This window comes from Paenibacillus sp. FSL H8-0280, from assembly GCF_045040665.1.
GTDB classification, from domain to species: Bacteria; Bacillota; Bacilli; order Paenibacillales; family Paenibacillaceae; genus Paenibacillus; species Paenibacillus xylanexedens_A.
In genome coordinates, this window is sequence record NZ_CP150296.1 from 6,574,545 (window position 1) to 6,805,230 (window position 230,686).

Genomic DNA, 230,686 nt, shown 5'->3' on the forward strand with positions numbered 1-230,686 from the left:
AACACCTCAAATCGCTGGTGTTGTATACCGGTCTTATCGGGGGCATGCTCATATCCATGTTCCCGTTCTATTGGCTGATTGTAATGTCCACCCGGACAACGTCCGATATCTACAAGTTCCCACCCCAGCTCTGGTTCGGCGGTGAACTGTGGAATAATATTACGCGGGTGTTGCAGCAGATTGACTTCTGGGGCGCCTTTCTGAATACGTTGTTTGTGTCAGGCCTTGTGACCATTCTGGTGCTGTTTTTTGACTCACTGGCGGGGTTTGCGTTTGCGAAGTTTGAATTTCCCGGCAAAAAGTGGCTCTTCATCCTGCTGCTCGCCACCATGATGGTACCTTCCCAGCTGTCGCTGGTGCCTTCCTTCGTACTCATGGCTACGTTCGGCTGGGTCGGTTCCTTCAAAGCCCTCATTATTCCGGGCATGGTGAACGCCTTCGGTATCTTCTGGATTCGCCAGTATGCGACAGAGTCGATTCCGAACGATCTGCTGGATGCAGGTCGGATCGACGGCTGTAATTTCTTCCGACTTTATTGGAACGTGGCGTTGCCGATTTTGCGACCTGCCTTTGCTTTCCTCGGCGCGTTCACCTTTATCGGCGTATGGAATGATTATCTGTGGCCTTTGATCGTCCTGACGGATGAACGCAAATACACGTTGCAAATTGCATTGTCTCAATTAAACGGACTATATAATACGGACTACGCAATGGTTATCGCGGGTACGTTGCTTGCCGTCATTCCACTCATTGTTATGTTCCTGTTCATCAGCCGTCAATTTATTTCGGATATTGCCGCAGGAGCGGTGAAGGATTAAGGATGGTGTAATCGAGATTGACTTAATCTGCTCCATTTTGATCCATCCCTCAAGTCTGATATTCTTATCTATAGATGAAATAACAGATGCCATATAAGTTGAATGAATGGCGCCAAGTGCACGAAGGGGACAGAAAGGGCCTGAAGAAATGGAGTTAAAAGCTTTCCAGAGGAAAGCTACTTCGAAAGCATATGCTTCGCATTTACGTGATCAGAAGGCTTTCTGTACCCGAAGTGTTAACGTGTAACAGCATTCATTTCACTTATATATTCAAGAAAGAGGGATGACAAAATGGCTTCTTCACCCTATATGATCGGCGTAGATATCGGCACGACCTCCACCAAGGCCGTCTTGTTCGAACAGAACGGAACCATTTTGGCTCAAGGCAGTGCCGATTATCCGCTGCACACCCCCACACCTGCGATTGCGGAGCAGGATGCGGAAGATATTTTTAAAGCAGTCATCGAATCCGTTAAACAGGCCACTTCCAAAGCGGGGGTTAAACCAGAGGACATCCTGTTTGTATCGTTCAGTTCGGCCATGCACAGTATTCTGCCTGTCGATCAACACGGCACACCGCTGATGCGAGCCATGACATGGGCAGATAATCGCAGTGCCGAGTGGACCGAAGCACTCAAATCGGAGATGAATGGTCACGAAATCTATCTGAGAACTGGTACGCCGATTCATCCGATGTCCCCTCTCACCAAGATCATGTGGCTCACTCGGGATCAACCGGAACTGTTCAGACAGACGCACAAATTCATATCCATGAAAGAATATGTTTTCTATAAATTATTTTCTGAATACGTCATTGATCACTCGATGGCCTCCGCCACCGGACTCATGAATCTGGAGAAACTCGACTGGGATGCAGAAGCGCTGCATGTGGCGGGCATCACGCCGGAACACTTGTCCCGATTGGTACCGACCACACATGTGCTGAAACATGGATTGCACTCGGAGTACGCCAAGGAGATGGGCATTGCGGTCACCACACCGTTTGTCATCGGGGCCAGTGATGGTGTGCTCTCGAATTTGGGCGTGAACGCCATTGATCCAGGCGTCGTCGCCGTGACCATTGGTACAAGTGGAGCGATTCGTACAGTCGTAGACAAACCGGTGACCGATCCAAAAGGACGCTTCTTCTGTTATGCGCTCACGGAAGATGCCTGGGTCATTGGCGGACCGGTGAACAATGGCGGTGTTATTTTCCGCTGGATTCGGGACGAGTTTGCAGCTTCCGAGGTGGAGACTGCGAAACGACTTGGCATCGATCCATATGAAGTGCTCACTCGTGTCGCAGAAAACGTACCTCCAGGTTCGGAAGGTCTCTTGTTCCATCCGTATATGACAGGTGAGCGGGCTCCGCTCTGGAATCCCAATGCACGGGGTTCGTTCTTCGGCCTGACGCTGCATCATAAGAAAGAACATATGATTCGCGCCGCGCTCGAAGGTGTGTTGTTTAACCTGTACACGGTCATGCTGGCGATTGAAGAAAAGATCGGTCGTCCGAAAAAAATCCAGGCGACAGGCGGCTTCGCCCGCTCTGAGTTGTGGCGCCAGATGATGGCCGATATTTTCGATCAGGATGTCATCATTCCCGAAAGTATTGAAAGCTCCTGTCTCGGTGCAGCCGTACTGGGCTTGTACGCCCTTGGCCGCATCGATTCCCTGAGTGCCGTCTCCGGCATGATCGGATCAACGCATCGGCACCAACCAGACCCGGACAGTGTCCGCGTTTATCGGGAGTTGCTCCCGATCTTCATCCGCATCTCCCGCAAATTCGAAGAAGAGTATGCAGATATCGCCGCTTTTCAGAATAAGACGATGCAAGAGTAGAGAAGGCGTGGGGTCGCATGCAGGATGACCGGAGGATGGGACGGTTTAGGTTCTGAGCATATGAGGGTTGGAGATTTGAGGGTTAAACATCTGGAATGTTACACGATGGAGGGTCAAAACGTTGAACATAGAATACGCTAACGAATCGTAGACGTCTTATTTGAAGCTTTTAGCATGTTTTCAAAATCTAACGAACCTGAGACACCTTATATCCGATTTTAGCCGCGGAAAACTGCCCCAAAGTTAGAATAACCGGAAAATAGCGTCTCAGCGATTCGTTAGAATCTGACTGATGCAGATTTTTGGCCAATAGCGCGTCTCTGGTTCGTTAGAAATGACCGACCATCGTCACCACCATGTAGTTGTCCCCCCTGCTAAGCTGCGTCTGGCTCAGAATAACCTGCGGCTCTAGCGAGTACATCTTATGCACGTTCATAAGGACCATCCCGCCATGTTTAAAACATGCGGGACGGTCCTTTTCATGTACAGTTTTTGTGTACCAATCTACCTGTAGAAACTGTGCTACCAGAGTGATGAAGCCCTCGTCCTCAGCGCCGTTCAAATCACCTAAATATGCGACCAAAAAAAGCCCCACAGCTTGAAAGACTGCAGAGCTTCGTTTCCTAACGTTTCATTATTACCTATTTATACTCAGCTATTACTGATTATACTTGCTAAACGCATTTTGGTCGGCCTGCACGTTCTCCAGGTACACAATCTGCCCCGCATCATTCACACGCGCGATATCGATGCCTGCTTTGGCATATACCGTTCCGTCCGCCGCTTGTCCGCACACCGCCCAGTTAGTTTGGTAACTGCCGTCAGGCTGTTGCACCCACGCGTCCCACATATGTTTTACATCCTTATTGTATTCGTAGAAAGCTTTCATGAAACCATCGAATCCTGTTCGACTGGTGCCGTTAAGTACAATCTCTGCGTCCGGTGTAAACAGTGACAATAAGTCCTGCATGGCGCGCTCGTCTGTACGTGAAGCATCAAATAAACGGAAATAGTTGTTCAACAGTGTAGTGTTACTCATAGTACTCATTTATATTCCTCCTAGAATAAAAAGCCGTTTTCCAATCTTTCAGTTCGAATATTTTCGAACTAACTGAAAAGAAATGTATCATACTTCTTATACTGCCTGCAAGATATAGTTCGAAATTTTTCAAACATTGAAAGAGAAAGCCGAATATGCTAACGTCATAGATATGAGAACTCCAACGATACCTATGGCTTCGGAATTGAAACTGACTACGGTCTGCAATGCATTGGGTGATCCGATCCGCATGAAAATTGCACACTGCCTGGCCAGCTCTGGCGAGAAAAATTGTTCCGCCTTCGAAGTAGACCATATTTCCAAATCCACGTTGTCCCATCACATCAAAATTTTACGTGAAGCTGGCGTGATCCAGCCGCGCATTGAAGGTAAACAGCACTTCTACTCCCTACGAAAGGATGAACTAAACACACGTTTTCCAGGCCTCGTTGAGATGATTCTGAATACAACCGAGGAATACGTACATTAAAGTAAGCAGGTTTGAGATTGAAGAACTACTTTCATGATAATCACAATTCCCATAAAGGAGGCTAACCATATGGACAAAAAGGCGGCAAAGATACTGCTGAGCACCTTCTGGGGAGGTGGCGGTTGGAAAACAACCTCTCTACCCTTCTCTGGAGATGAATTTGAATATGCCAAAAGCAAAGGTGTCATGTTCGACCCACTCACGATCACGCATGACGAGATTGTCCAGCGTCTATACGACATGCATCAGGATGACTCGTTCAAGGAACGAGTGATTTCGGCATTTCTACATAGTCTGTCCACCAAAAAAGTCTATCTGCGCAGCGCATTATCCAGTTGGGCTTTAACATCGAACATGCCTTTACACACCTATGCGGAACGCCCTGCCCTTCACCCTAACACCAGTGCCTGTGGAGATTGTAACTTCCTGCATTTGCAGTCAGACAAGGAATATACCAACGTCGATTTAAACGTCCTGAACTTTGAACGGATCAAGTGGGGCGGCGTGCGTCACGGCTGGCTTATCTATTGCCTGATGGATCTGGAATTACTGCTTCAGGACAACGATGCAAACTATGAAGTAACCCCTGAAGACCAAGCCATCCTGGTCAACCTTCTTGAAGCAGCTCAGACTGAGGACCCCAAAGACAGTGCTCGTTCCCTCGAGAAGAAGTGGAAGGATCTCTTCCCTTCCAGCAAACAGGAGCGAGATGCCCTGCTGGAAATCTGGGCGGCAGCCGGCATACTGGTTCCTGGAGATAAACCGAGAAAACGCAAAGGTGGTTCCAGCGATTTTGTCTTTGCAGCAACCTGGCAAGGTGATGATGGATATCATGCGGAAGCCGTAAAACATTATTTCGGCTCCTATCTTCCTCAAATGTGATAAAACCTGAACTTTTGCTCACCTTTGCGTACGTCTGGTTACAATAATGACATCGACAGATTTCCTGTTTAACTCGTATAATAAGGGGAAATTGGTAGATGGGAGTGAAACAAGCGAGTTTATGGTATACATACTGGCTTTTATAGTGTCTTTTGCTGTCGTGGTTCTGCTTATTCCGCCGCTTGGTCGACTGGCTCACCGACTCGATTTTGTGGACAAGCCTCGGGAAGATGTGGAGCGTAAGCTGCACAGGCAACCTATCCCGCTCACGGCGAGTTACGCGATATTCACTGGATTTTTCCTGACATACATTGCTCTGACTAAAGAAATCACATGGGAAACAGCGGCTCTGGTCGCTGGTGGTATGCTTCTGCTAACGATTGGTACCGTTGACGACTGGTACAAAACAAAAGGCAAAGATTTTCCTGCCCTACCCAAAATGCTCGTACAAGTCTCTGCGGCAGTGCTCGTATTTGCTTCTGGCATTGCGTTCACCGGATTCGTGAATCCCTTCAACGCGGAATATGTCATGCTTCCGATCTGGCTGCAATTCATTCTCACGATCCTGTGGATCTTCGGGGTGACCACCGTCATCAACTTCTCGGACGGCATGGACGGACTGGCTGGCGGATTATCGGCCATCTCGGCAATTACCCTGTTCATCGTGGCGCTTGCCAAAGGTCAAACTGATTCCGCACTCATGTCGATCATTCTGGTCGGTGTAACGATTGGTTATCTGAAGTACAACAAAGCTCCTGCCAAAGTGTTCATGGGTGATGCAGGCGCTACTTTCCTTGGCTTCATTTTGGCGGTTATCGCTCTGGATGGTGCATTCAAACAAGCAACCATGTTGTCCATCTTCATTCCAATTCTGGCGCTGGGTGTACCGATCTTTGACAACATCTTTGTCGTTATCAAACGTTTCATTCAAGGTAAAGCGATCTATCAGGCCGATGCGAGTCAAGCCCATTATCGGTTGCTGCGTGCCGGATTGAATCAAAATCAGGTGGTGGGTGTGCTGTATCTAGTCAGCACATGTCTGTGTCTATCCTCCATTATTCTGATGTTAGTGGAGTTATAAAACCAAAATAACGATGAAAATAATAGAAGCCACCTTCATTGCGTTGAGGGTGGCTTTCTTATGATGTTTTTTTGGATCAATTGCCTTTTTTTCGTACTACATTCTGTATAGGCCCACTATCCCTGATGCCTGCGTGACTCCTCCTTAAGAGGCACTTTCAGTTAAAGCGGAGTGATTCTAACTTACGATTTAACAGCCCCTGCCATAGCACCTCCAACAATGAAACGTTGCAAAGCAACATACAGGACAACCAGTGGCAAGGTAACAATCAGAATACCACAGGCGAGCAGCGGCCAGTTGTTCATGTACTGTCCATAAAATGTAAAGAGTCCTTTGGTTACCGGCTGATAATTCGGATCAGATAAATAAATGGTTGGCCCGATAATATCGTTCCATACACCAATCGCGGTAAGGATAATACCTGTTGCCAGGATTGGTTTCATTAACGGAACAAGGATGGTGAACAGATACCTTGTATACCCACACCCGTCCATGGCAGAGGCCTCATCCAGTTCACGCGATATTGATTTGATATAACCCACAAACATGAGAAACGCAATGCCCGTACCCGTCGTCTTCAATAAGATGTACCCGATTTGGGTGTTGTAGAGACCCAGATTATTGATCAGGGAAAACTGCGGAATGAGCGGGTTGGGAAGATACATGGAAATCAGAAAGAAAATATAAATGAGTGTGCTGAATTTAACATATCTGCGTGCGAGCGGGAATGCAGCAAATATAGATAAAATCAACGTCAGCAGGGTGGACATCCCTGTATAGAGCACACTGTTCCACATATACTGAGAGAAGTTCCCTTTGTTCCATGCTTCGGAAAAGTTCTCAAGCCGGATCCCTTCAGTAAGAGCTACAGGATTGAGCAGATACTCTGTCTGTGTCTTCATGGATACATTGAACAGATAGAATAGAGGGAAAACGTACAACGCAAGCATGAGCAGAACGATAACGTAGCTGACCATTCTGGACGTTTGACTCTGTTTCATTACGCTTCCACCTCTCTTCTGCGGAGATAAAATAAAGCAACCATCGATATGGTAAATACAAAGAGGAACTGAATCATCGCGACAGCAGAAGCCAAACCGTAATCAGCCGTTCCTGTGCCAAATGCCGTAGCATAAACATCAAACGCAAGCGTCGTTGTATTGAACTTGCCACCTGTAAGTACATAGATAATATCAAAGGTTTGCAATGCCCCTATGATAGACAAGAGCATATTAACCGTGAATGCAGGAGCAATCATGGGGAATGTAATGTTCGTAAATGCTTTCCACCCCGAAGCACCATCCATGTAACCCGCCTCATACAGATCGCTCGGAATGGACTGCAGACCTGCAAGAAAAATCGTCATGGAGTAACCCATGTACATCCAGATTTGAACAAAAATAATCAGTTCAAAGGCGATATTATAATCGCCAAAAAAGTTGGAACTGGTACCAAAGAAATTCAGAAAGGACTGGGCCGGGCCGCCCAGCGGATTTGCAACGAGTTGCCAAATGAGTCCAGACACAGTAACCCCCAGCACCACTGGCAAAAAGAATACCGCGCGATATAATTTATCGCCTCTAAGCTTTTTATTGATCAAAATCGCTATAAACAAACCCACTGCATTTTGTATGATCACAACAGCAAACGCAAAGTATAAGGATCGCCCAATAGCATCCATTCGGTCTCCAGCATTGGATGCACCAAAAAATGTTTTATAGTTTTCAAAGCCGATAAAGCTCCATTCCTGGCCCCGAACACCAGTAGCATCTGTAAACGAAAACAGTATCGTCACAAGTGATGGACCGAAGCCAAACACAACATAAAGTAACAACGGAATGCTCAAATACAGATAAGGAATAAGTCTTGCCTTACCTTTCCCAAACGGATACATCGTCCTCACACCTTTCATGGGGTAAAACTAAGACATAAGAAAACCGGAATAACAGCCTTGTCTGGCCTGAAGGCTCAGACCCGAGCGCTATTCCGGCGCATGCGGCCAACTTGTGCCATGAATATGAATGATTATGAATTACTTTGGAGCAGCAGCATCCCAGTCCGCTTGGGATTTACCTGCAAGCTCTTCCGGTGTTGCAATCGGTCCGGCTGGCTTGAGCATCTCTGCGTGAACGCTGGCCTCCGAAATGTACTGTCCTACATTCTGACGGTTAATGAACAACTGATCCCAAGAAAGTTTAAAGTCCTCCAGGTAAGGCTGAATGCCTTGGATAAACTCACTTGTCATCTCCACATCAGGCTGTGTAGGCAGGAAGCCGGCTGCATTCACAAATTCCGTGTAGTTCTCTTTCTCCGATAACATATCAAGCCATTTCATTGCGTAATCCTTGTTCGGTGAGTTATCCACCACCATCCAGGTCATATCGTATTTACCCGCCAGATTTTTGTTCTTGGCTGCATCATTGCTACCTGGAATTGGGAAATACCCAAACTTCAGATCAGGGTTGGCCGTTTGAATTGTTGTTGCATCCCAAGTGCCGTCAGCAATCATAGCCACCTTGCCTGTAGCGAACAAACTGGGCAATGTTCCGTAGTCAATACCCATGAAACCAGGCATTGCATTGTTCATCAGATCCTGAGATTTCTGCAAGACTTCAAGTTGAACCGGATCAGTCAGCTTGGTTTCACCAGTCCATAGACCTTTGATATAAGCAAGCTGATCTTCATGAATAGAGGCCTGAAGCCCTTGCACTGCAAGACCTATTGGCCATACATCTTTACCCGCCAGACCCAGCGCTTCGACACCATTGTCTTTGAACACTTTGATAACATGTTGCAATTCATCCCAGGTTGTAGGGATCTCCAGATTATATTTTGCGAAGAGTTCCTTATTGTAGAACAGTCCTGTGAATGCCACCTTGCCCATGTTTACACCGTACACCTTATCGTTATACGTCATTGCGTTCTGTACATCCGCTTCATTGTAGTTTTTGATAAAAGATTGATCAGACAGATCACTGATTAACCCGGCATCGATCCATTGCTTCCACATCGGATCAGCAGCACCACTGGACCACTCCTGTGGTGCGCCTACAAAACTTGATTTGAGTGGAATGATATCCACGTCCCCATTACTTCCGGCGTTCATCCGTGTTTGCATCAACTGATCGTAAGTCGCGTCTGCCGGAACCGTTGTATATTCCACCTTTACGTCCGGATATTTCGCTTCAAATTTCGTATTAAACTCTTTGATGTAGTTGTTAATATTCTCTTGCTGCCAGTGAATGATCTTCAAGGTAACTTTTTTGCTGCTGTCTGTAGCCTGAGTTCCTTCTGATTCCGAAGAGCTGCTACTACAAGCGGCGAGCACACATAATAAAGCGGTTACAAGTACAATGGATAAAGTCATTTTCTTCATTTTCGTTGTCCCCCAAATTTTTGAATTAAATCTACGAAATTAGTTTCGTTAATTCCACCCTTATTATGACTTCAGATCTTTATTTTGTAAATAGTCATTTTGTTTTTTTGATTTTCATGCTCCAACCCGCTTGATAAAAGCTTTATTTATTGCTGTATACGTTGAAATCAAGGTAACCTTTACGATAATTACGAAAGTTACGAAACACAGCATATAACATAATTTCATATAGAGCCCCAGATAACCCGGTATTCCTTTAACTGGACTCAAAATCTCTAAAACAATTAAGATTACGAGCTAAAATTCGTCCTTATTTTCGTTACAAACCTCCTTGATCACTTCAAACCTATGGATGCATATTATTTCAAGTGTGAAACCCTCTCTCTGCTGTTGACTCTCCGGTCTATGTAGCATAGAATACTTGCAAGAAAGCGAAAAAACCGATACAGCCCCAGTTTACGAAACTAGTTTAGGAATCCGAGGGATGTTTATGAATATCAAAACGATAGCGAGTTTAGCCGGCGTGTCTGTAGCCACGGTGTCCAAGATTATCAATAACTATCCAGATATTAGCGAGGAAACGCGCCAGCGTGTGCTTAAAATTATGGAAGAGACAGGCTATCGTCCATCTTCTTCAGCCAAAACACTGGCAACCAAAAAATCCAGCCTCGTTGGCGTTGTGTTTGCAGGGAAGCTGAACGTGGATTTCAGCCACCCTTTCTTCGTACAGGTTATCAATGCGTTTAAGAAACAAATTGGCTTGCTTGGATACGATCTACTCTTCTTCTCGAATGAGAAGTTTCTGGATCAAGGTGAGGACTACTTGGCGAGATCCAAGTATTTTCAAGTGGATGGCTGTATTATTATTGCGGGGGATGAGGTCGAGAGCAGCATATTCGACCTGGATGCCAGCCCGATTCCTTGTATCGGAATAGATATCGAGCTAACAGGACAAAGCTCCTGTTACATCATGTCCGATAACGATAAGATCTCAACCAAAGTTGTAGAACAATTTTATATGAACGGTTATCGAGATGTTGGTTTTATCGGGCTGGAGCGCGCCTCTCTTGTGATGCAACAGAGAGAGATGGCTTTCAAACGTTCACTAAATCAGTTTAGTCTTGATGAAAAGCCCGAGTGGGTTGTATACAGCAAAGATTATGCTGCAGCGGATGGATACGAAGCGGCCAAGAAAATGCTCGCCTGCAAGACTCTGCCACGTGCCGTGTTTGCAGCCACAGATCTACTTGCCTTTGGAGCTATTCGCGCCTTTAAGGAAGTGGGGTTACGCATTCCAGAAGATATAGCTGTGGCAGGTTGTGACGACATCGAAGCCTGCCGTTATACCGATCCACCGCTAACAACCGTCAAGCAGGATACGGACAAAATTGGGCGCCTTGCTGCCATGATTCTGTTCGATCTGATGAACAAACAAATGGATAATCGTTGCATTAAAGTAGAGCCGGAACTGGTTGTGCGTCAATCCTGTGGCACAGCCATGCTGCTGGCACAGGAAATCTGAGCATTAAGTCTTTTGGACTGGTTGCTGCAGATCAATTCACATCATAGACATAGCGAATTTTTCATACTATATAAATTGAACTAAACATTTACACGAGAACGTAGAGGACAGAAATAACCTGAAGAAGCGGAGCTAAAAGCTTTCTGAAAGAAAGCTACTTCGTAAGCTAAACTTCGCCTTTATCACCAGATTTTCTCCTTTGTAAAGCCGAATATAAAAAATCTGGGGATAACAGCGATCAGAAGGTTGTTCTGTCATCGGAGTGGCAAGTGTAAATATTCTTTAGTTCAATTTATATAGTCCACACCAGGAAGCGAAAAGGGGATGTCTCCTACGTCATGAATATGACAGGGGACATCCCTTGTTTGTGTTATTTTGTTTTAATGAACCTGAGACACGCTATTCGCTTCCATTTGCCGAGATCTGAGATCTAACGAATCACAGAGACGTTATTTCGTCGATTCGGTGGATTTTTTAGGTTTTGACCACGTTTTATGACGAAATAGCGTTACTGAGGTTCGTTAAATCTTGCTAGCGTTGACGATCCGCCTTTTAAGGTGCGGCAGGTTCGTTAGCGCTTGGAGCGAGGCGGAATTCCTTTTGAGACAGTCCCATTTGCGATACTGAGTGAACGGACAGTCCTGCTCTGAGATCATGGTTATATCGAGAAAGTTCCTGCTATCTGGAAGCGGCAGTAGGCAGCTTGCCCTCTACTGTCTGCAAGTCAGACCATCCGGGTCGATCAAGTTCAATGAGACGGTGGTATCGCTCTTCCCCAGCCAGCAATTGTTCGTGAGAACCCTGCATGGCAATCTTTCCATTTTCCATAAAAATAAGTTCGTCCATCTGTTCCGCACCAATCAGGTGATGGGTGACCCAGATCATCGTTTTACCTTGCAAGCTGTCCAGAATGGTGCGCATCAACTCGCGTTCCGTCACTGGATCAAGCCCAACGGTTGGTTCATCCAATATAATAACAGGTGTCTCCCGAAGCAGTACCCGGGCCAGAGCAATCCGTTGCCTTTCCCCACCGGAGAAACGCAGCCCCGTCTCCAGCATCGGCGTATCATACCCCTGCGGTAAAGATTCGATCAGACCGGATAACCCTACTTGGGCGGCCACCTGACGAATCTCCTCATCCGTTGCATGTGGACGACCAATCCGCAAATTATTGGCTACCGTGGTGTCGAACAGGTGTGGACTCTGATTCAGCACTGCGATGACATCAGTGACACTCTCACCCAGGGTCTGCACAGGCATATTATTGATTAGAACTTTCCCCGCAGACGGAAGCAATGCCCCCTGAATCAGTTTCAACAAGGTCGATTTCCCGCCGCCGCTTCGTCCAAGAATAGCTAATCGTTTGCCTTGTGGCAGATGAAGGGATACGTCCTGTACGGCGTAGGAATCATCCGCTGCATAACGGTAACTTACGCGATTAATCTCGATGTCTGCTCTGAGTTTGGGTGGAATGCGAAGACGAATTCGTCTGTCCGGGATATCATTCGCAGCTGGCAAGGACTCGGATGGCTGTCCAGCCATCACGTTGCCGTTTTTTACTACAGAGATCGATTCGCCCGTTCCATCCGCATCACCGGCTCCATTCTGCAACGGAAGATAATCTTTCCCTTCGAGCTGCTTCAAGCGATCCAGCGATTCTCGATACTGCGGAAGATGCTCTACAGCATCCCCTACAGGTAGAAGTGTTTCCGTGAGCGGAAATAACACCAGTACAAAAGCAGCAATCATCACGGCAGGTAATTGCCCGACAGAAGCGGCATTTCCGGCCCATAACGTAACCGATACCACCAGCAGGCCAATGACGCACTGGGCCATCAGATCACGCCAGCGTGTCCAGCGCCGCAATTTGCGACGAACCGCGTCGACATGTTCTTCCGCCTCTTCCTGCTGCTGAACAAATTCCGCGGCTCGCCCACTTGCAAGCCAATCCCCCAGTCCAAGCACACCGTCGGTCAGACGGGTATACAACGTGCTGTTTTCCTTTTTCAGCCGTACACGCCATTTCCACGTCACTTTCAGCGAGATCGCAGGTAACACGGCAACGAGAAATAACATATACAAGCCCATCCACAGCGCAAATCCCAGATCCACACTGGCAAAGGCAATCACAGCCCCACCGTACATCACAAGTGCGGTAACGGCGGGAAAAACGGTACGGAGATAGATATCCTGCAGCCGCTCCACATCATCGGCCAGTGCTCCGAGTACATCTCCGGTCTGCATGCGAGAACGCAGGAACAGGGCCTGTGGTTCCAGAATGCGATATAACTTCACCCGTTGATCGGCCAACACCCGCAGTACGGCATCATGTCCTGCCAATCGCTCGATATATCGAAACACGGCGCGGAATATCCCAAATGCACGTACCCCAACAATAGGTACATACACCATCAGAATATTTTCAGGACGCAGCGCAGACTTGGAGATCAGAAATCCGGAGGTGAACAGCAACAGTACCGCACACAAGGCAGCGCATGTGCCCAGCGCAATGACTGCGATGAATCTCCAGCGGTACTGTGCCACATACGGAGCAATCCAGCTATTTTTTTCTTTTCCGTTACGGACGTTCTCCATATGTTCATATCCGGACTTCATTTTATATCGCCTCCATCTGGGCCTGGATCATCTGATAATATACACCTTGTCGTGCCAGCAATTCCTGATGTGTTCCCGTCTCTGCCACTGTGCCGCCATCCATGACAATAATTCGATCCATATGCGGCATCCAGTGCAGACGATGGGTAGCCAAAAATACAAGTTTTCTTTCAAACAGCGGCAACATCGTCTGTTTCAGTTCATACTCCGTTTCCACATCCAGATGAGCTGTCGGTTCATCAAGCAACAGAATGTTGCGTTTACTAAGCAAAGCTCTTGCCAGCGCCACCCGTTGCTCCTGCCCACCACTGAGCTGTCTGCCGCCAGCCCCAATTGGCTCATGCAGCCCACCGGATAATGAGGTCAGAAGCTTGGTTAATCCAGCTGTGCTAATGGCCTTGGCCACTTCCGCATCCGAAGCCTCCGGCATGTAGAAACGAACGTTATCGGCCAGGCTTCCACTGAAAATATACGGATGCTGCGGGATAGCTGCCGTCTGTCTTCGCCAGGATTCAAGCATATCCTGTGTCACAGGCTGTCCGTTGGCTAATACTTGGCCTGAAGTAGGAAGCTGAAATCCAGCCAATACATCAATCAACGTGGATTTGCCTGCTCCGCTGGCGCCAATAATACCGATTTTGCCAAGACCCGTGATCTGAAATGTGACATCCTTTAGCGAATAAGGACCTTCATCATCATGCCGTACCTGTACATCCGTTAGAGCCAATCTGCTATTCTCATTCCAAGAGAACACTGAGGAAGAAACAAGCTCAGGAGTAGTAGAAACAGAAGCAGAAGCAGGAGCAAGATGCCCCGCAGCCGTTTTATCATTCAACACGACACGTATGGTCGAAGTAGCGGCTTTCCTTTTACCCAAAGATAATGGTGTAGATCCAGCTTCGTCCTCTGACGTAACCGGATCCGCAACAACATTTGCATAGGCTTCTTTCTGTTTCTGTTCAGCGGCCTTGCCCCGTTCAATCACCTGATTAATGGCCGTTCCGGCTTCCTTACCGTCCAATGTGGCATGATAATCAGCTCCGAGCATACGTACAGGCAGGAAATATTCAGGTGCCAGAATTAGTACCGTCAGCGCAGGGCCAAGCAGCATATGTCCCTCCGTCAGACGTAATCCCAGACCAACTGCCACGGAAGCAACGGACAGCATGGTGAAGAAATCGAGAGCAAACGAAGAAAGAAAAGCCATGCGCAGGGTAGACATCGTCGCCTTCCGATACCGCTGACTGACCCGCAGAATGGACCCTTCGTGTGTTTTGCTTTGTCCCAGTGTTTTCAGCGTTTCCAGCCCACGCAAGGTATCAACAAAATGGTTAGCGAGTGCTTTGTAGGATCTGAATTGTCCGTCTATCTTACGCTGCGCAGCGAGGCCAATCAGAATCATGAACACAATCAGGATTGGGAGTGTCAGCATCAGAATAACCCCAGACATCAGATCCAGCTTAAACACATACAGCAAAATGACGATAGGTGTGAATCCTATGCCCAGCATACGAGGAATGAATAGTTCAAGATACGTCTTGAATTGAGCTGTTCCCTCACGTGCCAGTGTAACCAGATGGCCTGTGCCCTCCGTCTTGGCATAACGCGGTCCAAGTCTGAACCACTGCTCCACCATCTGTCTGCGCAGATCAGTCCCTGTCCTCTCCGCATATCGTGAGGTCACGAGTTGTAACCAGAAGGATAAGGCGTAGCGGGCGGCAAAAGCAGCCAGGAACAGCAGCAGTACTGGGTACTGCTCCGTTACGGATGAACCTTCAAACAATGCCGTGATGGCCTGTGCTAGCCATTTAGCCTGCATAATGATCGTCATCGCCTGTAGCATCACCAGCGCTGATGCCAGCGCGAGTACAGGCCGGATGCCCGGCAGCTTCAGCAGCCCCCGTCCCATATCAGTACTCCAGGTGGTGCTGCTCGTTCAGACGTTTGCGGAAGATATAATAACTCCAGATCTGATAGCCAAGAACAAATGGCAGCAGTGTGCATGCTACAATGGTCATTACTTTCAATGAATACGCACCAGATGCCGCATTGTATACGGTCAGGTCAAATGCAGAACCAAACGAACTCACCATGACTCTTGGGAACAGACCGATAAATACAGAGGCAAAGGCAATTGCAATCACAGCACCTGTCATACCAAAAGCCCAGCCTTCATGCTTCTGACGAACGAAGTATGCCGCAAGTGCAAGCGCGACTGCGCCAAGTACAACCATGATCCACAGTGCCCAACCGCGAACGGCGAACACATCGGTCATGAAATACGTCATTATCGCATACACAGCGAGCAGTGCAGCCAGCGGCAGCATCAATTTTTGCGCTGTCTTCAAGGCACGCTCTCTGAGTTCCCCGACTGTCCGTAGTGAGGCAAACAGCAAGCCATGAACCAGACACAGCAGCGTTACGCTCAAGCCACCAATCACGGTGTACGGATTAACAATATCGAGGAATCCTGCACGCAACTGCATCTCCCCATCAATGGGCAGACCTTTCATCAATGTGGCAAAGACCACTCCGAACAGGAAAGGCAAGAGCGCGCTGGAGACAACAATGATGATGTCCCATGTTTTGCGCCAGCGCTGTTGTTTCATTTTACTGCGGAATTCGAAAGCAACTCCGCGGCCAATCAAGGCAAGTAACACCACCACAAGTGGCAGGTAAAAACCACTGAACAACGTCGCATACCAGTGCGGGAAGGCAGCAAACATCGCTCCCCCTGCCGTGATCAGCCATACTTCATTACCATCCCAGAACGGACCGATCGAGTTAATCAGGGTCCGGCGTTCACGATCTGTTTTGGCAATAATGCCTGTAGACATCCCCACACCAAAATCAAAACCTTCCAAAAAGAAGAAACCAACAAACAATACGGCAATCAGCAAAAACCACAACTCACTTAGTGACAACGGAATAACCTCCATCCACGCCGAACGGATCGGCCGATTCATCGTGATCTTCTGGCTTCTCGACCGCAAATGGCCCCGCCTTGATCTCACGTACGAACAGATATACCATCACGATACCAAGAACGGTATACGCAGCAGTGAACGCAATGGTAGAGAACAGGATCATTCCTGCGGATACATTCGGTGAGACTCCGGCTTCGGTGGTCATATAGCCAAATACCGTCCATGGCTGTCTTCCGACCTCGGTCATAATCCAACCTGATGTATTGGCGATAAACGGCAGGGAGATGGCAAATACCATCAGACGCATAAACCACTTTCCAGCGACCTCCAGCTTCTTGCGCATAGCCAGATACGTACCGTACAGAGCAAGCACAATCATCAAACCACCCGCTGCGATCATAATGCGGAAACTCCAGAACGTTGTCCGTACCGGCGGGATGTAGTCCCCCGGTCCATACGTCTGTTCATACTCAGCTTGAAGTTCCTTCATGCCTTTGACACTACCGGAGAACTTGCTGTAGGACAGGTAACTGAGCAATCCAGGGATTTTGATCTCCCCCGTACTCTCCTGTTTATCCGGGTCAATAAAAGCGACCACCGTCCATGGCGCCGGATCTTCTGTCGTTGTCCATGTGCCCTCACTGGCTGCCATCTTCATCGGCTGTGTCTCCACCAGATATTGCGCCTGGAAGTGACCCGAGAATGCGACGCCGAATGAAGAAACAAGAGCGATAATGATCGCGATATTAAACGATTTGCGGAAGATCTCCACATCCTGCTTTTTCATCAATTTGTAGGCACTGATCCCGGTTACGACGAAGGCCCCTGTCATCAATGCACCAAAAATCGTATGTGGGAATTCAACGAGAAGCTGACCATTCGTGATGAGTGCAAAGAAATCATTCATCTCGGCTCGGCCGTTGTTAATCTCAAACCCAACAGGATGTTGCATAAATGAATTGGCTGCCAGAATCCACAGCGCGGACAGGAATGTGCCGACAAACACCAGCCAGATGCAGGCCAGATGCACTTTTTTGGACAAACGATCCCATCCGAATATCCACAATCCAATAAATGTAGACTCCATAAAAAACGCCAGTAGCGCTTCAATAGCCAGTGGCGCACCGAACACGTCCCCGACAAATCGGGAGTACTCGGACCAGTTCATACCAAACTGGAACTCTTGCAAAATACCTGTGACTACCCCGACGGCAAAGTTAATCAGGAACAGCTTGCCCCAGAACTTGGCCATCGTTTTGTAGATCTCCTTACCCTTAACAACGTACAACGTCTCCATGATTGCAACCAACAGTACAAGACCGATGGATAGCGGGACAAAAAAGAAATGGAAAATCGTTGTAAGTGCATATTGGATACGCGATAACATAATCGGATCCATACCGTTACCCCTTCTTTCTGTTCACTTCGCAGTATGCGTATCTGGCATTGAAGCTGCACCTTCGCTGTCTGTCCGCCAAATACGTTGATGAACGTATTGTGCCAGATTACCTATTTTATACATGTGAGAATTATCACAATCTTCGTCTCTAGCGCAAAAAAAAGTGATCCTGGTCACACAAAAGATAAAATTCAGCCTATTATCACAGCTTGCCAACTTCATCTATTCATGGAAGATACTCATGTTTGGGACGGAATGCCCATATGTTAGTCTCAGGCATATCATGCGAAGTACCGTGAGGGCTTTACATATGAAGTGAAAGCATGAAACACATGCAGGGCGAATGACGCTCCATATTACAGTCAAGGTGAGGTGAACTATTCATGGAAAAACCTGCACCACTGCCAGGTGAAGACACCGAAGCCAGGCTGGATAAAGCCAGTACAACACAGCCCCCTGTCCGGTATGTTCTCTTCCCTCGCAAAGGGGGCTGGTCATCCTTTCCCTATCCCGATATTGCTGCACTGCTGTCGATCGAGGGAGAGGTCTACTATGTCAGCAGCCTGACGCAAATAGAAGATGTACCTCCGGTCATTACCGTCATCTCCCTCCCTGAAGCCGAGCAGCTATTGCTGGAACCTCGCACCATAGCCGTAGTCGCCCATCCCTACTGGCTAATGGCTACAGCTTCGCTGGAGCCTGAACTATGTATTGCCCTGCTCCCTGAGCCTGCTGGAAACGAAGCAGAATCTCCGCTATGGGAGAGCAGTATTTCCAAACTGGTCGGCATCGCCGATCTGGTAGGCACATCCTCCGAAACACGTTATATGAAGCTGTTATTCCAAGGCGTACGTGCTATCTGGCTGGGCGGAGAAGACCCTGCACCTGCGGGTACGATGCAAAAGGATGATCTCGAAGTCCCTCTCCGGGACTACGAACTGCTCTTCTTGCATGCGCTGCGGCAGATCCTGTCAGGCACTCCAGATAGCGTCACCCTGCTTCAATGCAGTGTACGTGCCGACTTCTACCGTCAGCTACGTGCCAAAGCAGGTGCACATGAGACGATATCCTTTTTGCTGGCAGCCTATGAGTACTTGCTTGAAGATCCGCGGGCCGTCCATTCGTTGCAAGAGGCCTTCACCCATGCGGTCATGAATGGTCGCAGTGATTGTGTGATCTCCCATTATCGATTCCTGTCTGCCATTCATGCCCGGGCTGGAGAGTTGGAGGACGCCCTGCGAGTGTACGGAATTAGCGCATCCGATGAACAGGAACGGCATCATTATGAACAGTTATGTCGCTGGCTGGAGGCAGGAGAAGATCAACTTGTACGAGCGGAACTACTGCGTATGAACGATGATTACGGAAACGCCCTGCGTATCCTGGACGAACTTGGCGGAGAAACGGCGAGACATTGGAAATTCCGCATTTACCAGGAGACTGGACGTGTGGAAGAAGCACTGGCTCTGGTGCATGCAGTCGATATTCAGGATGATGCCAGTCGCCGGGATTATCAGCAATTATCCGGCAGTGCGCTGGCACTGCGAGGGGAACGGCACGGGGCAGTCCGACATTATCTCGAAACGGCACTGGAGGATGAAGATGCGCTGGCCCGGATTGTCGAGCTGGAGCTGTTGGATCATGCTGTACAGCAATTGCTTGGGGAGGTGCCATGATGCTGGACCCAAAGAAGCGTAGACAACAGTTGAATGGGCCAATGGTGCACAGGGATATCCGAACCGAAACAGTCGATCGAACACATACAGACGCATTGGGAAATGGCGATCACACCCCGGATCATGCGCAACCAACACAGGACATCCGAAGCCAAGTGCATCACTGGGGTGATTCACAAGGTCAGGCAGAACAGAATGCTGCTATAACACAAGAGGAAACAAGTGTATTCAAAGAGCCCTTCTCCATTCGCCGGGTTCGCAAAAGCAAAGGCAACAAGCTGACCGCCATGCTTCAGGTTCGCAATGAACGTGGCCGATACCTTGAAGAAGTATTGCATGATCTGAGTGAGTTCGTGGATGAGATCGTGATTGTGGACGATGCCAGCACAGACGGAACACCGGATCTATGCAAAGCCTATCCAAAGGTGGTCCGTCTGGAGGTATTGGAGAAACCGCTGTTCGCCGAGGAATGGCGCCTTCGCAACACCTTATGGCAAGCGGCTGCGGGAACACGTCCCGACTGGTTACTCTCGGTTGATGCGGATGAGCTGTACAGCTCAGAGGCCAAGAAAGCCATACGCACTCTGATTAATCAGGAGTATGCGGACTGGTTTGCATTTCGTTTCTACGATATGTGGGGTGGCCGGACCCACTACCGGGAAGATGATCTCTGGTCTCTGCACAAACGGCACACCGCTTCACTTGTACGGTATATGCCTGGATATCCTTATTTTTATCCACAACAGAATCATCACGTTCCCCGTCTTCCCTTGTCCTGCACTGTATTGCCTGGGGTCAGTACGGAACTGAAGGTTCAGCATCTCGGCTGGGCCGGCAGTCTGGAGGACCGGGTTCGTAAATATTTGCGTTACAAGCGCATTGATCCTAGCGGTGAGTGGGGCAATCTTGCACATTACGAGTCTATTCTCGATCCGGAACCTCGGCTGATTCCCTGGAAGGAGGGACCGTGAGATGGGCGTGGTGAGTATTCTGACGCATAGTTTCACCGATGCGTATAACCGGGAATTCGGTCGTGTATTTGGTGGCGGACTGGAACGCTATATTCTGGATCTGTGCAGTGTCATCCGAGGACTCGGGCATATTCCCGAGGTTCATCAGCTCTCTTATTTTGAAGCATTCCAGACTCGGACGGAGCAGATTGACGTATTTGGTTATTCGTACGACATGGATAATGTACCGGAAGCCTTTGATCGGATGGCAGCCGCAGCGCGTGGCCCAGTGATCTATGCCAGCTGTCTGTGGCAACCCATCACCTATAAACCCGGCAGTCTTGGCATCTGTCACGGCATTAACTGGGATCGTCCCGGACTGCCACTGGAGACCAAACAACAAGTCGCGGAACATATTCAACTGGCTCTGGATGGACTCGTGCGCATTGTATCCGTGGATTCTCACTTCCAGACCTTTTGCCGGGCTGCCTGCACCTATACCGATCCAAGACAGGTTGTCCTGATTCCCAATGCGGTGGATACATCCTATTTCACACCTGCCCCACCAACGCGAACCTTTGAGCAAGAACAGGAAGACGAATGGCTCGTCGCATGGAAGAATGATCTGGCGAGTCATGAAGAAAATGTTGGTGCAGTTATATCAGGGGTGCAAGCTGTAGAAGGCCAGGGCGGAACGAGTTGTGCTGGAGCGAACAGTGGTAAGGCTAACAGAGATGGAGGTGGGGATACAGATAGCGATCAAGAACGAGAGGGGAAAGGAACGGTAGATCTCCATTTGCAGTTATCGAAACTGGAAGAAGTCGAGGCAGATGGCGAAACGTATAGGTTTGCTCATAACCACCGAAATTCAAAGGATTGGGCTACAGATATTCTAGCAGAAGCAGATGCTGAGTATCAGGTTAATGGTCCGATTCAGGGACAGGTTGAAAAGGAAGCTATTGATGCTCGTGTGACCTCACCCTCCCCAATTCGCATTATCTATCCACGCCGCATCAGCATGGAACGGGGTATTATTCCAATGATGCTGGCGGCGGATAAACTACTTGGAGCCTTCCCGGATCTGGAGGTTGAATTTGCCGGGGAACTGGTCGAAGGCAGTACGGTCGGGAGAGTCTTTCGTTACTGGCATCGTACTCATCCACATGCGGAGCGAATTAACCAGCGCACGTATGATTTCCGGGATATTCGGGAGGCCTACCATCAGGCAGATATCGCCGTAATTCCAACCGTCTTCTCGGAAGGCACCTCCTATGCCTGTCTGGAAGCAATGAGCTGTGGACTCCCGGTAATTGCCTCCAATGTTGGCGGATTGAATGATCTGATTCAGGATGGTTTTAATGGGCTGCTGGTACCTCCTGGTGAGCAGGAACTAACCGCTGCACTGGTGCGTCTTGTACAGGATCGGGCCGAGCGAGAACGACTGGGAATCTATGCGCGCGAGACTGCACTATCCTATGATCTTGCCAGGTGGCGGAGCCGGTGGAGCACGGTGTTGGAATCTTTTTTGGCAGAGACAGGATTAAAGGAGGGAATTCGGGGATGATGGATACGCCCAAGGCAACGGAATTCATGGAATCAAGATACATTCGGCAAAGTGACCCTAAAACGGACACATTGGTCTTCCCGCTGCATCCGGCATGGTGGAGCCGTCCCTACGAATATGAATGGGCCCGGCGGTTTGTACGTCCAGACGATGTTGTCCTTGATGCAGCCTGCGGCATCTCCCATCCATTCAAATTCTGGCTCGCCGAACACTGCCGCGAGGTTCACGCCTGCGACTGGGATGAACGCATTTTGTCTGAAGAGGCGATAAGACTGGATATTGTTTCTGATTTTGGCGAGCAAGCCGCCCAGGATCTGCCGGAATCAACTCTCGTCCGATTGCACCGTGCACAGGCCAATCTGGCACAGCTTCCGTACGAGTCGGGTAAGTTTGATCGGGTGTTCTGTATCTCTGTACTGGAGCATCTGGATACAGGCACGATGCTGCGGGCGTTTCGTGAATTCGCTCGGGTGCTGAAACCAAACGGACAGTTGATCGCTACCTTCGATGTGCCCGAGATGCGGCCTGATCTGCTGGAGACGATTATGGCTGTCACCGGATTAACCATTGAAGATAAGCTGAATGTGAAAGAGCCAGACGATGCCATCTGGTCTGACATGTACGGCACGCCGATCCGCTGTTTTCGAGCGGTGATATGCAAAGGTTGAGACGAATTGGGTTACGTTGAGCTAAGTGCAGAGTGGAAAATTGAGGGCTTAAGAGCTCGACCCATTAGCAACGGAAATATCCACGGTTCGGGCAATGCTCCGATTACCGGTAGCTCCGTTGCTTTTGCAATTTCAATTGGAGATCAATTGAGAAACAGTTCGGGATTACAGGGATTGGGGGTTGGGGACTAGAGACTAGCAATCAGAAATTAGTGATTAAAGATTAAAGATTAAAGATTAAAGATTAAAGATTAAAGATTAAAGGAAATTATAGGTGTATCAGTAACATGTTGCACTGGTTGGTGTACTCTTTGGCAGAGGCTGCGCCGGGTGCTGTTAGGCGCAGCAGGGTTTGCAGGCCCGGCGGGATTGTCGTCGCCGGGCGACCTGTGGCGGCAGGTTGCCGCGCAGTGAGTTGGGCCGATTCGGCCCATTCACGCGCCAGGTTCTGCCGCCCGGCGAGCAGCGCGAGCGTGCCCGCCAGAAGCGCGTGAGCGGTGCGCTCCGGGGCGGGCACTTCGTCCGCGTGGGGCTGCTGCGCGCCGTCAGGCGTGCCACATAGCGCAAGCAGCCCTTCGCGGACGCTCGCGGGTGCGCGCAGCAGCCCGCAGCGTGCCGCAGGCGGAAGCGCTGCGAGCAACGCCAGCGCGCCGCGGGGCGGCAGGGCTTGCAGCAGGCGCAGCCATGCGGCCCAGGCGCCTACGCCGGCGAGCGCTTGCGCAGCGGCGAGCACGCCGCCAGGCGCTGGCGCGGCCGGGCCAGCGGGCGCTGCGCCGCGGGGCTGGCTGCGGGCCAAGGCCCCGCGCTGCAGCAACGCCTCGGTGGCGTGGGCCGCTGCGGGCAGCGCGGCCTGCTGGCGAGCCGCCGCTCGGGCGTTGCGCCTGCCGGGCTGCTTGTGGCCCAGCGCCCACAGCGCGAGCGCCGCCTCTGGCCCGTGCTGCGCATGCGCAGCCCAGGGCTGCAAAGCCGCCCGAGCCGAGGCGTCCTCGCCCAGCTGGGCCAGCGCAAGACCGGCGGCCAGCCGCTGTGCCCGCAGCGGTGCAGCAAGCGCTGCCGCATGGCGCAGCAGCCACTCCGGGCGATTCGCGGCAAGCGCGGCCGGGATCAACGCTTGCCATGCCGCAGGCGGCAAGCTTACCCGAGCGGCGACGCTGGCGATGGCATGCGGCCGCCCTATGGCAGCGGCCAGCAACAACAGCCGCTGCCATGCAGCCATGCTGCCGGGTTGCATGCCCAGCGCCGCTATGTACGCGGCTTCTGCCTCTGCCCAGCGACCAGTCCGCTCATATGCCATGCCTTCCAGCGTCAGGCTACGATAGGTCCCAGCACCAGAGACTGATGTATACCTGCTGGCTGTAAAAGCAGCTGATTTAGCCTGTTTTAACCAACCCAAGGCCACGTCCTCTCTCCCTTGGTCCAGTTCAAGTACAGCACCAAGCTCCAACAAATCCGGAAAATCCTCATACACGGGCGCCCATGCTTCCACTACAGCAAGTGCCCGTTCCGGGATGCCAATCTCTCGCCAGGCGTAAGCCGTTTTCAGCACCAGATCCGAGTGATATCCACACTCCGGCATAAGTTGTGCTAATAATGGCTGTAACAAACGGAGTGCTTCATCATACTTCGCTTGCTGAAACCACTCGGCAGCCAGAGCATATAACAACTCCGGTTGGTCGCCCTCCTGATTCAACGCGGAGCGGATCAATTGCATATTTCGTGCACCTTTATTTTTGGCAGTAATCACCTGCTCCAGATATCCGTAATGAATGACTTCAAGTCCAGAATGAAGCACACCTTGCGGAGCCAGTGCCATGATGGAAGAAGCAATCTCTTCATGAATTCTGCCCTGAAAAGCAATTCGGGGATCATTTCGGAACAAACGACACACCGCATCCGTCACACGCTCTTCACCGGACACACCCAGCAGACTTGTGACCTGTATCCAGTATCCCCACACGTCATCCCTACTTGCCGCTAACAACCGCATGAGTTCTGTCTTCATCTGAGGGGTCTGTACCCATACCTCATCCGCATCAAGCACCAGAATCCACGGTTTCGTAGCAGCGGCCAGTGACAGATTACGGGCTTCACTGAAATCTCCGTTCCATTCCGTACGAATTACAACGGCACCATGGAGACGCGCAATTTCAGTTGTAGTATCTACCGATCCGGTATCCACGATGATGATCTCATCCACAACATCCCTAACTGCATTCAAGCACTGCTGGAGTGAACCGGCTTCATCCTTCACGATCATACACAAACTAATCCCTATGCCCATATTCGTCACCACCCCTCACCAACGGAGTTCAGCCCCACCATTAGCCCGCTGAATTAAGTTGAACTCCCGCTACCTGATCCCTCTCAGCTCTCAAACCCGTCCGCTCCCGGCAACTCCAGCCGAATATGCTGAACGACAGGCCAACAACGGTGCCGCTGTCCATCTGCATGCTGAGCGAACACCTCCAGATGATGGTCCGCAGCACTGACCAATCCTTTCACCAGCCAGCTTGTTCCCGTCAGGGTATCCGAAGCCCCAGGGAACGACTCCATGTCACCGGCCTTCCCGTTCTCCTTTTTGCCTTCCATCACTTTCTCCTTCTCTCCCACTCGAACGCTCTCTCCCGCCAATTGCTGTCGACACATCTGAATCAGGCTATGCAGCTCTTTCCATCTCCCTGACTGTACACATCCTTCCATCAACAGTCCGAGGGCCTGCCAGCCATCATATTCTGCTCCCGCAACCGTTACGTCCATGCTGGAGTTCATATCCTTCTTCTTTGTCGCTCTCAGACCAACCGTTCTCCCTATCTGCACAGCAGATTCCTCATTCGTTACTACTCCTAGCTGCGAACTAAGCTTCAACCACAAGGTTAATGGATCATCTCCGTTGACTTCCTTGCCTTCTATCCACTCCAAACGTTCGAGCCATCGAGCAGACGAGATCGCGAGCAGCCCTTTTTTCCGCTGCACAGGTTCCAGTTTCAGACGCGCCTTGTTCCATCTTCCCTGTTGGATTTGGAGCATCGCCTCCGCCACAGATAAACGCTCCCTCATCTCTGCGGAAGGTTGTGAGGATATAACCGATAACAATTGCAAAGCCGCATCATAACAACGAGATTGCTCCAGAATGCCCAATACTTTGTGTGTAGCCTCTTCCGAACTGAGTGCAAAGCGCTCCCTCACCAGCTCTGGAATCTGATGTTCCTGCCCGGAGACTCGCATAATTCGGAATATCCGATAGAGCGGCGGTAACAGACTGGATTTGGCACGCACCGCTTCCACATAAGCATCCACCGCACCCTCCAGATCTGCCCTTCCTTCCAGCAATCGCCCTAATGTATACCACGTCTGATAGGTGCCGATGCCTTCTTCCGTATGATATATGGGGGGAGGTGGCCCCATGCGAACAGCTTCACGGAGCGAACATTCTGCCCGATCTGCATCACCCAATGCGTCTGCACATACCCCGCGATGGTGCATCAGATCCGTGTATTCTGGAAAGAGTTCAAGCGCAGCATCAATGCGATCCAATGCCTCCTGCCAGCGATTCAGATGCTGGAGACAACGAACTTCATATTTGAACAGCAAATGCGCGTAACTGGTCACCGCAGGATCAATCCCCATCCGAGCCACACCAAACGTCTCCAAGGCCCGCTCCGCTTCCCCCACACGCAGATACTCGACACCCAGATTATAGTGATGGAACGGCTGATCCGGTTCTTCCTCCACTGCCTGTTGCAACAGGCGGACATTGCGGTTCACCTTATCTTTGCGCTCCACAATCGCCGTCTGATACCCATAATGATGGATAATCATGTCTGTCACATGAAAAGCAGCCTCTGAATTCCTACGGCAAATCGCCGCCGCAATCTGCTCATGAATCCGACCTTCGAACCGATGCTCCGGGGCATTACGGAAGAGACGCAAAACCGGATTCACGGTAACCCCCTGCTGACCCGTACCTGTATAGTTATGAATGTTTAAAAACAATCCGTCACATCCGCTGACCGCCGCCCAGCTCCTGATCTGCTCCCGCGCAGCTCTATCGAGTGCCTCGTCCGCATCAAGAAAAAGAATCCAGTCGCCGGAAGCGCGCTCCAGGCCAGCATTCCGTGCTGCGGCAAAATCTTCGCACCACTCAAATCGCACAACCAACGCGCCATATTGCTGCGCAATCTCCGCACTGCGATCCGACGAACCGGTGTCCACTACAATAATTTCGTCCACCGCTCCCTGGACACTGGCAAGACAATGAGGCAGCAACTCTTCCTCATCCTTCACGATCATGCATAGGGAAATTCGTTCCGCTCGCAAGCTGATTCCTCCTTTCCTTTGCATGAAAAAGCGTACGCCATGGGATGCCTTCGGTCGTTCGCAGCCTTTGTTCCAGTGCAGTATGTTGTGCAGAGAGTACACCTGAAGACGAAGAACGAACCATCTCCTGCTGGATGGCCTCCATTGCCAACCGCATGTAACATACAGCTGCTCCAGCTCGGGCCTGCCGCATATCAGGCTCCCGCTCCAGAGCCTGCTCGAAGAGAGACAGCGCTTGATCATTGTGGCCTTTGGCATACAGCGTTTCACCCAGCCAGAATAAACCTTCGGCATCCAGCTCACTCTCGGTCATGCACTGAATCAGGATGTTCGCGGCTACCATGGTATACCCGTGACGATACAGCAGACTTGCAAACTTTCGCCTTCGAGTTAAAGTCGTTCCCCAATGATCACACATCATCATGGCCCGCAACTCATGCAGTTGCTCAGCAAGTGTAAGCTGTCCTGTCTTTACGGCTTGCTGCACAACCTTTTCTGCTACCATCTCTGCCTGCGGACCCCATTGCATAAGCTTTTGTTCTTGTGAAGCAGGTTTCATGCTTCGCGGCTCTTTGGTTAACTGATTCAGCAGTCGATCCATGACCTTCCAAACGTTCTTTTCTTCTGGAAGCGTAGTTGCGAGGAACGCCTCGGATAATCGTAATCCGTTGGTCCAACAAGCCAGTGCCCAATCCATTCTGTGCTCAGCCGGCAGATTGACTTCATGCACACACCCCACGCTCCAGTGTTCTTCTGCCAGTTGCAGCGCTTCGGAAACCCTATTCGCACATAACATCCAATGTATTTGATCCGCTACATGGATACGAGCGGTACGCACATCAGTATCCAGCATTTTCAATGCCTGTTCATATGCCCCACAGCCTGCTAGAACATAAATCACCTTCACCAGATGGTCCTCATTTGTCACTGCATATGAATGGGGCATTTCAACACGAATCGAATCACCGTGACCCGATTCCTCGAATCCTCGGCATCTGGCGAGCAATGTTTCTGCTATGTTCTCATCGGTTTCACCGCATTGTTGCAGCACATCTGCCAACCCTGCCCATGCCGGAGCATATGTGAACATGCTGTCCAGAGCCAGCCCGTACAGATGGGCAGACTCATTCAGGAATCCCCGTTTCTGTGCAAGTCTTGCCATGGCGGTATAAGCTCTGTAACTGTCAGAACCCGCTTCCGTTACATATGACGCGTCTAACGTGCTACCGCCATCACTGTGTCCAACACGGTCTATTCCCTCCCGGCAGTCCGTTGCTCGGGCATACGATTGATATGCACGCTCCTCCAAACCTTGCTGCTCCAACGTCTCCCCATACAACAGATGCAGATCAGCATAAGATGGATAACGCTGTCTTTCCACAGCCAGAATTGCATGCGCCTCGTCGTAATGTTCCGATCCCACAAGGGTCTTTGCATAATCTCTAACCAGTGTAGGTCGATATGGTGCGAGCAACTCTGTCAAGCGCAATGATTCACGGAACGCTTCAATTGCCTTTTCGACCTGACCAAGCTGGCAATACGTTACTCCCAAATTGTACAGGTGAAAAGGCTGTGCAGGCTCATCTGCAAGTTCCCGCTCAATCAGCTTTAAATTACGTCTTGGTTTATGTTCCTTCGCAATCGTTGAGGCCAGATATCCATCATGAATCAGACATAGTGGAGCAAGCGGTTCAGTCTCGATCAATTGGCTTTGTTCATCGGCATAGGTCTCGCTCTTATTCATATCACCAGCCTCTTCCTGGGCAAGCTCGCTTGGGCCACTACGAACCAATTGCTCATGAATACGCCCCTTGTATCGATACCCCTGATGAGCACGGAACAGCCTCACTGGCTGAGAGATAACACTCTCTTCTACCCCTTCACCGTATCGATTCTCTATGGTAATACGTAATCTTGAAATGCTTTTATGGACTTTAGGTAAATAATTCAGCAGTTCTTCCAATCCCTGCGTAACGTACTCATCGGCATCCAAACACAGGACCCATTCCGTGCGCGCCAGAGGCAGACTGATATTTCGTGCATTGGCAAAGTCATCTTGCCAGCGGGCGTGAAATACCGTTGCGCCGTACGTTCTGGCGATCTCGGGTGTACTGTCGGATGAGCCAGTATCGGTGATAAAACATTCCGTGCTGATATGCTTCAAGCTGTCGAGACAGCGGGGCAGGTGATGTTCTTCATTTTGCACAATCATATGGATTCCAAGTAAACGGTTCTTCAAGTGCAACCACCTCCAATACAAAAAAGTACATGAAGTCCACCAAAGGAACTCCATGTACCTATATGACAAATAAATGGGTTATGTGCCTTGTCCATTGAAGAACACATCAATCGTGCTAGGTGCGCCGATTAGGCTGGAGCGGTAGGAAAGACGCGTGTATTTGAGAAAACGCTGCGGTACCAATACATCGACTGACCCGGACAAAATGCCCGTTACCGTCGTCACATCCGTGTACCAGTTTGTTCCGTTGGCGCTGATCTCAACAAGAGCATCTACCCGATTTACACCCGGCCCCCGGTTATATACAAAGAAAGAATACGTGCCAAATACACTGGTCGTAACCGCCGGGAGCGCTGTGAAGGTGTTTGCGGTCGGGGTGCTTATGAGTTGAGACTCCTGGAAACTCTTCTGTGAAATGGACGTCACACTGCTAAGTGTTCCCGCTGTAATTGTAGCACCCAGCACACTGGTAATCGTTCCGTTCAACAAATTTGTCAGGGTTCCTGCGGTGATCGTTGCCCCGAGTACACTCGTAATCGTACCGTTCAGCAGGTTCGTCAATGTACCAGCAGTTACGGTTGCGCCAAGTACGCTTGTAATGGTTCCGTTCAATAAGTTCGTCAGTGTTCCGGCTGTAATCGTTGCTCCCAGTACACTCGTAATCGTACCATTCAGCAAATTGGTCAACGTACCCGCTGTTACCGTTGCGCCGAGCACACTGGTGATCGTACCTGCGGTAATCGTTGCTCCGAGTATACCTGTGATGGTACCCGCCGTGATGGTCGCTCCAAGCACGCTAGTGATCGTTCCAGCGGTAATCGTCGCTCCCAATACACTGGTAATCGTACCATTCAGCAAGTTCGTCAATGTTCCTGCGGTCACCGTGGCTCCAAGCACGCTAGTGATCGTTCCAGCGGTAATCGTCGCTCCCAATACACTGGTAATCGTACCATTCAGCAAGTTCGTCAATGTTCCTGCGGTCACCGTGGCCCCGAGCACACTCGTGATCGTTCCGGCGGTAATCGTTGCTCCCAATACACTGGTGATCGTACCATTCAGTAAGTTCGTCAACGTTCCTGCGGTCACCGTGGCTCCGAGCACACTCGTGATTGTACCATTCAGCAAGTTAGTTAGTGTTCCTGCTGTTACGGTTGCGCCGAGCACACTTGTAATCGTTCCCGCTGTGATCGTTGCTCCCAATACACTCGTGATGGTACCATTCAGTAAATTCGTCAATGTACCCGCTGTTACTGTGGCTCCAAGCACACTGTTGATCGTACCTGCCGTGATCGTCGCTCCAAGTACACTCGTGATCGTTCCGTTCAGAATGTTGGTAATGGTTCCGGCGTTAATTGTAACCGTGGTCAGACCTGAGATGTTACTGATCGTTCCGTCCAAAATAATACCAACTACGTTCCCGCTCGTATCCGTTCTGACAGGCTGGGCTGTGCCTGTACTATCCTGGCCAAAAATCAACGTTCTCAGATTATCCGGATTCGTATTAAACGTTGTAAAGTTAGGCATGTGTCTCGTCCTCCTCCCTGGTCAAATCTGTGAGATCATACTCCCTTACGGCATACGCTGTGCCTGAAAGTAAACATCGAGCCGGGTCGGCTGATCCGGTTCAACGGATCGAATTGCAAGCCGGGTATAGTGCAAAAATCGCAATGGTACCAGCGCTTTGGTCTGGCCTCCCGCGACCACCTCCTGGCTGTCCACAGCATAATCCACGGCATTTGGGCTGATCTGGATCTGTACAAGAGCCGGATGTTTTCCCCGATTCACAACGCCATAGGTATACATGCTGAGTGATGAGGTGTCTTGTGCCGGGAGTGAATCCATGCTGCTACTGGTTTCGGCTCCGACATACGTATGCTCTGTAAAACAATGAATAGCACCAGGGAGTTTCGTGCGTGAGGAAGCACCCTGCTTGAACCGGGGACGAGTAATCCGGGAACAAGGGGGTTTCAGCAATTTAGCGCGGCAGGAATGACGGGAGCTGCGGCGACTGACATATTTAGTTGGTTGCTTCATTCTCTTCTTGCTTTGCTTTGCTGTTCGACTCATCTCGATTTCCCCTTAAAAAATGTGCTTACGCATCGTATGCCCGGATTGGATATACGGGCACGGCAACCGCCGTTATTTCCAGATATACGGCTCAGTCCCCAATCCATTTTGCTTCTTTCACATACACTGCAAGTACAATGAAATGCGAATCAAAAGGCACCCTTCGTAATCAAAAGCGGACTTTTTGAACAACCTCTATAAGTTAATCTGGTCTATGGGAGGTGGATGAGATGACCAACTATAATGTATTCAACCAATCCAATCGTCCCCTGTTTACTCAACTGACCAATACCTTCTCAGCCCCGGGCATTGAAGCGTCACCAGACAGCGGTGCAGCTGCTGCTGGCAGTTTTTTTGCCCTGACGACCAACAATGCCTCGATTCCTTCCAACCAGAACCTTCTTCTACAGATCTTGAATGCGGCTGGCAGCGGCCGAACAATACGCATATCCAGCCTCACAGGAGGCACAACAGCGGCGGCTACTCTTGTTATCTATTCTGGAGGAACCGTGGCTGTTGGTAGCACACCAGTGCCCGTCAATACGTTACTTGGAAATACCAACGCCAGTGTAGTTACCACAAGACAAAATACAGGTACCCTGGGGGGAACCTTCACGAGCATTGCAAGTATTCCGCTCACCGCAGGAATGTATTCGCTGGATCTGAATGGCTCCATTATTGTTCCACCGGGACAAACATTATCCATTAGTTTAGGAATTGGGAGTCAGACGGCAGCCATTAATCTGTTCTGGTGGGAGTTCTGAGTTTGATTCTGATAAAAGGAGGTGCACACTATGCCGAATAATAATGTATTTAATCCGTTAAGCCAGCCCGTCTATACGTCCAACACCAACACGTATATTTCTCCCGGCATTGTTGCACCTCCGGAGAATAATGCTGGCAGTACGGGCAATCTGTACAATGCAGGCTCCACCAACTCTACAACACTGGGGTTGCTGGGAGGAACGGTTATCGCCACCGTACAATTGGCCAATCCCGCAGGGAGCGGGAAAACCCTATACGTATCCCGGCTCTCTGGCGGAATTACGGTATCACTCAATCTATTATCTTCCTTCAGCGGTTCCATGAGTCTGAGCGCTAATGGAACACTGACATCGCCCACCACACTAACATCGGTAAACAGCAATCTTTCCAGCAGCAATACCAGCGTAGCCACGGTACGGTTCTCTGCTGCTGCACCTTCAGGAGCGACCCCATTGATGGCTATGCCCCTTCAAGCAGGGCCGTTTCTGTCCAATGAATTTGGCCGTTACGTGGTTCCTCCGGGTCAAGCCATTAACCTCTCTGTCAGCGGATCACTTTCGGTTGGTGGGCTGATGGCCTCTACTGCTTATTTTGCTTGGTGGGAAGTGTGATTCGTTCAACGATGTATAACAAAGGCAACGTGCAAACAGCCGCCTTCGGATGAGTACCGAAAGCGGCTGTTCTTTATATTGTAGATATATGATTAAAAATGGTCCGGACAAGGCTGTCAGACCGATTCCTGCGGAATGATCTCTTTTGCTTCAGACACGAGAGGTTGCTTTCCCTCCCACAAGATGCGCTGTAGTAGTATGCCGGCAAGACCAATTACCAGCGTAGCTAGACCGATATATTGAAAGGTGGGGCTCGGCCCCGCAACTCGAATAAGCGCTCCACCTGCAAGTGGAGCTACAACCAGTACAACACTGGATAACGAGTTTTGAATGCCAAAGACGCGCCCTACATAGGCAGGAGGGGTTTCCTTTTGCAACAAATAATTCAGTGTTACCATAAAGAGTCCATTGCCCAGCCCGATACAGAGGCCCCAGATAATGACCCAAATTTCAGGTGTTTGTGGGCCGATCCACCCTAGCGCAGCAATTCCGGCACCCACGAACAGATATCCTCCACCCAGTCCCCACCCATACCCAATTCTCGGCAAGCGATTTAACAACAAAATGATGACGACTGCCCCGGCTCCTGCCGATGAACCCAACCAGCCGAGCAGTGATTCGTTACCTGGCTTGATCTCCCGAAACAGGGTCGTAAACTGATAATCAATCATGAGAATGGCCATGAGTCCAAAACAGCCGAACAAAATCGTACTCAGCACGGTGCGACTGCTCTGTATAAAACGCCAGCCTTGCTTCCACTGGGAGAACAAAGATTCCGATCCATCCTTTTCACTTGCAGCACTTCCGTCTGATTCAACGGAATCCGACTTTTCCACCAAACGCCGCAAGGGCCATAATACCGCACCCGACAACAGGCGGGTACAGGCATTAATGACAATACAGATTTGTGGTGAGAAAAAGGCCAAAATGACTGCCCCCAGAAGTGGTCCCGCCACTTTCGAACACTGGCTCACAAAACCGTTTAGGGACGATGCCTGAAACAGATGCTCCTCTGCCACCACCTGACGGGTTAACGCCTGCTGAGCTGGAACATGGAACACTCCCATCATGGCCCGCAGGGCAAGAAGTGGCAGCAACCATGCCGGGCTTGGTGCGAATAAAATAGCAACGGTTAATCCCACGGTGATCACATCACACAAGATCATGATCTTCACTTTGTGCAGTCGATCAGCCAGAGCACCTGCAAAGGAGCCCAGCAGTATACCCGGGACAGCCATACATACAGGAATAAGTGCAATGATTAGTGGATCAGCACCCCAGCGGTAGGCCACCATCACCTGGATGGCGAGTGCATCGAACCAATCTCCAAACGTAGCCAGCGAGTATGCGATAAACATGCGGACAAACCGGAGGTTGGTCCATAAGCTTTTGGAAGATTCCGCAGATGAGGCGGGTGATTCGGTGGATTCATTGGATGTGGGTTCATTTGAAATGACGGTCATACATGTACTTCCTCCCTTGATTACAGCCGTTAGCGGTCTGTATGTTCCTTGGCTGTAATCATAAGGGCGTTATATCAGAGGAAGATCAGAGGAGGGGGAGGTAGGTGATAAAAAGTTACGTATTTCATCTACAATTTGTTGTCCATATGCGGGTACACCGTAACTTTTGCCGATCTCTGCATACACTTGACGATACTTACTGCGAATTCTACCTTCGATTCGATGATGACCCAGGAATAGGAGAATCTGATATGCAGCATTCAGATATAGCGGTGCGTTCAGCGACATTTTCAATACATCCAGACCGTCATCCATTCTTAACTCTGCCTCACGAATCCGTCCCTGGCGAAGTAACCATAATCCTTCCATCACCTGAAAACGTCCAATCTCCCGCAGATACGGGGCATCCTTCAATCCTGACCGCAGAACTGCCATCTGAGCCTCAACAGCTTCACCGCTGCCACCCCACAGTTCCACATACAACGCTGCAAGTGCTACAGGCAGTCTGAAATTCTTGAGTTCGTCAGTCTCTATTACACGATACGTTTCCTCCAGCTGTGCTTTGGCCCGTTGATATTGGCCCACCTCTACATAGACTTCAACGATGTTCAGAATGCGGAGTTCTCGAAGCTGATCGGCAGACAATGCCGATGAATTCAGTGCCTGTTCATACAACTGAATACTATCCGATGGCTCGATCAGGGGGTGCACGAAAATCAGTAGCCAATATAGTCGCTCCTCAAAGGGAATTGCCTTTGTTGTAATCAGCCATTCCAGATCTCCCTGTATAAAACGGATATACAACTGATAATAAGGGGCAACCTGAATGCCGAGTGCTTCCTGCTGTTGAACCAGGATCTGTATGGCATTTCCCTGCCCAAACAAGTGATATTTACGAAGTAATCCGTGAATGACTTCCTGCATTTCTGGGTCCTGAGCAGAAGGGCTAGCGGGTAGAGCGGACTTGTTCTCATGCACAGCAAGCCGATATCCATAGCCCCGTACTGTATCCAGACGGATCTCATCCCAACGTTTCAGTTTCTTGCGCAGGCGATAGATATGATCGTCCACGGTGCGTTCAACCGGATATTCAAGCGGCCATACCCGATCCAGCAGTTGGCTGCGGGTGAAGGCTTTTTCCTTGTTTTCATACAGAAAATGCAGCAGTGCAAATTCCTTGGCGAGCAGGCGAATGGACTCTGTACGCCGCGTGACCGTATATGTCCCTTCATCCAATTGCAAAGACATGCTTGGTTCCTCCTACTATGTATAATTCGCTAATCCGAAATCGTATAGATTCATTCCACTTTTTCAACGTGTTCAACATACCACAAAAACCCTTTGCGAGAACGCAAAAGGTTTTTATCGTCTATCTTATAGATGGCTTAGATTGTGGATCACGCTACGTATATCTGTTCTTCCAACAAGTGTTCCCTTGTCTTAACCCAGCACGACACGATCATCTGCCATTTTTTTGCCGCTAATACGTTCGAATTCACCAAGCAACTCAGGTACAGTTAACGTACGCTTGCGCTCTTCGCTGACATCCAGAATAATTCGGCCTTTGTCCATCATGATCAGACGGTTACCCAGACGAATGGCCTGCTCCATATTGTGCGTCACCATCAATGTAGTCAGTCTCATCTCTCGCACAAGTGTCTCCGTCAGTTCCGTGATCAGTTCGGCACGTGAAGGGTCAAGGGCTGCCGTATGCTCATCCAATAGCAAAATCTGCGGCTGGGTAAACGTAGCCATTAACAGGCTAAGTGCTTGCCGCTCCCCGCCAGACAAGAGACCCACTTTTGCATTCGGCCGCTTTTCCAGTCCAATTCCCAGCTTCTCCAGTTGCGTGTTGAAAATCTCCCGTCTGGCACGGGTAACTCCGAAGCCCAGCCCGCGTCCTTTGCCACGTTTGTATGCCATCGCCATATTTTCTTCAATGGACATATGTGGTGCTGTTCCTGCCATCGGGTCCTGAAACACCCGGCCAATCCAGCTGCTGCGTTTATGCTCCGGCAGGTTTTTAATGGAGCGGTCATTGATCAGCACATCACCCATGTCCGGCTTCATCACACCCGAGATGATGTTCATCAGCGTAGATTTACCGGCCCCGTTACTACCAATCACCGTCACAAAGTCTCCCGGATTCATCGTCAGATTCACACCGACCAGCGCGGTCTTCTCATCCGTCGTGCCTGGGTTGAACAGCTTGGTTACTTGCGTAATCTCCAGCATGATCACATACCTCCCTTCGCCTGATGACCCCCGGATCGCATCAACTCTTCCGTTCGTTTGCGAGCCAGACTACGCTGCTTCATGGAGCGCTGCATAGTAGGGAACACCAATGCAATAATGACAATTACCGCGGTGATCAACTTCAGATCAGATGTATCAAACCATTCGACCTGTAGGGCAAGTGCAACCACAATCCGGTAAATAATCGAACCAACGATCGCTGCAAGTGTAGCCCAGAAGACCGTTCTTGCACCAAGAATGGCCTCACCGATAATGACAGAAGCCAGTCCAATAACGATCATACCAATGCCCATCGTGATATCCGCAAAACCTGATTGCTGTGCAATGAATGCACCAGACAGGGCAACCAATCCATTGGATAAGCTGACACCTACAATAGTAGTCACATCCGTATTTGCACCAAAGCTTCGAATCATGCGTTTGTTATCACCTGTCGCGCGGAGTGCCAGTCCAACATCTGTTTTCATGAACAGATCGAGCATAATTTTAAACACCAGCACCACGATGATAATAAGTACCATGACATGCTCACCTGAGAATGGATTGTCCATACCCATAATGGATTTATTCGGTGCGCCAAGAATACGCATATTAATGGAGTAAAGCGCGATCATCATCAAAATCCCGGACAATAATCCGTTGATTTTGCCTTTGGTATGAAGCAGACCTGTACAAGTCCCAGCCACCATGCCGCCAGCCATTGCCGCCAAACAGGCAAGCCAAGGAGAGAAGTCATTGGAGATCATAACCGCCGCGATTGCGCCTCCTGTTGTAAAACTTCCGTCTACGGTAAGGTCAGGAAAATCGAGTATGCGGAACGTAATATAAACACCCAGTGCCATCAGTGCATATAAAAGCCCCAGCTCGATCGCCCCTTCAATTGAATTCCAGCTTATACTCACGCTACTTCCTCCCTGTCTATCGAAAAGAATGAGGCGAACCCGTTGCATGTTCGCCTCGCATCCATACTGCCGGATAACACTCCGGTCAGATTATTGAATCATCTCATAACTCATTAAATTTATGAATTGATTCTATTGAATAATGTTGTTTTCCTGGTCTTTTACTTCCGCTTTCATCTCATCCGTAACCGTGATACCTTGGGCTTCAGCCGCTTTCAGGTTCAGGATCAGATCCAGTTTGTCCGGAACGGTGACTTTCATATCACCCGGTTTTGTACCATTTTTCAGAATGTCCGCGGCCATCTCACCCACCTGATATCCATGGTCATAATATTTGAAGCCTACCGTTGCGAAAGCTCCTTTTTCAACGGTATCCCGATCACTGGAGAAGAACGGAATTTTATTACTGTTCGCCGTTTGGATGATCGTATCAACCGCACTCACGACGGAATTATCGAGTGTGATGTAGAAGGCATCTACTTTCCCAACCAGAGAATCCGTTGCCTGTTTTACTTCAGATGTATTCGTAACGGGTGCTTTCACCAGCTTGATATTATGTGTTGCCAGCGCTTTTTCTGCGTTATCTGCCATAACCACCGCATTTGGTTCACCTTCGTTAATGACCAAGCCCACCGTTTTCACATCCGGCAAATTTTTAGCGATAAAGTCAGCCAATTGTACGATGGCCTCTGGATTCGTGTCCGATGCACCTGTAACATTGCGGCCCGGCTTGTCCATATCGGTCACCAGTTTGGCACCCAGTGGGTCCGTTACCGCTGCGAACAGCAATGGCTTGTCCTTCACTTGTTGAGCTAGCGCCAGCGCAGATGGTGTTGCAATTCCGAGTACGAGATCGTTTTTGGAATCACCCGAGATTTTCTGTGCAATGGACAGGTTGTTCGTCGAATCACCTTGTGCGTTATTGTAATCGATTTTGAGGTTCTTGTTCTCTTCAATGCCCGCTTCCTTCAGGGCTGCGATGAATCCTTCACGTGTAGCATCCAGAGATGGATGTTCAACAATCTGCGAGATGGCAATCTGATATGATTTTTCCTCGCTGCCTCCACCTGTTGTAGTCCCTGATCCTTCGGATTCCGAGCCTGTACCGCTGTTATTTCCGCAACCTGCTGCAACGATCATTGAAGCAACCATCATCAGTGACATCCAAAATTTCTTTTTCATGTGTGAGAACCCCTCTCCATCCTATAAAATGTGGTTACCCTTATCGAATTCCATTGACACGATAGGGCGGGACAAAACAAACGCTTCAACGCATTGTTGCTTTGATCGACAAAAGCAGACAAATATAGACTTTTCTCATGCGACTGAAGTCCATGACCCGTGTTGGTGTTTTAATGTTCCCCTAATATTAAGGGGCGTCCCGATATCCGTCAATGGTTGAACCGCTTCCAATTTACTTTCATCGTATGGTTGTGATAGAAAACATTACATAAAACTTAAAAACCCCCCACATTGTTCTGTAGATGGTCGCCATGGGTACAGCAAAATAAGGTCCTACTCATGAAAATGGAGTATGAAGTCTTCTTCTAATCTCGTCCACAAGCATTGTTTTCTCCGCTTCCGATATGGCATCCGCGATCAATTTGCGTGCCGCAACAGGAGCAATCCAGGGTTCGATATCTGCATAGCCAATACCGGACAACTTCTCATACTCCTCCATAAAGACACCAATGCTGTACTCTCTCGTCGCATTCAGGACAACCGTCGCTTCATCGGCAGATGCGGGGGCAGTATCGCATATCGAATCATAATAATGTATTCGGCCAAGTCTGCTTCCGGATTCCCGGTAGAGGCATTGTTCCAGTCAATAATGACTGCATCATGATCTCGAAGGAGTATGTTACCCGGGTTGGGATCACCGTGACATAGTTGCTGCTTCATCGGTAATTGATCCAATTGGGCAATCACGGCAGCTTTCTCCGCTTGAGATAAGTATTGTGCTTCATCATGAGATTTTTCATATTTAAAATTTTCAAAAAAAAGAGGCATCCCTCCCAATGTACTTTGGGTATGGTCACCTTATATCGATCAATGGATAGCTCCAGAGTGCTTTATTCCTTTTCTTTTTGCAGTTCTTCTAATTCAGATGGTGTTAGCCCGGTAGCTTTAATAATAGTAGCCTGATCAAGACCTAAAGTGAGCATATTCATTGCGATTTTCCGCTTGCTCTCAGCTTCACCTTCTTTGATCCCTTCTTCGATTCCTTTTTGAATTCCTTCCTCCATGCCTTTCTTGAGACCCTCTTCTCGTGCGCCCTCAATCATGGAAGCTTCGTCCCATAGAAATTTCTGACGGTCGATATATCGTTGACGTGCTTGCTCATCCTGGCTCAGAAACTCCAATACACTCATGGCTTTTTTCAAAGCCGGTTCGGGTTCGTGCATCATTAACGCCTCCCAGCTTGATTTAGTCATTCCTTTCAGAAATAACAGCCAACGCACCAATCCATCCTTTATTTGAATATTTTCATCATTCAGCTTTGGTATTTCCATAAAATGAATCTCTATAACATCCGTCAACGGAATATCAGTATGGTCTTCTCTTAAATGAAATACGTTGTGGTACTGATCATTAGCGAGCATTTTGAAATTAACAATGTTGATCGCTACGCATTTTTTGAGTTGACTATATCTCTGTCCTTCAAGTAATTGTCCGGAATATTGTTTACCCCAATAGAACAAAGTCCTCTTCTCTAAATCATACTGATTAAACAACTGCATTTCAACATTGATTAGCTCACCTTGATCTGTTTTGGCCCGTATGTCCAGTATGGACTGTTTATCTCTCGGTGTATCCTTGTCCAGATAAGGGTTGATTAACACAATCTCGGTCAGTAAAGATTCACCTGCATTTTTGAAGGTATGATTCAGAAAAGCCAGAAGAACATCCTTATTCTCTTCACTTCCAAAGATTCGTTTGAACACATAATCGTTCTTGGGATCAAGCAACTCTGTCATTATTATTCACTCCTACGCGCAAAATGAACAGAATATATCTGCTGAAGTATCAGCAAATATAAGGATGCGAACATGCACTGGATGTTAGCTCCATTATAACACGCATCGCCATACGTAAATAGCGTTTATACGTAATTTATTTATCAAAAAAAGAGACTATTTCGACGAATCGAAACAATCTCTTTGTATAAACCAGTTAATTCCCCGACGCTTCGCGAATCTCATACTTGCACCTTTTGCCGCCATCGGCGTAACATTCGGTACGCTCTACCTCAGCTTGAAGTAGCGAGCGAAACAGTTCCAGTTCACAGCGGCAAGCCTGCTTGTAGACACTCGCGACTTGCACAATCGGGCAGTTCATTTCCGTAATGACGTAGGTTCCATCGTCTTCTCTGGACGCATCCGCCATATATCCGTTGGCATTCTGGATTCGCGCGAGTTCCTCCACCCTCCCGGCCAGATCCTGGCCCTCCATCTGTGGCAATCCGCTGCGAAGCAGCTTGTCCCGGCGACTCTCGAATAATGCATCCACCACACCGCTACCGGCTGAGTCAGACAATTCTTCAAGCAGTTCCAGTGTAAGGGACGAATATGATTTTGGAAAAAAGCTGTCCCCGCGCACCGTCAGTTGGTACACCGAGGACGGACGTCCGGCCGTAGCCCGGGCCTCCCGAACCTCGATCCATCCGTCCTGCTCCAGTGCCGTCAGATGACGGCGAATGGCCATGCCGGTCAGACCCAAATCAGCTGTCATTTCCCTCGCGGTCAATGTGCCTTGCTGCTTCAGCATGAACAAAATCCGTTCACGCGTCGTTCGTTCCTCTTCACGCTTCACGATCAGCACCTGCTCTCCTGCTTATGCGTGTACCGGTGCTGCCTCCCGGCAAGCATCCGAGCAAAAGCGGTTATGCGTCTCTTCGCAATCCTCACAGCTTACGTGCTGCAGGTTGCAGGTTGGACAATTAATATATCGGTCATGTGTCGTTCCACAGTGATAACAGCTGGCAATGACAATATCCTCGTCTGTCCGGTTAATCGGCACAGAGATTCGCTCATCAAACACGTAACACTTGCCATCAAACAGATGACCTTGTACTTCAGGGTCTTTACCGTACGTGACAATACCGCCGTCCAATTGAGCCACGTCCTGGAATCCTTCATTGATCATGAACCCCGTCAGCTTCTCGCAGCGAATGCCGCCAGTGCAATAGGTAATAATCGTTTTGTCCTTCATGTCACCCAGGTTCTCGCGGATCCACTCCGGAAACTCACGGAACGACTCCACATCTGGACGAATGGCCCCGCGGAAGTGACCAATTTCATATTCATAGTCATTGCGACCATCGATAACGATGACGTCATCACGTTGCAAATGCTCATGGAACTCTTTCGGCGAAAGGCGTTTGCCGCTAGTCACATTCGGGTCAAGTTCATCTTCCACACGGAAGGTTACCAGCTCTGCTTTGTGACGAACAAAGATTTTTTTGAACGCATGCTCTTCCACATCATCAATCTTAAATACCATATCGCTAAAGAGCGGGTTCGCATGCATGTCTTTCATATACTGTTCCGTCTGTTCTGGCGTTCCGGATACCGTGCCGTTAATGCCTTCGGATGCGATCAGAATACGACCTTTCACACCGAGGTCCTTGCAGTATTGCAGATGCTCTTGTGTAAACGTCTCGGGGTCTTCAATCTTCACGAACTTATAATATAAAAGCACGCGGTACGCGCTGTTACACATGTATATCACCTGTTCCTATTCCATGTTGTTATTAGCCGGATCATCCGGCAAGACGACTACGTTGCACCCTTACTTTTAAAAAGAAAATAAACAGCCGCCCGAAACATCGTCTCGAACTGCTGCCTGACATTCGACTTTTATTCCTGCATTCTAGTTTATCGGAAGCGGAACAGCTTAGTCAATATAAATGTATAGAAAGGGATGAAAGATATGGAACATATCTGTCCGCAACAATCACCTTATTCCGAGATCGTAATGACCGAGGTTACAAAGTGATACGATTCATTCTCCAATACCGCCTGCGATAACAGGATCTTATTGCCTTCCGGGCTCCAGGCGAGTGGGTCAGATGCGTTGTCCATATCCGCCGAGATCTGGAACTGTTCTGCCGACTCCGTGTTGGAGACGAACAGTCCTTTCTCATTGTCATTCTCGGAATTGATGGTGTATGCAATCTTGGAATCATCACCCGACCAGCTTGTGCCGAAGATCTGAGTGCCTCTGGCGAGTGTGGCTTTTTCATTTCCTTCCAGATCGGTGAGCACCAGCGCCCGTTTGGTATCCGCTGTTCTTTTCACAATCGCAAGCCTTGTTCCATCATTAGAAGGGATGACCCACTCCACACTTTTCAGCACCTGTTTCACGTCACCCGTCTTCACGTCGTATGCATTCAACTGGCCGTCCTCGCCCGTAATATAATAGAGCATATTGCCTGACACCTCGATACTCCGCACATTGAAATTACCTGTCTCCACCAGCACTTTCGCTGTGCCATCCACATTTGCCGAGATCAGATCACCCTTCATATTAGGGAAAACGACATGTTCATTATCCAGCCATGCGCCCTCTTGGATAAATCCATCCTCCTTACCCGCAGGGGTTGTCTCCCCATTATGCAGGTTCAGTAAGTAGCCTTTACCCGTATTTTCCTCCGGCTCCCGGTAAAACAGGTACTGACCATCCGGTGACACCAGCGGTGCGCCCAGACTGGCTTCACTTTCCTTGAGCGGCGTGTCTGTGCCTTTGGTTAGATCATACATATATAAGTTATGCGGGTATCTTTCCTGACCTTCAACGGTGACGGGTTTCAAGGACTTATTCTCCTTGTCGGATACAATCCAATCGTCACTTAGCCAGGCAATTCCGCGCATATTCGGCAATTTATCAATTTTCTCCAACTTGAAGCTCTGGTACACGGACGTGTTGGTATTATCTTTTACTGTAATGTCGGTGCCCGTTTTCCCACCTTGTGCGTTGCCCCCCGGCTCCGTTGTTCCCCCACATGCCGCTGTCGTTAACAGGGCAATGGCTCCGAACGTGCCCAAAGCTGCTTGTTTCCAATTCATCATGGTCCCCCCTGGTTTCTCTTGCTATAGACCAAGCATACACATCGCATACTTCCAAAGTTATTCAGACTTGTTTCGAACTTGTAAACTTGCATAAGCCAAAGGAAATACGAGTTGGAACGTCACGCCTTCCCCATCTTCTGAATCGCCCGGATTGCTTGGTAACAAGGTGATTGTCCCTCCCTGTTTTTCAACAAACTGCTTCACGAGAGATAGCCCCAGTCCGGTTCCGCCGGTTTTTCTGGCTCTGTCTTTGTTCACGGTGTAAAAGGGTTCAAAAATCTTCTCCCGCGCCTCTGCCGGAATCGGCGTACCCGAGTTGTAGATGCGAATGACCGCTTGACGCTCCTGCATCTGTAGTTCGCTCTTCACCCGGATCACACCATCCGGAACGTTATATTTAATCGCATTATCCAGCATGTTGATGAAAATATGCATTAGACTCTCCCGATCGCTACGGATCACCGCCGGCTCAAGATCCAGTTTCATGTTCAGCGCGAATTTCTCCGCTTTCCCCCGCATCCGGCCACAGGCATCCTCCAGCAGAGCACTGACCTCTACATTTTCGGCCTGATTCTCGAAGTCATACTTCTCCAGAGCAGATAAATGTAAGACTTTCTCGACCATCTCGTACAGCCGCTCCGTTTCTTTACCAATGTTACTCGTGGCATCATCAAGCAGTTGCGGATCATCCTTATACATGTCGAGCAGCTCCACATAAGCTTTGATCGATGTCAGCGGTGTCTTGAATTCATGGCTAATGTTACCGATATATTGTTTCTGCTGCTGTTCCAGCGCCTGAAGTTTCTCAATCGCCAGTTGCAACTTCTGCTGCTCCGCATGCATGGCTGTGATGTTTTGCTGAATGGATGTACTCATATAATAAATGCCCTGCCCCAGCTCTCCCAATTCATCCTTGCGCCTTACAGGAGACTCCGTAATGTAGTTCCCTTCGCGAATGGAATCTGCGGACCTCTTCAGCCGGGTAATCGCGACAGCAAACCGATTGTAGAACAGATAACCTAATATGAAGCTCAGCGCCACAACGGTAATTCCGGCCCATATGAACAATTGAAGGATGCGAGTATAGAATTCATGATAGCTTTGGACCGGATATTGCATCCACACAGCACCCATCTGTCCATCCGGACCGTCCAGTGGTGCGGCGTAGAGCAAGGTATCCCCTTGTTCATGATAGGCAATTTTATTTTGTAGTGCATAGTTGAGCGTATCCTGAACAATCGCACTCTCCCCAGAGCTGATCGATGAACCGACTTGTTGGCCTTTCATATCATAGAGCGCTATCGGCAATCCGGTAGAGTTGGCCAGTTCCTGTGCAAGCCTGCGGCCGTTTTGTTGTAAAAAGACTTCCTGTTCAAGATGAACGGACTCCGTGTAGTAGGACTGTCGCACATTCAGATTCACCAGTCGTGTCTGCTGTGATAAAATACCTTCAATCTGTGACTGCTGATTGCGTTCAATACCGCGCAGAACCAGTGAACTAAGCACAACCACGGTCAGGATAAGCAAGGCTGCCAGAAAAACACTGAACTTCAGCTTGATGCTGACTCTCATATGGCCCCGCCTGTTTCAGGTGCAGATGCTTTGTAACCAATCCCGTATACGGTCTGCAATTTTTGCTGTTCTGTATCCCCAATTTTCTTACGCAAACGCTGGATGTGGATATCCACGGTCCGTGTCCCACCTGCATATTCCATGCCCCAGACCCGGTCCAGCAGATCGTCTCGTGTGTACACACGCTCAGGATTAGACATGAGAATGGTCAGCAGGTCGAACTCTTTTGGTGTCAGATCCAGCTTGTCCTCATTCACGGTCACCGTGCGGTGAGCAACATGAATACGCAGTGTGCCATTTACGATGGCCTGATTCTTCGAATCGTCAGGTGGTGGACTGCTTTTCTCGACACGGCGCATGAGCGCTTTCACCCTTGCGAGCAGTTCACGGATCTCGAATGGTTTGGTCATGTAATCATCGGCGCCCATTTCCAGGCCAACGATTTTGTCTACGATATCATTTTTGACGGTCAGCAAAATAATGCCGATATCCTCGCGGTCCTCCAGCCTGCGGCATACCCCGTATCCATCAAGCCTTGGCATCATGACGTCCAGAATCATGACCTGTGGGTGAAACGATGCGACCTTAACCAAGGCCTCTTCGCCGTCACTCGCAGTATCTACTTCATATCCTTCGCGCCGCAGCGCGTAAGCAATGGCACTGACGATGCTTGATTCGTCATCCACCACGAGCACTTTTTTATTCATGGGATTCATCCTCTTTATCTATGTCATGAGTTGATTTATGCGTCTATGTTAGCAAGATCTTTGCGATTTAGCTATGAAGGACTTAGGGTTTAAAAAAAACGTGTATCCTCTCAGCTTGGACTCGGCTCTACCTTCTTTATACCCTATAGGTAGCAAAAGGACATTAAAAACCTTATGAAGTAAAACTCCGATAAATGCTGACCCATATAGTTCAACTTTAATTTTCCTGCTTGGTAGAGACTGCAACGCGACAAATTACTGTGGAACTATTATCTGATAAACAAAATATTTATTGTGGTTGTTTTTTTTCGAGTTCGCATCTCTTTATCTTATTACAAGGCCGCTCTTATCCGGAAAGAACGTTCTTGAAATTAAATATTAAGGGGAGATATTAATGGCAGAAGCAGTATGTACCACTTATGGAGCAAGTCATAGAATGTATTTACAGGGGGCAGCTTATGTTGCAGATAGTACTGGCAAGCTTTTAACTAAACAGTTTCCTGGACATAGCGGATTCTTCAAATGTAAGTGTGGTGATCGATTTGTTGCAGAAGGTGCACCAGAATCCGGCGCGGTAATTGGCAACTATGTTACACAAGGAGGTATCCTTGCAGCAGAATCCAAACAGGGCGTTGCTGCAGTTAAAGTTAATACTAGTATGATTAGAAACACTACTGCTCGCACTCTTTCAGGGTTCACATTTTATAATTCCAACCCAAATTAATAGTAATTAATTCAATAAAAAAGGTAACTCATCTAAATGATGGGTTACCTTTTTTATTTATAATTAATGTATTTAATTCCTAAATTAACAAGCATTTTTTACAAAAGAAGTGTATAATAAAACAAGAACATACGTTCCTAATTTGTTGTACAAACTTCATTTAAAAGGAGGAAAATTTATGGTTGACACAAAAGGTTTACAGAATAGTATGAAAGCTGAGCTCGAGAGAAAATTTGTTAGTTACATATCAACTCTCCTACACTTCAACTCAATAAACTTTGATAAAAAAATTCGAAAACATCAAGATAGGTTTGCCTTAATCATGGATGATGTTGAAGAAAGTGATTTAAATCATGCGAATGATGAGTTGTTTAAGCAAGAATTATATGGATTAGAAAACCAGATTAGTGACCCCAATTTACACAAACTTTTTTTGAAATTATCGCATCGCGAAAAGGAGATATTAAACCTCTCTTATGGTAGAGAGGAGAGAGATATAGAAATTGCTCAAAAGTTGGGCGTAAGCCAACAGAGTGTTTCAAAAACAAGAAAAAATGCATTAAATAAATTACGTAAGTTTCTTTACTCAGAGAAAAGCTAATTATTAACTCATACATCTTATCCAATCTTTGCACAATCACTAGACTCTAATCACATCATTAAAAAATTAATAGGAGGTAAATAATGAATACTTCATATGAGATGTACGATCTACTGACTGAGGCAAAATCAGGGAGTCAGACTGCAGTTCTGGAAATCATCCAAAAGTTCGAGCCAAAAATCAAAAAATCTCTTCGTCAGACAAACAATCAAAACAGGGAGGACTTAAGACAAGAACTAATTACTAAATTCCTTGAAGTTCTATACTCCTATGAGATTAAATAATTTATTGGACTTTAATCGTATCTCAGGTTCAATTTTATTTATATACAGTTCATAATCATTATGAACTGTATATAAATATGCTTACTCCTCAAATGACAGGTTCAGCGGCTCGTCCGACATCTCGTACTCTGTCTCCATATGTGTCAGCGGTGTGTTCAGATCAACCTCCTCAAAGCGGAAGCTGTCGACCCACACTTTTCCTTTACCGTTCAAAATAACCCCAAACGAAATGACCGCACTGCCCTCCGGTACATCAAGCACAATACTATACTGATTCCATGGCTGCGTACCCGTAATTGGCCGATCATGCATGTTATCAAATTGAAGTACATCATGAACGTTATTATCAACACGCATCCATAATCCGCAGAACGCATCCACATGCTCGGTCTTCACGAATCCCGATAACTTCATCCGCTTACCCACATACCTGTCCGCTCTGAACTGTTGCATCATCGTTGCGAACTCGTTAGACTCCATAGGCGTAACGGCCTTCAAATATCCTGATGCTTTTCCCTGATGCACTTCAGCTGGATCAATGCCCATCTCATAATTTTGCGGGTGACTTCCCGTTAACATCCAACCTGTAATTGCTGACGTCTGATTCATCTGTAATTCTCCTCCTCTGGTTCTTCCTTCGAATAATTTCAAGTCAAACAATTTGCGAAAACGTCCCGGCGGCATGCCATATAATTTGCGGAATGCACGGGTGAAGGCTTCCTGACTCTCAAAGCCACATGCTAGGGAAATGTCCAGAATGCCCGCATCTGTGGTTCGCAGTGCCGTAGACGCCAGACTCATCCGACGGTTTCGGATATAATCCACCACGGTCATGCCCACCTCATTACGGAAAATTCGATGGTAGTGATACGGCGACAACAACGCCTCGGATGCCACTTCTTCCAGCCCAATCTGCTCATGCAGATGGGTCTCAATATAGAACAAACTTTGCTGAATCATTGCACGGTAACGGCTCAACTGAAGTAAAGCCCCCTTCCATATCCTTACTATACGTGAATGGTGTAACCGCCGTTTTGATCATTTTTGCTATCTTCACTTCGGTTGGCCTCTGCCGGAGATGCAAAAAGAGCCAATCACGGATTGAATCCTTTCCGTAATTGACTCTTCTGGGAAACTGCTGCCCTATGGCTACTGTAGAGCCACTTCATTGATCTACAGCAGGTTCATTTATATCTTTGCACAACATTCTTCGTCAGACAGCCGGTACCGGCTGTGCACCAACCTCTTCGTCATCATGCTCTACCAATTCATGTTTCTCCCAAGCTCTACTCTTCCAGCGGAAGTACATAATGACCGCGCGGGTCCACTCATCCGCCGCAATGGCAAGCCACACACCAGCGAGCCCCAGATGAAGCTTGAATATGAGCAGATATCCGAGTGGCAGACTCATGCAGACCATGGAGATCAGCCCCATATATACCGGGAACTTTGCATCCCCTGCGGCACGCAGGGAACCAATGATCACAATATTGCAGGTACGCCCGGTTTCGAGCAAAAGGCTGAGCAGGATCACTTGAGCCCCCAGCTTGATAATTTCCGGATTATCCGTAAAGATGCTCATCAGCGGCACGCGGAAAAAAATGATGATTACATCAATGATAACCGTGGCCAGAAGGGCCCATTTTACACTGTCAAAAACACGTTTGTATGCATCGTCTTTGCGCCGCGCACCCACAAGCCGGCCTACAATGATCGATGTCCCCATACCAATCGCCATGCTGAACAAGTAGATATAGCTGGAGATGTTACCCGCATACTGCTTGGTTGCCATAGCTTCTGCTCCCAGATAGGTCACATACAGCGTGAACACGAGCTGGCAGGAATGATATACCATCGATTCCATCGCAGACGGAATGCCAATCCGCAGAATTTTGCCAATGAATTTCTTGGACAACTTAATGTAGTATTCGAAATCCACCCGTACCTCGCTCACACGATACAACAACCAGAAGAAGATCAGCAGGCAGATAAACCGGCTTCCCACCGTAGAGATTGCTGCCCCTTCCACTCCAAGCTTCGGAAGGCCGAAGTGTCCAAAGATCAATGCATAGTTACCAACAACGTGAATCACGTTCATGAATACAGCGACATACATCGTTTCTTTGGTGTAACCATGTGTACGAATCGTCGCTGCCAGCGCATTAATGAGTGCCTGGAGGAATATCCCGCCACCAACGATATTTATATACGAACGGGCAAAATCGTAAATTTCGCCTTGAATGTTCAGAAGTGTTAGCAATTGTCCTCCGAACAGAAGGAAGATTCCGCTCAGGACCAGACCTACGATAAGATTCAGTGTGATCGCATTACCTGTAACCTGTGCTGCTTCACTTAACTTTTTCGATCCAATATATTGTGCTACTACAATTGCAGCACCATGTCCAATGACTTCCAATACAAGGATAGCGATAGAAATAATCTGATTGGCTGCTCCAACGCCGGAGACCGCATTATCGGATACCGAGCTGAGCATGAGCGTATCCACGCTCCCCATCAACATAAATAAGAAGAGTTCCAGGAAAATAGGCCATGTCAGTCGAATCAGATTCAGATCCTTGGCATCAGAACGAAGGGACTCTTTGGTTGAGGATATTGCTGTCATTTTCTCACCTTTCCCATGTGGGCTTTAATTCTTAGGGTATGTTAGCACAGGTAGTTTGAAAATGCAGTAGTTTTGCGAAAATAGTTGAAAGTTTTTTGCAATTCCATAAATAGGTATTTTCAGCGTTTTCATCAAGCTCCGTGTCTGTACACCTGCCAGAGGTTTTAGAAGACAAAAAAGGCCCCTCCCGACTCGCTTTTTAAGCAAGTAATGGAAGGACCTTAGACCCTCAGCCTTTTATCCTTTAACAGAACCCGCAGCAATTCCCTCCACGATTCGATTACTCAGGATGAGAAATGCAATCAGGATCGGCAAAATACTAATCATTAGCGTCGCACCAATGGCTCCCCAATCTGTTGTATATTGACCGATAAAGTTCTGTACCCCAACAGTTAAGGTCTTGTACGAATCTGTACTGATGAACGTATTAACAAAGATGAACTCATTCCAGTTATAGATCATGTTGATGATGGCCGTTGTGGAAATGACCGAAGACGTCATCGGCAGCACAATCCGAAAGAAAATCCGATGCACGGAGCAGCCATCCATCACTGCGGCTTCTTCCACTTCACGGGGAAGCGCGTAGTAGAATCCCAGTAGTATCATAATGGTAATTGGCATATTAAAGGCAATGTAAGACAGGATGACTGACAAAGGATGATCTGTGAGATGAAGCTTTAGGAACAAGCTGAACAGCGGGATCAACGTGGAGTGTACAGGGATCATCAGACCCACCATAAATAGCCCCAGCACCAGCGAACGACCCTTCCAGCGCATACGTGTAATGGCAAAGGTCACCAGACTGGCAAACAGCACGGTGACCACCACCGAGACCACCGTAATCCATACACTGTTGAAGAAGTACAAGCTGATATTTCCCTCTGTCCATACCTTGACATAGTTTTCCCAACGCGGAGTAGCAGGAAGAGAAAAAGGCGCCATGTCGAATACTTCCTGATTATTTTTAAGCGAGAATAATAGCAGCCATACCAAAGGTAAAATTTGCAGCAAAGCTACCAGGGACAAGAGGAAATACAGCAGAACATATCCGAATCTCCTTAACCATGCCGAACCTCGGCTTGTCCCCGGGTAAGTTGGCAATCTAACGGCCGTATCCGTCTTCACCGGATGGACCTCCTTTCATTTCACTAGGGCGTGTCTGGAAACTCCGAAGGTGGCAGATTTTGCCGAATTTTCGTTCCAAGCAAGGAAATTTTCCGCAGGCGTGCCGGGGCACGTCAAGGGAAAGTGACGCAGCAGGGGGCGAAAAGGCGGTAAAAGATGCACTTCAGCGAGTTTTCAGACACGAACTAGCGTCAGGAATACTGGATCGTATCTTTGGATGCTGTCGCTTTACGAAGCAGCCAGGTAACAAGCAGACAGATCAAGAGCAGGAAGAACCCTACAGCACTGCCGTAACCAAAGTCGAAGCTACGGAACGCCTGACGATACATATAGGAGGCCATCACCTCGCTGGAGCCATTTGGTCCGCCATCGGTCATCACGTAGATGAGATCAAAATACTTGAGTGAGCCCACCACTGCCAGTACCACAGTCACCTTGATGACTTCTGTAATAAGGGGTAGCTTGATTCGAAAAGCGATCTGCCAAGGGCTTGCCCCATCAATCCGGGCTGCTTCCACCAGAGATTCCGGAATATTTTTGAGGGCCGCATAATAGATCAAAATATAGAAGCCTGCATACTGCCATAGAATCGGTACGAACAGTGCATACAGCACCAGTGATGGCTCCGCCAGCCAGGCTGGCGGATTGCTGAAGCCGATCGCTTCCAGAAAGGTGTTCAGCACACCATTGCTGGGATGATAGATCTTCAGCCATAGCTGGGCGATCGCGACCGAAGACAGCAGCATCGGGATCAAATATATCTTGCGGAACAGATTGGCCCCCTTGATCTTGCCTGACAGCACCAAAGCAATCATCAGATAACCGATCAGACTCAGTGCAGAGAACAAAGCAAGCAAAAAAGTATGGTTCGCACTCTGCCAGAATGTTCCGTCCTGAAGCAGTCTGGCGTAATTATCCAATCCAATAAAGGTCATTGCACCGATCCCGTCCCATTGCATCAACCCATAATACCCGGTGAGCACGATCGGGATGTACACCAAGACCAGCAGCAGAAGCAGTGCAGGAAGCACGTACAACGCAGCAACGAGACGGTTGGACATGACTTTGTCCATCACATTATCCTCCCTTCAAGCGTTCAAACGTGTGTACGTCAATTGCCCTTATCAATCGCAGCCTGATGATTCTTCACAAAGTCCTCCGGTGTTACCGCTTTGCCAAACAACGCCTGAATCATGTCCAGATGTGCCTGAGCGGCTGCCGGTTTCATCTGCACGTCGGCAAAAAGCGTCAGACTGCTGGCCTGATTCAATTCGTTCAGCAGGTCGATGTAGAGCTGTGGCAGCTGTACTGCAGCCGTATCCACTTTGGTTGCCGGGATGACGCCTGCTTCAGTCACCGAACTCTCACCCCATTTTTCCACAAAGTATTGCACGAACTTCGCCGCTTCTTCCTTCACTTTGGAGTTCTGGGCCACGAACAGCCCTACGCCTGGACCACCTACCCAGCTGTTAATATCGCTCTTGCCATCTTCCATCGTTGGGAATTTGAAAAATCCGATCTTGTCCTTGAATTCCTGCGGGATGTCCGGGTTGGTCGTGAAGTTTGGCAGTTCCCAGGTGCCCATCAGATACATAGCAGCCTTTTCATTCATGAATTCGGATTTGCCCTCATCGTTGGACAACCCGTTGAAGCCTTTGTTGAAGGCATTCATATCTACCAGCTTCTGTACTTCGGCAGCAGCTTGAGTCAGAGCAGGATCGTCAAACTTGCCGGAGCCATTGATCGCCTTTTCCAGTGCATCTCCACCTAACCGATTCGCCAGATACATATACCAGAGTGAGCCGGTCCAACGGTCTTTATTGCCCAGTGCGATCGGAACCTCACCGTTCTCTGTCAGTGTCTTCAGCACACTCAAGAATTCATCGTACGTTGCTGGCGGCTGCAAGTTATATTTCGCAAAAATGGCTTTGTTATAATAAATGGGGGAGATATTCAACTCGATTGGTAACGCATACGTTTTGCCGTCTATGGCATAAGCTTCTGTTGTTCCGGCTATGAATTTGTCGCCCAGCGAGCCGCTCAGCAGATCATCGACCGGTGCAAACAGATTCCCCTTCACATAAGGCTCCAGAAATCCAGCAGCCCAAGTTACACCAACATCGGGAAGTTCATTGGATGCAGACAGGATTTTCAATTTGTTCTTGTATTGTTCATTCTCCAACACTTCCTGCTTAATGGTCACATTGGGATGATCCGTCTGATACTGCTTGATGATATCGTTGACCAGTTTGTTTTGCTGTGCGGAACTGCCTGCTGGCCAGAGGTGCATGAATTTGAGGGTTACTTTCCCATCTGTGCCGTTGCTGCCCGTTTCACCCTCTTGATCCGAACTTGAACTGTTACATCCGGATAAAATTACGGCGAGAACCAGCGTCCATGACAGAAGAATGGCCATCGTCTTTTTGCTCATTATTCCAGACCCCCTTGGTTTTTTCGGTTAATGTAACCGCTTTAACCAAATTGTAGCATGGGCCTATTGCCTCTATAAGACCAGAACAATTTGGAAAAACTCCACTTTTTTGAGGTTATTTGTTATTTCGTTCAGATAGGGAATGCCGATATTTGCTTGGACTTAGCCCCTCAAGACTTTTAAATACCGTGATAAAATACTTATCCGTCTGATAACCCACCTGTTCCGCAATCTCCGCGATGGGCATCGTTGTCTGCACAAGCAACTCCTTCGCGCGCTGAATGCGTTTGCGGGTAAGATATTCACTAAAATTGATGCCGATCTGTTCCTTGAACAATACGCTGAAGTAACTGGAGTTGAGATGGAGTAACTCAGCGATTTCACGCATGGTCACATGTTCACCCAGATGAGCATCCACATAGGCCAAAGCTTCACTGATCTGGCTATTTAGCCTCTGTTCCCCGCGCTCCTTAACATCCAGCAGCTTGGGGTCAACCATTTCTTGCATCGTTTGAATACGTCGCTGTTGTTCGCTGAACTTTAGGGCTTTTTCGACGGTCTGTAACAATTGTTCCTTATCAATCGGTTTCAACATATACTCCACAACACCCAGCTTAATGGCCTGCTGGGCGTACTGAAAATCGGCATGCCCCGACATAATCAGGACAACAGGCTTGTTCGAAAAATGTTGAATGGCTTCAATCAGAGACAAGCCAGAGAATTCCGGCATGCGAACATCCGTTATTAACAGATCTGCTGGCTTTTTCTTGAGCCATTCCACAGCCTCGACGCCACTTTCTGCAGTCTGAATGTGATTTCGTCCTGCCGACCATCCTTCCAATGTCTTGCGAATACCCTCTCTTGTACGCGGCTCATCATCCACGATTAGAATTGTTTTGTCATGAATCATATGCACCCTCCGTTCCCATGGGAATCTCAAAGCAAATGACAGTTCCTTCCCCAACCTTACTTGTTATGGAAAGACTGCAACGTTCGCCAAGTTGGCTGCCAAAGTAAAGCTTCAGTCGCTGATGTACGTTGATTAGACCTACACCTGTCCCCTTGTTAGATACAGCGGGGCCACCATGTAAGGCATGAATGACAGATTGAAGCCTTAATTCATCCATACCGGGACCATCATCCCGAACCTCAATGCGAACCAGATTCTCCTCGGTCGAAGCATCCACATGAATGCTTATCTTTCCCGGTCCCAGTTTACTTTCAATCCCATGAAGAATCGCATTTTCCACCAAGGGCTGTATGAGCAATTTCGGAATTGCGACCTTACGCACCGTATCACTCAGCTGAATCTCCCATTGCATTCTGTCTCCCAACCGCATCTGCATAATTTGAAGATAACGCTCGGCGTGTTCCAGCTCGTCGGCAACTGTAACCCATTCATCCTGATGGGAACTGGAGATGATGTAGCGAAATAATCGGGACATCGCCACAACCATACGGGACATCTCCTCGTCTCCCTTTTCCTCAAGGGACCAATAGAATGCCTCCAGTGTGTTGAATAAAAAATGAGGATTAATCTGAGACTGCAACGCCTTCAGCTCAGCCCGGGACTGCATGACTTCCTTCTCATGAACCACACGGGTCAATTCGTTCTGCCTGTAGACCATCTGGTTATACACGTTGTTGAGTTCATTGATCTCCATCGTAGAGCTGACCATTAGATTAGGTCTCATTGCTCCCGGCTGTGCACTGCGCATGGCCCGCATCAGCCGTATGAGTGGACGTGTAATCATTGTGGACAGGAAGAAGGACATGATAAGGAACAGAACAACACCAATCATTCCCGAGACGAGCAGCGCTGTCCTCAGGATGGATACACCTTCAGTTGTCTCCCGCAGCGGGGTCAGGACAGCAAGTGTCCAGCCCGTTAACTCCGATTTTTGCCGGACGACGATATAGGATTCCTCCCCGTTCTGGACGACTGATCCGCTGTCCAATATGGCTTTGGGATCGAGATTAATCTCCAGATCGGAAGTCACCACTTCGCCTGCCCCATCCAGGAGCATGATAGAGTCCTGCGAACCATCTGTCCCATTCGAATCATTAAGTTGAAAAAAACTCCTCTGCATCCGCACCACCACATAACCTCCATGTTCGAAAGAATGATCCAGCAGGTTAATCCGCCGAATAGCCAGAAGCACACCCGGATCTTCAGGGTCAGAGCCTGCCCATACCAGTCTGCCTTTTCCTTCATCCGCCAGGTTGATCCAGTTGCGCTCCACTCTGAGATCGAGGGATCGGTCATCCATCGGAAATATGCGGTTATAACCCGTAGTGTATATCTCCATACTTTGCGCTCCGTTGATGAAAGACTGATAACTGCCTGCAATCTGCAAGAGAGCTTGGCGCTGATTAAAGGTAGCTGGGTTGCCTTGCTTCTCATCGCTAAGCAGACGCTGCACGTATGAATCATCCGCCACCTGGGCGGTCAGCGAATTCACTTGTGCAATGAGTGCATCCAATCTGCCACTGGCTTGGACAGCGGTTTGATGAATATGTTTTTCCGCATTGCTTTTCAGCAAAGCAGCTACCCGATCATAGGCCGATATGCCTGCGAGCAGCAGAACAACAAGCATCACCATAACAAAACCAATGAAGATCTGATTCCGAAGTGAGTTAAATTGTCCTTTTTTCCCGTGCAACTTCCCCATTCTCCTCTCTTTTTGGCATGTAAAAGAACCCACCACCTTACGCCCGTGCTCTTGAAGACTGGGTACAAACGATGCCGGATTTATCTACGTATTCAGTTTTTCTCGTTAAAGCGCTTGCAAAATTGAACCTTAATCTTCTTTTCACTATCTTTGTTTACCGATTAAACTAACGACTAAAAAATAGCATAGTTTTACAGCTTAATCAATCCTCCGAAGAGTTCCCAAACGTTAAATGACAAGGATCAAAAAAAGAGAGGGAACTTTTAAAGTCCACCTCTCTTTGTTCATATCCCTTCACACATATCCTTTTCTGTGACACATCTTCAGTTATTTCACGGACCCTTGGGTAACCCCGTTGATGATCCACTTCTGTGCAAACAGGTAGATGATAATCATCGGCAGCAACGCGAGCAAGTAGGATGCAAACGCAAGGTTAAACTCGGTATTAAACTGTCCTTGGAATACATACTGTACCAGCGGCAGCGTGTACTGTCCCGGATCACTGATAATAATGAGTGGCAACAAGAAGTCGTTGTACGTGGACAGGCAAGTCAGAATACCAACCGTAGCACTGATGGGCGCCATGAGCGGGAAAATGATTTTCCAGAACGTGCCCCAGGTTGTCGCCCCATCCACAAACGCCGCTTCCTCAAGCGCTACCGGAATGGACCGAATGTATCCAACATACACAAATACGTTGAATGCCAGACCATATACCGTGTGAAGCAGGATCAGACCTACCAGATTTGTCATCTCCAGCGATGCGGTCAGCTTAACAATCGGCAGCATGATGATTGGGAACGGAATGAACATCGCGCTGACGAAGTAATAGTACAGTCCTTTGAAAAACTTGCGTTTCTCCATATTCCGCGCAATGGCATAGGCCACCATCGAGTTACTGAGCAACGTCAAAAGCACAGTTGATGCAGTAACGATTGCACTGTTACGGAAGGATTGGAAGAAGTTCGTCATGTCGATGGCCCTCGCGAAATTCTCCCAGTGAAGCGTTGTCGGAATGGCAAAGACCGATTGGGCCATCTGTTCCGGATTTTTCAAAGCAATCGTAACGGTCATATACAATGGGAACAGGATAAACAAGGTACCCAGCACAACAAGCAGCATAACGAGCCAATTGATTCGTGTACGGCTTCTCATTACAGATCCATCTCCCTTCTTTGCAGGAACCGGATTTGCAGAATTGAAATCACCGCAATAACGATGAAGTAAATAACCGAGTTCGCAGATTGATATGCATATTCGCCGCCTTCAAACCCTCCGGTGTAGATCAGATGGGAGATGGACTGCGTCGCCCGTCCGGGACCACCGTTGGTCAAGGCTACGATTTGGTCGAAGACCATAAGTGAGTTTTTCATCGCAAGCACCATATTAATGGTGAAGAAAGGTGCAATCAGCGGGAAAGTAATGCTCCAGAATTCACGCCATTTGCCTGCGCCGTCGAGGTTGGAAGCCTCGTACAGTGTCGTTGGTATCGTTTGCAGACCAGCCAAATACAGAATCGTATTCAGGGCCACGGATTGCCATACTGCAACAATGACGATACCGATCCAAGCCAGACTCTCGCTGCCGAGAATGTTGGTGGATAGCGCATTGATGCCCAGATTTTGTCCCCAGATCGGGAATACGTTGGAGAACAGGTAGTTAAATATGTAACCTACGATCAGTACACTCAGAATATTGGGCAGGAAGTAGATGCCGCGGAAAAAGTTACGAAACTTGATCTTGGCATTCAGCCCAAGTGCAATGAGCAGGCTAAGGATATTGGTCAGGATCGTCACAACGATCGCAAATTTGAACGTAAACCAGTAGGCGTTGCCTACATTGTCATCCTGGAACAAGTTGAAATAGTTTTTGAAGCCAACAAAATCATACTCTTTCCCGAATCCGTTATAATTCGTAAATGAATAATAGATGCCCTGGAGGGCCGGCAGTGTCATAAATACAAAGAACAATACAACCGCCGGAACCGTCATCCAGTAATAGGGTGCGATACGCTTGTTCATACTCCATCCTCCTTCTGACAAGGCTTAACGCCGATTAGCAACCTTGTCCCATTCTTTGTCGAGTGTATCTAAATAGTTGTCGATGTTTTGGTTCTGCAAAAAGGACTGTACGATGGAATTCAGCTGCACCGCAGCCGGAATATAGTGATCGGGAAAGTCAATAACTTTGCCCTGCTCGATATAAGGCATCAATTCCTGTACCGCAGGATCATCCTGCTTCACGCCTTCTACCGCAGAGAACAGTGTCTGTTCGTCAATATATCTTCCGATATTTTCAGGCTCTAACAGGAACGCAATAAACGTCTCTGCCTGTTCGCGATTAGGAGTGTCCGCCGCAATGGTAAACAGGGAGTCGATCCCGTTCACCAGCTTGATCTCGCTTGCATCGTTGCCCGTAGGGAATGGGAAGAAACCAATGTCAACATTTGGGTTCGCTTTGCGAATCTCCGAGATAGCCCAGGTTCCCTGGATGTACATAAAGGCTTCACCGTTAGCAAAAGCACGGTTACCGTCCGAATAAGCTTTACCAAAGTTATCGCCGTGACCGTACTTCATGAGTTCCAGCTGCTTCTCAGCTACCTCGCGGTATTTCTCCTTGAACGTCACTTTGTTATCGCGTCGCTCTTGGTAGAAATCAATACCGACCAGATTGGAGGCTAGTGCATTGAACGGCAGGCTCGTCTGCCAGTCATCCTTGTATGTGAAATAAAATGGAAGCTCACCTGCATCCTTAATCTTTTGGGCGGTCGCAATGAGTTCATCCCACGTCTTGGGCACGTCCAATCCCATTTCCTTAAACAGCTTTTTGTTGTACATGATGCCGTTTGCATTAGTCGCGTAAGGAATACCTGTTACTTCGTCCATGCCTGTGAGATCATTCAGCATTTGTATGTAGTTCGGATCAATCGTCTGGAGTAATGAGCTGTCCGTCAGATCGGTGAAAATATTACTCTGGGCCAGAATGGAATAGGTGTCGGTTGCGCCCATGGCCATAATATCCGGTATATCATTTTTGACGACACGCGTTTTTAAGACAGTCTCCGCATCTGGCGGATTCACCTGTGTCACCTGAATATCGTCATGCTCCGCATTAAACGTTTTAATTAATTCATCAAAGGTTGTTTTGGCTTCAGGCTTGTTCTGGAAAAATTCAATCTGCACTTTGCCATTCGCGCTATCTCCACTGGTACAGGAAGATAAAAGTACAGCCATTATTCCACACAGCAACATTGTCCCGAGAGCCTTGGTAAGTGTTCTTCTCATGTTGTACCTCCCTCAGCTTTATACGTAAGAATTTACCCATTCAGATGGTGAAATAACCATTTGGTTAATCCTTCCAAAATAACTTCAATCTGAATGGATGATATAGGTCTTTATTATTTCTAAAACGGTTTCGGTAAAAATGAATCACGGCAGTTCTTCCCATGACCTGAATCGGGCATAACAAAAAGGACACTGGATGATATCCAATGTCCCTCATTTATTAAGCTTATGTTCCGCAACTGTAAAGCTTCTATCCGCATGTTACGAACGTTCTGCTTTCGGCAAAGCATTACGTAAACGCTTGGCGCGATAACTCTGATATGCACGAATCAACATGCCGATGATGATCATGACCACACCGATATTAATTGCGACATCAGCGAGATTCAAAATCCCGCGTCCGGACGGAAACACGAGGAAATCCGTTACCCGGGCATAGATAAATCGATCGATCGCATTTCCTAAAGCCCCGCCGACCATAAAACCCGCGCCAGCTTGCATCCAGAAACCGCGAATCTCACCCTTACTCCGGTAATACAGCATGCCCGCTATGAACAGAACGGCGATCACGCCGAACAGACGCGCATTCCCCTGAAACATGCTTCCAGCCATTCCACTGTTCTCGTAATGCTGTAATTGCATGCCCGAGTTACCCAGTCTCATGACGTCGCCAACTTCCATATACATCCTCACTGCAATCTTGGTTCCCTGATCCACCAAAGTCACCAGCAGTGCTACAAAATAAAACAGCATCGTGCTTCTCCTCCTGCCTACGTAGCGATAACTTATTTTAACTTTAAGAGTTTTGAGTATATTAGGTTCCCTTCACTTTAACACAGCCGATGTACGGTCTCCAAATGAGCCGTCTTCAACCACGCAAATAACGTCCACTAACATCGATCAGACTGCATCCAGAAGGGACTACACCAATCTATGTCGAATGTAGACATCAATCATATATGTAAAGGGGCTGCCTGTAATTTGAACCTGATCATGACAGAGAAATTAAAGGAAATGCAGCAGGAAGAAAAGGACTTGGTATTTGGCACATTTGATTCTGAAACAGCTCTCCAACTTGGCCTGCATCTGGTCGAAGAAGCGAAGCGTCGCTCCCAAGCCGTGACCATCGACATCACCCTGAAAGGACATCGTCTCTTTTTACATGCTATGGAAGGCACTCATCCCGACAACGAAGACTGGATTCGACGCAAGAACAACGTCGTGAATCATTTCTCCTCCAGTTCTTGGCATACGGCTCTACGCCTAAGAAACGAGGACCAAACGCTTGAGCAGGATTTCAACCTGCCTGCATCTGACTATGTTCTGGCTGGTGGCGCTTTCCCGCTTATTCTGAAAAATGAGGGACAAGTCGGCACCATTACAGTATCGGGTTTGCCTGATGAGGAAGACCATGATCTGGTCACGACAGGCATTCGCTCGTTTTTGTTGCAGCAGAGTTAGATTAAATGGAGCAAAAAAAGCCCATCTGATCAATATAGATCAAGTGGGCTTTACTAGCTAAAGCAGTGCTCAGGACGGATTTTTACTTTTCATAATATGGTACACATTGCTAAAGCTGCCGGAGAGAATGCCTGTAATCGGGAATATGGCCCAATTGATATCCCACCGCTGATATACAAAGCCTGTGAACAAGAAGATAGCTGTCGCCAGCGGCCATACAATCGCTTCCACGGCTCTCACAACCTTTACTTCTTGCTTCTTATCTACCGTCAACTGGTGCTTCTCCAGCAAGTTCGTGTAAGCCCCCTGAATATTACCGTAATATACAAACAAGAATGCTCCTACCCCAGCCATGACCATAAAGGCAGATACACCATAAGAGGCGTAGTTATCATTGATAGAGGAGGCTGCGAAAATAAACACAGGAGACAGAATGCACAGGCAGACACCCGTAATGATGGCTATTCGATAAGTCAGAGCGAAGCTCTCCCGACTATGCTGAATACTCATTTTAAGTGCATAAGGAAGCTGGAAGCCCTTCTCCATATGACTGAAGCGTTCCAGCTTCATGCCACTGTGAATGAACATGCCTACCGCAATGGCAATCAGTACGAACATGCCAATCAGACCAAGTATAGCGCCCGTTTCCATCGAACGGTTTGCAGCTGAAATGGCATAGTTCTCAAACAAGGTATCCAAGAAAATCAGAAACGCCACACCCAACGCGCACAATAAAACACCCAGCCCGATCCAAAATCCGGCATTTTTTTTGGCAGTGGTATATGCGTAGGCTTCTTCTTCCGTCAGCACAGGTACTGCCTCTTCCGCACTGACTGGCTGAATACCGAGTTCTGCAGTTAACTCCTCGATATTACCAAATTCCGAGATCACAATGCCGATGGCTTCATTCTCCGACTTGCCTTCCCGCTTCAACTCCAGGTACTTATCTTCCATCCCCGAAAGGAGCTCCTGCTTCAGATGCTCCACCTCGGGGGTCTTCGGCAGACCAGCAAACATGTTCTCCAGATACACCATAATTGTCTCCATGTTTCGTCACAACTCCCTGATAAATAGATTAACAACCTCCTGCGTAACCTTCCATTCCTCACACTTTTCTCTGTAATAGTCGAGGCCGGGCGGCGTAATCCGGTAATAGGTACGACGCTTTCCCAAACTATTCTCATCCAGGTAAAACGATTCAATATAACCGTTCTTCTCCAATCGGGTGAAGGCCGAGTATAACGTCGTCTCCTTCATGACGTACTTTTCCTCTGTCAGCTGCCTGATGTTCTTGGAAATCTCGTAGCCGTACGACTCCCCTTCGAGCAGCATGTAGAGGATCAGCGTATCATTGTAGCCACGTATAACGTCACTGCTGATCACAAAAGATACTCCTCCTCATTACTTCATCTGTCGTAGTAGTTGAAGTATAGCACAATTTACTACGACAGGTGAAGTAGTTATTCCAAAAATGGGCAATAAAAATCCGTACCTGGGATAGGCACGGATTTTTTTCTTTTTCCTTCAGTTAAATTCCTGCGATTATTGAATCGCTGAGAGAACGTCCAGCAGCATGGATTTGAATTTGGGCCGATCAATGGCTTCACAGACACGTACATTCGGCTCTTTGCCAAAACGTCCGTTGATATCAACCACACTGTATCCACGTGTCAACTCTCCTGCAGCTTCCACATCCACATAATATTGACCCGACTTGGTCATGATGGATTCATCTGCGGCTACAGCCATCAGCAACGTATCGGGATGAGTGGTGCCATTCAGCTTATGTACCGACTTGTTGAACTGCATAACCACTTTGTTGATTGCGGTGAAGAAATCAGCACCCGATGTACCGAGAGCCGCAATCTCTGCATGATCGTCATCGTCCATCACTGAATATTGCGTGCACATCTCCCAGCCAACCATCGTGATCGGAATGCCTGCATGCAGTACAATTTTCGCCGCTTCAGGATCCACGTAGAAGTTATACTCCGCTGCCGGTGTGATGTTGCCCAGTGCGTTATTCGTTCCGCCCATGATGTACAGATGAGCAATCTCCGGAATAATCGTTGGGTCCTTCTGGATCGCCATTGCAATATTAGTCAGTGGGGCAATCGCCAGAAGCTCAATTTCACCCGGATATGCATGCACCTTCTCAATGATAAAATCAACCGCGTGCCCGCTCTCGGGACGCTGATCTGCCTTCGGGAAATGCGCGCCGCCCATACCATCATCGCCATGCACATCTTCCACTGTGCGGTGCTGAGCTTTTCCGTAGGCCATTAGCGGACGCTCGCAACCTTTATACACAAGCACCTTGCCGCCATGTCCAGCAACCTGTACCGTGTACAGGGCATTTTCAACCTCCTGGTCGAATTGTACGTTACCGCCCGTAATGGTGATGCCTTCTACCTGAAAGTGATGCAATGCCGTCAGGATCGCAATCGTATCGTCTCCTGCTGTATCTGTATCGATGATGACTCTTCTCATGATGCCGCGCTCCTTCTTCCTTTTGATAGTAAACTCCATAAAACACTATGTCTTATTTTACATCAAAAACGTGCCGATGACGATGGAAACGCCGATGATAATCGAACGCAGCAGCTGGGCTACCGCCATATTTCCTCGTGCAATTTCGTCACATACCCGCATTTTCGGAATCAGGAAATCAAATATAATATAGACCAGGCACAACACAATAATTCCAAAAGCCGACCACAGCAGCATATCTAACCACGAATGCGTCGAGAAAGATACCATGCCCACAATAATACACAGTCCCAGCAATTTGCTGCCCATGTACATGCCTGCCGCCTCGTTACCTTTGGCGATTTCCTCACTATCGTTATACCGGGTCAATTTGCTAAAAGCGAAATATCCACATACCAATACCACCAGCAGAATGCCTACACCCACCGCAACATTCACGAGGTTTAATCCCAAGTTCTCCATTCCTTCTCCTCCTCATCATTCATCCGTTCACGAACTGTAGCCGCGCAATAATAGGCCATATCTCCAGTTACTTTCTCCCCGACCCGTGGTAACAACCCAGCCAAACGCCCACCGATAACAAACACCCCTGTAAGCAGATAACCGCTGTATGCTCCATTTTCCGTCTCGATCACAACCTGTTCCATCGGAACCAGCTGCTGATAGATTTTGGGCTGATTTTCGTAATACGCTGTAATCTCTTCATCCTCTTCTGTCGCTCCATTTGCAAGATTGGATTCCAGTTTCTCGTTAAGGGAATACTCTATATCCTGCTTTCCAAAGGCATTGTCCGTTCCTCCATCCAGCAAAAGAGTTCCTCTGCCTTCGCGCCCCCAATAGCTTTTGGCTACATATGGCATGGCATTCAGCTCGAAGGGCTCTGTCGAAAAATAGGTAGGCAGCAGATATCGGGAAATCACGTCCATTTCTGCTTCATCAAAGAGGGTAAAACCGCAATATTCCGGGGTTTGCTCGTTCCGCTCGTAGAGCGACCAGATTGCCGCCATGAAGCCTTTGCTCTGCATGAGTACATGCTGAACGGGATTCATAAGGCCAAGTCGTCCCTCACGCACAAGTTCAAGTAGCGCAGCCCCAATGTCTACCCCTGTCGTCTCATCCCGATCATCGATCAGATACTCCAGTGGATAAAGGCGATACAGTAGGTTAATCTCCCGACCCTGATGGTAAAGCGCCTCCCCTGGAACAATCTCCAGTTCCTCAAGTGGAGCATAGAAGACTTCGTATCCGGCTTCTTGACAACGTCTCATCAAGTATTCCGTATTCGTTCGATCTTCGACATGTTCGCCAAAAGAAGTGAATGTCACCGGACCCTGCAATCCCTGCTCTGCATAGAATTCCAGCCATATCCTGAAACACTCCCGAATACGTGTATCCATCTCGGCAGATGGTGCGGTCAACGCGGCATCCTCAGCAAGACCGACCAGGATATTTTCCAATGCAGCAGCCTCCGGTATACCCGTAGGAGTGTCCGTATTATTTTCAATACACTTGGGCCCAGCTTCTCCGATAATCCAGTCCTGACGGGTAATGCCTCCAGTTACCATCTCCATACGTGCTGCCGGAATAAGCCCCGGATGGATACCCAACTGATGCTCCAAAAAGAAATCCGGCATATATTGCTGGATAAATCGCATCACTTTACAGTAAATGCCGTCTACCGCCTCCGCTGCCGCACGCAGCTCCTGCATCTCCGAGGGAGAATAGACCGTCAATGCAGGCACACAATATTGCTTCCCATACATTCGATGGTATGGAATCTGTTGTCCCGCTTCACCCTGAAATACCTCTTCGTGACTAAACGGCAGTTGAACCACTTGCCTCATCCGGTTATCCTCCCGAACTGCGGAAGAAGCTACCGAAGCCGCTTGATTTGGACTTGGATTTGCTGTAGGAGCTGTTACTGTCCTTACTGCTTCGATACGACGACCCACCGTAGTAATAGTGCCCACTGCTGGAATCATATTCACATCCGGTATCATACTCCGGGTCACATTCATCATTGTTGCTGCCACAACCGGATAACACGGCAGGTACCGCCAGCATCAGGGAGAAAGCAACCAGCTTCGCTTTTGAACCGGGTTTCGATGCTTGCCCCCGCTCTTGGTCACTCATTACAGATCCACCTCTTTCATATAAAACAACACTTTCTTGCGATCCGCATCCAGCACGGAATACAGGAATTCATACGTCTTGCCATCGCGAACCATGTAATGGTCCAGCAGTTGCTCGGCAAGCTCCATCGTATAGGTGGAGGAAGCTGTGAGTTCCAACTCCTGAAATGAACGTCCATTCCACAACATATACTCTGCACTGTACATGGAAGACATTTTGCACATCGCCAGCGCAGCATCCGCAATGGCTGCACCGTACTCATCCGGCATCTGTTGCTCATACGCCGTTACATATACTGCATGTTCCCGCCCATCCTGGCATTCATTGGACAGATGCGCCCAGAGTTTGTTTTTCACCAGAGTGGCATCCACCAGTTTGCGCATGAACAGTTCATCTCGCGTGACTGAAGTCTGTTCCAGCACTCCCGTCTCCGCCTGTCGATCATCCGACCAACTCCGATACGTCAATGAATAATAGATACCGATAACCTCCCTTTTTGCGAGCTCTTAGGTGAGCCGTTTCAATTCATACAAACGTATTTAACGCATGGGGAGGTAAAAAGTTACACTATTCCCCATGACATGTAAAAATAAGAACAGGATGTCGCCCAATCTCGGATCATCAAAGCTTGAAAAAACAAGTAAATTCCGCGTTTGTTATGTTGTAATTCAGTTCAAAAAGGCCGGAGAAAATTCTCCGACCTCGTTTGTTCCATCTTATGCTCAGGCCATTCGGACTTATAACTCAGCCCACTGTGCCAATACATCATTATATTCAGCGGACAATTGCTCGCGATCATTCCAGATTTGTTCCAGTTCAAGCGGATTGTTCTGTACGGTTTCCAACTGTTGGTCCAGCACCTGAATTTGTGCCTCAAGACGAGCCAACGTCTGTTCCAGCTTCTCCGCAGACGGTTTGTTGCCATTGCCACCTCTATGATTAGATGCAACTGTTGCCGAAGGGGTCAACGCCTTGCTTGATCCTGTGTAAACTTCATAATCACGACTTCCATCGGGGGCCGCAACAGTGGAACCGTTCAATGTCGAGGTTGCTCCTGACTTCTTCCCTGATCTGGCATTTCCGCTCGACGCGGACGTTAAACCTGATTTCATTTCCGACTTGGCGTTCCCACGAGAAGAAACTCCCACGCCTGCTGTAGCCTGAGTTGTCGCCGCCGCACGAGCTTGCAAATCAAGCTTCTTCTCACGATACGCCTCATAGTCTCCCAGATAAGCGGTCATCTGACCATCCTCCAGTTCCCAGACACGGGAAGCGAGGCGATTGACGAAGTACCGATCATGCGAGATGGCAAGTACAGTTCCTTCAAAATCAACCAGCGACTCTTCCAGCGCTTCTCTCGATGCGATATCCAGATGGTTGGTCGGCTCATCGAGCAACAGTACATTAGGTTTACGTTGCACCAGCAGAGCTAGCCGCAGGCGCGTCCATTCCCCGCCAGATAATTGCCCGACAGAGCGGAATACATCCGCTCCATAGAACAGATATCGGGCCAGAATTCCGCGAGCCTCTCCTTCCTCTACGCCTGCTTCCAGACGGAAGTATTCGAGTACGTTCAGCTTCGGATTCGTAGGTTCCTCCTGTTGAGCCAGATAACCCACATCCACGCGCGCCCCCCACTCCAGCTTGCCCGCATTGGGCTGCTCGTCACCAAGCAACAGCTTGAACAAGGTGGTCTTGCCGGAACCATTGCGGCCAATGAGTGCAATTTTATCCCCATATTCCAGCAGACCCGAGATTCCGCGCAGGATTTCACGCTCTCCATAGCTCTTCTCGACCTGTTCCAATACCGCTACCCGTTTACCCGTTCGATCCGTAGGACGCACATCGAACTCGGCATTGCGGCGCTCCAGCACAGGACGCTTCACCTGTTCCATCCTCTCCAGCGCCTTGCGCATGGAAGCGGCCCGCCGGAAGAACTTTTCATTGCCACCCACACGACCCCATTCCTCCAGTTGGCGGATCGTTTCTTTCATTTTTTTGATAACCTTCTGCTGCTCCTTGAACTCCTCGAATTGCTGCAACAGCCGTTGTTCCTTCACTTTCATATATTCCGTATAACCGCCAGCAGACGTTTCCGCTTCTCCATCCTCCAACTCCAGTGTTCGATTCACGACCCGATCCAAAAAATAGCGATCATGCGAGATCAGGACAATGGTGCCGGGATATTCTCGTAAAAATCCTTCCAACCACTCAACCCGCTCCAGATCAAGATGGTTTGTCGGCTCATCCAGCAATAACAGGTCGGGTCTTACGATTAGCTGTGAAGCCAGCACTACCCGAGTCTGCTCCCCACCGGATAGGGAACCAAAGCGCCAACCATAGTGTGCCTTGGCGATATCCAAACCGTCCGCCACCTGATCGATCCGGGCATCCATTTCGTATCCACCCTCACGCTCGAACTGGTCTTGCAGTGCCGCGTAGCGTTTCAGCAGGCGCTCCAATTGATCAGGATCTGCTGCACATGCCGGATCGGACATCTGCTGCTCCATTTCCTTCATTTGCGTGCGACATATCATAAGCTCCTTGAATCCAAGACTCAGTACATCCAGAACGGTATGGTCATCCAATCCTTCTGGAACTTGTGCCACGTAACCGGTCCGTGTATCTTTTTTGATCATCAATTGCCCTTCATCCGGCTTGTTCAGTCTTGCCATCAGGCGCATAAGTGTGGTTTTGCCGCTTCCGTTGCGGCCGATTAGGGCGACCTTGTCACCTTCCATAATTTCAAAAGTAATGCCGTCCAGCACCAGATGTGCTCCGTGGTATTGAGTCAGTTGTTGCGCGCTAATCATCATCATAATAAGGTTCCTCCTATGGTATGGAAGATCCTGACCGCAACACAAAAAGAGCCGCAGGAGGTTAGCTCCGCGGCCCTTCAGAATTCAAGCAATATCGCTTATCGTCCGAATGAGGTCAAGGCAGGCATCTTCTCGCAAATGTTAACTTCCGTATATTCAAAATTGGACAGACTTCTCCCGTTGGTCAGAAAAGTATGAACAATGCCAGCCATAGCAATCGGCAGCTGGCTAATACGGTTGTTAAGCATCTCGTGATTCACCTGTCTTCACCTCCCTAGTCATAATTAATGTCAATATATCACAGACGAATGCATTCCTGCAACCATCCCATCGCCCAATTCATCCTTATTCCACAGTAGCTTTATTGCTCGATCTAATTCCTGCCCCGTCGCCGAAGCATTACATCCCTGATCGCCACCGTAATGAGTGTTAACATTCCCGCGGTACCCAGTGATGCGCCGAGCAGGGCATATCCGATGCCGTTCCACCCGCCAATATCGATGCTGATCATGATTACAACGGCACCGCCAAGCAAGGCAACACATGGCAATATATATTGTACCCACGTCATTCGGCGTCCTTGCAACCGGTAAATAAGCCATTCAATCAGCAGCTGCACCGCCCACATTCCCAATGTCCACAAGATCAGTACTTCCATAAGGTTCCCCTCCTGTTGCTGGATGGATCAAGCCCTTTGTTACAGACCTTACGTTACTTCAACCAATCTGAGAAAAAGTTCCGGTACCCTTCTTTCATCTTCGTGCGCGAAAAAGCACCAAACGCATACTCCCGGTTGTCTTCTGACACACTGCGCGGCGCAGCCGCAGCCATGTTCACCAGTTCAAACCAGTTATCCTCATTGCCTGCAAAGGCATGCGTGGATCGAATGTGACCGTAGCAGGCATGCTCCGGCTTCACAACCATTTTGCCCATCGCCATCGCTTCCGTCAACGGCATCGCAAATGTATCAAAGGCCGAACAGTTCCAATACACCTTGGATGAGTTCATCAACGTAAATATCTCATCCTGCGTAAGCGCAAACTTCAGCTTCACGTTGGCAGGAATGTCGTACTTCTTCATGGTTTCCTTATAGCGTACACCGCCAAACACCATATATACTTCCTTGTCCGGGTTCTGCCGAGCGTATTCCAGCACCAGATCCGGGCGACGATTCGCTTCATCCCTACCGATCCAGAGCACCCGATTATGCACAACCTGGCTCGGATCATAGTGCCGGTTCGCCAGCTCTTCGCTAAAGCCAATCGGAATAACGTTCACGTCATGTACACCGAAATTGCGACCCAGTTCTGTTTTCAAAAACTCGGTTTGCACAATTGCTTTATCCACCATCGTATAAAATGGCTTCATCATCTCATATCCCGTTAGCGCGGGATCGGGGAAACTGTGCGGGAACAATACACTCTTCGGTAAGAACATCTTCAAAAACGTAAACCCGGATACGGTGTAGATAACATGCTCTATATTTTGACTATGAATCTGATCCAGCACGATATCGTAGTTCACCAGGTCACCTTTCTCATGCTCATAACCCGGCAACCAGTCATATCCGCTGACATGACGCTCCGGCGAGATGAACACAATATCCACGCCCAGCTCCAGACCAATCTGCTTCAGCCGATCCGCAAATACGCGTGGCCCCTGTGCTTCCGTGAATTGAATTTTACGCATAACAAGTCCGACTTTACGCAAGCTTCTCACCCCTCATTTCTATTCCTCACCCAAGTGCTTCATGCACTGTTCCAGCGTCACTGCCGTCTCATGCCACTGGTTACGCAACTGTTCCTTCGGCCACACACATTCCTCACTTCTCAGGTCACCATCAATCAAACGCAGCATCCAGAGTGAGAATACAATAGCATAGGCGTCGTACCATTCTGCAAAAGAAACCCGTTCAATCTGCACGCCCAGGCTCCCCAGCTTGTCCAAGTAAACATCCATGACCCGCTCTCGTAATACAGGCGTAACTGTTCTGGGAAACAGCGGATGCGAGAGATCAACTAGGTGATATATATCCCACAGTGGCGTATTCAGATGGGCATGCTCCCAGTCCAAGATGACCAGTCTGCCGTCCACCTCAGCCATGTTACCTGGATGCAGGTCTCCGTGACACAAAACGGTTGGAAGTTCTTCCTCTGCCGTGAGGATCCACCTGGAGATCTTGTCCCAATCGGATTCGGACAGCTGCATATCCAGTCTGGATAACAGTTCATCATTAGATTGCCTATGCATTTGCAACTCATCCAACATTGTGCGAATGGACGGTTTCTGACCCACGCGAGGCAGTTCGCTCCAATTCGTAACAGGTAGCGCATGCCACGCCGCCATATGTACCGCTGCATCAAGCATCGTCGCTTCTTGTGAATCATGCACCAGTTGCCCCAGATCCTCGTAGATCATCCAGCTCTGTGCTGGAGCAATGGTAAGGTCTGACGTTGCAATGAGCTGAGGATAGATCGGTGGTAAGCCAGACATCACACGTTCGTACATCCATCGTTCCCGTCCATGCTGTGCAGGATTCGTCAGCGGTTTAAAAATATAACTTTCACCGGTAGGAACAGTAAATCGCTCCACATATCTTCCATTCATTCCTTTATACAACTGTTCGCGGCTTGTTATATATTGATCATTCAGCATTCCTTCGGGCGTCACCCAGCTGTATGCATCCAACTCTTCGTTCACGCTACCCACCATCCATTTCGTTCTCGCTACCGTTCCGATTATGATTTCTATTCATCATACGTTGCCACTCACAAGCCTGCAAGCTTTGTTCATAAGCGCTTATTCAGTGTCTCAATTCAGAGTTTCAAAATTGCTTATTGCATTTTGGTTAGTAATCACTTACTATACAATTATGAAGAACAAATCTCATGTGGATAGCAAAAAGAAAGATATCCTACAAGCGGCGATGCGCTTGTTCGCAACCAAAGGCGTTGACGGCATATCCGTCAAAGAGATCGGTGACGCCGCCGGAGTAACCGATGCGGCGATCTACAAACATTTTAAAAACAAAGATGCCGTTGCCCTGGAAGCCTTCACCCAATACTGTGTCGACTATACTGCACTGATTGACGGGTATGTTCGACAGGAAGGTCCCGTGTTGGAACGCTTCAAGCAACTGGTTACCGAGGTTCTCCATCTGCATGATGAAGATCCCTACGGGCTACTGCTGATTTCACAGAATCATGAAATATTCATTGAAGCCGGAAGCAGCGAGGATTACCGTCAACCATTGGATGCGTTAATGGATCTGATCGATCAGGGAATGATGCGGGGCGAACTGCCTCAGCAGGATTCACGGCTCACAGCCGTGCTGGTGATCGGTGCAATTACACGTATGGCGGTCTCCAGTATGCAAGGTGAACTGCCAGAGTTGTTGGTACCCTACACTGGGGAGACGGTTCACCGACTTGCATCGATGTTGGGGCAGGTACCTCAGGAGTAACAATGGAGATGGGATGAAGCTAGAAATGGAGTAGCGGAGCTTGGCAAAACGACGTGAGCAACTACATTGTTTCCGAAGGAAACAACCTTCGTAAGTTTCCACTTATTTCGGCTGAATCCCATCTTCGATGCGGATGATGCCGCTAGGCTGATTTGGAATCAAAAGCGGACTTGTTGAATAACTTCTAAAGAGAATCGTCAACATACCACAGGATATACAGATGGATTACCGGGTCATACGTGACCTTTTCTTTTTGCACATGAGGTTAGTGTTCATTAACTAAAATAGTCAGGACGTGTCATCTTCCATGAAAAAAATATTAATTATTCAAGGCAATCCCGTCTCCCCCAGTTACAACGGCGCACTAGCCGAGGCTTACCGTAAAGGTGCGGTGCAGGCTGGTGCTGACGTCCGCATGATTACCCTGAACGAGCTGACGTTCAACATGAATCTGGAAGGAGGATATCGTAATAAACTTCCACTTGAACCAGATTTGCTGGAGGCCCAAGAAGCAATAAAGTGGGCCGAGCATCTCGTATGGGTGTTCCCAATCTGGTGGGGAGGGCCACCTGCCCTGCTGAAAGGTTTCGTTGACCGAATCTTTATGCCAGGTTACGCCTTCAAGTATCAAAAAGGTAAACCTTTTCCAGATCAGTTGCTCAAAGGCCGCACCGCTCGCATGATCACTACCATGGATGGCCCAAGCTGGTATTTCAAATGGTTCCAGGGTGAGCCCGCACATAAAATGATGAAGATCTCCACATTTGCACTGACTGGCATCAAACCTGTGCGGATAACACCTGTAGATCAAGTTGGTAAAAAGTCAGATGAACAGAGAAAGAATTGGTTGGATAAGATCGAACAGCTTGGGCGGAAGATGGGGTAACTGGATAGCTTTTTGCAACGTTAATTTGGATAAATAACAAGAAGGCGATACTTACCAAAGTAAGAATCGCCTTCTTGTTACTGTACTCTTCATACTACCTAGTGCGGCACCTGTGCACTAAAATCATCCCGGCTGGAACGATCGGCATGGTAGAACACCACATCTCCGTCCCTTAAAGTGAACGAGTTGCCGTAGCTATCTTCGACTTGACGCTGAAATCCTTCCAGCAACCATTGGTTCATCAGCGGTGCATGGATATATTGCAGATGCGGAGCGCCTAGGTTCCCTTCCTGGATCGACTCTAAATTAAAGTTGACCACGATATAACCATTTTTCAGGAAGATCGGTGACTTTGCATCCAACCCACCATGGGTACGCCCATACTCGGCCAAATTGGTTCCTGCTTGAACCACGTAAGGCTCAGCAGGTAGACTATACTCTCCATACCACTGCTGAATGGCAGCATTTGCACGAAGTACATCCGCACTTGCGTTCGTCGGGATATTCGTTTTGGGTCCGATAAACGTACGTAATTGCTCCGGCATCAGCAGCAGACTGTATCCACCTACAGGGGTTTTCATCTTCGTAAATTTATCCCGATAATACTCCTGATACGCCCGTTCACTCATCATCCCTGGATGAATTTCGCCATAGCGATTATATTTGTAGGTCGCCGTATCTCGTAGCTGTTCCGAAGGTACTTGACGTAACCGATCATTGAGAATGACAAACCGCTTGACTTGATCCTCTCCTGAACCAATACGAATAAAACTTCGCTGGTTCGTCGAGTAATACAGATCTACCGGTATACGTGTTTTCCCATCTTTGCTGACAAAATCAAAGGTCGGAGTCAGGCGAATGCCGTCTCTGGGCCCGAACATATTGCCCTTGGTTTTGAAATCAAACTTAAAGTGATATCCCGTCTTCACAGCCACATTCTGATACCCTTGCAGCGGATGACTGCCTGGGCGAATCGGTACGGTGAACTGCGGTTTGTTCCCCCGCTTGTCACCGTCGATGCCCTGCGTTCCTGTCCAGTAGCTGATCCAGGTGGGTGCAATGCTACCCTTAAACCGCCGGAAAACAAGCTCCCAGTTGTAGTCTGCAATATCCGTGATTTCAAAATCGTATAACCTTCCAATGACCTCCACGGATACTTCGTCGCTGGCTAGATGGTAGGTTAGATCTGTGTTTGCATCTGGTTGGGCATTGCTCCTGGACATCGATTCAAAATCAGCAGGTGCATTCTCTGCAATATTACGGAACTCCACCTGGTAATCTCCCTCATCTACCCACACAGGCAGATAAAAGGTGGTATCGAGCACGTCCACCGGAATATCGATCCATGTACTCCGCGGGTAAAACTGTGTCCGGTCGGCACTGTACACGTCAAACGGAAACCGCACCTGTTTGATTCGATAATATTTGGCATAATCCCGATCCCCATATCCCGGATACGAGTTGACATCTAAATGCTGTCCGCTCGTGGGGATACGGACTGTGAACGGCCGCTCCAAAATAAGGGCAGACCGAGCCATATTCGGTATTGTTTTCTGATTATGAGGCTGATCGTCTGAAACAAGAGAATAGTTCACGACTGGAGTATGAACAGTGACTGTGTTAATCCCGTAGATTTCGTATTCCAGTTCTTCTTCTTCGGCATCAATACTTCCATCGGCTAATATGTAATTAATATGCCCTTTGCTCGTTGTATCCTTCTTGTTAGTCTTTTCGATCGGGATGTAGTTATATGGACTATACAATACGTCCTTCCCGATCTGAACCGGCGCTGGGATCTGTCCAGGCTGCGGACCCTCCTTGGCTGTGCGCTGCTTGTTCATGACCGTTTGGCCCTTGAACACCAGGGAGTCGTTCTCAACTTGTACATCCGGAACAGCAGCTTCGGCCACTGCTTGTAGATTTTCTTCATCCATGGATGGTCTGCTTGTTCCTCCGTCCTTCGTTCGAGATGGTCCAGGAACGATACCCGGATCTGGGGCAGGGTAAATATCACCGGTGGTGTCGGCCGTAAAGTCTGGTGGCGTGTAGCCTTCAGGCGTGATCACGATTTGTTCACCGCTAAACGCGTAGTTCTCCAGCGAAGCTTCCATGATGTTATATACTCCTAGTTCAGCAATTGTCCAGTACGAGTAAGGACGAATGACAGTGTACTCCGGTGTCCGCTTATCTGGTTCAGATCTAGGAATGTCATACACCGTAGTTGATCCTCCACCTGGCAAAGAAACTGTTCTACCGTCCTTCCAGGTTAAGGTCCAATTTTGCAAGACTGTGACCTTATATTCGCATGTGCCGGTCATCTGTACGAATTTGTTCTGGAACAAATAATCTCGACTGAAGACATTTCCATACAGACTTTCTGATGTCGGAATACCTTTCAGGACATCGAACATCTCACTTCCGCGCTGATCGGCTTTGATCATGGCTGTGACGACGGGATCCATATACTTGCCATCTATGGTGCGTCCGGGCTGCGGCGCGGTACATGTCGGCCCTCCAGGTGGTGGCGGTGTTCCGCCTTTGGGCTTATAGTAGAAATACACGTAATAGACCGGGTACCGGCCATTGTATTCAAACCGCCCGGGATCTCCGGAACTTCTTGATCCACCTGAAGGAGCTGCGATTGTACTCTTTTTATATCCCTCATAGGTGTACTTATCTCCAGGAGCAGTGTGGGTAAAGTTATACTCCTTGTCTTTTTCTAGCTTCACTTCCTTATCGGTGAACCCGTCCACACCATCAAGACTCTGTCCTGTTGTCGTCCAGTGTTTGATTACAGCTTGTCCTTCAGTTGGTTCGAGTTCAATGGTAAACAACGTTGGGAAGAAGTATTTATAACCTTCTACTTTGGCTGCAAAAGTTTTCCCGTTACGTTCCTCCTCTTCTCGTCTATCAACTGGTTTCACAGCATCAAGATATCCATTTTGGACAATAACGTCCATATTTACAGAGCTGGTTCCTACGCCATTCACAGTACTCTTTTTTAAAGTGTATTCTTTCGTTGATGTTGCGAGCATGTAGTACCGTTTATTATTAGCCGCTAATTCCCCGGTTCTGGATGTATTAAATGTTTCATCTGCATATTTCCAATTAAAATCATAAGCTTTTGCACTCAAACTTTTGACTTTTCGGTTTGAAGCAAAGCTGAATTCATAAGGACCACCGTCTACTTCAGTCCACATTTTTGGACTTTTCCCTCTCGTCCAAACTCCAGAAGAATCGCTCCATACTTCAAAGTAGACCATCCCAACAAAATAATAGATATTAGGATTTTCGGGGTCTTGAAAAAGTCTTGAACTTCCGATCGCTTCAGCTTTCCCCGGACTAAATGTAAAAATTGTGAGAACTGACGACAAAATAAGTACTAAGCTCAGTATAGAGTAGATCTTTTTTTTCATTGATCTTTCCCTACTTAAATGGATTTAAGAGGGCGACACCATAGTCCTGTAAGTCACCATCTTGAATCATAATGTAGTCAGCTTGCTTTAAATTAAATTTAGTCCAGTCGAAATTCTGAACGTAATCCCCATTTTGGAATTTATCCAATCTACTCAGCACCGGATAATATCCAGTTCCTGTTTTGTCGCCATTATTTACAAACATGCTATCTACATGATTCCTACCTCTAGCAAAATCGCCTTTTACAAGTAAATCGATAGGTGTTCCACGCTGAGAACTCCGAATAGAAATAAAATTGTCCCCATCCTTTTTAACTAAATCAATACTATAGATTACCTGTCCATTTTGTAACTTAATCGGCAAATCACTTTCATTGATTACCTTAATGCCCGAATAGTTTTGACTCTTGATAGTCTTGAAGACATAGTCAGATTTCGCATAAGTTTTAAAATCACTCAACTGCTTCTGCTTGAACTGCTTGTCATCTGTACTCCGGAAATCCTTGTTCCCGATCCAGACCCAACGGCCAATCTTGTCCCACTCTACCTTCTGGCCCAGACCTTCACTCACCAGACGCAGGGGAACGAAAGTCCGGTTTTGCTTCAGAATGATTTGCGTGCCATAGTCCTTCTTCTGCCCATCAACGAGGGCTGAAGTCTGCCCGATCGTCATGTCCACTTTATGATCTTTGCTGACGATCCCAACCTTGGAAACTTTGCCAGCCTTCGAGTATGTCACCTTTGCGCCTAGGGCTTCTGATACAAATCGGATTGGAACCATAACGCTACCTTGGCCATCCTGGAATGGCTTCGCATCTGGAAACTTCATTTTTACGGTATTCAGCAGTACCTCTACTTGCTTCGGATTACTTGCAGCTGCAACTGTCTCGTTTCCCGAACCTATCATGCTTACAGTCAATATACTCGCTAATACAGTTAATAAAAGTTTCTTCATTATCTAAATCCCTCTGCTTTCCATATGTATTCTTCTCACTTTTACTTCCCAGCATCTTTCTTTGCATAGATCTAACAAATCTTAAATATCATACAAACTTGGAGAAATACGACTACCCTTTGCATTATTCCAACGGGGGATTACGCTTTATTATGAAATCGTGCGACCCCATTGCATTTCTTGGTTCAAGTGTATTTATATTAATAGAGAGAGATACTTGTATTTGTTGATCTTCTTTTAGGTAACCATACAGAACAATATCCTCTGTAACAGGAGTATTTAATTCATACTTTGTGAAGATTATATTTGCACCATAATATTTCATAAAATAGGCTTGACCGATAGGTACTGCTCTTTCATATAACGCCTGTTTTTTTGCCTCTGATATCTTACTATATATAAAAATCATACTAATAATCACCAAAAATAAGATAAGAAGCTTTATGTATTTCGACAAAGAACAACCTCAATTCAATTCAAAGTATTTATAACAAAAAGCGTATGAGTATGAACCGTTCCTCAAAGATCAGGAGGATCATATCCAACAGGGATTGAAACGAGACTTACCTCATATGTCCGATAGTCTACAAATACAGTAAACGTTTTTTCCTGTTGATCATGGATTCTCCCATACAGGATAACCGTTGAACTAACATATGCTGCATTAACTTGATAATCTTTTTCGGCGATCTCATTCCTGTAAGCTTTCTCGTTGAATATCCGTTAAGGTACCTGTAAATCCGGTCGAGAGCATGCCGTCAACGAAGTGTTTGATGTGGTGAAGGATAGATTTTGAGAAATAAGGTGGAGGTTTCCACCCGCCTAACCAATTATTCCATGGATTTTCTTGTGATACATTAAACGCAGACATATCTTGTTCTCCTCTGCGGGGGTGGTTTGTGGTACTTCTATTTTACGCAGAGAGTCAGGTGTGTCTTTATTCACATTTCATGGAACTGATTTTGAGCAAGTACAGAATATTATTATTTTTCACGTGGTATGTATTGTGCAACCACTCACCAATGAGACAAAAGACGAAAAAATTATCAATACTATCTTGAGTTTTAGGGCTCATCTGATATCAAATAAGTTTATATTCTTCAATAAGTAAAATTTGTTCTTCTATTCACCAATCTTTTTAAGATCTAAAGGAATACCAGTTCCTGTAACTTCAAAATCACGGTAATCCAAACTTATTTTAATCTTATCTTCTTCTTTACCTACAATATATCCGTATAGCACCACTCCCGTTGTAATAGAAGAAGCCATAACCTGTGAGTCGACAAACTCAACTTCCACACCATAATTATCTATAAAGTACTTCTCGCCTATAACCGTAGCTTTTTCAACGATTTGTTTATCAGTCAAGTAATTCTTAACAACTAAAAAACAAATAAACACAACTACTATAAGTAAAATAATCAACAGGACTTTAGAGTTAATTTTAATGAGAATCACCCTTTGATACTATCAGGAATAATATGTATTACTTTAATAATAACTAGATTGGGAGATAAATGAAGTAAGGTTCTTGATGAGCTTTTACAAGCCATGTCTAAAGACATGTATGTCGGAATTAGGGCTCCTTGTCCAAAAAGTTAGTCCCATTCAAACATCCAGTCTGGTCCAGTTACATAATTAACTTCATAAGTATTATAATTAATCGCAATAGAAAATGTCTCGTTTACATCGTGCTCCACATATCCGTACAATACCACCTTCGAATCTATATAACCTGGAAAAACCTGAGAATCTGTAAATTTAACGGTAACATTATACTTACTTTTAAAATATTCAATTGCTATGGGATTAGCCTTGTTGACAATATTATTATTTTTCACCTGGTATGTAATTGCACATCCACTCACTAATAAGACTAAAGACGCAAAAATTATCAATACAATCTTCAGTTTAAGACTCAATTAATATTACCCCTCTTTACAGAACATATACTGCAACTTATACATTATTTCAACAGCGGATACGCTTGATAAAATGAAAGGGTTCGGCCCCCATGCATTTCTTAGTTCAAGAGTGTCTATATTAATGGGAAGAGATACTGGATGACCAAGACCTACCCCGACTTAGAGTTTGTGCTTATATATTCATAATTAATCTTCTTGCCATCTGAAGGCACATAAAACCTTTTTTTTCAAATAAGGGCTCCTTGTCCAAAAAGTTATTCCGATTCAAACATCCACTTTGGCCCACCCACATGTTCAACTTCATAAGTATTATAGTTAATCGCAATAGAAATTCTTTGATTAACATCGTTCTTCACATATCCATACAACACCACCTTCGAATTTATATAACCCGGAAAAACCTGAGAATCTGTAAATTCAACTGTAAGGTTATACTCACTTTTGAAATATTCTATTCCTATTGGAGTGGATTTTTTGATAATATTATTATTTTTCACTTGATATGTAATTGCACATCCACTCACTAATAAGACTAAAGACGCAAAAATTATCAATACTATCTTCAGTTTAGGACTCATTCCCTATGTCACCTCCTTGAAAAATACATTACTTTTAGGTAATATCTTCTATAATATAATAAATAAAAGGAGAAAAATAGATATTGTATATTTCAGATAAGATATACCATAAAATCTCTGATGTTGCTTATGAAAGAGAAAGCACAGAAGAGAACTCTAAGATTGACGACTGGTCTCGTGCTAGCTTGCCTAATTCTACTCTCAACGATACAAACAGTTCAGGGTTTGATGCAGTAGTGTACTATAACGAAAAAGAGAATCAAGTAGTTATTGGATATAGAGGAACTGAACCTGACATGTCATGGGGTAAAGTCCCAGACATTGCAACTGATGGCATTGATGTTGTCGGGGGACGGTACAAAACCCTTAGAAAGACTGTCGAAAACAACCCTGACATTCTTTCAGAATCATCACCAAAATATCATGCAACAAAAAGCAATTATGAGAACAATCAGTTCTATCAAGCTGAGAAACTATATCGTGAAGTAAAAGAGGCTTATCCTACTGCGGAAATTTCTACAACCGGTCACTCACTGGGTGGAGCACTTGCGCAATATACAGCTATTCATAACAACTTGTCATCCACTACATACAACCCGGCCAGCATTCGAACCGTTGTTTCTGATGAAATTTTAAAGAAAATAGATGCAGGAGAATATGATAAGAAAAACACCGCTTATGTCAACCCAGGAGATGGTGTTGGAGCAGGTTTTTCCAATACATCGACGCGGCATGCAGCCAATACAATCATGATTAATAAGACGTACGAGGAAGCGAATAGACCCAAAATAGTTATACCTTTAATAACCAAATCAACCGATACCTCTTCCGGTTTCTCTACACCATTTTGGAAGAATCTAACTTTTGTTTCAACTACGCTTCCATCTGGTACGCAAAACATGGGAGTCAAACTTTTCAATTCTTTCGGTGGGGAAAAGGCCCACGGTCTGGAGAACTTCGAGTTTGACAAGAATGGCTTTATTACAAATACACTTTATACACGAGATGGTGAAGTGATTGGTGGAAATCCAAGGTACACGGAATACATAAATACCCTGCTTGCCAATGAAAAAATGAAGGATACCGTAAATAAATTAATTGAAAAGTATGGTGCCCACCTAGGACCTCTTGGACAAATGGCCGCTGCCGGTGCTGGGGTTACCATCCAACTCTCACTAGAGAATCTTCAAAGAGCCGGACAAAAAATGCAGCAGCATGTAAATGAATTTCAATCTAGCCTCCCCACAGCAACCAATGCCATTCTCAGACTTATTGAGTCCAGTGATAGCCGCTCTCTTGAACCTATTGTGGATCGGTTAACAAGTGATTTGCACAAATTTAGCCGCTGGTATGAAGAAGAAGCACATATCATTGCAGAGTATATTAATCAAAAAGCGGAAGATTTCAGACAAGCCGACGAGGGTTGAAAAAGGAGCGCCGAAGCATATGTCACGGAGCATTGTTGTAGAATTAGTTGATTTGATGAATGCCGAGAAGGAAATCAATGATTTAATGGATATGCTTGAAGCTAACAAACGTCATGTAAGATCCATTGATGAGAGTATTGGAGATTGGAAAGGTAAATCTGCGGAAGAATTGCGAAGAAAGATGGATCGTTTCCAGAACATTTTAGGAGAATGGATTGCAGATTTCAAGCAGCAACAGATTGAGCTTGTGAAGTATACATATCGTATGGAGCGTGCAGATCGGGGAAATTAGGATAACGTTCAACTGATGAATAAGATCTGAAAAAGGAGGCTTCTTATCATGAATATGGTAAGGAGCCTCCTTCACTATAAATTTCATTTAAACGAAATACGACCCGAGGGATGCTCAGGCAAAATAGCTGTAACCAACTGCTGCACAGCCGGATGATCCGACTGCATTACGGAATCCCCCGCATCACCGCTATATACCAGCTTTCCCTGATCCATCACGGCAATGCGGTCACAGATCGTCATGGCTGCCCGAATGTCATGCGTGATAAAGAGATACGATAACCCGTAGGATGCTCTTAACTCTCCCAGTAAGGATAGGATTTGCGTCTGGTGCACCATATCCAGGCTGCTGATCGACTCGTCCAGTACGATTAACTTTGGCTTGAGCGCGATGGCTCGTGCGATGTTGACCCTCTGTAATTGGCCACCGCTGAACTGGTGCGGAAGCTTGTTTGCATCCTCTGGTGTAAGTCCGACCTGCTCAAGCAGTTGTCCAACCACACGAAGTTGTTCTTTTGCCGACAAACGCTCGTAATTATCCAGCGGCTCACCAATGATCTGCGTAGCAGTCATGAGCGGATTCACAGCCGAATAACAGTCCTGGAACACGACTTGCAGATCACGTCGTAATTCCTTAAGCACGGGTTTGCTAGCTCGATAGATATCCTGTCCTTGAAATAAAACCTGACCCTGGCTGGGCTTCTCCAGACCAAGAATGATTTTACCCAAGGTACTTTTACCAGCCCCACTCGTACCTAACAATCCCAGACAAACACCCTTTTCGATCGTAAGTGAGATGTCTGCCAGCACAGGAGGACGCGCTCCCGAACGATCCAGCCAATTGCGTTTGCCATAGCTATGGCTTACTTCACGTACCTGAAGCATCAGGTGATCCTCCTCTCTTGTACTTGGCAGAAGCAATCTCCGAAGAAGCCGAAATTACACATCACCATGTCTATTCCAACCCTACGCCTACCCACTCAAAATACAATTCATACCCGCTTTACACATAAACTTCCTGAACGATTCGACTAGTCTGTCATTCGCTATCGTCCCAAAGACATACTGGGTCTGGCATTTAACAACATCCGGGTATACTCATGCTGCGGGTGATCGAACAGTTGATACACATCCGCCTGCTCCACAATTCGCCCCTTCTGCATGACCGCGACTTCATCCGCCATTTGCGAGATCACGCCCAGATCGTGGGAGATGAGCAAGATGGATGTGCCATACTCCGTACGTAGCCGATCCAATTCCTGAAGCACCTTCAATTGATTTACGACATCCAGTGCCGTCGTTGGTTCATCAGCAATAACCAAAGCCGGTCGCAGGCACATCGATATGGCGATCATCACCCGCTGCAACATGCCTCCACTCAGTTGGAATGGATATCGCTTCATCAGTTTGGCTGGCTCGGGCAGGTTCATGTCTGCCAAGGCAGCAATAGCCCGCTCTCGGGCCGCTGCTTTGGATATTCCCGTGTGCGTACGCAAGGTTTCAATGAATTGAGATCCAATCGTATATACGGGTGTAAAAGCATTCATCGGATTCTGCATAATAAATCCGATGTCCTTGCCTCGGATGCGCCGCATCTCCTCACCTGACAACGAGCCAAGCTCCCGTCCATTCAGACGGATGCTGCCCGATACCTCCATCCTGCGCGGATCAAGCAGGTGGAGCAACGCATTACACGTAACAGTCTTGCCGCTGCCACTCTCGCCGACCAGACCGAAGACACGACCTTTTTGTAATTCGAAATCAATGGGCTCAAGTAACGGGACTGAACCCCCCGCTGTTCTTAGATTCACTTGCAGACCACGAACTTCGAGTACCTTCGCTGCATCATCCATCGTTACGTTCACCCCTCATATGCCTTCGATTCCGAACCACTACCTTTTTGCAATGCCATAACGCTCGGATAATGCTTCACCCAAGATGTTGAACGTAATGACTACGAGCAGAATCAATACACCGGGGTAGATCATCAACTCCGGATGACTGCGAATATAACCCGTTCCTTCATGAATCATGGCGCCCCACTCTGCATTCGGGGGTTGAATACCGAGTCCCAAGAAGGACAGAGCGGATATATCCATAATCGCCCATCCCATCTCCAACGTGCCCATCACAACGATCGGACGCTGCACGTTAGGGATGATATGTTTGCGAATAATCGTCCATGAAGAGGAACCGCTAATTCGCGCCGCTGCGATGAAGTTCCGTTCTTTCAGACTAACGACCATATTCCGGCAGATACGTGCATAATACACCCACTGCACCATCATGAGTGCTAGAAGCACCTGCATCAAACCTGGACCAAAGATCCCTACAATACCCAGCACCAGCACGAGATTCGGAAACGCCATAATGCCTTCACACAAGCGCATCAGCAGACTGTCCACCCAGCCACCAAGGTAACCGGAGATTGAACCTACAATGACACCTATGAGCAAAGAAGACAGAAAGATCAAAGTAGCAAATCCAAGCGACACCCTCGCGCCATACATCAGCCTGGTGAGATTGTCGCGTCCCAGATGATCCGTTCCGAGCCAATGCTCCAGCGATGGACTCGCCAGCTTCTGCAACAAATTCACCTTCACCGGGTCATGAGGAGCAATCCATGGAGCTAATAAAGCAATCACGAAGAAAAGCAATATAATCACCGAGCAAATCTGGATGGCTCTCTGTCCTTTAAATACCGCACGCCATTTGTTTATCAATGTTCTGCCCGTCCTTTCGCTGAAATCCGTGGGTCCATAACGAGCTGCATCAGATCAACGAGCAGATTGCATACGATGAACAGGCAGGCCGCCAGGAAGACATAACATTGAATAACGGGAATATCCCGGTTAAATATCGCATCGACAAAGTATCGTCCGAACCCCGGCCAGGAAAATACCTGCTCCACAATAATGGTGCCTGTGAGCAGCTTGCCCATACTCATCCCCATCCCCGTAATAAGGGGCGATATGGCGATCTTCAGGACATGTTTCAGCATAATGACTCGTTCGCGAATCCCGCGTGTTCTCGCGTACTGTACATATGTCTCCTGTAATTGCTCCAGTACACTGGAACGCAACAATCGGGTGTAGACCGCAATAAGAATCAAGGAAAGTGTAATCGTAGGCAGAACCAGATTCTCCCATGATCCACGCCCCTCCACAGGTAGCCAGTCCAATTTCACTGAGAAAAAGAAGATCAGCAAGTAACCTAACCAGAATTGCGGGATCGAAGCGCCAAAATAGGAAATCGCACGGCTGACCATGTCAATCCAGCTATTCTTGTACACCGCCGCCAGTATTCCCAAAGGAATACTTACCAAAGCCGATAACAATATACTCCAGAAGGCTAATTCAGCCGTAGCCGGAAGCCTTAATTTCACTTCATCCCATACGGGTTTATTGGTGAGATACGAAGTGCCGAAGTCGAGCTTGGCAATCTTCTGAATCGTATGCGCATATTGGGTTAACAAAGGCTGATCCAGGCCGAACTCATGCCGCTTTTGTGCAAGCAACTCCGGTGTCGGATAGATATGAGCAGCTGTCAGATAAGCCTCGGCCGGATCAACCGGTGAGATATGAATAAGCGCAAAGGTAACAAGTGTAGCGATAAAAACGATAGGAATGATCGTGATCATCCGTTTCCCGATATAACTGATCACCAAACGTTCCTCCCTTTCATCAAGCTACATGACCTTGCCAAGGCCTTACCACTTCCGAAATTAAAGTAATTACGACTTATTGATTGCCCAATTCAATGCCCACAAACGGATTCTCGTCACGGTTCGCCGGGAAAATAAAGTTGGAGATTTTCTTCTGATATACAGCCGTTTTCTTAATATAAGAGATCGGTACGATCGCCGATTGCTCCTGAAGTGTTTTCAGGATAGAGCCATATAACTCCTGGCGTTTCGTCTCGTCTGTAGATGACAGGGCTGCATGAACCTGATCGTCCAGTTCCTTTTTCATCGGCAACGCACTCAGGGTCTCGGAAATCCCGAATCCAGGGCTCGCCACAACGTTAATGAAGGAATGTGGATCATACGGTGCGCCATAGTTGTACCAGAAATACAGGTCGAAATCATTGGCTTTCAGACGTTTGATCTGAACCGTCAGTTCCAGCCCAGTGAGGTTAACTTTAACCCCAAGCTCGCTCCATTCCGCCTGAATGGTCTCAGCCATCGCTTTCTGAATCGGGTCCGTTTTGTCAAAAATCATCTCGAAATCAAGCTGCTGACCGTCTTTTTCACGAACCGTACCACCTGCAGGCAGCTTCCAGCCCGCTTCATCCAGTAATGCTTTGGATTTCTCCACGTCATACGTGATCGGTTCCAGGTCTACATTGGTGTATGGATAGTTTTTGGACAATACGGTATCGGCTGGTTCTTCCAATCCGGAAGTCACGCCTTCCACCATCGCCTTTTTGTTAAACCCTTGCTGGAGCGCCATCCGCACTCTGACATCGGACAGCTTTGGATTGGAAGAGTTCAGCAGCAGACTGCGTGTGCCCACCGGATCAGACAATTGGGTCACATATTTATCATTGTCACGCAGCTCCTGGAACGCATCCAGACTGATCATACCTTCACCATAGATCAGATCGAGATCGCCTTTTTCAAAAGCAAGGACACGAGTTTCACCGTCAGGAATGATTTTGACCGTAATCTGATCCACCTTTGGTGCTGTTCCCCAATAATTCGGGTTGCGTTTGAAAACAGCATATTCGTCCTGCTTGTATTCAGCCAGCATCCACGGGCCAGTTCCAACCGGCTCTTTGATTCCTTGGGATGTATCTCCGTCATCCGGGAATCCGGCTTCACCCAGGAAGCGGAAAGGACGAACCACCGACAAGTCCTGAAGAACAGGATAATACGGCTCTGTGAGTGTCAATCGGAAAGTCTGATCGTCCACAACCTCCGTCTTGTCGAGCACACCTACAATGCCCAGCCAGCTATGTGTATCTTTATTTTTCATTACAGCATCAAAATTCTTTTTCACAATCTCAGCATTAAATGGCGTACCATCTGAGAATTTCACACCTTGGCGAAGCTTGAATGTATATACTTTGCCGTCATCGGAGATGGTCCATGATTCTGCCAGAGCAGGTTCCAGTTTTCCGTCCTTCTGGTAACTGATCAGCGGCTCATAGAGCATGGATTGGGCAAATAATTGCGAAGGATTGTACGTATGCGGATTCATTGTACCGATATCACGTGGCCATGACATCGTAATCGACTTCGTAGATGTTTGATCCGAAGCCGCAGATGAGGATTCATCTCCACTTCCTGTATTGCTGCAACCCACGATAACGAATAACAACAAGAGCATAGTTGCCAGCGTGAGGGCCGAAGATTTGCGATGTTGTACAGACATGGATGTTGAACCCCTTTTCTCTATTTTATGATAATGATTATCATATTCATCCATTAAGAATATGCAGGAGCCCTCCTTTTGTCAACAAAATTCGACATAGTATGCATCACTACTAAATATGCCAAAAAAGCCCTTCCTGTAGGAGGAAGAGCCTCTCGATCTGAATATGAATCACAACTACAAAAATAAGTTCCATAATAATCTGCTATTCCTTGCTCACAGCAAGGTAATCACGAAAGTACATATGCAGATATATCCTGAAATCCATCTTCATATACGCCTTCTTGTTTCTCGTTTAAACGTCTACAGTGACACCCTCATAGAAGCGACGAATCACCTGCTCAGCAGGTTTACCGTAAACACCATATCCGTCATCGTTCAGGGCATCCTTCTCCACGTGTAGATGTGCGCTCCAATCCCACAGACCAAATCCGCGTACCCAGTCACGCCGACTGACATGCCGGAACATCGCTTCATAGAAACGCTCCTGTTCCTCAGCACTCACATCACCTGCTAGTCCCCAATCATTCGGTACCTGGGCTGATCCGTTGCGGCTGGGACAACCGGCTTCCGCGAAGAAAAAGGGTTTGCCATAAGGAGCAATCGCCTGTTCAATGCGATCCAGCTGCGCCTCCCAATCTCCGATGGGATAGTAACCACTGGAAGAGATCACGTCCACAGCATCCCACCATTTCACATGACCTTCCTGATATTTGTCCGTGTTGTATGACACCAGCCCCGTGTACTCTTCACGCACACCGGCGATCACCTCGCGCCACTCTTCATCCCGACGCTCGGATTGCACCATCTCACAGCCTACGATGAACATCTCACACTGTTCCTGCTCTGCAATCGCTGCATAATGCTTCTGAAATGCCGTGTAGCTATGGAACCAATCCTTCCACTTCGGCTCACACGGCACATCGATATCAAAAAAGTTAATGTGTGCACGCCATGTGCCATCGGTACAGTTGACGGTTGGTTTTAAAATGATACGCAGCCCGAGTGTACGGGCATAACGAATCATGTCCACCAGTTCATCATCCTCCACCAGATGAGCACCCCGATACTTCACTTCTAGCGCCTGCGGATGATCCTGATGTGCCGCCAGTGCAAAAATGACATGAGAACTGCCTGTACGTTCTGCCATCAGGCGCAAGGATTCTTTGGCTTCCGGCTTGCGGAAGTCTCCCCTGCCACTCATCCAGCCAAATGTAAATCCCTTGATATACTCCATATACATTGCTCCCCAATGTTTCTGTTCACTTAATGAAAAAAGAATGACCTACTATATATACTTTCACTACGATTGCAGTACCATCTTCCGATCGCCGTTATCCCCAGATTTCTATCAATCCCTTTTATACAAGGGAGAAATCCGGAGATAAATGCGACCACTTCGCTTCTTCAGATTGGTTCTGCACTCTCCGTTATTGTGTAAATTTCAGCTTTTCAAAAATTGGTTTCACTTCGATTACAGCTTGCCTTCCTCGTGGTCTCCGGCGATGACTTCGTCCGTCTCGATCACATAGTTCACGATCTCTTCAATGGTCGTGTAAGCCACGCCCACATACGTGTCGGCAGCGCCGTAATAGATGGCGATACGTCCGGTATCAGCATCATGCAGTGTTGCACACGGGAAGATGACGTTATCAACGAAGCCTTGCTCCTCGTACCATTTTTCTGGTGTCAGCACAAAGTTGGAGGAACGATACTTCACTTTGGACGGTTCATCCAGATCCAGAATGACTGCCCCCATGCTATATACCAAACCGTTACAGGTTCCGGTTACGCCGTGGTAGAACATCAGCCAGCCTTCGGACGTTTCGATCGGGGCGGGCCCGCCGCCAATTTTGACCGATTGCCACCAGCCCTGACCGCCTTTGCTCATCACATGACGGTGCTTACCCCAATACACGAGATCCGGGCTTTCACTCAGGAAAATATCTCCGAATGGGGTATGTCCACTGTCACTTGGTCTGGACAACATCACATAGTTATCCTTAATTTTGCGTGGGAACAGCACACCATTACGGTTGAACGGCAGCATTGGATTTTCGAGGCGGACAAACGTTTTGAAGTCATCCGTCTTCGCCAGTCCCAATGCAGCGCCGTAAAAATCAGTACACCAGATGATGTAATACGTATCCTCGACTTTGACCAGACGCGGATCATACGCATAGTTCGGCATAAACGGATCGCCATTTTCATCTACAAATGCAATACGTTCCTCTTCAATCGTCCACTCCAGACCATCTTCGCTTGCACCCATGTGCAGATGCGGACGGCCATTAACGGTTTCGGCGCGGAATACCCCAATGAACTTTCCTTCATAGGGAATAACGGCACTGTTGAAAATACGGGCAACGCCTTTGACCGGGTTACGAGGAACCACCGGGTTGGCCGAGTGTCTCCATACCGGGCCTTCCGTTCCCTCCGGTTTGGCTTCCCATGGCATATTCGGCAAAGCGTCCCCAACAATGTGTACGTTTTTCGTTTCGGCAACTGACATTTTTCATTTCTCCCTTCGGTTAGGCTTTATGAAATGAATAATTAAAATTGCACTAGACCACTTTGATGACAGAACAACCTTCCGATCGCCGTTATCCCCAGATTTTTTTGATCCCCTTATAAACGGGGAAAATCCGGTTATAAATGCGACCACTCCGTTTCTCCAGCTTTTTTCTGTCCTCTTCGTTCCTGTGCATTCTCATATGCATTTCATAGAGCCTTTCGTTTTTTTATTTCACTGAGCCTTGCGCGAAGCCATTGTAGATGTACTTCTGTAACAAAAGGAAGATGATCATGGTTGGAATAATGGCGATCATGATGCCGGCGCTGATGACTTCCCACTGCGATCCAAACGGTCCCTTGAATTTGAACAAGGCGGTGGAAATGACCTGTAGATCGGTCTTTGGCATGTACAGGAACGGTGTGTAGAAGTCATTATAGATGTTCACACCCTTCACGATAATGACCGTTACAATAGCCGGTTTCAGCAGTGGCAGAATGATTTTCCAGTAGATCGTGAAGTACGAAGCGCCGTCCAGCATGGCGGATTCATCCAGTGCACTTGAGATGGAGCCAAGGAACTGCAGGAAGATATAAACCGCAATGATATCTGTACCCAGGTACATCACGATGGCCGCCCAGCGTGTGTTAAATAGGTCGAGCGCGTTGATGATCTGGAATGTGGCGACCTGCGTTGTAACACTTGGAATCAGGGTAGCGAGCAGGAACGCCGCGACCATGATTTTCTTGCCTTTGAATTTGAACCGATCCAGCACATACGCGATCATGGAGCCCGTTAAGGTCGCTCCTATAATAGAGATGATCAGGATAATGATCGTATTTTTGAAACCGACCAGCATGTTGCCATCCACAAAAGCCTTCGCATAGTTCGCAAAGTTCAGCCAGTTGGCTGGCGGGGCAAGCGGGCTGCTGGTGGCGTATTCCGCATTCGTTTTGAGAGATGCAAACAGGATGACCACGATCGGTAACAGTGCGATAAACGCTGCAAGGATGAGGGAAGCATATTTAACCACGCTCGCAAGGGTGTATTTGAGTTGTGTCACGTTTATTCCTCCCCTTTCATGGTGACGCGCTGCACAAGCGTAACGATAATAACGATCATGAGCAGCACCACAGCCATGGCGGATGCCAGTCCCAGCTTGCCATATTTAAACGCCAAGTGAACCGTTTGGATTACAAATGTCATACTGCCGTTGGAACCATCGGTCATGATATATGGAATATCGAACGCACTAATTGCGCCGCTAATCGCCAAGATCAGGTTGAGCTGCAGGATACGTGTAATGCTTGGCAGGATGATATGGCGGAATTGCTGCCAGCGATTGGCGCCGTCAATATCGGATGCTTCATACACATCCTTCGGAATGGAGGAGATTGCACCCAGGAAAATGATAAAGTTGAAGCCCATGTATCTCCATACTGATGCACCTGCGAGTGACACGTTGATAATATTCGGATTACCCAGCCAAAGCTGCGTGTATTGTCCCAGCCCTACAGCATGCATGAGCATATCGAGTGTACCGTCTGGTTTGAAGAAAAAGAGGAAGATAAAACCGATGGCTACACCGTTCAGCAAATAAGGAAAGAACAATATGCCTTTGAAGAAGTTTTTGCCTCGAACTTTGAAACTCAGAATCGTGGCAAAGTAGAGTGCCAAGCCCATCTGTACAAACGTAGCCACAAAGTAGTACAAGCTGACAATAAATACTTTGAAGTATTCGGGATCACTGAATATGCGCGTATAGTTCTCAAAGCCAACATAATCGAACCTTTTGCTGTATCCGTTCCAATCGGTGAAACTGTATTTGAACATGTTGATGACAGGTAAGTATGCAAACGTGAACAGCAACGCCAGCGGAATAATTGAGAAGGCACAGATGATAAATATGCGTTGCGCTGAGTAACCCCAATTCGAAACCTTTAAGTACTTCATGCTCTCCACACCTCCAAGCGGTTCACCCGCCTATATATCGAAAGACTCCCGTCCAATGGAATTCCTGCGGAATAACTGCCGGGGGAAGAGCATCTGGCATCATACTTTCAAATACCACATGCTCCATGCTCCATTCATAAATGGATTCCTATACCCCCGCAGTCCATTCATCGCCTGATCCACTCACGCTATTCTAATTATTTCGTGAGTTCTGCCCGTGCTTTGACCCACTTGTCGTTCAGGTCCTTCATGATGTCGTCATACGATTCCTTGCGGTTACCGATACCTGCTTCGATAATGCGTTTCTTGAAATCAGGCTGCCAGAGGCCGATTTCACCTTCGTTATCAATCTTGTCGACCAGACCTTCCTGACCTTCTTTGGCAGGTGTAAGTGTCGAGAATTGAACGTCTTTATATTGATCCAAAATGGGTGGCAATTCAGCATTCTTGTCTGCATCCATACCGCCGCCTTGTTCAACTGCGTAGTTCGACTTCGCCAAGAACCAGTCAATCCAGGCTTTGGCAGCAGGTTTGTTCTCGCTGTTCACGTTCATGCCGATGTTATAGTCTGCGGAGAGCGGAACCACAACCTCACTTGCATTGGTTGGGAAAGGAAGGAATCCGATGTCGTCCGGTGTATCCGTCATACCTTGAATCTGTGTGATGGCCCAAGAGCCCAGTGCCATCGTGGCAATTTTGCCTTTGGCAAGATCAGCCTTGGAACTTTCCCAGTCGGTTGTCGTTGGATCTTTCTCGATTAGACCGTTCTTGGCTGCATCATAGAGCACTTTGTACAGTTCATAGTGTGGCTGACCAGGCACAAAGTTCTCATCTGTATTCGGTTGGTCCACGTTAACGTAATCCACACTGCCTGCAACGGTTGGCAGATCCGATTCCCATTGGGTTAATGCCCAGCCAGATGCATAGTTGGTGTAGAGCGGAACCGCATCTGTATTGTCTTTGATCAACTGAAGCGCAGCCTGGAATTGCTCCGGTGTTTTTGGAACTTCCATAATGCCTGCGTCTTTGAAGACCTGTTTGTTATAAATGATTCCTGAGAATGTAATTACGGTAGGGATACCGTATACCTGACCATCCACCATACGTTCTTCAATGGCAGTGTATTTGTCTTTCAATTCATCGTACGTGCCAAGCGGCTCGAAAAAGTCCGGGATATCTGCGATCGGAACACTGGTCGGGATCATCAATACGTCACCGTAATCTTTGGTGCTCATACGGATTTTCACTTGTCCTTCATAGTCTGCCAGTGCCTGAAAATTCACTTTGACATCCGGGTATTCCTTATTGAACTCAGCAGCGTAATCTTTAAATACGGTATCAACAATATCTGTACGTTGTGTAAGGACGGTAATTTCGCCCTTGATATCTGCCGGATCTGTACTGATCTCCTCCCCTGCCTGCGAAGATCCACCTCCGGATGAACATGCAGCAAGTAGTGAAGTGATGAGCAGCATCGTCAGCAACATCATCCAACCTTTGTTTTTTCTCAATTGTTTCGACCCCTCTCTTAAGTTAATTAAGTTATCGTTAAGGTTACAAACTGAATTCTATTATGGTAACGCTTACCTGTCAATTAAATTATTTATAACTTAACAAGAAAAATTGCGATGCATTTCGTTGACATCTGTTTTTCAGAGCACTAATATGGATTAATAAAGTTACCGTTAACTTAATTTAATTAGATTGATGCACTATTTTGAAGGAGCGCTCACTTATGAATACAAAAACAACCGAACTTCAATCTGAGATTAAGACGCATTGGGAGAAGCAGATTTTACCCTTCTGGTCCAACCTTAAAGATACAACCCACGGTGGATCCTACGGCTGGGTCGGCAATGATCTTCAGGTGAATCCGCAGGCCCCCAAAGGCGGGATCGCCACGGCACGGCAATTATGGTCTTTTGCAGCAGCCTATCGGGTTACCGGAAACGAAAGATGGCGCGATCACGCGGAGCACGCCTATCGTTTTCTCGCAGACCATGTGATGGATACCGAATATGGCGGTATGTACTGGATGGTAGATTACACAGGGGAAGCGCTGGACACGAGCAAACATGTGTATACGCAATCATTCGGCGTGTATTCACTCAGTGAGTACTATCGTGCTACCGGGGATGCTTCTGCATTAGAACTTGCGAAAACGCTTTTTGCTCTAATCGAGGACAAAGGTCTGGATGCCAAACTACCTGCGTACAAGGAACAATTTGATCGCACATGGAAGGAACAGCCCAATGAAATGCTGAGCGAAAATGGGGTTATTGCGGATTACACAATGAATACGCACATCCATGTGTTAGAGGCCTACACCACGCTCTATCGCGTGTGGCCGGATCAACAAGTGAAGGCAGCGCTGGAACGCCTGCTCGGAATTCTATATGAACGGGTGTATGACCAAGACACCAAGTTTCTCGGGGTATTTTTCAACAAACAGTGGGAATCCATCATCGATCTGCGCTCGTTCGGACATGACATTGAAGCCAGCTGGCTGATCGACGAAACACTGAAAGTGCTGGGACTGGAACAACATCCGGAGTTTGCGGCGATGGTAACGGATATTGCCTATAACATCTGCAACGTGGCCGTAAATGCCGATGGTTCCCTGCTAAATGAACAAGAAGGTGAACATATCGATGAGAAGCGAATCTGGTGGGTTCAGGCAGAGGCGATGGTTGGTTTCTATAATGCGTATCAGCGTACAGGTGATCCACTGTTTCTGGAGAGAGTGGAACGCTTGTGGACTTATACCAAAGAAAACATCATTGATCAGCGCGCTGGCGGGGAATGGTACTGGTCGGTTGACGGCAACGGAACACCGGATCAGAGCGAAATTGCCGGACCGTGGAAATGCCCGTATCACAATAGCAGATTCTGTATTGAACTAATTGAGAGGATGGGATCAGAATGATACACCCGAAATACAAGGAGTTACTGGAGAAACAGGAGCAGCTGCTTACTCGTCCTAATGAGATCAATTCTTCCTTCTACAACGGCATATATGATCGGTACCAATATCCGGTAATCACTCGTCATCATGTACCGCTGCATTGGAGATTCGATCTGGATGAGACGACGAACCCGCATTTTATGGAACGTCTGGGCATTAACGCGACGCTGAATCCAGGAGCCATCTATTTCAATGGCAAATACATCATGGTCATCCGTACGGAAGGATTGGATCGTAAATCAATCTTTGCGCTCGCCGAGAGTGACAATGGAATTGACGGGTTCCGTTTCACGGGTAAACCATTAGTCTGGGAAGATATCGATGCGGATGAAACCAATCAGTATGATATGCGCCTCGTTCAACATGAAGATGGCTGGATCTATGGCATCTATTGCTCGGAGCGCAAAGACCCTGATGCTCCTGCATTTGATACATCCAGCGCAGTTGCACAGGCAGGACTGGTTCGTACACGAGATCTCACAAGCTGGGAACGGTTGCCCAACATCACAACGAATTCCCCTCAACAGCGCAATGTCGTATTGCACCCGGAATTCGTGGATGGAAAGTATGCCTTCTACACCCGTCCACAGGACGGATTCATCTCGACAGGCAGTGGCGGCGGAATCGCCTTCGGACTGTGTGAGGATATCTTGAACCCGGTCATTCATGAAGAGACGGTTATTGATGAACGGCAATATCATACGGTATATGAGGTCAAAAACGGCCAAGGCCCTGCTCCGCTCAAGACGGATCGTGGCTGGATTCACATTGCTCACGGGGTTCGGAATACCGCAGCAGGCCTGCGTTACGTGTTATACACATTCGCTACGGATCTGAATGATCCGACGCGTGTGATTACCAAACCGGGCGGCCACTTCATTGCCCCTTATGACGATGAGCGGGTAGGCGATGTGTCCAATGTTATTTTCTGCAACGGTGCTGTAGTCAATGAAAAAGAAGAAGTCTTTATCTATTACGCATCCAGTGATACCCGCTGTCATGTAGCAACAACGACTCTGGAGAAACTGGTCGATTATACGTTCAATACACCGGCTGATCCGTATCGTTCCCTGGACTGTGCCAGCCAGCGGGGTCAGCTGATTGAACAGAATGAGAAGCTTTTACAGAAACAATTAACGTAACATCGGTAGAACGTCCTCTCAGGGAAACCTGCAATGTGCTGAAAATTAGCGAAACAACAGCCAGAATGGCTTTATTCCAAGTGGGTAACGATGTATACTGATATGGATTGTTATTATGTTGGAAGAAAGTGTTCATCATAATGACAGCACATTGTGCCTATACCGGCTTGAAGGAGGCGACCATACTGAAGAACAATATCACCATGCGGGATATCGCCGACAGGCTCGGGGTCAGCAGTGTGACCGTCTCGAAAGCATTGAATGATAAAGATGGCGTGAGTGGCGAATTAAAGGAAAAAATTAAAGTGCTTGCTGTTGAAATGGGCTATCGGTATAATGCCGCTGCCCGTTCGATGAAGGAAGGCTTAACCCATAATATTGGCGTAATTATCCCGGAGCGTTTTACCGGGCCTACGCAGTCGTTCTATGTACGCGTGTTCCAGCGCATCACCAAACATCTGGAGGAACAGGGCTACTACGGCATTCTGCACATTCTGAATGTGGAGGATGAGGAGGAATTAACACTGCCCAAGCTGTACAGCGACAACAAGGTCGATGGTTTCATCGTGCTCGGGCAGATCAGCAAAGGGTATATTGAACTCGTGCGATCAATGGAAGTTCCCAAAATGTTTCTCGACTTCTACGATGAGCATTCCGATATCGATTCCGTCGTTACCGATAACTTCTACGCTGCCTATGAGCTAACGAACTATCTGGTTCAGCAGGGCCACCGTAACATTGCTTACGTGGGAAACCTGTATTCCACGAGCAGCATTCAGGACCGATTCCTCGGATATTACAAATCCTTGCTGGAACACCGCTTGCCGATGAATCCAGATCTGGTTCTGAATGATCGGGATGAACGAGGTACGTTTATTGAGATTAATCTGCCGGAGCAGCTGCCAACCGCCTTTGTATGCAACTGTGATCAGGTCGCTCATCTGCTCGTTCAAAAACTGACTTCCATGGATATTCAGGTGCCTGGCCAATGCTCTGTTGTTGGTTTTGATAATGATATCTATGCGATGCTCTCCGATCCCAAGCTGACAACTGTTGAAGTGGATGTGGAACAGATGGCGCGCACGGCAGTTCAGTCCATGCTCAAAAAGGTCGACAACCCGAACCGCAGTTTCGGCCGTGTACACGTGAAAGGCAACATCATCTATCGTGACTCGGTCAGTGCTGTGTCTGCCTCATCAGATACTATGGATATCTGAATTATATAATTAAATAAACGAACACAGATGACTGGCCTTTATCTTACTGGCCAGTCTTTTCTGATGCATCAGAGCTTAACGACGGCGATGATCTGTTGAATTTTTCAAAAATGTAGTCGTTCTCCAAATCGAGAGGATGAGGATCAGCTCATACACATTGGTTAAAGTACCGGTTTCCACTGGCAGGGAGATTAACTGCCCTACAAACAACAAGGCAGTTCCAACAAACAGCCAAACCCATTTATGTTTAAAAAGAACGACCAGGCTAACCAATAAGAGTTCAAGCCCCACGATGATCACCATCATCGGTGGACCTCCATGACCTTCTGCCATATATCTCAGTACTCCATACTCTTCTATAACCTTGAGATTTTTAACCTCGGATAAAGTAAAGCCTACAATCTGGTAGATAACCAGACCCAGCGTTATCAGCCATGCTGCCACACTCGTTATACTTCTATTGGCAAACTTGGCACCTGAGCTGCGCAAGATATGGTAGCCAACAAGAATAAGGGTAGGGGTAGCAAAGGCATGTAGCCAAAATCGAAGGCTACTGAGAACCATTAACACTTCCCCTTCCCCTATCATATTACCTAAAGCAATAATTCCATTATCATATGCCAAGCTGAACGCTACAAATAGCTGAAAACTGCAATACGCGAGCCATTGCTTCCTCTGGGTTAAATCGACGGCCATCCGAACAACAAGTATCAAATAAACAAGCGTAAGTGCGGAGTATATCCAAACATCCAAACTGCTTCACCATCCTTATTGGTCAATTCTAATAAATTATATTTACCGGTAAGTAAAATTACAAGGTGAATTTGAATAAATGGTTAATTTGTCATAAATTACTCACTGAGGTAATGAAGATGAATATTGATATACAACGATCACCGGGGAGACCAACACATGCTGTAGCTGGAGATGATCCACCCTAACAAGGAGTCCTTTTCAAGCGGCCCGCCAAACTGTATATGGAGCTAAATTATATAAAAAGAGCACCCCCGGCTATCGTAGCTGCAGGAGCACTCTTTTCCTTATTTGAAGAACGTAAAAGCAGTTACTCTGATATCAATAACTTGTCTTCAACCAATTGTCCTTGGACCAGGTCAATTTACCCGAACCCGCGCCATTGGAAGCCGTGAGGCGTGCATTCAACGTAGATGGATCATCCGTGATATAGCTGTAAGGAAGTGTCGAGAAGCCGTTCCAGGAGAACGATTTCACCACCGCCGGGATTGGCGCCAGTGGACTGCCAGACGTATCACTGCTGCCACGGAATGAGCTTCCATCCAAAGAATACATGGTATCGGTCACTCTGATTTTGCCGGTATAGGTTGGATCTGCCGGATCGGTCTGATTGTTGCGAACAGGATACAGCACGTCCTTGATGACTGATTTCTCAACCAATACGGCTCCGCTCTCTGTGGAGATTGCCCCATTGCCAATGATATCGAACTTATAACCTTTGGACGCAATCGCTGTTGCCATCGCCGTTGTAATTTTGGCTTTAGCGGCACGTGCCCCTGTCGAATCCATCACGATGTTGTATGCATGTGCGTTGCCTCCACGCAGGCGTGGCATCCGGTCCTGAATATCTTTGTACAGATTATGGTGCAGCGTCATGGACAGGTTGGCGTTAGCTGATTCCAGGCTGGTCGAACCGACCAGATGTCCTTTCTTTTGGGGTCCTGAGATGGCGATAATATCGGCTTTGCTGAGACCTACCGCACTGCTGCGCAGGTAGTTGTACATGGGATAGGAAGCCTTGTTTGCTTCCAATTCGTTAATCTGCTGGGTAACCCAGCTGTTCGAGCTGCCGTCATCCCCTTTGAAGAGGGACCAGGAGATGGTCACGCCGCTGGTTCCTTTTTTCGAATCGACGAGTCCGTCATAGGCTTTATTGAATGTGCAGTGATCAATCCATACGTTGCTGTTCTCCTCCAGGGTGATGTAATCCCAGTCGTTCTTGTCGTAATCACCTTTGGTGGATTCATCCCATTCCCATAACTCATCAAATTCCAGGTTGCGGATGATGACATTCGAGCTTCGTTTCACGCTGATCGCAGCGTGTTTAATTTTGGAACCATTGGCGGAGAAAATGGTGAGTCCATTGAAACCGTCAATCGTGAGCTTGCTGACACCGGTCTGCTTCAATACGGGATGCGTCAACGCATCATTATGCTTGGCAAAAGGAGAAGTCTGCGCTGCGCTCGGAATTTCATTCCATCCCAGATTCAGATCGTTCATGATCTCAACAACTTTGATACCGGAGTTCTTTTTCAGCGCCAATGCCAGATCGGTCGCATTATACACTTTCTTATACGTGGCTGTGTTTGATTCGCTGACGATGCCGCCGCCCGCGTTCCCTTGGGAGAAGCCTGTAAGATTGTAGTCTGCGTTACCCGCCGCCTGCACACTTGCCGGGCCGGACAATAAAGTTAACCCCAACGTTAGAGCCAGGGCTGTGCTGCATAAGCTTCGAAATTTAGTTTTCATCGATTCCATTCCTCCCAAAATATGATGATGACATTCGTCCATCGCTGCCATGCCAGGTTACGAAGGACATGTTCTCAATGTAAATGTTGAAAGCGATTACAACAATAATCCCTATCTCACATGTGGTTAGGAAAGGCTGGTATGGTAAGGGTTTGTACTGTAAGCAACCTTGAATCGTACAGAGTTAACTTGGGGAGTAAGGTTTCAGGGATATATCGTGGTAACAAGAACATTCCAGATGGGATGAAATTAAAAAAGCAGGACTGCATCTGCCGCAGACCTGCTCGATTTTACTTTTTGATGGAACGTGTCCAGAAGCCGCCATGGAACTGTTTGGGCTCCACGGTAATGACAAATGCTTTCGGGTCCAGACTGAGAATCGTCTGATAGAGCAGTTTCTGGTTTTTACGTTTCGCCAGAATCTCCATCACAAGCCGATCCCCGTCACGTCCACTACCCGCCCACGCAGTAACACCGTACCCTTTATCCCGCAGGGCATTCGCGACGCTTCCATCCAGCTGATTACAGATTACTTTAACGGTGATATAACCGAGCGCAATCTTTTCTTCAATCCACGCTCCGAGCAGCACACCCAATCCGTAACCTACCGCATATACAATCAGGGCCTCCGGTTGTTTCAGATAGTTTAACACCAGATTCAGACCGAGCACATAGATCACAATCTCACCCATGCTGATCAGTGCGGCGATGTATTTCTGTCCTTTGAGTGTCAGAATCATCCGGAGTGTATAAGCGGATACGTACACAATCTGGATCAAAAAGATAAATACCAATATTTTAAACAATCACAATCCCTCTTTCCTGGCCCTCACAACGGAATTGGCCCTTTGCTGCATATACTCGACGATTTCGTTTCATCTATGCTTCCTGTATGTTCGCTCTATCTCCATCATTGGACGTTATGCCCTCATTCTAAACGGTTGAATGTAAATCCGTAGGCATTTTCTGCTCTCTGGCATGCCGGAACTGCAATTATAGAACCGTTTGTACCGATTATCAACCCAGCAGAGGTCCCAGGGTCGAAAACGGGGGTCTTTGAATATGCTGTATCATCATAAAGCCAAGCACGCTCGCACAGGATATCAGGTCAGAACCAGGATGGATGGGTCAAAACAAAAAGGGGGTACCGTCATGCAGCTATGGCAGGAGATGGAGCGGGAAGGCATGGAGGAACTCATTTTTTGCCATGATGCAGATAGTGGATTGAGGGCGGTCATTGCCATTCATAACACGGTCCTTGGACCTGCGCTCGGCGGATGCCGCTACTGGACGTATGCATCCGAGGAAGAAGCTGTTCGGGATGCTGTGAAGCTTGCCAAAGGCATGACGTACAAAAATGCAATCTCCGGACTGCCGTATGGCGGCGGGAAAGTAGTCATATGGAATGTGCCTTTTGTGAAGAATACAAAACCGGATGAGGATGGTTGCGGATCTCAAAGTGTTGAGCAGGTCGCTGGAGATCTAGGGGTAGAGCAGCAAAAGGGCGCTGCCACTGAACGGGAAGTCGTCGCCGATCAGGGTGCTGATCGTATAGATAAAAGCCTGGATACGGACGTATCCAAGCGGGCGCAGCGCTTTCGAGCACTGGGTCGTTGTCTGGAGCGGCTGAACGGACGGTACGTGACCGGTCTTGATCTGGGTACCACGGCGACAGACATGGACCAGATCCGGCTGGAGACCGCACATGTGACGGACACCACCGGTTCGCTTGGGGCGCAGGATGACTTCACTGCCGAGATGACCGCCTACGGCGTACACATCGGCATTGTGACCTCGCTGCGCCAGCAAGGCATTGCATCTTTGCAGGGCATTCCCGTTGCCGTCCAGGGACTGGGCAAGGTCGGGTATGCCCTGTGCCGTTACCTGCATGCAGCCGGGGCACGGCTCATTGTGGCAGACGTTGTACCGGATCGTGTACAACGTGCCCTTGTGCAGTTCAACGGCGCCATCTCGGCCGATCCGGCCCGTATCCACGCCGCTGACTGCAAGGTCTTCGCCCCCTGTGCCCTAGGGGGCGTACTGACCCCGGCAACGGTGGAGGAGCTGCGCTGCTCCATCGTTGCCGGGGCGGCCAACAACCAGCTGAGTGAACGACAGCTGGTCGCAGGCCGCATGCAGGCGCGCGGCATCCTGTACGCGCCTGACTACGTGCTCAACGCAGGCGGGATCATCTCCACCGCCTACGAGCTGGAAGGCGCCGGGCCTGACCTGATCCGCCAAAAGGTGGCGGGGATTGCAGGCACGCTGAGCAAGGTATACGCAGAAGCTACGCAATCTGCGATCTCCACAGCCGATGCAGCCGATCGGCTGGCGGAATCCATCCTCCGATCAGGCGATAAAAAATAGTTCGCCCCACTCTGCCTAAAGATGCAGATAAAGAACCATTCCAATAGCAGGCCCTAAGCTGTATACAAGTCCAGAAGCATCCCGTATTAAGCCTTACTCGTTCCTTCTACAACAATTCACGCCGGGTGATTGTGCACTCATGCATTCACACACACCTGAACTAATATTAGCTTGCTGGGCACGACGCTACTGCTAGTCCTTATCACTACACTGGACACAGCTTCTATATACAAACACCCTGCCACCTAAGTATATTCATACCGCCAACACATTTGCCGCCACGCTATTGGTTCAAAGTTTAGTATTACCTGGAACTCATCATAGGCTTCGTTCGATTTCAATATTTCGGCGTACTGAGAGAGAGCCTACACTGCTTTACTTCATTCTAACGAACCTGATACACGTTATTAGCCCCTTTTAGCATGGATCTAATATCTAACGAATCTCAGACATGCTATTGTGCCTAGTTTGGTCCTTTTTCAAGCTAAATAACTACTTTTCCGAAGGATAGCGTTCCTGAGGTTCGTTAGAATTTATATTTCAGATTTTGACCGTGAATAGGTTGTCTCAGGTTCGTTAGCGCTGCGGATGAAGTTTCTTTGGGGGTAGCATCACCTAACTAAAAGAGCTAACCCCGACATCCATGTCCAGGTTAGCTCTTCTTAGTTCTTCTTAGCACTCTTAACTCTTCTAGGCTCTTATCACTTCGTCCTTCTACTTTCTAATCCCTTATCGCTTTTCTTTTACTCTTTTATTCTGTTGCAACTTCTCAAACTGCAACCGAACTCTTACCCGGTACCTTCTTCTCTCGAAACAGCAGCGTCCACAGCAACACATTCGCTACGATCAATAGCGCACCATATATCCATACGCCCCCCGATACCGAACGGAAAAAGACATGTACTCCCCATAACATGGCGAGTACAGGGAGGGCGGCGAATACATACCAACCATCACTTTGCTGCGCCATACTGAAGGATTGGGAGAACGGCGGCTTACGCAGCAACAACTTGCCTGCCAGTGGGACAAGGGCGGTCGCCGTCAGCATAATAATCGCAATATCCGGCAGTATCCGTGATCCAAATGTCCAGGTAAACAGAATGGCATTCAACAGAAATATAGGCAGGAACATGTTGCACAAAAACGCCTTCAGAGCGCCTTTATATAACGCGCTATCATTCGCCATCGGTGCAGCGCGAAAGGTCCAGAACGCTTTGTATTGTCCTGAAAATTTCAGCATGACCACCACCGTTACAACCAACATCAGTACGATGTAAAAGGTGTATACAAACGAACTTTGTCTAAACTCCGCCCAACTAGAAGATTGCAATTCAGTAAACCAAAATACATAAGGTAAAACAAATGATAAACCAAGCGATGGATACACCTTCAGCTTAAATTCCCGTTCATTACGCATCATGCTGGCTGACAGACGAAAGCAAGCCTGTTCCTCTCTGGAACGACTGACCACCTTGGAGATCAACCGATCCCATCTTCCGCGTCTGCGTCCGGAGGACTGACCCGAATGTGCCATTTTTTCCAAATACAATTCAAAGGAAGGCATAAGCTTCACATATACGATCATACTCACCACAGGAACCAAGACTGCCAGTGCTGTGAACGTATAGATCCACACATTCCCGCCCCCTGCAAATAACCATTCATATGCAGCCGCATACCATAACGGAGGCAACAGCAACTGCCACCAAGCCGGGGTAAATACCATACCAAAATCAATAATACTGAACGAACGGATGACCAGCTGATAACCGATTGCAATCCCCACGGAAAGCAGAATCTGTACCATATTGATCATATCCTTCAGCTTCTCACCATCCAGAAACTTCATCATGAACAGATAGATCAAAGACGTTGTCACCAGAATCAGCATATTGATCAGAATCAGTTCTACAAGGAAGATCAGAAAGAATCCGATCCCATGCGTCACCAACGCGGCAATTAGCGGTATACCGGTTAATGAACCGGTCAGTAATAGCAGATATACGCCCGCATGGATGGCTCGGGCCATACCCACCGTTCGTCCATTAACGGGCTTGGTCATAATAATATTACGATCCCGGATGTCCAGCAGCACAGAGGAAAAATCCGAGATCATGGACGTCATGATCATAAACATTAAGATGCCAAACACAAGGCTCATCTGAAGCATGAAATGCCCCGTATCCCAGACGATGAAGGGAACCATCATCAGTCCCATTAATCCATACAACCACAGGGAACGAAGAAACTGATTCCCTTCCTTGCGCTCCTTTTTCCCTGAATTGTTGGATAAAATAGTAGGTACTCTACGTTGATCCATCTGGAACTTCACTCGCAAGATCAAGCGTAGCACATCATAATCCGCCCCTGTTCTGGCGATAAGCGGACGAAAGCGATCCAGAATCTTGAGTGTGCGGAAGTCGGAGGATTCCTCCATATCAGTACACCTCCTGCACAATCGATACAAAACGCTCCGCAATGGCTTTATGTTCATTGAAGCCTGTCAATTGATTGAATACTTCCTCCAGCGTGCCTTCCATGGATTGCTGTTGAAGCTGCTTGAACGTACCGTCTGCCACTACGCGTCCTTCAGCGATCAGTACAATTCGACTGCTGATCTTCTCCACCACATCCATGATGTGTGACGAATAGAAGATCGTTGTGCCTTTGGCTGACAACTGCGACAAAATCTCTTTGACTACCATCACACTATTCGCATCCAATCCGCTGAGCGGTTCATCCAGGAACAACAGATCCGGGTCATGCAGCAGCGCAGAGATCAACAGCACTTTCTGACGCATACCTTTGGAAAAGGATGCAATGCGGGAATGATATGATTTTTCCATTCCAAAACAATCCATCAATAGCTTGGCTTTGTAATCCGCATCCTCATAGGACATACCGTATAACTCTCCCGTAAAAGTCAGATACTCCGCAGGCGTTAATTGTTCGTACAATTCCGCCACCTCCGGAACATAGCCGATTCTGCGCTTATACTCTACATCCCCATCCGCAATATCTTTACCAAAGATCCGCACCGTGCCTACATATCCTTCAACCAGCCCGAGTAAAATCTTAACCGTTGTACTTTTTCCAGCCCCGTTTGGGCCAATATATCCAATCATCTCACCGCGATTCACTTCCAGATCGATGCCGTTCAACACATAACGTCCGTTGTATCTCATACGCAAGCTTTCAATTGATAGCACTTGTTGTTCACTCACTTCGTTATCCAGCTCCTGTCTCTATCTTTTTCTACAATTCTACTAGTTTACCACAGATTGGGATGGTAATGATCGGAAATAGGTCACGATATGAGCCATCAGCTGGATATCCCTTTCGAGTAAAAGCATCACGTAACATGCGTGAATACAGCACAAAGCCCCTGTCCCACCTTATGGTAAGAGACAAGGGCTTCCACTTTATGTTGAACCTTATTTTATAATATCTAAAACGTCTTATTGCACCTTAACAATCTGAAAATGCTGATTCGTGCCGCCATTATCCGTCCACTGGATGGCCGCAGCCCCATCTGCCAAGGATTGACTGGAGATGTCCAAGACCTTGCCTGTACTGCGGTTCTTCAGTTTATAATAACCACCACCTACACTGACGAGCTGCCATTGCTGGCTGGCCCAGCCACCATCATTCCACTGTTCAATGACAGCCCCGTCGTTTGTGGAACCATTTTCCACGCCAATTAGCTTGCCACTGGAACGGTTGATGATTTTGACATAACCGCCACCCGCATCGGTAATCTGCCACTGTTGACTTGTCATCCCCCCATCTGCTCGCTGCTCCAGATCCGCACCGTTGGCGGAAGAACCCCCGATGACATTTAGCAATTTGTTACTCTTACGACTAATCAGCTGATATGAAGCATTCGGGTCCCAGACATCCGGTGTACTCACTCCAGTCACAGTCCCTGTTGCTGTATCAATCGTAATACTGCTGGCCCAGTTCATCGCCAGACTAGTTGCGCTCGGGAATGAAAGTGGCAGCCAGACATACTTGGAATCCTGCACAGGTCCGCTCCATGCACCAGCCCAGCGATCACCCATGTAGAGATAGGATGTGGTCTGTGAACCTTCTACAGGAACAACATAGGTAGATTGGGAACCATACGTTGTGCTGTCTCCAAAATTGCTAAGGCCGCTCCATGTGCCTGTAATGCTGGAGGCTGTCGCATATTTGGCCTGATTTGGATTCCAGCCGGTCGCACCCGAGGTGATCAGGAAGTAGACGCCGTCTTTTTTGAATAGGGCTGGTGCTTCACGATATTGTCCGGGCCATAGTGTTGTGACAAGGGATTCAACACCCAGGAAATCTGGGGTCAGCTTATATATATTCAGATCTGCATTCACTCGGGTCGCGGAGATCAGATAAGCGGTTCCGTTATCGTTGTACACCGTCATATCTCTGGAATCATACCCAAGTGGACGATAACTGCCCACATACGTGTAGTTGCCATCAACCGTATTCGAAGTAGCTACCGCCACTCGGGCCTCGCCATAATCCAGACCATTCTCCTTGTGCATCCACAGCACATATTTGCCGGTAGCACGGTTATAGATGACTTTTGGGCGTTCAATGTTGGAGATATTTAACTCGGCTGCCGAGCTGCTGGTGAGCACATCATTGCGATACTCCCAGTTCTTCAGATCCGATGAACGATACACGGATACGGCCTTGAACGTTCCATTCGTATTACGGTTCTCCCCAAACCAATAATAATACCCGTTTGCCTTGATCATCCCGCCCCCATGGGCATGAACGACGTTGCCATTGGTATCCTTGAACTGTACCCCGTTCGTTACACTGAGCGGAGCAGCTGAAGCATTCGGTCCGGGTGTGAGCAGCATGCCTATTAATTGCAGCGCCAAAACCAAAGCAAGCAGATAACTTAAGCGGCGGGTAAAGCGACGTGAATGTGTATTCTTTTTCAACCATCCATCGTTCATAGCCATATCGTAATGCACCTCCATGTTTTTTGTGAAGCGCTTACATAAAAGAAAATCGATATGTCTCATCTGCCTCCGATCGATGATGCATTTCAGCAATAGAATTCCTGGCAATAATGGCTGAGCGTTCACCTCCATGATTCCGATTGTATCCGCCACATTCCTGCTTGAATAGTGAACAATCCGGCGGAAAATGTACAATCTCATACTCAGCTCTCTCCATAAACAGCAAAAAGACGCTTCCCCCGAAGCGTCCTCTGCTATACCTGCCCTGCCCCTTCATGATGTAACAATCTCTAGCTGTGCGCGGCTGTTCATAGGCAGGTTTTTATATGATGTTTTATCGGCGTATACTCGCCCTTATTGCTTAATCTTGGTCGTCAAAATCCTGGTCAAACGATAACACTTTACCTGTGTTGGCATCGATATCTACATCTGCTTCACCTTGAGCGGTTCTCAGCTCGATCTCATACACATAGCGACCATCATCATGATCCAGCTCGACTTTGGTTACTTTACCACCTGTAACTTGTTTCAACGCAATGTTTGAAGCTTGGGATGCAGTCAATTTAACCTGCTTGGAAGCAGAGTTATTGGACGTGTTGCCTGTTGCAGTACCTTTATAATCGTCGTCATCATCGTAGTCTTCATCATTCACAACCGCAAGGATTTTTCCTGTATAAGCATCCAGACGAACGACAACATCATTGGTTCCTTTTCTGTCGATCTCAACTTCATAGAACGTTTGGCCGTTTCTACGCTCCAGATCCACGTCATCCACTTTACCATCGGCTGCTTTTAACGCCAACGCTTTCGCTTGTGATGCATTCAGCATTTTACCTGTGCTGTTCTGATTCTGTGTTGCAGATTGTGTTGTTGACGTTGGTGTAGTTTGCACCGATTGTCCGTTCACATTCCCGCTAGCCGCTACGGCCGATCCACCAAGTAATACTGCTGCTGACAAGCTACCAATCCAAAGTTTATGTTTGTTCATCATCATCATCCATCTCCTCGTTGTTGTTGTTTTCGTTCTCGTCTACATTTATAGAATAACCTGCAGGAATGAGAGATCAGCGAGAGTTAGATTAGAATTTGATGAGAAAGTGAAGAGAATGCTCATTTAATGAGTGTTCATTATGTATGTAATCTAAAAGAAATGAAAAAGATGACCCCTAAATTAGGAATCATCTATCCAGCAAGGTGTAACTCTATATTCTATGGATTCCTGTACAAATGTTAATCCTCGTCCTCATCCCAAGTCACCGAACGAATCGCTCCCGAGATGGCATTCACTTGCACAATGGCTTCCCGGCCATCCTCTAGATCAATTTCAACCAGATAATATGGATTCCCGCTGTTGGTTCCACGCAGTTCGATGTCGTCCACTTCCCCTGGAACCTCCGCAAGTGCCTTCTGTTTGGCTTGTTTCTCGCTCAGAAACTGAGGTTTGGGATCATCCTTGGTTGGTTCAGTTGTCGGGGCTGCTATTGTTTTGGACGATATCGTCTCTCCCGTATATGGATCAATCGTGAGTTCTTCACGGCTGTTATCCTTTGCCTTCACTACGGCGGTGTATACCGGACTGCCTTGTTGCTCCACAAGTTCAAGCGAGACCAATTGGTTATCTGTTTGTTGTTTTAACAACGCCGTCTTGATCTGCTCGCGGCTCCATAACGTCTTCTCTTCCGCTTGCGGGTTCGACTCCAGCCGTTTAATGGAATTCACAGCAGCTGTAACGGCATCCACTTGCACATCATATAGACCGGTCTCCGAACGGAGCTGCATGATATACGTCCCGTCCTTCAACGTGGAATTCACAATCTCCCCTGGATATTGATCCAGTACGGATTGGGCTGCCGCATCTGCCGTAAGTACCGCACCCGTCGATTGCCACGGCTTCCACCAAGCAACAGCTACCACAATCAGCACAACGAGAAGCCCTGTACCCCACCAGAGTGATCTTCGCGATTTCGCCCATCCACTGTTCCCCTGTTCATGCCGTTTCATCTCCGGTGGTCGCTGCTCATGCTCTGTCATCACATTTTCCCCCTTATAGCTCTCCCCATAGCCCGAGTTCATCTGTTATATATTCGGTCTGAGTTTAGTTTCCAATGCTACTACATAAAATGAACTAATCTTTTACACAGTAACGGAGAGGACAGAAAAAACCTGAAAAAGCGAAGCGTTCGCCTTTATTCCCGGATTTTCCCCTTTGAGAAAAGGGAATCAAAAAATCTGGGGATAACAGCGATTGGAAGGTTGTTCTGTCATCGTAGTGTCAGTGTGAACAATCTTTAGTTCAGTTTATATAGTATATAAGAGAAGAATGAGAATTTCATGAGAGCGGCCCGTTCTGAACCGATAAAGGCAAAATAATCGAAGCCTCGGTGCCTTCACCCTCGGTGCTGGTCAGTTCGATCCGTGCCCCAACTGCTCCTGCAAGCTCTTTGGCAAGTGACAATCCCAGACCTGAACCGCTTGCGCCTAGGCTACGTGTTCTGGCCGGATCAACCCGGTAGAATCGGTCAAATACCTTCTCCAGCTCGTCCTCCCGCATACCAATCCCGGTATCCACGATCCGAATACGGCACTCTTGCCCCTTGGCTTCCAGCCTGACTTCAATTGCATCTTCACTATACTTCCGGGCATTATCCAGCAAAATAAACAAAAGCTGCTTCAGCTTGCTCTCATCACTGATCGCCCAGATTGGACCTGGATTTTCACACCGGACTTCACGGTGATAGGCTTCGCGAAACGCACGTGTGGAGTCTGTAGCCAGTCTCGTGATATCCACACGCTCCAGCTGCACATTCCACTGCTCTGGCTGCTTCGCAAGCAGTAGCAGTTGCTCGGTCATCTCTCTCATGCGAACCGATTCGGACAGAATCGCTTCCACCGCTTCATCAAATACCTCGGGCCGCTCTTTTCCTCGCCGCTGTAGCAGACTGGCATAACTCTCAATAATGGTCAGCGGTGTTTTGAGTTCATGGGATGCATCGGATACAAATCGTTCCTGTCGCTCAAAGTTGGATTCGAGCAGATCCATCATCCGGTTGAACGTCTGTCCCATCGTTTTCAGTTCATCCTTAGACCCTTCCTCCAGTGGAAGACGCTTGAATTGGCCGCTGGACTGTATGTCAGTCATCGTGCGTGTCATCTGCTGAATCGGTCTGGTCATCCGGTTCGCCAGAATCCGGCTGGAGATAATGGCTGGAATGAGAGCAATAATCGTGACCGCCACAAGCACAGTTCGCAGTACAGACAGACGATTCTCCGTCTCTGCAATGCTCTCGGTGACCTGCACATTCACCACCTCGCCATCAGGCCAGATGACAGGGACTGATACCCACACATAACCAATCTGCTCAACTTGGGTATACTCCGATTTCTTCTCACTTTCGTACTTATAAGGCAGCTTGCTCAGCTGCTCGGAAGCTGCTGTTGTTGTCACCGGGGAACTGGTGCCGTCTTCATTAACGATCCGAAGCATGCCGTTCACAGGCGCATAGGCCCGCAACAAGTCGTCCGGCGGAATGGAGCCAGCAGACTGACGCACTCCTTTGACAATAGACTCCGCTTCCGCTTCCACCCGATTAACCTCGTTATCAATCGACATCCGTTCAAACACGATGTAGACCGACAGGTTCACCGCGATTAACAGCACAGCAAATAATACAGACGAATATCCGTAGATTTTACTGCGCAGGCTCATAACTGTTCCTTCAGGACGTATCCAACGCCCCGTACGGTATGTATTAAGGGCGGTGTGAATCCGTTATCCACCTTTTTGCGCACATAACGGATGTACACATCCACCACATTGGTATCTCCATAATAATCGTATCCCCACACAGCCTGCACAATCTGATCACGACTGAGCACCTGACGTTGATTCTGAAGCAGATACACGAGCAGGTCGAACTCACGTGGAGTAAGCTCAATGGCCACACCATCTCGGGATACCTCTCGCGTTCCTTCATTTAGTTTCAACCCGGCAGCCGTCAACCAGCCCGCCTCAGCTTCATCCTGATGCCCAGAAGAGTCATTCCCCGTATCAGCAGGTGTAGACGAAGAAGCGGAAGAAGCAACAGACGCCACTGCACTAAGCCGCAATGCAGCCCGAACTCGGGCAAGCAGCTCTTCAATCTGGAACGGCTTGGTGATGTAGTCATTGGCTCCGAGATCCAGGCCGGATACTTTGTCTTCTACAGAATCTTTGGCAGTGAGCATAATGATCGGAACCGTAGCATCTTTGGCCCGAACTCGCCGCAACACTTCAATTCCACTCAGACCAGGCAACATCACATCCAGCAGAATCAGATCCCACTGTCCTTCTGCATACTTCTCCAGTCCTTCTGTTCCACTACCAGCCTTGCCCACCTGATATCCCTCATACTGTAGTTCCAGTTCCAGCAGACGTGCTATTTTGGGCTCATCCTCTATGACCAGCACGGCTTCGTTCATGCAGCGCTCCCCCTCATCCCCATCATTTCATTCTCCCGTTATCTTACAATAACATCTACAATTTGCCCAAGGCATCTTCAACCGGATGCTCCCCGCCAATCAGATCAAAGGCCATCCGGTACGTCTTCTCTTCCTGCAAAGAAGCCACGATGACACGGGCTACATCTTCACGCGGGATGCTTCCCGGCTCCAGATCGGTTCCAACTGCAATCTTGCCCGTGCCTGGTTCATTCTTCAGACCACCTGGACGTATAATCGTGTAATTGAGATCACTTGCAAACAACACACGATCCGCGTAATGTTTTGCCACGTAATAAGGCTTGATGGACTCTGACCATTTCTCCCGTTGATCTGCGCCATACGCACTGACCAAAATATATCTGGAGATTCCTTGCTGCTCTGCGGCTTCCATCGTTTTCACCGCACCGTCGAGATCAATAAGCAGTGTTTTGTCCTGCCCAGTAGATCCGCCTGAACCCGCCGTAAACACAATGGCATTATGATCCTTCATTGCCTCAGCCAAGTCCTCCACACTACCCTCCAGGTCACCAATTACCACTTCGGCACCGAGTTCCTTCAGTGCATCCGCCTGCTCCGGTTTGCGGATCATGGCCGTTACTTTATGTTTGCCTTCCTGTGCCAGCTGCTCCACCACAAACTTACCGATTTGTCCATTTGCTCCTATAACTAAAACGTTCATACGTCATTCTCCTCTCAGTTGAACGGATGGCTTGATGCAGCTCCCCGTTCCTTTTATTTGAAGATGCTCATCCTATAATTTAAACGAAAGCCGGCGCTTCTAAGCGCCGGCTTCATGTCTATGCCCGTTCAGTACATTTATGAAATGTGACGTCTGCCGTTGTCCCATTAATATGCCATATCCCCTAGGTACTTTATACGCGACCTCACATCGACCACTTCTGCCGTACCTTTTTCCCATATGAATATCTGTTTTTCTTTGTAATGGTGACAACCAAAAAGGACGCCCAAAAGGGCGCCCTTGAATGGCATTAAGATTAGTAAGCCAGTGCGAACAAACCGTGAATATGAGCCAGGTAACGGATGTTACTTGCTTCTTTCATCATGGTTGCAGGCAGACCTTTCAGACGAGTCTGGTTGCCACCGATCATGCCGACAGCATCTTTACGACCCAGGCTTCCCAGCGTACCGGAGAATACTGGTGTGAAGGATTCCATTGCGCCACCTTTGAACATAACGCCCAAGTTGTGACCAATAGTCTCACCCATTTGCCAAGCCAATTGTGCTGTTGGAGGGTAAGGGCGAGCGCCTTCGCTAGGGAAGACCACTGCGCTGTCACCAGCAACAAACACGTCTTTGTGAGAAGTAGATTGCAGAACTTCCGTAACTTTTGCACGGCCACGATCCACTTCAATTCCGCTGTTAGCAACAACAGCGTTGCCTTGTACGCCACCTGTCCATACGAGTGTGTTCGTAGGGATAGAGCTGCCGTCTTTCAGCAGAACTTCGTTTTCTTTCATCTCGGTAATCGCTACGCCAACGATGAAGTTAACGCCACGTTTCTCAAGACTTGATTTAGCACGCTCAACCAGCTCTGGCGGGAATCCTGCCAGGATGGAAGGACCTGCTTCAACTGTGTACAGGGATACTTCTTTGAAGTCGATGCCTTTTTCTTGACATACTGCAGGAAGCAGATCAGCGAATTCGCCAACAAGCTCAATACCTGTCAAGCCGCCGCCACCAATAACAAACGTAGCGTCTGCTTTGTTGCCGGACTGTTTGTAAGCATCAAGACGTGCTTCAACGTGTGCACGAATACGGTTTGCATCGCTAACCGATTTGAGCGTGAAGCTGTACTCTTGCAATCCCGGAATTCCGAAGAATGCCGTTTCGCTGCCCAAGGCAACGACAAGTGCATCGTAAGAGTATGTGGAGCCGCTGGTCATCAGAACTTTCTTCTCGTCCGGCTTGATTGTATCCACCGTATCGATTTTCAAGTTCACGTTTTTGCCACGCAGCAATTTTTCGAGTGGAAGAGCAACTGCTTGTTCAGCAATGCTTCCCGCTGCAAGACGGTGCAGTTCCGTGATAATTTGGTGTGTAGGGTAACGGTTCACGACAGTAATTGTCGCTTCTTCCGGAGACAAGTATTGACGCGCAGTCAATGCAGTCAACAGACCGCCGTATCCTCCACCCAAGATCAAAATTTGCTTCGACATATCCATCCTCCGTTCTTCTAAGTCTTAACGTTTCGGTTGTTGACGCTCGTTCAATATGCTCAAGAAAGATTGAGCAAAACGAAGCGATTGTTGTACGTTTGGATCTTTAAGCATTTTCAGCATAGCGAACAAGCCAACTGAAGTTTGCTCTGTTTGCGCACGGTCATTGGCTTCGATGGCAGCAGAAGCTACACCTTTAGCTTTGTCTACAACAGGCTTAGCGAACTCGCCCATTGCGCTCATTGTGTCGCTGATCAGAACTTTGTCTGTTGCTACACTTTGTGCAAAGTCATAAGCTTTTGTCATAGCAGTAACCATTTCAGCCAATTTAGGCAGGTTCTCCACCAGAACGGTTAAAGACTCCTGTACCTCAGGCTTCATCAGTTGATCCAGAACGTCCAAGGACTGGCGCTCGGAAACGTTGGCACCTTCTGTAACTGGCACCTCTTGTTGAGTAGGCGATTGTGACATAAGAGAAAGTCCTCCTTTACTTTGGGATAGAAGTCCGCGACTTTCATGATGCCTGTCAAGCAGAGCCGAACCACAAAATACATCGAATACATCTAAATGTACCAAATTTCACACAATAGGATGAGCGTAGCTCAGGGCCACTCCCATATCATGCATTGTATCTTGGATCTATTGCGGACAACATGTGTTGACGCACAAAACGACAAGCAGGCCGAAACCGAACTCTATACCCTTATATTACACCTCTTACACATGAACATGAAAAAGAAATTTTTTACACTTGTGAAGATATTGTGAACATTGTAGCAAAATCGATTTTTTTGTCAAGCAATGCGGTCGGATTAAAATCGATTATTCTCCTGTCCCAGATCCGTCATACTACCACATGTGGTATGAAGACAAGATCCCATATGACCATATGTGCGATATGTACACAAGGAAGGATTTTTTCAACTGAATGATTCAGGAATTGTTTTCCAAAACCATGAATTTCATGCAACGAAATTGGTCACTGTCGTTATTATGCAGCTAGGGGTGCAGCCTTATTCCTGAAATGACATCATTTCTTGTTCAAGTATGAACCTATTCTGGCATGAAAGCAAAAAAGACACAAAGAAGGCCTGACAAATCGTCCTGCCTCGTGATATTTGCTTTACTATTCGCCCGATTGAATCATTTAGGTTACACCATAACTATTTCTGGGGAATGCTGATCCATTTCTTCAAGCAATGCTTTTATTGCAACGACGGCGGCTCGCTCCAATTCCTCCACTTCCAGAAGTATCGAGATGGCCTGATCGGCATGAAGCTTCTCATTAGGCAGTCCTCCATCTGGAAAAGGAAATAATTCTGCGAGTTTATTTAACTTTTGGGAGATGTTTCGATATAACTCTTCTGCCTGAAGACAGAATGGAATCAAGCTGGAATAGCTGGAAATCGAAGCCCACTTTAGTGAAAGTTCTTTGAAAAACTCACTTGCATTACGTCTTGCATCCCACAAAACCGCAATGTTATAAGCGTGACCGTTCGGTTCTACCCGTCTGTATTCTAGGGCTTCTCTCCAGACTGCATAGGCAGCCACACCACTGACTGTGTTCGGCAAGGTATACGGATCCTCCCCACGATAATGAGCCAAAACAGCTGTCAGTGCCGCGTGCAAGTTCATTTCTCGTATCATGCCATCCGATTCCGCTGCCAGTACAAATACTTCCTGATTCACACCCCGGCCTACATGATCATAGGGAATTGTTCCTGATTTAATGAAATCGGTACCGTATAGGGTCCGGGCTGCGTCATCATAGCCATAGATCAACCCGAATTCGGGAATATTCAGGTCCCACACAACGGCCGGAATTCCCCGATGAATGGCGTAACGTATCAGGGAGAGGGCCTGAACAAGTCTTGGATTAAGCAACCTTTTCCCCTTCGCTTTCTCCTCTAGCATCGAAGGATCGACCAGATTGGCATTAAGTCCCGCTTCGCTCGCCAAAGCCTCAACCGCATGGGAACGATAACCCATATGTTGCAATCCTCTTGTAAGCACCTCTTTGAAGTTATAGGCGGTGGGTCCAGCGATATGTATGTCCTGAGGCAGGATGGTCAGACGAAAAGAAAGTCCACTCATCCCCATAACCATGGGGAGAGACGGAGATGGACCGATATAACCTAACATCTCGTGAATGGACGCTGCTGCCGAGTTCCAGGTTTGGGGAGCCCGAAACGAAAGGGGCTCCTCCAGAATCACTCGATTTTGCCCGAGTGAATTCCACTCTGCCAGCATTTCTTCTACAGATAAATGAATATGAAGCTGAGACACTTTTTTACGTGAACGGGACAGAATTTGATACACATTGGCACTTGTCAGGTTGAATTTGTAGGCCATTTCTTGCGGTGACAGCTGCTCCATCCAATATGATGTGAAGACCTGTTGTTCTCTTTCATTCAGACAACCCAACAGCCTGTGGAGATTGTTCCTCATTTCCTGCTGAGCAACAGCTTGATACGGATCATAGTCTGTCTCCTGCGATCTCCGATTTGAGTCATTCAAAAGATGATTCAGCGTTATGTCGAGCGAGTCTTGATCGCTCCATGAGGCATCATCAGCTCTTAATCCAAATGCAAAGAACGAAGAAAAATGTTGTTCCCGCTGCTGCTTTTGGCGCTGCATATGTGAGTACGCCTGATTACGCATAATGCGCTGCATCCAGGCCATAAAACGCTCAGCATTCTGAAGCTGTCCCATATGAATGAACGCACGAATAAGCCCATCCTGTAAAATGTCTTCTGCGAGATAAGAATCATACGTAAGTGCTCGTACATAACGAAACAATTGCCCACGGTAACGGTGAATTAACTCTCCAAAGGCCTCTATATCCCCAGTTTGGGCTCGTTGGATAAGCGCGATATCCGGCTCCTTTTGCCGATCCTCTAATGTCTCATCTTCCCCTGGCCTGATATGGCGATTGTTATTTAATCCATCCATGTATATCTCCCTTTCTTATAGCGCCGCTTCACTTTCATTACTCCATCTTCAAAATAGAAGCTTCGATCATGGCTTCCGTCTCCGCGAGTGCCACCATGATTGTCGCAGCAGCCTCCCAGTTCCGAGAGACCAGACGGGATTGGCATTCGCCGAATTGGCGGGATTGTGCATATTTCAAAGCAGAAAGGTCAGGATGGATTGTTTTAAAAAACAGACCATAATCATGGGCACGACGCGCGCCTACTGGCAGAGCAAAATACACATAATGAGCCCACTCATTACCATCGATTGCTCCAGCACGAACCTGTTCCGCCTTATGCAGAATGGCTGAAGCTCCGGTTCGTCCTTCCTGTGCAGCAATATCATGGGTCTGTTCTGTAAGGGTTGATTTGAACCAAGTAAAAGCCCGGCGGTTAATCTCCTCCAGATCAGGATGTTCAATGCGTTCAGGACTCCACCATCTTCGATACACACCGCTACTCCATGGGAATTCAAACTTCCATGCTTCCTCAAGTTTATCCAGTGTCAGGAAGACATTGGGGAATCCGGCCGGGTCATGCAGGCATATTTCATCGCCCTTCATATTGAGCGCCACTACATAATGATCGCAACCACCCAGGTTGGGAGAGTTGGGATTGTAGACGAGTTTGCCCATATCCAGCGGACCCATCATGACAGGACCCTGCTTCAAAGCCTCTCTTAGCTCATCTACAGGCATCTCTGTACCCCGTGCTTGCACACTTTCGCGCACACTAAATCCCAGAATGCTCATCGCCTTGCTGATGGCCAGATCAGGACTAGATGTACAGTCATCAAAAAACAGAAGGTCTTCCTGCGTGCGGAAAGCTCCCAGGGAAAAGCCACCTATAGCTTCAAGGACACTCGGGTCAACCTTTTCTCCAATGGACGACAGAAGCATTGAAGCTGAATTAGCATAACAATACGCACCATTGCCAATATAATTGCCCATATCATAACATCCTCTCATTCCTTTAATGAAGCACGCGATTAAGCAATGCCTATACTTATAAGGACTCTTCGTACAGATCATTTCTGACAGAATATTCAGAACAAATTTCTGACCGCCATGAAATATGAACGTTTAGAATGCGGACATCCCGGTTAATAAGGACTACACCAGAAACGAAGGAGATGTTCGATATGAGTAATTCAACTGGCGATAAAATCAAAGCAGGCGTAAATAAAGCCAAAGGCGAAGTGAAGGATCAGATCGGTAATGCAACCAACAACAGATCCCTTCAGGCTGAGGGTAAAAAAGACAAAGCCAAAGGTGCTGTACAGGATAAAATTGCCGACATTAAAAAAGATCATCACTAGATCCTTTTAATGTGAGGTCCAACAGCACGATCATTTCGTGCAATAGATCGTTATGAACTAGCCTAACTGTCCGTGTTCGGATGAAATCTGAAAATGAGACGGAGGCGCAAAAAAGCCAAGGAAGGTGTTACTCAATACACCCTTCCCTGGCTTTTTTTGTGCGTTCTATACTGCTGGAACTGCGTATCTTGCCATATCGATAATGAAACTGCGCGTTTCCCTTGTTGTATGGTATTCACTACTGAACTGTCTGACCCATTCGGGATGTTCCCGATACCAACGGAAGGTTTTATCCAATCCCTTTTCCAATGTGGTTTGTGGTAACCATCCCAATTCCGCTCGCAATCTGCCTGAATGTACGACCAGACTGGACCCCCTGGACTGGGTTGGTTCTTGCTCCCGAATCTCTACAGCAGCTACGGATCGATCCATCGGTTTAAGTATCTCCCCGATCTCCTGCATGGTTGTTCCAAGCCCTGTTGATATGTTGTAAACCTGTCCGTCTTTGCCTTTCAGCATGATCTGTTCAATGGCCCGGAGGGCATCATCTACATACAAGAAATCACGTACTGCCGATCCCTGGATATCAAGAGGTAGTCCATCCAGCATTCGACCGAAGTTTCGGGGAATAATACGGTCTGGCAATTGCCATGGACCATAGAGGTTAGTCAAACGAAAGAGTTTAACTGGAAGCTGGTAACATTGAGCATAGGAGTGAGCCAGCATTTCACAGGCAACTTTGGATGCGGAATAAGGTGAGACAGGTGCATACGGATCTGATTCGTGATAGACTCTGCCCCAATCACCGCCATACACTTCAACGGATGAAGCCAGCAAGACTGGAATGTGATGTTCGGTCGCATATTGCAGAATAGCCTGTGTGCTGAGTGTATTATTGCGGAAAACTTCCCCTGGCTGATGATACGAATAATCCACGTGTGGCATGGCTGCCAGATGAATAATGTAATCTGTTCCTGGAGGCAGATGAATCCGGTCCAATGCAAGGTCACAACAGATGAACGGCATCTCATGCAGAGGAGAGATATGAACCAGCCTCTGACAATAATCATCCCGATCCAGAAGGGTAATTTGATGCCCCTTTTGCGCCAAATACTGCGAAAGATTAAATCCCACAAATCCAGAAGCCCCTGTAATCACAATGTTCACACACGATTCCCCCTTGCGATTTATACAACGAGTGCATTGAAGAGAGTATATGTACTGAGTATAACCTTAAAATGATACATTTTGTATCATTTTACAATTGTTTTTTGTTCGTCTTTGAGTTTATCGGGTAATTTAAAGTGAGGTGATGTGAGATGAATGAACGGAAAAAGGACATAGAGACTTTATTCTTTCAGGATGACGGTGTAATTCCTAATCATCCGACCCTACCTGTGCTTTTGTATAAGAACGTATGGGCTGAAGAGGCCCTTCACGCAGAATCGTTGCTGAACCGTAATGGATGGGGAAATAGCTGGTTGAATGGTGTGTTCAATTATCATCATTATCATAGTAATGCTCATGAGGCTCTTGCTGTGGTGAGTGGATTCGTGAAACTGATTTTAGGCGGAGAAAATGGACAGAAAGTTTACCTTCAGACAGGCGACGTTGTCGTGCTTCCCGCTGTAACAGGGCATAAACGTCTGGAGTCCAGCACTGATTTTCGTATTGCCGGTGCTTATCCGGGCGGCATGAGTTACAACACACGCACAGGTGAGGAAGACGATCGTGCCAAGGCTCTTCAGGAAATTCGAAAGGTTCCGATCCCGGATACCGATCCCGTCTATGGGCAGCACGGACCGCTACTAGAAATCTGGAATGGGAAGAAATTATAACCGACATATGGAGAGAAAAAAGAACTTTATTACACAATGCACAGGAGAAATTGGTCGAGTATTCAAGCATGGACAAATAGACTGTTCCCCGGACAAGTAGGAGAACATGCCGGAGAACAGTCTATTTTAATTATCTATGCGCTTCAACCGTTAGTCGTTTAGTCCCTTCCAGTTCTCGGCAATATGTTGACTGCTCGAATATACGTGCGCTGCTCCCAGTTCGGTGTCAGTTCCCTTATCTTCTGCATTAAGTTTTAGATTTGAACAATCGGAATATAAATATCACAAGTAATAATGACAACAGTCCGATAAGCATAGGTTTAAAAATGTTGCCTAGGGATACAGGGCTTCCTGTCAAATGCATGTCTTCACCCCTGTACTCCAAACGTCTGGCAGCATATTTCGCCGTCAGAACATCCGTGTGTTTCGCCAAGTCCTCCAGGATCGGCTCCAAAACATAACGATTTGGGGCATCGGCATTCAGATAAACCAGTTCAGTATTTTCGCTTTTCTTATTCCAATGTTCGATAACGGTGCTGGCTAATCCTTTCACTTGCCCCCCTGCCAACAGCATTCGGTTCACTTCGGGCGCACTTGCAACATCGTACTCAGAGAAGAGATAGAGATGATGTTTCGTTAGAATCGGCTCATACGAATCAGCAATCGTGATCAAACGAGTCGTTCCGGTCGCTGGATAAGTATCAAATACCGTTATTAAGGAAAGCTCATCCATTCCTGGATACAGAAGCACACCTGTTTCTTCCTTCTTTTTAAAGGCATAGTTTAAATAGACATAGGTATCACTTAGCTGCATTTTATATTGTTCCATTTCAGGGTTGCCAACGAAATGATAGGTTGGATAGTGGATGCTCGCAGCCAGATTCTTCGCCGTGTCTTCACCAGCAAATTTGCTAATTACATAAAGCGATGCATCTATACCAGAGCTGAGACCAGATGAGTTAACGATATGACCCGAATCCACATATCTCATTCCACGAACCCAGTTCACCTCAGGATATTTTTTTTCGACCCCATTAATATCACCCCAGTGAGTTGTTGCAGATAACCCGTCCAAAAGACCTGTGCTCGCCAAATTTTCTGCTCCATTGCAGATGGACAATATGATTGTTTTCTCGCTTGAATGCTTTAATAGATAATCCCGTACCGCTTGATCTCCCTTGTCTGAGCCTGGAGGGATAAACGGAATGACAATCACATCCGGTTCCTTCTTCAGCATCTCATCAAGCTCTGCATAAGAATAATGAGGCATAACTTTAAGCCCTCCCGTTAGGGTAGTTGGCTGTTTATCAGGGGCTATGGCATACACATTAAAAGCCCCTGAGGCTGCGAACAATTGGTACGGAGCCATGAAGTCGATGGCCTCGGTTTTCTCAGCACCTAGCATGACAGCCACCGTTGGTTTTTGTGCATCATATGCAGGAGGCTCTGCATTTCTAGCGATCTGTTCCGCTGACGACTGTACGGTAAATTGGCCAGCCCTTGGCAAGCTGCTAATATTGACTAACCCCACCACAACAGGTGGAAGAATAAAGGCCAAGAAATACACAACTATACGTACCATCTTCTTCATGTCTAACGACTCCTTTTGCATTCCCATTGGAAAATTTCTATACTCCCAATTCTAAATGCGCCATATTATCTAGCACTAAAGAAGGTCTTTTCAAAACATAAACATAGTTTAAATTTTGATAAACTTACTGATTGAAAAATAAAAAAAAGACTCCCAGCTCGTTTCGCTGAAAGTCTTGTTGAGACATTTAACATCTGTCAGGGCTTGGCTCGATATCCCGCTCCCCAGATGGTCTCTATGTATTGTGGATTGGAGCTATCAGCCTCAATTTTCTCTCGTAATTTTCGAATATGTACCGCAACGGTGTTATGATCCCCCAGCAACTCAGAGCCCCATATCCGGTCAAACAATTGCTCTTTGCTATACACCCGGTTTGGATTGGCTACCAAAAAGGCCAGAAGATCAAATTCCTTTGTCGTAAACTGGACTTCTGTTTCATTCACGAACACTCTTCTCGCTGTTCTATTAATCCGCAGACCCCCGAGGCTTATTTCCTCATGTTGCTGCTTACCTAGAAAACGCTCATATCGAGAAAGATGTGCCTTCACTCTGGCTACCATTTCGCTGGGACTAAACGGTTTCGTAATATAGTCGTCAGCGCCCAGACCCAATCCACGAATTTTATCAATGTCCTCCGTTTTGGAGGAGACCAGAATAATCGGTATCTCTTTTTCACTGCGAATCTTTCGGCAAATCTCGAATCCGTCTACTTTGGGAAGCATGACATCCAGAATAACTAAGTCATAAAGCTCATTCAAGGCACGGGTTAACCCCTTATCGCCACTGTACTCCACATCGACCTGATACCCGTTTATCTCCAAATAGTCACGCTCCAGTTCGGCAATGCTCTTCTCATCCTCTATAATCAAGATTCTACTCATGTGGCATCACCATCCTCAGCCTGATCCATATCCTTGTGCCAACCCCAGCTTCACTGGCAGCCTGAACTTCGCCGCCATGCTCTTCAATGATTTGTTTGACGATTGCCAAACCTAATCCACTACCACCCGTCTCTGAGTTTCTCGACAGATCGGAACGATAAAATCGTTCAAATATATGAGGAAGCTCATCCTCTCGCATTCCCTGTCCGTTATCTTCGATCTGCAAATGAACCCATTCGCCTTCATCTTGTAAACGGATTTGAACGATTCCCTGCTCTTTATCCATATATTTCGCGGCATTATCCAGAATATTGCTGATGGCTCGTTTGAGCTTTTCGCGGTCCGCCTTAATCAAAACAGGCTCACTCGTAGACAACTCGAGTGTAAGGTTAATCCCTTTTTCCTTCAGGACAAATTGCATCTCTTCGGTACAATCTTCGAGAAATTTGTTAATGTTCACCTTTTCAAAATAAAACGGTAGTTTCCCCATATCCAGCTTCGATAACATAAACAACTCATCGATTAACTTGTCCATGTCTTTTGTTTTGGCATAGATTGTCCGGATGTATCGATCCATCTTATCCGGGTTATCCGCAACACCGTCCAGAATGCCTTCAACATAACCTTTAATACTGGCAATCGGCGTTTTTAAGTCATGCGATATGTTAGAGACCAGTTCCTTCCGATTCTCCTCATACTGCAGTTGAACTGCCTTGGAATGCTTCAGTTGTGCTCTCATCTCTTCGAAGGCTTGAAATAGTCCGCCGATTTCATCTTTTTGAAAATGTACAGTCGAATCAAGATCACCCTCTTTGATCTGATCGACAGCACGTCGCAATTTTTGTAGCGGGTTAACTGTGCTGCGAAATACAAAATAGGTAAGCACACCGTTGGTGAGCAAGATGATAGCTATCAATAGTAGGAGGGAAATCACTAAATATTTTCCCAGATATTCAGACAAAGGCCCTATATCGGTCACGATATATAGATGGCCTTCGCTCAGATCTTTGTATTGAAATGTATAGTTATTCGAGATATAAAAATAATCAACAAAGCTACCGGGCATTTCAATGGAATCAAATGCTTTTGCAACCTCTGTTTGATCCAAGGAAGGCGATGCATATACCAATTGATTGTTTTTTTGCAAAACGATGCTCATGTTAATTGGATTAAGCTGGCTTTCCCAACTATCGAGCAAAGAGGGATTAAGCAGTTGATCCGGATCGGTAGAGGCCTGCAACTTCATATCAGTGAAGACCTCTTTTTGCTCGGTCATAATGACCTTAAAAGGATTTTTGTTATCGCTAAAGTCAAGATGGTAGCGACCTATAAAATCACCAACAAAGGCATTTAAAATTAGGTATAACGTAATCGCCAAAAGAATCAAGGGTAGGAAAGACATCAGAATATAAGATAACAATATACGAGCACGAATCGTCATGACATCCCTCTATATCATTGAATTTATCAAACCATAAATATTTAAGAGGAAATCGATTTTCCAGAGGGTTGATTCAGATCATGTAGATCTTCTCCATCTGACGATGAACGGGTAAAGTGCCGCTCCAGTTTGCGGCTTGCCCACAGGGATATCGCAATAAACAGCAATACGCCTACCCAGCGTACAGGGTGCTCCAGAAATTGTTCCACATTGGAACCGATGTACGTAACAGAGAAAATCATGATCGCTTTACCACAGCCCACCGCAAGCAGGAAGGATAACAAGCGCATTCGTGCGATACCTGCTGCCACATTAATAATGACGAACGGACCTACCGGGAAGATACTTAGCAGGAAAACATAACCGAATGCATTCCTTCGAATCCATACCATGCTGCGTTGCACACGAGGTTTGCGCGCCCATCGCTCTACAAAAGCTGATTTCCCAATCTCCCGTACGATCAGGAACGTAACGGTACAACCGAGCACCATGCCGATCCATGAATATAAAAATCCTGCCCAAAGACCATATACCGCACCGTTCACGCCCACAATCAACAGCGTTGGAAGCGGTGGTACAAATGATTTCATAAACGTAAGCAAAATTCCCGGTAACGGGCCCAGGGAGCGAAACTTCTCCAGCCAGAAACGAATATTTTCTTCCGTAATATATGACATAATGTCCAATGCTGCCGGGGTCATCTGCATCCATCCAATCTATACAGTCTACGTTCTCAGGTTTGATGTTCACTATACATTTCATCATTCATATGGATGATGAAGCTTCTTAAGCAACTCCCTCCCAGTATAACGTACATCTTCGATGAACACCGTTGTCAATTTGAAGAAATTATTGCACAGCGAACTGACTTCCCACCCCAATCAAAATTAAATCAAAAAAGCACACCTCGACCTCTGTGGTCTTGGTGTGCTCTTCATATCAAAACCCCGATTCCATCTTCGGGGGCATTTATCCTTCTTCCAGCTGCGCTTCCTGCATCGCCAGTTCAATCAGTTCTGCCTGATGGGCAGCATTCCATTCGGGAATACCGGAACGCATGAACTCTTCGGCATCCATCGCTGCTTTGGACTGGTTGCACAGATTACAGGCGCAGACACAGTTGAGCGGAGTGGTATGTCCACCTTTGGCACGCGGCAGCAGATGGTCAATCGTATCTCCATACGATCCACAGAAGTAACAGGTGTAGTGATCCCGGGTCAGAATATACCGCTTGAAATCCTTGTTGCTGAACAATCGGCGAATCGTGTACCGATTGACCACCACAGCGGCTTTTTCCTTCACCAGCGTGACCGCAAGCTCCATGTCCACTTCCTGATGCCAGCGTCTGCCTTTGTCCGTCTTACCTCGCATCCGTACCATGCCTTGCCGGTTGGTCCGGAGCGAAGCCGGATCTTCCGGGTCGATAGCGACCGGGGCCGACGGCGTCTGGCGGCGGGGGCGGCCATCCGTGCCAGCCCCGTGGCTACGGCTGGCATGCGCGGGTCGCTGCCCAGATGCAACACGGGCAGCGTCTTCGCCGCTCGCCTTGGGCGCACGCTCCTTGCGCGCCTGGCGCGGCTTGGACCCTGGCGAGCCAGGCTGGCGCACGGGCGCAGGAGGCCCTGCCTCCGCAGCAGCCCCCGGCGCTTGCCCAGGCTCGCGCCCGGTGGCGGCAGGCTGTGCCTCCGCCGCCGAAGGTGCAGCGACCGTGGTGGCATCGCCACGGTCGCTCAGTGCCGGCGCATGGGCCTCAGCAGCTACGCTGCGGGCCTGCCCTGCGCCGGGCGCGAGCGCGGCAGCACGCTTGCGGCGCCGCTTGCGCTTGCGTTTGGCTGCGGTCGGTTGATCCGCAGCCATGGGCTCTGCTGCCGGGCCTTGCGGCTCAGCCGGCAGCAGAGCTTGGTGGGCCGCCGCAGCTTGCTCGGCGGCCTGCATAGCAGCGGCTGCTCGCGCGCCAGCCCGCTGTGCAGTGCCTTTTTCATTCGCAGCAGCATGCCCCTGCGAATGCCCTTCTTCGCCACGCCAGCGCTCGCCTGGCTGTGGATCATCTCCTACCTCACCTGCCGAGCCATCCTGCTTCAGACTCGTCTCTCTCAGCTCATTGCCCGTTATGCTCTCTGAACGCTTGCTCTTCCTCCGTCTTCTCCTTTTCTTCCGAATACCCGAAGAAGAGGGTGAGGAAGTCACCAAGTCAGCACGTTCATCGTCATTCGAAGATGACGATTCTACTGAAGGTTGAGACACCAGACTTCTGTCAGACTCAGCCAACGTAGCAGATCCCTGCTCTATACCATGGGAGGTACGACCTGCCTCATTTCTCGCAGATGCAGAGGGGCTGGCAGGAACAGCATGTGTATCCAAGCCATCCCGTTGACGCTCCATCCGCTCATTCGTTCGTCCGACACTTGAACCTGACTCGTGGTCAGCCTGTCCACCAAGCTGGCGACAGCTGCGGCAGGCTCCACGCCTGGCTCCGGGACCTGCCCGCTTTCCGGTTCTGCGCCGGAATTCGGACATTGGCCGCTGTTGTCCGCAATACATACACGTTTTGCTCAGTCGCGCTTCTTGTTCCGTCTTTCCTTGCCGGAAAGGGGCTGGACCCGTCTCCATGTTGTCACCTCGGTTCCGTATGAATCCGGTTTCTTTCTATTGTATCACATCTGCTCGTGAACACCCTCATGGCCATAGGCCTGATAATCTTTCGAGTTGTACTCCTGTGTCTGTTCACTGCATTCGTGAAGAATGTGTTCCACATATTCCAATATATCCTGCATCGGTCTCCCGCATTTTTCGCATGTTGTCATTATATTCACCTTAATCCTGTTATCCATAATGTATTATCGTTCCGCCTTATGATTACCCCTCATACATGAAAAAGAAACACTCGTTCCCCACATCCAGCATATCTGTATAGACGAAAAAAACCGCTCCCTGCTCTTCCCTAAGGTCGACCAAGAAACGGTTTATTATTCCTGTGTTGGAAATACATCTTATCAAACGTCCAGTTGGCCGGAGTTCTGTTGTGGGACCAGTCGTGGTTTGGGTTTTGGCAGATTGCCAAAGATGACCCATGCATATGGAACAAACCTTGCCGTCAATCCAACGACGATCCACGAAGCGATCAGAGCTACACCGAATCCTCCGGCATACCACAGATGCACTAACCAGGAAACACCTGTTTGCGGCGGAAATTCACGATACACCAGCAGGAAGAAGGGATGGATCAGATAGATCCCGAACGACAATGCCCCAAGCCGATTCAGCGGCTTGACGATGAGTGAAGGCCCTTTGCGATAGAGCAGATAGGCAATCTGGATAAGCACCAGCGCACAAGCAAAGGTATGCACATTCCAGAAGAATTCATACCACAGTGTGTTATATGTTGCGATCTTCAGACGCAGCAGGTAATAGATATACACATGGCCAAGTCCGGCAATGATCCATACCGCCCAGAGCAGAATCCATGAAGCTACACGTCCTTTGGTTGCATTGGCCCGACTGATGACAAACCATTGCTTGATTTTAGGGAAATATACCCCGATAAAAGCACCCAGCATGAAATAAGAGAAGTATGAGAACGCCCAGCTTCCCTTGTTGGGTACCTGGAATCCATATTTATTACTTACGATGAATGCCCATTGAATCAATAGTCCAATCGGAACAGACCATTTCACCACAGCAGGATATTTCTTAAGCAACCATAACACCAATGGGAATAATAGGTAAAATTGCATGTTAATAAATACAAAGTACAGATGTGTATAGGCCTTACCTGTAAACAATTTCGTGATAAAACTTACTGCCGATTCGCCGAAAGGTCGGCCCTGATAATGCGTGAAATGCAGCAACACAAAATACATTAATGAAAACAGAAAATACGGAAGCAAAATATACACAAATCTTTTCTTGTAGAAGTTACTCACGAGTTTCTTATCCAGTGGACGGGAATAATAGTTATAAAACAGCACAAAACTGCTCATAAAAATAAAGGTTGGCGTACCATATTTCATAAAGATATTAATAAAGTTGTACAGCCAGTAGTAGCCTGAACCCGTCATGTCCACCGTCGCATAGGACGTGGAATGCACGCACAGTACGCCGATAATTGCCATGGCACGCACCAGATTCAGCTCTGGAATTCTCTCTCTTTTCAGTGTTTCACTCATGTTTACGTTTCTCCTTAATGTGTTCGTCAATATGTCAGATATGACTTAATACAATAAAGCTCTCTATCTATTAAAAGCCATAATGCTTAAGATGGATAGTCTATTTTCTTAACAATTCCTAAATTTTCAACACATTTCACACTATTTTCATGTCTATATATGTAAAAAAGACCGCGAGTACGCGGTCTGTGGAACATCCTGCTCTCAACCAAATGAATATTGGATCAACCGGATGAGAATGGTAATTTTGGGTTTGGGCATGCATCCCGCTCCTGACTGAGTCTACTTCGCACGACTCGCCAGAATCTGTTTATACACGTCGATAGCTGCCTGTCTCGATGCCTTCAGATCGACAATGGCATCCTTGCGCGGCTGATGGATGTCCTTGCTATGCAGATCCTTCAATTCAGGCAACCACTTGCGAATATAATCACCTTGCGGATCATACTTCTCGGATTGTGTTACCGGATTGTTCACACGAAAATACGGAGCCGCATTCTCACCAAGCGAGGCACACCATAACCAGTTACCACGGTTTTGAATGTTATCATAGTCACGCAGCTTGCGCCTGAAATAAGCTTCGCCCAAGGTGAATGGGCATTGCAGGTTTTTGGTGAGAAACATCGCCGTGAGAATCCGCAGCCGGTTTGGCATATGTCCGGTTTCATTCAGTTCCGTCATCGCTGCATCAATAATCGGAATGCCTGTCTCCGCCTTGCACCACCGTTCAAAGTGATCATCATGGAGAGCCGAGAGATCGTACACCTTTTCATATGTAAAATAGTGACTCTCATAGACCGCACGATACAGATAGAAGTCGCGGAAGCACAACTGCCTGATCCATTCCCCCGCTTCTGCCGTGCGACTCGCCGCATCATACATTTTGCGAATGGATACAGCCCCCACAGCCACGTAAGAACTGAGATGGCTTGGTTCGTAGGCCTCATATTCATCCCGATGATCCCCATATTCAGCAATTCGATCCGACAAAAATTGATCCAACAGCAGATGCGGGTCCTCGTCATTCGAACCACTGCCCTCCAGCAACTCCGGAGGTACCTGCATTGCATCCGGCCATTCAATCTGACGATCACTCACCTTCAACTCTGCAACCGTTGTTGCCGAAGGAGGGTTGGGATGTTCATTCATGAATTCCACCCAACGCCGATGAAAAGCCGCAAATACCTTATATGGCTCCGACTTGCCTATAAAATTGGCAAATCCATTCAGATCCATCAGCAGATGATCCGTCAGTTGTGTGAACGAAACCTCGTGCGCCTCACTGACTTTGCGTATGGCCCTATCCCGCTCGATTGCATATGGCGTCATGTCCCGATGGACCACAATCTCGTTAATCTCACCTTTGAATTCGTTCAGGATGAATTCAACCACTTCAGCCGGTTTGCCATAAGCAACATGCAGTTTTCGTTTGGCTTCAAGATACTGTCTGCCTAAATCCGCTGCGTGCTGCCTGAAATTCACACCGCTGTGTTCCTTCTCTCGGCCTTGCCGCAGGAGGAATGAATCGCAGATGAGAACATGCACACTCTCTTCTTGATGTTCCCGCAAATAATCGAATGCGGCCAAATCATCCGTACGCAAATCTTTGCGGTGTATGAATAGCTTCATGCCTCACCCTCCTGTCTGAACTTACGTTACATGCGTTTATTGGTCCGTCAGGTTCTGATATAACCTGCTTGTTTCGGGCTCCGGCTGATACCCCAGATCCTCATTTAATGTCAATGTAAATGAATGATATAAACGAAGTATGCCTTGCTGATCATCCATAGATGCATACACTTCCATCATGAGTCGGCAGATCTCTTCCGAATAAGGCTCCCGTTCCTGTAATATCGTTAATTGCTCAATCGCTTCCTTGCCGTGACCATGCTCCATGTCCCATTTCGCGATATCCATAACCAGCGCTGTATACTTGCGTCTGAGTTCCCTTGCTTTGGCCTGTGCCCAACGATAATCATGTTCTTCCAGATAATCACCACGATAAAGCGGAATCATATGCCTCAAGTCATCAACATTGTCTGATGTGATGACGTTGTAGACCATGGATTTTTCGAATTGATCCACATCACTTACCAGATTTCCTGATAACAGACGATAGCGGTTCATATTGTACTCCAGCTTGCCTGTCATGTTCCATTCCTTAAGCAGCTTTCGAATCTGGTACACGGAAGTATGTAGATGGGTTAATCCCTTTTCCTGGGAAACATCACCCCATAGCTTATCCAGCAGAATCTCCTTGCTTACCCATTCTTCCCTGTGATGAAACAAAAAAGCAAACAATTCCTGTGATTTGGTTGTGCGCCACTTATGTTTCTTGGCACCCTGATCCAAACTTCTGTAGATATCCAGATGTTTGAACGTTAGCAGCCCCGGAACTTCAGTATCCAAATCCACTGGAACGGGTTCCGATCCCTGTACCTCGGCGGTGGCTGCAACTTGGGAATGATGCGACATTATGCCCGCGATTCGATCAACGGTTTTGGCCAATCGGGTCGAGCTTACCGGTTTCAGTACATAATCCAGTGCATGCAGCTCGAATGCTTCCACTGCATGGTCCGCATAAGCTGTCACAAAGATAATACGAATACTCTGATCCAATTGCTGTATATATTCAGCCGCTTCCAGGCCATTCATCTCCGGCATTCCAATGTCCAAAAATACAACATCTACACGTTCGTTTGCCAGAAAATGCAGACCATCACGAGCTGTTGAAAAACATTGCACGGGTGTAATTCGTCCGTCCGTTCGTAGTAGTCGCTCCAGATGAAGCTGCGCTGGCTTCTCATCATCAATCACAATGGCTCTCACCGTTCTTTCAGCCTCCTGCCATGAAAGATTCAATAGGAATACCGATTTTATCGGCATCCGCTTATTAGGGCGTGTCTCAAAACTCTGAAGTGCATCTTTTACCGCCTTTTCGCCCCCTGCTGCGTCACTTTCCCTTGACGTGCCACGGCACGCCTGCGTAAAACTTCCTGGCTTGGAACGAAAATTCGGCAAAATCTGCTTCCTTCGGAGTTTTCAGACACCCCCTAGTCTGTTAACCATAATTGCTTCACTCGGCACATTATTTGGAATAATCCACCTTGTGCACAGGGATACGGAATCGGATCTGCGTGCCTTTACCCACATGGCTATGAATCTCGAGTCCCTGACCATACAGAGACATTAGGCGACGGTTTATATTTTGCAGCCCGACACCTCCCGGACCTTCGATGCGCCCAGACTTGACCTGAGCCATACGCTCAGGAGGGATACCTACACCATCATCCTGGACCTGTACGACTACATGCTCGCTCTCTTTGAAAATCTGAAGATGAACTGTCCCGCCTGCTGCCCGCTCCATTACGCCGTGGCGAATGGCATTCTCCACAAGTGGCTGAATACTGAGAGGTGGCAGATACAGATGCACGTCCGATTCCACCTCATACTCAACCACCAGTCTTTCCTCAAATCTCGCCTGTTCCAGATGCACATAAGACTCCACCAATTCCAGCTCTTTGGTCAAAGGAACAAGCTGCTCCCTGTTCTGGAAATCAAAACTTCCACGCAGGTAATGACTCAATTCAATCAGCAGATCGGTTGCTTTGTCTGGATTCACTGCACAGGTCGCGATAATGACATTGAGTGCATTATATAGAAAGTGTGGCTTGATCTGGGCCTGCAAAAAGGCCATTTCCGTCCGAATAGCTTCCTGTACTGAGCTCCGCATCTCAATTAACGTCCGAACCCGGGCACGCAATTCACCGGCATCCACCGGTTTGCTCAGGAAGTCATTGGCTCCCGCCTGGAATCCGTGTTTGATATCCTCAGGCAACCCGCGAGCGGTCAGCATCAGAATCGGTAACTCTGACAGGGAACTGTGCTCGCGCAGTTTGCGACATAACTCAAGCCCGGACATCTTAGGCATCATCCAGTCCGTAATAACAAGATCAATGGACGGGAACTCCTCACGGAGTTTCAACGCAGTGGACCCGCTGTCCGCTGCAATCACACGATACCGCTCCGTCGATAAAAGGTTAAGCAATACCTGTCGATTCACGGGGTCATCGTCCACAATCAAAATCGTATACTCCGCTTCCGTAAGATCATCCTGCTCATCTGACTCTCTTGTAACAAGCTCCTTCGCCCCTGCCCCCTGTGCAGCAACATATCGGGCGGCAGCTGGTTTCGAATGAGTTTGCAGCAGCGGCATTTTCATAACAGGCAGGGTGAAATGAAAGGTCGAACCTTGCCCCGGCTCCGATTCAACCCAGATCTCACCACCGCCAAGCTCAACGAGTTTTCGCGTAATACTCAGACCCAGTCCGGTTCCATTATTCAATCGCTCAATCGTGCCGTTACTCTGCTCATACGCCTGGAAGATATCCTCCTGTTTGTCCAAGGCAATGCCTACCCCTGTATCAGCGACCGATACCTTCACCCAATCCCCTTCAACACTGGCGTACAATCGAATCTCACCCTGCTCAGTATACTTATAGGCGTTACCCAGCAAGTTATACAGAACTTGCCTTAGGCGATCTTCGTCTGCCTCAACAAGAGGCAAGGACTGGGGCCATTGTTGAATCAATATAACCGGCTTGTCCTCGAATGTGAATCCCGATACCTCGACCACGGTACGTGCAACGGATTCCAGATCGACAGCTACCCGTTTCAACTCAATCTCACTATTTTTTAATTTGGCAAAATCCAAAATGTCGTTAACCAGCAGTGATAGGCGCTTACCGGTTGAAGTAATCATGGAGAGATTTTTGGCTTGCTTGGGCGTGACTGCTCCAGCTGCCCCTTCCAGCATGGATTGTGCAATATTAATGATGCCATGCAGGGGAGTTCGTAACTCATGAGACGTATTCGCCATGAACTCGTCCTTCAGGCTGTCGATGGCAAGCAAACGCTCCGACAGGGCTTCCACGTCTCGGAATGATTCTGCAAAGCGGATTGCGGTCACAATCATCTGGGCAAATACAAATAATAAAAGTTCAATCAGCGCAAAGAACGCTGTGTCTAGGGTAGTGAACGCACCAAGCGTATACAACACAACCACCATGAGTATGCTCATCATACTCACGAGTGCAAAGTGGCTATCATTCGGTCGTCCTTTCAACCAATAGAACATGGCTCGCAGCGTATAGAACATGACAACAAGCGAGATCAGCAACATGGGAAGCTCAAGAGACGAGAAAAGCGTCGGAGGGAGCGTAATACCCACAATGGTCTGGGTAATAATTAGCACTACAGCCAGACGAACAAACCACTGATGAACTGCTCCTGGCACACGGGCATCCATATACCGAAGCAAAAAGTAATAGGCAAAGGCTGAACTAAGAAGCTGAATCCGAAGTATCTCATTATTGGTCAGGAACGGTACAAACGTACCCAGTAACTTCTCCCCATGTGTCAGAGCGTATACCGCACCAGAAAGGCTGAATAATCCGAGAAAACGAAGCTCCTTCTCCGTACGTCGTAATCTGAACAGAAGTAGAAAAAAGGCGGCTGGCAAGATAAAACCGAATAAGGCCATCAGATCCTTGAGCCAATCTTGTTGCTGACTTTTCAGAATACTATGCTCGTCTCCAAACAAAATGGGCGCTACAATGCCCCCGGAAGAATAACTATAGTTTGATACCTGAATGATAATGTCAGCCGTGTTGCCCTCAATGGACGTGAATCCTGTAAAGGGCAGATTTAATTGTATATCTGTCGCCTTGGTCTTTCCTGGTAGCCCTTTGCCGCCAATCTCTTTCCCATCGATAAATACCCGGTGGGCCATGCGTATATTCTGTGTGCGTATACCATAATCATTTTTCATCGTTCGGGGTGTAAGCTGAACTTGCAAATGATAGGTTCCATACCCATGCGCCTGACCCAAAGATTTGTTCCATCGGGCAGGAACCTGAGTGCCAGACGAAGCCGGCAAAGGCTTGCGACCGGATACACTTGCTTCAATATCTGCCGGACTCAGCAACTGCCCAGGGTAGAAATCCCAGACACCCTTTAGAGATGCTGCACCCTTGCGATCAAAGTCCCATTGGGTCAGGTCAATTTTTCCCTCTGTAGCCTGGGGGTTACTCCGCTCGCTAATTAACGTCTGGGCGATCCAACCCAGTGGAACAATGACAATACATATGAAGCTTATGGTCAGCATAATCCAGTGTTTTCTCATCTATGTATTCCTTCCATCCACAATGGCGAGAGACGTCTAATTTTGTCGATTATCACTATAATTCATGTTACACGTTTCTGGTGCTCACGGAAATAGTTTCCGTATCATAATCGGTCAAATTCGTTATAATTTGAAGGATTTCTATCTGTTTCCGCCAGTTCTTGATACACCAAGGAACCCCAGGCCGAATTTCACCGGAATGAACGGGCGAAATGGCCTGGGGTTGATTGAATGAATATTTATTTAACAACTTGGGCAAGCTTCTGAACGATTCCGGCCCATCCCTGTTCCATACGTTCGCGTACGATAGCGTGAGCCTGTCCAAACTCGGTCAGTTTATCCGCATCCCAACCGCTGTGAATCAGTGTGAAATCCGTACCTTCGGGCTGTTCATTCAGTTGGAACGTCAACGTCCAGTCCTTACCCCAGCGAAATGAAATCTTGTGCAGTGGAAGAACTTCCGTCACCTGACATGGTGATTGGCCGAAGGGGCCTGCTTCCAATATAAACTCGTGACCTTCCACGGGTTCCAGATTGCCTGGCATGAACCAGGTTTTCAGTCCCTGCTCGGTCGAGACCATCTCCCACACTTTCTCTACAGGTGCATGGAGCATAAGTTCCTGCCGGATATCTGGCAGTGCACTTGATGAACTTGATGATGAATCCATTCGAATCACCTCCTTATACATTTCATTTCGTATAACTACCCGAATAGAAGTTGACCTCCGCTTTATCTCCACCCTATAATTGGAACATATTACATAAAAGGTGCGTGATTCCTATGATAGTCTGCTCTGAAAAATCCAATTCCAACCGTTGCCGGAAGGGATAATCCCGCTCACTTCCCTTCCACGTTTTAATTTTAATACATTTAAATTGTGGGGGACACCTATACTATGTCATTCAGTTATTATGGTCCATTATGCACCGCCGTTTATGATCTAACAAAACCTGTGGGACACTCCTTGGGAGGAGACATTGAATTCTATCGCCATTATCTTCAGCGCTGCAAAGGACGTATCCTTGAAGCCATGTCGGGATCAGGCCGAGTGCTCATTCCTTTGCTTGAAGCAGGCTTGAAGGTGGATGGAATTGATTATTCAATGGATATGATTGACTCTTGCCGTTCTCGTTGTATGGAGCGGGCATTACCCATGCCTGAACTGTTCGTTTCCGATCTGGAGAAGCTTGACCTTCCATATCGATACGAGGCAATTATCATTCCCGGAGGTTCTCTGCTCCTCATCCAAGATAGACAGGCGTCGATTAACGTATTACGTAATCTATTTCAGCATTTAGAACCTGGCGGCAGGCTCGTGTTTGATCTGTTTCTTCCCGATGTGACAAAACCCTCTTCTGTAGAAACATCAACCGTTTCATTACCCGATGGTGATACGATCACGGTAGAAGTGAAAACCATTGAAGTGAACCTTCTTCACCAATATAAAGTGAGTCTGATCCGCTACGAACAATGGCATCAGGGTGCTCTTGCTGCTACGGAGCTGCAACAACTTACCTTGCGTTGGTACGGCATAGAAGAGTTACGCCTAATTCTCGAACACATTGGTTTCTCTGACATTAAAGTGTACGCCGACTTTAACCCGGATCAACCACCCACGCAGTCGAATCAAAAATTCGTCTATGAAGCGACTCGAAGGGCGTAGCCATCCGTAATTTAGTCTACATGCTTCTCATCAAAGATAAGGCCACAGCATGAGGTTTAACCCATGCTGTGGCCTTTTTTTACTATATAAGATCTGCAATAACATTTACACGAGAACGCAGAGGACAGAAATAGCCTGAAGAAGCGGCGCTACAAGTTTTCTGCAAGAAAGCTACATCGAAAGCATACACTTCGCCTTTATCCTCATCAGATCGGAAGGTTATTCTGTCATCGGAGTGGCAAGTGTAAGTATAATTTAGTGCAAATTAGTATCCACGAGAATATTGCTCTGCAATGGCGGCTTGATCCTTGCTGACACCCAGTTCCAGAGCCGCATGATTCGCCCAGTACGGATCACGCAACATGCCTCTACCAACCGCGACCAGATCCGCATCGCCGTTGCCAATCACCGCCTGAGCCAACGCTGCATCCTCCAGCATACCCACTGCGATTACAGGAACGTTCAGTTCTTCACGGAAACGACGGGCAAATGGTACCTGATACCCCGGATAGTTACCCGGTTTCCGCTGTCCCGAAGGTCCTTCGCCACCTGAACTGATATGGAACATGTCCACGCCTGCGTCTTGGTAGGCACGAGCGATATTGATGGTGTGGTCGATGTCGTATCCACCATCTGCATATTCTACGGCCGAAATCCGCAAAATCAGCGGCATATCTGTTGGCATTTCTTTTTTCACTGCACGAATGACTTCAACGCCAAAACGGGACAGATCCTGCCCATATACATCCTCACGATGGTTCATCAGCGGGGAATGGAACTGGTGGATCAGGTATCCATGTGCGCCATGCAGCTCAATGGTATCTACTCCAGCCTGTACTGCGCGGCGAACACCGTCTGCGAATTTCTGCACCATGGCTTCTACCTCTTCCGTGCTTAATGCACGAGGCTCCTTGTACTTTTCTCCCGGGAATGTAACTACCGATGGGGCAACAGGCTGCGGAGCATCCTCTGCTTTTCGTCCCGCATGTGCGATCTGAATAGCTACTTTGGAGCCGTAGGCATGAATTCCATCTACAAGTTTGGTGAAGGCAGGCACATGCTCATCTGACCATATACCCAAGTCATTATCCGTAATACGTCCATCCGGATCTACATCGGTCATCTCGATTACAATCAGTCCTGTTCCTCCAACCGCACGGCTCACATAGTGAACCTGATGCCAATCGTTCGGAATGCCGTCCTTCGCAGTGACAGAATATTGGCACATTGGTGCCATGACGACACGGTTATTTAATTGCAGACTCTTGAATTGATAGGGCGAAAATAATTGTTCAGTCATTAATGTTACATCTCCTGTTCCATGATCATGATATATATGAAGCCTTACTTATTTGTCTAAGTCCGAAAACAGTTTTCCGTTCTTGCCGTAATTGTCCTTCTCCAAATCCTCAATAAAGATAAAGACTTTGCTCGGATCAACATCCAGTGTCTCACAAGCCACCTGAGTCATACGTTCAATCAACTGACGTTTCTGCTCAACCGACTTGCCTTCCAGTACCTTAACAGTGATAAATGGCATGTCTTGAACACATCCTTTCTTCATCATTTATTATGAACCTGACGTATGGAAACACAAGTACGTACATTTTTGTGCCTTGGTACCCTTTTTGATACCTAGTCATCCTCATATTTCGGTTCTGCCCCATTCTGGAAATGACTGCAAAACATGATATGATAACCATAGAGAACCACAGGAAATACTATACCCGAAAAGAATTAAATCCAAGCTAGGGAGCGATTATAGATGAAAGATATTTTAATTCAAAGACTGAGTACTTATGTTCAGATGGATACCCAATCCGATGAAAATAGCGAGACATGCCCTTCCACACCCGGCCAACTGGCCTTGGGCAAACTGCTCGTTGAAGAATGTACCTCCATTGGTCTGCAAGATGTGACGATGGATGAGAACGGTTATGTCATGGCTACACTGCCATCCAATACCGACAAGGATGTTCCCGTAATTGGTTTCCTGGCCCACCTCGATACAGCGACCGACTTTACTGGCAAAAACGTCAAACCACAGGTTATCGATAACTATGACGGTGCTGACATTGTGCTGAACTCGGAACTGGATGTAGTACTGTCCAACAAGGATTTCCCGGAGCTGCATGAGTATAAAGGCCACACCCTGATCACAACCGATGGTACAACGTTGCTTGGTGCAGATAATAAGGCAGGTATTGCCGAAATTATGACCGCGATGGCCTATCTGATTGAGCACCCGGAAGTGAAACACGGTAAGATTCGGGTTGCTTTTACCCCGGATGAAGAGATTGGCCGTGGACCGCACAAGTTTGACGTAGCTGCTTTTGGAGCCAAATATGCGTACACGGTTGATGGCGGACCGCTTGGTGAGCTGGAATACGAGAGCTTTAACGCAGCTGCCGCTAAAATTACCGTACGAGGCACCAATGTACATCCCGGAACAGCGAAGGATAAGATGGTGAACTCCCTGAAAATTGCGATGGAATTGAATCGACGCCTGCCTGTGGAGGAAGCTCCTGAATTCACGGACGGTTATGATGGGTTCTACCATCTATTGTCTCTGGAGGGTGACGTTGAGCTGACAAAGATGAGTTACATTATCCGTGATTTTGACCGGGCGAAGTTTGAAGAGCGCAAAACAAATCTATTGAATATCGCAAACGAACTGAAGACCAAGTATGGAGAGAAAAGCATCACGGTTGAATTGAATGACCAGTACTATAACATGCGTGAGAAAATTGAACCCGTACGCCAGATCGTCGACATTGCCCATGAAGCCATGACCCGACTGGACATCGAACCTGTTATTCGCCCCATCCGGGGAGGAACAGATGGTTCTCAGCTATCCTATATGGGCATGCCAACACCAAATATCTTCACTGGTGGTGAGAACTACCACGGTAAATTCGAATATGTATCGGTAGACAATATGGTGAAGGCCACCCGTGTCATTGTAGAGATCGCTCAATTGTTCGAACAACGCGGAGATATCTAGTCCACTTGAAGTGCAGAGCAAAGAGAGCACCCCTTGGTATATTCGGGAGGGTGTTCTTTGTTATGCCGTATTGTATTTTATTGTGCGGCGTCATGTCGCATAGATATGCAGGCTTGGTCTTTATTTTAAAATACCATCACTCATATATATTGCCTCCTGCGATGACACGCAACTGTTCCAGATCACAGATAACAAGATTTCGTTGCACTTTGTGAATAATATTTCGATTACACAGATCTTGAACAACTCTATTGAGATGTCTATAGCTGGTGCCCAGCATATCCGCCAGTTCGGTGAGCTTGGAGGTCTGGATCTCTTCCGAAGAGGATTCGTCCTGGCCCATTGTGGACAACAGATAGCTGGCAAATCGGCTCTCGACCGGATATAACATATTCAGACTCGACAGGTTGGAAAAGGTATACAATTTGTGCGTAACTTGACTCAGCATGAAGTGGAGAAATTTAGGATTCTCCGCATACGTATTCTGGAGAGCGCGATAGCTGATACCCAGCAGCAGGCTTTTGCTCACAGACTCTACCGTATTCATAGCCTCCTTGCCATTCACCAGTTCCAAATCTCCCACGAGCGCAAGTGGCGTACTGAAACGAAGCAACAGAGACTTCCCGTTAGGCAGGGTGGTATAGATCTTGAGCTTGCCCTGCACGAGAAAATACAATCGCTCGGGTCGTTCACCTTTGGCACATATCATCTCGCCCTTCGCAGCCTCAAGTAGTCGCAACTCAGCGAGTGCAGGCTCGTCCAGCACCTGATCCAACCCATTCTCACGGGCGAGTTGCCGCACAAGTCCAAAGTCCATAATTTCTTTCATTCCGAATTCCCTCCTTGCCCTATATAACGTACACAAAAGGACACATGTCCTATATTTGATATACATCCGTACAAATATCTTGATATAAAAATAGTTACAACTAACACTTATATCCAATAAATCAGTTCAAATGGTAAATATTTAAAAATTTAATCATAAAATGTTCATTCTTTCATACAAAATGCCGTTCACGAAAAGCCCTTTCCGTCCGATGAAAGATAGAGCATTCCATAGATCGATAAAAATAATACATTCAAATATTGAAAGGATGGTCCTCTTCCATGAACGTTGTAGATGCCCTGCTTAAAGTAATGCCTTATATCAGCCTGATCCTCAGAGAACCAGCCAGTTTGACTGTTTATGATCACGAAAAAGTATTAGAGGTCATTATGACAGATAAATTTGATCTTGGTTTTGAAAAAGGAATGACTCTTCTGGAATCGTATCAAAACTTTGCCATCTTAAAAAACGGAAGAGAAGCTACTCTCGCTACTCTCTCCAAGGAAGTTTATGGTATCGAACTGGATATTTTGAACATTCCGATCTTTGATGATCACCAAAAAGTTGTTGCTGTTTTCTGTGTGTCTTACGACCAATCTAACCAGAACCAACTTGAGGATATTATACAAGAAAATCGAACCATCAATGGTAACCTCGTTGATATGGTGCAACATGTCGCCGCTCATGCCGAAGAATTGCAAGCAACCAGTGAGCAGATCTTGCAGAACACAAGACTTGCTGTTCAGAACTCTTCCCAAATCAACAAAGTAGCCGGGTTCATTCGTGAAATCTCTGAGCAAACCAACTTGCTAGGCCTGAATGCCGCTATTGAAGCCGCTCGCGTTGGTGAAGCCGGTGCCGGCTTCGGTGTGGTTGCTTCCGAAGTACGCAAACTCTCTGTGGATGCCAAACAAGCTACAAGTGATATCGATACCAGTCTGAGAGATGTGCAACAGGTCATCAAACAGATGGAAGTTGAAGTCTCCCAGATTGCAGCCTCTTCACAGGAACAAGCAACGCTTGTATCCTCCTTTACGGATGTGATTGAGCAGCTTAATGAAACAGGGGAGCGAATGAAAGCACTGTCTGAACAACTGATCAGCTATTCCGTTAAAAAGTAATCAAAATATATCTTTGATGAACTTTGGCTAGTGCAAAGATACATTTTATATGCAACAAACAGGACTCGGGTTGCCCATGATGGATAATCCAAGTCCTGTTGTTTGTTGTGCCCATTTTATATAACCAACTACGTTCAGATAAAATCTTAATTGGTTACATGTATTGATTTATCTCCAATAACTTCTTCTTCCGACTGCCAGCATTCCACTTCACCCGGAATATGAATTCGGTCCCGGGTAAAGACGGGATCACGACCTTCAGCCTTCTGTTTTTTGTAGTCCTTCAACGCTTCGAAAGTCACCTTGGACAGCATCAGAATTGCAATCAGGTTGACCACCACCATGAGCCCCATGAACAGGTCAGCCAAATCCCATACCAGCTGCACTTTGGCTACCGCCCCAAACACCACCATCGCGATAACGCAAATACGGTATACCCAGAGCCAGACTTTGTTGGATTTGATAAACTCAATGTTAGTTTCTCCATAGTAATAATTTCCGATTAGTGTACTGAAGGCAAACAGGAACACCATAACCGCCAGGAATCCCGATGCCCATGAACCAATATGTACACTTAATGCTGCCTGAGTTAACTCAATGCCACCCAGACTGGAACCTTTGTACACTCCTGATAGCAAAATAATCATGGCTGTGCTTGTACATATCACTAACGTATCTGTCAGCACGCCAAACGCCTGAATAAGTCCCTGTTTCACTGGATGTGTTGTATCCGCCGTTGCAGCGGCATTCGGGGCGCTACCCATGCCCGCCTCATTGGAGAACAATCCGCGTTTCACACCGTTCATCAGTGCAGCGCCCAACGTTCCGCCGGCAACCTGTTCGATGCCGAAGGCATTTTTGACGATCAACGCAATCATGGCCGGAAGCTGGGTAATATTCGCCAGTACAACAAAAGCCGCTACCCCAATGTACAATACAGCCAGTACAACAACGATGTATTCCGATGCTTTTGCAATCCGTTTGACACCGCCCATGATAATTCCTGCAAATATCACAGCCATAATGATACCCACCGTTAACCGATCCGTGCCAAATGAGTTCTCAAATGCAACGGTAATCGTGTTAGACTGCACCGCATTAAAGACCAAACCAAATGAAAGCGTAATGAGAATGGCAAATAAAATCCCCATCCAGCGTTTGCCCAACCCACGTTCCATATAATACGCCGGACCGCCGCGGAATCCGCCCTTATCCTTCACTTTATAGATCTGAGCCAACGTACTCTCCACAAAACTGGAGGCTGACCCGATAATTGCAATGATCCACATCCAGAATATAGCCCCAGGTCCACCCAGTGCGATAGCCAGTGCAATACCGGTAATATTCCCTGTACCTACACGGGCCGCCATACTAATACAGAACGCCTGAAATGGTGAAATTTTGCCTGGTTCCTTGCTTTTTGGCTCTCGAAGCACCTTTACCATATCTCCAATCATGCGGAATTGCATGAATCGGGTCTTGGTGGTGAAGTATATACCACATACTACCAATAATATAATTAACACTTTGGACCATAGAAAATCATTGAAAATGACGACAATATCTTGTATTGTTTGCTCCATCGGTATGCCCCTTTTTATGGTGTATTTCAAGCACAGAGATGGTTACGCGAAAAGTTTGTACCATTCTGCACAACACTAGCCCCAGACTTCGGGATGTTACTTATACTACAAGGGCATCTACGGAAATCGACAAATACCTACATGCATTTTCTAGATTTATTTTAAAAATGGGCTTTGATCGCCAAATCATTGTCATTTAACCTGACATATCAGGTTCTATGCAAGAAGGAAAGGAACGATTACACTGGAACGAGAGTTCATCGCGGCGTTAACCGCCTTTACCATAGATTTATCAATCACACCATTCGCAGAGAAAGGGAATGACTGACATGCGTTATTTTATCGTGGATGATGATCCTGGCGTTCGTTCCATGTTGATGGATATTATTGAGGATGAAGGCCTGGGCGATATTGCCGGGGAAGCTGAGGACGGAGCACATATTCACGCGGAATTGTTGGAACTGCATAAGGTGGATGTACTGCTGATTGATCTGCTGATGCCCCAACGAGACGGGATTCAGACAGTGCGAGCGCTTGAAGGAAGGTTCGAGGGCAAGATCGTCATGATCTCCCAGATCGAGTCGAAAAATATGATCGGAGAAGCCTATTCACTAGGCATTGAATATTATATTACGAAGCCGATTAACCGGTTAGAGATTCTATCTGTTCTGCGGCTGGTGAGCGAAAGGCTTCGGATGCAGCAATCCATCGCAGATATTCAGCGGACATTGCAGGGATTGTCCGGTTTGAATTCTACCGAACGTGCTGCGGCTCCGGTTCCGGACAAAACAATCACGACTGCAGGACATTTCCTGCTGTCCGAGATGGGCATGATCGGCGAAGCGGGCAGCAGGGATCTGCTGGACATGCTGGAATATCTGGAGCAGGTAGAGACAGATGAACATAAGCTGTCCCCCTATACGTTCCCATCCCTCAAAGACATCTTCCAGAATGTAGCGATACGTAAACTGGGAGAAGATGCCTCTCTCGCAGAGGTGAACAAGGAGATCAAGGCATCTGAACAACGTGTCCGCAGAGCCATCTTCCAGACTCTGAGCCATGTGGTTTCTCTGGGATTAACGGATTATACACATCCCAAGTTCGAGAACTATGCATCCAAATTTTTCGATTTCACCGAAATTCGCAAGAAAATGCTCGAGCTGCAAAACAATGTGGAGCCTTCCTTGTCCCAGACACGCATTAATACAAAAAAGTTCGTGCAGGTTCTATACTTGGAAGCTAAACGATTACTACATTAAACAGATGCAAGATGGATACGATGCAAAAACAAACGGGCATGAATATTACGCCGGTAGGATACCGCCTCTTCAACTGAGGCTGTCCATACCGGCTATATTCATGCCCGTCTGTACGATCAAGCGTTACAATCTATGTGATTTGTTCCATGTATAAAATTAAAATCGCTTTGGATTCAGGCCCGTGAATGGTTTCGGCTAATTCGGTTATACTCATTAATCAATTCATCCAATGCCATAGACTGCCGAATCACATCGGGATGCCCAAGACCACCCTTGTTATGCTCTACCAGCATATGAAGGTTATGTCTGGCCTTCTCTATTTTATTTTTCAAATCCAAACTCATAACCATGACCCCTGATACCTCCTTATTCTGTGAACCATTTTAGTTTTTCCTGTCAATCTATAGTTGGATTAACATATGGCATAGGAGACAAGGATGTTTTGTATTCTTCTCCAAATTTTGATAAAGATTATTTTATCACACTAGAGCTTATCCGAAAATGGCTGATATGACGCAATTTTAGTGGTATTGTTGAGGGTTGGATTCTAGTGTCTAGCCTCATCATTCACCGCCAGAACGGATTGTGTCGTAAATGTGTATATTGAAAAAACAAAAGTCTATTGACTTAAAAGGTAATAAAATCCCTTTCCATAACGGGGCCATTCAGGTACAATAGGGCGATGTGTGTGTCCGGACCCGGCGGATACAAATGATGTAATTTAGAGGACGGCCAACGACGGCCATTGATCCTGATTTGATATTATTGGAGGCTTATCATCACCATGCAGACCGATTCACAGACTAAAGTCAAAATTGTTAACGCCGATCCCAGCGCAATGGGATTATTTGGGTTGGCTATCGTAACCCTGGTCGCTTCTTCCCAAAAGCTTGGCATTACAGAAGGACTTAGCTACGCTATTCCTTGGGCGATCTTCCTGGGTGCCTTTGCCCAGCTATTCGCATGCATTCAAGATTCCAAACGTAACAATACCTTTGGCACAACGGCTTTTGGCGCGTACGCATTCTTCTGGTTCGCCATGGCTGCCAACTGGATGATCAAAATGGGCGTATTTGGCTCCACTCTTGCTGAACAGGCCGATGGCAAGCAGCTCGGATTTGCTTTTGCCGGATACCTCGTATTCACCCTGTTCATGACGATCGGTGCTATTGAAGCGAATAAAGTATTGCTTATCATCTTCATTCTGATTGACTTCCTGTTCCTTGGCTTGACCTTTGACGCTTTCGGCGTAGCTCCTCACATTTTCCACACCATTGCAGCATACGCTGAACTGGCGATCGGAATTGTGTCCCTGTATGGTACAGGTGCTTCGGTACTGAACGCTCACTTCGGTTATGCGTTCTTGCCGATCGGCAAACCGTCCGGCATTTTCAAACCCAAGGCTTAATATACAGCAGTAAACCGCCAGCGCGCCGGTCCGCGCCTGGCGGTTTTTTTGCAGTCCAACTTCATTTGAATATGTATCTGACCGACACCTATACTAGGGATAATAGATCAAAATAGACCCTACAACACATGAAATAAAATGTCACAGCAGCCATACTGTAAGGAGGAAAAAAGCATGAGAGAGATACCGAAACCAACGGAGATGGATCAGGTGGAGAAAAAATATGTACGCGAAACACGTTGTTTCAAGACGGCACGGGTGTTCCCAACCGATGTCAACAATCATAATACGTTATTCGGCGGCAAGCTGATGTCCTACATCGATGATATTGCATCCATTGCCGCTTCCAAGCTATGCCGGGTCAATACCGTAACGGCTTCAACCGACTCTGTCGATTTCCTGTACCCGATTAATCCAACGGATTCGGTTACGCTTGAATCGTTCGCGTCCTGGACAGGACGAAGTTCCATGGAGATTTTTGTGAAGGTGATTCGAGAGGATCTGAAGACCGGAGAGAAGAAAATTGCAGCGACAGCATTTCTGACCTTTGTGGCCTTGGACGAAAATAATCGCAAACTGATCGTACCCCGCATTATCCCGGAGACGGAAGAAGAGAAGAAACTATACGAGACCGCTCCGGATCGGGCGGCCATGCGGAAACAACGACGGGAAGAGAGCAAGAAATTCGCTGACTTCCTGACCGTTACTTATCCTTGGGAATAAACACACGCTAAACCATAACAAGATTGAACACCAGCATTACATTATCTGGACGATGCCGGATAGATGGACACCGCTCTGCTATCCGGCAGTTCACCACCCATGGAGACACACCACTGCTGATAGAGACGATATGCTGCACCACTCTCCAGCAATCCCTGACAAGTATATATGCCCTCTTCGATGGAATTGACACGCCCCGCCGCGTACAAGCGGAAACCTCCATTTAACAAAACCTGATTCACAAAAGCAATATGACCCTCACCGCTTAACACGCTTTCCGCCACTTCAAGCTGCTTCGCAGCCGTCCAGACCAGTTCCGGCACGGGCATATCCAGTTCATAGGCTGCAGGATCAACCAGTTCCAGCTTCATATCGCCGTCTTCCACGGCGTATACGCGGGTTGGCCGATCAATATACAGATCCTCAGAACCTTCCATCCCCTGTACAACATAAGCACGACGATAGTTAAACCGGGTGAGCAACTTCGCAATCCGATCCAGAAAGGTATTATGAAATACACCAAACACCAAATACGCTGAATGGTTATAATCAATCAGTTTCTCTGCTGTGTTAAACACCGTTCGAAAACCCAACTCTTCCCGTAACGGACGAAGCTTACGGAGAGGTGCGCACCAATCCTCGGAAGACACGTACATGACACCCGAACGCAATGCAGCGCTCCGGGCATCTTCCCGATCCATCTTGTGTGTATCAATTCCCACTTCCTTCAAAAGTACCGACAACGTGACGCCCCACTTGGGTGGTAAAGGATCACTCCCGTGCAAATTCACCGGCAACCCGGCCGCCGCGAGTACAAATGCAACCGGAAACGTGGCTATGAACGACTTTGTCCGTCCATCATAAGGACCCGCACAGTCCAATCCATCCTGAAATATGGAGAAACGTTCCGCACTGTTACGACAAGCATGAACAAAGGCTTCCAGTTCCTCGACATTTTCCATTTTCATACGTTCAGCCATTAGAAACGCAGCCGTCTGGGCAGGGGAAACCTCCTGTTTCAGGATTTTCTCTGCTACGGTCAGTGCCTCTGTATAATTCAGATCACGCGAGCCTCGTTTCCCACGTCCGACCTCTCGGAGTATCTGAGACATATCCATGGAGAATCCTCCTTCCAATTAAGACTGGAGCAGTTGATGGGCCTTCACAATCGCTGTGGCTACATCGACCATCCGTTTGCGTTCATCCATCGCTTTCTTGCGTAACAGGTCATAGGCTTCGGCCTCCGAGATCTGCTTCAGATCACTAAGGATAGCCTTTGCCATATCAATCCACTTCCGATCCTCCAGCCTGGATTGCAACTGCTTCCGTTCCTGCTCCCACTGTTTGCGTTCCATGTAGCGCCTGGCTGCAAAGTGAAGAGTCCAGTGAATCTCGGGCCCGGTCATGGATGGTGTAAGTATTCCATCAAATGAAGTTTCGACCTCGCAGGACTCTGCGGAGGAAGAGGCTGTATCTGGCGCGCACCACCAAAGCAGCGGTGAATCCGACTTCCCCTTTCCCAGGCAGTTCACCCAGTACTCCACATCAGCCAGCGACAGATGCAAAATGGACGCTTCGGCCGCACGAGCTAACTTCACCGCTTCCGCCTCACTGCCCGCCACCTGTACATGGTACCCGTTTGCTCCCAGTAGCCTTTCCGGTGTCAGAGGGATTGCATCGGATGAGGCAGCTATCGTTGGTTGAACACGGATGACCAATAAAGATCGCATGATGGATCAATCCCTCCCTATTGCGTATAATCAGAGTCCACATCATTTAAGACGTTAATACATGAAAGCAATAAACATGTTACATTACCTAACAAAAATTAAGTAGTGACGATTATGCGTCTTATTTTTAACATTAGAATGATCTTTTCATGCCTCATCATGTTGCAATAAAAAAGGGTGAAACACTATACATGGCACCTTTTCTACAGTATTTATCGTATCCAGCGCGCTATCGTTATCTAAATCCTTCAAACTAAGAAGATATACTCCTAAAACTTCGTCGTCCATTCGATATTCCAATAAACTCATGTAAACATAATTAACTTTAAATTTCAAATACTTTTTTGTGTTAACTATATTGACATGGTTAGATCGATCTTTTATAGTTAAACCATAACAACTCCATATTTGAATCGATCACAGTTACAATGGCGTAGCTGGTTGAAACGGCAATGAAGCCTGTTTTGCAATCTCGGAGCAAGGGATGCGTATGTATATGCGCAGTCCTCCGAGGCATAACAGGCTTTTTCGATTTTAGAGACAAGGTTTCGAGGCAGTTCGCAGAATGGACCTAAGGGGGCTAATCATAATGAGTACAACGAAAAAACTGGTGCTGGTCGGCAATGGCATGGCGGGAATCCGCACAATCGAACATATCCTTAAGCTTGCTCCACACGCTTATGAAATTACAGTCTTCGGCGCAGAGCCGCATCCCAACTACAACCGGATCATGTTATCTTCCGTACTGGCTGGCGGAACATCCATCGAAGATATCGTAATCAATGAGTGGAGCTGGTACGAAGATAACGGTATTCGGGTGTACCCGGGTGACCCGGTCGTTCAGATCGATACCAAGCACAAGGAAGTTGTATCTCAGAATGGTGTACGCGCAGCCTATGATGAGCTGATTATGGCAACCGGTTCACAAGCGTTCATCCTCCCACTTCCCGGCGCTAACAAGGAAGGCGTTATCGGATTCCGAGATATTAAAGACTGCGAGACCATGATGCAAGCATCGCAAAAGTATCGCAAAGCTGCCGTCATTGGAGGCGGATTGCTAGGACTGGAAGCAGCGCGGGGGCTGCTCAATCTGGGCATGGACGTCACAGTCATCCATATTAACGGTCATCTGATGGACCGCAATCTAGATCTCCCGGCAGGCCTGATGCTCCAGAGGGAGCTTGAAGAGCAGGGCATGAAGTTCCTTTTGAACAAACATACCGAAGAAATCACAGGCAAACAACGGGTAAAAGCCATTCGTTTCACTGATCAAACGGTACTTGAAGCGGATCTGGTTGTCATGGCTGTCGGGATTCGTCCGCAGATTGAACTGGCTCGCAATACCGGCCTCGATGTGAATCGTGGAGTCATTGTAGATGATTATATGCATACCAGCATCCCTGGCATCTCTGCCGTTGGCGAATGTGCAGAACACCGCGGTATTGCCTACGGACTGATTGCTCCATTATATGAACAAGGTATGGTACTCGCAAAACGCCTGGCTGGCGCGACAACTGAAGGCTATGAAGGTTCAGTCACTTCTACCAAGCTGAAAGTATCCGGTGTGGACGTATTTTCTGCCGGACAATTCAAAGACGCTGCGGACACTCGCAGCATTCGTATTCAGGATGACGTTGATGGTGTGTACAAAAAGATGGTCATCAAGGATGGGCAGCTCATTGGAGCTGTATTGTTCGGGGATACCACGGATGGCGCATCGCTGTTTTCCCTCATTAAGAGTGGTGAGAACATCAGTGGTCGGGAGAAAGAAATTTTGCTCGGTGTACCTTCCGGTGGTTCAGGCTCAGGTCCATCTGTCGCGGAACGCATGGCAAGTATGCCAGATGACGAGATTGTCTGTGGTTGTAACGGTGTTACCAAATCTTCCATCGGGGACGCTGTTCTGAATAAAGGCTGTAATACACTCGGTGCAATCAAGTCGTGTACCAAAGCTTCCGCTTCTTGCGGTGGGTGCAAACCTATTATCGAAAACCTGCTCACATATTATGCCGGTGATAATGTAGGTGAACAGACCAAAGAAGGCATCTGTGGCTGCACATCCTATGATCGGGATGAGATTGTTGCACAGATCAAGGAAATGGGTCTCAAAAGCGTTAAAGAAGTCATGAACGTTCTCGGGTGGAATGAGCCAGAAGGTTGTTCCAAGTGTCGTCCTTCCCTGAACTATTACCTCGGTATGATCTGGCCGGCTGAATATGCAGATGAGCGTGTATCCAAATTCACCAATGAACGTTATCACGCCAACATCCAGAAGGACGGTACCTATTCCGTTATTCCACGGATCTATGGTGGTGTCACATCCCCGGCGGAATTGATCAAGATTGCGACTGTCGCAGAGAAATACGATGTGCCATTGGTAAAATTCACGGGTGGACAACGACTCGATCTGCTCGGTGTACAAAAGGAGAACCTGCCGAAGATCTGGGAAGAGCTCGATATGCCTTCCGGTTTCGGTTATGGCAAGGCGCTGCGTACAGTGAAGACTTGTGTAGGTAACACGTTCTGCCGATTCGGCACACAGGATTCCATTGAGATGGGTATTCGTCTGGAGAAAAAACTCGACAAAATGGTGGCTCCAGCCAAAGTGAAGCTCGCTGTCTCCGGATGTCCGCGGAACTGTGCTGAAGCGACTATCAAGGATCTGGGTGTTGTCGCCATTGATGGCGCTTGGGAGATTCATGTTGGCGGTAACGCGGGAGTCAAGGTTCGTGCAGCCGAGTTGCTATGTACGGTGAAGACCGATGCGGAAGTGGAAGAGTGGACTTACTCTTACCTGCAATATTATAGAGAGAATGCAAAATGGAATGAGAGAACAGCGGCATGGATTGAACGGGTAGGTCTGGATCATGTGAAGAAAGCATTGGCTGATCGGGATGTACGTCTCGCTCTGGTAGAACGTCTGGAAGTTACACTGGGTCACACGGTTGATCCTTGGAAAGAAATCATTCAAGACGAGAAATTACGTAAAAACTTCACCCCACTGTCCGGTGCCGAGCCGGTAACCCACTAGAAGAGGAGGAACAGCGATGAACAAATTCCGAATTGGACACCTTGCAGATATTGATGAAAAGGGAGCACGGACCTTCCTGATACAGGATACCGAAATTGCAGTCTTCAAACTGAGCGACGGAAGTCTGCACGCCGTCGAGAATCGCTGCCCTCACAAGGGCGGCAAGCTGTCGGAAGGCATGGTGTGCGGGACATCAGTTCATTGTCCTTTGCATGATTGGAAGATTGATCTGCGTAGCGGTAAGGTACACGAGCCGGATGAAGGCTGCTTGAATACCTACAAAACAGAAGTAGACGGCAACAGCGGAGAAATCTTCATCACAATTGCGGGTTAAAGGCTAGAGATACCCTGACATCAAGGAGGCGTGCGCTATGGATTTTGTTAAACCTGCAGAAGTGCTGCAATCGATGCTCGAAGCTGGTGAGAGCAAAGCCAGAATGAATCGGGTACAGATGCTGATCCGCGGTTTTCTGGCGGGGGCTATCCTTGCCTTTGCAACCACACTGGCATATACCGCTGTATCTCAAACTTCCGTTGGTTTGGCAGGTGCACTGATATTCCCGGCGGGATTTGTCATCATTATTCTGCTGGGCCTTGAATTAGTGACAGGAAACTTTGCGATGCTTCCACTTGCAGTGTTGAAACGCAGAATTACATGGATGGATATGCTCCGGAATTATTTTTGGGTGATCACAGGACATCTGCTCGGATGTGCATTCTATGCTCTCTTATACGGCTTGACCATTACCAAGATGGGTACGGATATGAGCAACCCTCTAATTCAAACGCTGATCCAGACCAGTGAAACCAAAACATTGGGATATCAGCACTTGGGTGGGGCTGGCATTGTACTGGTCACCATCAAGGCCATTCTATGTAACTGGATGGTCACACTCGGGGCAGTGATGGCAATGACGTCCACTTCTACACTGGGCAAAATCGTAGCGATGTGGCTGCCCATTACCATATTTTTTGCTCAGGGATTTGAGCATGCTGTGGTAAATATGTTCGTCATTCCGGCAGGCATGATGCTTGGTGCACAGGTCAGTCTCGCTGACTGGTGGCTGTGGAATCAGATCCCGGTGTTGGTGGGCAACCTCATTGGCGGAGCTGTATTTACAGGCCTCGGTCTGTATGCCGCTCACCACTGGGGAAATCCGGTGAAGCTCTCGTCCAAACTGGCAACCATTCAGGGTGGTCGTTCAGGATTAGCAAGTACCGATGCTGCACCGAAACTGGGGACACGATCATGAGCAGGGGCCTGGTTAGTATTGTTGGCGCTGGTCCTGGAGATCCGGATCTGATTACGGTAAAAGCCCTGAAACGTATTCAGTCCGCAGATGTCATTATGTATGATCGGCTTGTGAATGATCAATTGCTCGCTGAGGCTCGTGAAGGAGCACTCCGTATTTACTGCGGCAAGGCTCCAGGCCTTCACTCCATGAGTCAGGAGATGATTGGACGAATGCTTGCTGCGCATGCAGCAGAAGGCAAACAAGTTGTACGACTCAAGGGTGGCGATCCGTTCATCTTTGGCCGTGGTGGTGAAGAAGCGCTTGTGCTGGCTGAAGCAGGGATTGCATTTGAGATCATTCCTGGCATCACTTCAGCTGTAGGTACATCCGCTTCATCCCTTATTCCGTTAACCCATCGCGGGGTTGCTTCATCCTTCGCATGTGTCACGGGAACCGGCAGTGATGGAAGTGTATCTTCGGTCCGCTGGGATCTACTCGCTCATAGTGTGGACACACTGGTCATCTACATGGGCATTAGCCAACTGCCCCAGATCCAACATGAATTGCTTCACCATGGCAAAAGTGGACACACCCCTGCGGCTTTAATCGAACGGGGAACCACTTCGGAGGAACGGATTATTACCGGCACACTTGCCGAACTCCATTCCCTCGCCCTGTTACATCAAGTGAATAATCCGGCATTGATTATGGTCGGAGAGTCCGTTCTGATCCGCGAACAGCTGCTTCAGATGCAACAGGCCGCGAACGCCTCCATGACAGGATAATCGAATTGGATTTCTTCATCTATATCAATTGAACTAAACATTTACACAAAACGGAGAGGACAGAAACGACCTGAAGAAGCAGAGCGTTCGCCTTTATCCCCGGATTTACCCTTTATAAAAGGAATCAAAAAAATCTGGGGATAACAGCGATCGGAAGGTTGTTCTGTCATCGGTGTGTGCAGTGTAAATATTCTTTAGTTCAATTGATATAGAACAAAACTCTCATTCGACCTTTAATCCAACAGCATACGCTCGTGAATAGTCCGACCCTTCTGCCCTGGTTCAATCAGCAGACGGGTCGGTTTGATGTTAATCAGCGCTGTAAGCTGCTCTCCCATATAATGCGCTGAATACTTGAATCCAATCTCTGCCCAATGCATGATTACGCCTACCGTTGCAGATACCAGATAACTTAACATGATGTCGTAATTAATCGTCCACTTACTATCCTCGGTCACCAATACAAAATCTTCGGTTAGATACGTTCTAAACATATTGCACAGCCGGGAGCTCATATCTGAATGCATTGTTATTAATGCACGAAAGATATCCTGATGGGCTTCAATATATTCGAATACAGGCATCGTGGATGGCAGCAATACAGTCATGTCCACTTCTTTGAGCTGTGCGTATGGTTCTGCATAAGCTCGCCCCACTCCCTGCATAAAATCATCCAGAATGAACTGCAACAACTCCGGTTTGCCGGGAAAATGTAAATAGAAGGTTCCACGGTTGTAATCCGCCCGTTCCGTAATATCCCGGATTGTGAGGGCATCCGCTCCCTTCTCTAATATCAAAGAAACCGCCGCAGCGATGATCGCATCCTGCGTTCTTCGTGCTCTCCGGTCCTGAGGATGTTCAATGATCAACATTTTCGCCTCCTTTGTTCATTATTGTAATATAAATGAACACCGCTTACACCTCTGTCCGATAGCTGACATATGCGATGTCAATGATTATTGTCACATTGCTATGTATATCTTAACATTGAGACAGGAAAGATAGACGACAGGTTGAAACTTTTTTTGAGAAATACCTGCCAATAATGAATAAGGAGCGGATATATCATGAGTACATCTTATACACATACAGCCGTTATTACAGGAGCAGCCGGGGGCATTGGTAAAGAATTGGCACGCCGCCTTGCTGAGCGCAAAATCAACTTGGTTCTGGTGGACCTGAATGAAGAAGCTATCCAACAGACGATTACTGATCTGAACCTCGACACAGAGCACGTCATCGCCGTAAAAGCGAACGTATCCCAAGAAGCAGACGTGAAAAACTATGTGCAAAAAGCATTGGATGCTTTTGGACGAATCGATTATTTTGCTAACAATGCCGGGATTGAAGGTCCAACAGGACTGATCGAAGACCTGAGTGTTGAAGCACTCGACACCGTATATAACGTCAACATTCGTGGGGTATTCCTGGGTCTGCAAAATGTCATTCCAGTGATGAAAAAACAAAAATCAGGTGCGATTCTCAATACCTCTTCCCTCGCGGGTCTGATGGGTGCACCTGCTGTATCTCCATATATTATGTCCAAACATGCCGTGGTTGGTCTCACGCGTACCGCTGCAAATGAACTGGCACCTTATAATATTCGGGTGAACGCTGTATTGCCAGGCACAATCAACACACGTATGATGCGCCAGATCGAAGCTAATTCCGGTAACGTGGAAGACTACCAGTCCGCAACCGTGTCCGCCATTCCAATGGGTCGCTATGGTGAACCAGAAGAAGTCGCTGCGGTGATGAACTTCCTGTTGTCCGAAGAAGCATCCTATGTAACAGCTTCCCTCTACACTGTAGATGGCGGTATGATGGGTCAATAAGAAGTTGTAAACGTTAGGATTGATAGGGATTGCCTAAAAATCTCACCTTACAGCGATATCCAATAGGGATGACTGTAGGACAACAGATGAGTGATGCGATGAGGCTGTACGATAGGTCAACACTCATCGAGCTGCACCCATAGCGAGACTCGACATATGATTCGATATAGTGGTCCGGTCCGATAGAACTTCAAGTCCATCCTTAGAAAAGTTATACCGACAGGTGTTCCCGAAGGAATACCTGGTCGCTACAATCTAAAAAAGGCCTCAACACCACAGTATTGTGGAGTTGAGGTCTTTTTTATAGTACAACACTTGCCATGCATTAGGCTGCATCTGTGAGATTTCACTTTTAAAACAGCCATTAAACGCCTTGTTGCACCTTGTGGTAACTCTAAGTTACTCTAACGAACCTAGGGCACCTTATTTCGGCTAAAAGCGCTTATTTCCTGAACTAACGAATCTCAGACACGCTAATTCCGCGGAAATGCTGCAATTGCACCGAAAAGTCCTAAAATCCAGAGAATAACGTGTCTGAGATTCGTTACATTCCAAAACGAGCGAGAAATACCCGAATAGCGCGTGTGAGATTCGTTAGATTTTGCCCACACTTAACTTAATCGACGTATCCCGCGTGACCCTTGTCCATCAAGTAGTCCATCTCAGCATCCAGGATGCTTTCCACGGTCAACTCATCCAGCTTCACATCTTTACGACTAAGGATGTAGTCCGCCAGATCATCGCCGTCAATATCCACATCGTTACCTTTGGCATTTTCGTGCGCCTTGTTGATGTACGCTTGCTCATGCTTCAACACAAGAGCGATGTTCGCTTGGTTTGCCTTCGTTTTATCTGCAATATATTGCATCATTTCTTGTTCATTAATTGCATTTGCTTCTGCCACGTTCAGTTCATCTCCTTGATTCATACATACTGTTGCCATTGTAGCATAGGTTAACCCATTACAGGCAGAACTTATGCCTGAAGAACGATTATATAGCGGTAGCGAAGGTTAGTGTTGAGCCAAAACGTGGGTAGCATTTTTTCATACGCTGGCTCATCACTCCACCCCTACGACAACCGCACGTAAAATGTAGCACCCTCTCCGACCACGCTTCGAGCATACACCTCTCCTTTGTGCTGATCCACAATGGAACGAGCAATCGCCAGCCCCAGACCATGCCCACCATGTTTGCGGGCTCTTGACGAATCCGTACGGTAGAATCGATCGAAGATCCGATCCAGATGTTCGGGTGCAATGCCTTCACCTGTGTTGGATACGGCCAGCATGACATCATTATTCTGTTTCTGGAGGGTGACGTTCACCGACCCTTTGGGACCGGAATACTTCACCGCATTATCGAGCAGGATCAGAATGACCTGTTTGATCTGCTCACTGTTCCCATGAACCGTAAGATTCGGCTCAATGTTGTAATCAAGGGAGATGTTTTTCTCAAAAATAACGGCCTCCATCGGCAAAATAATACTCTCTACCGCATCACTCATATTAAACTTCGCATGAATCATCGTGGAGCGTGAGTCATCCATCTGTGTCAGATAGAGCAGATCATTCGTAAGTCCGGTCATGCGCTCGGTTTCCGACTTGATATAGTGCAGCCACTTCGCCTGATTTGCTATAGTATCCTCCTGATTCGCAAGCAGTACGTCAGCATTGGTATTGATGATCGCCAGAGGTGTCTTCAGCTCATGAGAAGCATCCCCGATGAATTGTTTTTGCTTCTCAAAGGCTTCTCTGACTGGTGCAATGGAACGATTGGCAAAATAACGGCTCAGGAAGTAGATCACAATCAACATGACCAGTCCGACAATAGCAAATGTATAGATCAGATTCGTCAGAATGCCTTGTTGTGCCGTCACATCAATAAATACGATCATATGCCCATCACCGCTCGGATCAACCACATAGGCCCAGTCCGTTCCATCCAGCGCGAATTGTCCAGTCTGCCGTTCCGAATCACCCACTTTATTCTGGTCAACCTTTTGCAGCGCCTCGGTGTAGAACGTATCTTCCATATCAAATCGGGAATGCGTATCCGTAATCTTCCACTGATCATCCGTCTTGATCATGAACGAAACGGAACGCGCCGGTGGGGAGTTTGGGTCACCTCCCGGTCCTCCATTATCACCACCCATGGCATTGGAGGGCAGCGACTCTGAACCTGAACCTGTACTAGAACCTGTACCAGAGCCTGCCCCCATCCCCCCATCTTCCCCACGTGGCATCTTGGATGAATTATAAGGACTGTGATAGAAATCAGATACCTTGTACAGCTCCATACTCGTCTCACGTTGCACATTTTGGTACGTAATTGTATAGATCGTCGCAAATGCCACCAGCATCATAATAGATATGGACACCAGGTTCACGATTAGGAATCGATTTCGGAGTTTCTTGAACATCAGGACGTCACCTCAAGCACGTACCCCACACCCCGAATCGTGTTAATGCGGACAGCAGAGTTCAGGAAGGTTAACTTTTTGCGTAAAAACGAGATGTACACCTCCACATTGTTATACTCCACTTCCGAATCAAATCCCCATAACTTCTCAATAATCTGCTCTTTGGAGGTAATCGCCTGTTTGCGGGCAATCAACAGCTCCAGCAGTTCATTCTCCTTCAGATTCAGTTTAATCTCCTTACCCTGAACGCTCAGCTTCAACTGGGTTGTATTAAGCTCAATGTCGCCAAACTTCAGCCCATCCTCGGGAACCACTTCGCCCTTCCGCCGTAAAGCTGCACGAATCCGGGCCAGCAGTTCCTCTGTGGCAAACGGCTTGGCGATATAATCATCGGCACCATAATCGAGGCCTGTGACTTTGTCCGATAGTTCACCTTTCGCCGTAAGCAGAATGACAGGGGTATGATTGCCTTCACTGCGGAGTTTCTTCAGGACGGTGATCCCGTCCATCTCCGGCATCATGATGTCGAGTAGTAACAGGTCGTAGATGCCGCTCTGCGCATAATCCAGTCCTGATCTGCCGTCGTGGACCATGTCCACGGAGTAATTGTTTTTTTTCAAAATCTGCGATACAGCCTCTGCCAAATGAACCTCATCTTCCGCAATTAATATTCTCATGCTCTATTCATTCCTCTGCTTGAATTATTTCTCTCAATGGACTTGTTTTATATGTTCTTATTCTATCAATTAAACCTTGAATCAATCTTAATTCATTTTGTGCATGCGCACTATTATAGGAAGGTAAAAAAATGTTAACGCAATGTAAAACCATTTAAGATTCATTCAAGGTTGGGGCTCTAAGATACAGACATGGAAGCAATACACGATGCAACAAAACATACAACCCACAGACGAAAGGACTGAGTCCCACATGGCTATTGAAGTATTCAACCGATATGAGAGCAAGTACCTTTTGACGGATGAGCAGTACGCACATTTCTACAATGACCTGCTGAAATACATGGAGCTGGATGCCTACAACAAGAAACATGAGTATTACTCCATCAGCAACCTGTACTTCGACACTCCGCAGGATTCGCTGATCCGCGCCAGTCTCTCCAAACCAAAATACAAGGAGAAGCTGAGACTGCGAGCTTATGGAATCCCTGAAGAGAACGCCAAAGTGTATCTGGAGATCAAAAAGAAAGTATTTGGCCTGGTGAACAAGCGCAGAACAGCATTGAAGCTGGATGAAGCTTATGAATTCGTCCGTTCGGGAGAGGCACCGGAGCTGGCGGATTACATGAACAAACAAGTTGTTGAAGAGATCAAATATTTCCTTCGGGTATACGATCTTGAACCAAAAGTGTATCTGGCGTATGAACGCAAAGCGCTCTTCGACAAGAACAGCCGCGATCTCCGCATTACCTTTGACACCAACATCCGCAGTCGCAGATACGATCTGAAGCTGGAACAGGGAGATTACGGTGAGCCGCTGGTGAAGGACGGTCGATGGCTGATGGAAGTGAAAGCCGAGAAAACCGTTCCGATGTGGCTGTCACAACTGCTGTCCGAACATGGACTGTACCGTACCGGATTCTCTAAATACGGCAACGAGTTCAGACATCTCGCGAGAACAACCAACCTGAATTACCAGACAGAGCGCATTCTTGTACCAGGTACCGATTTCAACCCATCCATAGAACAAGATAAAACGATTATAGAAAGAGAGCGTGTCCTATATGCTTGATTCACTGTTCAGTTCAGCCCTAACCGATACCAACCTGACGTTTAACAACGCTGTAATCACCATTGGTCTTGCCATCATTCTGGGGTTGGTCATCAGCCTTACCTACATGAAGACTAACCAAAACACATACTCCCAGAGCTTCACCTTAACGATGGTTGTTCTGCCCGTCATTGTCGCCATCATCATCCTGCTGATCGGCAGCAACATCGCTCGAGCATTCAGCTTGGCAGGTGCCTTCTCGATCATCCGATTCCGAAGTGCCCCTGGTGATCCAAAGGACATTGCTTATGTATTGTTCACGATGGCTTCCGGTCTGGCCTGCGGTGTAGGCGCTTTTGGATACGCGGTTCTGTTCACCATTATCCTGTGTGTACTGATGTTTGTCCTGAGTCGCTTCAACTTCGGCGGCAAGAAAAGTCAGCTGAAAACGCTGAAAGTCACCATTCCCGAAAACTTAAGCTATGAAGAAGCTCTTAATGAAGTGTTCCATAAATTCAACGTACCTTTTGATCTGAAAAAAATCAGAACGACCGAACTCGGCAGTCTGTATGAGCTGGTCTACAGTGTAACCATTCACGAAAGTGTTAGCCAAAAAGAATTCCTCGATGCCATCCGTACCCGGAACGGCAACCTGGATATCTCGTTAACCATGAGTCCAACAACGGAATATTAATTTTTAATTCGAAGGGAACGATCTAATATGAAGAAAAACATGATAACAGGCAGCAAACTTTGGTCCATCGCCATGATTACCAGCCTACTCGCAGCATGCAGTGCACCAGCAACGACAAGCACAACCGCCAATGCCGCAACATCAACGACAGGAACAACCAAAACGGTATCTTTCAGCGAGCAAACTTCTGTAAAATACGCGGATCTGGTCTCTCTGGACGCTGACGATACCAACATTAGCTGGAGTGAGGCAGATTCCACAGCGATTAAGCTGAATGGCACAACTGCAACGGTGACCGGTTCGGGTGCCAAAGCAGCGAATGGTTCGGTAACCATCACCGAAGCAGGCACTTATGTACTTAGCGGTGAGCTAACGGATGGCCAGATCGTGGTTAACGTTGCCGATAAGGGCACTGTACATCTCGTATTAAACGGAGCAACAATTCATGATAACGACAGCGCCGCGATCTACATTCAGAAGGCTGGTAAAGCGGTGATTACGCTAGAAAAAGGAACCAAGAATACGGTTTCCGATGGTAAAACATATGTGTACGCCGATGCTACGACAGACGAGCCCGATGCTGCGATCTTCAGCAAAGCGGATCTTACATTCAACGGTGCAGGTCAATTGACCGTCACAGGTAACTATAATGAAGGTATTACGAGCAAGGATGATTTGAAAATCATTAGCGGTAGCATCAGTGTCAAAGCAGCCGATGACGGCATCAAAGGTAAAGATATGGTTGCAATTCAAGCGGGCACCATTAGCATTGAAGCCGAAGGCGACGGTATTAAATCAACCAATGACACAGATACCACCAAAGGTTACGTTGCTATCGCAGGAGGTACCTTCGATATCCAAAGTGGTAACGACGGTATTCAAGCCGAAACCGCACTCGTGGCGGATGGCGGCACATACAACATTGTAACGGGTGGTGGTAGTGCCAATGCACCAGCCAAAGTAGAAGAAGGTCCGTTTGGCGGCGGTGGCGGTGGATGGGGTGGCGGCACACCTCCAACGGATATGGGCACACCACCAGATGGCGAACCTCCTGCGGATATGCCGGAGATGCCTACTAACAGCGGTACGAATGCAGGTGCTAATACGAACGGTGCAACAGCATCCAGCTCTACTAACACAACAACAACGGATAACAATGCTGATGCGGACACTGCAACAACAGCTACTGAGTCCACAAGTGCAAAAGCACTCAAAGCAGGTACAGACCTGACGGTTAATGGCGGTACGTATACCATTGATTCCATGGATGATTCCCTGCACAGCAACAATAACGTGACAGTTAACGACGGAACATTCAACATTGAATCCGGTGATGACGGCATTCATGCCGATCAGGCCCTGACGATTAACGGCGGAACCATCACGATTGCGAAGAGTTATGAAGGACTTGAAGGTGCAATCATCACCCTGAACGATGGGGATGTGGATGTAACGGCATCCGATGATGGCGTAAATGCTGCAGGTGGCGAGACGGAAACAGCTGCGAATACAACGGCAAGTACAGATAGCGCGACTACAGCAACGGATGCCGCAACGACATCCAACATCTCTGTAACCGAAACAACAGGCACAACATCGACTACCGATCAGGCATCCCAAGGTACAACTGCTAATCAGCAAGGACGTGGACCGGGCGGTATGGGTGGTGCAGCAGCAAGCAATAACGAGTTCCACATTAACGGCGGCTCCCTCACTGTGAACGCAGGTGGTGACGGGCTGGATTCCAATGGTTCCATTGACATGACTGGCGGAACGGTTATTGTGAACGGACCGACGAATAGCGGCAACGGAGCATTGGATTATGACGGCACATTTGAAATCAGTGGTGGATACTTGGTAGCTGCTGGCAGCTCGGGTATGGCACAAGGAACATCTGATGCATCTACGCAAAATACCATTGTGATGACGTTCCCTGCAACGCAAAAAGCTGGAACACTTGTACATGTACAAGATAGCGAAGGCAACAACATCCTGACCTTTGCACCAGCAAAAGATTATCAAACCGTGGTTGTCAGCTCACAGGATCTTGCAAAAGATGGTTCCTACGTGATCTACTCCGGTGGTACATCTACAGGTAAAGCCGTGGATGGACTCTACACAGACGGTACCTACAGTGGCGGAACTCAAGTGGTTGCCTTCCAATCGACCAGTAATGTGACTTGGGTGAATGAATCTGGTGTAACCACTGCCAATACAGGTATGGGCGGTCCTGGTGGCGGCGGTGGACAAGGCGGATTCGGAGGCGGCAGAAACAGATCCCAATCCGGTACAACATCCGACAGCACAGGCACTACCGATTCTGCAAAGTAATATGTGCGGTAAGCAATAATCAAGCAATCTCTTGCCCCAACTCAAAGGCGAGACAAAAAGGCTCCGAATCACTTCATAGTGAGTTCGGGGCCTTTTTCGCATCCTCGTTCCTACGTGGTTTCTGCATTACTATGATATGGAGCACACTCTTTCATCCATTAACGTTATGGCAGAAGGCTTACAGCACTCCAGCTGAGCAAAAACCTGGTGATCACTTTCCTGTTCTTTTCTTTAAAAGGAATACACATACACCTTGGTGCGCAAGGCATCTCGACATGTTATTGTGCGTAGCGGTTCCTTACCCGGCAGCGCAAAACAGACACTAATCACCTTGGCACCCGGCGGAAGCTCTCGACTGAACTTGTCCAAAAGCTTAGTCATGGCTCCCGGGAATAGATAACAGATCACACAATCCGCATGTTCATAGGAACTGGTGTAGATATCCCCGCGCATGAAGCGCAGCCTGCCCTTGAGAGAGTGTTTGTTTCCCTTGGCTCGACGTAAGCGAACACTGTGATAGGCAATTATTTGGGAAGACCATAAGGGGATTCTCGAATTCTCAATCCCGGTCAGCCTTTTGCCAGGACAGTGCCTTACAACATCCAACCCCAGTGTACCCCATCCGGAGCCGGCTTCGAGCACATCCCCGTACCCCGGAATACGGTTTACCTCTTGAATGACCACCTGCCTGACACGGCCGGATGTGGGCATCGGGGAAATTCCGTTTTTCCAACTCACAAGTACGATGGATATGACACCGATCAATGTCACCACAGCAATCAACCATGGAATCAGGTAAATGATGAACATGAACTCATCCCTTTGTTATCACTCATTCATTCAGGCACATGAGACTTCATATATACACCCTTTTTATAAACGGACTTAATGGTAAAGTGTACACCCAACTTACGATTCGTCCGATAGATTAAGGAGTTAATCTCGTCAATCCCTACCGCTTCACTCTCCAGCATGCTCCGCTCCGGCCACACCTGAGCCACAATCTGTTCCCTTGTCACAAAGTGGTCCAGTTGACTATACAGCAGCTTGAACAGCTGATACTCCTTCTTGGACAGCGGAATCTCCACTTCACCGATCTGTACGGTTTGCAGGTGATCCTGTAACCGTACACCCTCACCCAGCAGATCCGACACCCGATATTCCCTTGTCTCTCCAAGATCACCTTCCGTGCAGAGCTGGATCAGTCCGTTGACCAACGTCAGGCTATCGCCCTCGCTAAACGGATATTTCTCATAGGGAACGAGGCGCTGCCCGTTCAGTTCGGTACCATTTTTGCTATCCAGATCCTCGATCCATAACTGTTGCTGTACATCATAATGAATGCGGCAATGCCGCTTCGATATCATCTGATTATAAACAGACAAGTCCAATTCACTACCGCCTGTGTAACGTCCCACCGTAATGGATCGACCCTGGCTTACATAAGCGAACGAGCCGTCACTTTCCTGCCCTGGCGTACGAATGACGATTTTTGCCGTCTCCCGCATATTATTCTCCCACCTTCAACGATCACTCGATCTCTATATACATATCTTCAACAATAATGATAAAATCATCAGATTTGTTCCATTGTTTGAACCGCTATAGTTCATTATAGTGGTATACAGGAACGATTTATGTTCGGTTCTACTCACTCTACTATACCAGACGTTGTGCTTTTTTTCTCATGACGGCCGGATGTCTACTTTAGCTCATTCAACAAGAGAGGTACCTTCTAATGAACAAAAAAAACATTTTCATATACGTATTGCTCGCCTTTGCCCTGTCCATGACATTAACCGTGCTCTCCCGTATGAACGATGATGGCGGAGAATCACTAAAAGGCACATCGGCTTCCGAAACCTCATGGTTACAAATGAAGATCCAGCCCTAGTCTACTCTATTATAACGTGATCTCGCCGCAAAACGTTTCACGAATGTCATATTAGGCTAAGCCATAGACTCACATCAATAAGGCCCCAGATTGCTGGTAACAGCAGCCCGGAGCCTCATTTTAATACAAAAAATCTATATTACACGACTTATTTCTCAAAGCGAAGTGAAGTGGACAGCGGACATTCCCACCATCTCACCCACATTCACGTCATTGCCGCTTCTTTCTCGCGCCGAATTTCCTCCAGCCATACACAACAAGAGCTACAGGGCCAGCGAACCATAACAACTGCCAAAGCATAATTTTCAGGTCGAATCCCATTTCAAGAATCACTCCTCCGATAATCGCAAAGGTAAATACAGTCGTTCAAAACCCAAATTAATCTTGGTCTTCCTCAGGCACATCCGCTTCGTCGCCAGGCTTCGCTGTCACTCTGGACTGTACTTCCTCCATCCGGCTGGACACCTTCTGATACAGGTAAGAGATCCCAAGCAATAGTACGCCAAAGCTGAAATAGGCAAAGATTTTGCTGCCCGAGGTAAGCATCCCCACATCATAGAACACCATCTTACCCGTGGCGAACAACGTTAGTCCTAGGCCCAGACGCCGAATCATGACATATTTTCTCCGGAATCCATAGGCAATATAGAGAATCGCCAGCAGCAGATAGATCAGGCTGAACATCAGCCCCACATCGCCCCATTGGAACTGAATTGTGAGGAAGACGGTGATGACACCCAGCAGATACACCCCTGCGATAACCGGGTACCATTCAATGCTCTTGAACTGCCCGCGGATGCCGGCAATCAGCAGATCCCTTCCTGCAAAGAATACCCCTACGTTAAAGATAATTAACACCAGTAAACCAACAATCTCCGCCGCTGTATGCTGCTGAACTTCCGGCTGAAGCGCTGGCATGGTTAAGGTTACGGCTAATGCAATACAGCAGCCAATAGCATGCAGGAAGGTGGTATACACCTGCACGTATCGATCACGCAGCAGCTTCACTTTGTTCAGTCCATAGGCCAATGCAATGGTGAGCGCTGCGAACATGAGTAACTTGTAGAACATGTATAACAGGAACGTCCCATCGACAGCTCTGGTATACAATTCATTTGACTCATACAGCACGTATAACCACAGATTCGCAAGTGTCACATACTTGAATCCGTTCAGGAAGCCAAGCTCCAGCGGGCTGTAATTAAATCTCTCTCTGGAAGATGAGTTGCTGTGAACTGCCCAGGCATAATACAGTGTAATCAGCAGGGTCCCCAGCGTAATGCTGGAGTATTTTAACATAAAATAAGAACGTTCCCCGATGAAGAATAGCGCCAGCAGATCGTAGTACACAAAAGTGATTAGACATAGAAGAACGATGCCCCATCCGGCACGTTCCACCGACTTGAGCCGTTTCAGATGTCCAAGCGTAACCAGCAGAACCCCTTCGATTAACCAACCCATCGATAACCACTTGGCCCCGAATTGGAACGGAATAATCAGAATGGCAAAGGTCAGGGAAGTGACATAGAAGAGTAATATCGTCTGTTTCTCCTGAGCCATATGGCGCTGGACGAATCGTGCGAGGCCCAGATAAACCACGCAGAAGATCAACGCCAGCAAGCCCTGAGCATCATTCCAACCCGCCACATCAAATAACACGTATAACATCAGACAGCTGATGCTCGTATTCATGGCGAGTAGAGCGAAATCCCACCAGGTTAACTTCATTCGGTGTTTGAACGGATATGCCAGCGTAATGCCCAGATATAATGCAAACGTCACAATGGAATACAACATGCCAATTTTCTCACTTGGCGACAGCCATAAAAGGATGAGCATGGATGGTGTGTTGAACAGGAAACTGATATAGTGCACCACTGGCCACCGTTTTCCAAACGAAATGAACACAATAATGCCGTTTAAGAGCAGCAGATAGATCATGGCTACATAGACAGCAGGGCCTTCAAGCCCGAACGAGAACATGTAGGAGAATAACGGAAGATATCCGCCCACGAGACCTAGTGAACAGATGGTCTTCGATTGGTATCTCAAGGACAACAATACGGAGATTGCCGATACCAATACAGACAGGGCAAGTCCCGTATATAACCCGATAATATGCAGTAAAAAGTAACTATAGAAGACGGAGCCGAACAATACGGATATCCCACCGCCGAGCAGCCCCATCGCAAACGTCTGCCTTTTGCGGCGGAACAGCCACTCTCCTCCAGCAAGCATCAGTGCACCGAGCAGGAAAAAGGCTCCGCTCTTCATCTCGTCATTGAACCAGGTCGAGTACGAATATTGGAACGCTGCTCCAACGCCCAGAATGAGGAGCAGGATGGCTACTTTGTTGATCCAGCTGAGTCCAATCTTCATCTCCATGCGATTCTGCTTGATCCGGCGTTGAATAGTCTCTTCGCTCAACCCTTCCTCCGCCATATGCTCATATCCACGTTCCATGTGCCCGCGTAGAGCCTCTTCTCTATCCCGTACAGCTCGTCTGTGCGATTCAATGCGCTCATTCACCTCTGCCGCAAGGTAAGCAATCCTCTCCTTCACCTCGTGGGAGTCCTCTTGCAACTCCTGTGCTGCCTGGTTATACAGCGCGTTCAGATTGGATTTGGTTCGATGTTCATGGAATGCAATTCGATCATTATGTACTGCTGTTTTCCCTTGAAAATAGGTCTCCATCTTCTCTCGGGATACGCGGATCAGATTCAGCTTCTCATCCAACATCTGTTCGGATAACGCCATACGAAGACGTGCATTCTCTTCTTCCATCTTGCGTGAGCGAAGCTCAAGCTGGTGCAACTTGAGTTTGTGAGCTTCATACTGTTCCTGTAACTGTTCATTCTTAACGATCAGGTCATCGGACTGGTATTCCTGGAGCAAGGCGTGATACTCCTTCGCCAGCTGTTTCTGCTGCTCCTGAACCTGTTGAAGCCGATCCTTAAACTCCTTCATGAGCTTCCTCCGTTGGTTGATGTTTAATCTTTTCCCTATATTTTACTATATGTATGCCATAAAAAGAGGTTTAAACATTAGATATATCTGTGCAATATTTCATCCGTAGGATCTCAACGCAAAAAAAGCCGGGAAGCAACAGCTTCGCCGGACTTATATTCATATGAGCATTTGCACAAGAATCGAGGCTTATGCCGCATCACTCGTCTCCGATTGGTCCGCTGACTCCGGTTCAATAATCTCGGTTGCATCCGGGTCTAGCCAACTGGCGATCATGCCACGCACATATTGCAGATCGTCCTCCGACAGATCGTAGTACCATGTGCCACTGCGCGTTGCGCCTTCCCCCTTCAGCATGTAATTGCTGATCGTGGGTGCACCGTCTTTCATATATAAGGACTCGGCAAATTTCACGATAAAGTCCGAGGTCATATTGGTTGTAAAATTCGATCCGGCAATCTGGATTACGTCTGGGATCTTGGTCAGATTTTTGACCTCCAGCGCACGATTCATGAAGGCACTTAAGAAAATCCGGTGACGCATCGTCCGATTGAAATCGGAATCTTCCCGGTAACGCACATAACCAAGCGCTTCTTCGCCGCTATAGATCGGTTTGTTCGCTTCAACAAACAGCTTCTCATGAATTTTGAGCTTGTTCTCAATATTTTTCTTGATCGGCAGTTCAACGCCACCCACCGCATCAACAATATCCTTGAGCCCGTTAAAATTAATCGCGGCATAGAAATCCACTTTGTTCCCCATCAAATTCTCCACCGTATCCATCGCCATCTTGGCTTCACCGTGGGCATATGCTGAGTTAATCTTTGACTTCACATCCCGGCCGACAATCTCGGTATAGGAATCACGCGGAATGGACAGCAGCAGCACTTTATTGTCTTCTGGACGCACGACGGAATAGATGATGGTATCCGAACGGCTTGGTTCGTTATCCCGTTGGTCAATCCCTAGCAGCAACAGCGAGAATGGGTCCGTATGTTCCACGACAGGGGCATCCTTATCGCCAGCTGGTTTAAAGGAGTCATCCAAGGCATCCTTCACTGTAGCTGATGCGAACAAATTAAAGGCAAACACGACGAGTTGCTTTTGATAAATAAATCCGAGCCCTCCCAACACAAGCAGCACACTTAGGGTGATGATTAATGGCTTCTTCCATTTCTTCTTCGGTTTCTTCGGCTTCCGTCTTGTTAAATGTGCGGCACTGTTTTCCATCATATCTCCTTTAATAACGGGTTCTTAGAATCATTTAACTATATTAATAACACGTTTTCAATAGATTACGTTATAATCTGCTATACAAATACGTGTTCAAAAAGTTTGGTTTTCAGTACCAAGAAGATGGAATGAAGCTAGAAATAGAGTAGCGGAGCGTAGGGAAAACTACGTGAGCAACGGACATTTCGGCTGAATTTCATATTCGATGCTGATGATGCCACCAGGCATCATTCGTAATCAAAAGTGGACTTTTTGAACTACCTCTATAAGATGTACATAAAGGGAGCGATGAATGATGGAGTATCGACGTTTGGGCAATAGTGGTTTGCGTGTGTCGGCACTGGGGCTTGGCACCAATGCATTTGGCAAACGCGCGGATGAAGCAGCTTCTACCCGCATTATTCATGCAGCGATGGATCAGGGCATCAACTTTATCGATACCGCCAATATCTACGCAGGCACGGAATCGGAACGCATCATTGGACAGGCTCTCACAGGTCGACGGGAAAACGCGGTGCTTGCTACCAAAGCCGGATTACCCCGGCATGATGGTCCTCATGGGCGGGGTTCCTCCCGCTACCATTTGCAACAAGAGCTGGAACATAGCCTGCGGCGTCTACAAACGGATTATGTCGATCTGTACCAGATCCATACTTTTGATCCGCATACACCGCTGGATGAGACACTGCGCACACTGGACGATATGGTCACTTCCGGCAAAGTCCGTTACATCGGAGCCTCCAACTACGCAGCTTGGGAGCTGATGAAAGCTTTAGGCATCAGTGAACAGAAAGGTTATGTGCGCTACATCTCCACCCAAACCAGCTACTCCTTGGCAGACCGTACACCTGAGCTGGAACTGGTACCGATGTGTCTGGATCAGGGTGTAGGCATTATCCCGTATTTCCCGCTGGCAGGTGGTATTCTGACAGGTAAATATAACGGACAGACCGGTGTACCCTCCGGTTCCAGAGCAGACACCGATCCGTCCTTCAACCGTTTCCTGCTGGAGCATAATATCCAACTAAGTGAACAAGTGAGTGCTAAAGCTGCCTCATATGGTTGCTCCCCGAGTGTGCTGTCGCTCGCATGGCTACTGACACGTCCAGCTGTATCCACAGTGATTGTCGGGGCTACACGCACCGAACAGCTGGAACATAATCTGGCTAGTCTGGACATGTCACTGCCTGATGAGCTGTTGGCCGATCTGGATCAAATCAGTGACTCTTTCCGTCGCCGCGAGCCATTTGCATCCTATCGAATCGATTGAGCAACCGAAATAGACCTCCCGACAAGATGAAGTCAGGAGGTCTATTTGTATTTTACAGAGGTGTTATAATTATTAATAATCAGAAAATTTTCCAGTTCCACTACATTCTGTAGTTTAATAAATTAAAAAAAGATATATTACGGATCAACTCTCCGTTTTTTGACGAAGAAACTCTTGCATGATCTCCATATATTCTTCCTTGCGATCATCCAAAGTTTCGAAGAATGCCTTGTCCGATTCCTCGACAAGATGGATTCCCTCCACAGCCAATCGGGTTCCTTCTTCCGTTGTTGTGATAATATTGGCACGCGTATCTGTCTGATGACGAGCGCGGGTAATTAATCCCCTTTTTTCAAGCGCACGTAGAACCTGAGAAGTCACGTTAACATCCACCTTGGCAAACTGAGCAATTTGAACCTGAGTAACTCCCTTGCCTTCCTCATCGTGTTCATTGAGCCATAAACAGGCGTGCAATAATACAAATTGAGGTTGTGTCAGTTCGAGGGGCTCCAGCACCCTGCGTACTTCCTTTTGCCACATGGCTGTAACCTGCCATAACAGATATCCCGGACTTTCTTGTGCGTTTTTATACCGTGAGCTTGTCATCTCATACCTCCATGATGTGCGACCTTATGCAACAGAATATATACCCGTCAGTCAATGAAGTAAATCCATTATTCATATAACGATGATGGAAACATATCCGTTGCAACTCTGTGTGTTCTTTCTCAAAAAAATAATTAGCGCGCAGGGATAAACTGCTTCACCCATTGTCCGAATCCTTGCGGATTGCGGCTCTGTATAAGAATGGTTCCTTCTCCCCGGAACCGACATACCAGTCCTTCTCCACTTGTAACACTGGATAACCAGCCCTGTGAAGCTTTCTCAATACGGTAATCTACATAATGAGGCCATGCCACCAAATGGGCGTTATCCACGATCATTTCTTCACCTGCTGCCAGATTAATCGCATGGATGGCACCATAGGAAGACAGAAATACGGTTCCACGTCCACTGATCTCAATAATGAAGAAACCTTCTCCCGAAAAGAGACCTTTCTTCAGGTTTTGCATTTTGGTATTCACCTGAATGCCCTCGGTTCCTGCCAGAAATCCGTCTTTCTGCACATAGAGTGAATAGGAACCGTCCAATTCAACAGCTTCTACATCGCCCATACTGGAAGGTGAGAGCAGAATCTCTGCCGACCCGCCCGCAGCCGTCAGTTCCTGAAAGAAAAACTTCTCCCCGCTCAGCATCCGACCGAACCCGGCAAACATCCCACCTTCTGCTGAACCCTTCAGTTCAACCGTAGGAGTCATAGATACCATCGCACCACTCTCGGCCTTGAACCGCTCTCCCCGCTGCAAATGTACCTTGAGCATCGCAAAAGCACCATCATATAAAATCTCATAGTTCACGGTTGCACCAGCTCCCTATTGTCAGAGTTAAAATCATTGAGTCCATTATCTTCCAGAACTGCTGATTTGTCTCCGTATTCCTTCACAATATGTTGATCTCCCCAATTGCAGAGCGCATTGAGAATTGGTTCAAGACTTCTCCCGTAATCACTCAATTCGTATTCTACTTTGGGAGGGACCTGATTATATACGATTCGATTCACGATCCCGTCGTTTTCAAGCTCTCTCAGTTGCTGTGTTAACATTTTCTGTGTAATTGCGGGCATAATACGCTTGAGATCACTGGTTCGTCTTTTCCCATGTGTCAGATGACAGAGAATGACGCATTTCCACTTGCCACCGATCACCTCTAGGGTAGCTTCAACCGAGATGTTATATTTTTTTCTGACCATAACTTGCTTCCTCCCTGATGAATTGAATTACCTCCGTCGCATGCTGTATAGGCACCAAAAAGTACGTAGGGTACTAAAAAGTACGTACTATTCAATCTATACCGAATAACTCATAATAGCATTTGCCGGTACGTAAATCTACATTCTGGGGAGTTGAGCAAGAAATGTTACAAGATTCAAAGCGCAGCACGTGGGCACTGCTAGCACTGGCCATTAGTGCATTCGCGATCGGTACCACAGAGTTTATCAGCGTTGGGCTACTGCCCCTCATTGCAGATGACCTGGGCATTTCCGTAACTACAGCGGGACTGACCGTTACTTTATATGCATTAGGCGTTACCTTTGGGGCTCCTGTTCTGACCTCACTGACGTCTACCATATCACGCAAAACGCTATTGCTTGCCATCATGATTGTCTTTATTGCGGGTAACACGATGGCTGCACTATCGACGGGCATCACCATGTTACTCATTGCACGAGTAGTGTCCGCTCTGGCACACGGGGTGTTCATGTCCATTGGCTCCACGATTGCAGCCGATCTGGTGCCTGCAAACCGTAGGGCGAGTGCTATTGCCATCATGTTCTCCGGTCTTACCATTGCCACAGTAACCGGTGTACCTCTCGGTACACTCATCGGCCAACATTGGGGCTGGCGCGCTGCCTTTATCCTGATTGTTGGGGTTGGCATCGTTGCGATGATCGGAAACCTGATACTCGTGCCATCCACGTTGAAGCGAGGAACACGGACGGCATTTCGAGCTCAGCTGAAGCTGGTTACAGGTGGACGCTTGCTGCTAGCTTTTGCCATCACTGCCGTTGGGTACGGAGGAACATTTGTTGTCTTTACGTATCTGTCCCCATTGTTGCATGATATTAGCGGTTATTCCGAGAAAACAGTAGCGTTCATTCTGTTGTTGTACGGAATAGCCATCGCTGTTGGCAACATCATCGGCGGCAGAGCAGCCAATCGCAACCCGCTCAAGGCGCTCTTCTACATGTTCATCATTCAGACCATCATTCTCGGCGTGATGTACTTTACGGTCCCATTCAAGTTGGCAGCACTGCTCACCATTATGGGTATGGGCCTGCTCGCCTTCATGAATGTGCCTGGACTTCAGATGTACGTTGTAACCTTGGCTGAACGATATGCACCACAGGCCAAGGATGTAGCCTCAGCCTTTAACATCGCCGCATTTAATGCAGGGATCGCTATAGGTGCCTATTTGGGTGGAGTGATCAATGACTCCATTGGTTTGATTCACACGACATGGGTCGGGGCCTTGATGGTTCTCGTAGCTGTAATCCTGACTGCATGGGCTAAAATGCTGGAAAGCAAGGATCAACATGCATCAGTCGAAATGGAGAAAGCTTCGTTCTAATTTCCATTCCGATCATGGGTCTCACTCTTATATATATCAGTTCCAGCCTTAGAGGGGAACCGGTTTCACATTGTATTTTATTATACTATAATACGTTGAACCCAATTTGATCTACTATGATTTAATTTTGTATGATAAAACAACGATAATTCAGCTTGAAACGATTGATTTTTACACACTTTAAGGAGGAAATCTCATGACAACAACTCAAACCGCACAACATTTACAATCCACAGTAACTCTGCATAACGGTGTTTCTATGCCTTGGTTCGGACTTGGTGTATTTAAGGTAGAAGAAGGATCTGAACTGATTGAAGCCGTGAAAAATGCGATTAAACATGGATACCGCAGCATTGATACTGCTGCAATATACGGCAATGAAGCTGGTGTTGGTCAAGCGATTGCAGAAGCTTTGCAAGAAAACAACCTGAAACGCGAAGAACTGTTTGTTACATCTAAAGTATGGAATGCAGACCTTGGATATGAAGAGACACTTGCCGCTTTTGATACCACATTGAACAAACTGGGACTGGAATACCTTGACCTGTATCTGATTCACTGGCCTAAGGCAGGCAAATACAAAGCAGCCTGGAAAGCAATCGAGGAACTGTACGCGGCTGGCCGCATTAAAGCTATTGGCGTAAGCAACTTCCAGATTCATCATCTCGAAGACCTGATGCAGGATGCCAAAGTGAAACCGATGGTCAATCAGGTGGAATACCACCCTCGCCTGACTCAGGTTGAGCTTAAGGCTTTCTGTGAGAAGCATGGTATCCAGCTTGAAGCTTGGTCGCCTCTAATGCAAGGTCAGCTGTTGGACAACCCAGTGCTCACGGCTATTGCTTCAGCCAAAGGCAAATCGGTTGCACAAGTCATCCTGCGTTGGGATCTGCAAAATGGGGTCATTACCATTCCGAAGTCCACCAAGGAAAACCGGATTATCGAGAACTCCTCCATCTTCGACTTTGAACTTTCAAATGAAGAGATGGATCAGATCAGTGCTCTAAACGAAGATGTACGCGTTGGTCCTGACCCGGACAACTTCGATTTCTAATAGATAGCCTTTTTGGAGGCTGCTTTGTTTGACATAATATAACGAAAAAACACCGGACCAGTATTGGTCATACCCCTGTCAAGTAGACAGATGAAAAAAGCTATGCTGCCAGCGCGCATCGATATTCAATCGGTGCGCGCTGTTTGAGTTTGGCTTGAAAGCGTCGGTAGTTGTAATTGTACACGTAATCTTCCACGGCTTGTCGAATCTCGGCTTCTGAATTACACTGGATAAGGTACAGCTTCTCTGTTTTGAGATGCGAAAAGAAAGATTCGATGCATGCGTTATCTAGGCAGGTTGCTTTGCGAGAGTGGCTGCCTTTGACGCCGAATGCTTCTAATCGTGAGTTGTACACCTGAGACGTGTATTGGAAGCCCTGATCCGAATGGAGCACGGCTTCCGAAACGTCTCTTTTTTGTGTCCATTGTTCCACCGTATCCAATACGAGCTGAACATCGTTCCGTTTAGATAATTGCCAAGCGACAATTTCGTTGTTGAACAAGTCTTGAATCACAGACAGGTAAACGAATGTGTTTCCATCCGAAATATAAGTTATATCCGTCACCATTTTTTGCTGAGGTGCTGTGGCATGAAATTTGCGATTTAGGCGATTCGGATAAATCACAGATGGCGTATAGCTGGACTTCTTCCGCTTCTTGCGAATTACCGATTGGATCGATAGTTCCCGCATGATTCGCCATACTTTCTTGTGATTAACGTTCAGACCAGACTCCCAGAGCGCCGTTGTCATGCGAGGATAACCAAACTCTCGATTTGCAAAATGAATAGCCATCATGTGCTCTTTGATCTCACGCTCACGGTCTTGTCTTGCGTCTCGCTGTGGCTGTGTTGCTCGCCATTTGTAGTAACTGGAACGGGGTATTCCTGTAATCGATAATAGGCGTGTAATGCCATGCGAGCAACGCAATTCGTCTATGATATCGTAGTTCTCCCGTTGGCTTAGTGCTTCTCCTTTACTAGATTTGGATACCGCTTTTTTAAATAATCTACCTGTGCTTGAAGGTAGTCCCGTTCCTCTTCTACACTGCTAAAGGCAGTACGAGGCCGTCCTTTCAGTGGATTCGGAACATTATTTTTTCGCTCATCAAATGCTTCCCCGTTTTTCCATTTTTTTACCCACACCTTCAGTTGTGAACAGTTTCGATTTCCTTCGCGATCAGCGACCACCTTGTAACTTGAAGAACCTTCGACATAGGATCTAACAGCATTCAATTTAAATTCTTCAGTATACGTCTGAAATGTTTGTCCTTTTTTGGCCATAAAAATATCCCCTCCAAGTGTCACTTGAACCCTCATGATAACATGAAGGTTTTTTCAAGTGTCTACTTAAAGGGGATAATACCAGTATCCGGTGTTTTTTCGTTATATTCTCTTCCCTATAGCCAAGCCTCGCTAAAACTGCACGTTTCAATTCAAAATGTGGTAATCCATTTTTTAACTATTGGACCTGCCACAATGCAGGGACATTGGATGGTTCCCACCCTGACAAGGAAGTGTGGGATTGCAAACATTTATACGTCTTACCGCTATAGGTGACCAGTTGTCCTACAGTATAGGCTGTATTCGCCTGCCAAGCGGAAACGCCCGGATTTGTCGTTCCTGCTGTTGTTTTCACGGTCACCGCATTGCTCGCAGCAGAAACATTCCCCGCCGCATCCTTTGCTTTTACCGTAAATGTATACGAGGTATCCGCTGCAAGCCCGCTGATCGTTGCTGTCGTTCCGGTCACGGATGTCGCCAGTGCCGTGCCGTTGTACACATCATAACCCGTTACACCCACGTTATCCGTGGATGCCGCCCAGCTCAGCGTTATGCTGGATGTTGTTTGCGCCGTTGAAGCCAGATTGGTTGGTGCAGTTGGCGCTTGCGTATCACCTCCCGGCTGAGTCGTAGTGCTCACGGTTACAACATTACTGGCAGCAGACAGATTGCCTGCGGCATCTTTTGCTTTGATCGTGAAAGTATAAGAAGTACCTGCGGTAAGTCCACTGATCGTTGCTGTTGTTCCTGTGACGGATGTTGCAAGATTACTGCCATGATAGACGTTATAACCGGTAACCCCTACATTATCCGTTGAAGCATTCCACGCGAGCGTCACCGAGTTTGCCGTCACACCTGTCGAGCGGGCATTTCCCGGTACGCTTGGCGCCGTCGTATCTGCTGGAGGCACTGTACCTCCGGTAGGCAGATCGGCTTTCAGTTTATTTTGAAGTGTTTTGTTCCGGTCACCGCTAAGCTCCCAGAACATCGCTCCGCCGAGTCCTTTGCTTTTGATATAAGCGGTTTTATATCCAATAGACTCCGCATCGTCATAGCTAATAAAACGCTTGTTGGTCGCATTATAGAGATACGGCACCTTGGCAATGTCATTCCAGTAACGCGTGTACCCGTTTTTGTTAATGTAATTGGTCTCAAGATCATAAAAATCAAAGGAGCCTGCTTCCCATGTTCCAACGGAAGAACCCCCCGTGCAGGTCTGATACTGACCATTACTCGCCTGTGCGCATCCATCCCAGCCGCGGCCATAGAACGGAACACCAAGCACAAGTTTAGCGGCTGGTACGCCTGCATTCAAATGCCCTTGTGCTCCAGCAGCCACATTAAATGTATTGGCATCCGGCACCCCAGCAGCTGAAGCCGCAGGGTCATAGTTCAACGGCGCGTTATGCGCGCTGACTTTTTGCCAGGCCCCGTTAAAATCATATGTCATAATGTTAATCCAGTCGACGATGGCAGCTATATTGGCAAGCTCAGTATTCGCAGCATAGGTCGTCGATGCACCGCTTGCAATCGTAAGCAGATACTTCTTGCCGTCCACAGCTCCGGCAGCATCCAGCTTCTCACGGATTTTGCTCAGAAGCAGCGTGTAATTTTGCTTATCCTCAGGACGTTTGCTGTTACCATCAAGTCCGCCTGATACAGGATACTCCCAGTCCAGATCTACCCCGTCAAAATTGTATTTTCGCAGGAAGTCAACGGCGGAGTTTGCAAATACCTCTCGCGTTGCAGCAGTCGCAGCTACATCAGAGAAGCGGTTGGACCATGTCCACCCTCCCACGGAGATGATTGTCTTCAGATTAGGATTGATCTGTTTCAGTTTGTTAAGCTGATTGATATTGCCTGCAATGGGCTGATCCCACGTATCCCCTGCAAATGTCTTGCCTGTATCAATCCATGGATCGCCAAGCACGATCGTTCCATTTGGTACATTGATTGTCTGGCTCTTCTCATTCTGACACGTCCAGGTCACCGGATTAGGGCCAGAAGGGTCCGGATTTCCATGAATACCGTTCCAGCAAATATCTGCAAACGCATAGTTGATATGCGTGACTTTGGTTGGGTCGATATCCGTTACATTATAGTTTCTCCCATACGCAGCCCAGGACGGGTAGTAACCAACAATTTTATAAGAATCTGCAGCTGCTGCCGTAGCGGGTTGGAGCACATAAGAAGGAATAATGACGGATAAGAGCAGGGATAGACCCAGGAGAAACTTTGCCGTTTTCTTGACAGCAGTGTGTTTATTTAAATGTATCATCTAATACACAACCTCCTTTGTCGTTTGCGTACTCAGCCCGTTCAGGAACGGACGATGTGCGCTCGAAAACTGGTTATTCGTATATGCATCCCAGTTGATTGACCAGGTCATAATCCCTTTTAACCCCGCATAGCCCGCAGGCTGGAGCAAGGTATAGGAACCGCCGTATGACACACCTTTGATTAGGTAATTCAGTGCCTTTTGCAGATCGGCTGACGTTGTATAACCACCTCCGGCAGCCTGTTGGGAAGCCGGCACACCGATTGCAATCTGATCCGGTCGCAAGGGACTAAAGAAAGGGCCTGTGCTGCCGCCTACATGAAAGCCTTGAAGCAGCATCTCCGCCATGGCCACATGGAAATCAGCTGTCCCTTGGGCGTAAGAGCGTCCATCCAGCCCCACCATGGAGCCCGTGTTATAGTGCTGCACATGAAGCAGGGTCAGGTCATTACGCAAGGCATGGATGACTGGCAAGTATGCTCCCCAAGGACCGCCGTAGCTCAGATATCCACCCTGTACATAAGCCGTCTCCGGCGCAGCCGTCAGGATGAAATTGGCGCCGAAGTGTGACTTAACCGCTTTCACGCCTTGGATGAGGTTAACAATTTTCGGTGTAGTTGGACTACGGAAATCGGTATCCCCTGCATTGAGAGACAGGGAGCTTCCTTCCAGATCGATATCTAGACCATTGAAACCATACGTGGAAATGATTGATTTTAACGAATCTTCGAACTGCTGTCTCTTGGTCGCATCGGTGAGCTCAATGGTACCGTTGGCTCCCCCCATGGAAAGAAGTACTTTTTTCCCCTGGCTTTGCAGATAGGCAATATCGGATTTGAATTCGGCTACTGTTGCATTGTATGGAGTAAAAGCAAGCGTTCCGCTGCCGTGTGAGATCGGTTCGGCAAAGGAGACATTAATGACGTCATAAGCTGTTGATACGTTACGAAGTCTGATATTCGTTGAACCATTATCGAAGTTGTGCCAGTAGCCGATCAGCCATTTGCTGCCGGTTGGCCCCGGATTGGAAGATCCATTGGAAGTTGTCACACTGAGGGAGGTGCTCGCAGCGGATATATTGCCTGCGGCATCTTTGGCTTTTACCGTAAAAGCATAAGTCGTGCTGGCTGTCAGTCCCGTGACTACAGCTGTTGTAGTTGAAGTACTTGTCACAAGAACGCCGTTCCGGTACACCTCATACCCCGCTACGCCCACATTATCCGTGGATGCATTCCAGGAAAGAATCACGGAGGTGTTCGTGATGGAGGATGAAGTCAGACTCGCAGGAACAGAAGGTGGTGCCGTATCTGGCATTGGCGTTTCCCCTCCTGAACCTTCCCCGACGTATTTCCACAACGCGGGCACAACAGAGGGCTCCCATCCGGTCAACGCTGTGTGGGCCTGAATACACTCATAATCTTTATTTTGATATGTTACGAGGTCTCCTTTCTTGTATGCAGTGCCTGCCTGCCACTGGGCGGCGGCATCGGCTCTCGGTGCAAACCACGAAATAAGGAGAAGAAATGTCAAAGCAAATGTAATGACCGGGCGGAATCGAACAGCTTGATTCAAGCAAAATCCCTCCTGTACTAAGGATACGTTCACCTTGCAAACAAAGCTTTAATAGTCCACCTGCATCTGATCTGTGATCGATTAGAGCCAACCTCATTCAGCCATCTGATGTTGCGTGTCACTTCACTCCCTTCCCTTACCAAAATGGACCTTCCCTCTCGTGTTCTTTTTTTTGCGGGCACCATCCAAATTTTACAGGGAATTTACAGATCCTCACCCTGTATTTAATCAGTAAAATGCAAAAGAGATAAGGGATAAAATAGTTCTATTGGGGGCGAAAAATGTAATATAGCGCACAAAAAAGGTTTTCTTTCAACTCCTTAGGAGACTTGAAAGAAAACCTGTGTTAGATATTTCGCAGAAAAGAGGGCGTATCTTACTGCCGCTGCTCCCCTCTCCCTTCTAAAGGCTGCCATTCATCCACACCGGACAGAATCAGAGGTACAGTGTACTCGGCCGCTTCCTGTTCGGTCAGTATTTTGGCCCAAGGCACACGATCAGCAGCACCTCCGGCACCAGGCCCGGCGCTGTTGTATTCCGCATACTGAACGGTCTGCTCTGCATCTGTCTTGTTCCAGTTGTGCCATCCCTCCCGCTTCACATGAGCGCCGATCCAGCAGTTCAGAAAACAGACTTTGGCATGATGGCGCCACGGTCTGCCCAGATACACCGACTGCGGCGGAGCATTGCTGGTCAGATCACAGTCCAGAAACACATAGCCGTAACGCACATCCTCCGGCGTAGAGGCTGCGGTAATCCAACCATTCACTTGTCCATCCGCAGCCTCCGCTTCAGTCAGGCGATTCTTCGTAAAGATCTCGCAGCCCTTAAACACCACCGTAGCCGAACCAAAAATAAAATCGATATCACCTTCGATGTAACAGTCCTCGAAATATTGCCGCAGTTTGCGCCGCTCAGCACCATCGCGAGGCCCGCCAAAGTAACTGCGATCCATGGGCTGCTCCGGCAGCGGGCCGGTGAAGATTGTATCCTGGTGACCGATCAAACGACAGCGACGAAAGGCCGCCCGGTCTCCATCTACGTAAACGGCCAGCGCCTGACCAACCTGCTTGCCCGGCCCGGCTGCATTTACGAAGGAAATCCCCTCTGCCGTGAAATCATCGGCACCGATGAAAGCTGTATAGGAATGAAACGTATGATATGGCGACCCGTCCGGGAACTTCTTGAGTGCATGATCATCATACGTAATGATCGTCTGCTCCGCCCCCTCACCAATCAGGTGGATGCCCGGCTTCTCCATATGCAGCTTCTCATGATAGACACCAGCCTTCACTCGAATTGGAACGGTTCCGATGCCATTCTCCGGCAGCGCATCAACTGCAGCCTGGATCGTCACATAATCCCCCGTCCCGTCTGAAGCAACAGTCAGACAGGGAGCCGATGATTCCAATGCTGTATTTGGCAGTCTCTGCTGCGTCATGACAATCGCTCCATTTCCAGCGCTGCCAGCAGAAGCGGAGCCACCCCCATAAAGGAATCGCTTACAACCGCTTCGCTTACATAGTAGCTGTACGAGCCATCCCGATCCAGGCTTAGTCCTGCGCCATGACAGATCCCGTTTAACCGAACGCCGTCAGCCGTCTCCTCCACCAATCTGGAGGACAGTCCCTGCCATCCTTTCTCCGCCGCAGCTCTGAAATGCGGCTCCAGATACCTTAGCCGCACACCCTTCGCAAGTGCATATACAAACATGCTTGACCCGGATGCTTCCAGATAGTTGCCTTTGCGGAAGCCCTGATCCAGCACCTGGAACCATAACCCGCTCTCCTGCTCCTGCACGCGTACCAAAGCATGACACATCCGTTCGAAGATGCCGATGATGGTTCCGCGCTTTGGATGATTCACGGGGAAATGCTCCACACTGTCCACAATTGCCATAGCATACCAGCCCATCGCCCGGCTCCAGAAGTGTGGCGAGCATCCTGTCGATGAATCTGCCCAGACCTGTTCCTTCGATTCATCCCAACCATGATAGAGCAGCCCGGTCCGAGGATCACGGGTCTGGCGTTCGATCAGCAGAATCTGATGTGCAACTTCATCCCATAACTCGGGACGATGAAATGTCTTTGCATACTCGGACAAAAAGGGAGCGGACATATACAGGCCGTCCAGCCACATCTGGAATGGATAGATTTTTTTGTGCCAGAAACCGCCCTCCGACGTGCGGGGTTGCCCTGCAAGTTGTGCTGCCAAGAGATGCGCCGCTTCTGCGTAACGCTGATCTTCAGCACCATCCAGTAATGTAAACAGGTTTTTCCCCTGATTAATCTGATCCAGATTATATTCTTCCAAAGTATAGGTGCCAATAGAGCCGTCGGGCTGGATATACAGGTCCATATGTTTTTTCATAAAATCAACATACTCTTGTTTGCCATAATACTGCCCGGTTCGTGCCATCGCCATCAAGGTCATGCCTTCCACGTATGCCCATCGTCCCGAAGGGAACGCATGATAACCGTCCCCGTCACATTGCTGGATGATTGTTGCTGCAATTCGCTCAGACCAGGATAACTGTGTCTGTACCTGCATAAGCAATTCCTCCTTGAATGTTGTACTCACCTAATACATGTATGACTAACTGCTGTTGAATTGCGAAGGTTCAGCTTGGGCTGAATGACTACCGGCACGTCGACCTGTTCATCACGGATTAACGATACAATCAGCTCTGCTGCCTGCACGGCCAGTTCATCCAGAGAAGGGCCAATTGTAGTCAAGGCCACTTCCGCATATTGCATATCCGGCAGATCATCATACCCGATTAACGAGATATCGCGCGGAACGCTGTACCCTGCCTCAAGCAAAGCCCGGAGCGCACCTCGGGTGACCAGGTTGTTCAGTCCAATAAACGCTGTCGGCGAATCCGCCCCAAACGCATGATTACGTATGGCAAAATACCCGTCTTCCCAGGAGGAGTACGCTGGCAGCACATGGTCTTCGTTAAAATCCAGACCCGTACGCTGCAACGCTTCCCGGTATCCCTCCAGTTTAATATTCTGGGAGTTGCCGATGAATCCGATTCGGCTGTGGCCCAGCGATTTCAGATGCTCCACTGCTTTGAACAGCCCTTCTTTGCGGTCAATCTTGATGTAAGGAGAGTTCGGCGCTTCATCTGTACCCAGCACAAAACATGGCATGTTGAGTGTTGCGAACTTTTTCCAGAACATCTCGCGATTGTCCAGTGCGTAGTCCCACAGAATACAGCCGTCCACGCGCAGCTGGCTGAAGACATCCACGCCATCATCCGCCACAACCAGGATCATCTGATATCCCCGCTTCTTCAGCTCGGTGTGCAGACGGCCGGAGATGTTCGAGAATAACGGATTGCTCAGCTCATCCAGCACAAAACCGATGATGTTGCTTCTGCCCGTGGAAAGCTGCCGGGCCAACATATTTTTCCGATATTGATGTTTCTCCGCGACCGCAAGCACCTTCTGCTTTGTTGCCGGTTTGATTCGGGGATCATCATTCAGCGCCTTCGATACCGTGCTATAGCTCACCCCCGCCAGTTTGGCAATGTCTTTAATGGTTATCAAAATCAATCAACACCTCTCATACGCCTAAAACCCTAATTTCCTATTTCTGTGCAGATTTATAACGATCATATTGTGCCTGTCTGCCCGCAATAACCTGCTCTATATTCATCTTCTTCAACGTCTCAATATAACTGTCAAACTGGTCCAGACTGGCGTCCCCGCTAATAAACTTGAAGTTCATCTCTTCCACATATGTGGTGATGTCAGGCATCGCCATGCTTTCCACACTCGCTTCATCCGGCAGGGCATAGACAAACGGGAACGGTTCGCGCACATACGGCTCCAGTTCCTTATCCATTTTTGCATGCCAAGGTGCTACGACGGAATCGGCAGAATCAGTGGATTGAATGTTCGGCAGATTCACCGGACCAATGCCAAGCTTCTGGATGTATTCATTGTCCTTGCCTTTGTCCGTAAATGTCTTCACACCATTCTCTTCCGTATAGGTGTCATCCTTGATGCCCCATGTATAGTACGTCTGTGCTTCCTCACTTACGGCATAGTCCAGGAAACGGAAAGCAAGTTCCGGATTTTTACTATCACGTGTAATGCCAAAGATGCCACTAACTGGTGTACGTCCTACGTAGAACTGATCCCCATGCGGTCCCTTCAGTGGTAAAATGCCTTTGATGATTGGCTCTTCCGGACTGTAATCCTTGAACAACGGACTGTAGACCATCGACATATACCAGCTAAAATTAAACGTTGCTCCCGTCACATCCTGAGAGATGCGCGACGTGACCTGATCACTCGTGGTACTCGCATAATCCACCCCAAGCAGACCTTCCTTGTACAGTCCGTTCAGATAGGTCAAGTACTCCTTGTAGGCGGGCTCATAATAGCTAAAATGTACTTTGCCCTGATCGTCTGCATAGAACTGGTTGGACAGATCAAGTCCAAACGCCGGGCCAAAGGCCATTGACACAAATTTGGCTTCCATGGACAGCGGAATCTCATCGGCTTTTCCGTTGCCGTTCGGGTCGTCTGTCTTGAATTTGCGCAGCATCGCCGTGAATTCATCCAGCGTGGTTGGCTCGCTTAATCCCAGCTTATCAAGCCAGCGCACATTAACCATAAATACGGGCATGTAGTTGCGGGTTAACGTCTGCTGCGGGATATAATACATTTTACCATCTGGCGTTGTTAAACTGGCTTTGACCGAAGGCGACTTTTCATATATTTTTTTGAGATTCACGCCGTACTTCTCTACCAGTTCATTAATCGGAATGAATAGACCGCTGTTAATGTACTTCATCAGTTGATCCTGATCCGGCAGGTACACGATATCGGGCAAGCCGGTACCGGCAGCCAGCCTCGGATTTACGGCATCCGCATAGTTCTGCGGCGGAATCAGATCCCAATCCACCGTCACACCAGCGTTACTCTCAATTTTCTTAACGATGGCTGCGGTGGACAAATCCACATTGGTCGTCCAGGCGTTGGTGCCGAGAATAGACAGCTTGGCATCCGGCTGATCGGTCACTGGCCCTGCTCCGGTATAATTGAAGGCTGGCTCCGAACTGGACGGGGTGCTCCCCGCATCCGTTCCCGCCCCTGTTCCGCCGCTACATCCCGCCAGGCTGATTGCCAGTATCGCTGCGATTACACTTTTTCTTCCTGCCCCTTTAAATCTCATCCATCATTCCTCCTTGGTATGAACCATTTTGAACTCCCTTGAATGACATGACACTTAAGTAAGTAAAGCTATCCTTTCACGGCTCCGAGGGTAATCCCCTTAACGAAGTACCGTTGGATAAACGGGTAGATTGTAACAATAGGCAGAATGCTGACCACAATGGATACATAACGAACCTGAAGGGAGGAGACCGCCAGCGCACCAGATGTCATCGTACCACCCATCTTCTGCATCACTTCCGGCGAAGCCATGATCAGCACTCTTCGCAGGAACATCTGTAAGGGCTGCATATCCTGTTTTCCCAGATATAATAGGGCCGTGAAAAAGTTGTTCCAGTGGAATACCGCATAGTACAGCGTGAGCACAGCCAGTGTTGGCTTGATGATCGGAACCGCCAGACGATACAGCATCGTCATCTCGTTGGCCCCGTCTATACTGGCACTTTCGAAAATTTCATTCGGAATGCCTTCGAAAGCTGAGCGGCAGATCATGACGTTAAACGTAATCACCAGCACAGGCAGCACCATAACCCAGCGAGTGTTGTACAGCCCAAGGGAGGTAATCAGCATGTAGACCGGAATGAGTCCACCCGAGAAATACATGGTGAAGGCGATGAAGAAATTCAGCTTGCGACGTAAGAAAAACTGCTGTCTGGATAATGGAAACGCGGCAAGACATGTTGCCACGATGTTCAACAGTGTGCCTACCACCGTGTACCAGAGGGTGTTGTAGAACGAAACCCACAACTCCTTGTATTGCAGTACCATTTGGTAACCTGACAGGGTAAATCCAACGGGCCACAATACAACTTTTTGTTTGTCGATGGCATCCACCGAGCTGAATGAAATACTAATGACGTACAGAAAGGGATACAACGTGACAACAACCGCCAGTATGGTCAGCAGGTAGACACATCCGTAGAACAAACGGTCACTTCTCGATTTTTGCATACAGGTCTCCTTTGGTCCGGGGTATAGTCTTACCAGAGTGACATCTTGGTCAGGCGGCGTGTCATGGAATTGGCAGCAAAAACAAGGATAAAGGTGATAATGGAGTTGAACAGGCCGACCGCTGTGGCGAAGCCGTAATTCTGGCCCTCAATCCCCATCCGGTATACATAGGTGGACAAGACATCAGCCGTTTCGTAGGTGGCTCCGTTGTAGAGCAGATATACTTTCTCGAAACCTACACTCATAATGCCGCCAAGCGACAGAAGCAGAAGAATGACAATGGTTGGTTTGATACTGGGAAGGGTCAGGTGCCATAGCTCCTGGAATTTGTTGACGCCATCAATTTTGCCGGAATCATACATCTCGGGGTCGATCCCCATAATGGCTGCAATGTAGATGATGGAGCTGAAGCCAAAGCTCTGCCAGATGTCGGAACTTGTGAAGATGGTACGAAACCAGCTCGCATCCATCATGAAGTTCACTTTTTCCATGCCAAGACTCGCGATGAGGGTGTTCACGATACCGTCTGTTGGTGACAGGAAGTTAATAATCATGCCGGCTACAACAACAGTGGAGATGAAGTGAGGAAGGTACGTAACGGTCTGGGCAAATCGCTTGAATGTCCGGTTCTTGATCTCCACGATGCAGACAGCGAATAAAATCGGAATGGAGAAACCAAACAGGAGTGGCAGGAAGGCGAGCAGAAATGTGTTACGCAGCAGTCGCCAGAAGTAAATGGAATTCACAAACTGTTCGAACCAGCGCAGTCCCACCCACTCCCCGCTGAGCATGCCCTGCCCCGGCAAGAAATTACGAAATGCCAACAGCACGCCAGGCATCGGAAGGTACATGAAGATGAGGTAATACAGAAAGATAGGCGAAAACATCAGTAACAAATACTTATCCCGTCTGATCAGGCTGAATAGCGTGGACATGCGTTTTTTCAACGTGAAACACTCCCCTTCGCTACATAATTACAACGTTTGAATTTTTCAATAAAAAGAAACTGTCATTTCACTGACGCATTTGTTATTCATCTCATTCACATTTTGTAACAACCCATATTACTCTGCGTAATAACGAGATAATTACTTGAAACAGTCCTCCTCACACCGTATTTCTTTCTTTTCAATACTTGCCATAACCATAATTACAACGTTGTAATTTTAACTTAAATGTATACGCTTACATAAACTTTTTCCCATCTTAGCAAAGTCTCCATCGTTTGGCAACAACAAAAATCAGTGTCATGTTGTAACGTACTAAATACAGTCTCGCATGCGCGAGACTGCCCATTGAAATCTACACATGATTCCGATATTCCATCGGTGTCATAACATACACTCGCTGAAAGGCTCTGTAAAACTGACTGACGCTGGAAAATCCCAGTTCATAACTGATTGTGGTCACTGAATCCGTCGTATGGCGGAGCCTCTTGGACGCTTCTTCTACGCGCAAATTCAGCAAATATTGATACGGTGTTGTTCCCGTAAGAGCCTTGAAAGAACGCATAAAATGATACCGGCTCTGATGCGCGACCATCGCCATCGAATCAATATCTATTGGGCCTGTATAGGCACTGTGAATGTAATCCAGCACTCGTTGGAGATGAGGGTCAATAAATGTACCAAGATTTACAGACCTTTTTTCATTTTCCTGTCCCGTCAACATACGTCTTAGATACGTCTCAACCGCCAGTTCTGTTTCCTGCACTTGCAGCATTTCGGGCACATCATCTAACAAAATGGAATTCCAGCCTCGAAACAGACTGCTGATCTCAGCTGGATCAAATGTCCGGGTAGGTCGAAACTCAGCTCGTCCCCCACTTAACTCCGTACCTTCGAAACTGCCTAATGGCGGTTTACGGAACTTGATCACAATGACAGCCGAATCCGACCCTATCTCAAAATAATGCTCAGTCTGGGGATGAGCAATAATCCCTATGCCTGCTTTTAGCGGGTATGCATGCCGTTCCTGTACCAGATGACATTGACCTCTGACCGGCAGCGTTAGCTGATACCAGTCGTCATGTACATGCGGCTCATTCGCAAACCCTCCGGTAGCTTTCCATAATTCTAACCCATTTAGCGTCATGTTTAATTCCATCGTTTGCTCACCTGCTGACATTATAGCAAATCGTGCTCACTTTCCAAGCACTTTTCACAAAGACATGATCTGCTCCCATCTTTTATCATAGAAAAAAATAATTCGAGGTGATCTCCCATGGCTCAGGCCACTTTAAGCAAAATACAAATCAACTCCTCCGCCAATTGGGCACTTGCCGGAGTCAGCTTCGCCCACCTGCTGAATGATTCGATGCAGACAGTGGTTCCGTCTGCTTTCCCGCTATTCCAGCAGACCATGCAGCTCAGTTTCGCCCAGATGGGCTGGATTGCCTTCACCCTGAATATTACCGCATCCGTCCTTCAGCCACTGGTCGGTTATATGTCAGACCGCAAGCCAATGCCGATCCTGCTTCCCGGAGGTATGTTATTCTCCCTGATCGGTGTTCTCGGCTTAGCCTTGTCTTCCGAGTTATGGATGCTGCTTGTTTCGGCAGCATTGATTGGCATAGGCTCATCCATCCTGCACCCCGAATCCTCACGCGTGGCTCATATGGCAGCCGGCCGTGGACGAGGAATGGCGCAGTCAATCTTCCAGGTGGGAGGCAACACAGGACAGGCTATTGCTCCATTACTGGTCGCCTTCATCCTGCTGCCACATGGGCAGCGTAGTTTTCTATGGCTGATGGGCTTTGCCCTAATCGGCATCTTCATTCAGTCTTTGGTCAGTCGTTGGTACAGAGATAAGCTTGCCGAGACTCGCATTCCTCAGCAACGCCCTCTAAAATCAAGTGGCGCAGAGCCAGCAGCTCGGCCTGTAAGCCGGGGATTCATCGCTTTTACAATGGGAATTCTCATCCTGCTGCTGTTCTCCAAATTCGTATATATTGCAGGCATGACCGGGTACTACGCCTTCTATTACGCCGATGCATATGACTTGCCTCTCTCCCAGGCACAGATCTGTCTATTTGTTCTGCAATTTGCAGGCATGGTCGGAACCTTGCTCGGTGGCCCACTCGCTGACCGCTATGGACGCAAACCGATGATCTGGTTCTCCATTGCAGGCACTGCACCGTTTTCCCTGTTGCTACCTTATGCAGGGCCCGTCTTGTCCATGGTGTTGTGTGGAATGATTGGACTCATCCTGATGTCCGGTTTCAGCGTCATCATTGTTTATGCGCAGGAACTGCTTCCTCGTCATATTGGTACGGTATCCGGGTTATTTTTTGGCCTGTCGTTCGGCATGGCTGGACTTGGCTCGGTTGTGCTGGGGTCCTTAATTGACGTGACCAGCATTGCGTTTGTTATCAAGTTATGTTCGTTTTTGCCACTGCTTGGTGTGTGTGCTGTATTTCTGCGCAGGGATCAACCAAGAACAGCGTGATAACCGTTGAAACCTCACTGATTTTGTGACTACAATACACCTAGGACAATCGAGGATAACAGAAGGAGGGAATAACGCATGATTATTGATGTACAGCATGTCACTTGGAAAAGGGGACCTCTTACCCTGCTGAACGATGTAAGCTGGCAGGTTAATGACGGTGAACACTGGGCGTTGCTTGGCCTGAATGGCTCCGGCAAAACAACACTCCTGAACATGATCACTGGATATCTCTGGCCGACCGAAGGCAAGATATCCGTGCTAGGCCATGAATATGGTGATGTGGATCTGAGGCAGCTCCGCAAATCCATCGGCTGGGTCAGTTCGTCTCTGCAAGAGAAATTGTACGGTACGGATCGCACACAGTATGTCGTGATCAGTGGCAAACACGCCACCATTGGCCTGTATGACAAGCTGTCAGATGACGATCTGGATCAGGCACAGGAATTGATGCAAACGCTGGGCTGTCAGCACCTGTGGGATCGCGAATATCGTACCTGTTCTCAAGGCGAGAAACAGAAACTTCTTATTGCCCGAGCGCTCATGGCCAATCCACGTGTACTTATTCTGGACGAGCCTTGCAATGGACTGGATCTGTTCTCAAGAGAGCGACTGCTGGAGAGCATCCGTGAATTATCACAGCGTCCAGATACCCCTTCGCTCATCTATGTCACCCATCATACCGAGGAAATATTGCCTGTCTTTAGTCACAGCCTCCTGCTTCGCCGGGGTGAAATAGTCAACAGTGGATTAACTAGCGAGCTGATGAACACAGAAGTGCTTAGCGACTTCTTCGAGGCACCTGTGGAAGTTGATCGGCATGGAGAACGTGTCTATGTCAGAGCTGCGGCGGATTCATAATTGCGGGGTTATACACAGCAAAAGTAGCATAGGTGTAGAAACATAACAGTAAAAGGCCCAATATCTTATCCACATGTGGATAGATTTCGGGCCTTTTACTCCTATATCTAGTGTTATCCACCGTTTCCTGTGTAGAACTTTCTAATTTATGAGTATAACTTAGTTATGTCCTTCTATTTATCTATATTCTTCTCCACGATCTATTTCCGGGCTGCCAGGAACAGAAACAATGGAATACGCTGCCTGCGCAGATAGGTTTTCTCGTTTACAAAATAAGCACGTTGTGGTGCTGACTCACGTAAATGTTCTACACGGAACCCTGCCCGCTGCAATGCCATAAAGTAGGATTCAATGGAACGATGCATCTTTTTCACAGAACCGCCCAGCCACTGCTGCTCACGGAATCCTTCCACAAAATACTGATCAACCACCCAATCCGTTCGCGTCCCGGAAGGTTGCAGTGTGGACGTGATCACAGGATGTTCTACCGAAAATATGAATGTGCCATTTTCATTTAATGTGTTATATATATTGTGGAATAGGCTCTCCACATCCTCGATGTAGTGAACAGCCAGTCGGGATATAACCAGATCGTATGTACCTGCCGGATAGGTCCAGTCTTCCATGAATGCCTGTTCAATCTGTGCATTCGTGCCTTTAACCGATTCGTTAGCTGCCTGAATCATATTCACGGAGCCTTCAACTCCCGTGTAAGTTGTACCCTCTTGACCAGAACGGAGCAATTCTACGCCAAACCTCGCATCCCCGCAGCCAAGATCCAGTATGCTCTTGCCCGCAACGTCTCCGATCAGCTCTAGCATAACGGGTTTCTCTAACGTATCATTGGCATTCTCCTGCCACTGGCGGCGTTCCATATACTTCTCAAAGTTTTCCTCATTATCGTAAAACTCAGGTCCCCTGTAGCCCATTCCACACGCCTCCGTTTCCTTTATGCAACGTTCAATATGTACAGCCTGAAAGAGTATACATAATGCCAACCAATCTTTCCATAGTAAAAAAGACTGCCTTCTGAACGAATCCAGAAAACAGCCCTTCATTTATAAGTTGATGTTTCTCAGCCAAAACGCTGCGTTTTGTACCATTTGGTTTCTCTCCGGAATAGCTTATCTCCAATAAGCGAGATAAATGCTTTGACGGATATGACCAGAAATAACTGGGCATATGTGAAATAGGAGAGGCAGGCCACAATAAAATTCTGCGTATTGCTTTGCCCAATATCTGCTGAGAGTGCGAGATTAATTTGTAGTACATAAATGTAGTACATTAATGCCCATGCTATTACGAGATACACGTAAACATCCCCTGAGAACTGGAAGGGAGAAATGACATTCGGATTAAATAATGCAATAACCTGATACACTAGATTCGAGACAAAAATAATATCCGATACAATAATAGCGATCATAAACCAGAAATAACTTGCAGCATAGTACAGAACATGCAGTTTAATTCTCCAGCTAGTACGGTCAAATAAATGCTTCACATTGTCGATAACAACCTGGTAATTTCCCTTGGACCAGCGCTGGCGCTGTTTCATATATACCGATAATTGCTCAGGTTCCTGCTGGTAAGCCTCTGCTTGTGGCGCTAATGCAATAAGCTGTCCCCGAGTAAGAATATCAAACGACACGGCCGTATCTTCCGTGATCGCATCAGGGTCCCATCCACCAATCTCACAGATCAGTGCTGCCTTGATAATATAGTTCGTACCAGGAATCGTGCCCAGTTTGAATAACTCCCATAGCCCCGTGTGGTGAACACGTTGGACCGTTACAAGTTCCAGATTAATGCAACGGGAGAGAAAATTCTGACCCCGATTACGAGCTTTGTTTCGACCAAATACAGCACCATACTTCTCCGGGTTTTCCAATGCTTTTTGTGTCAGAAACATCAATGCATTTCGCTCAGGCGCCGCATCTGCGTCATAGATACATATCCATTCTCCCCACGCCAGTTCAAGGCCATCATTCAAAGCTCCCGACTTCCCACCTGTACCGGTACGCTCCAGAATGGTAAAGTCACGATCTGCATAACTCGTCTTGGCCTTGAGTTCCTTCAGGCGCTCTGCTGTATTATCTGTACAATTATCTGCAATAACAATAACTTGAACTTTATGCTCAGGGTAGTTCAGACGCAATATATGCTCAACGGTAGACACGATAACTACCCCTTCATTATGCGCAGGCACCATGACAGTCACAGTGGGGTAATCATCCATACTTTCAGGAATTTGAATTCCCTTTTTTTCTTGTTTGTTAATGAAACGAATAGCTCCAGCCATAATGACAATCGACTCGGTGACGGATATCCAAATACTGAGGATGGACATCAACAGCAGGAAATCAGCCATTCAATTTCCTCCGATCATATTTCCTGTTAATTTTCCCTCGAAAACGAAGAGTCGCAAAGGTTAATATAAGAATCGTAATGGCAAAGAAACTGCTAACTACAATACATAATGGAACAAACCATGTTAAATAATTCACAGAAATACTCCTCCCCCATAGCATCTAGATGTATTCACCAATGAGATCTGTCTCTGTGTTCCGTTCCAGTGCCGCAATAACAGCATCGATATCCTCATACTTACTGAATTGTTCTTTCTGGAATACCAGTGCACCCGATCGAATAACCGTCTGCAACTCATTTCCCTTTTTATCGATGATTTGCAGATCCATCATGGCTTTTTTGATCCGTTGTGTCAGGATGGGCAAGTACTCCACATTGGTCATTGGACAGATAATCACAAAACGTCCTCGATCCACAAAAAATTTATAATCCTCAAACCGAATCTGCTTCTGTATGGTAGTGGATAGTTCAAGAAGGAACTGTGCATAACGTACGGAACCGAGTGATTCCAGTACCAACGGCAAAAACTCGATCTTGAACATCGCCATGCTGAATCCATATTGCTCCGAATAACGTCTAGCTAGATTACTTTGCTTAACAAGCGTATCCGCAAGTGCATCCTTATTGCCCAGGGAGGTATCCAGATCAATTTCCGGATTACGCTCCTGAAGCTCCTGCAGACGCTCCATGACACGCGCATTGCGCACAAGACTTGCCTTGATAAAAGCAGCCACAGCCACATTGGCTGGAATGAGCAACCACCAAGAGAACGTAAGTACACTTACATCCGCGTAGGTAACAAGCCATACAAAATAAGAGACCAGATAGATAAATCCGGCGACGACAGATACCCCGACAGGTATCACAAAACCCAGGATCAGCGCTGCAAGCGACACAATGCTAAACACCACATCCAGTGTAGTATAACTCTGATTCATATAAATCTTAAGATAGACAACGAGCTGCTGGATTACGGCTAATCCAATCAAACTCGCATATCCCCATGCAATACGAAGGATGGGTGCTTTATTCCTCATAGGTTTCTTCTCTCCAGTAGATTGGTTAGTGATATTTCGAGTAAACAATATATGACATGAATAGACAAACATTATGTTAACACATAGTTGAATATATTAAACGACATTTTTATTACTTTTTAAGTAACTTTTGTAATTCAGTCTCCCCAAGCAAAGGAAACAGGTTATCAAACATATGTGTGTTTCCACTAAATACATATCCGCCTGGATAACTGGCATCCAGACTACGCATGCTGATCATATGCTTATACAGCTGTTTCGCCCATTTTGGATCACCTGATTGAACCGCAAGCAGTATCGCGAGTCCATATACGGATGGAGATTGGTAAGATACCGCAGGTGTGCGAGTACTACGCTTATATTGTCCCGGCAGCTGATGACGTGTATTGAATTCTTTTTTCAAAAAAGCAATGAGCTTGTCCGGTTTGCGGCTGGTCGCAGTTAGATGGTTCGCTACGATCAGCTGATCAATCAGATTCACTGTGTCATCATATGTATACTCTTTCGTCCCCACATTGAATGTTTTCGGATAAAATATCCCGTCATCCGGCATACTCTTCAACATGGATTCGTACTTGGCATATGTGCCCGGCTCCAGCATTTCATGCTTCTCCATTAATTGGAGAGACGGTAGATCCACATAAACCAGGCTTAACATATCCGCGGAGTAACCATTGCCAAAATCGTGAAAATCAACATAATATCCTTTATTCTGAACCGACTGCGTCAGTGTACGGGAAATATCCGAGGCCGTTGCCAGTTTGGCTTCTCTTCCCTGTTGCCATTGATCTGCTGCCTTTAATAAGGCACCGACAATTCGGAAATCATCACCGAGCGCGTTGGTGGTCACGTGAGATTTCCCCTCAGCATCCAGCTTCCAGGCAATATATTTTTGTGGCATGAGGAAATAGGTCGTCAGCAGCTCATAGCTTTGCTCAAATAACGCCTGATCGTTCTTGGCTACAGCATATTGCATCCAAAGACCAAGTGATTCAGATAAAACCTCTCTGCCTGCTACGATATCCGCTTTTTCGGATGTGGCATCCTGCAAATAGGACGCAAGTAAACCATTGGGATTGGTCATATAATCTTGGACAAAGGATACTGTAGGGGATAATTCATTCATCACGAACCGCTCCTTCATGAAAATAATGAACGCTGCTGCAATACTGACCACCAATATGACCAACCACGTTACTGTTTTCCGGTTCATTCTCTTCATGATTCCCTCCTGTACTTTTGCTATTGTGAGGTAATGACTCTGCTCCTTGAGATCGGTTCGGCTAGGGTCTGGGCTGTAGGGGTCAAGGATAGAGGTATTGTTCATTCTGAGATATCCATGTAGGGTCGCCGTCCACCCTTTTTGACAAATTTCCAGTCTACCTCGATGTTGTGGCGCATTCGGCGGAGAAGCTTAACCGTTGTCTCTATCTCTTCATCCGTAAAGCCGTCCAGCGTCACCTGGTCGGAATGCTCGCCCTCTTTACGAATGAATTCCCATGCTTTCAGACCAGCTTCTGTCGGATATAACAACTTGTTCTTCTTATTGTCTATTGCCGACTGTTTGACAATAAATCCATCGGATTCGAGTCTGCTAATCGCTCTGGCCGCTGTCGTTCGATCTACTTTGATCAGTTCAGCCAGCTGGTTGGGAATAATGCCCGGATTCTCACATATGCGATAAAGATACAGATATTGGCCTCGGGACAAGTTCAGATGTTGAAATTCGACATTGCTGATCGAATCCAGACAGCGGGCAATCATGCCAATTTCACGCAACACTTCTTTTTTATCAGTCAATGCGCTCACGCCCTTTTATAAAATTGTTGCATTCACAACATAAATAGTGATATAACTACAGTTAAATTGGATTAAATTTTAACCATGATACTCACATGGAACGGCTGCAATGATTATGCTATATACCAGTTTATCATGCCCGGATATGATTACTATCGTCCAAAGGAGAAACATTCATGAATACAACGATTGTTGAAGTTACTAATCAGGAATTGCTCGATGCCTGCTTCGCCATTCGTACTGCTATTTTCGTCGAAGAACAAGGCGTGCCCGCAGCGGATGAATTCGATGCTTATGATACATTAGACGCGGAGGCACGCCACATTCTGCTCTACGTAGACGGTGTACCTGCTGCTTCCTCCAGACTGCGCATTGTGGAACAGGTCGCCAAATTGGAACGGATCTGTGTCATGCTTGATTACCGCAAACACGGTCTGGGCCGTGTGCTGATCGACAAGCTGGAGCAGATGGCTGTTGCTGATGGTCTTGAGAAAGCCAAGCTGCACGCCCAGGTACAAGCTTCCGGGTTCTACGAACGTCTCGGATATGCACCCGCTTCGGAAGTATTTATGGAAGACGGCATTCCCCATCTGCTGATGACCAAAAAACTGAAATCATGACATTCCAAAAAACGCCTCCGTTATCACTTCTCAGTGATTACAGAGGCGTTTTGCATTAAGGCAACGCATTCGCGAACTCAACAACGGTAGATGGCACTTACAGGCACCGATAAGAGAAACCAAGTATCCTAACTTACCTGCCAGCTCCGCGTTGTATCTTATCCCAGTGCCAGACGGTCTGGCTCGGATTCGGCAGCGTTGTTCTTCATTTGTTTACTGCGCAACTGTCCGCAAGCAGCATCGATATCCGTACCATGTTCCATACGTACAGTGGAGTTGATGTTGTTCTTTTTGAGCGTATCATAGAAGCCCAGAATCGATTCTTCTGTACTCCGTTGATACTGACTGTGCTCATCCACCGGGTTGTATGGGATCAGATTCACACTGACCATACTTCTGCGACTGGACAATAGTTCAGCCAACTCCGCGGCATGCTCACGTTGATCGTTAACATCACGTAGCAGGATGTACTCAAACATGATGCGTTTGTTGGTTTTAGCCAGATAATAATCCACCGCATCCATCAACTGCTCAATCGGGAAAGCCCGGTTGATCTTCATGATGTGTGTACGTAGTTCATTATTAGGTGCATGCAGAGAGATCGCCAGGTTAACCTGCAGACTACTGTCTGCAAATTCCTTGATCTTGTCCGGAAGGCCGCTCGTGGAAACAGTAATCCGTTTGGCGGCAAGTGCCAGTCCTTTGCGATCCTTAATGACTTCGATAAAATCACTCATGTGCTGGAAGTTGTCGAATGGTTCGCCAATCCCCATCACAACCACGTTGGTTACCCGCTCGTCTTGACCGGCTGCATCCAGATGCCGCTGCACATGCATAATCTGTTCTACAATCTCTCCGGCGGTCAGGTCACGGCTCTTCTTGATCAGACCGCTCGCACAGAAGCTACAGCCAATATTACAGCCCACTTGTGTGGTCACACAGACGGTAAGTCCGTATTTTTGCCGCATCAATACCGTTTCAATCAGGTTGCCGTCCTGCATTCGAAGCAGAAACTTCACGGTACCATCTGCCGATTCCTGCTTCACATGTTCGCTCAGCGAGTTCATTGTGAAATGCTCGGAGAGAACGTCCAGACATTCCTGACGGACATCGGACATCGCGGGGAAATCGTGTACACGCTCCTGATATAACCATTCCCAGATCCGGGATGCACGGGATTTTTTCTGCCCATGCTCCGGTAGCCAGGAACGTAATTGCTCTAATGTTAATCCATATATGGATGATTTGTTCATTGTATAATCCTCTTTTCGCAAAAAAGCATATGGCTTATCGGTCCTACCCAAAAAACCTCTACTCCGTATTGTCCCAAAATTGTCGAGGGAAAACAAGGGCTTTTGCATTTCTTCCAAGAGGTTTTATCCATGGTAAATCTGCACAACAGACCATATTTCACCCTATCGGGTCTTCATCATTAGAAGTGAATGATACCGGATGTGTGCAGTAGAACCAGCAGAACCAGGATCGGAGCTACGTAACGCAGCATGAACAGCCACACCCGGAACCATCCGGAACGCAGGCCGGAAGCTTCCGCAGCCGTTTTCCAGAAGTATCCGGCAAAAATCGTCACAAGCAGTCCACCTACAGGCAGCAGGATGTTGGATGCTACAAAGTCCATCCAGTCGAACACACTCTTCGATCCAATCGTCCATTCAGGCTGCAAGCCGAGCGACAATACCGAAGGAAGTCCCACGATAAAGACCGCTAGCGAGATAACCCATACCGCACGACTGCGGCTCCAGGACAAACGTTCCATGAAATATTTCACCGGAACTTCCAGCAAGGATACTGCTGACGTCAATGCCGCAATAGCCAGCAGGATGAAGAACAGTCCGCCAAACAAGAAGCCAAGTGGCATCGCCGAGAAGGCCGCCGGAAGAGCCACAAAGATCAGTGACGGTCCTTGGTCCGGTGCAATACCAAACGAGAATGTTGTTGGGAAGATGATCAGACCCGCAATGAATGCATAGATCAGGTCACCTGCACCAACGGCGACGGTTGCCGCACCGAGGGATTGATTTTTATCCACATACGAACCGTAGGTTACAAGAATACCCATCCCTAGTGACAGGGAGAAGAAGGCATGTCCAAGCGCCACCAGTGCGGATTCCGTTGTAAGCTGCGAGAAGTCCGGATTCAGGAAGAAGGAAACCCCAGCTCCTGCACCCGGCAATGTAACTGCACGAATCATCAGGATAATGAGCAGTACCAACATCGCTGGAATCAGTACCTTGTTGAACTTCTCGATTCCGTTAGATACCCCTTTGGCAACAATCCAGCCTGTGATCAGAACTGAAACCAGTTGCCATACAATCGGCATATAGCCACTTATGAAGGAATTGAACTGTCCGGCATAATCCGGATTGTTGAACAATGTTCCACTGAATGACGTAATTGCATATTGCAAGGTCCAGCCTGCAATAATGACATAAAAGGACAGGATGATAAACGGCGTCAATACTTGCAGCAATCCGGCTGCGAGCCACCCCTTATGTCCACCTGCTTTGATAAAAGCCGTAGCTGCACTACCTCTGCCACTGCGCCCAATCGCGAGTTCAGCCAGGAGCACTGGCAAACCGATGAGCAGCAAACAGACGATGAAGAGCAGGAAAAACGCAGCCCCTCCGTTTTCACCCGTAATGTACGGGAATTTCCACATGTTGCCCAGACCGACCGAACTACCAATGGCCGCCAGGATAAATCCAGCTTGGGAGAACCGTTCTCCTTTGCCAGCGTTGTCTTGATCTAGATTAGGCTTACTAAAATTCATCGTATCTACTCCATCACTTTAAAGTTTTCCCGTAATTATATACTACTCACCTTGTCAGGTCATTCGAAATTCGAAATTTGTCGAAATGTTATTTTTTTACATATAAAACACACGGAAATCTTCATCTCATAAGTTCCTTAAACACAGTATGTGATAAAGTCCGTTAGTCCAACCGTATGAAATTTCAACAAATCCGTATTCCCAACCGTTCAAAGCCCAATAGAATCAAAAAGAGGTGTCCCCTCAGCCACTTGGATGACTGCGGAGCACCTCTCTTTTTAAATTACACTTTAATTTGAAGTAACTCGTACTTGATAACGCCCATCGGAGCATTGACATGAATGACGCTGCCCACTTCTTTGCCCATTATCTCCTTGCCCAGCGGGCTCTCGTACGAAATTTTATTATCCGCAACATCAGCCTCAGCAGGACCAACCACTTTATATTCAATCTTCTCAGCGAATTCGATATCATTGAGCAATACAGTGGAACCTACACCCACTTTGGTAGCATCCATGTTCTCGGATGTGATGACTTTGGCGTTTTTCAGCATCTTCTCCACGATCAGAATCCGGGTCTCCATAAAAGCCTGATCATCTTTGGCTGAATGATACTCACTATTTTCCTTCAGGTCACCGTAACTGATCGCGAGTTTCAGACGCTCAGCCAGTTCCTTACGCTTCACTGTCTTCAATTCCCTCAGTTCGTCCTCCAGCTTTTCCAAGCCTTCCTGTGTCAAAATCACTTCTTCATTAGCCATTTTTCCATCTCCTAATCCTGCTATCTATCTATATTCTAACCTATATCCACTCCAAAGGGTTAGCATACCCCGGAAAAAGAAATAGCTCATCCATATATTGTATTTCAATACCTTCGTAACAATGATTATCTCTTGGATTGATTTTTAGAGCCCCCTATTAATTGTACCGTTACAATCTGCTCAACTGATGATGTTGTTTTCATCCGTTCACTTTTACAATGAACTCAGGGCTGCAGCCCACTATATAACGTGAGGTGATCTGAATGATTGAACTATTGAATACAGCTGAAATACAGGCCTATCTGAAACGGATCGGCATAGATGATATAAAGGAACCTACACTGGAATTCTTATTTGAACTCCAGCGAGCACATGTGCAATATTTATCCTGGCAAACGGTCGATATTTATGCAGGTCGTCCTGTGGAAATCGGTCTTCAAGATTCAATTCAGCTTATATTACAGGGACGCAGCGGCTACTGCTTTCATCTAAATGGTGCATTTAGTGTTCTTCTCCGCTCGCTAGGTTATACGGTTGATTGGCATCGCGGCGGAGTACAGCCTCATGGGGAACAACCCCGTGTGAACTCATTCCATCTCGGTCTATCTGTGCTTCTGGCGGATGCTGACCCGACAGTTGAGCGCTGGATTGTAGATGTAGGTCTCGGCGGAATGCCCTTTGAACCTCTACCACTTCATTATGGAATCTATGGTTCAGCTCCGTTCACGTACCAATTGATGCCATCATCTGTTGCTGCTGGGGGATGGCGGCTTGAGTACGAGCCGAATGGGCCAAGTGAAGGAGTCGACTATGCTCCCGAGGTAGTCCACGATCTGGCGGAGTTCATTCCCAAACATGAATTCTACAGCCAGGCGGCCGAATCACCTTGGCATAACGTATTTTTGCTTCGTCAGCGGGATGAGAACCGCAGTCATGAACTACGTGGATGTATGCTTCGAACACATGATATCGAAGGAATCCGGAAAACGGAGATCCAGAATTATACCGAGTGGCGTAACGTGTTAACTGAACTATTCCATGAACCCTTGGTGAATTACAGCGAACTGGAATGCCAAGATATGTGGGATCGAGTGCAGGCTGCACATACGGAATGGAAACAAGCCCAAGAAGCATGAAGATAAAGATGCATAACCTGAGGCCTTAACATGAAAAGCGAGACAATCGGCTTGCTTGTTAGGGGTATCTGTATAGTGATGATTTGGGAGGATGAGTTGAGGGGACGTTCCATATAAAGGAAAGTTATTAGTCCACGCCGAATACGTACTCAGGTGATAAATGATGATAACTATTCGTGTACTCCAAGTTCCAGAAGTATTGCCCGAGGCGTACTGGAACCACTTTTTGTCGCAAGTTTCTGCCGAGCGACGTGCTCAGGCTTCGCGTTTTCTGCGTCAGGCTGACGCGTATCGCTCCGTGCTGGGAGAGATATTGACTCGTGTGACTTTGAGCAAGTTAACTGGACTGAGACCTGCTGAGCTTTCTTTTACCCGTAATTCCTACGGCAAACCTTCGCTCATTCACCATTCGGATGTACAATTCAACGTCTCCCATTCTGGTGATTGGATTGCGCTGATCTCTGGCAGTCCAGATGAACTGGGCGTGGATGTGGAAAAAATAGCTCCAATTGACATGCAGATTGCAGAGCGTTTCTTCTCTCCTAAGGAAAGCCAGTTCTTGGCTGCCGAGCCTGACGATCGTCGGCTGGAAACCTTTTACCGTCTATGGACGCTGAAGGAAAGTTATATCAAGGCAGTCGGTATGGGTTTGTCCATACCACTGGACTCCTTCGCCATCCTTCCCAATGAGCGGGAAGATTGGCATTGCAAACAGGCTGCGGCACATCGCTTCTATAGTCAGCGTTTGGATGATCAGCATATGCTTGCAGCCTGTTCAGCCGGAGGAGAGCTGCCGAGCCAGCCGGAAATTTTAACCTTGGAGGATCTGTATACAGAGTTAGTATAGAGTGGTGCTGGGCCTCAACGAGTTGGAATCAGTTGAGTTTTGTAAGAGGTTAATATCAAACAAGCCCTGGCTAATGTTAATCAAAAAAGCTAACGACGTGAGTATCACGCGTTAGCTTTTTAGCTTTATATTCACACTCAGTTTACGTCTCTGACGTATCGAATAGGACTAGTCCCGGCTCCGCAATTTGCCAAGCAGACGGATGATCTCAATGTACAGCCATACCAGTGTAACCATCAATCCAAATGCACCGTACCACTCCATATACTTGGGCGCACCACGTTCAGCACCACCCTCGATGAAGTCGAAATCAAGGACCAGATTGAGGGCAGCCACAATGACGATAACGACCGAAATACCAATGCCGATCAAGCTGTTATCATGCAGGTAAGGAATCGAAATGCCGAAGAAACCCAGTACAAAGCTCAACAGATACATGATCATGATACCGCCAGTTGCAGCCACGACCCCAAGCTTGAAGTTCTCCGTAGCTTTGATCAATCTGGTTTTGTATGCCACCAGCAGAGCGATGAATACAGCCATGGTCAACAGAGCCGCCTGCAAGGTAATTCCGTTATACAGGGACTCATAGGTCGCAGAGAGTGCGCCTAGAAATAGCCCTTCTGCCACGGCATAGACCGGTACCAGATAAGGTGCAGCTACAGGTTTAAACGAAATCACAAGTGCCAGAATGAAACCAACGATTAATCCGCCATAAGCAAGCGGCATCACTTGTTGACCGTTAAAGAACATCATCCAGGTTGCAAATGCACTACCCAGCAGAATAACCAGCGTAATAAACGCTTTGTTCACCGTGCCGTTGATCGTCATGTAATTCTGATACCGATCTTCTCCATATCCTCTGTTTTCAAACGTGCTGTCTTTAAGTGTAGGGTTACCGCTACGACCGATCAACACAATCACCTCTTCATATGTATTTGGTATATCTGTGATACTAAGCTTGGGCGTACTACGTTTCAATTCTACAAGCTACTCCCTCGAAAATATCGGGATGGCACCAGAAGGAATCGGATGTAATCCTTCGATTGCATCCTTACCCACTGGCGCAACACTTAGGACATATGTCCCACACATTGCATATTCATGTGCTTTTTAAACGTCTTATTTGTACAAGACTTTATCTACATTGTATTTCGCACGCATCGTGTTGATGATATAGGTCTCGTAAATTTCACGATCTACTGGATCTTCAATCACGCATACTTCAATCTTCGTTACTTCCTCGCGGTGATTCTTGATTGGTGATACAGTGTCTTCAAAATGCTTTTTGATACGTGGTCTTAATTTTCGTGCTTTCCCGACAAATAACAATTCTCCAGCGGCATTGTAAAACATGAAAATCCCGCCTAGTTCCCGGGTAATCAGGTGAAAATCAGTAAATCCATAAATGTGGCTAAGCTGTGGATCAACCTGCTTTGTGATGGTTACATCCGGTGTTGGCACGGTAATATTAATCAATAGGCTCACTTCCTCATTATCTATAGGTTTACATCCTATCACATATTATAAAGGGACACCATTTCAATCTATATGAAGTACAATTCACGCAATTTTCGCTATTACGACAAATATTTCAAAAAAAAGGTTAACTTCCCTGATTCAAAGTGGTACTATAGGGGTATGAGGAAGAAATTGGGCACTGAGACATACGTCTTTATATCTACCTCCGTCTATTGTACCCTATGATTGAAACTCTTTTTCATGCTGAATTCTGTTACGTGATCACGACAAGAGTACAGTTAGCAAGAACCTAGTTTATAGATTGTAGATTCATCATCTAATCGACCCTTGCAGCAAGCAAACCTAGAAAGACCTAGATTCATGATTCACTGTAGATTTTAAGTATCACCTAGAAAGCCTGCAATTATAGTCGTACTGAAGTTAATAGACACACGTAGAAGGTCAGATAGCTATCGATCCTAGAGAGACTAGTCATGCAATACAACTGTAGAAATTATAGCAGCAGTACTATAGAAAATGGATCAAGTTTCACCACCAGGCCCCGGCATACTGCCAGGGCTTTTTTGCGTTTGTGCGAACAACCAACCACACGCTCAGGGAAACAGAGGTATCGTGGTTCTTTCTGTGGGGTTTATAATATGGCAAGATACCAGTAGAGGGAGTGATGGGATGTATTCCGATCTGCAATTGACGGAGGACCGCCCTGTATATATACAAGTCAAAGATTATATGAAGCGATTGATGCTCAAAGGCGGCCTGCAAGCCAAACAAAAGCTGCCCTCGACCCGTGAACTCAGTACACTCATGAAGGTTAGTCGCAGCACGGTCCTGCTCGCTTATGCCGAGCTTGAAGATGAAGGTCTGATCTATGCAGTCAAAGGCAAGGGCAATTACGTCAGTGCCTCCATCGAAACACCTGAGGCAGCAGCAAGCTGGAAACTGGACTGGACGACAGAGGTAAGCGAGTATGCCATTCAGGCAGAGCAGTACGATCTGATGAAGCATGGCTCCGGAGCAGAGCGCGGCGAAATATCGTTTACCAGCATAGCACCGGATGAAAAGCTGTTTGATCTGCACAACGTGAAACGGGCTTTTCTAGATCGCATGTCACTTGAAGGCGAAGTACTGCTGAATTACGGATATGCGCAAGGATACAGACCGCTGATGAACTATTTACTACGTTATATGGAAAACAAAGGGGTCGACCTCCGTGGCAAGGACATTCTAATCACCAACGGATTCACGGAAGGTTTCGATCTGGTGCTTGGAGCGTTGCGCAAAAAAAGCGGAAAAGCGCTCTGTGAGAATCCAACGCACCACACGGCGATCAAAAACCTAAAATTACACCAGTTCCACCTGACCGGTGTGAACATGGAGCCAGATGGCTTGGACTTGAAGCAACTGGAACATGAACTTGAGGCAAGTCCATATGATCTGGCGTATCTTGTGCCCTCCTATCACAATCCAACCGGGATTGTGACGTCTCCTGCAAAACGGGTAGAGATCATCCGGTTGATGAACAAGTATGAGGTACCCATCATTGAGGACGGATTCAATGAAGAATTACGCTATTCCGGTTCCCACGTATCTCCCCTGATCGCCAGCATGGGGAAAGGCAATGGACTGGTGTATCTGGGCAGCTTCTCCAAAGTCCTGTTCCCAGGTCTGCGGGTGGGTTGGATTATTGCGGATGCGGCGCTGATTGATTATCTGGAGAGTATGAAACGGGCACGCAGCATCCATACCTCCACGCTGGACCAATCGTTATTGTATCAATATCTGAGCAACGGTAATTTCGAGAAATATTTGAAGCGAGCCCGCACGGAGTATAAGCGAAAATACGAATTGGTTGTGCGTTGCCTGAAGCAGCATCTGCCAATGTGCCGGATTTCCGGTGCGGGTGGTCTGCATCTGTTCGTGCAGTTCCCGTCCGAATACAGAACCCGTGAACTGCTGGCGGCCTGTAAAGTAAAAGGTGTGACGTTCACACCAGGGGATACTTTTTATCTGGAACCCGGTCAGGGTGTAAACACAATGCGTCTGGGTTTCTCCAGAGTCAGCGATGAGAATATACGTAAAGGCATTCGCATCATTGGCGAGACAGCAGCTCAAATGAGATAAGGAGGATTTCACATGAAAGTTGGCGTGATTATGGGCGGTACATCTTCAGAGCGGGATATTTCACTGCTCACCGGACAGGAGATGATTGCGAATCTCAATAGAGACAAATACGAGGTTGTGCCCATTGAGCTGAATAGCAAGCGCGATCTAATCGACAAGTCAGCCGGGATCGATGTGGCACTGCTTGCCCTGCATGGCAAATACGGCGAAGACGGTACGGTTCAAGGCACACTGGAATCCCTGGGTATTCCCTACACAGGTTGTGGCGTGCTTGCGAGCAGTGTATGCATGGATAAAGACATGTCCAAACAACTCATGCAGCATGCAGGTGTGCTTACCGGAGAATGGCTGCGAGTGAGTCATATTGAGGAACTGTCCTCTATTGCTGTTCAACAATTAACGTACCCCGTGGTGGTCAAACCCAATTCAGGCGGTTCCAGCATCGGTACCCAAGTGGTGAAGGAAGCTTCCACCCTGTCCGCTGCTGTAGAGGCTGCCCTCGCCTGGGATGATACGGTCATGATTGAACAGTATATCGAAGGTGAAGAGATTACCTGTGCCATTCTGGATGGTAAGATGCTGCCGGTGATCTCCATTCGTTCGAACGCGGAGTTTTTCGATTATTCTTCCAAATACGATGACCACGGGGCCGATGAGCAGGTTGTGCAATTGCCTTTGGACCTTCACCATCGCGTCGAAGCTGCGGCCTTGGCCTGTTATCAGGTGCTCAAATGTAGCGTCTACGCTCGCGTGGATATGATGATTCGGGAAGGCATGCCGTATGTGCTTGAAGTGAACACGCTGCCGGGTCTTACCCGTAACAGTCTGCTGCCCAAAAGTGTAGCCGCTGCAGGCATTTCTTTTGCAGAGCTGCTGGATACCATTATTGAACTTTCATTGAAGGAAAGACCCAAGGAGGATACAACATTATGAGTCTGGATGTGACGATTAGACATAGCTCCCCTACCGACCTGCAAGATATGGTCATTCTGATGGACCAACTTGGTTATCCCACCACGTACGCCGAGATGGAAGAGCGCTATACCCATATCTCTGCGGACGCAAACTTTACTACACTGGTTGCTGAAGCACGAGGCCGCGTAGTTGGACTGATCGGATTACAGACGTCCTATATGTATGAAAAGAACGGAAGACACTGCCGTATCTTGGCATTGGTTGTACACGACCAGTTCAGGGGCTCAGGCATCGGCCGTCAGCTCATTCTGGAAGCCGAGCATTGGGCCGCCACGCATAACGTGGATTCCTTGTCTCTGAACAGTGGCAATCGCCCAGAACGTGAAGCTGCACATGAATTCTATCGCCAGATGGGCTTTATAGCCGGGAGTACCGGGTTTAGCAAAAAGCCGCAGATTCTACAGCACACTTAATCTGCGGATGATACAGGATACGCCCCCTTGAATATCAAACCAAAAAAAGAACGCCCCAATCCGCACATTGGCAAAAAAGGGCGTTCTTCAGTATATATCTATGCCGCATTGATATGCTGTTTGATGATTATGGGATCAATATTTGGCTGACTGCGCACCATCAATCGGAATAATGGCTTCATTAATAAATGGTGCTTCACCTGACAAGAGGAAGGCACGAGGCGCCTTTCAGGACTTCATAGCCTCATAGGCTGCAAGTAATTCCTCTACTTCTACTCCGTTGATCTTCATCCCGTTCACTTGACACTGTTCCAACTGCACTCCAGATAGATCGCAATTGATAAAACGACTTCCCCCAAGATCACAATGCGCCCACTGCATGGGTACACGGTCAGATCCAAGGTGTGTGTCTTGGAATTGAACGCCATCCAAAGCACAGAATTCAATCTTGCTGTCGGTTAGGCGTAAATCAGCTAGCAACATATTGGTCATATTTAGATTGGTAAATTTGCTCCCACTCAGGTTGCAGTCAGTGATCCGACTATTGGTCAGGTTACTGGTGCTGTAACGGACTGAGTCCAGATTAGCTTGAACATATTCAACCACTGACTCACCCGAGTCCATGGATAATGTCACGTCACATGTTGGATCAAAAGGATCAATTGACATGTTTTTCTCATATCCAAACTCATCCTCAGATGCATAGATACGAACATATCCCATTTTTTCGTAAAAATGATGATTATCCTGCTGCCGACCTGAGGTCTCCAGCTTCCAGGTTTCAATCTGCGGAAATTCAGCCTCAATAAGCCTCATGACTTGAGTTCCCACGCCACGGCCCTGGCATACGGGGTCAATATAGATCTTATCGATCCTGGAATGTTTTCGTCCAAGCACGTTAACACTCACTCCGCCGATAGCACATCCATCTGATTCTACAACATAATAATCCCATTCACGGATCACGTAACGATGCATGCGAACTGACGCATAATCAGGCGGGCATAGATTACTATCGATATCCTTCTCATTATCCGCCCAGACTTTTATGACATGATCAAAAGCACGAGTACAAATCTCTGTAAGTACAACAGCATCTTCCTGCTGTGCTCGTCGTAAGCGAATTTCAGAATGTATCTGCTTCGGGTGCACTGGTTCAGTCTTTACTTTGAGCAGTTCAAAATAATCGTAGCACTCCTTGTCCATAAGCATTCTGCGAGAGATATAACGAAAACCCGCATGCTCCAGAACTTTGCGTGACGGCTGATTGAACGGCTTCACAATGCCCACGATGCGATCCAGCAAGGTATGCTCAAATAAATAGGCTGTTAGGGCATGCACCGCCTCTGAGATATATCCTTTATTTCGGTAATCCCGGGAGATGGCGTAGGCCACTTCACGGTCAGCACGATCCAGCAGATCATTTGGAAATACGCCACACCAACCAATGATACGCTGATCTTTATTGTGTACAACGGCAAGCAGGATGCGTACATCTTCCGGGTTGAACTGTTCGTAACTGCCAACGACAAATCCTAAAAATTCGCGCAACTGCTCCTCAGTCATCTTCCAATCTGGCAGGATATCTATAATTTCAGGTTGTTGGGTTAATGCATACACGGCAGCCTGATCTTCAAGCGTGAATGGACGCAACGTAACGGAGTTTGAATGGATGAATAATTGACTTTTCATATACAACACCTCTGGGGATTTATTTAGGATGACACGACAAAGAGGAGCACCTCCAATAGAGGCACTCCCCGATCCGTTTCATCATTTCAGAAACGCCGAAGCTCCTCGTAATGGGTCAAAAGGACACACGTATCCCGTTCATGGTCAAACGGAATTTTTGCGGTGTTCTTTCCACGATCATTACGAGAAATCTGGCATTCTGAAATCCCCTCTCTTACTAAGGCTTACTTATAACGTCTCACTTAAGGACGGTCAATGTAAATCCAGCCTGTTTCTTGTTCTTTATCTACAGTAGCTCCAAGGGATTCAGCCACAAAGCGCAGCGGCACATACGTCTTGCCGTCCTTGCCAACATAGGCGGATTCCACCATGGTTACTTCTTTACCAGCAACAGTTGCCTTCTTGGAACCTACGGTCAGGACAATCTCATCACCAGTGATGTCGTCAATGACAAAGATTTGGTTCGAGCCTTTGGTCCATTTCACTTCAGCATCCAATTCTTCAGACACGTAGCGAAGCGGAACAAATGTTGTATTCTTAACGGTGATCGCCCCAGCGTATTCATCATCCGGGAAGAGCACTACACTTTTACTCGTGATCCCAGCTTCATCTTTCAGCAATTGATATGCCAGTGAATTGGAATCAAAATTGCGCAGCATCTGTCCAGGCGTAATATCATCCTTCATCAGATCCATAACGCCGCCCGATACATCCACTTCATCAACTGCAACTGTGCCACCGATATTCCACTGTTCACTGTCTCCACTTACCGTTACAGAGTTCACCGGCAGATCCTCAGAAGCAGGCAGCGCTACTTTCAGTTCAAAGTTTTGCTTGCGAATATCCAGCTTGCTGTCGAGATAAAAGTCCAATTTCAGTTTGGTTTCTGTGCCAAATACCGTTTTGAATTCAGGAGTCTCATTCAACAGGTTGTTCAGCTCCTGATCATAATTGACCAGCATACTGTCCAGTCCTACTTTGATGATGGCATACAGAGACGCAACGGCTTCATCTTTCGATTCAGGAACGATCGAATTCAGCGTGTCGTCTCCCCCACCTTCTACCTCATTCACAGCTTCCAGTACAGGGTAGAATACATCGTACAGATCTCCAATCAGGTCTTTCAGTCCTTGCTCATCCTTCGAAATACTCGTCAGGAACGGTTTAACCATGCCAAGCATCTCTTCACCACTAACTTCCAGATGCAGCTTGGAGAGGCTAAGTGCTTCGCCATTCACGGATTCCTGTACCGGTGTTACGGAGATGTTCTTCGGATTGGACAGATGCTTCAAGACAAAAGAGAACAGTTTCGGGGAAATTTCCTCGAGTTGTTTCTCCAGAGCCTTCGTATCTACCATCGGAAGCGCCTGTGCATCCTGGAACGTATCCAGAGACATGTACAGCGGTTTCTGGGCTCCGTCCAGATCAATGACCAATTGGGACTCATTCATGGACACGTGGAAAGGTAACTTTGTTCCCTCCATGCTCAGTGTACCTTTGATCGATGCTGTCTTCGCATCTTTCATTTTGGCTTGATCAATATCCAGGGATATGGAGTTAATAAGTTCGATCATTTCAAGGTCTTTTTCTGTAGCAAATTCCTTAGCCGGTTCTATGTTTATATTCATGGATTGTCTGGATTCACCGGACTTGATACTCGCGCCATTGGCCATTGCTTTGCCAACGTCTACTCCACCCACAGCCTGACATCCTGTAAGAACAACCATTAAAAGTACTAGTGGCACTGCCATCCATTGGACTAACTTCCGATTCGTAATATGAACTCCTCCTTAGAAAAATATGGTTCATTTCCATTATGAAGGTATAGGTAATTCTTGTAAACGGATACGCAAAAAAATAAACCAAAAGGCCGGAACATGTCCGACCTCTGGTCTATCTATATTTCAGCATATCGTATGTTTCGATAAAACATCCTGCTTCATTATGCAATGCTGGGAGTTATTCTTGCTCCTGATCTTCTGCGAGTTTCTCATCCGTTTCTTCATCTTCCGCAGTTGCGGGAGTCTCGAATTGATCCGGCTCGTCCTCTTGAATCGCTTTGTTCTCTTCGTTCTGATCCTGTGTCATATCGCATTCCCTCTCTTCTACCGGATTGTCATGTCATCAAGGCCTGAGCCTTGTGTCTATCAATAACCCGAATAGGCTTAGTTCAAACCTACTTCAGTGTCGGCCATAGAATCCCCATCATAATTTTAGTGCTCATTTAGAAAACATAAAAGATGATCCCGTTCCCACTTGCAGCCGTGGCCTGAAACAAGGCCTGGACATCATCCACAGTCTGAACGATCTCCTGAAATGTCTCTTCCGCATCCCAATCTTCCATGACTGGATAGACACCTTCAGCGATCATCTGGTCCAGACTATACCGTTGCTTCAATTCCTCCGGTGTGAGCTGCTCCAATGCCATGTAGGCTTCCAGCACCTGCTCGTTACTAAGCAAAAATAGATCCATGTCCGAATAGTTTCCCACGTATTGCTCACCTGCGAGAGGCACCACGTAACCGAGAGGTGGTTCCCCCTGTACCAGGTTACCGTTCAGCGTGAACTGCAGCATTTGCCATGTTTTATCAATATCCAGATCCACTGCACAATCATGCACACTAACCTCACCTGACTTGATGGATTCAACTAGCTCCTTAGTTACCACAAGATATCTGCCGGACATTCCCATACCGCTACCCCTCCTGTGTAATTCGTTCTGTTGTTCCCCATTAACCGTGCTTGTTGGTTCAGAATCGGGGTAATCCCTATCAAGGAGGGTGTATACATGAAAAAATTTGACTACAGTCTCAATTATGATGAGTTGGATCTGCGCAAACATCCTGAGCTGTACACCGTAGGCCGGGGTGAGCAGGGTGTTCTCATGGTTGAGCCCTACAAAGGCGAGATTCTACCACACTGGCGCTTCAAAACACCCGAGATTGCGACAGAGTCATCGGAGAAAATCTATGAGCTATTTTTGGAGTATAAAAAAAAGGGGGATTTCGTGGGTATGGATATGGCTCGCAAATTTCTCCAGATGGGTTATACACGGGCCAGACGGTATACAAATCACAAAGGAGGACGCAAATATTCGAAGGAGGATGGCTCAATCTTGCCCTATCAGAATGATGAGGTGAAGGCAGAAGCCGCGGCTATATTCAAAGCGCAATGGGAGATTGCGAAGACGGATCCAGACTATGTGAAAATGAAGAAGGAGCATCGGGAAAAGTACGAGTCTGATGAGGCGTAGGATCAACGGTGAAAAGATTGACTTATGGAAACATTTGTCTCAGAATCGATCTTGTTACTGTACATTTTCAACCATTATATTGGAGAAGAGAGGCGCATCCGATTATGACAGATTCGTTCTTCCACTTAAACACAGGCCAGAATATCAGTATCAACGAATCCACCCAACTTCAGGTAACCATTCAATGTACATCATCTCCTTCTCCCTTGGATGTTAGCTGCTTTATGGTGAACGAAGAGGGAAAGGTCCCATCTGACGACTATTTTGTATTTTATAATCAGAAGGCCGATCCCTATCAAAGTGTACTTCTGCAACAGGCAGAGGAACTAAAATCCTCTTTTGTACTGGATACGAATAAATTACGGCAGGCTCCTGTGGAAAAATGTGTGTTTACGGCTACTCTGGATGCCGGAGGGACTTTCGCCGATGTTCAGGCATGTCAGGCGATTGTACAAGCTGGTTCCCAGCAGATCACCTATGAGATCACCCAGGTCACTGCGGAAACAGCACTTATTCTCATTGAAATCTATAAGTATCGTGACGGGTTCAAAGTTCGTGCGATTGGACGAGGTTTCTTTGGTGGATTGCAGCCGCTGGCAGAGTCATTCGGTGTTGAAATTGAGAGTAACGACACCTCGGAAGCCGAACAAGTTCTTCTCACGGCACAAGCTGAAGTGGCAGCCGCCTCTCCAGAAGTCTTGGTACCTGATGCTGCACTAAACACGAATCATGCGCCGCTTAACCTGACCAAGATCGATCTCCTCAAGCGTAAAGTAACCCTCTCTCTGCAAAAGAAAAAGATCGAACCTATACAGGCACGTGTTGCCGTTGTATTTGATGCATCTGGCTCCATGTACCATTTGTATCGTAAAGGCATCGTGCAAGAAGCCTTCGAGCGTATCCTGGCGATTGCATCAGCATTTGATGATAACGGAGAGCTGGACGTCTGGTTCTTCGCCAAAGACTTCTTGCGTGCACCTAGCGTCACCGCCAGGGATTTCGAGAATTATATTGAACGCACATATACGCTGGGAAGCAAAGGCGGTACCAATAACGAACCTCCTGTGATGCAGGATGTCATTCGCAAATATACGATCGAGGAACCCGATGTGAAGATTCCAACGTATATTATCTTTTTTAGCGATGGTGGAGTCAGTCAAAAAGGGAAAATCATGCGGCTTATTACCGAAAGCTCAACCAAAAACCTGTTCTGGCAATTTGTTGGCCTAGGCCAAGCCAATTACGGTGTTCTTGAGAAACTCGATGACATGACTGGACGTTTCATCGATAATGCTGACTTTTTTGCTCTCGACGACATTTCCAAGATCAGCGATGAAGAATTGTACGATCGTCTCCTTACTGAATTTCCAGGTTGGATAAAGGAAGCTCGGGCCAAAGGCATTTTGGCCTAAAGCTTTTACCCTATACCCCTAATCAGGCTTGTACTTTTCCTGGTTTAACACCCTCGGAACGTGGACGGAGCATACTTCCTACGATTCGCAACATGGATTTGCGTGGTATGAGGCGGGTGAACTGTGCTGTCCAATAATTCCTGGCCCCCGGCACAGCATAAGGTTTGCCTGACTCCAGTGCCCTCATGGCTACGGCCACGACATGCTCAGGTGTATCACGTTTGCCCACCGAGGCTTCATCAGCACCCACTACATCAAAGAACGAAGTCTCGGTTGAGCCTGGGCACAGTGCCAAAAACTGAACGCCACGTTTCCTGTTTTCTTCGTATAATGCCTCTGTAAAAGAAAGTACAAATGCCTTCGTTGCTCCATACACAGCCATATACGGATCAGGTTGAAAGGCAGCCGTCGACGAGACATTAATGACAGCACCATTTTTCTTCTGTAACATGCCTGGCAAGAAAAGATGTGTCATGTTCGTCAAGGCGAGCACGTTCAACATAATTTCCTCCTGCTGCCGGCAACCATCCACCTTTTCAAATAATCCATGGGTAGCAAATCCCGCATTGTTGATCAGCATATCGATGTGTATTCCCCGATTCTGACATTCCTCATATACGTTCTGAGGTGCCTCTAATTCGGAAAGATCCGATACGATTACCTCAGCCCTTACTTGATATGCACGTTCTATACGTTCTGCCAATTGATTCAGTTTGGACTCTGTTCTGGCCACCAACACGATATTTTTACCCTTGGAAGCCATTTCGAGTGCAAAAATTTCCCCAATACCTGAAGAAGCACCTGTAATAAGTACCCATTGATGCTGTTCCTTTATCATCTCTCATCCATCCTCTGTGCATAATTTGAACACTTGTTTTCATCAGGAAACATTGTTTCTGTATAGAATCATCGTAACCAAATTGCATGATGCTGTCAAATGCATTTGTTAAATTTGGATCTAGAACGGGGTGCTCAATTACTAAACTCGGATTAAATTGACGTTATCCGGCGTAAAACAGTAGAATGACCATAAAAGGAAACATAGTTTCTGTTCAACAACAATACGGTTACGAGGATGAAATTAATGAAGGATCTTAATTCGGGTTCCACGGAATCTGCACATACGGTAACAACCTTTCAGGAAGCCAGACTCCAGCACTCGGATAATCTGCGACAAAATATTGTGCATGCTGCTGCTGCTTTACTGCAAGAGCATGGACCAGAAGCTGTCACAGTGCGGCGTGTAGCTGAACGCATGGAGTGCTCCACCAAAATCATATATAACCTTTTTGGCAAAAAAGAAGGGTTGGCCAAACATCTGTATCTAGAGGGCTGCTCCCTCATGGCCCAGCGTTTTGAAACTATACCCCGGCAGGCATCGTTCGAACAATATTTCCGTGATCTGGCCTACGTCTACTGGGACTTCGGCATTTCTCAATCCAGCTTCTATCAGCTGATGTTTGGAGGATCTTTTTCCGAATTCAAACCAGATGGAGAGACCTTACAGGGAACAGCGACTGCACTTAAGCAAGTGTCTGCCTTAGTGGAGGTAGCCATTGAACAGGGAATGCTCAAGGTGCAAGATCCCATGCTTGCGGTTCGGATGATCTGGGCTCCCTTACACGGTGTTATTCATCTGTATTTGGGGGGCCATATTGAGAGCGAAGAAGCAGCCAAAACCCTCTATGACCATACGTTGTCCATGGTTATACACTCCCTTGTAAGTACATCTGCGAATGGATAATCATGAAGTCGGTGATATGTTAGAAGCTTATAGAAGATAAACGAAAAAGGAGCAGACCCATTGGCGTAATACGCCTAGGGCATGCTCCTTTATTTGGTTAACTTTATCTAATTGCGTAACGGTTTCAGTCGATTAACGTGCCTCTTCGTTCTCAGCTTCCCAACGTGCAATTTCTTTACGCACGATTGGAGCGACTTCTTTACCAAGTAGCTCGATTGCTCTCATAACCTCGTTATGCGGCATGGTGCCGAGTGGAGTGTGTAACATGAAGCGGGTAATCCCGACTTCTTTGCGCAGGTAAATAATTTTCTGAGCTACGGTCTCCACATCACCTACATACAATGCACCTTCCAGGCTACGCGCCGCATCAAATGTAGCACGGCTGTAGTGTCCCCAGCCACGTTCACGACCCAGTATGTTCATGACCGCTTGCGCTGGCGGGAAGAATTTCTCCACAGCTTCGTCTGTTGTATCGGCAATGAAGCCGTGAGAGTGAGAAGCAACGGTCAGCTTGGAAGCATCATGTCCTGCATGTGCAGCTGCTTTCTTGTACAGCTCCACCAGTGGTGCGAATTGTACCGGACGACCACCGATAATGGCAAGCACCAATGGCAAACCGAGCAATCCTGCACGAACTACGGATTCCTGATTACCGCCACTGCCAATCCATACCGGAAGTTTTTCCTGTACAGGGCGCGGGTAGATGCCCAGATTATTAAAGGAAGGGCGGTGTTTGCCTTCCCAGGTTACTTTTTCCGAATCACGCAGTTTGAGCAGCAAATCCAGTTTTTCGTCGAATAACTCATCATAGTCGTTCAGATCATAGCCGAACAGTGGGAACGATTCGATAAATGATCCCCGCCCTGCCATAATCTCTGCACGCCCGTTCGAAATGCCGTCCAGTGTAGCAAAATCCTGATAGACCCGTACCGGATCATGCGATGACAGCACGGTTACCGCACTCGTCAAGCGAATATTCTTGGTCTGTGAAGCTGCTGCCGCCAGAATGACAGCTGGTGATGAAGCGGCGTAGTCAGCACGATGATGTTCTCCCACTCCGTATACATCCAAACCCACCTGATCTGCCAAAACAATCTCTTCAACAACATCGCGAATGCGCTGCGCATGACTGATAAGTTCTCCTGTTTTTACATCCGGATTCGTCTCCACAAATGTACTAATTCCGATTTCCATTGTCTATTCCTCCCTGGTATGAAGCGATCCGTTGTTCATCTTACCTATTGTAAGTAGATCACCTTTTGTTATGTATCTTAATATTGAACTATTTTGATGAAAAACACAAGTACCCTCTGTTTCCAGAGGGCACTTTTATGTTTATTTTCTATAATTATGGCTTGTCTATACTAAGTTCCATGAAGTTGGCATTAATTACAACACCGGCCTGTTTCATAAAATTGAATCCCAAAATTCCGTCAATCTCCAAACCATAATCCATATTTCCTATTTCAATCTGAAAGTTATTGAGCGTTGTTCCATCCACAGTTATAGAATCCAGCGACTTGGTATAAACATACTCTATACCTCCTACGCCTCTAATAATATCAACGAGATCATCCTCTTCAGGAACCATCCCTACTTCTCGAACTGTATCTGCATTTAACAACGTACTAGCTGATCCGGTATCCAAAAGGACCTTTTCTAAATGAAGTACTTCTCCTCTGAACTCAAGCTTTATGCTTATAAAGGGTAGACCGTAAATCTCTGAAATTTTCATCGGAGACCTCTTATGCCAACATATCGTTCTCTTGCAACAACCTTTGGACGTGAAGTGTGAAAGAAGCAGTATTCCCGTCTGGGATCTTCCTGATGTAATTCACCATAACGTTTTAAAGCCTTTGTAGAATCATCAAATGAATCAATCACTGCCATCTCTTCGATGTAACGCTGGCCTTCTCTAGAGTACGCCTTGGTTGCCTCAAAAACGACCCATTCATTAGGGAATCGCTCCTGAACTTCCTTCCATTGCATAGTGACACCTCCAGACCATTAGATACAAATATTATATCATGTGCAAACAGTATTTCATGGGCTGACATTCTAAATTACATACATTTTTTAGAGCATTGCTTGTAAATCCATTATTTCTTCCTCCCAATGTACAGCAGGTGCGACGAGATTCCCAATATAGAAGGGTCTTTGGCAGCTTCAATCATATATTGCATGAGTTCATCATACTCGCCACACTCTTTCCAGTATTGCTGCTGCTCGTCTGTGAGCATCGCTCTAAGGCTGGATGAACCAATCAAATCAACGGTTTCAAATCCCTGTTGCTCCATGAAGGGTGTAACGTCCTGAATATTAAAGTAGTATGCTCCCGTAAATCGTCCTTGATCCTGATGATCGAATATACCCTTTTCCACAAAAGAACGGATGGCTGCCATGTTATCATTCGGTTTCCAATGCTGCGGGGATTGCAGCAAATTGATACTCATGCGCATTCGGCTTTGCATCGCTACAAACACCACGCCCCCTCGCTTGGTCACACGGTACAACTCCTGTACAGCCGCCCTGCGCTCTTCGTCTGTCTGCAGATGATATAACGGCCCCAGCATGAGGGACGCATCGTACGTCTCGTCAGCCATACCGGAGAGCGAAGTGGCATCGAGAACATGGAACCCATCGAATTGCTGTGTCAAACCAAACTCCTGAGCCTTTTGCCTCGCAGTATCCACAGAGGAAGGTGTCAGATCCGATAAAGTGACTTGGTACCCCAGCTTCGCAAGCTCCATGGCATACTTCCCCGGGCCAGCCCCATTATCCAGAATACAACCAGTAGCCGGGAGATGCTCCCTGATGTAATGCATGTTAATGATGAATTCAATCGGTTCTCGCTCCAGTCTGCCCCACTCATCAAACCCGGAATAATATTCAATAATATGATTTCTCTTCATCGCTCTGACACCTGCCTTTTCTTATATGTAGACCACCTAACCATGTTCAAAATTAAATTCCAACCAGTATATATCTACTAAATATTTCCTGTCAAACAAAAAACGTTCAATTCCCATTGAATGCGGAACTGAACGTTTCTCGATCTGATCTTATATCTTTTTCACAAACTCCGACTTCAACTTCATCGCACCCAAGCTGTCGATCTTGCAATCAATATCATGATCGCCATCAATCAGGCGGATATTCTTCACCTTCGTGCCTTGTTTGACCACGAGTGAGCTACCTTTTACCTTCAAGTCTTTAATGACGGTAACGGTATCACCATCACTTAGCACATTTCCGTTGGCATCGCGGATTACTTTTGCATCCTCTGCGTTATCATTGTCTGCTTCCAAAGACCATTCATGCGCGCACTCTGGGCAAACCAACAGGTTACCATCTTCGTACGTGTACTCTGAATTACATTTGGGGCAGTTAGGCAAATTAGACATATGTATTAAACTCTCCATTCTACGATTGGCATTCCCGCAAGTATACGGGATTTCGACGGTATATTCCATACGCTTGGTCACTGCATGGATGGATTTAAACCAAATTTAAGGTTCATGCATCCCTCACTTTAAGGGTAACTACTTATGATGTAACTATTAGATACACACTACACATACATGAATTTTAATGTCTATATGAATGTTATTATATTTAATACCAAAGGAGTTCCTGCTCATGTCCTCATATGTTTTCCCTGTGCAAACGGCTTTTTTGATCTTTGTCTTTGCGGCCATGTTCTTGCTGGTGCCGTGGTTGATCTATGGTTATCGTAAAGACGGTTTCTTCAGCTGGTCACGGTTTGGCATCAGCTTTTCGTTTATCTTTTATATTCTGGCCGCCTATTGCCTCGTTATTCTCCCGTTTCCGACTACGCGAGATACCTGTGCGCAGCAAGCCGCTGACACGATCTACTACAATCTGGTTCCATTCACTTTTGTCAAAGACATCATGAAAGAAACACCCATTGTATGGACCCAGCCATCCAGCTATATCGGAATGATTCAGGGCAGAGCCTTCTTACAAGTTCTATTTAACGTCCTGCTTCTCATGCCGCTGGGTGTATATATCCGTTATTTTTTTCAAAAAAGAGCCTTCTGGAAGTACGCCCTGCTAGGCGGATTCGGGCTTTCCTTATTCTTCGAGATTACCCAGATCACCGGATTCTACGGGTATTATAATTGTCCTTACCGTCTCTTCGATGTAGATGATCTGTTATTGAATACTTCGGGAGCGATCATTGGATTTTTCACAGCGCCCATCCTGCTTGCTTTATTCCCATCACGTGCAAGCATTCAGGCGAAGAGTGAACAGATCGTGGAGCAAAACCGAGTGTTTGCTATGCCTCAATTGCTCGCATTAATTATTGATGGAATCATTGTTGTCTTCCTTTCGAATCTAATCTCCATCTTTACAGCGTCTGATGTGATCAGTGATGCGCTAAGTACATCCATTGCTATGGTCATTGTGCTGTTCTTCATACCTTGGGTGAGAAATGGTGCAACTCCAGGCTCGGCCATCTTGCGATTCCGCTATGTGGATCGTCAGACCGGCACACCCACCAGTGAATCGTTATTCAAAAGATTTGCCGCACTCTATGTTCCATGGCTGCTCGTTACGATCATTCGCTTGGTCAACGATTATGCTTTTTCAGGTCATCAGGATGTTATGCTTCAACCTTATCAAATGTGGATCTCCTTGGGGACATTCGGTATCTATATGTTAGTCTACGCCGTGCTCTTTGTTCATGTCTTGATCGTGCTCTTCTCTCGTGGAAAACGTTCCTTCTACTTCGATGAGGTGTCCCGCACACGTGCCTCTCGTAAATAATGTTTGGAGTATAACAAGGCATAATGTACCTCTATTTAGTGCTTACGTTCTGCTTACTTCGTTAGCCAGATTACAAAAAGAGGACGTTCATTCTGAGAATGAACGTCCTCTTTTGATTAGGCGCATAGCAGTTATTCAGAGTATTCATACACAATAACCCACCTGGATTATAATTCTAACAGCTCTCGCTTGGCTGCATCCGGATCATGTACGACCTCGATCTCATGGTTGAAGATTAGTGTCGCACGATCCTGCTCATATTCAGGCCAGTTCACACCTGCTACTTCAGGTTGGCCATTCTTGGCAAAGGAAATCCAGGCATCCTGTACCTTGAGGGCAAGTGCAGCCGCAGCTTCATCCGGCTCTGCATTCATGAATTTGAGGACATGCAGTGTATTAAACACAAAGAACATTTCGATGCTGTGAATCGCTCTTTTTAACAAGGGATGTTCCGGCATGACCCAATCAAATCGATACATCCACACCGGGGCATACTTCTGTTGTGCCGCAGCATATTGCAGCGCTGACCGCCAGAAGAACATATCGGTCATCACTTGGGCTTGTCCATCTGCCGTTTTTGGATAACTATCCGCGATGGCTACCCGGTTCTCCAGATCTGGTGTCATAAAGTCTACGCCCTGAACCATATCGATTTCTTTTGAATAAGGCACATGCGGCTGGATGAACAGTGCACCCTCGTGCAGTGTCGTACCAATCAGCACCGGAATGTCCTGCGCTGAACCTTCGCTCACCGCCTGAAGTGGCACCTGAGGTAGTGTATGCCCGTCCAATACAGGTTGGAACAATAATGCCATACCTGCCCCGCTCTGCTGTTTGACCGTTTCACCAGCTGCAATAATCTGCTCTACAGGAATTGTATTTAACTTCTGCAGGTTGTCCCGGTCCACCCCAAGAATCTTCAGCATCCCTTCCCGCAACGCTGAGGCTTGCTCTGCCGGCATCAACTGGGAAGCACCACTCTCCATAATGGCACGTTGGAAGAGTCCTTTGGCCGATGGCATCGCCATCAGTGCCGCAATACTCATACTGCCCGCTGATTCGCCGAACACCGTAACTTGATCCGGGTTACCACCAAAAGCAGAGATATTATCCTTCACCCACTGTAATGCCGCAACCTGATCCAGCAGACCTGCATTGGATACATATGAATCACCTAATGGAGCCATATGCAGGAAACCCAAAGGTCCTAATCGGTAGTTAATCGTCACAACGATGACGTCCCCCCGAACCGCTAACTGTGTACCATCATACATCGGCTGGCTACCTGAACCGGATACGAAGGAACCGCCGTGAATCCATACCATGACCGGCAGTGGTGTTGCTCCTTTTTCCTTAGGTGCCCAGATGTTCAGATATAGACTATCTTCTGACTCATTCGGAATTTCTGTTTGGCCTTCTGGTTGATGATTTCGTGGTTGTATATTCTCAGGTCCAAATTGCGTGGCCTGTCTGATTCCATCCCATGACTCGGGCTGTACCGGAGCCTTGAAACGCAGCTCACCTACCGGAGGTTTCGCATAGGGAATGCCTTTCCATACGCTTGCATCTTGCAAAAGTTCGCCTTGAACGGTACCATATGTCGTTTGAACCTGAAGTTCTCTCATGCCGCTTCTACTTCCTCTCCGTAAATAGGTTAAATTAACGAGTACGTGCATATCATGTGTACTTATTTGAGTATAGTTTGTAGTCATACCTATTTACAACTTTACCCAACTCTAGCCTCCCCTGCTACGTTTCACGTGGAACTTTATGGGGTGGATGATCTGATACATACCTTTAAGATGGACACCAAAAAGGCCACCCATTGAGCAATATCATCAAGTCTAACTTATCTTAATGACATTGACCCTTAGCATGACCCTTTACCGTTGACTATCCAAATAACTACCCTACTGTAGGATATCGCACCGTAAACTCAACACCTTCGATCCATTCGCCCGCGACAAAGTCACGTCCCTTCACAACAACCCGATCCTTATAAATCTCCACATGAAGCCCTTCGCTGCCTTCCAGATGTTCATCCTGATCCGTCCATAAATAACCTACTGACGACGCATTGAACATCGTTGGCATGTGGCCTGCACCATCGTACATCGTATGCTGTGCCTCCAGCTGCCAATGGGTGTGACCCGAGAAAAGGATCGCTTGCGGGTATTTGGCTAGAACGGCCTTAAGTTCTGCATCCTGATTCACACCATACCAGCCTTGTTCCTTCAACGACCCCGCCACCGTATCCATAAGCGGCTGGTGTAAGAAAATGAAGATGGGGTGATCTAGTGTTGCACGCTCAGACAATTTGGCATCTAGCCACTCCAATTGTTCGGCCGACATATCACAATCCTTCGGATGAGGTTGCTCGGTGCCCAGGAAAATATAATGATACCCATCAATCCAATGATCGTGGTAAGAGCCCTTCATGCCGGTTATCGCTTCAAAATCACTCAATCGACGTTGCCATAACCCGGCGACTGTAATGGGGTCGACTCCTGAAGAGATCGGTCCCCCATCCTGGCCCTCCTGCTCAGAAGTTACAGCAGACAACGTATAGGTCCCGCCGGATAACTGCTCAATCAGTGCAACTGATTCAGCAGCGGTTTGTTTTGTGACCAGTTCCATATCTGCTTCCTGCTCCAACAACTCGGCTACTTCATCCTCTTTCATCTCAAGCAAAACGATCGGCGGATCTTGCCATACCACGGCTCCAATATCATGATTACCTACCGTGTACCGGATGTCCGGCAAACTCTTCGCATGTTGCTTCCATATGCGTTGCAACTCACGATATTCGCTTGGCAGCCCCCGATCTGTTACATCGCCCACATGCATAATTCCACTGCTCCCCTGACTGAATGTAGCTATGTCGGCTAATGCCAACTCCAAATGTCGGTTATGAATGTGGTCTGCCTCGTCCCGTACATGCGTATCTGTAATGACTTGGAAGGTAGCAAGAGGTTGCTCAAGTGTATGTTCATTTCTCATCAAGAATCACTCCATTTCAGTCCAATAATGCCAATCAGAATAAAACCGATCCAGACCATCGACGTGAGCCGCAGACGTTCACCGAAATAGTAATGCCCCACGACGCCAATAAGCGTAATGCCCACGCCAGACCAGATCGCATAGGCTACAGCCAGCGGCATATACTTCACTGCAAAATTAAGAAAGGTAAAACTTGCGCCATAACAGACAAACATCAACACCGAAGGCCATAACCGCGAGAATCCATCCGATACTTTTAGCAAAATGGTAGCGCTCAGCTCTAGTCCGATGGCCAGAGCCAACAGGACCCATCCCAAGTAAGCGTGACTGTTCGTCATCGGCCAAGCCCACCATTCAGCAATTCATGGAAGGATTGAATCGTTCTATCCGCCAAGCGGATTTTCCCCGGTTCTCCAATGCCAATCCTGTACCCCGCACCAGCGGTTCGTGCCATCTCCATGTCTCCGTCCGTATCTCCAATGACCACAGTATGCTGTACAGATACACCTAACCGTTCACAGGCAAGCAGAAGCATATCGGGAAAAGGTTTGCCCCGCTCCACCAGATCTGTACCAATCACCACGTCAAAAAAGGAATCCAGTCCCATCCACTGTAAATGTTTAATTGCACTTGGTGTATCATCTGCCGTCACTACACCCATAACCACGCCTTTGGTACGACACTGTTCAAGGAATTCTCGAACACCCGGTAACGGATGTGCCGGACGATGCTGCTCCATCTCTTCCTCCGCTCGCGCCAAACACTCCCGGACCATAATCTTGGATTCCGCCCAGCTGAGACCCGCACGATATCCATGCCACGTCAGCACGGCATACACTTCATCCATGGTGCCCATCGCAAGTGGCCCCCGCACGTCATACCCAATCATTCGGCCTTGGTCATCGTGGAATGTACCCCAGATCTGCGGGAATTCGTCTGTGTTGATACAAAGTCCCCTGATCGCCAACTGGTCTCTGAAGTTGTTCAACACACAATCGGTCCAGAACCCCCACATGCCCGTAAAATCAAGTAATGTCCCGTCCTTGTCGAACAAAACGGCTTCAATCGGATTGGGTAATCCGTCTACATACGTTTCATCTTGCATTGGTCAAACTCCTTGTCTGCAATCTTTATGAACGGAAAGGACGGTACAGCATGTACCGCCCTTTCCGCGTGAGTTACTTATAGTGATTAGTGATACGTTATGTTTACAATCTGGTCAGGTTCACGACCGAGTCTCTTGGAAACAGTTCTTGTCGATATCGTTACTTCGTTACCCGATCCAGTTCCTTCTGTGCTTTCTCTTTCGCTTCCTTCAGCGCTTGTTCCGCTGGCATATTATTGATCTGTACCTGATCAGCTGCATCTTTCAAAGCATCATTGATCTTGCCACCCGTTGGATCCTGGAATGGAGCCGAAGCGTGAGCTGCCTGTTGCAGTGGTACAGTGATCTGTGGATTTTCCTCACTGAATTTCATGAACTCTGGATCTTGTTGAGCAGATTGACGTACTGCGATATATCCGGTGTTCATGGACCATGAAGCTGTGTTCGAAGTTTCAGAGAAATACGTAAGCCATTTGTAAGCTGCCTGTTGTTGTTCAGGCGTTGCAGCTGACGGAATACCTGCCGAAATGGCACTTGCTACCGGTTTTCCTTCACCAACATCTTCCCAGCCTGGTTGTTGCATTGCAGCGACTACGCTAAAGTCCAAGTCGCCTTGGTCACCACTAGATCCGGTGTAACCTGCTGCTTTATTTTTCATCACATCATCAATCGTTTTGTACCAGTACTCCCAGCCCTGACCTCCATAATGAATGCCCATAATCTTGTCTTCGTTAATCCATTTACGGAACAGGTCCCATGTCTCGATCCATTCCGGAGAGTCAATCATAACGGTTTTTCCATCGTCGCTAAGAATCTTTCCGCCCTTACCCAGCACGGCATCAATCATATTGTCTCTACCCCACATCGGTTCCCAACCGTAGAAGGTGGTCTTGCCATTCTCTTGTTTGCTCATCTTCGCTGCCGCCTCAGCCAGCTTCTCCCAAGTCGTCAGAGTTGCTGGGTCGATTCCGTTCTCCTTGAACGTATCCATACGGTAATACATGATCTGAGTTGTACCGTACATTGGCAAAAAGTATTGCTTTCCATCCACCTGTCCCTGGTTCAGGAATGTCTGAATGAAATCGTCTTTCTTAAAATTCGGATCAGCGGCAATCATCTCATCCAGAGGTGCATAATATCCTTTACGTGCCCAGTCTATATTGGAGCTGAGTACAGCGGCTGGAACCTTCTTGGAAGCAATTGCTGCTTGCAGCTTCTGTTCCGTTTCCGTGTAATCTGCTTGTACAATCCCCTTCACAACGACTTCGTTCTGGGAGGCGTTGAACGCATCAATCGTCTTTTTCATGTTATCGCCCAGATTACCACCCAGACCATACCAGAACTCAATCTCAACCGGATCTTTCGCCTGAGCTTCGGTTCCACTGGCAGCAGCCGTCGTGCCTGATTCTGCGGGTGCTTGTGTTCCACAAGCCGTCAGTAGCGCAAAGCTGGTCGCGAGTACCAGCGACATGCCACCCTTCCAGTTCAACCTCAATCTCTTTTTCCATGTCATGCTTGCCTGACTCCAAATCATTGTTGTTCCTCCCGTTTTAGGTGAATGGTAGTGCATATCAGTTCTTGTTCACACCAGCCGTAATATTCACGCTCTGCATGATGGTCTTCTGGGTGAACAGGAAGAGAATAAGTAGGGGTGCGATGGTAAAGGCACTCGCAGCCATAATCTGTGGCCAAGCCAGTCCATATGCCCCGCCCTCTACAAAGAAACTGCGCAGACCCGCCGATACTAGCTGTAAATCAGGGTCTTTGGTGATGAGCATAGGCCAGAAATAGTTGTTGTACTGTTCAATAAACGTAATCAGCACCATCACGGCGAAGCTTGAGCGAACAAGCGGCGTGATAATCGTACAGAGAATCCGGAAGTGGGATGCACCGTCCAGCTGTCCGGCTTCCACCAATTCATGAGATACCTGCATGAACGCCTGCCGGATCAGGAAGATCGAGAACACGCTGACACAGTTGGATACAATCAAGCCTGTGTAGGAATCCAGCAGGTTAAGCTCACTAAGCACTAGGTAACTAGGCAGATACACGGCCGTACTCGGTATCATATAACCCACCAGAATCAGGGATGTCAGTACACCTTTAAATCGGAATTTCATATGTGTCAGGGCGTACGCCATCATACTGGAGTTGACGATCTGAAATAGACAGATGGCTAAGGCTACCCCGGTACTGTTCAGGATGTAACGGGCAAATGGTGCCGCATTCCAGGCGTCTACATAGTTGCTCCACAGGAACGTCTCCGGCCAAAAGGTCGGCGGGAACTGCCAGATCTCATCATTGGTTTTGAACCCGCTAATAACCATCCAATAGAAGGGAAACGCTGTACCCAGCGCGATAATGGCTAACAGAAGGTAGCGGATTAATTTACTTATTTTAAAATTCGGTTGTGACACGTTCTGCAACTCCTTGCGCTTCATCCGTTTAGACTTTTTGTTAGGCAATGTCATTGTCATTAGTAGTGCACCAGACGTCTGCCAAGCAGGAAGGATACTCCCGACAGCAACACGCAGATCAGAATGATCACAACGGCGATGGACGAAGCTTCACCTACGTTAAAGGATTCGAATGCAGACTGGTAATACATGTACAGCAACGTTCTCGTTGATCCCGCCGGTCCACCCTGCGTCATGACATTGATCTGGTCATAGGCTTGCAAGGACTGGATGGTAAGAATAATCGAGAGAAAAAATGTCGTTGGTGAGATCAGCGGCAATGTGATACTTCTGAACTTATCCCAACCGTTGGCTCCATCGATTGAAGCTGCTTCGAGCAGATCGGAAGGTAGATTTCGTAGCGCAACGAGATAAAATACCATCGCCCACCCAATCGACTTCCAGAGCGTGACGATCAGAACAGCAACCAATGCCCAGTCCGCGTCACGCAACCATCCGATCGGAGATACACCTACCCAGCCCAGCATCAGATTAGCAAGTCCCACTTCGGGCTCGAAGATCCATGACCACGCAATGGACACCGCAACTGTCGGGGTGACCCAAGGTGAGAAGAGTAATGTCCGGAAGATGCCGGATGATTTAATTTTGCTATTCATGAGCATCGCCAGTGCCAATCCGCCCACAATGGTTGGGATTACACTTCCAAGTCCGAATAACAAAGTGACTTTCAGTGACCGATAGAATTCAGAGTTTGTCAGCAGATAACTGTAGTTGTCCAATCCAACAAACAGCTTGTCCGGGCTCATGAAGTCCCAATCGGTGAAACTGAGATAAACGATATATCCCAGAGGCCCTAGCCAGAAAATCAGCAATGGGATTAGAGCTGGCAGCGTGAATAGAACCGCCTCAGACTCCCTCCATAGTTTTAAACGCAAATCCCCCACTCCTTACTGTCCAATTTTTCTTTAATGATTGGGAATTTTTGAGTATAATCAGCTTTATATTTCTTCTGTACAAAATTGATTGTACACTCGTATTGAAAATTCTAATTCCGGCTTATGTTAAAATTGGAGCAAGTCATGTAAAATATGAGGCAGCTAGTGGGAACGCTATCATAAACCAGAGGTGACATTGTGGGAAAAGAAACCGCCGGGAACCCGAATCATTCTTCGTTACCTGATCGGCATGCGCTGAGGGAGAGAGTCATTGAGGCCATCGCCAATACGATGGATCTGTATGGGGTGAATCATACATTTGGCAAATTATACGGCATCATGTATTTTGAGGATCGACCGATGACACTTGAAGAGATGAAAAACTCGATGAATATGAGCAAGAGCAACATGAGCTATGCGGTTCGGTCACTTACGGAGTCACAGATGATCTATAAACTGGAGGAAAAGAAGGAGCGCCAGGATCAATATCTGGCTGAGACCGACTTTTATCGTACGTTCCAGAATTTCTTCGGGGCCAAGCTCCAACGGGAAGTAGATGTCATGTTAGAAGGCATTCGCGAGGTCATTCCTGACCTGTCGGCAATGATCCTTTCGGAACATACCTCTTCCGAAGATCGAGATGATGCGCTGCGGGATCTGCACAAACTTCAACATGCGGAGCAGTATTACGTCTGGCTACAAGGATTTGTGGATCAGTTGCGGGATGGTAAGTTTTACGAGAATGCTGCACACATGCCCGATAAAGAGTAGTACAACTGCGTAAACAGAATAACTAATGGGTGACCAAGCGCTAACGAACCTAGACGATATGACGTACCATTGTTGAGTCACACTAAACCGCAAAAAGGAGCTGTTCCTAGCCAATGTATGGCTTTTGGAACAGCTCTTTTTTTATTCTATCTATTGTATTGTCATATCCTATCCGTCATTAGGGGTTCTCTTTTCCATATGCTACTGCGTTAATGACCCCTTTTTTCTTTTAAAAATATTATTTTTGCGCTGCAGCTTCGATATCTGCATATGCCCAGTGTGTAGCTGGTACATCACTGAACGTTGGCGTAACTGCGCCAGTGAGTGATGTCCGGTTGAACAGTACGTTCAACACTTTCACCGCTTCCGCACGTGTCAACTTGGTATTCGGTTTGAATGTACCATCGTTATAACCTACCATCAGGCCAGTGGATTGCACGTATGCAATGGCATCTGCTGCCCACAGGTCTCCGGATACGTCTGTGAAGGAAACTGCTGGACCATTCACGGTTGTTGCACTCGCTTGTTGCTGCATCCAGCGATACGCAATCGTTGCCATCTGTGCACGGGTGATCGAACCTTCCGGTGCAAATTGAGTGTTGCTCATGCCGTTCATGATGCCAGCGGATTGCGCTTTTTGGATGTCGCTTGTTGCCCAGTGTGTCGCAGAAACATCCTTGTAGCTCACGCTATTCGCGGAACCTGCTGCCGCTTCAGTTGGAAGATTGCGAGCCAGCATGGCCGCCATTTGAGCACGTGTTACGAATGCATCTGGGCGGAAATCCGTGCCAAATCCCTGGATGTACGGTTGATGTGTACCTCGTGAAGCTTTCAGTCCATCCACAACAACGAGGGTGAACGTACTGAATTTCGTTACAGTAAACTCAATGCCTTCGCTGTTATCCGCGAGTTTCACCAATTTGCCTTGAATCAATTCTTTTGTGCCGTCACTGTGTTCGATATAGATCGCCAGGTTGTCCAATGCTTGCTGACGAGCAGCCGGATCGGTTGGCAGACTGTCACGCAGTGGCAATGTGAGTGTCACTTCGCGGCTCTGCATATTCGTGTCGATCTCTACTGGACGAGCCAATACGCGCACATTCGTATTCGGAGCAACTTGTTGAATCAACTGCTCTTTTTTCGCACGTTCTTCAACTTCTTTGCGCTCCGATTCCTTTTTCAAAGGTACAACGCGGAAGTACAAGTCTTGATCGAATCCAGCGATGGAATTCGTCGGAACGGAAATCACTACATTCTCTGTAGAGATTTCAAGTTTCAGCGAACCATCATTCAATTCTTTCACCGCTGCCTTAGGCAGTTCAATACGTGTCTCGGACACGGAATCTTTGGTATCTGGAATAACAATGCGTGCGGTGTTCATGTTCAATTGTTTCGCTTTTTCCACCGATTCCTTGGCAATTGCTTCGGTCATTTTCACCAGATCTTTGATCGTGCCGTTGGTTTCGGTTGTACGTGTGATTGGCGTTTTGGTCAAGTTGGTACCGTTTGTTCCATTAACGTCAACCACGATCTGCTCTTGTTTCGTTGCTGGTGCAGGTGTAGACGTTACTGGTGTAGTCGTAGATGATCCGCCACCACCACCTGTGTTTCCACCCGGGTTAGGCGTTGGAGTATTGCCATTATCTGTGCTGCTATCACCATTCTGTGTAAAGACAAACTTCACAGCGCGGCCTGGCAGTTCATCGCTGATTGCTTTGTAACGAACCCATACCGTTTTGTTGCCGCTAAGGTCCATTTTTTGAATGAAGGCAACATCAATCCAGTGCAACTTATTGTCGAAGGAAATCTCCATCGTGTTGTCCAAGCCCGTTAGGGTGTTATTGATGTCATTGCCCTTCACATTAGGAGCGGTAAAGAATCGGTTAAATACATATTGCAGATTCCCAACATCCTCATAGCTGTCTTGTTCATTTACGACCCATTCAGCCAATTCCTTCTGGCCTTCAGGACTAAGTTCTGCTCTTTTGGATAAATCAAGAGCGCCTCTAAGATTAAATTTGTATTTGCTGAAGAATGCTTCACCTTTAATCTGATCTTTCATTGCTTTATCAAGCCATTGATCCATTCGCGGTATAGAAGTAGCTTGCTCAAATGAATCGATAGGCATAGAGAAGAGATTCAGGACAATATCAGGATCAACAATATCCCCTTTAGACACTCCTTCCAACCTTTCGAATGCAACTAGATGCAAGTAATTGAATGCCAGTACACCTTTATCTACTTTGCTACGTTCCAAATGTTGTTGTCCAAGGCTACGTAACACATATGTCTGCTGGTCATTAATAAAGTGATCAGGTCCATCTACCAATTGCTGTGCGAGTAGATCCAGCTTGTTCTGAAGAACACTGAGTTCCCTCTGCTCCCAAACAGATTGTGCCAATACACCAAGTTCCATCATATATTGGACCTGTTCTTTATTTTTGTAATCTTTATTTACATATTCAATCAGGAATCCTGCAATGAAATCTCTAACCTGCAAGGATAAAGCACCGTATCGGTTAGGCAGAGTAATACCCAGATCCGGGTTTTCCATAGCTACACGCATAGCCGCTATATTACTGGTGCTCTTTGCAGTGTTTAAGACCGTTAATGGATCACTTTCGTTATCATCAGGGAAAAATTTATTAAATGCAGTCTGAATTTCTTCAAAACTTGTATATCCCTCATCGGGTCTTTCACTAAGCATATATTCTGCTAATTCTTCTTTCTCCTCGGACGTAAGATCCTCCCATTTACTAATGTTCAAAGGGAAGCTTCCAAGTGGGTTTTCTTGATTTTCTTCTTTGGAGTTGTACAACTCGATACTTTTTTGAATTTCTGACATCTTTCTCAACGATTCCGACATCTCTTCCGGCGTTTCTACCTTGTTAATAAAAGGAGTATCACCTACTACTGTATCCCTATAACCCAGAATCTTCTTAATGGAAGTGGGCCCTTTAATTTTAAGCTCATATATATAAGCGGTCATACGTTTTTCAATATCTGAAGAGTTGAGATACAGATCAATACGTTCATAGTATCCCTCTTCGACACTAGGATAATCAAAATGCAGTTTCCGCTCTGCTAGCTTTCCATAAAATTCATCAAGGACTATTCTGGAGTCTGATCCTCCAATTTTACGGGGAAGTTCCAGAGCTTGCAAAGCCAACTGCACCAGATATTGAACTTGTCCCTTATTCTGATATCCATCGCTAGTTGGTGGATCAAGATTTAGTAAATGTACTGCGATATCAATTTGATCGTCTTCAGATAACGATTTAAAATCAGGCTTGTCTATGAATTGTTCGTTAAGAAAAAGGTCTATAACTTCCTGTTTAAAGTCAGAAGTATCGCCCTGATTTATCTTTTTTTTGATTTCGTTAAACTGGTCCAACTCGCTCAACTGTGTACTAGGGTCGTAAGATTGCATCTGGTACGCAGATTCCATACCTTTGCCATCATTAACAATTACATTGAAATAGTAAGTTACGCTGTCGCTTAAACCCATAAATTCTCTGGAAAACGTACCGTCTTCAGATTCTGCACCACTAATCCAATCATCGTTCCCATAGTCTAGTGAGTCCCTGATTTCTTCCATGTCTTTCAGGTTAGGATAAACAGAGACGTAGACCTGATATTTTAATTCATATGATGGCGTAGAGGAGTCCGCATATTCCCAATGTACTTCAACATTGTTATCACCCGTAGGCTTGATTGTGATTAAGCCACCCTTTCCTGGTACAGGAAAGGAGGCTTCCGCACTAACCTTCCCTGCTGGTGCCAACCATGGAGCTATTAACACTATAATGAGCACCAAACTAATTATTTTCCTGTAATTCATGTACTTGTTCCTCCCTATCTCATGTTTTTTACATATAAATTCAATCCATCTGATACGTAAGGCCTATTGTAGTACACTGCGATAAACAGATTCTAAACAAAAAGAGTAAATAAAAGGAAAAAGATCCACCCTGTAGTACAAAAACAGGATAGATCTCAACTTTTTTCGCCATATTTCATCATTTTATTTTTAAAATAGTATTCTTTTGGACCTATATAACTCCAGCTCTTAAATCAAGGTGTACCCGCCATCCACATACAATGTGCTACCGGTCGTGAACGTATTGGTCATCAGATACGTAACTGTATGTGCAATTTCTTCATTGTAGCCAACCCGCTTGAGTAGAGACAACTTCTCATAATCTTTAAAATGGTCACCACGTGGCGTCCCTTCTTGCCCCTCCCGCCAGATGGTTCCAGGGGATACAACATTCACACGAACCGGTGCCAATTCCACCGCGAGTGCTTTGCCCAGGCTCTCAATTGCACCGTTACATGCAGCGTAGGAAGCACCGCCATCCAGTGGACGCTGGCTGAATCCACCAGACATTAAGGTGATCGAGCCGGAAGCTGACAGAGACGGTGCAGCATATTTAGCCGCAAAGTATTGAGGCCAGAACTTGCCTTTGAAACAACTCTCTGCCGTCTCCCGATCCGAAGTCAGTGGTCCTCGAGTGTAGGCTGCTCCTGGTGTGAAGAGATGATCGAACGTTCAGATTCGGGCGAAAAATGCTTCGAGCTGCTGTTCATCCTGATTGTCCAATACATGAACTTCCACCACCGTTTCTCCAGCCACGCCTGTGCCCACAGCCTTCGTAATCTGTTCCCTTGCTTCCTCCAATCTGGACGCCGATCTTCCTGCAATAATCACATCCGCACCTGCGGCAGCTGCCTGAATTGCCGTAGCCAGTCCGATGCCCGAGCTCCCTCCGATAACAACGACCCGTTTATTCTCCAATGTATACTGATTCATCTATGATCATCCTCTCATCTCCGGTTATGTACGTGCTAGTGCTCTCCCGTGGTGTTCATTATTCATGAAATGAAGGACGTTGAATAGTACGCATTTACATCGTACCTAGTACGAATATTCGTACTATTGGGATGGGATTACGACGGTTTCCCCTCTTTTCACAGAGACGATCAAGCAGAGATAGAGAAAATCCGGTATGATGGAGATACATATAAACGTATAAATCGAGGTGATTACTATGGATTTACAAGAACCAAGGTTGCAGGGAGTACTGACAACACTGGAGACCATTAATGGGAAGTGGAAACCCCTTATCTTGTTTATTTTATTAAAGGAAGGTACGAAGCGATTCGGTGAACTACGACGCATGATTCCTGATGTA

The 230,686-nt window shown here is 47.4% G+C and carries 205 protein-coding genes and 1 pseudogene (2 of these 206 only partly in view); 58 read left to right on the top strand and 148 right to left on the bottom strand.

What is annotated here, in order from left to right; genetic code table 11:
• Together MHI12_RS28610 and gntK are read left to right on the top strand one after the other, a co-directional pair.
• Positions 1–818, top strand: the 3' portion of a protein-coding gene (locus MHI12_RS28610; protein WP_036612996.1) for a carbohydrate ABC transporter permease. It extends 10 nt beyond the left edge of the window; only the last 818 of its 828 coding nucleotides appear in the window; the start codon falls outside the window, past its left edge; it ends in the stop codon at positions 816–818.
• 291 nt (positions 819–1,109) lie between these two features.
• Complete coding sequence (gene gntK / locus MHI12_RS28615; RefSeq protein ID WP_405170954.1) at positions 1,110–2,660, top strand: gluconokinase; 1,551 nt, start codon at positions 1,110–1,112, stop codon at positions 2,658–2,660.
• A 658-nt stretch (positions 2,661–3,318) separates the two neighbouring features.
• Here gntK and MHI12_RS28620 read toward each other — a convergent pair.
• Positions 3,319–3,708 carry a nuclear transport factor 2 family protein gene (locus MHI12_RS28620; RefSeq protein WP_405170955.1) on the bottom strand — a complete coding sequence of 130 codons (390 nt, stop codon included), beginning with the start codon at positions 3,706–3,708 and terminating at the stop codon, positions 3,319–3,321.
• A 163-nt stretch (positions 3,709–3,871) separates the two neighbouring features.
• On the opposite strand from MHI12_RS28620, the gene MHI12_RS28625 reads away from it, so the two are divergent.
• The 3 genes from MHI12_RS28625 (at position 3,872) to MHI12_RS28635 (ending at position 6,152) form a co-directional block, all read left to right on the top strand.
• Positions 3,872–4,189 carry a metalloregulator ArsR/SmtB family transcription factor gene (locus tag MHI12_RS28625; RefSeq protein ID WP_341009957.1) on the top strand — a complete coding sequence of 106 codons (318 nt, stop codon included), beginning with the start codon at positions 3,872–3,874 and terminating at the stop codon, positions 4,187–4,189.
• A 69-nt stretch (positions 4,190–4,258) separates the two neighbouring features.
• Positions 4,259–5,071 carry a hypothetical protein gene (locus MHI12_RS28630; RefSeq protein WP_405170956.1) on the top strand — a complete coding sequence of 271 codons (813 nt, stop codon included), beginning with the start codon at positions 4,259–4,261 and terminating at the stop codon, positions 5,069–5,071.
• A gap of 121 nt (positions 5,072–5,192) precedes the next feature.
• Positions 5,193–6,152, top strand: a complete 960-nt coding sequence (locus tag MHI12_RS28635) for an MraY family glycosyltransferase (protein WP_237177487.1) — start codon at positions 5,193–5,195, stop codon at positions 6,150–6,152.
• Positions 6,153–6,334: 182 nt separating this feature from the next.
• Here the strand turns inward: MHI12_RS28635 and MHI12_RS28640 are convergent, their stop codons facing one another.
• From MHI12_RS28640 to MHI12_RS28650, 3 genes are all read right to left on the bottom strand, one after another.
• The gene (locus MHI12_RS28640; RefSeq protein WP_340387935.1) at positions 6,335–7,153 is read right to left on the bottom strand and encodes a carbohydrate ABC transporter permease; all 819 of its coding nucleotides are present in this window, start codon (positions 7,151–7,153) and stop codon (positions 6,335–6,337) included.
• Positions 7,153–8,046, bottom strand: a complete 894-nt coding sequence (locus MHI12_RS28645; RefSeq protein WP_076320327.1) for a carbohydrate ABC transporter permease — start codon at positions 8,044–8,046, stop codon at positions 7,153–7,155. The genes MHI12_RS28640 and MHI12_RS28645 overlap by 1 nt, the downstream gene beginning before the upstream one ends.
• Positions 8,047–8,184: 138 nt before the next feature.
• Positions 8,185–9,528 (bottom strand): ABC transporter substrate-binding protein, encoded by a 1,344-nt coding sequence (locus MHI12_RS28650; RefSeq protein ID WP_405170957.1) that lies wholly within the window; start codon positions 9,526–9,528, stop codon positions 8,185–8,187.
• A 490-nt stretch (positions 9,529–10,018) separates the two neighbouring features.
• Here MHI12_RS28650 and MHI12_RS28655 point away from each other — a divergent pair, with 490 nt between their 5' ends.
• The gene (locus MHI12_RS28655) at positions 10,019–11,050 is read left to right on the top strand and encodes a LacI family DNA-binding transcriptional regulator (RefSeq protein WP_036667984.1); all 1,032 of its coding nucleotides are present in this window, start codon (positions 10,019–10,021) and stop codon (positions 11,048–11,050) included.
• Between the two features lie 678 nt (positions 11,051–11,728).
• Here the strand turns inward: MHI12_RS28655 and cydC are convergent.
• The 4 genes from cydC to MHI12_RS28675 are packed head-to-tail and all read right to left on the bottom strand — an operon-like array spanning position 11,729 to position 17,992.
• Complete coding sequence (gene cydC / locus MHI12_RS28660) at positions 11,729–13,666, bottom strand: thiol reductant ABC exporter subunit CydC (protein WP_405170958.1); 1,938 nt, start codon at positions 13,664–13,666, stop codon at positions 11,729–11,731.
• A 1-nt stretch (position 13,667) separates the two neighbouring features.
• Entirely contained in the window at positions 13,668–15,575 is a 1,908-nt protein-coding gene (gene cydD, locus MHI12_RS28665) for a thiol reductant ABC exporter subunit CydD (RefSeq protein WP_405170959.1), read from the bottom strand.
• A 1-nt stretch (position 15,576) separates the two neighbouring features.
• Positions 15,577–16,632 (bottom strand): cytochrome d ubiquinol oxidase subunit II, encoded by a 1,056-nt coding sequence (gene cydB, locus MHI12_RS28670; protein ID WP_405170960.1) that lies wholly within the window; start codon positions 16,630–16,632, stop codon positions 15,577–15,579.
• The gene (locus MHI12_RS28675; protein WP_405170961.1) at positions 16,577–17,992 is read right to left on the bottom strand and encodes a cytochrome ubiquinol oxidase subunit I; all 1,416 of its coding nucleotides are present in this window, start codon (positions 17,990–17,992) and stop codon (positions 16,577–16,579) included. Before MHI12_RS28675 ends, cydB begins: the two co-directional genes overlap by 56 nt.
• A 383-nt stretch (positions 17,993–18,375) precedes the next feature.
• On the opposite strand from MHI12_RS28675, the gene MHI12_RS28680 reads away from it, so the two are divergent.
• The 4 genes from MHI12_RS28680 to MHI12_RS28695 are packed head-to-tail and all read left to right on the top strand — an operon-like array spanning position 18,376 to position 22,850.
• Complete coding sequence (locus tag MHI12_RS28680) at positions 18,376–19,668, top strand: tetratricopeptide repeat protein (protein WP_405170962.1); 1,293 nt, start codon at positions 18,376–18,378, stop codon at positions 19,666–19,668.
• Entirely contained in the window at positions 19,665–20,639 is a 975-nt protein-coding gene (locus tag MHI12_RS28685) for a glycosyltransferase (RefSeq protein ID WP_405170963.1), read from the top strand. The genes MHI12_RS28680 and MHI12_RS28685 overlap by 4 nt, the downstream gene beginning before the upstream one ends.
• 1 nt (position 20,640) lies before the next feature.
• Positions 20,641–22,182, top strand: coding sequence for a glycosyltransferase (locus MHI12_RS28690; protein ID WP_405170964.1), 1,542 nt, complete (start codon positions 20,641–20,643; stop codon positions 22,180–22,182).
• Entirely contained in the window at positions 22,179–22,850 is a 672-nt protein-coding gene (locus tag MHI12_RS28695; protein WP_405170965.1) for a class I SAM-dependent methyltransferase, read from the top strand. Before MHI12_RS28690 ends, MHI12_RS28695 begins: the two co-directional genes overlap by 4 nt.
• A 268-nt stretch (positions 22,851–23,118) precedes the next feature.
• Here the strand turns inward: MHI12_RS28695 and MHI12_RS28700 are convergent, their stop codons facing one another.
• From MHI12_RS28700 to MHI12_RS28720, 5 genes are all read right to left on the bottom strand, one after another.
• Positions 23,119–25,131 (bottom strand): glycosyltransferase, encoded by a 2,013-nt coding sequence (locus MHI12_RS28700; RefSeq protein ID WP_405170966.1) that lies wholly within the window; start codon positions 25,129–25,131, stop codon positions 23,119–23,121.
• An 83-nt stretch (positions 25,132–25,214) separates the two neighbouring features.
• Complete coding sequence (locus MHI12_RS28705; protein WP_405170967.1) at positions 25,215–27,167, bottom strand: glycosyltransferase; 1,953 nt, start codon at positions 27,165–27,167, stop codon at positions 25,215–25,217.
• Positions 27,124–29,406 carry a glycosyltransferase gene (locus MHI12_RS28710; protein ID WP_405170968.1) on the bottom strand — a complete coding sequence of 761 codons (2,283 nt, stop codon included), beginning with the start codon at positions 29,404–29,406 and terminating at the stop codon, positions 27,124–27,126. Before MHI12_RS28710 ends, MHI12_RS28705 begins: the two co-directional genes overlap by 44 nt.
• Before the next feature lie 78 nt (positions 29,407–29,484).
• On the bottom strand, positions 29,485–30,930 hold the full coding sequence (locus MHI12_RS28715) for a DUF6385 domain-containing protein (RefSeq protein WP_338707274.1): 1,446 nt from the start codon (positions 30,928–30,930) through the stop codon (positions 29,485–29,487).
• A 45-nt stretch (positions 30,931–30,975) separates the two neighbouring features.
• Positions 30,976–31,473 (bottom strand): DUF6385 domain-containing protein, encoded by a 498-nt coding sequence (locus MHI12_RS28720; protein WP_341009429.1) that lies wholly within the window; start codon positions 31,471–31,473, stop codon positions 30,976–30,978.
• 230 nt (positions 31,474–31,703) lie between these two features.
• On the opposite strand from MHI12_RS28720, the gene MHI12_RS28725 reads away from it, so the two are divergent.
• Complete coding sequence (locus MHI12_RS28725; RefSeq protein ID WP_405170969.1) at positions 31,704–32,237, top strand: hypothetical protein; 534 nt, start codon at positions 31,704–31,706, stop codon at positions 32,235–32,237.
• 30 nt (positions 32,238–32,267) lie between these two features.
• Positions 32,268–32,849 carry a hypothetical protein gene (locus MHI12_RS28730; protein ID WP_124116687.1) on the top strand — a complete coding sequence of 194 codons (582 nt, stop codon included), beginning with the start codon at positions 32,268–32,270 and terminating at the stop codon, positions 32,847–32,849.
• Between the two features lie 116 nt (positions 32,850–32,965).
• Here the strand turns inward: MHI12_RS28730 and MHI12_RS28735 are convergent, their stop codons facing one another.
• The 13 genes from MHI12_RS28735 to MHI12_RS28795 form a co-directional block, all read right to left on the bottom strand.
• Positions 32,966–34,312 (bottom strand): MFS transporter, encoded by a 1,347-nt coding sequence (locus tag MHI12_RS28735; RefSeq protein ID WP_405170970.1) that lies wholly within the window; start codon positions 34,310–34,312, stop codon positions 32,966–32,968.
• A 69-nt stretch (positions 34,313–34,381) separates the two neighbouring features.
• The gene (locus MHI12_RS28740) at positions 34,382–35,560 is read right to left on the bottom strand and encodes a winged helix-turn-helix domain-containing protein (RefSeq protein ID WP_405170971.1); all 1,179 of its coding nucleotides are present in this window, start codon (positions 35,558–35,560) and stop codon (positions 34,382–34,384) included.
• Positions 35,561–35,752: 192 nt separating this feature from the next.
• Entirely contained in the window at positions 35,753–36,547 is a 795-nt protein-coding gene (locus tag MHI12_RS28745) for an ABC transporter ATP-binding protein (RefSeq protein WP_036606660.1), read from the bottom strand.
• A 2-nt stretch (positions 36,548–36,549) separates the two neighbouring features.
• The gene (locus MHI12_RS28750) at positions 36,550–37,410 is read right to left on the bottom strand and encodes an ABC transporter permease (RefSeq protein ID WP_405173065.1); all 861 of its coding nucleotides are present in this window, start codon (positions 37,408–37,410) and stop codon (positions 36,550–36,552) included.
• 192 nt (positions 37,411–37,602) lie between these two features.
• Complete coding sequence (locus tag MHI12_RS28755; RefSeq protein ID WP_405170972.1) at positions 37,603–38,652, bottom strand: ABC transporter substrate-binding protein; 1,050 nt, start codon at positions 38,650–38,652, stop codon at positions 37,603–37,605.
• Positions 38,653–38,989: 337 nt separating this feature from the next.
• Positions 38,990–39,133 (bottom strand): hypothetical protein, encoded by a 144-nt coding sequence (locus MHI12_RS28760; RefSeq protein WP_211084667.1) that lies wholly within the window; start codon positions 39,131–39,133, stop codon positions 38,990–38,992.
• Between the two features lie 50 nt (positions 39,134–39,183).
• The gene (locus tag MHI12_RS28765) at positions 39,184–39,480 is read right to left on the bottom strand and encodes a phosphotransferase family protein (protein ID WP_405170973.1); all 297 of its coding nucleotides are present in this window, start codon (positions 39,478–39,480) and stop codon (positions 39,184–39,186) included.
• A 62-nt stretch (positions 39,481–39,542) separates the two neighbouring features.
• Positions 39,543–40,448 carry an Rpn family recombination-promoting nuclease/putative transposase gene (locus tag MHI12_RS28770; protein ID WP_253504028.1) on the bottom strand — a complete coding sequence of 302 codons (906 nt, stop codon included), beginning with the start codon at positions 40,446–40,448 and terminating at the stop codon, positions 39,543–39,545.
• A gap of 196 nt (positions 40,449–40,644) precedes the next feature.
• Positions 40,645–41,292 carry a metalloregulator ArsR/SmtB family transcription factor gene (locus tag MHI12_RS28775; RefSeq protein WP_081745846.1) on the bottom strand — a complete coding sequence of 216 codons (648 nt, stop codon included), beginning with the start codon at positions 41,290–41,292 and terminating at the stop codon, positions 40,645–40,647.
• A 12-nt stretch (positions 41,293–41,304) separates the two neighbouring features.
• On the bottom strand, positions 41,305–42,192 hold the full coding sequence (locus tag MHI12_RS28780) for a rhodanese-related sulfurtransferase (RefSeq protein WP_405170974.1): 888 nt from the start codon (positions 42,190–42,192) through the stop codon (positions 41,305–41,307).
• Between the two features lie 239 nt (positions 42,193–42,431).
• Positions 42,432–43,541 carry a TolB family protein gene (locus tag MHI12_RS28785; RefSeq protein ID WP_405170975.1) on the bottom strand — a complete coding sequence of 370 codons (1,110 nt, stop codon included), beginning with the start codon at positions 43,539–43,541 and terminating at the stop codon, positions 42,432–42,434.
• A 57-nt stretch (positions 43,542–43,598) separates the two neighbouring features.
• Entirely contained in the window at positions 43,599–45,113 is a 1,515-nt protein-coding gene (locus MHI12_RS28790) for an ATP-binding protein (RefSeq protein WP_405170976.1), read from the bottom strand.
• Positions 45,110–45,820 (bottom strand): response regulator transcription factor, encoded by a 711-nt coding sequence (locus MHI12_RS28795; RefSeq protein ID WP_405170977.1) that lies wholly within the window; start codon positions 45,818–45,820, stop codon positions 45,110–45,112. Before MHI12_RS28795 ends, MHI12_RS28790 begins: the two co-directional genes overlap by 4 nt.
• A gap of 394 nt (positions 45,821–46,214) precedes the next feature.
• Between MHI12_RS28795 and MHI12_RS28800 the strand changes: the two genes are divergently transcribed.
• The 3 genes from MHI12_RS28800 to MHI12_RS28810 all read left to right on the top strand — a co-directional run bounded on the left by MHI12_RS28800 (position 46,215) and on the right by MHI12_RS28810 (position 47,429).
• Positions 46,215–46,544, top strand: a complete 330-nt coding sequence (locus tag MHI12_RS28800; protein WP_100528243.1) for a hypothetical protein — start codon at positions 46,215–46,217, stop codon at positions 46,542–46,544.
• A 178-nt stretch (positions 46,545–46,722) separates the two neighbouring features.
• Positions 46,723–47,145: a sigma-70 family RNA polymerase sigma factor gene (locus MHI12_RS28805; RefSeq protein ID WP_405170978.1), complete on the top strand. Its 423-nt coding sequence runs from the start codon at positions 46,723–46,725 to the stop codon at positions 47,143–47,145.
• Positions 47,146–47,228: 83 nt separating this feature from the next.
• Positions 47,229–47,429, top strand: a complete 201-nt coding sequence (locus MHI12_RS28810) for a helix-turn-helix domain-containing protein (protein WP_405170979.1) — start codon at positions 47,229–47,231, stop codon at positions 47,427–47,429.
• Positions 47,430–47,510: 81 nt separating this feature from the next.
• On the opposite strand, the gene MHI12_RS28815 is transcribed toward MHI12_RS28810, so the two are convergent.
• From MHI12_RS28815 to lspA, 11 genes are all read right to left on the bottom strand, one after another.
• Entirely contained in the window at positions 47,511–48,407 is an 897-nt protein-coding gene (locus MHI12_RS28815) for a helix-turn-helix transcriptional regulator (RefSeq protein ID WP_405170980.1), read from the bottom strand.
• Between the two features lie 235 nt (positions 48,408–48,642).
• Positions 48,643–50,052, bottom strand: a complete 1,410-nt coding sequence (locus tag MHI12_RS28820; RefSeq protein ID WP_253504043.1) for an MATE family efflux transporter — start codon at positions 50,050–50,052, stop codon at positions 48,643–48,645.
• Positions 50,053–50,289: 237 nt separating this feature from the next.
• Positions 50,290–51,153 carry a carbohydrate ABC transporter permease gene (locus MHI12_RS28825; RefSeq protein WP_405173066.1) on the bottom strand — a complete coding sequence of 288 codons (864 nt, stop codon included), beginning with the start codon at positions 51,151–51,153 and terminating at the stop codon, positions 50,290–50,292.
• Between the two features lie 215 nt (positions 51,154–51,368).
• A complete protein-coding gene (locus MHI12_RS28830; protein ID WP_036606643.1) occupies positions 51,369–52,250 on the bottom strand; it encodes a carbohydrate ABC transporter permease in 882 nt (293 codons plus the stop codon).
• A gap of 38 nt (positions 52,251–52,288) precedes the next feature.
• The gene (locus MHI12_RS28835) at positions 52,289–53,608 is read right to left on the bottom strand and encodes an extracellular solute-binding protein (protein ID WP_405170981.1); all 1,320 of its coding nucleotides are present in this window, start codon (positions 53,606–53,608) and stop codon (positions 52,289–52,291) included.
• Positions 53,609–53,723: 115 nt separating this feature from the next.
• Positions 53,724–54,518, bottom strand: coding sequence for a response regulator (locus tag MHI12_RS28840; RefSeq protein WP_405170982.1), 795 nt, complete (start codon positions 54,516–54,518; stop codon positions 53,724–53,726).
• Positions 54,508–56,271, bottom strand: a complete 1,764-nt coding sequence (locus tag MHI12_RS28845; protein ID WP_405170983.1) for a sensor histidine kinase — start codon at positions 56,269–56,271, stop codon at positions 54,508–54,510. Before MHI12_RS28845 ends, MHI12_RS28840 begins: the two co-directional genes overlap by 11 nt.
• A 336-nt stretch (positions 56,272–56,607) precedes the next feature.
• A complete protein-coding gene (locus MHI12_RS28850; protein WP_036606635.1) occupies positions 56,608–57,435 on the bottom strand; it encodes a carbohydrate ABC transporter permease in 828 nt (275 codons plus the stop codon).
• Complete coding sequence (locus tag MHI12_RS28855) at positions 57,435–58,301, bottom strand: carbohydrate ABC transporter permease (protein ID WP_036606633.1); 867 nt, start codon at positions 58,299–58,301, stop codon at positions 57,435–57,437. Before MHI12_RS28855 ends, MHI12_RS28850 begins: the two co-directional genes overlap by 1 nt.
• 24 nt (positions 58,302–58,325) lie before the next feature.
• Positions 58,326–59,513 (bottom strand): ABC transporter substrate-binding protein, encoded by a 1,188-nt coding sequence (locus MHI12_RS28860; protein ID WP_405173067.1) that lies wholly within the window; start codon positions 59,511–59,513, stop codon positions 58,326–58,328.
• 312 nt (positions 59,514–59,825) lie between these two features.
• On the bottom strand, positions 59,826–60,317 hold the full coding sequence (gene lspA / locus MHI12_RS28865) for a signal peptidase II (RefSeq protein WP_036606631.1): 492 nt from the start codon (positions 60,315–60,317) through the stop codon (positions 59,826–59,828).
• A 228-nt stretch (positions 60,318–60,545) separates the two neighbouring features.
• On the opposite strand from lspA, the gene MHI12_RS28870 reads away from it, so the two are divergent.
• A complete protein-coding gene (locus MHI12_RS28870) occupies positions 60,546–61,025 on the top strand; it encodes a heme-degrading domain-containing protein (protein ID WP_405170984.1) in 480 nt (159 codons plus the stop codon).
• Between the two features lie 69 nt (positions 61,026–61,094).
• Here MHI12_RS28870 and MHI12_RS28875 read toward each other — a convergent pair whose 3' ends face one another.
• The 12 genes from MHI12_RS28875 to MHI12_RS28930 all read right to left on the bottom strand — a co-directional run bounded on the left by MHI12_RS28875 (position 61,095) and on the right by MHI12_RS28930 (position 71,167).
• Complete coding sequence (locus tag MHI12_RS28875) at positions 61,095–62,072, bottom strand: permease prefix domain 1-containing protein (protein WP_405170985.1); 978 nt, start codon at positions 62,070–62,072, stop codon at positions 61,095–61,097.
• A gap of 6 nt (positions 62,073–62,078) precedes the next feature.
• Positions 62,079–62,408 carry a PadR family transcriptional regulator gene (locus MHI12_RS28880; RefSeq protein ID WP_017691704.1) on the bottom strand — a complete coding sequence of 110 codons (330 nt, stop codon included), beginning with the start codon at positions 62,406–62,408 and terminating at the stop codon, positions 62,079–62,081.
• Positions 62,409–62,567: 159 nt separating this feature from the next.
• Positions 62,568–63,515, bottom strand: coding sequence for a nucleoside hydrolase (locus MHI12_RS28885; protein WP_405170986.1), 948 nt, complete (start codon positions 63,513–63,515; stop codon positions 62,568–62,570).
• Between the two features lie 57 nt (positions 63,516–63,572).
• Positions 63,573–63,977, bottom strand: a complete 405-nt coding sequence (locus tag MHI12_RS28890; RefSeq protein ID WP_017691702.1) for a DUF350 domain-containing protein — start codon at positions 63,975–63,977, stop codon at positions 63,573–63,575.
• The gene (locus MHI12_RS28895) at positions 63,959–65,359 is read right to left on the bottom strand and encodes a glutathionylspermidine synthase family protein (protein ID WP_405170987.1); all 1,401 of its coding nucleotides are present in this window, start codon (positions 65,357–65,359) and stop codon (positions 63,959–63,961) included. The genes MHI12_RS28890 and MHI12_RS28895 overlap by 19 nt, the downstream gene beginning before the upstream one ends.
• A gap of 4 nt (positions 65,360–65,363) precedes the next feature.
• A complete protein-coding gene (locus MHI12_RS28900) occupies positions 65,364–65,648 on the bottom strand; it encodes a hypothetical protein (RefSeq protein WP_405170988.1) in 285 nt (94 codons plus the stop codon).
• Positions 65,648–66,070, bottom strand: coding sequence for a hypothetical protein (locus tag MHI12_RS28905; RefSeq protein ID WP_339311314.1), 423 nt, complete (start codon positions 66,068–66,070; stop codon positions 65,648–65,650). Before MHI12_RS28905 ends, MHI12_RS28900 begins: the two co-directional genes overlap by 1 nt.
• A gap of 315 nt (positions 66,071–66,385) precedes the next feature.
• On the bottom strand, positions 66,386–68,467 hold the full coding sequence (abc-f, locus tag MHI12_RS28910; RefSeq protein WP_405170989.1) for a ribosomal protection-like ABC-F family protein: 2,082 nt from the start codon (positions 68,465–68,467) through the stop codon (positions 66,386–66,388).
• A 98-nt stretch (positions 68,468–68,565) separates the two neighbouring features.
• Positions 68,566–68,727, bottom strand: a complete 162-nt coding sequence (locus tag MHI12_RS28915) for a hypothetical protein (protein WP_017691697.1) — start codon at positions 68,725–68,727, stop codon at positions 68,566–68,568.
• Positions 68,728–68,840: 113 nt separating this feature from the next.
• Positions 68,841–69,125, bottom strand: coding sequence for a hypothetical protein (locus MHI12_RS28920; protein WP_405170990.1), 285 nt, complete (start codon positions 69,123–69,125; stop codon positions 68,841–68,843).
• 53 nt (positions 69,126–69,178) lie between these two features.
• The gene (locus MHI12_RS28925) at positions 69,179–70,177 is read right to left on the bottom strand and encodes a glycosyltransferase (protein WP_340937552.1); all 999 of its coding nucleotides are present in this window, start codon (positions 70,175–70,177) and stop codon (positions 69,179–69,181) included.
• A gap of 18 nt (positions 70,178–70,195) precedes the next feature.
• Complete coding sequence (locus MHI12_RS28930; RefSeq protein ID WP_405170991.1) at positions 70,196–71,167, bottom strand: phosphotransferase family protein; 972 nt, start codon at positions 71,165–71,167, stop codon at positions 70,196–70,198.
• A gap of 172 nt (positions 71,168–71,339) precedes the next feature.
• On the opposite strand from MHI12_RS28930, the gene MHI12_RS28935 reads away from it, so the two are divergent.
• Both MHI12_RS28935 and MHI12_RS28940 read left to right on the top strand, forming a co-directional pair.
• On the top strand, positions 71,340–71,930 hold the full coding sequence (locus MHI12_RS28935) for a TetR/AcrR family transcriptional regulator (RefSeq protein WP_036671691.1): 591 nt from the start codon (positions 71,340–71,342) through the stop codon (positions 71,928–71,930).
• 307 nt (positions 71,931–72,237) lie between these two features.
• Complete coding sequence (locus MHI12_RS28940; RefSeq protein ID WP_405170992.1) at positions 72,238–72,816, top strand: NAD(P)H-dependent oxidoreductase; 579 nt, start codon at positions 72,238–72,240, stop codon at positions 72,814–72,816.
• Positions 72,817–72,914: 98 nt separating this feature from the next.
• Here MHI12_RS28940 and MHI12_RS28945 read toward each other — a convergent pair whose 3' ends face one another.
• The 5 genes from MHI12_RS28945 to MHI12_RS28965 form a co-directional block, all read right to left on the bottom strand.
• Positions 72,915–76,016: a DUF5704 domain-containing protein gene (locus tag MHI12_RS28945; RefSeq protein WP_405170993.1), complete on the bottom strand. Its 3,102-nt coding sequence runs from the start codon at positions 76,014–76,016 to the stop codon at positions 72,915–72,917.
• A gap of 226 nt (positions 76,017–76,242) precedes the next feature.
• A complete protein-coding gene (locus tag MHI12_RS28950) occupies positions 76,243–77,187 on the bottom strand; it encodes a copper amine oxidase N-terminal domain-containing protein (protein WP_405170994.1) in 945 nt (314 codons plus the stop codon).
• Positions 77,188–77,311: 124 nt separating this feature from the next.
• Positions 77,312–77,596 (bottom strand): hypothetical protein, encoded by a 285-nt coding sequence (locus tag MHI12_RS28955; protein ID WP_405170995.1) that lies wholly within the window; start codon positions 77,594–77,596, stop codon positions 77,312–77,314.
• A gap of 713 nt (positions 77,597–78,309) precedes the next feature.
• On the bottom strand, positions 78,310–78,555 hold the full coding sequence (locus MHI12_RS28960; RefSeq protein ID WP_405170996.1) for a hypothetical protein: 246 nt from the start codon (positions 78,553–78,555) through the stop codon (positions 78,310–78,312).
• Positions 78,556–79,366: 811 nt separating this feature from the next.
• Positions 79,367–79,690 carry a hypothetical protein gene (locus MHI12_RS28965; RefSeq protein WP_405170997.1) on the bottom strand — a complete coding sequence of 108 codons (324 nt, stop codon included), beginning with the start codon at positions 79,688–79,690 and terminating at the stop codon, positions 79,367–79,369.
• An 83-nt stretch (positions 79,691–79,773) separates the two neighbouring features.
• Here MHI12_RS28965 and MHI12_RS28970 point away from each other — a divergent pair, with 83 nt between their 5' ends.
• Positions 79,774–81,117 carry a lipase family protein gene (locus MHI12_RS28970; RefSeq protein WP_405170998.1) on the top strand — a complete coding sequence of 448 codons (1,344 nt, stop codon included), beginning with the start codon at positions 79,774–79,776 and terminating at the stop codon, positions 81,115–81,117.
• 19 nt (positions 81,118–81,136) lie between these two features.
• Positions 81,137–81,409, top strand: coding sequence for a hypothetical protein (locus MHI12_RS28975; RefSeq protein WP_076212169.1), 273 nt, complete (start codon positions 81,137–81,139; stop codon positions 81,407–81,409).
• Between the two features lie 83 nt (positions 81,410–81,492).
• Here MHI12_RS28975 and nikE read toward each other — a convergent pair whose 3' ends face one another.
• From nikE to MHI12_RS29025, 10 genes are all read right to left on the bottom strand, one after another.
• Positions 81,493–82,293, bottom strand: coding sequence for a nickel import ATP-binding protein NikE (nikE, locus tag MHI12_RS28980; protein ID WP_405170999.1), 801 nt, complete (start codon positions 82,291–82,293; stop codon positions 81,493–81,495).
• A gap of 161 nt (positions 82,294–82,454) precedes the next feature.
• Complete coding sequence (locus tag MHI12_RS28985) at positions 82,455–83,261, bottom strand: ABC transporter ATP-binding protein (RefSeq protein WP_405171000.1); 807 nt, start codon at positions 83,259–83,261, stop codon at positions 82,455–82,457.
• A gap of 39 nt (positions 83,262–83,300) precedes the next feature.
• Positions 83,301–84,131, bottom strand: coding sequence for a nickel ABC transporter permease subunit NikC (nikC, locus tag MHI12_RS28990; protein WP_405171001.1), 831 nt, complete (start codon positions 84,129–84,131; stop codon positions 83,301–83,303).
• Entirely contained in the window at positions 84,128–85,072 is a 945-nt protein-coding gene (gene nikB / locus MHI12_RS28995; RefSeq protein ID WP_405171002.1) for a nickel ABC transporter permease subunit NikB, read from the bottom strand. Before nikB ends, nikC begins: the two co-directional genes overlap by 4 nt.
• Before the next feature lie 76 nt (positions 85,073–85,148).
• Entirely contained in the window at positions 85,149–86,783 is a 1,635-nt protein-coding gene (gene nikA, locus MHI12_RS29000) for a nickel ABC transporter substrate-binding protein (protein WP_341009472.1), read from the bottom strand.
• Between the two features lie 295 nt (positions 86,784–87,078).
• Positions 87,079–88,020, bottom strand: a complete 942-nt coding sequence (locus MHI12_RS29005; protein ID WP_405171003.1) for a glycoside hydrolase family 113 — start codon at positions 88,018–88,020, stop codon at positions 87,079–87,081.
• A gap of 237 nt (positions 88,021–88,257) precedes the next feature.
• The gene (locus MHI12_RS29010) at positions 88,258–89,295 is read right to left on the bottom strand and encodes a glycoside hydrolase family 130 protein (protein WP_341129746.1); all 1,038 of its coding nucleotides are present in this window, start codon (positions 89,293–89,295) and stop codon (positions 88,258–88,260) included.
• A 229-nt stretch (positions 89,296–89,524) separates the two neighbouring features.
• Positions 89,525–90,358 (bottom strand): carbohydrate ABC transporter permease, encoded by an 834-nt coding sequence (locus MHI12_RS29015; protein ID WP_405171004.1) that lies wholly within the window; start codon positions 90,356–90,358, stop codon positions 89,525–89,527.
• Positions 90,359–90,360: 2 nt separating this feature from the next.
• Positions 90,361–91,248, bottom strand: a complete 888-nt coding sequence (locus tag MHI12_RS29020; RefSeq protein WP_405171005.1) for a carbohydrate ABC transporter permease — start codon at positions 91,246–91,248, stop codon at positions 90,361–90,363.
• A gap of 197 nt (positions 91,249–91,445) precedes the next feature.
• A complete protein-coding gene (locus MHI12_RS29025) occupies positions 91,446–92,759 on the bottom strand; it encodes an ABC transporter substrate-binding protein (RefSeq protein ID WP_405171006.1) in 1,314 nt (437 codons plus the stop codon).
• 224 nt (positions 92,760–92,983) lie between these two features.
• Between MHI12_RS29025 and MHI12_RS29030 the strand changes: the two genes are divergently transcribed.
• The 3 genes from MHI12_RS29030 to MHI12_RS29040 all read left to right on the top strand — a co-directional run bounded on the left by MHI12_RS29030 (position 92,984) and on the right by MHI12_RS29040 (position 96,572).
• Complete coding sequence (locus tag MHI12_RS29030; protein ID WP_405171007.1) at positions 92,984–94,174, top strand: AGE family epimerase/isomerase; 1,191 nt, start codon at positions 92,984–92,986, stop codon at positions 94,172–94,174.
• A complete protein-coding gene (locus MHI12_RS29035; protein WP_405171008.1) occupies positions 94,171–95,355 on the top strand; it encodes a glycosidase in 1,185 nt (394 codons plus the stop codon). Before MHI12_RS29030 ends, MHI12_RS29035 begins: the two co-directional genes overlap by 4 nt.
• A gap of 140 nt (positions 95,356–95,495) precedes the next feature.
• A complete protein-coding gene (locus MHI12_RS29040) occupies positions 95,496–96,572 on the top strand; it encodes a substrate-binding domain-containing protein (protein WP_405171009.1) in 1,077 nt (358 codons plus the stop codon).
• A 75-nt stretch (positions 96,573–96,647) separates the two neighbouring features.
• Here the strand turns inward: MHI12_RS29040 and MHI12_RS29045 are convergent, their stop codons facing one another.
• The 3 genes from MHI12_RS29045 to MHI12_RS29055 form a co-directional block, all read right to left on the bottom strand.
• Positions 96,648–97,325, bottom strand: coding sequence for a hypothetical protein (locus tag MHI12_RS29045; RefSeq protein ID WP_405171010.1), 678 nt, complete (start codon positions 97,323–97,325; stop codon positions 96,648–96,650).
• 321 nt (positions 97,326–97,646) lie between these two features.
• Positions 97,647–99,074, bottom strand: coding sequence for a hypothetical protein (locus tag MHI12_RS29050; protein WP_405171011.1), 1,428 nt, complete (start codon positions 99,072–99,074; stop codon positions 97,647–97,649).
• 290 nt (positions 99,075–99,364) lie between these two features.
• On the bottom strand, positions 99,365–99,880 hold the full coding sequence (locus MHI12_RS29055; protein WP_405171012.1) for a DUF2179 domain-containing protein: 516 nt from the start codon (positions 99,878–99,880) through the stop codon (positions 99,365–99,367).
• A gap of 346 nt (positions 99,881–100,226) precedes the next feature.
• On the opposite strand from MHI12_RS29055, the gene MHI12_RS29060 reads away from it, so the two are divergent.
• Positions 100,227–101,441 (top strand): Leu/Phe/Val dehydrogenase, encoded by a 1,215-nt coding sequence (locus MHI12_RS29060; RefSeq protein WP_405171013.1) that lies wholly within the window; start codon positions 100,227–100,229, stop codon positions 101,439–101,441.
• Between the two features lie 769 nt (positions 101,442–102,210).
• On the opposite strand, the gene MHI12_RS29065 is transcribed toward MHI12_RS29060, so the two are convergent.
• The 12 genes from MHI12_RS29065 to MHI12_RS29120 all read right to left on the bottom strand — a co-directional run bounded on the left by MHI12_RS29065 (position 102,211) and on the right by MHI12_RS29120 (position 116,986).
• Positions 102,211–103,878 carry a hypothetical protein gene (locus MHI12_RS29065; protein ID WP_405171014.1) on the bottom strand — a complete coding sequence of 556 codons (1,668 nt, stop codon included), beginning with the start codon at positions 103,876–103,878 and terminating at the stop codon, positions 102,211–102,213.
• Position 103,879: 1 nt separating this feature from the next.
• Positions 103,880–104,665, bottom strand: a complete 786-nt coding sequence (locus MHI12_RS29070) for an ABC transporter ATP-binding protein (RefSeq protein WP_036606587.1) — start codon at positions 104,663–104,665, stop codon at positions 103,880–103,882.
• A 234-nt stretch (positions 104,666–104,899) separates the two neighbouring features.
• The gene (locus MHI12_RS29075; RefSeq protein ID WP_405171015.1) at positions 104,900–106,408 is read right to left on the bottom strand and encodes an RICIN domain-containing protein; all 1,509 of its coding nucleotides are present in this window, start codon (positions 106,406–106,408) and stop codon (positions 104,900–104,902) included.
• A gap of 361 nt (positions 106,409–106,769) precedes the next feature.
• Positions 106,770–107,405, bottom strand: a complete 636-nt coding sequence (locus MHI12_RS29080) for a PepSY domain-containing protein (RefSeq protein ID WP_405171016.1) — start codon at positions 107,403–107,405, stop codon at positions 106,770–106,772.
• A 233-nt stretch (positions 107,406–107,638) separates the two neighbouring features.
• A complete protein-coding gene (locus tag MHI12_RS29085) occupies positions 107,639–108,439 on the bottom strand; it encodes a PepSY domain-containing protein (RefSeq protein ID WP_405171017.1) in 801 nt (266 codons plus the stop codon).
• A gap of 298 nt (positions 108,440–108,737) precedes the next feature.
• Positions 108,738–110,114 (bottom strand): ATP-binding protein, encoded by a 1,377-nt coding sequence (locus MHI12_RS29090; RefSeq protein WP_405171018.1) that lies wholly within the window; start codon positions 110,112–110,114, stop codon positions 108,738–108,740.
• Entirely contained in the window at positions 110,111–110,866 is a 756-nt protein-coding gene (locus MHI12_RS29095) for a response regulator transcription factor (RefSeq protein ID WP_339311339.1), read from the bottom strand. Before MHI12_RS29095 ends, MHI12_RS29090 begins: the two co-directional genes overlap by 4 nt.
• 55 nt (positions 110,867–110,921) lie before the next feature.
• A complete protein-coding gene (locus tag MHI12_RS29100) occupies positions 110,922–111,566 on the bottom strand; it encodes an SDR family oxidoreductase (protein WP_405171019.1) in 645 nt (214 codons plus the stop codon).
• 316 nt (positions 111,567–111,882) lie between these two features.
• A complete protein-coding gene (locus MHI12_RS29105; RefSeq protein ID WP_036606574.1) occupies positions 111,883–113,064 on the bottom strand; it encodes an NAD(P)/FAD-dependent oxidoreductase in 1,182 nt (393 codons plus the stop codon).
• Positions 113,065–113,088: 24 nt separating this feature from the next.
• On the bottom strand, positions 113,089–113,535 hold the full coding sequence (locus tag MHI12_RS29110) for a DUF1641 domain-containing protein (RefSeq protein ID WP_017691658.1): 447 nt from the start codon (positions 113,533–113,535) through the stop codon (positions 113,089–113,091).
• 681 nt (positions 113,536–114,216) lie between these two features.
• Complete coding sequence (locus MHI12_RS29115; RefSeq protein WP_405171020.1) at positions 114,217–116,016, bottom strand: RNA polymerase sigma factor; 1,800 nt, start codon at positions 116,014–116,016, stop codon at positions 114,217–114,219.
• A 37-nt stretch (positions 116,017–116,053) separates the two neighbouring features.
• Positions 116,054–116,986, bottom strand: a complete 933-nt coding sequence (locus MHI12_RS29120; RefSeq protein ID WP_405171021.1) for a hypothetical protein — start codon at positions 116,984–116,986, stop codon at positions 116,054–116,056.
• 191 nt (positions 116,987–117,177) lie between these two features.
• On the opposite strand from MHI12_RS29120, the gene MHI12_RS29125 reads away from it, so the two are divergent.
• Positions 117,178–117,354 carry a CsbD family protein gene (locus MHI12_RS29125; protein WP_074092719.1) on the top strand — a complete coding sequence of 59 codons (177 nt, stop codon included), beginning with the start codon at positions 117,178–117,180 and terminating at the stop codon, positions 117,352–117,354.
• A gap of 165 nt (positions 117,355–117,519) precedes the next feature.
• Here the strand turns inward: MHI12_RS29125 and MHI12_RS29130 are convergent, their stop codons facing one another.
• The gene (locus tag MHI12_RS29130; protein ID WP_405171022.1) at positions 117,520–118,521 is read right to left on the bottom strand and encodes an NAD-dependent epimerase/dehydratase family protein; all 1,002 of its coding nucleotides are present in this window, start codon (positions 118,519–118,521) and stop codon (positions 117,520–117,522) included.
• 152 nt (positions 118,522–118,673) lie between these two features.
• On the opposite strand from MHI12_RS29130, the gene MHI12_RS29135 reads away from it, so the two are divergent.
• Positions 118,674–119,192 carry a hypothetical protein gene (locus MHI12_RS29135; RefSeq protein WP_405171023.1) on the top strand — a complete coding sequence of 173 codons (519 nt, stop codon included), beginning with the start codon at positions 118,674–118,676 and terminating at the stop codon, positions 119,190–119,192.
• Positions 119,193–119,439: 247 nt separating this feature from the next.
• On the opposite strand, the gene MHI12_RS29140 is transcribed toward MHI12_RS29135, so the two are convergent.
• The 10 genes from MHI12_RS29140 to MHI12_RS29185 all read right to left on the bottom strand — a co-directional run bounded on the left by MHI12_RS29140 (position 119,440) and on the right by MHI12_RS29185 (position 134,123).
• On the bottom strand, positions 119,440–120,783 hold the full coding sequence (locus MHI12_RS29140) for a DJ-1/PfpI family protein (RefSeq protein WP_341009502.1): 1,344 nt from the start codon (positions 120,781–120,783) through the stop codon (positions 119,440–119,442).
• 197 nt (positions 120,784–120,980) lie between these two features.
• Positions 120,981–121,664, bottom strand: a complete 684-nt coding sequence (locus MHI12_RS29145) for a response regulator transcription factor (RefSeq protein WP_405171024.1) — start codon at positions 121,662–121,664, stop codon at positions 120,981–120,983.
• Positions 121,657–123,105: an ATP-binding protein gene (locus MHI12_RS29150; protein ID WP_405171025.1), complete on the bottom strand. Its 1,449-nt coding sequence runs from the start codon at positions 123,103–123,105 to the stop codon at positions 121,657–121,659. The genes MHI12_RS29145 and MHI12_RS29150 overlap by 8 nt, the downstream gene beginning before the upstream one ends.
• A 41-nt stretch (positions 123,106–123,146) precedes the next feature.
• Entirely contained in the window at positions 123,147–123,806 is a 660-nt protein-coding gene (locus MHI12_RS29155) for a TVP38/TMEM64 family protein (protein WP_405171026.1), read from the bottom strand.
• Positions 123,807–124,074: 268 nt separating this feature from the next.
• A complete protein-coding gene (locus tag MHI12_RS29160) occupies positions 124,075–125,715 on the bottom strand; it encodes an HNH endonuclease (protein WP_405171027.1) in 1,641 nt (546 codons plus the stop codon).
• Positions 125,716–126,098: 383 nt separating this feature from the next.
• Positions 126,099–127,271 (bottom strand): acyltransferase, encoded by a 1,173-nt coding sequence (locus MHI12_RS29165; RefSeq protein ID WP_341009505.1) that lies wholly within the window; start codon positions 127,269–127,271, stop codon positions 126,099–126,101.
• A gap of 282 nt (positions 127,272–127,553) precedes the next feature.
• Entirely contained in the window at positions 127,554–128,900 is a 1,347-nt protein-coding gene (locus tag MHI12_RS29170; RefSeq protein ID WP_405171028.1) for a cryptochrome/photolyase family protein, read from the bottom strand.
• 36 nt (positions 128,901–128,936) lie between these two features.
• Entirely contained in the window at positions 128,937–130,292 is a 1,356-nt protein-coding gene (locus MHI12_RS29175) for a response regulator (RefSeq protein ID WP_405171029.1), read from the bottom strand.
• Between the two features lie 67 nt (positions 130,293–130,359).
• Positions 130,360–133,455, bottom strand: coding sequence for an ATP-binding protein (locus tag MHI12_RS29180; RefSeq protein ID WP_405171030.1), 3,096 nt, complete (start codon positions 133,453–133,455; stop codon positions 130,360–130,362).
• 239 nt (positions 133,456–133,694) lie between these two features.
• Positions 133,695–134,123, bottom strand: a complete 429-nt coding sequence (locus tag MHI12_RS29185) for an SRPBCC domain-containing protein (protein WP_405171031.1) — start codon at positions 134,121–134,123, stop codon at positions 133,695–133,697.
• Between the two features lie 228 nt (positions 134,124–134,351).
• Between MHI12_RS29185 and MHI12_RS29190 the strand changes: the two genes are divergently transcribed.
• Positions 134,352–135,119: a class I SAM-dependent methyltransferase gene (locus tag MHI12_RS29190; protein WP_405171032.1), complete on the top strand. Its 768-nt coding sequence runs from the start codon at positions 134,352–134,354 to the stop codon at positions 135,117–135,119.
• 265 nt (positions 135,120–135,384) lie between these two features.
• Here the strand turns inward: MHI12_RS29190 and MHI12_RS29195 are convergent, their stop codons facing one another.
• Positions 135,385–136,419 (bottom strand): NADH:flavin oxidoreductase/NADH oxidase, encoded by a 1,035-nt coding sequence (locus MHI12_RS29195; RefSeq protein WP_405171033.1) that lies wholly within the window; start codon positions 136,417–136,419, stop codon positions 135,385–135,387.
• 48 nt (positions 136,420–136,467) lie between these two features.
• Positions 136,468–136,659 (bottom strand): 2-hydroxymuconate tautomerase family protein, encoded by a 192-nt coding sequence (locus MHI12_RS29200; protein WP_017691642.1) that lies wholly within the window; start codon positions 136,657–136,659, stop codon positions 136,468–136,470.
• Positions 136,660–136,884: 225 nt separating this feature from the next.
• On the opposite strand from MHI12_RS29200, the gene pepT reads away from it, so the two are divergent.
• Positions 136,885–138,123, top strand: a complete 1,239-nt coding sequence (gene pepT, locus MHI12_RS29205) for a peptidase T (RefSeq protein ID WP_036612135.1) — start codon at positions 136,885–136,887, stop codon at positions 138,121–138,123.
• Positions 138,124–138,259: 136 nt separating this feature from the next.
• On the opposite strand, the gene MHI12_RS29210 is transcribed toward pepT, so the two are convergent.
• The gene (locus MHI12_RS29210) at positions 138,260–138,952 is read right to left on the bottom strand and encodes a Crp/Fnr family transcriptional regulator (protein WP_405171034.1); all 693 of its coding nucleotides are present in this window, start codon (positions 138,950–138,952) and stop codon (positions 138,260–138,262) included.
• 281 nt (positions 138,953–139,233) lie between these two features.
• Between MHI12_RS29210 and MHI12_RS29215 the strand changes: the two genes are divergently transcribed.
• The gene (locus MHI12_RS29215) at positions 139,234–140,073 is read left to right on the top strand and encodes a methyl-accepting chemotaxis protein (protein WP_405171035.1); all 840 of its coding nucleotides are present in this window, start codon (positions 139,234–139,236) and stop codon (positions 140,071–140,073) included.
• 146 nt (positions 140,074–140,219) lie between these two features.
• On the opposite strand, the gene MHI12_RS29220 is transcribed toward MHI12_RS29215, so the two are convergent.
• Entirely contained in the window at positions 140,220–141,656 is a 1,437-nt protein-coding gene (locus tag MHI12_RS29220; protein WP_405171036.1) for an alanine/glycine:cation symporter family protein, read from the bottom strand.
• 329 nt (positions 141,657–141,985) lie between these two features.
• Here MHI12_RS29220 and MHI12_RS29225 point away from each other — a divergent pair, with 329 nt between their 5' ends.
• The gene (locus MHI12_RS29225; protein ID WP_100528198.1) at positions 141,986–142,915 is read left to right on the top strand and encodes a response regulator; all 930 of its coding nucleotides are present in this window, start codon (positions 141,986–141,988) and stop codon (positions 142,913–142,915) included.
• A gap of 173 nt (positions 142,916–143,088) precedes the next feature.
• On the opposite strand, the gene MHI12_RS29230 is transcribed toward MHI12_RS29225, so the two are convergent.
• Positions 143,089–143,265: an aspartyl-phosphate phosphatase Spo0E family protein gene (locus MHI12_RS29230; RefSeq protein ID WP_017691636.1), complete on the bottom strand. Its 177-nt coding sequence runs from the start codon at positions 143,263–143,265 to the stop codon at positions 143,089–143,091.
• 434 nt (positions 143,266–143,699) lie between these two features.
• Here MHI12_RS29230 and MHI12_RS29235 point away from each other — a divergent pair, with 434 nt between their 5' ends.
• Together MHI12_RS29235 and MHI12_RS29240 are read left to right on the top strand one after the other, a co-directional pair.
• Entirely contained in the window at positions 143,700–144,323 is a 624-nt protein-coding gene (locus MHI12_RS29235; protein ID WP_036671640.1) for an acetate uptake transporter, read from the top strand.
• 210 nt (positions 144,324–144,533) lie between these two features.
• Positions 144,534–145,046: an acyl-CoA thioesterase gene (locus MHI12_RS29240; RefSeq protein ID WP_026081401.1), complete on the top strand. Its 513-nt coding sequence runs from the start codon at positions 144,534–144,536 to the stop codon at positions 145,044–145,046.
• Positions 145,047–145,087: 41 nt separating this feature from the next.
• Here the strand turns inward: MHI12_RS29240 and MHI12_RS29245 are convergent, their stop codons facing one another.
• Both MHI12_RS29245 and MHI12_RS29250 read right to left on the bottom strand, forming a co-directional pair.
• Complete coding sequence (locus tag MHI12_RS29245; protein ID WP_405171037.1) at positions 145,088–146,164, bottom strand: anthranilate phosphoribosyltransferase; 1,077 nt, start codon at positions 146,162–146,164, stop codon at positions 145,088–145,090.
• Positions 146,165–146,182: 18 nt separating this feature from the next.
• Positions 146,183–146,776, bottom strand: coding sequence for an ANTAR domain-containing response regulator (locus tag MHI12_RS29250; protein WP_076251918.1), 594 nt, complete (start codon positions 146,774–146,776; stop codon positions 146,183–146,185).
• A gap of 589 nt (positions 146,777–147,365) precedes the next feature.
• Here MHI12_RS29250 and nirB point away from each other — a divergent pair.
• From nirB to cobA, 4 genes are read left to right on the top strand one after another with little or no spacing between them, the layout of a single operon-like run.
• A complete protein-coding gene (nirB, locus tag MHI12_RS29255) occupies positions 147,366–149,807 on the top strand; it encodes a nitrite reductase large subunit NirB (RefSeq protein WP_405171038.1) in 2,442 nt (813 codons plus the stop codon).
• A gap of 16 nt (positions 149,808–149,823) precedes the next feature.
• A complete protein-coding gene (gene nirD / locus MHI12_RS29260) occupies positions 149,824–150,141 on the top strand; it encodes a nitrite reductase small subunit NirD (protein ID WP_405171039.1) in 318 nt (105 codons plus the stop codon).
• A gap of 37 nt (positions 150,142–150,178) precedes the next feature.
• Positions 150,179–151,060, top strand: coding sequence for a formate/nitrite transporter family protein (locus MHI12_RS29265; protein ID WP_405171040.1), 882 nt, complete (start codon positions 150,179–150,181; stop codon positions 151,058–151,060).
• Positions 151,057–151,827: a uroporphyrinogen-III C-methyltransferase gene (gene cobA, locus MHI12_RS29270; RefSeq protein WP_405171041.1), complete on the top strand. Its 771-nt coding sequence runs from the start codon at positions 151,057–151,059 to the stop codon at positions 151,825–151,827. Before MHI12_RS29265 ends, cobA begins: the two co-directional genes overlap by 4 nt.
• Positions 151,828–152,060: 233 nt before the next feature.
• Here cobA and MHI12_RS29275 read toward each other — a convergent pair whose 3' ends face one another.
• Entirely contained in the window at positions 152,061–152,699 is a 639-nt protein-coding gene (locus MHI12_RS29275; RefSeq protein WP_405171042.1) for a TetR/AcrR family transcriptional regulator, read from the bottom strand.
• A gap of 195 nt (positions 152,700–152,894) precedes the next feature.
• On the opposite strand from MHI12_RS29275, the gene MHI12_RS29280 reads away from it, so the two are divergent.
• The gene (locus MHI12_RS29280; RefSeq protein ID WP_405171043.1) at positions 152,895–153,662 is read left to right on the top strand and encodes an SDR family NAD(P)-dependent oxidoreductase; all 768 of its coding nucleotides are present in this window, start codon (positions 152,895–152,897) and stop codon (positions 153,660–153,662) included.
• 616 nt (positions 153,663–154,278) lie between these two features.
• On the opposite strand, the gene MHI12_RS29285 is transcribed toward MHI12_RS29280, so the two are convergent.
• The 3 genes from MHI12_RS29285 to MHI12_RS29295 form a co-directional block, all read right to left on the bottom strand.
• Positions 154,279–154,533, bottom strand: coding sequence for a hypothetical protein (locus tag MHI12_RS29285; protein WP_405173068.1), 255 nt, complete (start codon positions 154,531–154,533; stop codon positions 154,279–154,281).
• A gap of 200 nt (positions 154,534–154,733) precedes the next feature.
• Entirely contained in the window at positions 154,734–156,083 is a 1,350-nt protein-coding gene (locus tag MHI12_RS29290; RefSeq protein WP_405171044.1) for a sensor histidine kinase, read from the bottom strand.
• On the bottom strand, positions 156,083–156,760 hold the full coding sequence (locus MHI12_RS29295; protein ID WP_036612327.1) for a response regulator transcription factor: 678 nt from the start codon (positions 156,758–156,760) through the stop codon (positions 156,083–156,085). Before MHI12_RS29295 ends, MHI12_RS29290 begins: the two co-directional genes overlap by 1 nt.
• Positions 156,761–157,013: 253 nt before the next feature.
• Here MHI12_RS29295 and MHI12_RS29300 point away from each other — a divergent pair, with 253 nt between their 5' ends.
• From MHI12_RS29300 to MHI12_RS29310, 3 genes are read left to right on the top strand one after another with little or no spacing between them, the layout of a single operon-like run.
• Positions 157,014–157,832, top strand: coding sequence for a polyphosphate polymerase domain-containing protein (locus MHI12_RS29300; protein WP_341009526.1), 819 nt, complete (start codon positions 157,014–157,016; stop codon positions 157,830–157,832).
• A complete protein-coding gene (locus MHI12_RS29305; protein ID WP_076213922.1) occupies positions 157,825–158,505 on the top strand; it encodes a DUF4956 domain-containing protein in 681 nt (226 codons plus the stop codon). The genes MHI12_RS29300 and MHI12_RS29305 overlap by 8 nt, the downstream gene beginning before the upstream one ends.
• A 27-nt stretch (positions 158,506–158,532) precedes the next feature.
• On the top strand, positions 158,533–160,836 hold the full coding sequence (locus tag MHI12_RS29310; RefSeq protein ID WP_405171045.1) for a carbohydrate-binding domain-containing protein: 2,304 nt from the start codon (positions 158,533–158,535) through the stop codon (positions 160,834–160,836).
• A gap of 231 nt (positions 160,837–161,067) precedes the next feature.
• Here the strand turns inward: MHI12_RS29310 and MHI12_RS29315 are convergent, their stop codons facing one another.
• A complete protein-coding gene (locus MHI12_RS29315; RefSeq protein WP_405171046.1) occupies positions 161,068–161,646 on the bottom strand; it encodes a class I SAM-dependent methyltransferase in 579 nt (192 codons plus the stop codon).
• 26 nt (positions 161,647–161,672) lie between these two features.
• Positions 161,673–162,344, bottom strand: coding sequence for an FHA domain-containing protein (locus MHI12_RS29320; RefSeq protein WP_405171047.1), 672 nt, complete (start codon positions 162,342–162,344; stop codon positions 161,673–161,675).
• A gap of 230 nt (positions 162,345–162,574) precedes the next feature.
• Here MHI12_RS29320 and MHI12_RS29325 point away from each other — a divergent pair, with 230 nt between their 5' ends.
• Entirely contained in the window at positions 162,575–162,730 is a 156-nt protein-coding gene (locus tag MHI12_RS29325; RefSeq protein ID WP_165980318.1) for a hypothetical protein, read from the top strand.
• A gap of 378 nt (positions 162,731–163,108) precedes the next feature.
• Here MHI12_RS29325 and MHI12_RS29330 read toward each other — a convergent pair whose 3' ends face one another.
• Together MHI12_RS29330 and MHI12_RS29335 are read right to left on the bottom strand one after the other, a co-directional pair.
• Positions 163,109–165,697 carry a DUF2339 domain-containing protein gene (locus MHI12_RS29330; protein WP_405171048.1) on the bottom strand — a complete coding sequence of 863 codons (2,589 nt, stop codon included), beginning with the start codon at positions 165,695–165,697 and terminating at the stop codon, positions 163,109–163,111.
• A gap of 189 nt (positions 165,698–165,886) precedes the next feature.
• Positions 165,887–166,930 carry an LCP family protein gene (locus MHI12_RS29335; protein WP_405171049.1) on the bottom strand — a complete coding sequence of 348 codons (1,044 nt, stop codon included), beginning with the start codon at positions 166,928–166,930 and terminating at the stop codon, positions 165,887–165,889.
• 295 nt (positions 166,931–167,225) lie between these two features.
• Between MHI12_RS29335 and MHI12_RS29340 the strand changes: the two genes are divergently transcribed.
• A complete protein-coding gene (locus tag MHI12_RS29340; protein WP_405173069.1) occupies positions 167,226–168,200 on the top strand; it encodes an aldo/keto reductase in 975 nt (324 codons plus the stop codon).
• Between the two features lie 144 nt (positions 168,201–168,344).
• On the opposite strand, the gene MHI12_RS29345 is transcribed toward MHI12_RS29340, so the two are convergent.
• From MHI12_RS29345 to MHI12_RS29355, 3 genes are all read right to left on the bottom strand, one after another.
• Positions 168,345–168,806, bottom strand: a complete 462-nt coding sequence (locus MHI12_RS29345; RefSeq protein WP_091035655.1) for a MarR family winged helix-turn-helix transcriptional regulator — start codon at positions 168,804–168,806, stop codon at positions 168,345–168,347.
• Between the two features lie 134 nt (positions 168,807–168,940).
• On the bottom strand, positions 168,941–169,618 hold the full coding sequence (locus MHI12_RS29350; protein WP_017691614.1) for a TIGR00266 family protein: 678 nt from the start codon (positions 169,616–169,618) through the stop codon (positions 168,941–168,943).
• Positions 169,615–170,010 (bottom strand): helix-turn-helix domain-containing protein, encoded by a 396-nt coding sequence (locus tag MHI12_RS29355; RefSeq protein WP_017691613.1) that lies wholly within the window; start codon positions 170,008–170,010, stop codon positions 169,615–169,617. Before MHI12_RS29355 ends, MHI12_RS29350 begins: the two co-directional genes overlap by 4 nt.
• 164 nt (positions 170,011–170,174) lie before the next feature.
• Here MHI12_RS29355 and MHI12_RS29360 point away from each other — a divergent pair, with 164 nt between their 5' ends.
• Both MHI12_RS29360 and MHI12_RS29365 read left to right on the top strand, forming a co-directional pair.
• Positions 170,175–171,389: an MFS transporter gene (locus MHI12_RS29360; protein ID WP_405171050.1), complete on the top strand. Its 1,215-nt coding sequence runs from the start codon at positions 170,175–170,177 to the stop codon at positions 171,387–171,389.
• A gap of 196 nt (positions 171,390–171,585) precedes the next feature.
• On the top strand, positions 171,586–172,443 hold the full coding sequence (locus MHI12_RS29365) for an aldo/keto reductase (protein ID WP_405171051.1): 858 nt from the start codon (positions 171,586–171,588) through the stop codon (positions 172,441–172,443).
• Positions 172,444–172,543: 100 nt separating this feature from the next.
• On the opposite strand, the gene MHI12_RS29370 is transcribed toward MHI12_RS29365, so the two are convergent.
• From MHI12_RS29370 to MHI12_RS29420, 11 genes are all read right to left on the bottom strand, one after another.
• Positions 172,544–173,383 carry an IS3 family transposase gene (locus MHI12_RS29370; protein WP_405173070.1) on the bottom strand — a complete coding sequence of 280 codons (840 nt, stop codon included), beginning with the start codon at positions 173,381–173,383 and terminating at the stop codon, positions 172,544–172,546.
• A gap of 20 nt (positions 173,384–173,403) precedes the next feature.
• A complete protein-coding gene (locus MHI12_RS29375) occupies positions 173,404–173,724 on the bottom strand; it encodes a transposase (RefSeq protein WP_405171052.1) in 321 nt (106 codons plus the stop codon).
• Between the two features lie 178 nt (positions 173,725–173,902).
• A complete protein-coding gene (locus tag MHI12_RS29380) occupies positions 173,903–176,002 on the bottom strand; it encodes a glycosyl hydrolase family 18 protein (RefSeq protein ID WP_405171053.1) in 2,100 nt (699 codons plus the stop codon).
• Positions 176,003–177,574, bottom strand: coding sequence for a chitinase (locus tag MHI12_RS29385; protein ID WP_405171054.1), 1,572 nt, complete (start codon positions 177,572–177,574; stop codon positions 176,003–176,005).
• A gap of 376 nt (positions 177,575–177,950) precedes the next feature.
• Positions 177,951–179,015 (bottom strand): pectinesterase family protein, encoded by a 1,065-nt coding sequence (locus MHI12_RS29390; RefSeq protein WP_405171055.1) that lies wholly within the window; start codon positions 179,013–179,015, stop codon positions 177,951–177,953.
• Positions 179,012–180,124, bottom strand: coding sequence for a glycoside hydrolase family 105 protein (locus tag MHI12_RS29395; protein ID WP_405171056.1), 1,113 nt, complete (start codon positions 180,122–180,124; stop codon positions 179,012–179,014). Before MHI12_RS29395 ends, MHI12_RS29390 begins: the two co-directional genes overlap by 4 nt.
• Before the next feature lie 26 nt (positions 180,125–180,150).
• Positions 180,151–181,128 (bottom strand): LacI family DNA-binding transcriptional regulator, encoded by a 978-nt coding sequence (locus tag MHI12_RS29400; RefSeq protein ID WP_405171057.1) that lies wholly within the window; start codon positions 181,126–181,128, stop codon positions 180,151–180,153.
• 40 nt (positions 181,129–181,168) lie between these two features.
• Entirely contained in the window at positions 181,169–182,764 is a 1,596-nt protein-coding gene (locus MHI12_RS29405) for an extracellular solute-binding protein (protein WP_405171058.1), read from the bottom strand.
• A gap of 68 nt (positions 182,765–182,832) precedes the next feature.
• Complete coding sequence (locus MHI12_RS29410) at positions 182,833–183,714, bottom strand: carbohydrate ABC transporter permease (protein WP_036612222.1); 882 nt, start codon at positions 183,712–183,714, stop codon at positions 182,833–182,835.
• A 29-nt stretch (positions 183,715–183,743) separates the two neighbouring features.
• Positions 183,744–184,649 carry a sugar ABC transporter permease gene (locus MHI12_RS29415; RefSeq protein WP_047841090.1) on the bottom strand — a complete coding sequence of 302 codons (906 nt, stop codon included), beginning with the start codon at positions 184,647–184,649 and terminating at the stop codon, positions 183,744–183,746.
• Positions 184,650–185,016: 367 nt separating this feature from the next.
• Complete coding sequence (locus MHI12_RS29420) at positions 185,017–185,820, bottom strand: helix-turn-helix domain-containing protein (protein ID WP_405171059.1); 804 nt, start codon at positions 185,818–185,820, stop codon at positions 185,017–185,019.
• Positions 185,821–185,937: 117 nt separating this feature from the next.
• Between MHI12_RS29420 and MHI12_RS29425 the strand changes: the two genes are divergently transcribed.
• On the top strand, positions 185,938–187,161 hold the full coding sequence (locus MHI12_RS29425) for an MFS transporter (protein WP_405171060.1): 1,224 nt from the start codon (positions 185,938–185,940) through the stop codon (positions 187,159–187,161).
• A 78-nt stretch (positions 187,162–187,239) separates the two neighbouring features.
• Complete coding sequence (locus MHI12_RS29430; RefSeq protein WP_405171061.1) at positions 187,240–188,022, top strand: ABC transporter ATP-binding protein; 783 nt, start codon at positions 187,240–187,242, stop codon at positions 188,020–188,022.
• A 200-nt stretch (positions 188,023–188,222) separates the two neighbouring features.
• On the opposite strand, the gene MHI12_RS29435 is transcribed toward MHI12_RS29430, so the two are convergent.
• From MHI12_RS29435 to MHI12_RS29455, 5 genes are all read right to left on the bottom strand, one after another.
• Positions 188,223–188,951: a class I SAM-dependent DNA methyltransferase gene (locus tag MHI12_RS29435; RefSeq protein WP_405171062.1), complete on the bottom strand. Its 729-nt coding sequence runs from the start codon at positions 188,949–188,951 to the stop codon at positions 188,223–188,225.
• 146 nt (positions 188,952–189,097) lie between these two features.
• Entirely contained in the window at positions 189,098–190,393 is a 1,296-nt protein-coding gene (locus MHI12_RS29440) for a glycosyltransferase family 2 protein (protein ID WP_405171063.1), read from the bottom strand.
• 160 nt (positions 190,394–190,553) lie between these two features.
• Entirely contained in the window at positions 190,554–191,429 is an 876-nt protein-coding gene (locus MHI12_RS29445; RefSeq protein WP_338589329.1) for a diguanylate cyclase domain-containing protein, read from the bottom strand.
• A gap of 112 nt (positions 191,430–191,541) precedes the next feature.
• Positions 191,542–192,651, bottom strand: a complete 1,110-nt coding sequence (locus tag MHI12_RS29450; protein WP_405171064.1) for a glycosyl hydrolase family 8 — start codon at positions 192,649–192,651, stop codon at positions 191,542–191,544.
• A 101-nt stretch (positions 192,652–192,752) separates the two neighbouring features.
• Positions 192,753–193,193: a MarR family winged helix-turn-helix transcriptional regulator gene (locus tag MHI12_RS29455; RefSeq protein WP_405173071.1), complete on the bottom strand. Its 441-nt coding sequence runs from the start codon at positions 193,191–193,193 to the stop codon at positions 192,753–192,755.
• 212 nt (positions 193,194–193,405) lie between these two features.
• Between MHI12_RS29455 and MHI12_RS29460 the strand changes: the two genes are divergently transcribed.
• Positions 193,406–193,849: a GNAT family N-acetyltransferase gene (locus tag MHI12_RS29460; RefSeq protein WP_405171065.1), complete on the top strand. Its 444-nt coding sequence runs from the start codon at positions 193,406–193,408 to the stop codon at positions 193,847–193,849.
• A gap of 158 nt (positions 193,850–194,007) precedes the next feature.
• Here MHI12_RS29460 and rlmN read toward each other — a convergent pair whose 3' ends face one another.
• The 3 genes from rlmN to greA form a co-directional block, all read right to left on the bottom strand.
• Complete coding sequence (gene rlmN / locus MHI12_RS29465; RefSeq protein ID WP_340028080.1) at positions 194,008–195,102, bottom strand: 23S rRNA (adenine(2503)-C(2))-methyltransferase RlmN; 1,095 nt, start codon at positions 195,100–195,102, stop codon at positions 194,008–194,010.
• Between the two features lie 179 nt (positions 195,103–195,281).
• A complete protein-coding gene (locus MHI12_RS29470) occupies positions 195,282–196,637 on the bottom strand; it encodes a sodium-dependent transporter (RefSeq protein WP_405171066.1) in 1,356 nt (451 codons plus the stop codon).
• Positions 196,638–196,920: 283 nt separating this feature from the next.
• Positions 196,921–197,397 (bottom strand): transcription elongation factor GreA, encoded by a 477-nt coding sequence (gene greA / locus MHI12_RS29475; protein WP_341009558.1) that lies wholly within the window; start codon positions 197,395–197,397, stop codon positions 196,921–196,923.
• A 263-nt stretch (positions 197,398–197,660) separates the two neighbouring features.
• Here greA and MHI12_RS29480 point away from each other — a divergent pair, with 263 nt between their 5' ends.
• A complete protein-coding gene (locus MHI12_RS29480) occupies positions 197,661–198,533 on the top strand; it encodes an arylamine N-acetyltransferase (protein ID WP_405171067.1) in 873 nt (290 codons plus the stop codon).
• Positions 198,534–198,693: 160 nt separating this feature from the next.
• The gene (locus tag MHI12_RS29485; protein ID WP_405171068.1) at positions 198,694–199,380 is read left to right on the top strand and encodes a 4'-phosphopantetheinyl transferase family protein; all 687 of its coding nucleotides are present in this window, start codon (positions 198,694–198,696) and stop codon (positions 199,378–199,380) included.
• A 168-nt stretch (positions 199,381–199,548) separates the two neighbouring features.
• Here the strand turns inward: MHI12_RS29485 and MHI12_RS29490 are convergent, their stop codons facing one another.
• Complete coding sequence (locus MHI12_RS29490; protein WP_036612268.1) at positions 199,549–200,295, bottom strand: Bax inhibitor-1/YccA family protein; 747 nt, start codon at positions 200,293–200,295, stop codon at positions 199,549–199,551.
• Positions 200,296–200,502: 207 nt separating this feature from the next.
• Complete coding sequence (locus MHI12_RS29495) at positions 200,503–200,859, bottom strand: nucleotide excision repair endonuclease (protein WP_278297627.1); 357 nt, start codon at positions 200,857–200,859, stop codon at positions 200,503–200,505.
• Positions 200,860–201,531: 672 nt separating this feature from the next.
• Between MHI12_RS29495 and MHI12_RS29500 the strand changes: the two genes are divergently transcribed.
• The 3 genes from MHI12_RS29500 to MHI12_RS29510 are packed head-to-tail and all read left to right on the top strand — an operon-like array spanning position 201,532 to position 204,371.
• Positions 201,532–202,983 carry a PLP-dependent aminotransferase family protein gene (locus MHI12_RS29500; protein ID WP_341009563.1) on the top strand — a complete coding sequence of 484 codons (1,452 nt, stop codon included), beginning with the start codon at positions 201,532–201,534 and terminating at the stop codon, positions 202,981–202,983.
• Between the two features lie 12 nt (positions 202,984–202,995).
• Positions 202,996–203,916, top strand: a complete 921-nt coding sequence (locus MHI12_RS29505; RefSeq protein ID WP_405171069.1) for a D-alanine--D-alanine ligase — start codon at positions 202,996–202,998, stop codon at positions 203,914–203,916.
• Positions 203,913–204,371, top strand: a complete 459-nt coding sequence (locus tag MHI12_RS29510) for a GNAT family N-acetyltransferase (RefSeq protein ID WP_405171070.1) — start codon at positions 203,913–203,915, stop codon at positions 204,369–204,371. The genes MHI12_RS29505 and MHI12_RS29510 overlap by 4 nt, the downstream gene beginning before the upstream one ends.
• Before the next feature lie 228 nt (positions 204,372–204,599).
• On the opposite strand, the gene MHI12_RS29515 is transcribed toward MHI12_RS29510, so the two are convergent.
• The 4 genes from MHI12_RS29515 to MHI12_RS29530 form a co-directional block, all read right to left on the bottom strand.
• Positions 204,600–206,063, bottom strand: coding sequence for a GNAT family N-acetyltransferase (locus tag MHI12_RS29515; protein WP_405171071.1), 1,464 nt, complete (start codon positions 206,061–206,063; stop codon positions 204,600–204,602).
• A gap of 242 nt (positions 206,064–206,305) precedes the next feature.
• Positions 206,306–207,814, bottom strand: coding sequence for a copper amine oxidase N-terminal domain-containing protein (locus MHI12_RS29520; RefSeq protein ID WP_405171072.1), 1,509 nt, complete (start codon positions 207,812–207,814; stop codon positions 206,306–206,308).
• Positions 207,815–208,022: 208 nt separating this feature from the next.
• Positions 208,023–208,151: a hypothetical protein gene (locus MHI12_RS29525; RefSeq protein WP_017691584.1), complete on the bottom strand. Its 129-nt coding sequence runs from the start codon at positions 208,149–208,151 to the stop codon at positions 208,023–208,025.
• A 136-nt stretch (positions 208,152–208,287) separates the two neighbouring features.
• Positions 208,288–208,755: a YfbM family protein gene (locus tag MHI12_RS29530; RefSeq protein ID WP_405171073.1), complete on the bottom strand. Its 468-nt coding sequence runs from the start codon at positions 208,753–208,755 to the stop codon at positions 208,288–208,290.
• Positions 208,756–208,851: 96 nt separating this feature from the next.
• Here MHI12_RS29530 and MHI12_RS29535 point away from each other — a divergent pair, with 96 nt between their 5' ends.
• Positions 208,852–209,316, top strand: a complete 465-nt coding sequence (locus tag MHI12_RS29535; protein ID WP_405171074.1) for a DUF4385 domain-containing protein — start codon at positions 208,852–208,854, stop codon at positions 209,314–209,316.
• A gap of 104 nt (positions 209,317–209,420) precedes the next feature.
• A complete protein-coding gene (locus MHI12_RS29540; RefSeq protein WP_405171075.1) occupies positions 209,421–210,728 on the top strand; it encodes a VWA domain-containing protein in 1,308 nt (435 codons plus the stop codon).
• 22 nt (positions 210,729–210,750) lie between these two features.
• Here the strand turns inward: MHI12_RS29540 and MHI12_RS29545 are convergent, their stop codons facing one another.
• On the bottom strand, positions 210,751–211,566 hold the full coding sequence (locus tag MHI12_RS29545) for an SDR family oxidoreductase (protein ID WP_341009570.1): 816 nt from the start codon (positions 211,564–211,566) through the stop codon (positions 210,751–210,753).
• 246 nt (positions 211,567–211,812) lie between these two features.
• On the opposite strand from MHI12_RS29545, the gene MHI12_RS29550 reads away from it, so the two are divergent.
• Positions 211,813–212,472, top strand: coding sequence for a TetR/AcrR family transcriptional regulator (locus MHI12_RS29550; protein ID WP_341009571.1), 660 nt, complete (start codon positions 211,813–211,815; stop codon positions 212,470–212,472).
• Between the two features lie 132 nt (positions 212,473–212,604).
• Here MHI12_RS29550 and MHI12_RS29555 read toward each other — a convergent pair whose 3' ends face one another.
• The 5 genes from MHI12_RS29555 to MHI12_RS29575 all read right to left on the bottom strand — a co-directional run bounded on the left by MHI12_RS29555 (position 212,605) and on the right by MHI12_RS29575 (position 215,876).
• A complete protein-coding gene (locus MHI12_RS29555; protein ID WP_036612299.1) occupies positions 212,605–213,666 on the bottom strand; it encodes an LLM class flavin-dependent oxidoreductase in 1,062 nt (353 codons plus the stop codon).
• A 154-nt stretch (positions 213,667–213,820) separates the two neighbouring features.
• On the bottom strand, positions 213,821–214,207 hold the full coding sequence (locus MHI12_RS29560) for a retropepsin-like aspartic protease (protein WP_340014989.1): 387 nt from the start codon (positions 214,205–214,207) through the stop codon (positions 213,821–213,823).
• Positions 214,204–214,461, bottom strand: a complete 258-nt coding sequence (locus MHI12_RS29565) for a hypothetical protein (RefSeq protein WP_340014990.1) — start codon at positions 214,459–214,461, stop codon at positions 214,204–214,206. Before MHI12_RS29565 ends, MHI12_RS29560 begins: the two co-directional genes overlap by 4 nt.
• A gap of 110 nt (positions 214,462–214,571) precedes the next feature.
• The gene (locus MHI12_RS29570; RefSeq protein WP_405171076.1) at positions 214,572–215,384 is read right to left on the bottom strand and encodes a class I SAM-dependent methyltransferase; all 813 of its coding nucleotides are present in this window, start codon (positions 215,382–215,384) and stop codon (positions 214,572–214,574) included.
• A gap of 150 nt (positions 215,385–215,534) precedes the next feature.
• Positions 215,535–215,876: a zinc ribbon domain-containing protein YjdM gene (locus MHI12_RS29575; RefSeq protein ID WP_017691576.1), complete on the bottom strand. Its 342-nt coding sequence runs from the start codon at positions 215,874–215,876 to the stop codon at positions 215,535–215,537.
• Positions 215,877–216,111: 235 nt separating this feature from the next.
• Here MHI12_RS29575 and MHI12_RS29580 point away from each other — a divergent pair, with 235 nt between their 5' ends.
• A complete protein-coding gene (locus tag MHI12_RS29580) occupies positions 216,112–217,263 on the top strand; it encodes a VanZ family protein (RefSeq protein ID WP_405171077.1) in 1,152 nt (383 codons plus the stop codon).
• Positions 217,264–217,430: 167 nt separating this feature from the next.
• Here MHI12_RS29580 and MHI12_RS29585 read toward each other — a convergent pair whose 3' ends face one another.
• The 7 genes from MHI12_RS29585 to MHI12_RS29615 all read right to left on the bottom strand — a co-directional run bounded on the left by MHI12_RS29585 (position 217,431) and on the right by MHI12_RS29615 (position 224,720).
• Positions 217,431–218,888: a carboxylesterase/lipase family protein gene (locus MHI12_RS29585; RefSeq protein ID WP_405171078.1), complete on the bottom strand. Its 1,458-nt coding sequence runs from the start codon at positions 218,886–218,888 to the stop codon at positions 217,431–217,433.
• A 280-nt stretch (positions 218,889–219,168) separates the two neighbouring features.
• Positions 219,169–220,263: a metallophosphoesterase family protein gene (locus tag MHI12_RS29590; RefSeq protein ID WP_405171079.1), complete on the bottom strand. Its 1,095-nt coding sequence runs from the start codon at positions 220,261–220,263 to the stop codon at positions 219,169–219,171.
• Positions 220,263–220,601 carry a multidrug efflux SMR transporter gene (locus MHI12_RS29595; RefSeq protein WP_051447260.1) on the bottom strand — a complete coding sequence of 113 codons (339 nt, stop codon included), beginning with the start codon at positions 220,599–220,601 and terminating at the stop codon, positions 220,263–220,265. The genes MHI12_RS29590 and MHI12_RS29595 overlap by 1 nt, the downstream gene beginning before the upstream one ends.
• Entirely contained in the window at positions 220,598–221,368 is a 771-nt protein-coding gene (locus MHI12_RS29600) for an HAD family hydrolase (protein WP_405171080.1), read from the bottom strand. Before MHI12_RS29600 ends, MHI12_RS29595 begins: the two co-directional genes overlap by 4 nt.
• Positions 221,369–221,528: 160 nt before the next feature.
• Entirely contained in the window at positions 221,529–222,902 is a 1,374-nt protein-coding gene (locus MHI12_RS29605; protein ID WP_405171081.1) for an ABC transporter substrate-binding protein, read from the bottom strand.
• Positions 222,903–222,939: 37 nt separating this feature from the next.
• Complete coding sequence (locus tag MHI12_RS29610; protein ID WP_405171082.1) at positions 222,940–223,785, bottom strand: carbohydrate ABC transporter permease; 846 nt, start codon at positions 223,783–223,785, stop codon at positions 222,940–222,942.
• Between the two features lie 59 nt (positions 223,786–223,844).
• Complete coding sequence (locus MHI12_RS29615) at positions 223,845–224,720, bottom strand: carbohydrate ABC transporter permease (protein ID WP_036671737.1); 876 nt, start codon at positions 224,718–224,720, stop codon at positions 223,845–223,847.
• Positions 224,721–224,918: 198 nt separating this feature from the next.
• Between MHI12_RS29615 and MHI12_RS29620 the strand changes: the two genes are divergently transcribed.
• Complete coding sequence (locus MHI12_RS29620) at positions 224,919–225,491, top strand: GbsR/MarR family transcriptional regulator (RefSeq protein WP_405171083.1); 573 nt, start codon at positions 224,919–224,921, stop codon at positions 225,489–225,491.
• Between the two features lie 238 nt (positions 225,492–225,729).
• Here the strand turns inward: MHI12_RS29620 and MHI12_RS29625 are convergent, their stop codons facing one another.
• Positions 225,730–229,332 carry an S-layer homology domain-containing protein gene (locus MHI12_RS29625; protein ID WP_405171084.1) on the bottom strand — a complete coding sequence of 1,201 codons (3,603 nt, stop codon included), beginning with the start codon at positions 229,330–229,332 and terminating at the stop codon, positions 225,730–225,732.
• Between the two features lie 228 nt (positions 229,333–229,560).
• Positions 229,561–230,304: pseudogene (locus MHI12_RS29630) on the bottom strand (SDR family oxidoreductase).
• A 238-nt stretch (positions 230,305–230,542) separates the two neighbouring features.
• On the opposite strand from MHI12_RS29630, the gene MHI12_RS29635 reads away from it, so the two are divergent.
• A protein-coding gene (locus tag MHI12_RS29635) for a winged helix-turn-helix transcriptional regulator (protein WP_405171085.1) crosses the window boundary here: on the top strand, positions 230,543–230,686 show its beginning. It continues 231 nt past the right edge of the window; the window shows 144 of its 375 coding nt (coding positions 1–144); it begins with the start codon at positions 230,543–230,545; the stop codon falls past the right edge of the window.

Excerpts from the sequence above, each read along its gene's own strand:
- gntK (WP_405170954.1), top strand. The coding sequence starts at position 1,110 with ATGGCTTCTTCACCCTATATGATCGGCGTAGATATCGGCACGACCTCC.
- MHI12_RS28620 (WP_405170955.1), bottom strand. The coding sequence starts at position 3,708 with ATGAGTACTATGAGTAACACTACACTGTTGAACAACTATTTCCGTTTA.
- MHI12_RS28625 (WP_341009957.1), top strand. The coding sequence starts at position 3,872 with ATGAGAACTCCAACGATACCTATGGCTTCGGAATTGAAACTGACTACG.
- MHI12_RS28630 (WP_405170956.1), top strand. The coding sequence starts at position 4,259 with ATGGACAAAAAGGCGGCAAAGATACTGCTGAGCACCTTCTGGGGAGGT.
- MHI12_RS28635 (WP_237177487.1), top strand. The coding sequence starts at position 5,193 with ATGGTATACATACTGGCTTTTATAGTGTCTTTTGCTGTCGTGGTTCTG.
- MHI12_RS28640 (WP_340387935.1), bottom strand. The coding sequence starts at position 7,153 with ATGAAACAGAGTCAAACGTCCAGAATGGTCAGCTACGTTATCGTTCTG.
- MHI12_RS28645 (WP_076320327.1), bottom strand. The coding sequence starts at position 8,046 with ATGTATCCGTTTGGGAAAGGTAAGGCAAGACTTATTCCTTATCTGTAT.
- MHI12_RS28650 (WP_405170957.1), bottom strand. The coding sequence starts at position 9,528 with ATGAAGAAAATGACTTTATCCATTGTACTTGTAACCGCTTTATTATGT.
- MHI12_RS28655 (WP_036667984.1), top strand. The coding sequence starts at position 10,019 with ATGAATATCAAAACGATAGCGAGTTTAGCCGGCGTGTCTGTAGCCACG.
- cydC (WP_405170958.1), bottom strand. The coding sequence starts at position 13,666 with ATGAAGTCCGGATATGAACATATGGAGAACGTCCGTAACGGAAAAGAA.
- cydD (WP_405170959.1), bottom strand. The coding sequence starts at position 15,575 with ATGGGACGGGGGCTGCTGAAGCTGCCGGGCATCCGGCCTGTACTCGCG.
- cydB (WP_405170960.1), bottom strand. The coding sequence starts at position 16,632 with ATGAATCGGCCGATCCGTTCGGCGTGGATGGAGGTTATTCCGTTGTCA.
- MHI12_RS28675 (WP_405170961.1), bottom strand. The coding sequence starts at position 17,992 with ATGGATCCGATTATGTTATCGCGTATCCAATATGCACTTACAACGATT.
- MHI12_RS28680 (WP_405170962.1), top strand. The coding sequence starts at position 18,376 with ATGGAAAAACCTGCACCACTGCCAGGTGAAGACACCGAAGCCAGGCTG.
- MHI12_RS28685 (WP_405170963.1), top strand. The coding sequence starts at position 19,665 with ATGATGCTGGACCCAAAGAAGCGTAGACAACAGTTGAATGGGCCAATG.
- MHI12_RS28690 (WP_405170964.1), top strand. The coding sequence starts at position 20,641 with ATGGGCGTGGTGAGTATTCTGACGCATAGTTTCACCGATGCGTATAAC.
- MHI12_RS28695 (WP_405170965.1), top strand. The coding sequence starts at position 22,179 with ATGATGGATACGCCCAAGGCAACGGAATTCATGGAATCAAGATACATT.
- MHI12_RS28700 (WP_405170966.1), bottom strand. The coding sequence starts at position 25,131 with ATGGGCATAGGGATTAGTTTGTGTATGATCGTGAAGGATGAAGCCGGT.
- MHI12_RS28715 (WP_338707274.1), bottom strand. The coding sequence starts at position 30,930 with ATGCCTAACTTTACAACGTTTAATACGAATCCGGATAATCTGAGAACG.
- MHI12_RS28720 (WP_341009429.1), bottom strand. The coding sequence starts at position 31,473 with ATGAGTCGAACAGCAAAGCAAAGCAAGAAGAGAATGAAGCAACCAACT.
- MHI12_RS28725 (WP_405170969.1), top strand. The coding sequence starts at position 31,704 with ATGACCAACTATAATGTATTCAACCAATCCAATCGTCCCCTGTTTACT.
- MHI12_RS28730 (WP_124116687.1), top strand. The coding sequence starts at position 32,268 with ATGCCGAATAATAATGTATTTAATCCGTTAAGCCAGCCCGTCTATACG.
- MHI12_RS28735 (WP_405170970.1), bottom strand. The coding sequence starts at position 34,312 with ATGACCGTCATTTCAAATGAACCCACATCCAATGAATCCACCGAATCA.
- MHI12_RS28740 (WP_405170971.1), bottom strand. The coding sequence starts at position 35,560 with ATGTCTTTGCAATTGGATGAAGGGACATATACGGTCACGCGGCGTACA.
- MHI12_RS28745 (WP_036606660.1), bottom strand. The coding sequence starts at position 36,547 with ATGCTGGAGATTACGCAAGTAACCAAGCTGTTCAACCCAGGCACGACG.
- MHI12_RS28750 (WP_405173065.1), bottom strand. The coding sequence starts at position 37,410 with ATGGCACTGGGTGTTTATATTACGTTCCGCATACTCGATTTTCCTGAC.
- MHI12_RS28755 (WP_405170972.1), bottom strand. The coding sequence starts at position 38,652 with ATGAAAAAGAAATTTTGGATGTCACTGATGATGGTTGCTTCAATGATC.
- MHI12_RS28765 (WP_405170973.1), bottom strand. The coding sequence starts at position 39,480 with ATGCCTCTTTTTTTTGAAAATTTTAAATATGAAAAATCTCATGATGAA.
- MHI12_RS28770 (WP_253504028.1), bottom strand. The coding sequence starts at position 40,448 with ATGACAGAGTTGCTTGATCCCAAGAACGATTATGTGTTCAAACGAATC.
- MHI12_RS28780 (WP_405170974.1), bottom strand. The coding sequence starts at position 42,192 with ATGTGTAACAGCGCGTACCGCGTGCTTTTATATTATAAGTTCGTGAAG.
- MHI12_RS28785 (WP_405170975.1), bottom strand. The coding sequence starts at position 43,541 with ATGATGAATTGGAAACAAGCAGCTTTGGGCACGTTCGGAGCCATTGCC.
- MHI12_RS28790 (WP_405170976.1), bottom strand. The coding sequence starts at position 45,113 with ATGAGAGTCAGCATCAAGCTGAAGTTCAGTGTTTTTCTGGCAGCCTTG.
- MHI12_RS28795 (WP_405170977.1), bottom strand. The coding sequence starts at position 45,820 with ATGAATAAAAAAGTGCTCGTGGTGGATGACGAATCAAGCATCGTCAGT.
- MHI12_RS28800 (WP_100528243.1), top strand. The coding sequence starts at position 46,215 with ATGGCAGAAGCAGTATGTACCACTTATGGAGCAAGTCATAGAATGTAT.
- MHI12_RS28805 (WP_405170978.1), top strand. The coding sequence starts at position 46,723 with ATGGTTGACACAAAAGGTTTACAGAATAGTATGAAAGCTGAGCTCGAG.
- MHI12_RS28810 (WP_405170979.1), top strand. The coding sequence starts at position 47,229 with ATGAATACTTCATATGAGATGTACGATCTACTGACTGAGGCAAAATCA.
- MHI12_RS28820 (WP_253504043.1), bottom strand. The coding sequence starts at position 50,052 with ATGACAGCAATATCCTCAACCAAAGAGTCCCTTCGTTCTGATGCCAAG.
- MHI12_RS28830 (WP_036606643.1), bottom strand. The coding sequence starts at position 52,250 with ATGGACAAAGTCATGTCCAACCGTCTCGTTGCTGCGTTGTACGTGCTT.
- MHI12_RS28835 (WP_405170981.1), bottom strand. The coding sequence starts at position 53,608 with ATGAGCAAAAAGACGATGGCCATTCTTCTGTCATGGACGCTGGTTCTC.
- MHI12_RS28840 (WP_405170982.1), bottom strand. The coding sequence starts at position 54,518 with ATGATTCATGACAAAACAATTCTAATCGTGGATGATGAGCCGCGTACA.
- MHI12_RS28850 (WP_036606635.1), bottom strand. The coding sequence starts at position 57,435 with ATGAGAAGCCGTACACGAATCAATTGGCTCGTTATGCTGCTTGTTGTG.
- MHI12_RS28855 (WP_036606633.1), bottom strand. The coding sequence starts at position 58,301 with ATGAACAAGCGTATCGCACCCTATTACTGGATGACGGTTCCGGCGGTT.
- MHI12_RS28860 (WP_405173067.1), bottom strand. The coding sequence starts at position 59,513 with ATGGCTGTACTTTTATCTTCCTGTACCAGTGGAGATAGCGCGAATGGC.
- lspA (WP_036606631.1), bottom strand. The coding sequence starts at position 60,317 with ATGCTGTTTTATTTTGTAGCACTGCTGGTGACTTTGGTGGATCAGGGA.
- MHI12_RS28875 (WP_405170985.1), bottom strand. The coding sequence starts at position 62,072 with ATGGAGACAATTATGGTGTATCTGGAGAACATGTTTGCTGGTCTGCCG.
- MHI12_RS28885 (WP_405170986.1), bottom strand. The coding sequence starts at position 63,515 with ATGAGAAGAGTCATCATCGATACAGATACAGCAGGAGACGATACGATT.
- MHI12_RS28890 (WP_017691702.1), bottom strand. The coding sequence starts at position 63,977 with ATGGAGAACTTGGGATTAAACCTCGTGAATGTTGCGGTGGGTGTAGGC.
- MHI12_RS28895 (WP_405170987.1), bottom strand. The coding sequence starts at position 65,359 with ATGAGGCAAGTGGTTCAACTGCCGTTTAGTCACGAAGAGGTATTTCAG.
- MHI12_RS28900 (WP_405170988.1), bottom strand. The coding sequence starts at position 65,648 with ATGAGTGACCAAGAGCGGGGGCAAGCATCGAAACCCGGTTCAAAAGCG.
- abc-f (WP_405170989.1), bottom strand. The coding sequence starts at position 68,467 with ATGATGATGATTAGCGCGCAACAACTGACTCAATACCACGGAGCACAT.
- MHI12_RS28920 (WP_405170990.1), bottom strand. The coding sequence starts at position 69,125 with ATGGAAGTACTGATCTTGTGGACATTGGGAATGTGGGCGGTGCAGCTG.
- MHI12_RS28935 (WP_036671691.1), top strand. The coding sequence starts at position 71,340 with ATGAAGAACAAATCTCATGTGGATAGCAAAAAGAAAGATATCCTACAA.
- MHI12_RS28940 (WP_405170992.1), top strand. The coding sequence starts at position 72,238 with ATGAAAAAAATATTAATTATTCAAGGCAATCCCGTCTCCCCCAGTTAC.
- MHI12_RS28945 (WP_405170993.1), bottom strand. The coding sequence starts at position 76,016 with ATGTGGACTGAAGTAGACGGTGGTCCTTATGAATTCAGCTTTGCTTCA.
- MHI12_RS28950 (WP_405170994.1), bottom strand. The coding sequence starts at position 77,187 with ATGAAGAAACTTTTATTAACTGTATTAGCGAGTATATTGACTGTAAGC.
- MHI12_RS28955 (WP_405170995.1), bottom strand. The coding sequence starts at position 77,596 with ATGATTTTTATATATAGTAAGATATCAGAGGCAAAAAAACAGGCGTTA.
- MHI12_RS28965 (WP_405170997.1), bottom strand. The coding sequence starts at position 79,690 with ATGAGTCCTAAACTGAAGATAGTATTGATAATTTTTGCGTCTTTAGTC.
- MHI12_RS28975 (WP_076212169.1), top strand. The coding sequence starts at position 81,137 with ATGTCACGGAGCATTGTTGTAGAATTAGTTGATTTGATGAATGCCGAG.
- nikE (WP_405170999.1), bottom strand. The coding sequence starts at position 82,293 with ATGCTTCAGGTACGTGAAGTAAGCCATAGCTATGGCAAACGCAATTGG.
- MHI12_RS28985 (WP_405171000.1), bottom strand. The coding sequence starts at position 83,261 with ATGGATGATGCAGCGAAGGTACTCGAAGTTCGTGGTCTGCAAGTGAAT.
- nikA (WP_341009472.1), bottom strand. The coding sequence starts at position 86,783 with ATGTCTGTACAACATCGCAAATCTTCGGCCCTCACGCTGGCAACTATG.
- MHI12_RS29005 (WP_405171003.1), bottom strand. The coding sequence starts at position 88,020 with ATGGAGTATATCAAGGGATTTACATTTGGCTGGATGAGTGGCAGGGGA.
- MHI12_RS29010 (WP_341129746.1), bottom strand. The coding sequence starts at position 89,295 with ATGTCAGTTGCCGAAACGAAAAACGTACACATTGTTGGGGACGCTTTG.
- MHI12_RS29020 (WP_405171005.1), bottom strand. The coding sequence starts at position 91,248 with ATGAAGTACTTAAAGGTTTCGAATTGGGGTTACTCAGCGCAACGCATA.
- MHI12_RS29030 (WP_405171007.1), top strand. The coding sequence starts at position 92,984 with ATGAATACAAAAACAACCGAACTTCAATCTGAGATTAAGACGCATTGG.
- MHI12_RS29035 (WP_405171008.1), top strand. The coding sequence starts at position 94,171 with ATGATACACCCGAAATACAAGGAGTTACTGGAGAAACAGGAGCAGCTG.
- MHI12_RS29040 (WP_405171009.1), top strand. The coding sequence starts at position 95,496 with ATGACAGCACATTGTGCCTATACCGGCTTGAAGGAGGCGACCATACTG.
- MHI12_RS29050 (WP_405171011.1), bottom strand. The coding sequence starts at position 99,074 with ATGAAAACTAAATTTCGAAGCTTATGCAGCACAGCCCTGGCTCTAACG.
- MHI12_RS29060 (WP_405171013.1), top strand. The coding sequence starts at position 100,227 with ATGCAGCTATGGCAGGAGATGGAGCGGGAAGGCATGGAGGAACTCATT.
- MHI12_RS29065 (WP_405171014.1), bottom strand. The coding sequence starts at position 103,878 with ATGGAGGAATCCTCCGACTTCCGCACACTCAAGATTCTGGATCGCTTT.
- MHI12_RS29075 (WP_405171015.1), bottom strand. The coding sequence starts at position 106,408 with ATGGCTATGAACGATGGATGGTTGAAAAAGAATACACATTCACGTCGC.
- MHI12_RS29080 (WP_405171016.1), bottom strand. The coding sequence starts at position 107,405 with ATGATGATGATGAACAAACATAAACTTTGGATTGGTAGCTTGTCAGCA.
- MHI12_RS29085 (WP_405171017.1), bottom strand. The coding sequence starts at position 108,439 with ATGACAGAGCATGAGCAGCGACCACCGGAGATGAAACGGCATGAACAG.
- MHI12_RS29090 (WP_405171018.1), bottom strand. The coding sequence starts at position 110,114 with ATGAGCCTGCGCAGTAAAATCTACGGATATTCGTCTGTATTATTTGCT.
- MHI12_RS29095 (WP_339311339.1), bottom strand. The coding sequence starts at position 110,866 with ATGAACGAAGCCGTGCTGGTCATAGAGGATGAGCCCAAAATAGCACGT.
- MHI12_RS29100 (WP_405171019.1), bottom strand. The coding sequence starts at position 111,566 with ATGAACGTTTTAGTTATAGGAGCAAATGGACAAATCGGTAAGTTTGTG.
- MHI12_RS29105 (WP_036606574.1), bottom strand. The coding sequence starts at position 113,064 with ATGTCGAAGCAAATTTTGATCTTGGGTGGAGGATACGGCGGTCTGTTG.
- MHI12_RS29110 (WP_017691658.1), bottom strand. The coding sequence starts at position 113,535 with ATGTCACAATCGCCTACTCAACAAGAGGTGCCAGTTACAGAAGGTGCC.
- MHI12_RS29115 (WP_405171020.1), bottom strand. The coding sequence starts at position 116,016 with ATGGATGGATTAAATAACAATCGCCATATCAGGCCAGGGGAAGATGAG.
- MHI12_RS29120 (WP_405171021.1), bottom strand. The coding sequence starts at position 116,986 with ATGGGCAATTATATTGGCAATGGTGCGTATTGTTATGCTAATTCAGCT.
- MHI12_RS29125 (WP_074092719.1), top strand. The coding sequence starts at position 117,178 with ATGAGTAATTCAACTGGCGATAAAATCAAAGCAGGCGTAAATAAAGCC.
- MHI12_RS29135 (WP_405171023.1), top strand. The coding sequence starts at position 118,674 with ATGAATGAACGGAAAAAGGACATAGAGACTTTATTCTTTCAGGATGAC.
- MHI12_RS29140 (WP_341009502.1), bottom strand. The coding sequence starts at position 120,783 with ATGAAGAAGATGGTACGTATAGTTGTGTATTTCTTGGCCTTTATTCTT.
- MHI12_RS29145 (WP_405171024.1), bottom strand. The coding sequence starts at position 121,664 with ATGAGTAGAATCTTGATTATAGAGGATGAGAAGAGCATTGCCGAACTG.
- MHI12_RS29150 (WP_405171025.1), bottom strand. The coding sequence starts at position 123,105 with ATGACGATTCGTGCTCGTATATTGTTATCTTATATTCTGATGTCTTTC.
- MHI12_RS29155 (WP_405171026.1), bottom strand. The coding sequence starts at position 123,806 with ATGACCCCGGCAGCATTGGACATTATGTCATATATTACGGAAGAAAAT.
- MHI12_RS29160 (WP_405171027.1), bottom strand. The coding sequence starts at position 125,715 with ATGGAGACGGGTCCAGCCCCTTTCCGGCAAGGAAAGACGGAACAAGAA.
- MHI12_RS29165 (WP_341009505.1), bottom strand. The coding sequence starts at position 127,271 with ATGAGTGAAACACTGAAAAGAGAGAGAATTCCAGAGCTGAATCTGGTG.
- MHI12_RS29170 (WP_405171028.1), bottom strand. The coding sequence starts at position 128,900 with ATGAAGCTATTCATACACCGCAAAGATTTGCGTACGGATGATTTGGCC.
- MHI12_RS29180 (WP_405171030.1), bottom strand. The coding sequence starts at position 133,455 with ATGAGAAAACACTGGATTATGCTGACCATAAGCTTCATATGTATTGTC.
- MHI12_RS29185 (WP_405171031.1), bottom strand. The coding sequence starts at position 134,123 with ATGGATTCATCATCAAGTTCATCAAGTGCACTGCCAGATATCCGGCAG.
- MHI12_RS29190 (WP_405171032.1), top strand. The coding sequence starts at position 134,352 with ATGTCATTCAGTTATTATGGTCCATTATGCACCGCCGTTTATGATCTA.
- MHI12_RS29195 (WP_405171033.1), bottom strand. The coding sequence starts at position 136,419 with ATGACTGAACAATTATTTTCGCCCTATCAATTCAAGAGTCTGCAATTA.
- MHI12_RS29200 (WP_017691642.1), bottom strand. The coding sequence starts at position 136,659 with ATGCCATTTATCACTGTTAAGGTACTGGAAGGCAAGTCGGTTGAGCAG.
- pepT (WP_036612135.1), top strand. The coding sequence starts at position 136,885 with ATGAAAGATATTTTAATTCAAAGACTGAGTACTTATGTTCAGATGGAT.
- MHI12_RS29210 (WP_405171034.1), bottom strand. The coding sequence starts at position 138,952 with ATGAAAGAAATTATGGACTTTGGACTTGTGCGGCAACTCGCCCGTGAG.
- MHI12_RS29215 (WP_405171035.1), top strand. The coding sequence starts at position 139,234 with ATGAACGTTGTAGATGCCCTGCTTAAAGTAATGCCTTATATCAGCCTG.
- MHI12_RS29220 (WP_405171036.1), bottom strand. The coding sequence starts at position 141,656 with ATGGAGCAAACAATACAAGATATTGTCGTCATTTTCAATGATTTTCTA.
- MHI12_RS29225 (WP_100528198.1), top strand. The coding sequence starts at position 141,986 with ATGCGTTATTTTATCGTGGATGATGATCCTGGCGTTCGTTCCATGTTG.
- MHI12_RS29230 (WP_017691636.1), bottom strand. The coding sequence starts at position 143,265 with ATGGTTATGAGTTTGGATTTGAAAAATAAAATAGAGAAGGCCAGACAT.
- MHI12_RS29235 (WP_036671640.1), top strand. The coding sequence starts at position 143,700 with ATGCAGACCGATTCACAGACTAAAGTCAAAATTGTTAACGCCGATCCC.
- MHI12_RS29245 (WP_405171037.1), bottom strand. The coding sequence starts at position 146,164 with ATGGATATGTCTCAGATACTCCGAGAGGTCGGACGTGGGAAACGAGGC.
- MHI12_RS29250 (WP_076251918.1), bottom strand. The coding sequence starts at position 146,776 with ATGCGATCTTTATTGGTCATCCGTGTTCAACCAACGATAGCTGCCTCA.
- nirB (WP_405171038.1), top strand. The coding sequence starts at position 147,366 with ATGAGTACAACGAAAAAACTGGTGCTGGTCGGCAATGGCATGGCGGGA.
- nirD (WP_405171039.1), top strand. The coding sequence starts at position 149,824 with ATGAACAAATTCCGAATTGGACACCTTGCAGATATTGATGAAAAGGGA.
- MHI12_RS29265 (WP_405171040.1), top strand. The coding sequence starts at position 150,179 with ATGGATTTTGTTAAACCTGCAGAAGTGCTGCAATCGATGCTCGAAGCT.
- cobA (WP_405171041.1), top strand. The coding sequence starts at position 151,057 with ATGAGCAGGGGCCTGGTTAGTATTGTTGGCGCTGGTCCTGGAGATCCG.
- MHI12_RS29275 (WP_405171042.1), bottom strand. The coding sequence starts at position 152,699 with ATGTTGATCATTGAACATCCTCAGGACCGGAGAGCACGAAGAACGCAG.
- MHI12_RS29280 (WP_405171043.1), top strand. The coding sequence starts at position 152,895 with ATGAGTACATCTTATACACATACAGCCGTTATTACAGGAGCAGCCGGG.
- MHI12_RS29285 (WP_405173068.1), bottom strand. The coding sequence starts at position 154,533 with ATGATGCAATATATTGCAGATAAAACGAAGGCAAACCAAGCGAACATC.
- MHI12_RS29290 (WP_405171044.1), bottom strand. The coding sequence starts at position 156,083 with ATGTTCAAGAAACTCCGAAATCGATTCCTAATCGTGAACCTGGTGTCC.
- MHI12_RS29295 (WP_036612327.1), bottom strand. The coding sequence starts at position 156,760 with ATGAGAATATTAATTGCGGAAGATGAGGTTCATTTGGCAGAGGCTGTA.
- MHI12_RS29300 (WP_341009526.1), top strand. The coding sequence starts at position 157,014 with ATGGCTATTGAAGTATTCAACCGATATGAGAGCAAGTACCTTTTGACG.
- MHI12_RS29305 (WP_076213922.1), top strand. The coding sequence starts at position 157,825 with ATGCTTGATTCACTGTTCAGTTCAGCCCTAACCGATACCAACCTGACG.
- MHI12_RS29310 (WP_405171045.1), top strand. The coding sequence starts at position 158,533 with ATGAAGAAAAACATGATAACAGGCAGCAAACTTTGGTCCATCGCCATG.
- MHI12_RS29315 (WP_405171046.1), bottom strand. The coding sequence starts at position 161,646 with ATGTTCATCATTTACCTGATTCCATGGTTGATTGCTGTGGTGACATTG.
- MHI12_RS29320 (WP_405171047.1), bottom strand. The coding sequence starts at position 162,344 with ATGCGGGAGACGGCAAAAATCGTCATTCGTACGCCAGGGCAGGAAAGT.
- MHI12_RS29325 (WP_165980318.1), top strand. The coding sequence starts at position 162,575 with ATGAACAAAAAAAACATTTTCATATACGTATTGCTCGCCTTTGCCCTG.
- MHI12_RS29330 (WP_405171048.1), bottom strand. The coding sequence starts at position 165,697 with ATGAAGGAGTTTAAGGATCGGCTTCAACAGGTTCAGGAGCAGCAGAAA.
- MHI12_RS29335 (WP_405171049.1), bottom strand. The coding sequence starts at position 166,930 with ATGATGGAAAACAGTGCCGCACATTTAACAAGACGGAAGCCGAAGAAA.
- MHI12_RS29340 (WP_405173069.1), top strand. The coding sequence starts at position 167,226 with ATGGAGTATCGACGTTTGGGCAATAGTGGTTTGCGTGTGTCGGCACTG.
- MHI12_RS29345 (WP_091035655.1), bottom strand. The coding sequence starts at position 168,806 with ATGACAAGCTCACGGTATAAAAACGCACAAGAAAGTCCGGGATATCTG.
- MHI12_RS29355 (WP_017691613.1), bottom strand. The coding sequence starts at position 170,010 with ATGGTCAGAAAAAAATATAACATCTCGGTTGAAGCTACCCTAGAGGTG.
- MHI12_RS29360 (WP_405171050.1), top strand. The coding sequence starts at position 170,175 with ATGTTACAAGATTCAAAGCGCAGCACGTGGGCACTGCTAGCACTGGCC.
- MHI12_RS29365 (WP_405171051.1), top strand. The coding sequence starts at position 171,586 with ATGACAACAACTCAAACCGCACAACATTTACAATCCACAGTAACTCTG.
- MHI12_RS29375 (WP_405171052.1), bottom strand. The coding sequence starts at position 173,724 with ATGGCCAAAAAAGGACAAACATTTCAGACGTATACTGAAGAATTTAAA.
- MHI12_RS29380 (WP_405171053.1), bottom strand. The coding sequence starts at position 176,002 with ATGATACATTTAAATAAACACACTGCTGTCAAGAAAACGGCAAAGTTT.
- MHI12_RS29390 (WP_405171055.1), bottom strand. The coding sequence starts at position 179,015 with ATGACGCAGCAGAGACTGCCAAATACAGCATTGGAATCATCGGCTCCC.
- MHI12_RS29395 (WP_405171056.1), bottom strand. The coding sequence starts at position 180,124 with ATGCAGGTACAGACACAGTTATCCTGGTCTGAGCGAATTGCAGCAACA.
- MHI12_RS29405 (WP_405171058.1), bottom strand. The coding sequence starts at position 182,764 with ATGAGATTTAAAGGGGCAGGAAGAAAAAGTGTAATCGCAGCGATACTG.
- MHI12_RS29410 (WP_036612222.1), bottom strand. The coding sequence starts at position 183,714 with ATGCAAAAATCGAGAAGTGACCGTTTGTTCTACGGATGTGTCTACCTG.
- MHI12_RS29415 (WP_047841090.1), bottom strand. The coding sequence starts at position 184,649 with ATGTCCACGCTATTCAGCCTGATCAGACGGGATAAGTATTTGTTACTG.
- MHI12_RS29420 (WP_405171059.1), bottom strand. The coding sequence starts at position 185,820 with ATGGAATTAAACATGACGCTAAATGGGTTAGAATTATGGAAAGCTACC.
- MHI12_RS29425 (WP_405171060.1), top strand. The coding sequence starts at position 185,938 with ATGGCTCAGGCCACTTTAAGCAAAATACAAATCAACTCCTCCGCCAAT.
- MHI12_RS29430 (WP_405171061.1), top strand. The coding sequence starts at position 187,240 with ATGATTATTGATGTACAGCATGTCACTTGGAAAAGGGGACCTCTTACC.
- MHI12_RS29435 (WP_405171062.1), bottom strand. The coding sequence starts at position 188,951 with ATGGGCTACAGGGGACCTGAGTTTTACGATAATGAGGAAAACTTTGAG.
- MHI12_RS29440 (WP_405171063.1), bottom strand. The coding sequence starts at position 190,393 with ATGGCTGATTTCCTGCTGTTGATGTCCATCCTCAGTATTTGGATATCC.
- MHI12_RS29445 (WP_338589329.1), bottom strand. The coding sequence starts at position 191,429 with ATGAGGAATAAAGCACCCATCCTTCGTATTGCATGGGGATATGCGAGT.
- MHI12_RS29450 (WP_405171064.1), bottom strand. The coding sequence starts at position 192,651 with ATGAAGAGAATGAACCGGAAAACAGTAACGTGGTTGGTCATATTGGTG.
- MHI12_RS29455 (WP_405173071.1), bottom strand. The coding sequence starts at position 193,193 with ATGATTGCCCGCTGTCTGGATTCGATCAGCAATGTCGAATTTCAACAT.
- MHI12_RS29460 (WP_405171065.1), top strand. The coding sequence starts at position 193,406 with ATGAATACAACGATTGTTGAAGTTACTAATCAGGAATTGCTCGATGCC.
- rlmN (WP_340028080.1), bottom strand. The coding sequence starts at position 195,102 with ATGAACAAATCATCCATATATGGATTAACATTAGAGCAATTACGTTCC.
- MHI12_RS29470 (WP_405171066.1), bottom strand. The coding sequence starts at position 196,637 with ATGAATTTTAGTAAGCCTAATCTAGATCAAGACAACGCTGGCAAAGGA.
- greA (WP_341009558.1), bottom strand. The coding sequence starts at position 197,397 with ATGGCTAATGAAGAAGTGATTTTGACACAGGAAGGCTTGGAAAAGCTG.
- MHI12_RS29480 (WP_405171067.1), top strand. The coding sequence starts at position 197,661 with ATGATTGAACTATTGAATACAGCTGAAATACAGGCCTATCTGAAACGG.
- MHI12_RS29485 (WP_405171068.1), top strand. The coding sequence starts at position 198,694 with ATGATGATAACTATTCGTGTACTCCAAGTTCCAGAAGTATTGCCCGAG.
- MHI12_RS29500 (WP_341009563.1), top strand. The coding sequence starts at position 201,532 with ATGTATTCCGATCTGCAATTGACGGAGGACCGCCCTGTATATATACAA.
- MHI12_RS29505 (WP_405171069.1), top strand. The coding sequence starts at position 202,996 with ATGAAAGTTGGCGTGATTATGGGCGGTACATCTTCAGAGCGGGATATT.
- MHI12_RS29510 (WP_405171070.1), top strand. The coding sequence starts at position 203,913 with ATGAGTCTGGATGTGACGATTAGACATAGCTCCCCTACCGACCTGCAA.
- MHI12_RS29515 (WP_405171071.1), bottom strand. The coding sequence starts at position 206,063 with ATGAAAAGTCAATTATTCATCCATTCAAACTCCGTTACGTTGCGTCCA.
- MHI12_RS29520 (WP_405171072.1), bottom strand. The coding sequence starts at position 207,814 with ATGGCAGTGCCACTAGTACTTTTAATGGTTGTTCTTACAGGATGTCAG.
- MHI12_RS29525 (WP_017691584.1), bottom strand. The coding sequence starts at position 208,151 with ATGACACAGGATCAGAACGAAGAGAACAAAGCGATTCAAGAGGACGAG.
- MHI12_RS29530 (WP_405171073.1), bottom strand. The coding sequence starts at position 208,755 with ATGGGAATGTCCGGCAGATATCTTGTGGTAACTAAGGAGCTAGTTGAA.
- MHI12_RS29535 (WP_405171074.1), top strand. The coding sequence starts at position 208,852 with ATGAAAAAATTTGACTACAGTCTCAATTATGATGAGTTGGATCTGCGC.
- MHI12_RS29540 (WP_405171075.1), top strand. The coding sequence starts at position 209,421 with ATGACAGATTCGTTCTTCCACTTAAACACAGGCCAGAATATCAGTATC.
- MHI12_RS29545 (WP_341009570.1), bottom strand. The coding sequence starts at position 211,566 with ATGATAAAGGAACAGCATCAATGGGTACTTATTACAGGTGCTTCTTCA.
- MHI12_RS29550 (WP_341009571.1), top strand. The coding sequence starts at position 211,813 with ATGAAGGATCTTAATTCGGGTTCCACGGAATCTGCACATACGGTAACA.
- MHI12_RS29555 (WP_036612299.1), bottom strand. The coding sequence starts at position 213,666 with ATGGAAATCGGAATTAGTACATTTGTGGAGACGAATCCGGATGTAAAA.
- MHI12_RS29560 (WP_340014989.1), bottom strand. The coding sequence starts at position 214,207 with ATGAAAATTTCAGAGATTTACGGTCTACCCTTTATAAGCATAAAGCTT.
- MHI12_RS29565 (WP_340014990.1), bottom strand. The coding sequence starts at position 214,461 with ATGCAATGGAAGGAAGTTCAGGAGCGATTCCCTAATGAATGGGTCGTT.
- MHI12_RS29570 (WP_405171076.1), bottom strand. The coding sequence starts at position 215,384 with ATGAAGAGAAATCATATTATTGAATATTATTCCGGGTTTGATGAGTGG.
- MHI12_RS29575 (WP_017691576.1), bottom strand. The coding sequence starts at position 215,876 with ATGTCTAATTTGCCTAACTGCCCCAAATGTAATTCAGAGTACACGTAC.
- MHI12_RS29580 (WP_405171077.1), top strand. The coding sequence starts at position 216,112 with ATGTCCTCATATGTTTTCCCTGTGCAAACGGCTTTTTTGATCTTTGTC.
- MHI12_RS29585 (WP_405171078.1), bottom strand. The coding sequence starts at position 218,888 with ATGAGAGAACTTCAGGTTCAAACGACATATGGTACCGTTCAAGGCGAA.
- MHI12_RS29590 (WP_405171079.1), bottom strand. The coding sequence starts at position 220,263 with ATGAGAAATGAACATACACTTGAGCAACCTCTTGCTACCTTCCAAGTC.
- MHI12_RS29595 (WP_051447260.1), bottom strand. The coding sequence starts at position 220,601 with ATGACGAACAGTCACGCTTACTTGGGATGGGTCCTGTTGGCTCTGGCC.
- MHI12_RS29600 (WP_405171080.1), bottom strand. The coding sequence starts at position 221,368 with ATGCAAGATGAAACGTATGTAGACGGATTACCCAATCCGATTGAAGCC.
- MHI12_RS29605 (WP_405171081.1), bottom strand. The coding sequence starts at position 222,902 with ATGATTTGGAGTCAGGCAAGCATGACATGGAAAAAGAGATTGAGGTTG.
- MHI12_RS29625 (WP_405171084.1), bottom strand. The coding sequence starts at position 229,332 with ATGAATTACAGGAAAATAATTAGTTTGGTGCTCATTATAGTGTTAATA.